Origin of the sequence: Desulforapulum autotrophicum HRM2 (genome assembly GCF_000020365.1) — a bacterium.
Classification (GTDB): Bacteria; Desulfobacterota; Desulfobacteria; order Desulfobacterales; family Desulfobacteraceae; genus Desulforapulum; species Desulforapulum autotrophicum.
In genome coordinates this window covers 4,149,020-4,379,705 of sequence record NC_012108.1, presented here as the reverse complement: position 1 = coordinate 4,379,705, position 230,686 = coordinate 4,149,020, and the positions used below count along the sequence as shown (strand labels likewise).

General features: G+C 50.5%; 198 protein-coding genes and 1 riboswitch (2 of these 199 cut by a window edge). Of the genes, 117 read left to right on the top strand and 81 right to left on the bottom strand.

The features are described from left to right. A protein-coding gene (locus HRM2_RS25525) for a hybrid sensor histidine kinase/response regulator (RefSeq protein WP_187149283.1) crosses the window boundary here: on the top strand, nucleotides 1-2,051 show its 3' portion. It extends 814 nt beyond the left edge of the window; 2,051 of the gene's 2,865 nt are visible here — the last part of the coding sequence; its start codon lies off the left edge, out of view; it ends in the stop codon at nucleotides 2,049-2,051. A 109-nt stretch (nucleotides 2,052-2,160) separates the two neighbouring features. Here HRM2_RS25525 and HRM2_RS19195 read toward each other — a convergent pair whose 3' ends face one another. Next, a complete protein-coding gene (locus HRM2_RS19195) occupies nucleotides 2,161-2,883 on the bottom strand; it encodes an enoyl-CoA hydratase (protein ID WP_015905693.1) in 723 nt (240 codons plus the stop codon). A gap of 207 nt (nucleotides 2,884-3,090) precedes the next feature. Here HRM2_RS19195 and HRM2_RS19190 point away from each other — a divergent pair, with 207 nt between their 5' ends. Then, nucleotides 3,091-4,176: a 4Fe-4S binding protein gene (locus HRM2_RS19190; RefSeq protein WP_015905692.1), complete on the top strand. Its 1,086-nt coding sequence runs from the start codon at nucleotides 3,091-3,093 to the stop codon at nucleotides 4,174-4,176. Nucleotides 4,177-4,184: 8 nt separating this feature from the next. Further along, a complete protein-coding gene (locus tag HRM2_RS19185) occupies nucleotides 4,185-4,682 on the top strand; it encodes a PadR family transcriptional regulator (RefSeq protein WP_015905691.1) in 498 nt (165 codons plus the stop codon). A gap of 138 nt (nucleotides 4,683-4,820) precedes the next feature. On the opposite strand, the gene HRM2_RS19180 is transcribed toward HRM2_RS19185, so the two are convergent. Continuing rightward, complete coding sequence (locus tag HRM2_RS19180; RefSeq protein WP_015905690.1) at nucleotides 4,821-5,939, bottom strand: aminotransferase class I/II-fold pyridoxal phosphate-dependent enzyme; 1,119 nt, start codon at nucleotides 5,937-5,939, stop codon at nucleotides 4,821-4,823. A 402-nt stretch (nucleotides 5,940-6,341) separates the two neighbouring features. Between HRM2_RS19180 and HRM2_RS25520 the strand changes: the two genes are divergently transcribed. Next, nucleotides 6,342-8,996, top strand: a complete 2,655-nt coding sequence (locus HRM2_RS25520) for a PAS domain S-box protein (RefSeq protein WP_015905689.1) — start codon at nucleotides 6,342-6,344, stop codon at nucleotides 8,994-8,996. Between the two features lie 32 nt (nucleotides 8,997-9,028). Here HRM2_RS25520 and HRM2_RS19170 read toward each other — a convergent pair whose 3' ends face one another. Continuing rightward, on the bottom strand, nucleotides 9,029-9,991 hold the full coding sequence (locus HRM2_RS19170) for an NAD-dependent epimerase/dehydratase family protein (protein WP_015905688.1): 963 nt from the start codon (nucleotides 9,989-9,991) through the stop codon (nucleotides 9,029-9,031). A gap of 396 nt (nucleotides 9,992-10,387) precedes the next feature. Between HRM2_RS19170 and HRM2_RS19165 the strand changes: the two genes are divergently transcribed. The 3 genes from HRM2_RS19165 to HRM2_RS19155 all read left to right on the top strand — a co-directional run bounded on the left by HRM2_RS19165 (nucleotide 10,388) and on the right by HRM2_RS19155 (nucleotide 13,275). Then, nucleotides 10,388-10,894, top strand: a complete 507-nt coding sequence (locus HRM2_RS19165) for a TRAP transporter small permease (RefSeq protein WP_015905686.1) — start codon at nucleotides 10,388-10,390, stop codon at nucleotides 10,892-10,894. Nucleotides 10,895-10,912: 18 nt separating this feature from the next. Continuing rightward, entirely contained in the window at nucleotides 10,913-12,190 is a 1,278-nt protein-coding gene (locus HRM2_RS19160; protein WP_015905685.1) for a TRAP transporter large permease, read from the top strand. Nucleotides 12,191-12,261: 71 nt separating this feature from the next. Continuing rightward, on the top strand, nucleotides 12,262-13,275 hold the full coding sequence (locus tag HRM2_RS19155) for a TRAP transporter substrate-binding protein (RefSeq protein ID WP_015905684.1): 1,014 nt from the start codon (nucleotides 12,262-12,264) through the stop codon (nucleotides 13,273-13,275). Between the two features lie 72 nt (nucleotides 13,276-13,347). On the opposite strand, the gene HRM2_RS19150 is transcribed toward HRM2_RS19155, so the two are convergent. Further along, nucleotides 13,348-13,908 carry a phosphoribosyltransferase family protein gene (locus HRM2_RS19150; protein ID WP_015905683.1) on the bottom strand — a complete coding sequence of 187 codons (561 nt, stop codon included), beginning with the start codon at nucleotides 13,906-13,908 and terminating at the stop codon, nucleotides 13,348-13,350. Between the two features lie 545 nt (nucleotides 13,909-14,453). Between HRM2_RS19150 and HRM2_RS19145 the strand changes: the two genes are divergently transcribed. Further along, the gene (locus HRM2_RS19145) at nucleotides 14,454-15,194 is read left to right on the top strand and encodes a ParB/RepB/Spo0J family partition protein (RefSeq protein ID WP_232364081.1); all 741 of its coding nucleotides are present in this window, start codon (nucleotides 14,454-14,456) and stop codon (nucleotides 15,192-15,194) included. 39 nt (nucleotides 15,195-15,233) lie between these two features. Here the strand turns inward: HRM2_RS19145 and HRM2_RS19140 are convergent, their stop codons facing one another. After that, entirely contained in the window at nucleotides 15,234-16,847 is a 1,614-nt protein-coding gene (locus tag HRM2_RS19140; protein ID WP_015905680.1) for a diguanylate cyclase domain-containing protein, read from the bottom strand. A gap of 222 nt (nucleotides 16,848-17,069) precedes the next feature. Here HRM2_RS19140 and HRM2_RS19135 point away from each other — a divergent pair, with 222 nt between their 5' ends. Beyond that, complete coding sequence (locus tag HRM2_RS19135; RefSeq protein ID WP_015905679.1) at nucleotides 17,070-18,869, top strand: sigma-54-dependent Fis family transcriptional regulator; 1,800 nt, start codon at nucleotides 17,070-17,072, stop codon at nucleotides 18,867-18,869. A 272-nt stretch (nucleotides 18,870-19,141) separates the two neighbouring features. On the opposite strand, the gene HRM2_RS19130 is transcribed toward HRM2_RS19135, so the two are convergent. Continuing rightward, entirely contained in the window at nucleotides 19,142-21,898 is a 2,757-nt protein-coding gene (locus HRM2_RS19130; protein WP_015905678.1) for a molybdopterin-dependent aldehyde oxidoreductase, read from the bottom strand. Nucleotides 21,899-22,027: 129 nt separating this feature from the next. After that, entirely contained in the window at nucleotides 22,028-23,335 is a 1,308-nt protein-coding gene (gabT, locus tag HRM2_RS19125) for a 4-aminobutyrate--2-oxoglutarate transaminase (RefSeq protein WP_015905677.1), read from the bottom strand. A 592-nt stretch (nucleotides 23,336-23,927) separates the two neighbouring features. Here gabT and HRM2_RS19115 point away from each other — a divergent pair. The 15 genes from HRM2_RS19115 (at nucleotide 23,928) to HRM2_RS19055 (ending at nucleotide 40,022) form a co-directional block, all read left to right on the top strand. Further along, nucleotides 23,928-25,007, top strand: coding sequence for a TRAP transporter substrate-binding protein (locus tag HRM2_RS19115; protein ID WP_232364080.1), 1,080 nt, complete (start codon nucleotides 23,928-23,930; stop codon nucleotides 25,005-25,007). Between the two features lie 113 nt (nucleotides 25,008-25,120). Next, a complete protein-coding gene (locus HRM2_RS19110) occupies nucleotides 25,121-25,591 on the top strand; it encodes a TRAP transporter small permease subunit (RefSeq protein WP_232364079.1) in 471 nt (156 codons plus the stop codon). Next, a complete protein-coding gene (locus tag HRM2_RS19105; protein ID WP_015905673.1) occupies nucleotides 25,588-26,910 on the top strand; it encodes a TRAP transporter large permease in 1,323 nt (440 codons plus the stop codon). The genes HRM2_RS19110 and HRM2_RS19105 overlap by 4 nt, the downstream gene beginning before the upstream one ends. Nucleotides 26,911-26,940: 30 nt before the next feature. Continuing rightward, nucleotides 26,941-30,087: an NAD-glutamate dehydrogenase domain-containing protein gene (locus HRM2_RS19100; RefSeq protein WP_015905672.1), complete on the top strand. Its 3,147-nt coding sequence runs from the start codon at nucleotides 26,941-26,943 to the stop codon at nucleotides 30,085-30,087. A 21-nt stretch (nucleotides 30,088-30,108) separates the two neighbouring features. Further along, nucleotides 30,109-31,884, top strand: coding sequence for an aldehyde ferredoxin oxidoreductase family protein (locus tag HRM2_RS19095; protein WP_015905671.1), 1,776 nt, complete (start codon nucleotides 30,109-30,111; stop codon nucleotides 31,882-31,884). Nucleotides 31,885-32,069: 185 nt separating this feature from the next. Further along, nucleotides 32,070-32,279 (top strand): hypothetical protein, encoded by a 210-nt coding sequence (locus HRM2_RS19090; protein WP_232364078.1) that lies wholly within the window; start codon nucleotides 32,070-32,072, stop codon nucleotides 32,277-32,279. A gap of 472 nt (nucleotides 32,280-32,751) precedes the next feature. Further along, on the top strand, nucleotides 32,752-33,729 hold the full coding sequence (locus HRM2_RS19085) for a CoA transferase subunit A (protein WP_015905670.1): 978 nt from the start codon (nucleotides 32,752-32,754) through the stop codon (nucleotides 33,727-33,729). 15 nt (nucleotides 33,730-33,744) lie between these two features. Continuing rightward, nucleotides 33,745-34,506: a CoA-transferase subunit beta gene (locus tag HRM2_RS19080; protein ID WP_015905669.1), complete on the top strand. Its 762-nt coding sequence runs from the start codon at nucleotides 33,745-33,747 to the stop codon at nucleotides 34,504-34,506. Between the two features lie 105 nt (nucleotides 34,507-34,611). Beyond that, nucleotides 34,612-35,775, top strand: a complete 1,164-nt coding sequence (gene acd / locus HRM2_RS19075; protein WP_015905668.1) for a glutaryl-CoA dehydrogenase Acd — start codon at nucleotides 34,612-34,614, stop codon at nucleotides 35,773-35,775. Nucleotides 35,776-35,856: 81 nt separating this feature from the next. After that, complete coding sequence (locus HRM2_RS28090) at nucleotides 35,857-35,991, top strand: hypothetical protein (RefSeq protein WP_269719589.1); 135 nt, start codon at nucleotides 35,857-35,859, stop codon at nucleotides 35,989-35,991. Beyond that, nucleotides 35,991-37,106, top strand: a complete 1,116-nt coding sequence (locus HRM2_RS19070) for a sodium ion-translocating decarboxylase subunit beta (protein ID WP_015905657.1) — start codon at nucleotides 35,991-35,993, stop codon at nucleotides 37,104-37,106. Before HRM2_RS28090 ends, HRM2_RS19070 begins: the two co-directional genes overlap by 1 nt. 204 nt (nucleotides 37,107-37,310) lie before the next feature. Further along, on the top strand, nucleotides 37,311-37,532 hold the full coding sequence (locus HRM2_RS19065; protein WP_015905656.1) for an acetyl-CoA carboxylase biotin carboxyl carrier protein subunit: 222 nt from the start codon (nucleotides 37,311-37,313) through the stop codon (nucleotides 37,530-37,532). Nucleotides 37,533-37,636: 104 nt separating this feature from the next. Then, the gene (locus tag HRM2_RS19060) at nucleotides 37,637-39,370 is read left to right on the top strand and encodes an acyl-CoA carboxylase subunit beta (protein ID WP_015905655.1); all 1,734 of its coding nucleotides are present in this window, start codon (nucleotides 37,637-37,639) and stop codon (nucleotides 39,368-39,370) included. 174 nt (nucleotides 39,371-39,544) lie between these two features. After that, the gene (locus HRM2_RS26705) at nucleotides 39,545-39,751 is read left to right on the top strand and encodes a hypothetical protein (RefSeq protein WP_148214675.1); all 207 of its coding nucleotides are present in this window, start codon (nucleotides 39,545-39,547) and stop codon (nucleotides 39,749-39,751) included. After that, entirely contained in the window at nucleotides 39,723-40,022 is a 300-nt protein-coding gene (locus HRM2_RS19055) for an AF1514 family protein (RefSeq protein ID WP_015905667.1), read from the top strand. The genes HRM2_RS26705 and HRM2_RS19055 overlap by 29 nt, the downstream gene beginning before the upstream one ends. Nucleotides 40,023-40,137: 115 nt before the next feature. On the opposite strand, the gene HRM2_RS19050 is transcribed toward HRM2_RS19055, so the two are convergent. The 5 genes from HRM2_RS19050 to HRM2_RS19030 form a co-directional block, all read right to left on the bottom strand. Then, nucleotides 40,138-41,967, bottom strand: a complete 1,830-nt coding sequence (locus HRM2_RS19050; RefSeq protein WP_015905666.1) for an aldehyde ferredoxin oxidoreductase family protein — start codon at nucleotides 41,965-41,967, stop codon at nucleotides 40,138-40,140. Between the two features lie 303 nt (nucleotides 41,968-42,270). After that, the gene (locus HRM2_RS19045) at nucleotides 42,271-42,867 is read right to left on the bottom strand and encodes a translation elongation factor (RefSeq protein ID WP_015905665.1); all 597 of its coding nucleotides are present in this window, start codon (nucleotides 42,865-42,867) and stop codon (nucleotides 42,271-42,273) included. A 321-nt stretch (nucleotides 42,868-43,188) separates the two neighbouring features. Beyond that, nucleotides 43,189-44,721: an L-piperidine-6-carboxylate dehydrogenase gene (gene amaB / locus HRM2_RS19040; RefSeq protein ID WP_015905664.1), complete on the bottom strand. Its 1,533-nt coding sequence runs from the start codon at nucleotides 44,719-44,721 to the stop codon at nucleotides 43,189-43,191. Continuing rightward, entirely contained in the window at nucleotides 44,722-45,153 is a 432-nt protein-coding gene (locus HRM2_RS25515) for an RrF2 family transcriptional regulator (RefSeq protein ID WP_015905663.1), read from the bottom strand. Between the two features lie 177 nt (nucleotides 45,154-45,330). Continuing rightward, nucleotides 45,331-46,020, bottom strand: coding sequence for a GntR family transcriptional regulator (locus tag HRM2_RS19030; protein WP_015905662.1), 690 nt, complete (start codon nucleotides 46,018-46,020; stop codon nucleotides 45,331-45,333). 310 nt (nucleotides 46,021-46,330) lie between these two features. Here HRM2_RS19030 and HRM2_RS19025 point away from each other — a divergent pair, with 310 nt between their 5' ends. The 10 genes from HRM2_RS19025 to HRM2_RS18985 all read left to right on the top strand — a co-directional run bounded on the left by HRM2_RS19025 (nucleotide 46,331) and on the right by HRM2_RS18985 (nucleotide 56,252). Beyond that, nucleotides 46,331-47,446: a transketolase C-terminal domain-containing protein gene (locus HRM2_RS19025; protein ID WP_015905661.1), complete on the top strand. Its 1,116-nt coding sequence runs from the start codon at nucleotides 46,331-46,333 to the stop codon at nucleotides 47,444-47,446. Then, entirely contained in the window at nucleotides 47,439-48,734 is a 1,296-nt protein-coding gene (locus HRM2_RS19020; RefSeq protein ID WP_015905660.1) for a thiamine pyrophosphate-dependent enzyme, read from the top strand. The genes HRM2_RS19025 and HRM2_RS19020 overlap by 8 nt, the downstream gene beginning before the upstream one ends. A gap of 138 nt (nucleotides 48,735-48,872) precedes the next feature. Beyond that, the gene (gene acd / locus HRM2_RS19015; RefSeq protein WP_041274136.1) at nucleotides 48,873-50,036 is read left to right on the top strand and encodes a glutaryl-CoA dehydrogenase Acd; all 1,164 of its coding nucleotides are present in this window, start codon (nucleotides 48,873-48,875) and stop codon (nucleotides 50,034-50,036) included. 11 nt (nucleotides 50,037-50,047) lie between these two features. Further along, nucleotides 50,048-50,470 (top strand): carboxymuconolactone decarboxylase family protein, encoded by a 423-nt coding sequence (locus HRM2_RS19010; RefSeq protein WP_015905658.1) that lies wholly within the window; start codon nucleotides 50,048-50,050, stop codon nucleotides 50,468-50,470. 29 nt (nucleotides 50,471-50,499) lie between these two features. Continuing rightward, the gene (locus tag HRM2_RS28085) at nucleotides 50,500-50,634 is read left to right on the top strand and encodes a hypothetical protein (protein WP_269719588.1); all 135 of its coding nucleotides are present in this window, start codon (nucleotides 50,500-50,502) and stop codon (nucleotides 50,632-50,634) included. Further along, nucleotides 50,634-51,749: a sodium ion-translocating decarboxylase subunit beta gene (locus HRM2_RS19005; protein ID WP_015905657.1), complete on the top strand. Its 1,116-nt coding sequence runs from the start codon at nucleotides 50,634-50,636 to the stop codon at nucleotides 51,747-51,749. Before HRM2_RS28085 ends, HRM2_RS19005 begins: the two co-directional genes overlap by 1 nt. A 96-nt stretch (nucleotides 51,750-51,845) precedes the next feature. Continuing rightward, nucleotides 51,846-52,067: an acetyl-CoA carboxylase biotin carboxyl carrier protein subunit gene (locus HRM2_RS19000; protein ID WP_015905656.1), complete on the top strand. Its 222-nt coding sequence runs from the start codon at nucleotides 51,846-51,848 to the stop codon at nucleotides 52,065-52,067. Nucleotides 52,068-52,171: 104 nt separating this feature from the next. Further along, entirely contained in the window at nucleotides 52,172-53,905 is a 1,734-nt protein-coding gene (locus HRM2_RS18995) for an acyl-CoA carboxylase subunit beta (RefSeq protein WP_015905655.1), read from the top strand. 167 nt (nucleotides 53,906-54,072) lie between these two features. Next, a complete protein-coding gene (locus tag HRM2_RS18990) occupies nucleotides 54,073-55,365 on the top strand; it encodes a citrate synthase (protein WP_015905654.1) in 1,293 nt (430 codons plus the stop codon). A gap of 146 nt (nucleotides 55,366-55,511) precedes the next feature. Beyond that, nucleotides 55,512-56,252, top strand: a complete 741-nt coding sequence (locus HRM2_RS18985; protein WP_015905653.1) for an aspartate/glutamate racemase family protein — start codon at nucleotides 55,512-55,514, stop codon at nucleotides 56,250-56,252. Nucleotides 56,253-56,327: 75 nt separating this feature from the next. On the opposite strand, the gene HRM2_RS18980 is transcribed toward HRM2_RS18985, so the two are convergent. The 10 genes from HRM2_RS18980 to HRM2_RS27790 all read right to left on the bottom strand — a co-directional run bounded on the left by HRM2_RS18980 (nucleotide 56,328) and on the right by HRM2_RS27790 (nucleotide 68,504). Then, the gene (locus HRM2_RS18980; RefSeq protein WP_015905652.1) at nucleotides 56,328-57,497 is read right to left on the bottom strand and encodes an NAD(P)/FAD-dependent oxidoreductase; all 1,170 of its coding nucleotides are present in this window, start codon (nucleotides 57,495-57,497) and stop codon (nucleotides 56,328-56,330) included. A gap of 58 nt (nucleotides 57,498-57,555) precedes the next feature. Next, on the bottom strand, nucleotides 57,556-59,226 hold the full coding sequence (locus HRM2_RS18975; protein WP_015905651.1) for an electron transfer flavoprotein-ubiquinone oxidoreductase: 1,671 nt from the start codon (nucleotides 59,224-59,226) through the stop codon (nucleotides 57,556-57,558). Nucleotides 59,227-59,233: 7 nt separating this feature from the next. Further along, nucleotides 59,234-60,214, bottom strand: a complete 981-nt coding sequence (locus HRM2_RS18970; RefSeq protein ID WP_015905650.1) for an electron transfer flavoprotein subunit alpha/FixB family protein — start codon at nucleotides 60,212-60,214, stop codon at nucleotides 59,234-59,236. A 75-nt stretch (nucleotides 60,215-60,289) separates the two neighbouring features. Further along, nucleotides 60,290-61,063 (bottom strand): electron transfer flavoprotein subunit beta/FixA family protein, encoded by a 774-nt coding sequence (locus HRM2_RS18965; RefSeq protein ID WP_015905649.1) that lies wholly within the window; start codon nucleotides 61,061-61,063, stop codon nucleotides 60,290-60,292. Between the two features lie 541 nt (nucleotides 61,064-61,604). Next, nucleotides 61,605-62,669, bottom strand: coding sequence for a magnesium/cobalt transporter CorA (gene corA, locus HRM2_RS18960; RefSeq protein WP_015905647.1), 1,065 nt, complete (start codon nucleotides 62,667-62,669; stop codon nucleotides 61,605-61,607). A 221-nt stretch (nucleotides 62,670-62,890) separates the two neighbouring features. After that, nucleotides 62,891-63,223 carry a histidine triad nucleotide-binding protein gene (locus HRM2_RS18955; protein ID WP_015905646.1) on the bottom strand — a complete coding sequence of 111 codons (333 nt, stop codon included), beginning with the start codon at nucleotides 63,221-63,223 and terminating at the stop codon, nucleotides 62,891-62,893. A 21-nt stretch (nucleotides 63,224-63,244) separates the two neighbouring features. Then, complete coding sequence (locus HRM2_RS18950) at nucleotides 63,245-66,391, bottom strand: NAD-glutamate dehydrogenase domain-containing protein (protein ID WP_015905645.1); 3,147 nt, start codon at nucleotides 66,389-66,391, stop codon at nucleotides 63,245-63,247. Nucleotides 66,392-66,737: 346 nt separating this feature from the next. Continuing rightward, a complete protein-coding gene (locus HRM2_RS18945; protein WP_015905644.1) occupies nucleotides 66,738-67,304 on the bottom strand; it encodes a flavodoxin family protein in 567 nt (188 codons plus the stop codon). A 193-nt stretch (nucleotides 67,305-67,497) separates the two neighbouring features. Beyond that, a complete protein-coding gene (locus HRM2_RS18940; protein WP_015905643.1) occupies nucleotides 67,498-68,346 on the bottom strand; it encodes a LysR substrate-binding domain-containing protein in 849 nt (282 codons plus the stop codon). 5 nt (nucleotides 68,347-68,351) lie between these two features. Further along, entirely contained in the window at nucleotides 68,352-68,504 is a 153-nt protein-coding gene (locus tag HRM2_RS27790; RefSeq protein ID WP_232364076.1) for a hypothetical protein, read from the bottom strand. Nucleotides 68,505-69,067: 563 nt separating this feature from the next. Here HRM2_RS27790 and HRM2_RS18935 point away from each other — a divergent pair. The 3 genes from HRM2_RS18935 to HRM2_RS18925 all read left to right on the top strand — a co-directional run bounded on the left by HRM2_RS18935 (nucleotide 69,068) and on the right by HRM2_RS18925 (nucleotide 72,020). Further along, entirely contained in the window at nucleotides 69,068-70,120 is a 1,053-nt protein-coding gene (locus tag HRM2_RS18935) for a TRAP transporter substrate-binding protein (protein ID WP_015905641.1), read from the top strand. 86 nt (nucleotides 70,121-70,206) lie between these two features. Next, nucleotides 70,207-70,713, top strand: coding sequence for a TRAP transporter small permease subunit (locus HRM2_RS18930; RefSeq protein WP_015905640.1), 507 nt, complete (start codon nucleotides 70,207-70,209; stop codon nucleotides 70,711-70,713). After that, nucleotides 70,710-72,020, top strand: coding sequence for a TRAP transporter large permease (locus tag HRM2_RS18925; RefSeq protein WP_015905639.1), 1,311 nt, complete (start codon nucleotides 70,710-70,712; stop codon nucleotides 72,018-72,020). Before HRM2_RS18930 ends, HRM2_RS18925 begins: the two co-directional genes overlap by 4 nt. 120 nt (nucleotides 72,021-72,140) lie before the next feature. Here HRM2_RS18925 and HRM2_RS18920 read toward each other — a convergent pair whose 3' ends face one another. Continuing rightward, nucleotides 72,141-72,656: a universal stress protein gene (locus HRM2_RS18920; protein ID WP_015905638.1), complete on the bottom strand. Its 516-nt coding sequence runs from the start codon at nucleotides 72,654-72,656 to the stop codon at nucleotides 72,141-72,143. A gap of 389 nt (nucleotides 72,657-73,045) precedes the next feature. After that, nucleotides 73,046-73,696, bottom strand: a complete 651-nt coding sequence (locus HRM2_RS18915; RefSeq protein WP_015905637.1) for a GntR family transcriptional regulator — start codon at nucleotides 73,694-73,696, stop codon at nucleotides 73,046-73,048. Nucleotides 73,697-74,044: 348 nt separating this feature from the next. Here HRM2_RS18915 and HRM2_RS18910 point away from each other — a divergent pair, with 348 nt between their 5' ends. Then, a complete protein-coding gene (locus tag HRM2_RS18910; protein WP_015905636.1) occupies nucleotides 74,045-75,622 on the top strand; it encodes an acyl--CoA ligase family protein in 1,578 nt (525 codons plus the stop codon). Nucleotides 75,623-75,708: 86 nt separating this feature from the next. Here HRM2_RS18910 and HRM2_RS18905 read toward each other — a convergent pair whose 3' ends face one another. From HRM2_RS18905 to HRM2_RS18865, 9 genes are all read right to left on the bottom strand, one after another. Continuing rightward, nucleotides 75,709-76,101, bottom strand: coding sequence for a universal stress protein (locus tag HRM2_RS18905; RefSeq protein WP_015905635.1), 393 nt, complete (start codon nucleotides 76,099-76,101; stop codon nucleotides 75,709-75,711). A 279-nt stretch (nucleotides 76,102-76,380) separates the two neighbouring features. After that, the gene (locus HRM2_RS18900) at nucleotides 76,381-77,874 is read right to left on the bottom strand and encodes an SLC13 family permease (protein ID WP_015905634.1); all 1,494 of its coding nucleotides are present in this window, start codon (nucleotides 77,872-77,874) and stop codon (nucleotides 76,381-76,383) included. A 22-nt stretch (nucleotides 77,875-77,896) separates the two neighbouring features. Continuing rightward, on the bottom strand, nucleotides 77,897-78,811 hold the full coding sequence (locus HRM2_RS18895; RefSeq protein WP_015905633.1) for a CBS domain-containing protein: 915 nt from the start codon (nucleotides 78,809-78,811) through the stop codon (nucleotides 77,897-77,899). A 1,100-nt stretch (nucleotides 78,812-79,911) separates the two neighbouring features. After that, on the bottom strand, nucleotides 79,912-80,511 hold the full coding sequence (locus HRM2_RS18890; protein WP_015905632.1) for a hypothetical protein: 600 nt from the start codon (nucleotides 80,509-80,511) through the stop codon (nucleotides 79,912-79,914). A gap of 23 nt (nucleotides 80,512-80,534) precedes the next feature. Then, nucleotides 80,535-80,690: a hypothetical protein gene (locus HRM2_RS27185; RefSeq protein WP_187149282.1), complete on the bottom strand. Its 156-nt coding sequence runs from the start codon at nucleotides 80,688-80,690 to the stop codon at nucleotides 80,535-80,537. 91 nt (nucleotides 80,691-80,781) lie between these two features. Further along, on the bottom strand, nucleotides 80,782-82,635 hold the full coding sequence (locus HRM2_RS18885) for an SLC13 family permease (RefSeq protein ID WP_015905631.1): 1,854 nt from the start codon (nucleotides 82,633-82,635) through the stop codon (nucleotides 80,782-80,784). 53 nt (nucleotides 82,636-82,688) lie between these two features. After that, nucleotides 82,689-83,594, bottom strand: a complete 906-nt coding sequence (locus HRM2_RS18880) for a response regulator (RefSeq protein ID WP_015905630.1) — start codon at nucleotides 83,592-83,594, stop codon at nucleotides 82,689-82,691. 58 nt (nucleotides 83,595-83,652) lie between these two features. Continuing rightward, on the bottom strand, nucleotides 83,653-85,350 hold the full coding sequence (locus tag HRM2_RS18875; protein WP_015905629.1) for a sensor histidine kinase: 1,698 nt from the start codon (nucleotides 85,348-85,350) through the stop codon (nucleotides 83,653-83,655). Between the two features lie 221 nt (nucleotides 85,351-85,571). Beyond that, on the bottom strand, nucleotides 85,572-85,982 hold the full coding sequence (locus tag HRM2_RS18865; RefSeq protein ID WP_015905628.1) for a response regulator: 411 nt from the start codon (nucleotides 85,980-85,982) through the stop codon (nucleotides 85,572-85,574). 151 nt (nucleotides 85,983-86,133) lie between these two features. Between HRM2_RS18865 and HRM2_RS18860 the strand changes: the two genes are divergently transcribed. The 4 genes from HRM2_RS18860 to HRM2_RS18845 are packed head-to-tail and all read left to right on the top strand — an operon-like array spanning nucleotide 86,134 to nucleotide 90,407. Beyond that, the gene (locus HRM2_RS18860; RefSeq protein WP_015905627.1) at nucleotides 86,134-87,744 is read left to right on the top strand and encodes an SLC13 family permease; all 1,611 of its coding nucleotides are present in this window, start codon (nucleotides 86,134-86,136) and stop codon (nucleotides 87,742-87,744) included. Further along, nucleotides 87,741-89,414, top strand: coding sequence for a sensor histidine kinase (locus tag HRM2_RS18855; RefSeq protein WP_015905626.1), 1,674 nt, complete (start codon nucleotides 87,741-87,743; stop codon nucleotides 89,412-89,414). Before HRM2_RS18860 ends, HRM2_RS18855 begins: the two co-directional genes overlap by 4 nt. An 11-nt stretch (nucleotides 89,415-89,425) precedes the next feature. Then, nucleotides 89,426-89,869: a response regulator gene (locus HRM2_RS18850; RefSeq protein WP_015905625.1), complete on the top strand. Its 444-nt coding sequence runs from the start codon at nucleotides 89,426-89,428 to the stop codon at nucleotides 89,867-89,869. Nucleotides 89,870-89,924: 55 nt separating this feature from the next. Further along, nucleotides 89,925-90,407, top strand: coding sequence for a hypothetical protein (locus tag HRM2_RS18845; RefSeq protein ID WP_015905624.1), 483 nt, complete (start codon nucleotides 89,925-89,927; stop codon nucleotides 90,405-90,407). 44 nt (nucleotides 90,408-90,451) lie between these two features. Here the strand turns inward: HRM2_RS18845 and HRM2_RS18840 are convergent, their stop codons facing one another. The 7 genes from HRM2_RS18840 to HRM2_RS18810 form a co-directional block, all read right to left on the bottom strand. Beyond that, on the bottom strand, nucleotides 90,452-90,874 hold the full coding sequence (locus HRM2_RS18840; protein ID WP_015905623.1) for a response regulator: 423 nt from the start codon (nucleotides 90,872-90,874) through the stop codon (nucleotides 90,452-90,454). A gap of 97 nt (nucleotides 90,875-90,971) precedes the next feature. Next, nucleotides 90,972-91,406 (bottom strand): response regulator, encoded by a 435-nt coding sequence (locus HRM2_RS18835; RefSeq protein WP_015905622.1) that lies wholly within the window; start codon nucleotides 91,404-91,406, stop codon nucleotides 90,972-90,974. A 1-nt stretch (nucleotide 91,407) separates the two neighbouring features. Beyond that, nucleotides 91,408-94,050, bottom strand: a complete 2,643-nt coding sequence (locus HRM2_RS18830) for a PEP/pyruvate-binding domain-containing protein (RefSeq protein WP_015905621.1) — start codon at nucleotides 94,048-94,050, stop codon at nucleotides 91,408-91,410. A 30-nt stretch (nucleotides 94,051-94,080) separates the two neighbouring features. Continuing rightward, nucleotides 94,081-94,767: a hypothetical protein gene (locus HRM2_RS18825; RefSeq protein ID WP_015905620.1), complete on the bottom strand. Its 687-nt coding sequence runs from the start codon at nucleotides 94,765-94,767 to the stop codon at nucleotides 94,081-94,083. Further along, nucleotides 94,764-96,038, bottom strand: a complete 1,275-nt coding sequence (locus HRM2_RS18820; RefSeq protein ID WP_015905619.1) for a sulfite exporter TauE/SafE family protein — start codon at nucleotides 96,036-96,038, stop codon at nucleotides 94,764-94,766. The genes HRM2_RS18825 and HRM2_RS18820 overlap by 4 nt, the downstream gene beginning before the upstream one ends. A 33-nt stretch (nucleotides 96,039-96,071) precedes the next feature. After that, nucleotides 96,072-96,482, bottom strand: coding sequence for a response regulator (locus HRM2_RS18815; RefSeq protein ID WP_015905618.1), 411 nt, complete (start codon nucleotides 96,480-96,482; stop codon nucleotides 96,072-96,074). Then, entirely contained in the window at nucleotides 96,479-98,272 is a 1,794-nt protein-coding gene (locus HRM2_RS18810) for a sensor histidine kinase (RefSeq protein WP_015905617.1), read from the bottom strand. Before HRM2_RS18810 ends, HRM2_RS18815 begins: the two co-directional genes overlap by 4 nt. A gap of 319 nt (nucleotides 98,273-98,591) precedes the next feature. After that, a riboswitch (TPP riboswitch) is annotated at nucleotides 98,592-98,697 on the top strand. 221 nt (nucleotides 98,698-98,918) lie between these two features. Between HRM2_RS18810 and HRM2_RS18805 the strand changes: the two genes are divergently transcribed. Further along, nucleotides 98,919-99,797 (top strand): hydroxyethylthiazole kinase, encoded by an 879-nt coding sequence (locus HRM2_RS18805; protein ID WP_041273374.1) that lies wholly within the window; start codon nucleotides 98,919-98,921, stop codon nucleotides 99,795-99,797. Nucleotides 99,798-99,905: 108 nt separating this feature from the next. Next, nucleotides 99,906-101,132, top strand: a complete 1,227-nt coding sequence (locus HRM2_RS18800; RefSeq protein WP_015905615.1) for an Nramp family divalent metal transporter — start codon at nucleotides 99,906-99,908, stop codon at nucleotides 101,130-101,132. Nucleotides 101,133-101,389: 257 nt separating this feature from the next. On the opposite strand, the gene HRM2_RS18795 is transcribed toward HRM2_RS18800, so the two are convergent. Genes HRM2_RS18795 through HRM2_RS18780 form a run of 4 tightly spaced genes read right to left on the bottom strand, consistent with a single transcriptional unit; the run spans nucleotide 101,390 to nucleotide 104,993 of the window. Then, on the bottom strand, nucleotides 101,390-102,589 hold the full coding sequence (locus HRM2_RS18795; protein WP_015905614.1) for a quaternary amine ABC transporter ATP-binding protein: 1,200 nt from the start codon (nucleotides 102,587-102,589) through the stop codon (nucleotides 101,390-101,392). Further along, nucleotides 102,586-103,455, bottom strand: coding sequence for an ABC transporter permease (locus HRM2_RS18790; RefSeq protein WP_015905613.1), 870 nt, complete (start codon nucleotides 103,453-103,455; stop codon nucleotides 102,586-102,588). Before HRM2_RS18790 ends, HRM2_RS18795 begins: the two co-directional genes overlap by 4 nt. A 9-nt stretch (nucleotides 103,456-103,464) precedes the next feature. After that, nucleotides 103,465-104,469, bottom strand: a complete 1,005-nt coding sequence (locus HRM2_RS18785; protein ID WP_015905612.1) for an ABC transporter substrate-binding protein — start codon at nucleotides 104,467-104,469, stop codon at nucleotides 103,465-103,467. 14 nt (nucleotides 104,470-104,483) lie between these two features. Next, nucleotides 104,484-104,993, bottom strand: a complete 510-nt coding sequence (locus tag HRM2_RS18780; protein WP_015905611.1) for a MarR family winged helix-turn-helix transcriptional regulator — start codon at nucleotides 104,991-104,993, stop codon at nucleotides 104,484-104,486. A gap of 328 nt (nucleotides 104,994-105,321) precedes the next feature. On the opposite strand from HRM2_RS18780, the gene HRM2_RS18775 reads away from it, so the two are divergent. Continuing rightward, nucleotides 105,322-106,566 (top strand): CaiB/BaiF CoA transferase family protein, encoded by a 1,245-nt coding sequence (locus HRM2_RS18775; protein WP_015905610.1) that lies wholly within the window; start codon nucleotides 105,322-105,324, stop codon nucleotides 106,564-106,566. Nucleotides 106,567-106,794: 228 nt separating this feature from the next. Continuing rightward, nucleotides 106,795-107,892 carry a 6-phosphofructokinase gene (locus tag HRM2_RS18770; protein WP_015905609.1) on the top strand — a complete coding sequence of 366 codons (1,098 nt, stop codon included), beginning with the start codon at nucleotides 106,795-106,797 and terminating at the stop codon, nucleotides 107,890-107,892. A gap of 16 nt (nucleotides 107,893-107,908) precedes the next feature. Here the strand turns inward: HRM2_RS18770 and HRM2_RS18765 are convergent, their stop codons facing one another. Both HRM2_RS18765 and HRM2_RS18760 read right to left on the bottom strand, forming a co-directional pair. Next, the gene (locus HRM2_RS18765) at nucleotides 107,909-108,505 is read right to left on the bottom strand and encodes a LysE family translocator (RefSeq protein ID WP_015905608.1); all 597 of its coding nucleotides are present in this window, start codon (nucleotides 108,503-108,505) and stop codon (nucleotides 107,909-107,911) included. Nucleotides 108,506-108,546: 41 nt separating this feature from the next. After that, nucleotides 108,547-108,804, bottom strand: coding sequence for a hypothetical protein (locus HRM2_RS18760; RefSeq protein ID WP_015905607.1), 258 nt, complete (start codon nucleotides 108,802-108,804; stop codon nucleotides 108,547-108,549). A 346-nt stretch (nucleotides 108,805-109,150) separates the two neighbouring features. Between HRM2_RS18760 and HRM2_RS18755 the strand changes: the two genes are divergently transcribed. The 3 genes from HRM2_RS18755 to HRM2_RS18745 are packed head-to-tail and all read left to right on the top strand — an operon-like array spanning nucleotide 109,151 to nucleotide 112,745. Beyond that, complete coding sequence (locus HRM2_RS18755) at nucleotides 109,151-111,460, top strand: xanthine dehydrogenase family protein molybdopterin-binding subunit (RefSeq protein WP_015905605.1); 2,310 nt, start codon at nucleotides 109,151-109,153, stop codon at nucleotides 111,458-111,460. Next, nucleotides 111,451-111,921 carry a (2Fe-2S)-binding protein gene (locus HRM2_RS18750; RefSeq protein WP_015905604.1) on the top strand — a complete coding sequence of 157 codons (471 nt, stop codon included), beginning with the start codon at nucleotides 111,451-111,453 and terminating at the stop codon, nucleotides 111,919-111,921. The genes HRM2_RS18755 and HRM2_RS18750 overlap by 10 nt, the downstream gene beginning before the upstream one ends. Then, nucleotides 111,918-112,745: an FAD binding domain-containing protein gene (locus tag HRM2_RS18745; protein ID WP_015905603.1), complete on the top strand. Its 828-nt coding sequence runs from the start codon at nucleotides 111,918-111,920 to the stop codon at nucleotides 112,743-112,745. Before HRM2_RS18750 ends, HRM2_RS18745 begins: the two co-directional genes overlap by 4 nt. Before the next feature lie 50 nt (nucleotides 112,746-112,795). On the opposite strand, the gene HRM2_RS18740 is transcribed toward HRM2_RS18745, so the two are convergent. The 15 genes from HRM2_RS18740 to HRM2_RS18670 form a co-directional block, all read right to left on the bottom strand. Continuing rightward, nucleotides 112,796-114,025, bottom strand: a complete 1,230-nt coding sequence (locus HRM2_RS18740; RefSeq protein WP_015905602.1) for an MFS transporter — start codon at nucleotides 114,023-114,025, stop codon at nucleotides 112,796-112,798. Nucleotides 114,026-114,027: 2 nt separating this feature from the next. Then, nucleotides 114,028-116,637: an acyl-CoA reductase gene (locus tag HRM2_RS18735; protein ID WP_015905601.1), complete on the bottom strand. Its 2,610-nt coding sequence runs from the start codon at nucleotides 116,635-116,637 to the stop codon at nucleotides 114,028-114,030. A gap of 3 nt (nucleotides 116,638-116,640) precedes the next feature. Continuing rightward, nucleotides 116,641-117,780, bottom strand: coding sequence for a LuxE/PaaK family acyltransferase (locus HRM2_RS18730; protein ID WP_015905600.1), 1,140 nt, complete (start codon nucleotides 117,778-117,780; stop codon nucleotides 116,641-116,643). 2 nt (nucleotides 117,781-117,782) lie between these two features. Further along, nucleotides 117,783-119,309: a GNAT family N-acetyltransferase gene (locus tag HRM2_RS18725; RefSeq protein ID WP_015905599.1), complete on the bottom strand. Its 1,527-nt coding sequence runs from the start codon at nucleotides 119,307-119,309 to the stop codon at nucleotides 117,783-117,785. 26 nt (nucleotides 119,310-119,335) lie between these two features. Next, nucleotides 119,336-120,418 carry a GNAT family N-acetyltransferase gene (locus HRM2_RS18720; protein ID WP_187149281.1) on the bottom strand — a complete coding sequence of 361 codons (1,083 nt, stop codon included), beginning with the start codon at nucleotides 120,416-120,418 and terminating at the stop codon, nucleotides 119,336-119,338. Then, a complete protein-coding gene (locus HRM2_RS18715; protein WP_015905597.1) occupies nucleotides 120,415-121,494 on the bottom strand; it encodes a hypothetical protein in 1,080 nt (359 codons plus the stop codon). Before HRM2_RS18715 ends, HRM2_RS18720 begins: the two co-directional genes overlap by 4 nt. Before the next feature lie 19 nt (nucleotides 121,495-121,513). Continuing rightward, entirely contained in the window at nucleotides 121,514-122,875 is a 1,362-nt protein-coding gene (locus HRM2_RS18710; protein ID WP_015905596.1) for an MATE family efflux transporter, read from the bottom strand. Further along, nucleotides 122,865-123,995, bottom strand: a complete 1,131-nt coding sequence (gene hisC, locus HRM2_RS18705) for a histidinol-phosphate transaminase (RefSeq protein WP_041273373.1) — start codon at nucleotides 123,993-123,995, stop codon at nucleotides 122,865-122,867. Before hisC ends, HRM2_RS18710 begins: the two co-directional genes overlap by 11 nt. Further along, nucleotides 123,988-125,277, bottom strand: coding sequence for a hypothetical protein (locus tag HRM2_RS26695; protein WP_015905594.1), 1,290 nt, complete (start codon nucleotides 125,275-125,277; stop codon nucleotides 123,988-123,990). Before HRM2_RS26695 ends, hisC begins: the two co-directional genes overlap by 8 nt. Nucleotides 125,278-125,585: 308 nt before the next feature. Continuing rightward, nucleotides 125,586-125,825, bottom strand: a complete 240-nt coding sequence (locus HRM2_RS18695) for a hypothetical protein (RefSeq protein WP_015905593.1) — start codon at nucleotides 125,823-125,825, stop codon at nucleotides 125,586-125,588. Nucleotides 125,826-125,843: 18 nt separating this feature from the next. Beyond that, nucleotides 125,844-126,053, bottom strand: a complete 210-nt coding sequence (locus tag HRM2_RS18690) for a hypothetical protein (RefSeq protein WP_015905592.1) — start codon at nucleotides 126,051-126,053, stop codon at nucleotides 125,844-125,846. Nucleotides 126,054-126,056: 3 nt separating this feature from the next. After that, entirely contained in the window at nucleotides 126,057-126,311 is a 255-nt protein-coding gene (locus HRM2_RS18685; protein ID WP_015905591.1) for a hypothetical protein, read from the bottom strand. Between the two features lie 249 nt (nucleotides 126,312-126,560). Further along, the gene (locus HRM2_RS18680) at nucleotides 126,561-127,463 is read right to left on the bottom strand and encodes an ADP-ribosylglycohydrolase family protein (protein ID WP_015905590.1); all 903 of its coding nucleotides are present in this window, start codon (nucleotides 127,461-127,463) and stop codon (nucleotides 126,561-126,563) included. 1 nt (nucleotide 127,464) lies between these two features. Beyond that, a complete protein-coding gene (locus HRM2_RS25510) occupies nucleotides 127,465-129,483 on the bottom strand; it encodes a GAF domain-containing sensor histidine kinase (RefSeq protein WP_015905589.1) in 2,019 nt (672 codons plus the stop codon). After that, complete coding sequence (locus HRM2_RS18670; RefSeq protein ID WP_015905588.1) at nucleotides 129,480-130,892, bottom strand: sigma-54-dependent transcriptional regulator; 1,413 nt, start codon at nucleotides 130,890-130,892, stop codon at nucleotides 129,480-129,482. Before HRM2_RS18670 ends, HRM2_RS25510 begins: the two co-directional genes overlap by 4 nt. Before the next feature lie 374 nt (nucleotides 130,893-131,266). Between HRM2_RS18670 and HRM2_RS18665 the strand changes: the two genes are divergently transcribed. Further along, nucleotides 131,267-133,945: a bifunctional acetate--CoA ligase family protein/GNAT family N-acetyltransferase gene (locus HRM2_RS18665; RefSeq protein WP_015905587.1), complete on the top strand. Its 2,679-nt coding sequence runs from the start codon at nucleotides 131,267-131,269 to the stop codon at nucleotides 133,943-133,945. A 13-nt stretch (nucleotides 133,946-133,958) separates the two neighbouring features. Continuing rightward, nucleotides 133,959-134,879, top strand: a complete 921-nt coding sequence (locus HRM2_RS18660) for a universal stress protein (RefSeq protein WP_041273372.1) — start codon at nucleotides 133,959-133,961, stop codon at nucleotides 134,877-134,879. A 307-nt stretch (nucleotides 134,880-135,186) separates the two neighbouring features. Here the strand turns inward: HRM2_RS18660 and HRM2_RS18655 are convergent, their stop codons facing one another. From HRM2_RS18655 to HRM2_RS18620, 8 genes are all read right to left on the bottom strand, one after another. Further along, nucleotides 135,187-136,251 (bottom strand): uroporphyrinogen decarboxylase/cobalamine-independent methonine synthase family protein, encoded by a 1,065-nt coding sequence (locus tag HRM2_RS18655; protein WP_015905584.1) that lies wholly within the window; start codon nucleotides 136,249-136,251, stop codon nucleotides 135,187-135,189. Between the two features lie 18 nt (nucleotides 136,252-136,269). Beyond that, nucleotides 136,270-138,075: a translational GTPase TypA gene (gene typA / locus HRM2_RS18650; protein WP_015905583.1), complete on the bottom strand. Its 1,806-nt coding sequence runs from the start codon at nucleotides 138,073-138,075 to the stop codon at nucleotides 136,270-136,272. Nucleotides 138,076-138,097: 22 nt separating this feature from the next. After that, nucleotides 138,098-138,892 (bottom strand): ABC transporter ATP-binding protein, encoded by a 795-nt coding sequence (locus HRM2_RS18645; RefSeq protein WP_015905582.1) that lies wholly within the window; start codon nucleotides 138,890-138,892, stop codon nucleotides 138,098-138,100. After that, nucleotides 138,889-139,779, bottom strand: coding sequence for an ABC transporter permease (locus HRM2_RS18640; protein ID WP_015905581.1), 891 nt, complete (start codon nucleotides 139,777-139,779; stop codon nucleotides 138,889-138,891). Before HRM2_RS18640 ends, HRM2_RS18645 begins: the two co-directional genes overlap by 4 nt. 7 nt (nucleotides 139,780-139,786) lie before the next feature. Next, entirely contained in the window at nucleotides 139,787-140,773 is a 987-nt protein-coding gene (locus HRM2_RS18635; RefSeq protein ID WP_015905580.1) for an ABC transporter substrate-binding protein, read from the bottom strand. 103 nt (nucleotides 140,774-140,876) lie between these two features. Next, nucleotides 140,877-141,752: an RNA methyltransferase gene (locus HRM2_RS25505; RefSeq protein ID WP_015905579.1), complete on the bottom strand. Its 876-nt coding sequence runs from the start codon at nucleotides 141,750-141,752 to the stop codon at nucleotides 140,877-140,879. Continuing rightward, a complete protein-coding gene (locus tag HRM2_RS18625) occupies nucleotides 141,745-142,491 on the bottom strand; it encodes a methyl-accepting chemotaxis protein (RefSeq protein WP_232364075.1) in 747 nt (248 codons plus the stop codon). Before HRM2_RS18625 ends, HRM2_RS25505 begins: the two co-directional genes overlap by 8 nt. Before the next feature lie 8 nt (nucleotides 142,492-142,499). Beyond that, entirely contained in the window at nucleotides 142,500-143,612 is a 1,113-nt protein-coding gene (locus HRM2_RS18620; RefSeq protein WP_015905577.1) for a hypothetical protein, read from the bottom strand. A gap of 496 nt (nucleotides 143,613-144,108) precedes the next feature. Between HRM2_RS18620 and HRM2_RS18615 the strand changes: the two genes are divergently transcribed. Together HRM2_RS18615 and HRM2_RS18610 are read left to right on the top strand one after the other, a co-directional pair. Then, nucleotides 144,109-145,344, top strand: coding sequence for an MFS transporter (locus HRM2_RS18615; protein ID WP_015905576.1), 1,236 nt, complete (start codon nucleotides 144,109-144,111; stop codon nucleotides 145,342-145,344). A 115-nt stretch (nucleotides 145,345-145,459) separates the two neighbouring features. Continuing rightward, complete coding sequence (locus tag HRM2_RS18610) at nucleotides 145,460-146,590, top strand: DUF2786 domain-containing protein (protein ID WP_187149280.1); 1,131 nt, start codon at nucleotides 145,460-145,462, stop codon at nucleotides 146,588-146,590. A gap of 5 nt (nucleotides 146,591-146,595) precedes the next feature. On the opposite strand, the gene HRM2_RS18605 is transcribed toward HRM2_RS18610, so the two are convergent. Then, on the bottom strand, nucleotides 146,596-147,402 hold the full coding sequence (locus HRM2_RS18605; protein ID WP_015905574.1) for a fumarylacetoacetate hydrolase family protein: 807 nt from the start codon (nucleotides 147,400-147,402) through the stop codon (nucleotides 146,596-146,598). Between the two features lie 131 nt (nucleotides 147,403-147,533). Here HRM2_RS18605 and HRM2_RS25500 point away from each other — a divergent pair, with 131 nt between their 5' ends. Beyond that, entirely contained in the window at nucleotides 147,534-148,310 is a 777-nt protein-coding gene (locus HRM2_RS25500) for a rhomboid family intramembrane serine protease (RefSeq protein ID WP_015905573.1), read from the top strand. Here the strand turns inward: HRM2_RS25500 and dapF are convergent. Together dapF and HRM2_RS18590 are read right to left on the bottom strand one after the other, a co-directional pair. Continuing rightward, complete coding sequence (gene dapF, locus HRM2_RS18595) at nucleotides 148,300-149,151, bottom strand: diaminopimelate epimerase (RefSeq protein ID WP_015905572.1); 852 nt, start codon at nucleotides 149,149-149,151, stop codon at nucleotides 148,300-148,302. The genes HRM2_RS25500 and dapF overlap by 11 nt on opposite strands. Before the next feature lie 29 nt (nucleotides 149,152-149,180). Beyond that, a complete protein-coding gene (locus tag HRM2_RS18590) occupies nucleotides 149,181-150,314 on the bottom strand; it encodes a ribonuclease D (protein WP_015905571.1) in 1,134 nt (377 codons plus the stop codon). An 87-nt stretch (nucleotides 150,315-150,401) separates the two neighbouring features. Between HRM2_RS18590 and thrS the strand changes: the two genes are divergently transcribed. Beyond that, complete coding sequence (gene thrS, locus HRM2_RS18585) at nucleotides 150,402-152,312, top strand: threonine--tRNA ligase (protein ID WP_015905570.1); 1,911 nt, start codon at nucleotides 150,402-150,404, stop codon at nucleotides 152,310-152,312. Further along, nucleotides 152,296-152,748, top strand: coding sequence for a VanZ family protein (locus tag HRM2_RS18580; RefSeq protein WP_148214670.1), 453 nt, complete (start codon nucleotides 152,296-152,298; stop codon nucleotides 152,746-152,748). The genes thrS and HRM2_RS18580 overlap by 17 nt, the downstream gene beginning before the upstream one ends. 304 nt (nucleotides 152,749-153,052) lie before the next feature. Here HRM2_RS18580 and HRM2_RS26195 read toward each other — a convergent pair whose 3' ends face one another. Continuing rightward, a complete protein-coding gene (locus HRM2_RS26195; protein ID WP_015905568.1) occupies nucleotides 153,053-154,372 on the bottom strand; it encodes a (Fe-S)-binding protein in 1,320 nt (439 codons plus the stop codon). Nucleotides 154,373-154,587: 215 nt separating this feature from the next. On the opposite strand from HRM2_RS26195, the gene hrpA reads away from it, so the two are divergent. The 3 genes from hrpA (at nucleotide 154,588) to HRM2_RS18555 (ending at nucleotide 161,920) form a co-directional block, all read left to right on the top strand. Beyond that, the gene (gene hrpA / locus HRM2_RS18565; RefSeq protein WP_015905566.1) at nucleotides 154,588-158,589 is read left to right on the top strand and encodes an ATP-dependent RNA helicase HrpA; all 4,002 of its coding nucleotides are present in this window, start codon (nucleotides 154,588-154,590) and stop codon (nucleotides 158,587-158,589) included. Between the two features lie 180 nt (nucleotides 158,590-158,769). Continuing rightward, nucleotides 158,770-159,498, top strand: a complete 729-nt coding sequence (locus HRM2_RS18560; RefSeq protein ID WP_015905565.1) for a response regulator — start codon at nucleotides 158,770-158,772, stop codon at nucleotides 159,496-159,498. Next, the gene (locus HRM2_RS18555; protein ID WP_015905564.1) at nucleotides 159,485-161,920 is read left to right on the top strand and encodes a FapA family protein; all 2,436 of its coding nucleotides are present in this window, start codon (nucleotides 159,485-159,487) and stop codon (nucleotides 161,918-161,920) included. Before HRM2_RS18560 ends, HRM2_RS18555 begins: the two co-directional genes overlap by 14 nt. Before the next feature lie 2 nt (nucleotides 161,921-161,922). On the opposite strand, the gene HRM2_RS18550 is transcribed toward HRM2_RS18555, so the two are convergent. Beyond that, nucleotides 161,923-162,771 carry a glycosyltransferase family 2 protein gene (locus tag HRM2_RS18550; protein ID WP_015905563.1) on the bottom strand — a complete coding sequence of 283 codons (849 nt, stop codon included), beginning with the start codon at nucleotides 162,769-162,771 and terminating at the stop codon, nucleotides 161,923-161,925. Between the two features lie 127 nt (nucleotides 162,772-162,898). Here HRM2_RS18550 and HRM2_RS18545 point away from each other — a divergent pair, with 127 nt between their 5' ends. The 4 genes from HRM2_RS18545 to HRM2_RS18530 are packed head-to-tail and all read left to right on the top strand — an operon-like array spanning nucleotide 162,899 to nucleotide 165,617. Then, entirely contained in the window at nucleotides 162,899-163,120 is a 222-nt protein-coding gene (locus tag HRM2_RS18545; protein WP_015905562.1) for a 4Fe-4S dicluster domain-containing protein, read from the top strand. Next, nucleotides 163,113-164,261: a 2-oxoacid:acceptor oxidoreductase subunit alpha gene (locus tag HRM2_RS18540; protein WP_015905561.1), complete on the top strand. Its 1,149-nt coding sequence runs from the start codon at nucleotides 163,113-163,115 to the stop codon at nucleotides 164,259-164,261. The genes HRM2_RS18545 and HRM2_RS18540 overlap by 8 nt, the downstream gene beginning before the upstream one ends. Nucleotide 164,262: 1 nt before the next feature. Beyond that, nucleotides 164,263-165,072 carry a 2-oxoacid:ferredoxin oxidoreductase subunit beta gene (locus tag HRM2_RS18535; protein WP_015905560.1) on the top strand — a complete coding sequence of 270 codons (810 nt, stop codon included), beginning with the start codon at nucleotides 164,263-164,265 and terminating at the stop codon, nucleotides 165,070-165,072. Next, the gene (locus tag HRM2_RS18530; protein ID WP_015905559.1) at nucleotides 165,069-165,617 is read left to right on the top strand and encodes a 2-oxoacid:acceptor oxidoreductase family protein; all 549 of its coding nucleotides are present in this window, start codon (nucleotides 165,069-165,071) and stop codon (nucleotides 165,615-165,617) included. Before HRM2_RS18535 ends, HRM2_RS18530 begins: the two co-directional genes overlap by 4 nt. Before the next feature lie 558 nt (nucleotides 165,618-166,175). Here HRM2_RS18530 and HRM2_RS27785 read toward each other — a convergent pair. Next, a complete protein-coding gene (locus HRM2_RS27785; protein ID WP_232364074.1) occupies nucleotides 166,176-166,373 on the bottom strand; it encodes a hypothetical protein in 198 nt (65 codons plus the stop codon). A gap of 111 nt (nucleotides 166,374-166,484) precedes the next feature. Further along, on the bottom strand, nucleotides 166,485-166,937 hold the full coding sequence (locus tag HRM2_RS18525; protein WP_015905558.1) for a PaaI family thioesterase: 453 nt from the start codon (nucleotides 166,935-166,937) through the stop codon (nucleotides 166,485-166,487). Between the two features lie 161 nt (nucleotides 166,938-167,098). Here HRM2_RS18525 and HRM2_RS18520 point away from each other — a divergent pair, with 161 nt between their 5' ends. Continuing rightward, nucleotides 167,099-168,727 (top strand): pyridoxal-dependent decarboxylase, encoded by a 1,629-nt coding sequence (locus HRM2_RS18520; RefSeq protein ID WP_041273368.1) that lies wholly within the window; start codon nucleotides 167,099-167,101, stop codon nucleotides 168,725-168,727. A gap of 16 nt (nucleotides 168,728-168,743) precedes the next feature. On the opposite strand, the gene HRM2_RS18515 is transcribed toward HRM2_RS18520, so the two are convergent. Continuing rightward, nucleotides 168,744-169,385, bottom strand: a complete 642-nt coding sequence (locus HRM2_RS18515) for an OmpA family protein (RefSeq protein WP_015905556.1) — start codon at nucleotides 169,383-169,385, stop codon at nucleotides 168,744-168,746. Nucleotides 169,386-169,677: 292 nt separating this feature from the next. On the opposite strand from HRM2_RS18515, the gene lpoB reads away from it, so the two are divergent. The 7 genes from lpoB (at nucleotide 169,678) to HRM2_RS18480 (ending at nucleotide 177,581) form a co-directional block, all read left to right on the top strand. Then, on the top strand, nucleotides 169,678-170,292 hold the full coding sequence (lpoB, locus tag HRM2_RS18510) for a penicillin-binding protein activator LpoB (protein WP_015905555.1): 615 nt from the start codon (nucleotides 169,678-169,680) through the stop codon (nucleotides 170,290-170,292). An 11-nt stretch (nucleotides 170,293-170,303) separates the two neighbouring features. Further along, complete coding sequence (locus HRM2_RS18505; protein ID WP_148214669.1) at nucleotides 170,304-171,464, top strand: hypothetical protein; 1,161 nt, start codon at nucleotides 170,304-170,306, stop codon at nucleotides 171,462-171,464. Nucleotides 171,465-171,649: 185 nt separating this feature from the next. Continuing rightward, the gene (locus HRM2_RS18500; protein WP_015905553.1) at nucleotides 171,650-172,303 is read left to right on the top strand and encodes an XTP/dITP diphosphatase; all 654 of its coding nucleotides are present in this window, start codon (nucleotides 171,650-171,652) and stop codon (nucleotides 172,301-172,303) included. Beyond that, a complete protein-coding gene (locus HRM2_RS18495; protein ID WP_015905552.1) occupies nucleotides 172,300-172,881 on the top strand; it encodes a nitroreductase family protein in 582 nt (193 codons plus the stop codon). The genes HRM2_RS18500 and HRM2_RS18495 overlap by 4 nt, the downstream gene beginning before the upstream one ends. Before the next feature lie 27 nt (nucleotides 172,882-172,908). After that, nucleotides 172,909-174,591 carry a B12-binding domain-containing radical SAM protein gene (locus tag HRM2_RS18490; RefSeq protein ID WP_015905551.1) on the top strand — a complete coding sequence of 561 codons (1,683 nt, stop codon included), beginning with the start codon at nucleotides 172,909-172,911 and terminating at the stop codon, nucleotides 174,589-174,591. Continuing rightward, nucleotides 174,563-175,858 carry an AmpG family muropeptide MFS transporter gene (locus tag HRM2_RS18485; protein WP_015905550.1) on the top strand — a complete coding sequence of 432 codons (1,296 nt, stop codon included), beginning with the start codon at nucleotides 174,563-174,565 and terminating at the stop codon, nucleotides 175,856-175,858. The genes HRM2_RS18490 and HRM2_RS18485 overlap by 29 nt, the downstream gene beginning before the upstream one ends. After that, the gene (locus HRM2_RS18480) at nucleotides 175,842-177,581 is read left to right on the top strand and encodes a DUF6178 family protein (RefSeq protein WP_015905549.1); all 1,740 of its coding nucleotides are present in this window, start codon (nucleotides 175,842-175,844) and stop codon (nucleotides 177,579-177,581) included. The genes HRM2_RS18485 and HRM2_RS18480 overlap by 17 nt, the downstream gene beginning before the upstream one ends. Here HRM2_RS18480 and HRM2_RS18475 read toward each other — a convergent pair. After that, nucleotides 177,571-178,404 carry an MBL fold metallo-hydrolase gene (locus HRM2_RS18475; RefSeq protein ID WP_015905548.1) on the bottom strand — a complete coding sequence of 278 codons (834 nt, stop codon included), beginning with the start codon at nucleotides 178,402-178,404 and terminating at the stop codon, nucleotides 177,571-177,573. The two genes, HRM2_RS18480 and HRM2_RS18475, sit on opposite strands and share 11 nt — an antisense overlap. A gap of 178 nt (nucleotides 178,405-178,582) precedes the next feature. Here HRM2_RS18475 and HRM2_RS18470 point away from each other — a divergent pair, with 178 nt between their 5' ends. Then, nucleotides 178,583-179,305: an enoyl-CoA hydratase/isomerase family protein gene (locus tag HRM2_RS18470; protein ID WP_015905547.1), complete on the top strand. Its 723-nt coding sequence runs from the start codon at nucleotides 178,583-178,585 to the stop codon at nucleotides 179,303-179,305. 445 nt (nucleotides 179,306-179,750) lie between these two features. Here HRM2_RS18470 and HRM2_RS18465 read toward each other — a convergent pair whose 3' ends face one another. The 3 genes from HRM2_RS18465 to HRM2_RS18455 form a co-directional block, all read right to left on the bottom strand. Then, a complete protein-coding gene (locus HRM2_RS18465) occupies nucleotides 179,751-181,385 on the bottom strand; it encodes an NAD+ synthase (RefSeq protein WP_015905546.1) in 1,635 nt (544 codons plus the stop codon). Nucleotides 181,386-181,471: 86 nt separating this feature from the next. Then, on the bottom strand, nucleotides 181,472-182,725 hold the full coding sequence (locus HRM2_RS18460; RefSeq protein ID WP_015905545.1) for a diaminopimelate decarboxylase: 1,254 nt from the start codon (nucleotides 182,723-182,725) through the stop codon (nucleotides 181,472-181,474). 2 nt (nucleotides 182,726-182,727) lie between these two features. Continuing rightward, a complete protein-coding gene (locus tag HRM2_RS18455) occupies nucleotides 182,728-183,204 on the bottom strand; it encodes an Lrp/AsnC family transcriptional regulator (protein WP_015905544.1) in 477 nt (158 codons plus the stop codon). 378 nt (nucleotides 183,205-183,582) lie between these two features. Here HRM2_RS18455 and HRM2_RS18450 point away from each other — a divergent pair, with 378 nt between their 5' ends. The 45 genes from HRM2_RS18450 to flgL all read left to right on the top strand — a co-directional run. Then, entirely contained in the window at nucleotides 183,583-185,079 is a 1,497-nt protein-coding gene (locus tag HRM2_RS18450; protein WP_015905543.1) for an HD domain-containing phosphohydrolase, read from the top strand. A gap of 141 nt (nucleotides 185,080-185,220) precedes the next feature. Beyond that, nucleotides 185,221-185,559, top strand: a complete 339-nt coding sequence (locus HRM2_RS18445) for a PilZ domain-containing protein (protein ID WP_041273367.1) — start codon at nucleotides 185,221-185,223, stop codon at nucleotides 185,557-185,559. Between the two features lie 67 nt (nucleotides 185,560-185,626). Continuing rightward, the gene (locus HRM2_RS18440) at nucleotides 185,627-186,088 is read left to right on the top strand and encodes a chemotaxis protein CheX (RefSeq protein WP_015905541.1); all 462 of its coding nucleotides are present in this window, start codon (nucleotides 185,627-185,629) and stop codon (nucleotides 186,086-186,088) included. Nucleotides 186,089-186,125: 37 nt separating this feature from the next. Continuing rightward, the gene (locus HRM2_RS18435; protein WP_015905540.1) at nucleotides 186,126-186,500 is read left to right on the top strand and encodes a chemotaxis response regulator CheY; all 375 of its coding nucleotides are present in this window, start codon (nucleotides 186,126-186,128) and stop codon (nucleotides 186,498-186,500) included. Then, the gene (locus HRM2_RS18430; RefSeq protein WP_015905539.1) at nucleotides 186,497-187,558 is read left to right on the top strand and encodes a sigma-54 interaction domain-containing protein; all 1,062 of its coding nucleotides are present in this window, start codon (nucleotides 186,497-186,499) and stop codon (nucleotides 187,556-187,558) included. Before HRM2_RS18435 ends, HRM2_RS18430 begins: the two co-directional genes overlap by 4 nt. Nucleotides 187,559-187,775: 217 nt before the next feature. Then, nucleotides 187,776-190,328 (top strand): tetratricopeptide repeat protein, encoded by a 2,553-nt coding sequence (locus HRM2_RS18425; protein ID WP_015905538.1) that lies wholly within the window; start codon nucleotides 187,776-187,778, stop codon nucleotides 190,326-190,328. A 19-nt stretch (nucleotides 190,329-190,347) separates the two neighbouring features. Further along, nucleotides 190,348-191,715 (top strand): sigma-54-dependent transcriptional regulator, encoded by a 1,368-nt coding sequence (locus HRM2_RS18420; protein ID WP_015905537.1) that lies wholly within the window; start codon nucleotides 190,348-190,350, stop codon nucleotides 191,713-191,715. Nucleotides 191,716-191,796: 81 nt separating this feature from the next. Continuing rightward, nucleotides 191,797-192,207, top strand: coding sequence for a flagellar basal body rod protein FlgB (gene flgB / locus HRM2_RS18415; RefSeq protein ID WP_015905536.1), 411 nt, complete (start codon nucleotides 191,797-191,799; stop codon nucleotides 192,205-192,207). After that, entirely contained in the window at nucleotides 192,207-192,704 is a 498-nt protein-coding gene (gene flgC / locus HRM2_RS18410; protein WP_015905535.1) for a flagellar basal body rod protein FlgC, read from the top strand. Before flgB ends, flgC begins: the two co-directional genes overlap by 1 nt. A gap of 176 nt (nucleotides 192,705-192,880) precedes the next feature. Further along, nucleotides 192,881-193,171 carry a flagellar hook-basal body complex protein FliE gene (gene fliE, locus HRM2_RS18405; RefSeq protein ID WP_015905534.1) on the top strand — a complete coding sequence of 97 codons (291 nt, stop codon included), beginning with the start codon at nucleotides 192,881-192,883 and terminating at the stop codon, nucleotides 193,169-193,171. Between the two features lie 13 nt (nucleotides 193,172-193,184). Further along, nucleotides 193,185-194,900: a flagellar basal-body MS-ring/collar protein FliF gene (gene fliF, locus HRM2_RS18400; RefSeq protein ID WP_015905533.1), complete on the top strand. Its 1,716-nt coding sequence runs from the start codon at nucleotides 193,185-193,187 to the stop codon at nucleotides 194,898-194,900. Then, complete coding sequence (gene fliG / locus HRM2_RS18395; protein WP_015905532.1) at nucleotides 194,900-195,916, top strand: flagellar motor switch protein FliG; 1,017 nt, start codon at nucleotides 194,900-194,902, stop codon at nucleotides 195,914-195,916. The genes fliF and fliG overlap by 1 nt, the downstream gene beginning before the upstream one ends. Next, nucleotides 195,909-196,907, top strand: a complete 999-nt coding sequence (locus HRM2_RS25495; protein ID WP_187149278.1) for a FliH/SctL family protein — start codon at nucleotides 195,909-195,911, stop codon at nucleotides 196,905-196,907. Before fliG ends, HRM2_RS25495 begins: the two co-directional genes overlap by 8 nt. Further along, nucleotides 196,904-198,262, top strand: a complete 1,359-nt coding sequence (locus HRM2_RS18385; RefSeq protein WP_232364072.1) for a FliI/YscN family ATPase — start codon at nucleotides 196,904-196,906, stop codon at nucleotides 198,260-198,262. The genes HRM2_RS25495 and HRM2_RS18385 overlap by 4 nt, the downstream gene beginning before the upstream one ends. Next, a complete protein-coding gene (gene fliJ, locus HRM2_RS18380; RefSeq protein WP_015905529.1) occupies nucleotides 198,259-198,717 on the top strand; it encodes a flagellar export protein FliJ in 459 nt (152 codons plus the stop codon). Before HRM2_RS18385 ends, fliJ begins: the two co-directional genes overlap by 4 nt. After that, nucleotides 198,704-199,324, top strand: coding sequence for a MotE family protein (locus HRM2_RS18375; RefSeq protein WP_015905528.1), 621 nt, complete (start codon nucleotides 198,704-198,706; stop codon nucleotides 199,322-199,324). Before fliJ ends, HRM2_RS18375 begins: the two co-directional genes overlap by 14 nt. A gap of 211 nt (nucleotides 199,325-199,535) precedes the next feature. Next, nucleotides 199,536-201,299: a flagellar hook-length control protein FliK gene (locus HRM2_RS18370; RefSeq protein WP_187149277.1), complete on the top strand. Its 1,764-nt coding sequence runs from the start codon at nucleotides 199,536-199,538 to the stop codon at nucleotides 201,297-201,299. Between the two features lie 18 nt (nucleotides 201,300-201,317). Then, a complete protein-coding gene (locus tag HRM2_RS25490; RefSeq protein WP_049770472.1) occupies nucleotides 201,318-202,427 on the top strand; it encodes a FlgD immunoglobulin-like domain containing protein in 1,110 nt (369 codons plus the stop codon). A gap of 89 nt (nucleotides 202,428-202,516) precedes the next feature. After that, nucleotides 202,517-205,222 (top strand): flagellar hook-basal body complex protein, encoded by a 2,706-nt coding sequence (locus HRM2_RS27780; protein ID WP_015905525.1) that lies wholly within the window; start codon nucleotides 202,517-202,519, stop codon nucleotides 205,220-205,222. A gap of 164 nt (nucleotides 205,223-205,386) precedes the next feature. Continuing rightward, complete coding sequence (locus HRM2_RS18355; RefSeq protein WP_015905524.1) at nucleotides 205,387-205,887, top strand: flagellar basal body-associated FliL family protein; 501 nt, start codon at nucleotides 205,387-205,389, stop codon at nucleotides 205,885-205,887. Between the two features lie 7 nt (nucleotides 205,888-205,894). Continuing rightward, nucleotides 205,895-206,875: a flagellar motor switch protein FliM gene (fliM, locus tag HRM2_RS18350; RefSeq protein ID WP_015905523.1), complete on the top strand. Its 981-nt coding sequence runs from the start codon at nucleotides 205,895-205,897 to the stop codon at nucleotides 206,873-206,875. A 25-nt stretch (nucleotides 206,876-206,900) separates the two neighbouring features. Continuing rightward, complete coding sequence (fliN, locus tag HRM2_RS18345; protein WP_015905522.1) at nucleotides 206,901-207,242, top strand: flagellar motor switch protein FliN; 342 nt, start codon at nucleotides 206,901-206,903, stop codon at nucleotides 207,240-207,242. Beyond that, nucleotides 207,242-207,607, top strand: coding sequence for a flagellar biosynthetic protein FliO (gene fliO / locus HRM2_RS18340; RefSeq protein ID WP_015905521.1), 366 nt, complete (start codon nucleotides 207,242-207,244; stop codon nucleotides 207,605-207,607). The genes fliN and fliO overlap by 1 nt, the downstream gene beginning before the upstream one ends. Then, on the top strand, nucleotides 207,597-208,373 hold the full coding sequence (fliP, locus tag HRM2_RS18335) for a flagellar type III secretion system pore protein FliP (protein WP_015905520.1): 777 nt from the start codon (nucleotides 207,597-207,599) through the stop codon (nucleotides 208,371-208,373). The genes fliO and fliP overlap by 11 nt, the downstream gene beginning before the upstream one ends. A 2-nt stretch (nucleotides 208,374-208,375) precedes the next feature. Beyond that, entirely contained in the window at nucleotides 208,376-208,645 is a 270-nt protein-coding gene (fliQ, locus tag HRM2_RS18330; protein WP_015905519.1) for a flagellar biosynthesis protein FliQ, read from the top strand. Between the two features lie 9 nt (nucleotides 208,646-208,654). Beyond that, on the top strand, nucleotides 208,655-209,443 hold the full coding sequence (gene fliR, locus HRM2_RS18325; RefSeq protein WP_015905518.1) for a flagellar biosynthetic protein FliR: 789 nt from the start codon (nucleotides 208,655-208,657) through the stop codon (nucleotides 209,441-209,443). 2 nt (nucleotides 209,444-209,445) lie between these two features. Continuing rightward, a complete protein-coding gene (flhB, locus tag HRM2_RS18320) occupies nucleotides 209,446-210,519 on the top strand; it encodes a flagellar biosynthesis protein FlhB (RefSeq protein WP_015905517.1) in 1,074 nt (357 codons plus the stop codon). A gap of 79 nt (nucleotides 210,520-210,598) precedes the next feature. Beyond that, a complete protein-coding gene (flhA, locus tag HRM2_RS18315; RefSeq protein WP_015905516.1) occupies nucleotides 210,599-212,689 on the top strand; it encodes a flagellar biosynthesis protein FlhA in 2,091 nt (696 codons plus the stop codon). Further along, nucleotides 212,686-213,792 carry a flagellar biosynthesis protein FlhF gene (locus HRM2_RS18310; protein WP_015905515.1) on the top strand — a complete coding sequence of 369 codons (1,107 nt, stop codon included), beginning with the start codon at nucleotides 212,686-212,688 and terminating at the stop codon, nucleotides 213,790-213,792. Before flhA ends, HRM2_RS18310 begins: the two co-directional genes overlap by 4 nt. 13 nt (nucleotides 213,793-213,805) lie before the next feature. Then, nucleotides 213,806-214,717, top strand: coding sequence for a MinD/ParA family protein (locus tag HRM2_RS18305; RefSeq protein WP_232364071.1), 912 nt, complete (start codon nucleotides 213,806-213,808; stop codon nucleotides 214,715-214,717). 53 nt (nucleotides 214,718-214,770) lie between these two features. Next, nucleotides 214,771-215,541: a sigma-70 family RNA polymerase sigma factor gene (locus HRM2_RS18300; RefSeq protein WP_148214668.1), complete on the top strand. Its 771-nt coding sequence runs from the start codon at nucleotides 214,771-214,773 to the stop codon at nucleotides 215,539-215,541. After that, on the top strand, nucleotides 215,542-216,996 hold the full coding sequence (locus HRM2_RS18295; RefSeq protein ID WP_015905512.1) for a flagellar basal body-associated FliL family protein: 1,455 nt from the start codon (nucleotides 215,542-215,544) through the stop codon (nucleotides 216,994-216,996). Between the two features lie 10 nt (nucleotides 216,997-217,006). Next, entirely contained in the window at nucleotides 217,007-217,303 is a 297-nt protein-coding gene (locus HRM2_RS18290) for a hypothetical protein (RefSeq protein ID WP_015905511.1), read from the top strand. Beyond that, the gene (locus HRM2_RS18285; protein ID WP_015905510.1) at nucleotides 217,300-217,848 is read left to right on the top strand and encodes a hypothetical protein; all 549 of its coding nucleotides are present in this window, start codon (nucleotides 217,300-217,302) and stop codon (nucleotides 217,846-217,848) included. Before HRM2_RS18290 ends, HRM2_RS18285 begins: the two co-directional genes overlap by 4 nt. Further along, nucleotides 217,845-218,858: a flagellar hook-length control protein FliK gene (gene fliK, locus HRM2_RS18280; RefSeq protein WP_015905509.1), complete on the top strand. Its 1,014-nt coding sequence runs from the start codon at nucleotides 217,845-217,847 to the stop codon at nucleotides 218,856-218,858. Before HRM2_RS18285 ends, fliK begins: the two co-directional genes overlap by 4 nt. Before the next feature lie 3 nt (nucleotides 218,859-218,861). Continuing rightward, nucleotides 218,862-219,128: an EscU/YscU/HrcU family type III secretion system export apparatus switch protein gene (locus tag HRM2_RS18275; protein WP_015905508.1), complete on the top strand. Its 267-nt coding sequence runs from the start codon at nucleotides 218,862-218,864 to the stop codon at nucleotides 219,126-219,128. Between the two features lie 234 nt (nucleotides 219,129-219,362). After that, complete coding sequence (locus HRM2_RS18270) at nucleotides 219,363-220,043, top strand: flagellar hook-basal body protein (RefSeq protein ID WP_015905507.1); 681 nt, start codon at nucleotides 219,363-219,365, stop codon at nucleotides 220,041-220,043. Between the two features lie 115 nt (nucleotides 220,044-220,158). Further along, complete coding sequence (flgG, locus tag HRM2_RS18265) at nucleotides 220,159-220,941, top strand: flagellar basal-body rod protein FlgG (protein ID WP_015905506.1); 783 nt, start codon at nucleotides 220,159-220,161, stop codon at nucleotides 220,939-220,941. Further along, nucleotides 220,941-221,906 (top strand): flagellar basal body P-ring formation chaperone FlgA, encoded by a 966-nt coding sequence (gene flgA / locus HRM2_RS18260; protein ID WP_041273366.1) that lies wholly within the window; start codon nucleotides 220,941-220,943, stop codon nucleotides 221,904-221,906. Before flgG ends, flgA begins: the two co-directional genes overlap by 1 nt. A gap of 8 nt (nucleotides 221,907-221,914) precedes the next feature. Further along, nucleotides 221,915-222,619 carry a flagellar basal body L-ring protein FlgH gene (locus tag HRM2_RS18255; RefSeq protein ID WP_015905504.1) on the top strand — a complete coding sequence of 235 codons (705 nt, stop codon included), beginning with the start codon at nucleotides 221,915-221,917 and terminating at the stop codon, nucleotides 222,617-222,619. 54 nt (nucleotides 222,620-222,673) lie between these two features. After that, nucleotides 222,674-223,810: a flagellar basal body P-ring protein FlgI gene (locus HRM2_RS18250; RefSeq protein ID WP_015905503.1), complete on the top strand. Its 1,137-nt coding sequence runs from the start codon at nucleotides 222,674-222,676 to the stop codon at nucleotides 223,808-223,810. 68 nt (nucleotides 223,811-223,878) lie between these two features. Then, entirely contained in the window at nucleotides 223,879-224,184 is a 306-nt protein-coding gene (locus HRM2_RS18245; RefSeq protein WP_015905502.1) for a rod-binding protein, read from the top strand. Between the two features lie 240 nt (nucleotides 224,185-224,424). Further along, a complete protein-coding gene (locus tag HRM2_RS18240) occupies nucleotides 224,425-224,925 on the top strand; it encodes a flagellar protein FlgN (protein ID WP_015905501.1) in 501 nt (166 codons plus the stop codon). 2 nt (nucleotides 224,926-224,927) lie between these two features. After that, the gene (gene flgK / locus HRM2_RS18235) at nucleotides 224,928-228,734 is read left to right on the top strand and encodes a flagellar hook-associated protein FlgK (protein ID WP_015905500.1); all 3,807 of its coding nucleotides are present in this window, start codon (nucleotides 224,928-224,930) and stop codon (nucleotides 228,732-228,734) included. Between the two features lie 13 nt (nucleotides 228,735-228,747). After that, nucleotides 228,748-230,686, top strand: partial view of a flagellar hook-associated protein FlgL gene (flgL, locus tag HRM2_RS18230; protein ID WP_015905499.1) — the 5' portion only. Its footprint extends 140 nt past the window's final position; 1,939 of the gene's 2,079 nt are visible here — the first part of the coding sequence; the start codon lies at nucleotides 228,748-228,750; its stop codon lies off the right edge, out of view.

The window sequence follows — 230,686 nt, the reverse complement described above, 5'->3', positions numbered from 1 at the left end:
ATGAAAAGAATAAATCCTTATTCTGGCCTCTTGGATCTGTCTTCATGGTTCTATTTCTTGCGCTGGTATCTGCCCTTGCCGATATCCGCAGTCATAGAAAGAATCAAAGGCAACTAAGGGATTCTGTCGACAGCCTTGAAACCATTTTCAACAGTACACCGAATATCCTTTTCCTGTTAAATGGCGAAGGGCGTGTTGAGGATGTAAATTATAAGGGCTTTGAATTTATCGGAAAAACCAAAGAGGATGTAGTGGGTCTTCTGGTTGGAGACGTTTTTTGCTGTCTGAATATTTCTGGCACAGGTAGTGACTGCGATTTTGAGTGTGTCGAATATCCAATAGACTCTCTTATTTCAGATACTTTTAAGACCGGAACGAACCATACGAGGGAAGAGGGGCAACTGACATTTCAACTGAACGGTGAGTCTGTATCCATGGTCTTTCTTATTTCCACATCGCGTCTCGTGATTAGTGGTGCCAGGAAAGTCCTTTTTTGTTTAGCGGATATCACAGAACGCAAGCAAAACGAAGATAGAATAAGAAAAAGTAGAGCGCGGTATCAAACGATAATGGACACCATGGAATATCCCATATGTATAGTTTCCCAGGCGTTTGTCATTGAATATTTGAATTCACATATGATCCGTAGAATAGGATATGATGCCAGGGGTGAAAAATGTTTTAAAGCGATTCATGGTTTTGATACACAATGCTCCTGGTGCGACTATGGAAAAAATAAATTAACGGAATCCCGGCAAATCAATATTATCAGCCCCCTGGACAATCGATCCTTTGATGTTTCCACCAACACGCTTGTTAATGATGACGGATCTGTTTCCATTCTGCATGTATTCAGGGATGTTACTGAAATAAAACAAATGGAAAAGAAACTCTATCAGGCCCAGAAAATGGAAGCCATCGGGCTTCTTGCCGGAGGTATCGCCCATGACTTTAATAATATTCTCAGTCCCATTATCGGTTATACACAAATTTTACTGGAGGAGAATTCTGAAGACGAATTACTTCAAAGCAGCCTTGATGAGATTCTTACTGCAAGTATGCGGGCCAAGGAACTGGTAAAGCAAATCCTGACCTTTTCCCGTCAGGGAAGCGATGAGATGCGACCGTTGAAGGTGCAGTCAATTGTCAAAGAGACATTAAAATTGATCAGATCTTCAATTCCTAAATCCATCGAGATTGTAGAGAATATTCAAACAGACTGTGGATTAATTAAAGCTGATCCTACTCATATCCATCAAATATTAATGAACCTTACAACCAATGCCTATCACGCCATGGAAGAAATCGGCGGAAAAATAGAGATCAAGGTTCAAGAGATCATCCTGGAGGGGAATGAAAGGACAGGTGTAAGTTTTTGGCCAGGGAAATATGTTCTGATGTCCATAACCGATAACGGTTGTGGCATTCCACTGTCATGCCGGGATAAAATTTTTGAACCTTATTTCACGACCAAGGAAAAGCATAAAGGAACCGGGCTTGGCCTCTCCATATTGTACGGGATTGTCAAGGAATGCAGGGGTTATATTGATTTTTCAAGTGAGGTTGGTAAAGGGACAACCTTTAATGTTTATCTACCGCTGATAAAAATGGGGTCCCAGTCAGAATCCGGCCAGGAAACAAAAAATTTTCAGGGTGGCACTGAAAAGATACTGCTGGTTGATGATGAGGCCCCCATTTTGAGGTTTCAAAAACAGATGCTTGAACGCCTTGGGTATAAAGTTTCTGAGAGAAGCAGCAGTGTCGATGCCTTACAAGCATTTAAAGCGGACATTGACTCTTTTGACCTGGTCATTACGGACATGTCCATGCCCAATATGAGTGGGGAACAGCTTGCCGTAAAAATTCTTGCCATTCGACCGGATATCCCGGTCATCATCTGCAGTGGTTTCAGTGAAAAGATGAATGACGACCTTTCCAAAACAATCGGAGTCAAGGGCTTTTTGATGAAGCCTGTCATTAAATCCGTCATGACAAAAGAAGTACGAAGGATTCTGGATGAATATCGTCTGTCTAAAAAAACGATCTCTTAAGGCACATGGGGCCAGGGTTGATTCAATGTTTTTAATGCCATGTCCAGAAAAACACCAATAGGACCGACTCCTCGCACTCGTTTGTAAACTGTTTGGGGTGCCCACCTGCCTAAGGTTTTAACTTCATCTGGTGAGCAACAAACGCTTTAAATCCTTTTCTCTCCATTGCAAGTGCTTTTTCAAAGGTGTTACTGTTTTGTGCCTCAATAAGGTTTTTCATCATTTGAAGATACCCGGCGTCAACATTGCAGATGCCCCTGGCAATCTGCATGGCCCTGGACATGAGCATTGAGGGATAAACAACCTCGTTAACAAGGCCCCATTGAAGTGCAGTTGCTGCGGTGATAAATTCACAGCCAAATGACATTTGCCGTGCCCGTCGTTGCCCGACAGCCTGCTGAAGCAACTGGGTCATTCCCCAACCCGGATGGATTCCAACCTTGGCATGGGTGTCGGCAAACGAAGCATTTTCCGAAGCGATAAGAAAATCGCAGTTCAAAGCGATCTCAAACCCGCCGGTGATGGCGTGGCCGTTTATGGCACCGATTAATGGTTTTGTGCAACTTGAAAATATTTCCGGCATATCTTTTCCATCGCCCCTGGGGTCGAACAGATTTTCCGTGTCAAGGGCTGAAAGGTCGATTCCAGAACAGAAGGATTTTCCGTTTCCTGTAATTACGGCTGCCCGGATGGATTTTGAATCTTCTATCTCTTCAATGGCATCGTATAGTCCTGTCAGCAGGGCCTGATTGATTGAATTGCGTTTTTCCGGGCGGTTCAGGGTAATCACTGCTACCTGGTCTTCAATCTGAAAAAGTACTGGTGCGTCCATTGAACTCTCCGATTTGTAAAGGATTAGCTGGCTTGGGTTTGATTGTTAGGTACTATCTGAACTATGGTTGATATGTCAAGCATGGAATGGTAGTGGATCGCTTCTATATGCGATAAACAGTTAAAAAGAAGTTGACACCGCCGGGAGATTTTTATAGTTGGTTATATATCGTTTTGATATATAACCATATGAAAATAAGGAGAGGGCATGGCAACAGAAGTTTATCATCGACTCCGCGAGCAGATGGATCAGTACTCCACGGGATTTCCGGCCAGTGAGTCCGGGGTGGAACTGAAAATTCTGGAGAAACTCTATACTGAAGAGGATGCTGAGATTTATCTGGATCTCTCCATGCTCCTGGAGGCGCCCGATGCTTTTGCGGCAAGGACTGGACGTTCTCCTGAAGCCATGGTGGAAAAATTAGAAGACATGGCAAAGCGGGGACTGCTTTTCCGCCACACCAAGAACGGTACCAGACGGTATTCCGCCATACCTTTTGTCATTGGCTCCTACGAGTTCCAACTGGGGCGGATGGACAAGGAACTTGCAGAGTTGACCAACGCCTATATGGAAGAAGCCTTTCTCTCGGGCATGGGTAACAATGTACCACCCCTGAGGACCATTCCCGTGGGAAAATCAGTGGATATAACCAACAAGGTGGCAGCCTATGAGGATGCCAAGGCCATCATCCACGCAAAGGATAAGATTGCAGTGGCCAACTGCATCTGCCGGACCCAGCGGGGATTGCTTGAAAAGGGGTGCGACAAGCCTAAGGAGGTCTGTCTGCTCTTTGGCTCCCATGCTGATTATTACGTGGAGAACAAGATCGCCCGCTACATTGATCAGGAGGAGGCCTGTGCCATTCTGGATAAATGTGAGGCGGCAGGACTGGTCAACCAGCCAGCCAACATGGTGAACCCCGGAGGGATGTGCAACTGTTGCGGCGACTGCTGTGGGGTGCTTCGGGCCCTGAACATGCTGCCCAATCCGGGAGAGCTTGTACACAACCGCTATTGGGCCGTGGTTGATCCGGAAGAATGTACGGCCTGTGAAACCTGCCTGGATCGGTGCCAGATGAATGCCATTGAGATCGGGGATGCAGCCGTGGTGGACCATGCCAGGTGCATTGGGTGTGGGCTTTGCGTCACCACCTGTCCTGTGGACGCGATCCGGCTGGAAGAAAAACCAAAAGTGCTCCAGGTGCCACCGCCTGCCAGCGGCCAGGAACTCATGGCCATTACCGCTGAACGGCGGGGAACCTCCCTGGTTCCACTCAAGATGCAGGAAAAATAGAGGTCGATATGGTTGAAATGATGCTGCTGGGCTTTCTTATGGACGGCGCCAAGACCGGTTATGAGGTGAAAAAATATATGGAGAAAAGCACCCACTATTTTTTCAATACCGGGTTCAGCAGCATCTATCCCAAATATAAAAAACTGGAAAAGGAGGGCCGGGTCAGGGTCAGCCAGGAAATCAAGAACGGGAAGCTGAACAAGGTGTATACCCTTACGGATGAGGGGAAAAAGGCATTCCAGGAGTGGTTGGCGGTTAAGCCGGAGATCGGACGTATCCGGGACGAGGCATTGCTCAAGGTTTTCTTTTTTGATCATCTGGAAGAAGAAAAGAGAATGGAGCAGTTAGAAGCCTACACCGAAGAACTCAGGGCCCATGTCATCGCGTTGAAGGGCATCCGGGAGCAATTGTCCTCCCATGAACTTGATCCGTGGAAGAGGACCACCCTGGAGTTCGGCATCCGGTATTACGAATTTCTGAATCAGTGTTTTAGTGAGATGGTGTAAATCAGCATGGGATGGGGAAAACCTTTCCCCGGTCGCCTCTGCTGTAAAGATTCGAATTTCATCGTTTGTTGGGGCCAGGGCAGATATCATGCTCCGGCCCTGCCGGTTATAAAATCTGCGGTCCTAGGAACCTTTTTATCAGGATAATAAATAATCACGGAAAACGTTTAATCCCTGTTCAATGTTTTTACGGCCAAACCCGATGCGAAACCTGTCCTGGGGTGTTTTGATCAGTTCGGAATGGTATATTCCAGGCGGCAAAAGCAGAATGCCCGTCTTCTCCACAAGATCCTCACAAAATTGATTGGTATCTTTGGGGCCTAAATACCGTGGGAACCCGACACATCCGCCATCGGGTCGCTGCCACTGGAATTGTTCTGGAAACTCGTTGAAAAAAGCACCCAGTTTTTCAGCATTATGGTTTACTAACGCGCGATTGTGTTCAAGGATTTTGTCCTTGGCTTTAAGTGCGATGATTGCAAGAATCTCGCTGGGGGCAGAGTTGCAGATGGATAGATAATGCTTGTAGCATTCCATCTTTTTCAAAAGAGCGGCATCCCTGGTCATGATCCAGCCGATTCTAAGGCCCGGCAAACCATATGCTTTAGACATTACATTCAGGGAGAGGCCTTTTTCGTATACGTCAGCCACCTGGGGCAGTCGAATTGACGCGTCCCGTTCAACCAGTCGGTACACTTCATCACTGAACAGGTAAATTCCCCGTTCACGGCAAAGGGAGACCAACGCCTGGAAGCGCTCCTTGTCAAGAACAGCCCCCGTGGGGTTGTTGGGAAAATTTATGGAGATAAGTTTTGTATTAGGTCTAATTGCCTGTTTGACCCTGTCAATATCCAATGTCCAGTTTTTGTCCTCATCAAGGGCAACCCCTGACACCTCGCAGATATCAAGGGGAATGGTTTCTGCTGCCTGATAATTGGGCACGGTCACAATGGCATGGTCCTCCCTGTTTAGAAGCACACGCATGGCGATGTAGACCCCTTCTTCAGCACCGGCAAAACACAGGATGTCCGAAGGCATTGCCGTTTCATAGGTCTTTGCAATTTCTGAGCGAAGGTCCGGGTGGCCATAGGTTTCTGTGTACCCCAGCCACAATTGTTCAAAGCGGATGCGGTCTTTGGAAGATGACATGGCTAAAAGCTCGGAGAGAGACATGCTCTCAATGTCCGAAGCCGTCATATGATATTTTGCGGTGAATTCCCATTTTGAGAAGTACTTTTCCAGTGCAAAGTCACGCATATTTATTCGTCTCCTATCCTAGGCCGCAAATTTTATAACTTGAACGAAATTGCTTGCCTTTTGGTTCATTTACAGTGCTGCAAAATATCGTTTTAAATGAAACCATTGTCAATAGTTAAAATCACTGGGCATTGCATTTAAAATCCGATTATTTTTTTTACGATTGCTTTGTCTTGTAGAATTATTTTTTATAGGGTATTTAGGGTTATTTAATTCCGATCGCCAGAAAAAAGGAACACTTAATAACCTTTTGGTGGGTCATTCGTTGAAAACATTGAGACCTTGTTAAAGGATGGCCATTCAAATCAGGCGTAAATCATGGCTGTGGGGTGATGCTGTGACAGTGCAATCCAGGGGCAGTAAATTGGAATTGTTGAACATGCAAAAGAGAGAAATGATTTTATGACTTCCAAACCCACATATGAAGCGTTAGAGCAAAAGTTGCTTGAAGCAATAAAATCCAACGAAGCGCTGAAACAGAGTGAGGAAAGGTTTAAACGCTTTTTCATGAATGCACCCATGCCATACCAGTCCCTGGATGAGAATGGAAATATCATTGATGTGAACGCATCTTTTTTAGAGGTGCTTGGATATTCACGCGGTGAAGTGATAGGTAAAAATTTCGGGGATTTTCTTGCCAGGGACATGACGAACCATTTTAAGGAAAATTTTCCCAGGTTCAAGGCCATTGGTGAAATCCTTGGGGTTGAATTTGAAATGGTTAAAAAAGACGGGGCAACCATACTTGTCTCTTTTAACGGGAAAATTCAACGGAATGACCAGGGCTATTTCCGGTGCACCCATTGTATTTTTCAAGATATAACCCGTCGAAGAAAAATTGAGAACGAGAATATGCTCCTGGCAGGTATCATCAAACGAAGCCAAGACTTCATAGGTGTGGCAGAGATTGATTTGAACATCATTTACATCAATCCGGCCGGACAGAAAATGATTGGTCTTGACGGTGACGAAGCTGCCAGAACGACAAAAATTGATGACTGGTTTTTTCCCGAGGATTTGCCGTTTTTCAAGCAGACCATCCGCCACTCTCTGGGATTAACTGGACGCTGGGCCGGGGAATCTCGATTTCGACATTTCAAGACCGGCAAGGCGATCCCTGTTCTTTGTGATTTGTTTCGGACCCAGGATCCAGAAACAGGAAAAGTTATGAATTACACCACGATAACCCGGGATATCACTGACCAAAAGCAGGCTGAGGAGTCCCTCCGTCGCATTGAATGGATGCTGACCCGAAGTGTCCCGAAAAGTGGAGCAGGATTTAATGGCAGAACAGAATTTGATTCTGCTTCTGGTGACCTGACCCAGTTCAATACCTGTCGTGTCATTCTTGACGCTGTGGGTCAGACTTTGCTGTCCGATATTGCCGGCGACTATCTTGACCTGCTTGATACCTTCACAGCGGTGTATGAGAAAAATGGGGATTACGCCCTTGGCCTTTTTGTGTCGGATTGGTGCCGATTCATTGACGAGGCGTCACGCCGGCTGTGCAACACCAATGACAATCAAGAGGCGTTCCGCTGCGGTCAATGGTGCTGCCATGAATCCCGCTGGGGTAAAGCCTCAAAAAAGGCCATGGAAACCGGAAAACCGGTCGATATTGAATGCGAAGGCGGTCTTCGCGTCTATGCATTGCCTATATTTGTCGGTGAGGAAGTTGTTGGCTCGATCAACGTCGGCTATGGCGATCCTCCGCGGGATCCTGCAAAACTCCAGGGTTTGGCCGAAAAGTACGGTGTCAGCGTTGAAGACCTTTTAGAACACGCCAACCGCTATGAATCAAGACCGCCATACATTATTGATCTGGCCAAACGTAGACTCCACGTGTCTGCACGCTTGATCGGCGAAATAACAGAACGTAAGCAAGCCGAACAAGAGCGTCAAATGCTCCAGGCACAGTTGATCCAGGCACAGAAAATGGAAGCCATCGGCAGGCTTGCAGGTGGCGTGGCCCACGACTTCAACAATATGCTCAGTATCATCCTTGGCCATTCGGAAATAATTCTGGAAGACATGGATCCATCAAATCCTTTTTTCCCAGGAATCAAAGAAATATTTAAAGCTTCTGAACGTTCCACTAATTTAACCCGACAATTGTTGGCCTTTGCACGCAAACAGACCGTTGATCCCAAGGTGCTCAATCTTAATGATGTCATAGCGGAGATGCTTAAAATGCTGCACCGTTTGATTGGTGAGGATATTTCGATCAAATGGGTGCCAGCGAAAAATTTGTCATGGGTCAAGATGGATCCCTCCCAGATTGACCAGATATTGGCTAATTTATGCATCAATGCACGGGATGCAATCAAAAGTGTCGGCAAAATAACCATAGAGACTGATAACATTACCTTAGATGAGGCTTATACCAGGGAACATGTGGGTTTTATTCCCGGCGATTATGTCTTGTTAACCGTCAGTGACAATGGTACTGGAATGGACAGGGCAACCCTTGATAAACTTTTTGAACCTTTTTTTACAACAAAAGGTCCTGGCCGGGGAATCGGGCTCGGGCTCGCGACGGTCTACGGCATTGTCAAGCAGAACGATGGTTTCATATATGTTTACAGTGAATTAGATATGGGGACGACATTTAAGATCTACCTTCCTCCCCATAAAACATCTGCAACCAGTAAAACAACAAAAAATGGTGATATAGCCGTTTTTTCCGGTACTGAAACCATCCTGCTGGTGGAGGATGAACGAGCAATCCTTGAGATGACATCGGCGATGCTCGAACGCCTGGGTTACAAAGTCCTAGGTGCTTCTTCACCCCATGAGGCAATTCGTATGAGCCAGAATGCAGACTTCAAGATTCATTTACTCATGACCGATGTTGTTATGCCCCAGATGAATGGGTGGGAATTGGCTGAAAAAGTTTTACAGGTGTATCCGAATTTGAAATGCCTTTTCATGTCAGGCTATACCGCCAATGTGATTGCACACCATGGTGTGCTGGAGGAAGGCGTACATTTTATTAACAAACCATTCTCAAAACAAGATCTGGCTGATAAATTGAGGGATGTGCTGGATAATGATTAGCCTTAAAATAAGGCGTAAATGAGGCCGGTAATCTATTTATAGGCTATCGCCAGCTTGGCGCTGACCTTTTCCATCATATCCGAGACCATCTCTTTAAAGTTGTATTCAGGCTTCCATCCCCACTCTGAACGGGCCGCTGAATCATCCATGTTGTTTGGCCATGAGGCCGCAATGGCCTGTTTTTTTGGATCAATATTGTAGGTCATCTCAAAGTCAGGCATGTGTCGTTTTATTTCAGCTGCCAGAATTTCAGGATCAAAACTCATGGCGGAAACGTTAAACGCATTTCTGTGAATCAGTTTTGAAGGGTCGGCTTCCATTAAATCAATGGCACAGTTTAACGCATCGGGCATGTACATCATGTCCAGGAAAGCACCCCTGGGTAAAGGACAGACAAACTTTTTGTGTTTGATGGCCGCGTAGAAGATTTCAACGGCATAGTCCGTTGTTCCACCACCGGGCAGGGTCACGGATGAGATAATTCCAGGGTAACGCACGCCCCGTGTGTCTAAACCAAATCGTCTGTGATAATAATCGCTCAATAATTCCCCTGTGACCTTGGTTACCCCGTACATGGTCGTGGGGCGTTGAATGGTCTCCTGGGGGGTGTTCACCCGTGGGGTTGACGGGCCAAAGGAACCGATGGAACTTGGAAAAAATACTGCACATCCATTTTCCCGGGCGGTTTCCAATACATTGTAGAGCCCGTTTATGCCTATATGCCATGCGGCTTGGGGTCTGTCTTCCGCAATGGCTGATAACAGTGCCGCCAGGTTGTAAATGGTATCAATCCCATGTCGTTTGACAATTTCGTTGAGCCGTTGAGCGTTTGTAATGTCCACTCTTTCAAGGGGGCCTGAGTCTGCCAGGGCATCCGAAGGCTTACTGTTCCTGTATCCGGCAACCACGTGGTCGTTGCCATAGCGCCTTCTTAATTCCATGGTCAGTTCGGAGCCTATCTGTCCTGTTGCACCGATAATCAGAATATTTTTCATTCGACTCTTTTTTAGCTTGAATTAACAATTCCCGGCAAAAGTAATCGTTTTGCGGGCCAAGGAAAAACCAGATTAACAAGCCATAGCGTATAATACAATTAAAATCCTAGGATAGGAACCTGCTTCTTGTTAAAAAAAATCGGTAGTATATGGGGTCAGGCTTTCCTTATTGCCTTTTTCTCTGGTTTAACAATAATTTCATTATAATAAGGTTCAATAAAAAAAGCCCGGCTTCGTCCACCAAGGTTTAACTCCGAAAGTTGAGTTCTGTTTGTTGCGGGTAGAAACCGGATAGAACATTATTGAAATTTTTTTGTTTTTGTATAAAAAACTTGCAATGTGTGGAGAAAAAAGGATACTTGTTTTTTTTGTTTAAACAAAAGTAATAAAGGAAATATGAAACTCTTTAGCTTAATTGATGCTGGGCTTTTTCAAATTGAAAAGACAATCGTTTCATCGTGTATGCTCATCATGGCTGTGATTCTTTTAGCCTCAGTGCTTTGCAGACACCTGAACATTGTCATGGTCGGGGGTGAAGAGATAGCCCAATTCACCGTTGTCTGGCTGACTTTCTGCGGTATGGCATTGTGCGCCAGACAAGGAAACCACATATTGATGTCTGCCGTGCTCGATACCATTTCAATGGAGAAAAGAAAAAAACTGATAACCGGGATCTGTCTGTTCACTGGATGTTTTTGTCTTTTATTGGCCATCTATTCTTTCCAACTTACCCAAAGTGTTTTCACCCGGGGGCAGGTTACCCCTGCCCTTAGAATTCCCATCTGGTATATGTATGCTGCAACACCCGTGGGGTTCTTTTTGACCGGCATCTACTATGTGGGTGGTTTTTTTAAAAACCTGACCCATAAAGGCATCTATTACGGGTTGGAAAAACCGGAATAGGTTGAAAAGGAGTTTCCCATGGCATCGTATTTAGTCGCATCACTGGTTGTTCTGCTGATCCTGGGGTTTCCCATGTTCATGGTCATGATGGTTCCGTCTGTCACGGCCCTGGCCTTTTTTCAAAGTCATATTCCCATCTTTACCCTTGTACAGCGAATGATTGGAGGCATCAGCCCTTTTCCCCTTACTGCAGTACCACTGTTCATACTGGCGGCGGATATCATGCTCAAAGGAGAAATGGCTAAACGGCTTACCCGGTTTGCCGAGGTGCTTGTGGGGCACCTTACGGGTGGACTTGCCCATACAACCATATTGGCATCCCTTATTTTTGGTGCGGTTTCCGGATCAACCCAGGCCACGGTGGCTGCCATTGGGTCAAATATGTACCCCACCCTTATCAAACGGGGGTATTCCCGTTCTTTTGCCACGGCCCTGATCGTAAATGCAAGTGACGTTTCCCAATTGATTCCGCCAAGTATCATGTTAATCGTCTATGGCGTGGTCACAGGGACGTCAATTTCAAGCCTGTTTATTGCAGGGATTATTCCCGGTTTACTCCTGGGGTTGGCATTCATGGTCTATTCCTGGTATTGGGCAAAAAAAAATAATATTCCAAAAAATCAAAAGCCCACTTTCGGTAACCTGAAGCAGGCAACCATTGAGGCCATTGGCCCGCTGGGCTTTACCTTGATTATTATCGGGGGGATTTATTCAGGGACATTCAGTCCAACGGAAGCGGCGGCCGTTGCTGTGGGATATAGTTTCATCATGGAAACATTTGTTTTCCGTTCCATAACAATAAAAGATATGGGGGCGATTGCTTTAAAATCCGGGACCACCACGGCACTGGTGTTCGTCCTCATCGGCGGGGCTGAAGCCATGGTATGGCTGTTGACCATATCAAGGATTCCCCTGACGGTATCTACCTTTATCATCGGTCTGAATTCGTCACCCCTGGCTTTGCTGCTCCTGATCAACGTCACCTTTTTTATTGCGTTGATGTTTTTTAACCCTATTTCCGCCGTTGTTGTGATTACGCCGTTGTTTTTGCCGGTTATAAAGGCGCTGGGCATCGACCCTGTTCACCTGGGGGTCTTGATCACCCTGAATGCGGCCATCGGTTCTGCGACCCCGCCCTTTGGGGTTGATCTGTTTACTGCCTGCGCTATTTTCAGGTTGCCGTTCAATACGGTGGTCAAGGGGGTGGGACCCTTTGTCATCTGCGGCATAATTGTTCTGCTGGTACTGACGGTATTTCCCGAGATGGTTACTTTTTTACCCAGATTACTGCTTTGAAATCCCTGGGGATAAGGCAGTGCGTGTTTTTTTTTAATCAATCAACTGTTAAAAGAAAGGAAGTGTTAACGATGAAAAAAATGAATTTGACCCGGATCCTTGCCGTCTGCCTCAGTCTCACCTTTGGCGTCTGCGGTACAACCTTTGCCAAAGCCAAACATACATTTACCCTGGGGCATACAGAACCCACCAATGTATCCACCCATCTGGCAGCATTGAAATTTGCCGAGCTTATTTCAGAAAGAACCAATGGTGATATCGAGATCGTGATTCATCCGAATTCGGAGCTGGGCGCGGCTGCGGACCAGGCCCAGATGGTTCAAAGTGGTGCCATCTCAATGGCCATGCTCCCGGCAGGGCACGTGGCAACCATCGTTCCCGAGGTGCAGATCTTTACGATTCCGTTTTTATTCCCCGGGGATATCCATGAAATGGCCAGAATCGTTAACGGTCCGGCTATCAACGTACTGAACAAGGACTTCTCAGAAAAAGATATTGAACTGTTGGCTGTTCTTCCCCATGCACCCAAACAGTTTACTTCAAATAAACCCATCAACGTGCCCGCTGATTTCAAAGGGCAGAAAATTCGCACCATGGCATCACCCTTGATCGTGGAAAGCTATAAGCTGCTGGGTGCAACTCCCGTCCCCATCAATTATCATGAGGTGTATACGGCATTGCAGCTTGGGACCGTGGACGGTGAAGAGAATCCGTTCTGGGCCATTGGTGAAATGAAATTCTATGAAGTCCAGAAGTATATTGTCGAGAGTAATCACGCCTACCTGGCCACGATCTTTTTCATGAACAAAGCCATGCTTTCCGGTCTGCCTGCCGACTATAGGGATATTGTCATCAAAACGGCCCACGAAATCCTGCCCTATCAGCTGGAAGCCGAGCTTAAAATTGACAAGGAAAACGAAGAAAAGATCAGGGCACACAAGGGCACCACGGTTACAGTGCTTTCTGCTGATGCCGTGGCCGAGTTTAAAGCCATCATGAAGCCTGTGAAAGATATTTATATAAAAATGGCGGGTGACAGTGGAAAAGAAGTGCTGGAAACCTATGAGCGGGAAATGAGCAAATAGAGCATCCCAGTGAATAACCAGAGGGAGTCATGGTGTCTTCCATGACTCCCTTTATTTTTTTCTGGGTGGCGGTTACATTTCCGGCGCAGCCAGGTAGAGCAGGCGGGGATCTTCAAATTTTCCTTTCAGCAGAACAGCGGCAATCACCGTGACTTGTGCACCAATGGCATTGAGCAGGTCACAGGCCGCCTCCACAGACCCTCCTGTGGCAATCACATCTTCCACAAGGCAGACCTTTTTCCCCCTGAGTCGGTCAATATCCAGGCCGTCCAGAACGATGGTCTGATCCTTACCGCTGGTAATGGACTCCGACGGCACCATCAACGGCCGCTGCATATATTTTTTGGGCGTTTTCCGGATCACAACGAAACGGGGAAAGTTGAGAATATCTGCAACCTCGTGGGTCAATGTAATTCCCTTGGCCTCCAGGGTCACCAGATAATCAAATTTTTCCAGAAGGTTTTTCTCCTTCATTTTTTCCACCAGAAGGGCGGCACACTTTTTGTTGAGTTCCACATCTCCCAGCATCACAAATGAAGCAATTTTATGTTCACTGCCGCGGAGTTTGAGGATCGGTAGATCCCGGCTGAAATCCGGGCTCAGTTCTAAACGAAATGTTTCTGCTTCTTTCACGTATTCCTCCTAAAAAAAATTATTCCATTGTCTTCCAGGGCATAATACATGATAAACACAGTTTTTAGGATAAGAACTTGCTTCTTGTCAAAAAAAAACCGGTAGGGACTGATATCTTTTCTCATTCGCCCTGAACGCCTCCTCCGTCCGGTTCTGTTTGGTGATGTCGAAAATGACAAAGGAAAAATACCGGGATTTGATTTTGGACGTCAAAGCCAGCAATGTATGAACACCATCTGGGAATGTTCGGGTGTATTCAAATCGTTAAGCAGCCCCTGTTCATTCTGCCTTGTGACACGCATTAATTCAAAAAAAACCATTTGCGCTGTTGTTCCTATTTGTTAAGGATTTTGCAGATGTCAAATAGGGATTGCGCTTTGGCCATGGGATAGGGTATAAACGATCCTTTTGTTTTACTTGACAGAATAAAAAATTATATAATCTTTTCACCGGTGCATCACCGGTGGAGAAGTTTCCAATTTCGTTGTGGCCAGGGCAGATACCATGCTCCGGCCATGTCGGTTATAAAGGATATAATGGTGAATATGAAAAATGATCTTATCAATATTTCTGAGCTGAATGTTCAGGACCCGTTTGCATCAATTTTTCCGATTGGAACGGAAACCCTTGCGTCCATTAAGCAGGATATGGAAACCAATGGGTTTGACCCGGTTTTTCCCATTGTGGCATGGGAAGGAAAAAATGTTGTGGTGGACGGCCATACCCGGTTTGCTGCGGCCAAAGCAATCGGACTTACACAAGTGCCGGTGCTGTTTAAAAAATTTGACGATGAAGACGATGCTGTGCTTTACAGCTTTTATATCCAGCGTAACCGCAGAAATATGTCAGATGATGATATCTTAAGATGTCTTGAAATGCTTGATACCATCCATGGGGCACCTGGAAAGAACAAGGAAGGGGATGCCCGCAAGATGACCCGAAAGGCAATTAATGAGATCCGGGCAAAGGAGCTGGGGGTCAGTGCCGACAAGGTGGACAAGGCCCGCAAGGTTCTGGAACTTGGAACGGACGACATCAGGGAAGGTGTTAACTCGGGTGAAAAGTCAATCAACAAAGCCTTTCAGGAAATGCAGGAAATCCGCAGGGAGAGTGGTGAACTCAAGGGAAAGCCCACCACCGGGCTTGGGGGTGCTACCCGATACATCCAGTCCCTAGGCCGGTACCTGAAGGAGTTGACCCGGGTCCGGGAAGGTGGATGGGAGGATGTATCCCAGGAAAAAGCCCTGGCAGACCTTGCGGCCATCAAAGAACTCATTGAAGGCTGAATCAGACAAAGGTGCTGAAAAAAGCGGTTACTACCCGGCTTAAACCGGGCTCAGTTTATAATTGTTTTTACCTGCCTCTTTTGCCAGGTACATGGCGTTATCCGCTTTTTTCAGTAACACCTCGATATCATTTCCATGATCCGGATAAATACTCATCCCGATGCTTGCGCTGATGCGGGTATCATGGCCTTTGATGCTGAAGGGTGCAGCTAGGTTCTGAAGGATTTTTTGTGCCCCCAGTTTTGGATCATCCAGGGAGGTTATCGTGCTGAATATGACCGTGAATTCATCTCCACCCAGCCGTGCCACGACATCGGAGTCCCTTACACATCCCTTGAGCCTTTTTGCGACCTCAATCAGCAGTTCGTCACCCGCATCATGCCCCAAGGTATCATTTACCGATTTAAAACCGTCAAGATCGATGAACAGCAGGGCAAGTTTTCTCTTGTATCGTCTGGATTGTTTGAATATCTCGTTGAATCTGTCCATGAACATTGCCCGGTTTGGCAGGTCGGTCAATTTGTCATAGTTTGCTGAACGGTAGAGTTCAATCAAGTATGATTTTCGTCGTATGATTGCTTTGGCAATCAGCCATGATGGAATTGTGGTAACGGGAAGCAGTGCAATTGCCATAAACAGGAGTTTTAAAAAAAGGCTTCTCATTCCGGAATTCAGATCATGCCTGGGGATGTATGATACAAGTTTCCAATAATATTTCAAAGATTTAACATCCACCCGGTTTTCGTCGACAACAGGGTCTGTGGCGGAAGTGGGACCCAGCCCATGAATCTCTTCTTGCCTTAACGGGTAGATGGTTGCAGAAGTAAACAGGCCGTTTCTGTCATTTGTCTGGTAACTTTTTGAAGATGCAATTTTATTCCATTCTTCGGGAAATTTTTTAGAAAAATTTTTATCCTGTCTGCCTTTTATCATAAAGCCCCATTCTTCATCTTTGTCCGGACTGAGGAGCCAGAAACCCTCGGGGTTGATCAACATGGTTTTGCCCGGTGATAATCTAGCCGTTTCCCCAATGGTTGCAAGCATTTTACCGGCAAGGTAGTTGATCAGGATGACGCCGCATTTCTGCTGATTTTCATTGAATACGGGGATGCCGAAACGAATAATTGGTTTCAGGGGCGTTTCAATGCTGCCGTGTTCGATGTTTAAATCCAGCGGGGATACAAATATCCCATTGGCATCAAGCATGAACGTTTCCTTGAAATAGTATCGGTCTCCTTTGAACTGCAGATCAGGGTCTTTAACAATTTCAGGGTTTCCATTGTTAAAGTTGACCCGCACGATTTCCATGCCCGTATTATCCAGGTATCGAATTTGATCGTAAGTTTTTTTCGTGCGGGCCATGGTTAAATATTCATTTGATACCAGGACCTTATATGTTTTATCGTTGAATTTTATGAGATCAAGCAGTTCGTTTTGCTCTGACAAAAATAAAAGGTCTGAAATTATGGTTTCGAAATTCTTTGAAGTTAAAGCCAGTTGCAATTTCAGGTTCATTTGCTCTTCGAGTTTTAAACGCTTTAAATGATCCTTTGCTTCTAAAAAGTATATCAGGCTGATGCTGCCGGCCAGAACGGATACGAAGATCAGAAGTATGGCAAAAAAGTGAGTAATTGTTTTTTTGTCGTTTATCAAGGTTTCCCCCTCTTTTATAAGCTCCTGCTTATGACATGACCCTGCTTTTTGTCAAGAAGAGAGTATAAAATGGCGCAGCAAAATGCAACTTTCAGGTGTTACAGCGACATCATGGGCCAAAAAACCATGGTACGGATTTTAAATTTGTCCCAAAGGGCTAAATCGTGTAAGCTATAATACAATATTGTGATTCCTCAAAGTTAAAGGAGCTGTAAACCAGAAATGTGTTCCATGATTTCAGAACTTTTCCAGATGGAAGCCTCTTCCCTTGAGGAAAAAGATGGGGCGCTTTCCCGGGGAAAAATTATCGACGTTTTTCTCAATGCAATTTCAGATGCAATTATCGTTTTTGACACCCGCTTCCGGGTGCTGATTTCCAATGAAAGGTGTCAGCAGACTTTAGCCATTTTCCCTGGAACCCTCCTTGATTCAACCCTTCCAGAACTTTCAGCCGGGGTCTCAACCGTGATCCAGACAATGGCGCCCCTTGTTGACCTGGTTGTTGAACGGGGAAAACGTCATTTCTCCGTAGACATTCATCCCATTGTTCATCGCCATGGGGTGGAAGGTGTCTTTTCGATTTTACATGAAACTACGGAGATGGATCGTCTTAAAAAAAAAGTGAAGTATTTTCAGCATTTGTCCTATGAACTGGATACCCTCATCGATTCAAGCAATGACGGATTGTGGATCTGTGACGGCAATGGGGTTGTGTTGCGCCTCAACGCGGCATCCGAACGGTTGAACGAACTCAAGGCTGAGGATATGATTGGAAAGTGCATGACGCAGATCGTGGCAGAGGGGTATATCAACAAATCCGTCACCCTGGATGTTCTTAAAACAGGCAAGAGAACCAGCATCTTTCAGAAAACCAGGACCGGAAAAAAGCTTTTTCTGACGGGGACCCCTGTGTTTGACAAGGAAACCGGGAAGATTTTCAGGGTGGTGGTAAATGAAAGGGATATCACTGAAATTACAGATCTTCAGGCAGAGTTGAAAGAGACCGAGGCGTTAAATGATCGATACAAACGAGATCTGCTGGAGCTGCAGATCGAAGAGACAGAATCCAGAGAGGTCATCGCCAGGAGTGCAAATTATGTGGCAACCATCCAGAAGGCGGTAAAACTTGCCCATGTGGATTCCACGGTTGTTTTTCTGGGTGAGTCCGGAACGGGCAAAAGTATCCTTGCTAACTTGATTCACAAACATTCTGCAAGGGCGGATGAGCCTCTGATAAAGCTTAACTGTGGTGCAATCCCTGAATCCCTGGTTGAAAGTGAACTGTTTGGGTATGAAAAAGGCGCTTTTACCGGGGCCCATAAATCAGGGAAACCGGGCAAGTTTGAAATGGCGGACAAGGGCACTCTTTTTCTGGATGAGATTGGAGAGCTGCCCCTCTCCTCCCAGGTCAAGCTTTTGGGTTTTCTTGAAGACGGAACGGTCTGCCGTGTGGGTGGAACTGTTGACAGAATCATTGATGTACGCATCATTGCAGCCACAAACCAGGATCTCAAGGCCATGATCGAGAAGAACCTGTTTAGAAGGGATCTCTATTACAGGCTCAATGTCATACCCCTTGCCATTCCTCCCCTGAGGGAAAGAAAAGAGTGCATCCTTCCCCTGCTCAACCACTATGTTGAACTGTTCAGCAAAAAATATGCGATGAAAAGGGCGGTCTCCCTCACCTCGGAAGTGTCAGATGCCCTTGTCTTATACGATTATCCTGGAAATGTCAGGGAGTTGATAAATATTTGTGAACGCCTTGTGGTCATGTCAAGCAAGGGTTGCATGGCCTATACGGATCTTCCTGCCAGTGTTTTATCCTCCGTGGGATCTGGAACCTGTGAGCAGGAACTGTGGGACTCTGCCCTCACCCTTCAGGAGATGATCGAACGTCTGGAAAAAAAGGTGCTTGAAAAAACCATGCAAACCCAGGGCACCCAGAAGAAAACTGCAGAACTTCTGGGGCTCAATCAATCCACCGTGGCCCGAAAACTTAAAAAATACGCCCTGGGCACATGACCTAAAAACCCGCCACCATAAAGTGTTTATCAGAAACTCTCGTCTGACCGGTAGACGGGAACGGGTATAACCCTCCGCTCATTCTCGCAGCCCGTCCTGGGCTGCTCCGAGGGAAACGGCAGCTCCTTCAGCGTCCATGCTGATCGCTGCCGTTTAATCCGCTGCGGGTAATACCCGTTCCCGCCTACCTCTGCTGTAGAGTTCCTATATTCGTTGAGGCCGGAGCCATACCTCGCTCCGGCCGTGCCGGTTATATAGTGACGGGTTGGTTTTTATGTCGTTGCGCCTCCCTGGGCTGTGGCCTGGTTGGCCTTTAATCCTTCCAGGATCTTTTCAGGAAGAGCCGGAAGCCTTCGGATGCGAACGCCGCAGGCATTGTAAATGGCGTTGAGGATTGCCGGATGGGGCGCAGTAAGGGGCAATTCGCCAATGCCAGAAGCACCATAGGGACCGCCGTGTTGCCGGGGATGGTTCATGTGAATGAGCTCCATTTCGTCGGGAACATCTTCGATATAGGGTAGACCTGCCCCCATCAGGGTCGAATGTCGCCCGATATTTTCGAAATCTTCAGACAGGGCAAGCCCGATGCCCTGGGCAAGTCCGCCGTACATCTGTCCTTCCACGGTTGCAATGTTATTGATTACGCCAATATCTGAAACAAAGGTAAATTTTTCAACCTTTACCTTGCCCGTTGTGATGTCCACGGCCGTTTCAGCCATGAACAGGCCATACATCAGTGCTCCAAAGGGCTTCCCCTGGCCGTTTTCATCGCACACGGTGCCGCCCATGTTGGTCCAGGTGCCGGTGTGGCGGGTTTGCAGGTTCTCCGCCTTCATCTCCCCATAGGTCCTGAAGGTGCCGTCATCTTTTGCCATGGCGTTGAGCAGGCGCTCGCATCCGTTTAAAATGGCATTTCCCTTGACCACCTGGGAGCTGCTTCCCGATGCTGCCCCTGCATTGGGAGCCAGGGCCGTGTCGTTCATCACAAGTTTGATCGCTTCGGGTGCAAGTCCAAGGGGTTTTAGGGCTTCATGGGCCGTTCCCAGGGCACCGATATCCGCTCCCTGGCCATGGTCTTCCCAGTTGTTGAATACGGTGACGCCCTCTTCGGTCAACTCGACTATGATGTCTGCGGTGTCTGGGCCGTCATGGGTTGCGCCGAACACTCCCAGGGCAACGCCCACCCCTTTTTTCTCGGTTTGAGTGGATTCCTTGTTTGCCCGGCCCAGGGCTGCCTGGTATTTGGGGCGGAGGGTGTCGATCAGGGCAGGATAGACGTAGACATCCGGTGCCTGTCCAAAGGGAAAGGTGTCGCCTTCACGGATTACGTTCAGGTAGCGGAGTTCCAGGGGATCCATTCCTATTTTTTCTGCAAGTTCGTCCATGAGGACCTCTGTGGCAAGGTAAGCCTGGGGAGATCCAAAGGCTCTGAAGGCAGACCCCCAGGTCTGGTTGGTACATACGGTATACCCGACCCCCCGGATGTTTGGAATGCCGTAGTTTGCTCCCATGAACTGGGTGCCCCTCTGGGTGAGGCGCTCGGAAAATTCAGAATAGGGGCCATGGTCCACATAGAATTTGGTTTCCATGGCTGTTATTTTTCCGGTTTTGTCTGCGCCAAATTTCATGTGTATATCAAACGGTGACCGGTTGGGGGTATAGCCGATGGTCTGGGCCATATCATAGCCAAGGAACACGGGTTTTCCTGTGGCAAGCACGGCAGCACCGATGATTGCCTCGCAGGTGATGCTCAGTTTATACCCGAATGAACCGCCTGAGTTGTTCTGGATGATTCGGATCTGATCGGGTTCAAGGCCGAGCCCGGGGGCCATCTGAGCCTTGTGAAAGTAGATCCAGATGCTTTTGGACTGGATTGTCAAACGACCCGCTTCGTCCATGTAGCCAAACCCGACATCGGGTTCCATGACTAGGTGGGGCTGGCGCTGGAGGTAAAAATCATTTTCCACGACATGGTCGGATGCTGCCATGATGGGAGCGGTATCTTCCCCCTTTGCAATTCGTTTTTCGTTGTAAATGTTGGGGGTGCCCGGGTGGATCTCCATGGCATCAGGCGCAATGGCCGCCATGGCAGAAAGGTATGCCGGCAGCGGCTCAAGGTCCAGTATGACCGTTTTGGCTGCGGCGTCTGCATTTTTCTGGGTATCGGCACACACAAGGGCGACCACGTCACCACGCATGAAAATCTTTTCATCGCAGAAGATGGGCCGGTCCAGTCCATTCTGGCAGGGGGTCGGCTGGCCAACGATTTTATTGGTCCCTTTGATATCCTTGGCCGTGACGATTTTGTAGACTCCGGGCATTTTTTCAGCCCTGGAGATGTTGATGCCTTTAATAACGGCGTGGGAGATCTCGGATTGAACCATGGCCCCGTAAAGGGTGTCCCTGGGCAGTTTGTTTCTGAAATCTTCGCCAAAATCCCAGGTGCCGGTGGCCTTGTAGACAGCGCTGGGTCTTGGATAGGAGGTTCCCCACACCTCGCCTTTTTTGCCCAGCAGGGATGAAAACGCTGCCATCTCTTTTTCGTTCCTGAGAACCTTTGCCGCATCCATGACTGCATCAACGATTTGCTTGTATCCCGTGCACCGGCAGGCGTTGCGGTATTTCTGAAACCAGGCGCGAACCTCATGGCGTGCAGGATCGGGATTCTGGTCGAGAAATACTTTTGCGCTTATGATGAAACCCGGGGTGCAGAATCCGCACTGAATGGCGCCATGGACGGTAAACGCCCACTGCAGGGGGTGAAGCTTTTCCACGTCGCCCAGTCCTTCAATGGTCATAATTGTTGAATCATTGGGTACCCTGGCCCATTTGGTGATGCACGAACGAATTAATTTGCCGTTCAAGATGACATTGCAGGCACCGCATTGTCCCTTGTTGCAACCAATTTTTGTGCCGGTCAACCCGAGATTTTGCCGAATCACCTCTGCAAGGCTTGTGTCTGCATCTGCGATAACGGTCTGGGGGATGCTGTTAATGTAAATCTTTTTGTTGAGAAATTCGTTTGGCAAAAGGGGTTCCTCCGTGAAATTTAGGTCTGGATATTATCATTGGTCGATTGTCACGACGGGGAAAACAGGGTCAGACCCAGGTTGCTGTGGGGGTGCCACAACAATACCCCAGCGCCTGACCCATACCACTTATTTTGTAAGTTCGTGGAGGCTCTCTTCCAGGATGGACAGCCCCTTGTCCAGTTGCGCGTCGGTGATGACGAAAGGCATGAGGGTTCTGATGACATTTCCAAAGTTGCCGCAGGACAGAAGAATAAGACCCTTGTCAAAACAGATCTGTGTCAGTTTCTTGGTCAGCTCGGTTGCGGGTTCTTTGGTCTCCCTGTCTTTGACAAGCTCCATTCCAAGCATGGGTCCCTTGCCTCTGACTTCGCCGATGATTTCAAACTTGCTCTGGAGGTCAGAAAACCGTTTCTGGAGAATTTCACCAAGCTCACGGGAACGTTCAAGGAGTTTGTCCTCGAACAAAATTTCGAGAACGGCAAGGGCTGCTGCGCATGAGATGGGGTTGCCTGAATAGGTGCCGCCCAGGCCGCCAATGTGGGGGGCTTCCATGAACTCTTTTCTGCCGGTGATGGCAGAAAGGGGCATTCCACCTCCCAGGCTCTTTGCCATGGTGACGATATCAGGCTCAACGTTCCAGTGCTCAATGGCCAGAAATTTGCCGGTTCTTCCGGCGCCGGACTGGACCTCGTCAATGATCAGGGCAATACCGTATTTCTTGCAGATTGCGGCAAGTTTGGGAAAGTACTCGGGCGGAGGTGTGACAAAACCGCCTTCGCCCTGGATGGGCTCTGCAATGATGGCTGCCGTTGATTCTGCTGCCACGTTGGAGATGAAAAAATCTTCCAGGTAATCTGCGCAGGCAACGCCGCAGTTGGGGTATTTGAGCCCAAACGGGCATCGGTAGCAGTAGGCATAGGGGATACGGTAAACTTCTGGAGCAAACGGACCAAAACCGAATTTATAGGGTTTGACCTTACTTGTCAAAGACATGGTCAGCAGGGTTCTGCCGTGGAAACCGTTTTCCATGGCAATCACAGCCGGTCTCTTTGTGGCGTAGCGTGCGATCTTGACGGCATTTTCAACGGCTTCGGCACCTGCGTTGGCAAACATGGTCATTTTTGGGAAATCCCCAGGTACAAGCTCGTTCAACTTTGCTGCAAGGTCAACGTAGGATTCGTACATTCCCACATGGAAGCAGGTATGGATAAATTTGTCTGCCTGATCCTTGATGGCTGCAACTACTTTTGGATGGGCGTGTCCAACATTGTTGACCCCGATGCCCCCGGCAAAATCGATGTATTCCTTGCCTTCAAGATCGGTCATAGTTGCGCCGGATGCCTTTGCAATATACGCCGGCGTTATATTGGCAGGCCCCTGGGGAACGTTCTTATTACGCAATTTCTGATAATAGTCTGATCTGTTTTCTGTCATGATCTTTTTCTCCATCAATAATAAAATGCGGTTTTATTGGTTTACTCATTCCAGGATGTTGTCCGTTGTCTGTACAAGCACAGCAATTTGTGTGCCTTGTCGTTGTTTTTTCCGGGTCAAAGGCCTGTCTGCCTTGAAAACCGGACTGAATGGGGAATTATGGGGTGGTTTACGTGGCCGGGAAAGAATTGTTTTGATGCATGGGTGCATTAAATATGCGCGGGTGCATATTAGGGTTAAATCTGCTTGATCTCCCTTAACCACAGGTTTGGCAGCTGTTTTTCTTTTCCAGGGATATGTACCAGTGCATACAATCAAGAACATTGTTCTTTCATTTTTGTCCTGGAACCAATACTGTTCCCTTAAGATTTACCAACAGCTACCTGTTTCCGGCAAGTTTGAGCTGCTGGCATACAGTTTGCTACCGAATTAACTGTTTGAAAAAAGGCGATTAAGGCCATCGCTGTTCATCTGGCTGGGTTTGGAGTTGGAAAAATGTGTTGAGCCAAAGAGGAGGTGCCAAAGACTGCATAGATCTTATCGTGAATTTCGTAACAGGAGTGTCCGTTGCAGAACTGAAAATGAGAAAATAATGAAAAAAGGAGTAGCAACCATGCCGATTATCCAACGTGTGTTTTCCTATATTTCCAAGTTTTTGATTCTTTCCATTGCCGTGATGTTGACGCTTTCCCTGTCAACCGCTGTTAATAAGGCCCATGCTAAAAAGGTCTACAAGTTCACCATGCAGAATATGTTCTCCCTGAATCATCCTGTGACCACTGCCGTAAAGGAGATGGCCAAGAATCTGAACAAGGAGAGCAACGGCAGGATCAAGATCCAGGTGCTTCCATCGGGCGCCCTTGTGAAAGGTCCAAATGTTTTTGAGACCGTTGGGAACGGTTCAATTGATATGGGAACCACGTGCAGCTGCTACCACGGCGGTATCCTCCCCGTTGCTGCAACTTCGTTTGCCCTTCCCGGAGATCCAAGGGGTGTGGATGAGATCACGGATTTCATTTATCAGCCCGCTACCATTGCGTTTCTTCGTGACGCCTATGCCAGCCAGAACGTGTTTTACGGGGCCCCCCTTGTGTGGGATGGATATACCATCGTGTCCAAGGAACCCATCAAGACCTGGGAAGATTTGAAAAAAATTAAGATCAGGGCTTCAGGAACCATTGCCAAAACCCTCATGGAAATGGGTGTCCCCACGGTTTTCATTCCTTTTTCAGAGATATATGTGGCCCTTTCCCGGGGAACCATTGATGCTGAGATCAGTGGCAGCCATGCAGAAAGCTATCTTGCCAAGACCTATGAAGTGGCAAAATACCAGACTGTTCCCAATATCAGCGGTGCCCAGAACTGTGAGGTGATTCTCAATATGGAGAGATGGCAGGAACTTCCCGACGATCTCAAGGCCATATTTGAAAAAGCCCTTAAAACATGCTCCCTTAAGGTCGCCCAGATCTTTAACGAAGACGCTGTCTCGGTCAAAGCTAAGATGGAGGCCGAGGGTGCCCAGTTTATTCAGCTTTCCGATGATGCTGTAACTCAGTGGATGCACACCGCAGTCAACCTCTGGGATAACCAGCTGGCAAAGGAAGATGAACTTTCTGCGAAATATATTGAACTTGTCAAGCAGGATTTGAGAAACCGCGGCTATAAGTTCTAGAAAACGTCAGCCCCGGACCCGGATGGGTCCGGGGCTGATCCTATCCACATCAGCACAGATATATGGGATCTTATATGCAAAAAATCGAAACGTTTATCAATGTTGTCGAGACGATGAACAAGAAGATCGGCAGGGCAGCGTCCTACCTGATTTTTGTGTTCATGTTACTCATGGTATATGAAGTCATCGCAAGGTATTTCTTTGACAGTCCCACCATCTGGGTCCATGAACTCTGCGGGTTTTTGTTCGCAGGCTATGTGGCCCTGACCGGGGCATGGGTGCTCCTTGAAAAAGGGCATGTGGCCGTTGATATCATCTATCAATACTTTCCAGACAAGGCCAAGGACCTGGCAGATATGGTTGTTTCCATTATTGCTCTGTTCATGTTCACCGTCCTGTTCTGGCAGGGGTATAAATTTGCCTGGCACGCATTTGTTACAGGGCAACATTCCCATACGCTTTTCGCACCCCTGCTCTGGCCGGTCAAGACCATGCTTCCCCTGGGTTCGCTGTTCTTCCTTCTTCAGATTCTGGCAGATCTTGCCCGGAGCATCATTCAATTCAAGCAGAGGAGCACACGATGAATCCTGCACTGGTCGTTGTTGTAATGTTTCTGGCTGTTGTTGTTCTTTTTATCCTCAGAACCCCCGTGGCCTTTACCCTTGGGGCCGTCGGCATTCTTTCGCTGCTCATGATCAACGGGCCAAGATTTCTGATGCTTCTGCCTCCCTCGATTCTTGAGAACATGTCCAGTATCATCCTTCTGGCCATTCCCCTGTTTATCTTCATCGGGTGTATGCTTGAAAAGTCAGGCATTGCAGATGAAATATTTGAAATGATCTATAAATGGCTTGGGCCCATACCGGGCGGGCTTGCCATTGGAACGGTCTTTATCTGTGTGATTTTTGCCGCCATGGTGGGGGTGGTTGGGGCAGCAACGGTCACCATGGGGCTGATTGCCCTTCCTGCAATGCTCAAAAGAGGATACAAAACCACCCTGGCCATTGGCTGCATTTCCGGCGGCGGTGCCCTGGGGTTTCTCATTCCTCCCAGTGTAACCATGATCGTCTATGCCTCTTTGTCCAATCTTTCCATTGGCAAGATGTTTCTGGCAGGCGTTTTACCTGGGTTTATGCTGGCAGGGCTTTTCATGGGTTACATCCTCATCCGCAGTTTGATCAATCCTTCGCTTGCGCCCCCCGTGCCCAAGGAAGAGCGGGCCACCTGGGCTGAAAAATTTCTCTGTATTAAAAACCTGGCAATGCCCTTTGTCCTGATTTTTTCCATCATGGGTACCATTTTTTCCGGCATGGCAACCCCGACGGAAGCGGCCGCCGTGGGTGCGTTTGTGTCGATTCTCATTGTAGTCGCACGGGTAAGGTCTGTTAAAGGGGTAGCAAAAATTATCTCCACTGCCGCAGAAAAAACAGCCTACCTCACCAGTATGGTATTGTGGATCATCATTGGCTGCCTTGCCTTTTCTGCCGTGGTCAACACCCTGGGACTGCCAAGTCTTTTAAATGATTTTATCGAATCTTTGGGCATCAACCGTTGGGTGGTTCTCATTGCCATGCAGCTCAGTTTTTTCTTTCTTGGAATGGTCATGGACGATCTGCCCATCATCATGATCACAGTACCCATCTATGTCCCACTGATAAGCCTTCTGGGATTTGATCCCCTCTGGTTTGGCATTCTTTTTATCGTAAACATGCAGATGGCATACCTGACACCGCCTTTTGGGTTTGTTCTCTTTTATATGCGGGGGGTTGTACCTGCAAATATTTCCATGGGGCAGATATATAAATCGGTGTGGCCGTTTATTGGGCTGCAGTTTCTCTGCCTGCTGCTGATCATGCTTTTTCCTGAAATCGTTCTCTGGCTTCCATCCATTGTTGGCATGTAGATTTATAATTTAAAGTAAGGAGTAGTCGTCGTGGAAAATAATTCCGGTTGTTTTGCTTCTGTCACAAAGGGCCATGAGATCATTGACAAGGCCCAGGGGGTAAATCTTGATTTCAAGATTTTATATGAGGCTGTTATTGATCTTGCCTCCGAAGGCCTGATCACGGCAAATTGTATTAACATGGCCGCTGGAATTCTCTTGAACGACCTGGGGCTGCCCAATTATTTCTTTGAAAATATCAGCAAAGCGTCACTCAAACAGATCCTGGCATCCATTGCCACCAGTATCACCTTTCAGGATGACAAGGTGGTTCTGGTGGGGCGGGTGGCCCATGTGGATTTTGATCTGGAGCAGAATAACAATTTCCAGAAGGTCAGAATTGCCACCCGGGAGACCCGGGACAGCATGGAAAAAATTCTGGAAAATCTCATCCCGGGGCACAGCCGTGAGTATTACTACAGCCCGGAAAACGATTATTTCACCTATATGATCCGGCCGGAAACGGTTCAGGATTATACGAAAAACGAATTCACCTCATCCCGGTTTCTCTACACCCTTGCCGGTGATTATATCTCCACCCCCGAACCCACAAGAAGGCGATATGAACGTTTCCTGGCAGCGGTTGAGAAATCAGTAACTCCGCTCATTGAGGTGTTTAATCTGCCCGAGACAGGCGAGACCCGCCTGATGTTCGACAGCGATTTTGCATCCCCCCAGCTGCCTGTGCTCAGGCGACTGTTTGAAGACCATGGCCTGGTTTTGATGCGGGCCTATTGGGAGCCCTATTGGGCGGATTCGTCCGTTCCCTCGTCCATCTGTTCGGTCTACCTCCAGGGAGAGTTGTCCAGGAAAAAAGAAAAAGAAATCCTGGCCGACCTGGGGTCGTTTCTTGCCTTTAATGTGAACGCGATAACGGATTTATACGTTGAGGGCAAGCTGACCTTCCAGGAGATGATCTTTGCCGGCAATGCCATTGATTTCACCCATATGTTTGTTTTCAAGGAGAGTGAAAATGCAATGGATCGCGAGATCCTGGCAACCCTTTCCACACGGGATCACAGGGACGCCTTTTCCGCAAGGGTGCACAGCTCCAACAAATCGACCTTCAGCTTCAAGATTATAATGAGCACGGCAAAGGAGAATCCTGATCTGTTCAAGCGGCTGTTTGCCCTTTTTGATAAAAAATTTCATCCCGGCATATCCCAGGGCATAACGGTCGGTGATCTTGATGGTGAATTCAAGGCGTTTAAAGATATCATTGCCTCCAGGTTTATTGATTTTACCCTTGGCTACGATATCTTTGAATTCATGTTTAAAATCGTGGCCTGCACCCTGAAGACCAATTTCTATAAACCTGAAAAACGTTCGTTTGCCTTTCGGTTTGACAACCGGATCCTTGATCCCCTTGTGTTTGACCAGTTTGTTTTTGGCGTCTTTCTTGTGAACGGTCATTACGCCTGCGGTACCCACCTGAGAGCCGACGACATTGCCCGGGGGGGGTTGCGGCTTATCAGGGTATCGCGTTCCAACCATTCAGCCGAGTTAGACAATGCCGTGCTTCTTAATTATGCCCTGGGGCCCAAGGCCCAGCGGTTAAAGCACAAGGATATCTGTGAGAGCGGGTCCAAGGGGGTGGTTGTGCCCCATGCCCTTTATTCGGGCTACGGCATGGATGCCCTTTACGACTACACCGAAGGTATAATGGATTTAATGCTCGGGGATGATTCGATCCTTGATTACCATGGTATGCCGGAGATGATTTTTTTTGGTCCGGATGAGGGCACTGCACCGTTCATGGATGCCGTTGCCCTGCGTGCAAAGGCCAGGGGGTACAAGCACTGGCGTACCATGACCACGGGGAAAAGTTTTGGGATTCCCCATGACATATATGGGCTGCTCGACAATGGAGATCTGTTTGGCCTCCTGGAAGGGGAGGGCAAAGATCAGGGAACCCGGCTGTACATCAATGGAACAGCGTCACCTGCCACAATGGACATGGATCTTATCCATGACAGGATCGGGGGAAAGATTCAGGTCAGCGGCATGACCACCACGGGGGTGATGGCCTGCTTCAGGACACTTGTCTCCCATTACGGGGCAGCTGAAGAGGATCTCAACCTCATGATCACGGGGGGGCCCGACGGCGATCTTGGTGGCAACGAAATCCAGTGCTACCGGGGAAAGATCTGCCTAGTCCTTGATGGTGGTTCGGTTCTGTTTGATCCCCATGGCCTTGACAGAAAAGAGTTGATGAAAATCGCCTTTATGCGCCACACCTCTCCCCGGGCAAATTCCCTTGAATTTCCCGTGGATAAACTCAGCCCCCAGGGGTTCAGGGTGGCGGTGACAGACAAAAATATCATCCTTCCCAACAACAGGCGGGTGGAGGATGGAAGGGTGTTCCACCGAAATTTTCTGTCCGATCCTGCCAACCGGGAGATCATCAGCCAGGCAAAGATAGAGGCCTTTATTCCCTGCGGTGGATTTAAAGACACCATCAACCAGGGTAACGTGGTGAAATTTACCTCCCTTTTCAAGGAGCTCAGGTTCATTGTAGAGGGTGCCAACGTTTTTTTCGACGACGCATCAAGGCGCTACATTGCCACATCTACCCCCATCAAGCAGATTAAAGACACCACGGCCAACAAGGGTGGTGTGTTTTCAAGCTCCATTGCTGAGGTACTCACGGGTTTTGTTTTTGGTGAAGACTACGAAGAGAAACTGCTGAACGATACCGAAACCCGGTGGGCCCTGATCCGGGATATCATGGCATTGGTGGATAATAATGCCGTGGCTGAAACCAGTATGCTCATCCAGATCCATGAAACAGATCCGAGCGTTCCCCTGTTTGTTCTTTCCGAACTGACCAGTGAGGAGATCTTTTCCGTGCAAAAGCTGTTTGAAGAAAAACTTCCAGAAATCCTGGAAGACCAGGACATGGTCTGGCATGTCATGGAGAATTATATCCCGGCCATCATCATCAAGAAACTTGGCCGGAAGGGGATCATGGATCTTTTGAACTCGGAGGCCCTCCAGGCCTATCGTAATGCCATTATCACCAAGAAGCTTTCTTCCATGGCCTTTTACCGTTATGGTCTCAGCTGGGAAACCTTTGTAGCCGAGATCAAGTCCAACTTCTCAGAGGGTGTCGCAAGCATCGCTTTGCCAATGAACTAGGCTGTTTCAAGGAGGTAGAACATGCATGGTTTTTACGACAGAATACTCAAGATAGACCTCGATCAGCGATCGTTTGAAATAGATAGCGTTCCCGAGGAGATCCAGAGAACATATCTCGGCGGCAAGGGGTTGGCCTCCTACCTGCTCTATACGCTCAACCCCCCCGGGGTTGACCCCCTTGCCCCTGAGAATCATCTTATATTTGCCACAGGTCCCGTGACCCAGAGTTCCATCTGGGGGTCGTGCAGGTACGGGGTCTTTACAAAATCCCCCCAGACCGGTTTTTATTCTGAATCCTACTCCGGGGGAAGGGTGCCTGAGGCGGTGGATGCCGCAGGGTTTGACGCCATTGTGATCCGGGGGGCCTGTGATGGGCCAACGGTCGTTGCCATAGGGCCAGAAGGTGCAAAGTTCCATGATGCAGGCGACACCTGGGGCATGGAAACCTATGCGGCCGAAGATGCCCTGAACGAGCGTTTTGCCGATCCGTCCAGGTACAAGAAAAAGGGGGCTGTGGTCATTGGCCCGGCCGCTGAAAACCTGGTGGTTTTCGGGGTAATTGAAAATGATTACTGGCGGTCTGCTGGCCGCACGGGCGTGGGAACCATCCTGGGATCGAAAAAAATCAAGGGCCTGGTCTTTTACGGGGACCGCAAGCGTACGCCCTTTTCCCCTGACGAGGTCAAGACCCTGACCCGAAAAATCATGGCCGAGGCAAAGGACAGCCCTGCCGTCAAGGCGTACAAGAGCTTTGGCACCCCCATGATGGTGGATATGCTCAACAAGGCCAAGGCCTTTCCCACCCGCTACTGGTCCCAGGGGGAGTGTGAACACAGGGAAAAGATAAATGCCTCAGCCCTTCATTCCCAATGCGATGTCAAGGCGAGTGCCTGTGGTAAGTGCCTCATGGCCTGCGGCCGCCTCACAACGGTGAAACAGGGAAGGCATGCAGGCCTTAAGATCGAAGGGCCGGAGTACGAAACCCTGTACGCCTTTGGCGGGCTGTGCATGATCGACAGCATCGAAGAAATCTGTTACCTCAACGACCTTTGCGACCGCCTGGGCATGGACACCATCACAGCCGGCAACCTGTGTGCCTTTACCATGGAGGCCGTGGAACGGGGTCGGGTGGATTATGACATCACCTATGGGGATGCCGATGGGGTGGCCCGCCTGCTCAAAGAGATATCGAGCCGGCAGGGTATCGGGGACCTCCTGGCCCAGGGCATCAAGCCAACGGCCAGGGCATGGGGACTTGAAGATATTGCCGTCCATGCCAAGGGCCTTGAGCCTGCAGGGTATGATCCCAGGGTACTCAAGGGAATGGGGCTTGCCTATGCCACATCTGACCGGGGTGCCTGCCATTTAAGGGCAACCTTTTACAAACCTGAACTTGCCGGCATGATTGAACCCGGTCAGATCGAGAACAAGGCAGCCATGCTCCTTGATTTTGAAAATCGCCTCACCCTGTTTGACACCCTTATCCTGTGCCGTTTCTACAGGGATTTTTATCTCTGGGAGGGACTGGGAGAGATGATCCATGCATTGACCGGTATTTCCGGAGACAAGGCAACCCTTCAAAGCGTTGCAGATGCCGTTAGTAACGTGGTTCGCCAATTTAACCTCAGGGAGGGGCTGACCCCGGCCGACGACCGCCTGCCCAAGGGCCTGCACCGGGAGTTGAAAAAAACCGGTCAAAACCTTGAGCCTGGAGAACTTGAATATATGCTCAAGGACTATTACCGCATTCGGGGGTGGGATGAGCAGGGCCGCCTGGCTCCGGAAGACTGTATTTAAAGTGCACGGCCACAACAAAGCATGAAACTCGATGATATAGGGGAGGCGATAGTACTATTCCGCCCCCTTTGATTTACAATGTTCCGGTCAGGGAAACCAAAGAGGGCTCGAAAGTCGAGACTTTTACAATGATGTTTCAACAGGAGTTTCTTATAACCCACATGTCCTGGCGGGTACAACGAAGCATGAAACTCGACAGTAGTAGGCGGGCGGGAACGGGTGTTGCCCTGAACGGGTTAAATGGCAACGGTGGACACGAGGTCCAAGGAGTTGCCATTTCCCTCGGAGCAGGCCATGGACGGCCTGCGAGAATGAGTGAAGGGCAATACCCGTTTCCGCCGGCCGGTCGAAGCGAGTTTCATATAAAACCGGCATGGCCTGAGCAGGGTATTTGACCTGGCCACAACGAATGATACACGCCTCTGTTTGCAATGCTTCGGTGGGTGTTTCATATAACGGCCATGTCGGCCTGCCGACACAACGAAGCATGAAACACGATAATACCGGGCAGGCGATAGTACCATTCCGCCCTCTTTGGTTACCCTGACCGGAACGGTAAACGTCGGGGGAATTTCTGCCCTTCCAGACTAAAGCGCAGGAACTGCGGGCTAAAGTCCTCAAACAGCCTGCGCTTCTTAACGCCTGGAAGGGCAAAAATCCTAACCCCTTTGGTTTACAATGTTCCAGTCAGGGAAACCAAAGAGGGCTCTAAAGTCGAGACTTTCACAATGATGTTTCGACAAGAGTTTCTTATAAAACCGGCACGGCCGGAGCGAGGTATTTGCTTTCGGCCACAACGAAATTTGAAATGCCCTCACTGGCTATGTTTTGGTGGGCGTTTCATATAAAAAAAAGGACAGACAGCGTATGAACGTCGGGCAAAATAAAGTAATGGAGCTTAAAGAGGCGATTGCCACCTTTGTTAAACCGGGCAGTCACCTTTCCATCGGCGGGTTCACCATCAACCGCAATCCCATGGCTGCGGTCTATGAGATCATTCGTCAGAAGATTAAGAATCTCCATCTCTATGTTCATTCCAATGGCCAGGGCATGGACGAACTCATTGGGGCAGGATGCATCTCAAAGCTTGAGATCGCCTATGGGGGCAATGGAAAATTTGCATCCACCTGCATACGGTTCAAGAAGGCCGTTCAGGCGGGCACCATTGAGGTGGAAGATTATACCAACTACCAGATGACTTTGAGATTTCTGGCTGGGTCCATGGGCATTCCCTTTTTGCCCACCCGGTCCTCCCTTGGTACGGATATCATTAACCGATGGGGATTTTCCAAAGAGATGAGAAAAGGTTCTCCCAAAATACCGGACGAAAAACTCATTGAGTTTGAAAATCCCTTTACAGGGTGGTGCGATACCCAAAAGGTGGTCCTGGTACCTGCCATCAACCCGGATGTCACCATCATCCATGTCCAGAAGGCAGACCGAAGCGGCAACTGCCGGATTGAAGGATTGACCTTTGCCGATGTGGAGCAGGCCAAGGCGGCCAAACACCTGGTGGTCACCTGTGAAACCCTGTGCGACAACGACGAACTCAAAAAAGAATCCAATCAAAACCAGATTCCTTTCATCCATGTGGATGCCGTGGTCCATGTGCCCAACGGGGCTTTTCCCACGGCCTGTTACATGCACTATGATTATGACCCCCAGTATCTGCACATGTATGCCGACCATGCAAAGGACGATGACATGTACCAGGCTTATCTGGATCGCTATGTTTATACGCCGCAAACCCATGGGGCACTGGTGGAACTCATGGGGGCCGATGCCATGGCACGCCTGGCAGCAGACCCGCGAACGGGCTATGCCGCCAATCTTGACCGAAGTTGAATCCAGGAGACAGGGATGGAATACACATTAAAAGAGATGATGACAATCGTAGCCGCAAGGCAGATCCAGGACTTGGACATCGTGTTTTGCGGAACGGGAATATCCATGCTGGCGGCAATGGCGGCCAAAAAAATAAATGCACCTGAGAGCGTTATTTTCTTTGAAACCGGTGCCATTGATTCACGGCTTGAAGAGATTCCCATGGCCGTGGCCGACTCCAGGGTCATGTTCCACACTTCGTCCAATGGTGGGCTTCTGGACGCGTTTGCAACCATGCAGAACAAGATCACGGGTGACCATGTGATCGGTATCCTGGGTGCGGCCCAGATCGACAAGTTCGGCAACCTGAACTCCACGGTGATCGGTGATTATGACCATCCGAAAACCCGGTTCTCCGGCAGTGGCGGCGGTTGCGACGTGGCCTCGTTTGTACCGAAAAGTCTCATCTTCATGCAGCAGGAACGACGAAAGTTTGTTAAAAAACTCGATTATCTGACCAGCCCGGGATACCTTGACGGACCGGACGGCCGAACCAATGCCGGCCTTTCCCGGGGCGGCCCCATGATGGTGATCACCAACATGGGCACCATGGGCTTTGACGATACCACTAAGGAGATGTACCTTTCTGGATATTATCCCGGCATTACACCCGAACAGATTCTGGAAAAAATGGAATTTTCAGTGGACGTTTCAAGGGCTGGTGAGGTGGCGCCGCCCACGGCTGAAGAATTGCGGATCCTGAGGGAAGAGTGTGATCCCCAGGGATTGATTCTCTAAGCATTTATAGCTGATGCTGACCCTCCGTTTCTCCGGCCGGTCCCTGGGCCTGCCTGTAATCGTTAATTGACAACTCACATAAAAATATAAAAAAGAGGAAACACAATGGATTTCAGACTCTCCAAAGAGATGACAATGTTGCAGAAGGCCGTCAGGGAATTTGTACGAAAGAAGATCACCCCCAATGCCGATGCCTGGGATGAGGCTAACTATTTTCCCTACAAGGAGGCCGTACTTCCCATGGGTGAGCTTGGGTTCTACGGCACGGTGATCCCCGAGGAGTACGGCGGAGAAGACATGGGCTGGATGGCTGCCATGATTGTCACCGAGGAGATTGCCAAGGGCTCAAGTTCTCTCAGGGTCCAGGTCAACATGCAGGTTTTGGGATGTGCATATGGGATCTTTAAATATGGTACTGAGGCCGCAAAGAAACGCTATGTTGAAAAGCTCTGCACCGCCGAATACCTGGGCGGTTTCGGTATTACCGAGGCCGATGCAGGATCTGATGTCATGGCCATGGCCACCACGGCCGAGGACAAGGGCGACCATTATCTGCTCAACGGGTCAAAGACCTGGATCTCCAATGCGGCCATTGCCGATGTTTTGATCTGCTATGCCTATACGGACAAGGAGATCGGTACCAAGGGATTGTCCGCCTTTGTGATCGAGCCGAAAAATTTTCCTGGGATCACCACATCAGCCCTTGAGAAGTTAGGTTCACACTCTTCTCCCACGGGAGAGGTGTTCCTGGATAATGTCAAGGTGCCCAAGGAGAATCTGCTTGGAAAACCAGGGGACGGGGCAAAGATTCTGTTCGGGTCCTTGAACCACACTCGTCTTTCGGCCGCAGCAGGCGGGGTGGGCCTTGCCCAGGCATGCCTTGACGAGGCCATTAAATACTGCAATACCAGGAAACAGTTTGGCAAACCCATTGGGCTTTTCCAGATGAATCAGGATATGATCGCCCAGATGGCAGCCGAGATTGATGCGGCCCGTTTCATGGTTTACCGGGCAGCCTTTGAAAAGGATCAGGGTAATATAAACAACGGTCTTGACGTTGCCAAGGCCAAGTACCTTGCAGGCGAAGTGGCCACCAAGGCGTCTAATTTTGCCATGAGAATCCTTGGGGCCTATGGCTATTCAACGGAATACCCTGTGGCCCGTTTTTACAGGGACGCCCCCACCTACAGCATGGTGGAAGGTTCTGCCAACATTTGCAAGATGATCATCGCCCTTGATCAGCTGGGCATTAAACGGGCGAACAGATAGACAACGACAAACCCGAAAACCCTGCAGCCCTTTATGGGGGCAATGGGAACAGGATTGAATTTTGCAGAGAAGGAAAGAAAGATGAACCAGACCATGGTTATTTTTGTATCTGGTATTGCCGGGGTGTTTGTGGGCATGGGGCTTCTCTATGGCGCCATTAAATTCAACACCTTCGTAACCCAATGGATACTCAACGGCAAAGGGGATAAGGCGTAATGGATCTTATTAAGTATCTCATTGAGACAACGGGTTTTGTCCATTTAACCCCGGGCATGGTGGTAATGTGGATCATTGCCCTGGGCCTGATGTATCTTGCCATTGCAAAAAACTATGAGCCGCTGCTGCTGCTGCCCATCGGGTTCGGTATCCTGGTTGCCAATCTGCCCCTTGCAGGGTTGATGACGCCTGAAGAGGGACTGCTCTGGAAATTTTATCATTTCGGCATCCAGTGGGAGGTGATTCCGCCGTTGATCTTTCTGGGCCTTGGGGCGCTTACCGATTTTGGCCCCATGCTGGCAAGACCCTCACTGCTGTTTCTGGGGGCAGGGGCCCAGGCCGGGGTGTACATCACTTTTTTTGCGGCCCAGGCCATGGGGTTCAACATCCAGGAGGCGGCCACCATCGGTATCATCGGCGGGGCTGATGGACCCACCACCATCTTTCTGGCATCCAAGCTTGCCCCCCACATGCTCGGCGTTTGTGCCGTTGCGGCCTATTCTTACATGGCCCTGGTGCCCATTATCCAGCCGCCCATCATGCGCCTGATGACCACGGATGCGGAGCGTAAGATCAGGATGAAGAAAATAAGAAAGGTCAACAAGCTGGAAAAGATTTTTTTCCCGGTTGTGGCAGCCCTTGTGATCATTCTTCTGATTCCCGCAGCAGCGCCGCTCATCGCCATGTTCATGCTGGGTAACCTTTTCAGGGAGTCCGGGGTGGTTGAACGGTTGACCCACGCCTCCCAGAACGAGCTGTTGAACATTGTCACCATTTTTCTTGGCCTGCCCGTGGGTGCTACCATGAATGCCGAGGTGTTTTTGAAACCTGAGGTGATTTTTGTGTTCTGCCTGGGTCTTGTTGCCTTTTCCGTGAGTACGGCAATGGGGATTGTACTTGCTAAGATCATGAATCTGTTTCTAAAGGATAAGATCAATCCGTTGCTGGGGGCTGCAGGGGTATCTGCCGTGCCCATGGCGGCCCGGGTGGTCCACAAGGTGGCCCAGGAGGCCGACAAAAAGAATTATCTGCTGATGTATGCCATGGGACCCAATGTGGCAGGCGTCATTGGTACTGTCATTGCCGCAGGGATTTTTCTGACCCTGTTGCAGTAGATGGAGCAGGGAGTTTGACATAAAAAATACCACGGTTGTCTAATGGCTGACCGAAAAACCATGTTTGGGCGAAAAGTTGCCCATATGCAAGGCGCAAGAAATTCTGCAACCGGAGTGTACTCTTGTACATGAGGATTGCAGAATTTTGCAGCAACGCCGCAGATGGGTGAGTTTTCGTTCAAACACTATTTAAGGAGAGATACAATGAGCGAAGAACTGCTGGCCCCAATGCTGGGCAAAATAGTTGAAATTTATGTCAATGTGGGCGATGGCGTCGAAGAGGATGACGATGCCGTACTCATCGAGGCCATGAAAATGGAAACCCCCATATACATTCCCTGCAACGGTAAGGTTGCAACGATCAACGTCAAGGTCGGTGATACCGTTGAAGAGGATGCCGTTCTCATGACCATTGATCCCCAATAGTCTGGACGTTACTGGAGAGCGGGAAATTTAGGACCGGAGAGACCTTAATTGAGACGCGGTCTGATTAAGGTGCTCCTGGAATTGACAGATACTGGAGAGGATCCATGAGACCATATTTTGAAAAAATGCCGGACTTTGGCAACCCATTGAAAAAGGGGCAGATCAAGCGGGGCGTGGACAATGCCCAAAGCCTCAAGGCCGTGGAGCAGGAGATCGACGAGGCCGTAGACACCATCAAGAACGCAGGCTTTTCCGAAGAAAAGATCAATGCCCGGGGCCAGATGACCGTGTGGCAGCGCCTTGATTACATCGTGGACAAGGGCACCTGGTCGCCCCTGCACATTCTTTACAATCCGGCCAACAACAGCGAGGGAACCACCAATGTGATTGATGGTCTGGGCAAGATTTCCGGACGCTGGGCCGTGATCATCGGGTTTGACAACAAGGTCATGGCCGGGGCCTGGCTTGCCGGTCAGTCTGAAAACATCCTCAGGGTAACCGACCTTGCCAAGCGGCTGAACATTCCCCTGGTGTGGCTGGTCAACTGCAGCGGGGCAAAACTGACCGAGCAGGAGAAATTCTACGCCAATCGCAGGGGGGCAGGAACGCCCTTTTACCGCCATGCTGAGCTCAATCAGATGGGCATTCCCGTGCTTGCCGGCATCTACGGCACCAACCCTGCAGGTGGCGGTTACCAGAGCATCAGCCCCACCATCCTCTTTGCCCACAAGGATTGCAACATCGCCGTTGGCGGTGCCGGCATTGTGAGCGGCATGGCTCCCAAGGGCAATTTTGACGGAGCCGCAGCTGAACAGATCATCGAAAATACCCGGCATTTCAAGAGCCATCCCCCGGGAAGCGTTGCCACCCATTACGATGGCACGGGGTTCTTCAGGTATGTGTACGAGGAAGAAACCGGTGTGCTGGACGGCCTTAAAGAGTACATGGCCGAAATTCCTGCCTACAACCCCAGGTTTTTCCGGGTGGCTGAACCTGCTGAACCCAAGTTTGATGCCCAGGATCTTTACAACCTGCTGCCCATTGACCAGAAAAAGGTCTATGACTTTGAGGAAATTTTGGCCAGGCTGGTGGATAACTCGGAATCCATGGAGTTCAGGCCCGGGTATGGACCCGAGGTCTACACCGGACTGTGCAAGGTCAATGGATTTCTTGTGGGCATCATCGGCAACCGCCAGGGATACCTTGGCAAAGGGTATCCGGAGTATGCCGATTACCCGGGCATGGGCGGCAAGCTCTACCGCCAGGGCATGATCAAGATGAACGAGTTTGTCACCCTGGCCGGCCGGGATCGGATACCGCTGATCTGGTTCCAGGACACCTCGGGAATCGACGTGGGGGATACGGCTGAAAAGGCCGAACTCCTCGGCATCGGCCAGAGCCTGATCTACTCGATCCAGCAGACCGATCTTCCCCAGATGATGGTACTTTTACGCAAAGGCTCTGCTGCGGCCCACTATCTCCTGGGCGGTCCCCAGGGCAACGATACCAACGCTTTTTCCATTGGCACGGCTGCAAGCGAGGTCTATGTGATGCACGGGGAAACAGCCGCCGTTGCCATGTATTCCCGCCGTCTGGTCAAGGAAAAGGATGCCGGCCGGCCCATCGAGCCCATCATTGAAAAGATGAACAAGATCGCCGATGATTACAAAACCTTTTCACGGCCCAAATACTGCGCCGAAGTCGGGTATGTGGACGAGATCGTAAAGCTGTCCGAGATCCGGAACTACATGGTTGCCTTTACCGGTTCTGCCTACCAGAATCCAAAATCCATCTGTCCCCAGCACCAGATGATTCTGCCAAGGATCATCAAGGGGTAAAACGATTGTTCTTCGCTGGCACGCTTTCCGTCCGGGAAAGTGTGTCGGTTAGGGAGTGGATTGCGATGTGGCCTTGTTTGTACTGAAAAGCCTGATTTTTATATGGCATTAACGACGAAAGTTTGTTAAAAAAACTTGATTATCTGACCCACCCGGGATACCGTAACAAACTAGATGGCCGAACCAAATGCCGGCCTTTCCCGGGGCTTTCCCATGGTGGTGATCACCAATATAGGCACCATGGGCTTTGACGATTCCACAAAGGAAATCTGCCTTTTAGGATTGTGGGACATGCCGGGGGATGTGTTGATGGCGCCATCAAACACTTCAACTTACAACGGAGAGAAAAATCATGGCACGAATTGCCCCCCAACCCTCTGATACCTCGGTTGAATACATCCGGCTTGAGGTGGAGGACTCTGATCTGGATTTTTCCAAAGCCCAGGCCTTTGCCAAAAAAGCAGCCCTGGGAAAAACTGAAATGCCGATGCTGCTTGCCTGGAACGACGAAATCAGAGGCATTTTTCATCCTACCTTTGAATGCGGAAAAACAAAAGACCCCGCCTGGATCGTCTTTGCCCGGGCCAGGGGAGCCAATCTTACCATTGATATTAACAACGGGGACTATGTCTTTATGTTCCTCAAGCTGTGAGGGGCCGGTGGCCGCTCGCCTCTGGGAGGTACGCATACGTTGATTTTATGCGATATCCTTCCAGAGGCACGTTTGTCTATTGATCATGAAAACTGGGGGTAATTCCCCCTCAAAATTAGGTCAGACCCAGTTTCTCAAGTGTCGCCTTTGTGGGAATACCATTGTTATCCCAGCCCTGGACCTTGTAATAGTCATCCAGCATGGTTTGAAGATCGCAGGTCTGCCCCTTGGCAGGGCCTGCCGGCAGCGGTTCGTCGGTGATTCGCCTGGGCAGGGAATCATCCTTTCGGTCAAAGCCTTCATTTACAAGGAACATACGTTCTGCATTGGTAATACGCTCTGCTGCCATGACCAACTCTTCAATGGTATAGTCTGCTCCTGTGGCGGTGTTCAGGTAGGTCAGCATGCCCGTGGGGGACATGGTGTCATTTTTCTCCGCCAGCATTCTGGCACCGAAAAAGATGCACAGGCCTGCGGCATCCACAATGGCGGACAGATCCTGAATTCGTTTTGTGGGACCGGCTTTTCCCTTGGTGGCCAATGGATCCATGGAAAAGGTGGTGCCAAAGATCTCAAAATAGGCTGGATCGCCGCGCATGTGGGAGCCGCCTATGGGAGAGGTGGCATAGGCAAGGCCCATGGCCTTTGCCCCCCGGGGTTCATAGCCCGGGAATTCCTGTTTTTTGGAGACCATGGCAAGCTCCGGGTGGCCAAACCCATTAGCCAGGCGATAACTGCCCTGGGCCAGTTTTTCGCCAAAGCCTTCACGATAGGCGGTCTGGCGGGTTAGTTCCACCAATGCTTCGCCGTCTCCCCATTTCAGGGAACGGCCCACTTCGGTTTCTGATATATAGCCAAGTTCCACAAGCTCCATGGCACAGGCTATGGTGGCGCCCATGGTGATGGTGTCAAGGCCCAGTTCGTTGCACAGATAATTGGCCTTGGTAATGGCGGCCAGATTATTGATCATGCAGTTGGAGCCCATGGCGTAGACGGTCTCATATTCAGGACCTTCGCCTTCCCCCTCAAAGCCGGGTTCCGTCACCTTGGTGAGTCTGCCGCATTTGATGGGACAGCCAAAGCAGCCTTGGTTTTTCACCAGATATTTTTCGGTGAGGGTGGTGCCCTGGATATCTTCCCAGCCTTCAAAGGTGCCCTGCTGCCAGTTTTTGGTGGGGAGAATCCCCTTTGCCTGGGTCACGGCCACCACGCCGGATGTGCCATTGATGGTGAGTCCCACCGGTGTTACCTTGGCTTCGCTGGTGTACTGATCCAGGATTTTTTTGTTGAAGGTCTTGAATCCGTCGGGGTCAGCCAGGTTAATTTTATTCTGGCCTTTGACCACAACGCCCTTGAGGTTTTTGGAACCCATGACAGCACCCACACCGGATCTGCCTGCGGCACGGTGACGTTCGTTCATGATACCGGCAAACAAGACCTTGTTTTCCCCGGCAGGACCAATGCAGGCCACACGGGCCTTGGGGTCTGTTTCTGCAAGGAGCAGGTCCGTTGTGTCCGGGACGTTTTTTCCCCAGATATGGTCGGCATCCTTCAGTTCTGCCTTGCCGTTGTTGATCCAGAGATAAACCGGTTTGACGGATTGCCCTTTAAATATGATGCCGTCATAACCGGCCCGTTTCATCTCCCGGGGCATCATACCGCCGGAGTTGGAGCAGGTCACAGCTCCGGTCAACGGCGATTTGGTCATGACCATATACCGTGCGCCGGTGGGGGCAGCGGTGCCGGTGAGGGGGCCTGTCATCATGATCATGAGGTTTTCAGGTCCCAGGGGATCACATTTGGGATCTACTTCCTTGTTCAGGTAGTAAATACCGATACCCCTGCCACCGATATAGTCTTTGGCAACCTTGGGGTCCAGAGTTTCATCGCTTATTTTTCCTGTTGTTAAATTAACACGGAGAATTTTGCCGATCCATCCATTCATAATTGAAATTCCTTTTCATGGGTGTCATATTTGGCAGACTTGCTATAACCAACTATCTTTGTTTTGTTTTTCATATGTTATAGTTAGTGTAGCATATAGCAGGTTGAAAGATATATCAATGCCAAATCGTTGTGCTTTTAACTTTTCTCCAATGATATCGTAAAACCCAATTTATGGTGTTACGATGCGAAAGGCAGCCCCTTTTTTTAATAGGGTATGGGAAAAGGGCATCCAGAACCGACCTTATCTGACTTGCCAAATTGATGGCCATGGAACGGGTCTCCCCCCATCTTACGGCCAATGTCATTGCACCGGGGGGTGACCATGAATTTTTTGGATTTCAGTGATCCTGGCAGGGAAATCTGCCCTGCGGATGAGGTTATCGCTTCCCCAGCCAATGGTGACGCCGCCGTGACCCTCCAGGCCTGAAAAGGTCAGGTTTTCCAGGGTCCACTGGGAGGAGGTGGAAAATTGGTATCCGCCGAGGGTCAGTTTTAATCGGACCTTGCCCGAACAACAGGCATTGAACCGTATACTATAATCCATGGCCGGGGCCACAGCAACTGTTCCCCCAAGGGCGAACAGATTGCCCTCAAACCGGGGTATCCCCAAATCTGCCCTCATATTGTTTAAATCATTTGTGATGGTTCCAAGCAACTTCTGGGGCGCTTTGATATCCAGGGCATAAAAGGGCTCCAGCAATCGGGTTCCGGCATTTTTCAGGGCAGCCATTATACCCATGGGGGTGGCCAGCAGAAAATCCCCGGAATTTAATGCTCCCGGCTCAACATTAAAGGTCATGACGGCCCAGCAGGGTTTTGGCATGGTATAGCGAACGGTGGCCTGGGCATTTTTGATAACCGTTTCCCTGTAAATCACCCCGGAGGGAGTGATGGTCACATCAATATCAAATCGTTCTCTTAATATTACCGCTTTCTGCCTTGTTGATGGTGTCCGTTTTTTGGGGGATTGAATCGGAGGGGTTCAAGAAGGTTTCCATGGTGCTTCTTAATTGACATCCGTGCAGGCCCTTGTTGACCTGCACGGATGCTAAGGACCGCAAATTTTATAAAGTGAACGAAATTCCTTGCTCTTTGGCCCATCTACTGCGTTGTACCAAAGGCCCAATAGGCCTGCTATTGCACCTTTGATGCGCCTTGTATATGAGCCAAAGTTCTGCGCAATTTCGATCCACTTTATTTCATCTGCGGTCCTAATCAACTAAATATCGAACTTGATTCCCTGGGCAAGTGGAATGGTTCTTCCGTAGTTGATGGTGTTTGTCTGTCGTCTCATATACCCTTTCCAGGCATCTGATCCGGATTCACGTCCGCCGCCGGTCTCTTTTTCGCCACCAAAGGCGCCGCCGATTTCAGCACCCGAGGTGCCGATGTTTACGTTGGCAATACCGCAGTCAGATCCCCAGTGGGAGAGGAACTCTTCGGCTTCCTGGAGGTTGTCTGTGAAGATCGAGGATGATAGCCCCTGGACAACATCGTTGTGGAGCTTAATGGCGTTTTCCAGCTCGCCTGAATAACGGATCAGGTAGAGGATCGGAGCAAAGGTTTCTTCCTGGACAATGGGGTAGCTGTTTTCGGCTTCGGCAATGACCGGGGTTACGTAGCAACCGGATTCATACCCGTCACCTTCAAGGACTTCTCCGCCGGTCAGGATTTTTCCGCCTTGTTCGACAAGGGCTTTAAGAGCATTCTGGTAATCCTTGACTGCACCCTTGTCAATGAGGGGTCCCATGTGGTTTGCCTCATCCAGGGGGGAGCCTATTTTCAACGACCCATAGGCCTTGACGATGAGATCCTTTACCTGGTCATAGATGGATTCATGGAGAATAATTCTCCGGGTGGTTGTGCAGCGCTGGCCGGCTGTTCCCACGGCAGAAAAGACAATGCCGGGAACGGCAAGTTTCAGATTTGCCTCGGGGGTCATGATGATGGCATTGTTGCCGCCAAGTTCCAGGATGGATTTGCCGAATCGACGGGCAATAACCTCTGCCGCGTGGCGTCCGACCCGGGTGGAACCTGTGATTGAGATCAAAGGAAGCCGCTGATCGTTGAGCATGGTTTCACCCACATCTGACCCCCTGCCCACGATCAGGGAAAAAAGGCCTTCGGGCAGATTGTTTGACTTGATGATAGGTGCCAGGATGTTTTGAATGGCAATGGCCGTAAGCGGGGTCTTTGATGAGGGCTTCCAGATGTTGACATCGCCGCAAATGGCTGCAATCATGGCATTCCATGACCATACTGCCACGGGGAAGTTGAATGCGGTGATGATGCCGACAATTCCCAGGGGATGATACTGGTCATAGAGGCGATGGCTCTCCCTTTCCGAGTGGATGGTGGAACCACAGAGCTGCCGGGACTGGCCTAGGGCAAAATCACAGATATCAATCATCTCCTGTACTTCGCCCCAGCCCTCCTGGAGGGATTTTCCCATTTCATAGGAGACAAGGGTGCCAAGGGCATTCTTGTTCTTTCTCAGTTCATTACCGATCTGGCGGACAATCTCACCCCGCTTGGGTGCCGGGACTTTTCTCCAGATTTTAAAGGCTTTTTGTGATGTCTCCACCAGATTTTCATAATCATCCTTTGAGGCCAGATATACCGATGCCAGCAGTTTTCCATCCGCAGGAGAAATAACATTAATTTCTCCCTGATCGCAGGTGCTGTTCCATTTAAGGCCCGTTGAAGATCCTTGATTCTTTGCCTTGATGCCCAGTTTTTCAAGAAATTTCATTTATACTCCTTTGTTGTCTGAAATGTGATTAATGATGTGGGACAGTTTTATTGTCCGCATTTTATCTTCAATTTCCACCTGGATTTCGGTAAATAGATCCAGGAAGTAGTTGTTAACGATGGTGGTCTCTTCCACAGTGTTGTCCGGGTTGGTTGTTATGTCCAGATGGAAGGCTTTTCTGTCTTCCAGGGCGCAATATATTTCCTGGAGATGGATATCTTCAGGGGCTTTTTTGAGTACAAATCCACCTGCGGCTCCCTGGATGGTTCGAAGTATTCCTGCTTTTGCAAGGGCCGAAAGATGGCGTCTGAGCTTTGAGGCGTTGATCCCGGTATCCATTGAGATGCAAGCGGAATTCTGGGGCACGGGATGGTGCTTTGCCAGAAAACACAAGGCTTTAACCGAATTTGAAAGTTTTGATGATGCTGACATGGTGTCTTCTCTCCAGTGTGTTACAGTAAGAGTAACATACGTAAGATTCTTTAAAATTACAACAGAAATTTTATTTTTTAGGGACGACCCTGTCTGAATATCTGTTTGTATGGGTTCTTATGGGGAAGGATATGCCGAAAATTTTTTTAATACGCAGTATTGGGCTGTAAAAAGAACCTATATGACCTGCAGGTTTTTTTCCCGGGCCATGCGCTCAATGCAGATGATGGCATATTTTTTAACATTGGCAATATGCTGTGCAAGCATTTTGCAGGCCGGGTCAATTTCTTTCTGGGCAATGAGGTCAAAGAGTTGCTGGTGCTCGTCATCCACCGTGTCCATGGGGGTTATAAAGAGCATGTTGCCCCTGTATTTGAGATAGAGCAGATCAAAGAGATGGCGCAGGGTGTTTATCTGGAGGGTGCATCCGGAAAGTTCTGCCATGGTAAGGTGCAGTTCCATGTCGTTCATGAGGCGCTCTTTCAGGTAGATATCCCTTTTGGCGTTGAGGTGCTTTTTCAAGGCTTTTTTTAACGTTGCAAGACCCTGGCGGTTGATGGATTTTATGGTTTTGGCCAGCAGGGAGACTTCGATGAGTTCACGGAAGTCATAGATTTCGGTGAGCTCTTTAAGGCTTATTTTTTCAGTATAGTAGCCCCGGTTTGGTTCGTGGCGTACCAGTCCCTGGAATTCAAGTCTTTTCAGGGCCTGAATGATGGGGGTTGCACTCATTTCCAGACGTTCCGCAAGGTCCCGGTAGGAAATTTTCTGACCCGGTATGATTTCATTGATGAAAAACATCCTTCGAATGCCCATATACGCTTCCTGGGTATAGTCTTCACGGCTTTTTTCTGCTTTTTTTTTCATCTTGTTCTTTACTCTCTTGAGTCCGTCTGTTTTTGCCTTTAGGGGGAAATCTTTACGTCCATGATACCAGATGCTGATTTATTTATACAAATCAATATACCAAAAAATACACAAATGCAAGGGTGATGATTCTTGTCTTTATAAGAGCGCTATATGTGAATAAATATATATTTTAATTAATTTATTACCTTGACAGATCATTTCGGTTTCGATAGGTAACTTCAAAGTTTAATCATAAATCTAATCAAATATGTGATTAACTTTATGGCGTATGTGAGGCTCTCTAAAAATCAAGATCAGGAGAAACGAGATGGCGTTGTCTTTTATGGAAGGAAATGAGGCGGTTGCAAGGGGTGCCATGGCTGCGGGATGCTCCTTTTTTGCAGGGTATCCCATAACCCCTGCCACCACTGTTTTTGCCAATATGTTAAAGATGTTACCCCCCAGGGGCGGGGTCTGTGTCCAGGGCGAAGATGAGATTGCATCCATGGGCTATTGTATCGGTGCTTCCATGGCAGGAAAAAAGGCCCTTACGGCCACTTCCGGCCCTGGACTCAGTCTTTACAGTGAACAGATTTCTTTTGCAGTGGGTAGTGAAATTCCCCTTGTCATCGTTGATGTTCAGCGCCTTGGACCTTCCACGGGTTCGGCCACACGGGGGGCAGACAGTGATATTCAGTTCATGCGGTGGGGCAACACCGGCGGTGTGCCCGTTATTGTTCTGGTACCCAAGGATGCCCTTGACTGTTATCTTTTGACAGTTCACGCCTTTAACTATGCCGAAGAGTTCAGGTGCCCTGTGTTCATTGCATCCAACAAGGAAATCGGCATGACCAAGGAGAGTGTTGACCTGGATGCTGTGACGCTTCCGCCCCTTGTGGCGCGTAAACCCTACCGGGGAGATGCCTATGTCCCCTTTGAAGCCGGGCCTGAATCTGCCCCTGATTTTCTTCCCATTGGTGGTAGGGATCTGGTCCGCCAGACGTCTTCCACCCATGGTCCAGACGGTTATATCACCATTGATCCCGGGGTGATCGAGGCCAATCAGGAACGACTGCAAAATAAGATTCTGGCTGCTGAAGAGAGGATCACCCTTTACGAGGAAAACCACAGACCGGGCGCAGACACCCTGGTTATCAGTTATGGTGTGACCTCAAGGGCTGTTGATGATGCCTGTGCACATCTTGAAAAAAAGGGACGTCCTGTTTCATCCCTGACACTTAAAACCCTGTGGCCGGTACCTGAAACCCTCCTGCTTAAAGCAGCAAAGTCCTATCGCCGCATTGTTGTCGTTGAGATGAACCTAGGTCAATATGTTGGCGAAATACAACGGGTTCTCTGTGGTAAAAAAATAGATTTTTATGGCCAGATGGACGGGATTTTAATCAAGCCTGGAAAGATCATGGAGGTAATTGAAAATGAGTAGTTTTCTGAATGAGCGACGTCCACCTGTTTTTTGTCCCGGGTGTACCCATGATAGAATTACAAAAGAGCTTGACAGGGCTCTGGAGATAATGGGCCTTCCGGCGGATAAAACCGTGATTGTAAGCGATATTGGCTGTTCCGGGTTATTTGATACTTTTTTCAATGTCCATGCCCTCCATGGTCTCCACGGTCGTGCCCTCACCTATGCCCAGGGGCTCAAGCTTGCAAATCCAGAGTTGAACGTTATTGTCACCATGGGTGACGGCGGACTTGGTATTGGGGGGGCCCATGTGTTGGCCGCCTGCCGGAAAAATATGGATGTCACATTGATTGTTCTGAATAATTTTAACTTTGGCATGACCGGTGGGCAGTACAGTTCCACCACCCCCACGGCTGCCGTGGTTGGATCGGAATTTCTCAACCATGCTGAAATTCCCATTGATATCTGTGCAGTGGCCGAGAGTGCCGGAGCAACCTACATCAGCAGGTGTTCAGGCCATGATGCTAAGCTTGCCGAGACCTTTGTCGAGGCCATGGGACACAAGGGATTTTCCCTGGTGGAAACTTTTGGGATGTGCACAGGCCGCTATACCAAGAGAAACCCGCTCACCCCCAAGGTCATTGATGAAATGATTGCGGCCATGCCCAGAAATAACGGTCCGGTTGAGAAGAATAAACGGGCTGAGTATGGTGAGGTTTACCGGCAGCTTGCCCTTGAAAAGAAACGTTTCCCAGAGCCTGTCACCATTGAGAAACTGATTGATCCGGCAGCGCCCAAACGTGAAGAAATCGTTATCCTCGGAAGTGCCGGCATGCGAATTGTCACGGCTGGGGACATTGTCTGCTATGCCGGAATGACCGCCGGGATGAATGTCTCCATGAAGAATGACTACAATATTACCGTGCTCCGGGGGCAGAGCGTGAGTGAGATTTTGATTTCACCTGAAAAAATAGGGTATGCAGGCATTCAAGCCCCCACTGTGGTGGTGGCCATCAGCGACGAAGGCGTCCAGCGGCGCCGCAGTATGTTTGCAACCCTTTCCCCGGAGACCTTTGTGATCAAGGAAAAAAGCGTGGCGATTCCGGAAACCCCTGCCAGGGTATTTGAGGTGGATTTCAAGGAGTCCAAGGTCAAGAGGCATGATTGGGCCCTGGCTTCCCTGGGGCTTCTGGCCAAGGAGGGCAAGGGTTTTACCTTTGAAATGCTCTCCCATGCCGTCCATGCAAGGTTCAATGAAAAGGTAGCAGGGATAGCCATGGAAACCGTCGAGAAAATGTACAGGAGTTGATTCTGTCACAACGAACCAAATCTTTGATCCAGGGAAAAATGGTTTTTGATTCTGTCCCGGGGAGCCCCTGGGAACAATGTTCGGATGCGTGTGTCCCTGGAATTTAAACAGTGCAAACAAAAAAAAGTGAGGAATACAATGGATTTCAGACTCTCTAAAGAGATGACAATGTTGCAGAAAGCCGTCAGGGAATTTGTAAAAAAGAAGATTACCCCCAATGCTGATGCCTGGGATGAGGCCAACTATTTTCCCTACAAGGAGGCCGTACTTCCCATGGGCGAGCTTGGATTCTACGGCACGGTGATCCCCGAGGAGTACGGCGGAGAAGACATGGGCTGGATGGCTGCCATGATTGTCACCGAGGAGATTGCCAAGGGCTCAAGTTCTCTCAGGGTCCAGGTCAACATGCAGGTGTTGGGATGTGCATATGGGATCTTTAAATATGGTACTGAGGCCGCAAAGAAACGCTATGTTGAAAAGCTCTGCACCGCCGAATACCTGGGCGGTTTCGGCATTACCGAGGCCGATGCAGGATCCGACGTCATGGCCATGGCCACCACGGCCGAGGACAAGGGCGACCATTATCTGCTCAACGGGTCAAAGACCTGGATCTCCAATGCGGCCATTGCCGATGTTTTGATCTGCTACGCCTATACGGACAAATCAATTGGAACCAAGGGATTGTCCGCCTTTGTGATCGAGCCCAAGAATTTTCCTGGAATCTCCACATCAGCCCTTGAGAAGTTAGGTTCACACTCTTCTCCCACGGGAGAGGTGTTCCTGGATAATGTCAAGGTGCCCAAGGAGAATCTGCTTGGAAAATCAGGGGATGGGGCAAAGATTCTGTTCGGGTCCTTGAACCACACTCGTCTTTCGGCCGCAGCAGGCGGGGTGGGCCTTGCCCAGGCATGCCTTGACGAGGCCATTAAATATTGCAATACCAGGAAACAGTTTGGCAAACCCATTGGGCTTTTTCAGATGAATCAGGATATGATCGCCCAGATGGCAGCCGAGATTGATGCGGCCCGTTTCATGGTTTACCGGGCAGCCTTTGAAAAGGATCAGGGTAATATCAACAACGGTCTTGACGTTGCCAAGGCCAAGTACCTTGCAGGCGAAGTGGCCACCAAGGCGTCTAATTTTGCCATGAGAATCCTTGGGGCCTATGGCTATTCAACGGAATACCCTGTGGCCCGTTTTTACAGGGACGCCCCCACCTACAGCATGGTGGAAGGTTCTGCCAACATCTGCAAGATGATCATTGCCCTTGACCAGCTGGGCATTAAACGGGCAAATCGGTAAAGGAGACTCCCATGGCGGACAAGGATTTGGTTGAGAAAAATCTGGCGGATAAAAATCTGGTGGAGAAAACAAAGGAGACGGCGGCCCGCTACTTTAAAGGGGTGAAGGGTGAGAAACCCTTTGAACTATGGCGTTCCTTTGACAAGGATCTTGCCCGGGACATGTCGTTGTATATCACGGGCACCATATATTCAAGAAAAAAGATCCCCCATACCACCCGGCAGCTTGTGACGGTTGCGGCGTTGACTGTCCTTGATCGGCCAGAAGAGTTAAAGCTTCACATTGAGGCAGCCCTGAATGTGGGATGCAAGCCCCGGGAGATTTCCGAGGTGATGTTTCAAACCTCGGTGTACGGGGGGGTCCCTGCCATGAATACCGCCCTTAAGGTGCTCAGGACTGTTCTTGAAGAAAAGGGCCTGTGGCCCCTTGACTGAGTGTTGCAGCGTTTAAAGGAGAGAGCGTGATGAACCAGACAATGGTTGTTTTTGTATCCGGTATTGCCGGGGTTTTTGTGGGCATGGGGCTTCTCTATGGCGCCATCAAACTCAACACCTTCGTAACCCAATGGATACTCAACGGCAAAGGGGATAAGGCGTAATGGATCTTATTAAGTATCTCATCGAGACAACGGGTTTTGTCCATCTAACCCCGGGCATGGTGGTAATGTGGATCATTGCCCTGGGCCTGATGTATCTTGCCATTGCAAAAAACTATGAGCCGCTGCTGCTGCTGCCCATCGGGTTCGGTATCCTGGTTGCCAATCTGCCCCTTGCAGGGTTGATGACGCCTGAAGAGGGACTGCTCTGGAAATTTTATCATTTCGGCATCCAGTGGGAGGTGATTCCGCCGTTGATCTTTCTGGGCCTTGGGGCGCTTACCGATTTTGGCCCCATGCTGGCAAGACCCTCACTGCTGTTTCTGGGGGCAGGGGCCCAGGCCGGGGTGTACATCACTTTTTTTGCGGCCCAGGCCATGGGGTTCAACATCCAGGAGGCGGCTACCATCGGTATCATCGGCGGGGCTGATGGACCCACCACCATCTTTCTGGCATCCAAGCTTGCCCCCCACATGCTCGGCGTTTGCGCCGTTGCTGCCTATTCTTACATGGCCCTGGTGCCCATTATCCAGCCGCCCATCATGCGCCTGATGACCACGGATGCGGAGCGTAAGATCAGGATGAAGAAAATAAGAAAGGTCAACAAGCTGGAAAAGATTTTTTTCCCGGTTGTGGCAGCCCTTGTGATCATTCTTCTGATTCCCGCAGCAGCGCCGCTCATCGCCATGTTCATGCTGGGTAACCTTTTCAGGGAGTCCGGGGTGGTTGAACGGTTGACCCACGCCTCCCAGAACGAGCTGTTGAACATTGTCACCATTTTTCTTGGCCTGCCCGTGGGTGCTACCATGAATGCCGAGGTGTTTTTGAAACCTGAGGTGATTTTTGTGTTCTGCCTGGGTCTTGTTGCCTTTTCCGTGAGTACGGCAATGGGGATTGTACTTGCTAAGATCATGAATCTGTTTCTAAAGGATAAGATCAATCCGTTGCTGGGGGCTGCAGGGGTATCTGCCGTGCCCATGGCGGCCCGGGTGGTCCACAAGGTGGCCCAGGAGGCCGACAAAAAGAATTATCTGCTGATGTATGCCATGGGACCCAATGTGGCAGGCGTCATTGGTACTGTCATTGCCGCAGGGATTTTTCTGACCCTGCTTCAATAAATGGGGCAGGGCGGTATGTGACCCTGGCTGAATAAATACCCCAGGGTGTTGTCTGACCCTGATTCAATAAAATTGATGCATTAAAGGAGAAATACAATGAGCGAAGAACTGCTGGCCCCAATGCTGGGCAAAATAGTTGAAATTTATGTCAATGTGGGCGATGGCGTCGAAGAGGATGACGATGCCGTACTCATCGAGGCCATGAAAATGGAAACCCCCATATACATTCCCTGCAACGGTAAGGTTGCAACGATCAACGTCAAGGTCGGTGATACCGTTGAAGAGGATGCCGTTCTCATGACCATTGATCCCCAATAGTCTGGACGTTACTGGAGAGCGGGAAATTTAGGACCGGGGAGACCTTAATTGAGACGCGGTCTGATTAAGGTGCTCCTGGAATTGACAGATACTGGAGAGGATCTATGAGACCATATTTTGAAAAAATGCCGGACTTTGGCAACCCATTGAAAAAGGGGCAGATCAAGCGGGGCGTGGACAATGCCCAAAGCCTTAAGGCCGTGGAGCAGGAGATCGACGAGGCCGTAGACACCATCAAGAACGCAGGCTTTTCCGAAGAAAAGATCAATGCCCGGGGCCAGATGACCGTGTGGCAGCGTCTGGATTATATCGTTGACAAGGGCACCTGGTCGCCCCTGCACATTCTTTACAATCCGGCCAACAACAGCGAGGGAACCACCAATGTGATTGATGGTCTGGGCAAGATTTCCGGACGCTGGGCCGTGATCATCGGGTTTGACAACAAGGTCATGGCCGGGGCCTGGCTTGCCGGTCAGTCTGAAAACATCCTCAGGGTAACCGACCTTGCCAAGCGGCTGAACATTCCCCTGGTGTGGCTGGTCAACTGCAGCGGGGCAAAACTGACCGAGCAGGAGAAATTCTACGCCAATCGCAGGGGGGCAGGAACGCCCTTTTACCGCCATGCTGAGCTCAATCAGATGGGCATTCCCGTGCTTGCCGGCATCTACGGCACCAACCCTGCAGGTGGCGGTTACCAGAGCATCAGCCCCACCATCCTCTTTGCCCACAAGGATTGCAACATCGCCGTTGGCGGTGCCGGCATTGTGAGCGGCATGGCTCCCAAGGGCAATTTTGACGGGGCCGCAGCTGAACAGATCATCGAAAATACCCGGCATTTCAAGAGCCATCCCCCGGGAAGCGTTGCCACCCATTACGACGGCACGGGGTTCTTCAGGTATGTGTACGAGGAAGAAACCGGTGTGCTGGACGGCCTTAAAGAGTACATGGCCGAAATTCCTGCCTACAACCCCAGGTTTTTCCGGGTGGCAGAACCGGCTGAACCCAAGTTTGATGCCCAGGATCTTTACAACCTGCTGCCCATTGACCAGAAAAAGGTCTATGACTTTGAGGAAATTTTGGCCCGGCTGGTGGATAACTCGGAATCCATGGAGTTCAGGCCCGGTTATGGACCCGAGGTCTACACGGGGCTGTGCAAGGTCAATGGATTCCTTGTGGGCATCATCGGCAACCGCCAGGGATATCTTGGCAAAGGGTATCCGGAGTATGCCGATTACCCGGGCATGGGCGGCAAGCTCTACCGCCAGGGCATGATCAAGATGAACGAGTTTGTCACCCTGGCCGGCCGGGACCGGATACCGCTGATCTGGTTCCAGGACACCTCGGGAATCGACGTGGGGGATACGGCTGAAAAGGCCGAACTCCTCGGCATCGGCCAGAGCCTGATCTACTCGATCCAGCAGACCGATCTTCCCCAGATGATGGTACTTTTACGCAAAGGCTCTGCTGCGGCCCACTATCTCCTGGGCGGTCCCCAGGGCAACGATACCAACGCTTTTTCCATTGGCACGGCTGCAAGCGAGGTCTATGTGATGCACGGGGAAACAGCCGCCGTTGCCATGTATTCCCGCCGTCTGGTCAAGGAAAAGGATGCCGGCCGGCCCATCGAGCCCATCATTGAAAAGATGAACAAGATCGCCGATGATTACAAAACCTTTTCACGGCCCAAATACTGCGCCGAAGTCGGGTATGTGGACGAGATCGTAAAGCTGTCCGAGATCCGGAACTACATGGTCGCCTTTACCGGTTCTGCCTACCAGAACCCTAAATCCATCTGTCCCCAGCACCAGATGATTCTGCCAAGGATCATCAAAGGATAGAATTGCCACATCCGGCAGTTTTCCCATAACAGGGAAAGCTGCCGGGATTCACACCGGGATATGCACGTTTCATTCTTGGGTGGATGTCTCCATTTCGCCGGATTCCTGGATGAATTTATCGTTTTGCATTCCCGGATAGATCAATTGCTGTAAATAGAGGATGAACAATGGAAAACCCACACGATACGATTCAACTTTCGTGCAAAGGCCGATGTTTTGATTTTCCTTTGGTGGAAGGTTCAGAAGGGGAACAGGCCATTGATATAAAAACCCTCAGGGCAAGAACCGGGCTGATTACCCTTGACCCGGGCTATGCCAATACCGGCAGTTGTACCAGCAGCATCACCTTTATGGATGGTGAACGGGGGATACTCAGGTACAGGGGAATTCCCATTCAGGAGTTAGCCCAACAGGCAAGTTTCAAGGAGACAGCCTTTCTTCTTATCCATGGCTCCCTTCCCACCAGGGATGAGTTGACCCAGTTTTCTGAACAGTTGACCGACTATTCTCCGGTCCATGAGAATATGAGACTTTTTTTCCAGAATTTTCCGCCCAATGCCCATCCCATGGGCATTTTATCGTCCATGGTTAACAGTCTTCGCAGTTTTTATCCGGAAATTGCCAACGAAGATGAAGAGATCAAGGTTACGGTGACCCGATTGATTTCCAAAATTCGTACTCTTGCCGCCATGTCCTACAAAATATCCATGGGATATCAGGTGATCTACCCACGACCGGATCTTTCGTATTGTGCCAATTTTTTGCACATGATGTTTGATTCAACCGTCAGGCCTTATGAATTAAAGGAGGAGGTGGTCCATGCATTACGGGTGATCTGGATCCTCCATGCTGACCATGAGCAGAACTGTTCCACCTCGGCCGTGCGGTTGGTTGGCAGTGCCAGGGTAAACCTTTATGCGGCCATATCCTCTGGAATTACAGCCCTTTGGGGGCCGCTCCATGGTGGGGCTAACCAGGCGGTGATCGAGATGCTCGAAGCAATCAGGAAGGGGGGAGGCGATTGCCGCAGTTTTGTAGAAAGGGCAAAGAACCCCAACGATTCCTTTCGGTTGATGGGGTTTGGTCACCGGGTCTATAAAACCTATGATCCCCGAGCTGTAATAATGAAAGAGGTATGCCACAAACTCCTTGGAGCCCTTGGTCGCAGTGATGCGCTGCTTGATATTGCCCGGGAGCTTGAAGCAACAGCCCTTGAGGATGAATATTTTATCTCACGGAATCTCTATCCCAACATCGATTTTTATACCGGTATTGCCTTTCGTGCCATGGGCATACCAACGAATATGTTTCCGGTGATGTTTGCCATTGGCAGACTGCCCGGTTGGATCGCCCAGTGGTTGGAGAGCATCAGGGATCCCCATTGGAAACTCAGCCGGCCCAGACAGATTTATACCGGCCCCAAAGAAACTGCGTATACCCCTATTGATCAGCGTGTTTAACCCATCCTATCAAGTAGTGCAAACATCTTGACACGATATTGCCTTACTGATATGTCATTTATATATTTTGAGCATTCTTGTAGTATACAACACTGAATCTGTTCCAGAACTGTTTGATGACATACGAAAAATACAGGAGGGGAAGAATGACTGTTTACCTTGCAAACGACTCAAAGAAATCCTGGTATGGGGAGGCCATCGGTATCCTTATCCTAGATGCCACCTATCCCTGCATTCCCGGTAATGTTGGCAACGCCACGACCTATGATTTTCCGGTACGATACAAAGTCGTAAAGGATGCCACCATCGAACGGCTGCTTACCCAGCGGGATCCTTCATTGATTCAACCGTTCATTGATGCCGCAAGGGAGCTTGAGGATGAAGGTGTAAAGGCTATTACAGGGGCCTGTGGTTTTATGGCTCTTTTTCAGCAGGAGATAAAACGATCTGTAAATATCCCGGTGCTCATGTCAAGCCTTCTGCAGATTCCGTTTATACAGCAGATCATTACGCCAGCCAAAAAAGTAGCGGTTATCACCGCAGATTCCACGGCCATTACCCCTGAACATTTCTTGAACGTGGGCGTAAATCCAGATATTGCCCTTGTTCTTGCCGGCATGGAAAACAGCACTGAGTTTCGTGAATCTGTCCTTGAAGAAAAGGGAACCCTTGATTCTGATAAGATAGAGGCGGAGATTGTCGGGGTGGCAAAACAGGTGCTTGAGCAAAATTCCGATATCGGTGCATTCCTGCTTGAATGTAGCGATCTTCCTCCCTATTCTTCGGCCGTGTTCAATGCAACCCATCTTCCTGTTTTTGACTATATTACCATGATCAAACATGTTTATAGCACTTTGAGACAGGTTCCTTACTCGGGGTTCATGTAGATTTCATCAAACTAAAGCCCGGCGTCAGGCTCTTTTGTAAAAAGGGCCTGGCGCTGGGTGTTTTTGTTTTACTAATTAGTAAATACCGCCTTCCATGATGGGTGTGTTGTTGATAATCCTTTGGGGGCCAAAAATTGAAAGATCCAGTACCGGTTTTGTTTTGGTGATTAATTCTGTGATATAGCGCCCCACTGCCGGTCCCTGCTGTAGACCATGGCCGGAAAAGCCGTTGACAAGGTAGAATCCCTTGAGTTCCGGCCATTCGCCCAGGATGGAATTGGCGTCCTGGGTGTTCACAGCGTAGAGCCCTGCCCATCCCCTGACAAGCTTGAGAGATTCAAAGGCCGGTACGAATTCGGCAAGTTCAATCCAGAGGTTTTCAAGGAACCGTTTCTGATCCCAGGAGAAATCAAAGCCAACGGGATCTTCTGGCAGGGATTTACCCAGCAGAATAAGTCCACCGGTTTCGGTTCTAAAGTATAATCCGGACGGAATAAAGGTCAACGGCAGGGCCGTGGCTGGTTTGATGGCTGGATCAACGGCAAAACACTGGCGTTTTGTCGGATCAACAGGGATGGTTATTCCTGCTTTTTTGCAGAGTTTAGCAGCCCATGCACCTGTGCAGTTGACTACAGTTGATGAGATAAGCGTTTCACCCGAGGCAAGTTTTACACCCTGGATGGCTTTGTCGGCAGTGATGAGATCCACGACCTCATTTTCCATGTATTGGGCACCCAGGGCTCGTGCCTTTGCCTTGTATCCCATGAGCACTGCATAGGCATCAAAATGACCGTCCTTAGGACCAAAGGTGCCACCTACGACGCCGTCCATATTGTAGAGGGGGTAGACCTCTTTGATTTTTTCAGGGGACCACCATTCAATGGCACAGCCAAGCTCCTTCTGCATCTCATAGGCTTTGCGTGCAGACGCTTCGGCCTTTGCATCCAAAATGACAAGATTGCCTTCCCTTTTGTAAACAATATTGGGCCTTACACCGTTGACCTCCATCTCATCTTCAAAGTTTTCCAGTACATTTTCGGCATGCTGGGAAATTTGGATATTCTCCTTCAGGCTGTACTGAATGCGCGTATTTACCATGGAGAGTGTGGTCGATGCCTTTGCATAGGTTGCGTCTTTTTCAACAACAACAACTTTCAGGGTCTTATCGGCCTTCATCAGGTGATAGGCCGTTGAAGAGCCCATGATTCCGCCGCCGATGATGATAACGTCGTAGGTATTACTCATGATGATGCATCCTTATATTGGTTTGCAGGTTAGCGCTTTTAAAAGGCGCAAAAAATATCTATAAAACCGTATAATTGGGTCCATCTCCCCCTTCGGGACATGTCCAGAGGATATTTTGAAAAGGATCCTTTATTTCGCAGGTCTTACAGTGTAGGCAGTTGGACGGGTTAAGCTTCAGGCGCCGCTTGCCTGTCTCTTCATCGGTATCCATCTCATACACATTCCCCGGACAGAACCGTATGCAGGGATTTCTGTAGCGTTCGTAGCATTCAGTCACGCAGATGGACTGGTCATGGACGATCAGATGGCAGGGCTGGTCCTCCCTGTGCATCGTCTTTGACAGGTATACACCGGTGAGTTTATCCACATAGAGCTCACCATCATAGGGACTTTCGTTGACTTTTTTTATCCCATTCTTTGTCTTGAAAGGTTTCAGGGTGCTGTAATCTTCACCGTGAAAGGGCATTGGGTCGACTATTCCCCGGCCATTGGTAACGGTCTGGGCTCCCAGGTGAACAAGTTTGGCGATTCCTTTCTGGGCGAGTGCCTGGGCAAAATTTCTTCCTTCAAAGAGTTCTTCTTTTATCCAGCTCCTATTGAACAATTCTGTGTAGAGTCCCAGGGATTCCAGGGTGAAGTTCTTGTTCTCAATGGCCTTTATTGCCGCCTGGGCCGCAAGCATCCCGGATTTCATGGACACATGGATCCCCTTCAGGGCCGGGAGGTTCTGAATTCCGGCACATCCACCCACAAACATGGCACCGTTCACGGCAAGTTTTGGAAGACCATAATAGCCGGAGCTTGAAATGGTCCTTGCACCCTGTTCCACGACTTTTCCCTGGGAGATGATTCTGGTGATCAGGGGATGGCTCTTGAATTTGATGAATTCATCGTAAATATCGAGCATGGGGTCATCGTAACAGAGACCGGTAATAAACCCGAGGGTCACCCTGTTGTCGTCCATTTCATATATGAACCCCCCCCCCGGGGTATTGAGGCCAAGGGGATATCCCATGGTATGGATATCGTTAAAGGGTGAGGTGGAAAAAAAGTTGTCTTCGGGGAGCTGGATGACCTCCTTGATCCCTGTTTCAAAGGTCTGGGGGACCTCTTTGGGGAAGATTCCCATTTTTCGGTTGATCTCTTCCACCAGGCTTCCCCTGGGACCTTCTCCAAAAATAGTGGCTTTGGCGATCAGATCAATTCCCGGCTCAAAGTTTTTCTTTGGCTTACCATCTCTGTCAAGGCCCTTGTCGCCGGTTCTCACTCCTATAACGGTTGTTCCGTCGTTGGCAAACAGCACCTCTTTTCCTGCAAAACCTGAGAAGATACAAACACCCAGGGATTCTGCAATCTCAGCCATCCATCGATTGAGTTTTGAAAGGCTGACTGTATGAAATCCCTTGTTCCGCATGGCAGGTGGTGTCCAGGGGAGGGCGTGGGATCCTTTTTCTGTGAGAAAGAACAGCCTGTCTTCCCGGACCTTTTTTTCCGATGGAAATCCTTTGTCAAGGTAGTCCGGTATCAGTTCCTCAAGGGCTTTGGGGTTAAAAACGGCTCCACTGAGGGCGTGGGAGCCGATCTGTTTGCCCTTTTCGATCAGGGCAACTTCAAGTTCCAGGTTTTTTTCTGCAGCAAGGTTCATCAGGTGGATGGCTCCTGCCAGGTTTGCAGGGCCGCCACCCACGAAAAGAACATCAAAGTTAATCTGGTCACGTTCAGGAGTCATCTGGCACCTACCCGTTTGCTTTGATGGTTTTGATCTTATCGGTCAGTATCGGAAGAATATCAAAAAGATTGTCCACGATGCCAAGATCTGCTTCGGAGAAAATTGGCGCATCTGGATCCTTGTTGATGGCAACCACCATCCGGGAAGAATTCATGCCGGCAAGATGCTGGATCGCACCGGAAATACCGCAGGCCACATACAGTGTTGGAGAAACGACCTTTCCCGTCTGCCCTACCTGCTCTGCAATGGGATGCCACCCCTCATCAACCGCCCCCCTGGATGCGCCGACAGCGCCACCAAAAGCGTTGGCAAGTTCCTCAAGCAGGGCATTGGCTTTTCCACCCGTTCCAAATCCTCCGGCAATAACCGTATCGGCTTCGGTGAGATCAATTTTGGATGTGTCGACACTTTTGCTGATAAAGGTGAGATCTGTTTTGCCCATCTCCACGTCCAGCTCTGTCAGGTTCAATTCTTTTGGATTTTCAATCAGCTTGATTGAACCGGTTCGGACCACGGCAATTCCGGGCGATTGCTTGAACTTCAAGGTTGAAAGGACCTTTCCGCCATACACAGGCCTTGTGAAAACAAGGTCATTTCCGTCCAGGGTGATGTCGAGGCAATCCATGGCAAGGGGTGCCTCCATGCGGGTACAGAGGCGGGATGCGATCTCCCTTCCCCTGGTAGTTCCACCCATGATAATAAGGGCAGGGGCCTGATCCGCTATACATGTGCAGAGGATATTGGTCAAAGCATCGGGCATTGATTCTGCCAGATCCGGGTTTTTTCCTGCAATTACCCGGTCAGCACCATAGCGGGCAAGGTCTTTAAATAAACTTGCATTGAGAGTCTCGCTGGTACCGATTACCACGGCCGTAACGGTTGCCTGAATTTTTTCTGCGACTCTTTGACCCTGACAGACAGCTTCTAAGCTGACTTTTTTTAGTTTTCCGTCTAAGTGTTCCACAAACACAAGTACGTTTTTTGCCATATCGCTTTTTTCACCTCTTATGTTGACTGGTTCATCCCAGTAGGGGACATCATTTTTTGTTGAAAAACAGGGGTATTAGATAAAATGAGCCTCTTGAAGGGCCTTCAAAAGGAGATCAACCTTTTCTTCTGGAGAATTACCTTCTATCAGGTGGCTTTTTCTTTTCTGGGACGGAAATTTCAGTCCAAGGGTCTCTGAGTTCGCTTCTCCAGGTGATGGGATCTCCATGTCGGCCAAGGTCCGGGTATCGATTTTTTTCTTTTTGGCCTTCATAATCCCAGGCAGGGAGGTATATCTGGGTTCATTAAGACCTCTCTGGGTGGTGAGCAGTGCTGGAAGGGATGCTTCAACCACCTCCATCCCGCCGTCAATGGTTCTTTCACACTCAATCTTTTTGTCTGAAATTTTCTGTTGTGAGACAAGTGTGATACAGGGAATATCAAGATATTGGGCAACGGCCGGCCCTACAACATAGCTGTCATCATCAACAGCCCTCTGGCCGGCGATGATGAGGTCGTAATCCATTTTCTTAATTGTTTCGGAAAGGATTTTAGCGGTACCAAGGCTGTCACATTCAAGGGCCTTGGGGTCATTGATCAATATGCCGTTGTCCACCCCCATTGCCATTGCCGTTCGTATGGCATCCTGGGCGCCGGCCTGTCCAATGGTTATGACAGTGACATTGCCGCCATGGGCTTCCTTGATGCGGATGGCCTCTTCAAGGGCGATCTCATCGTAGGGATTGATGACCCAGTTCAGATTGTCTGTTTTTATGGACTTGCCGTCCTGGGCAATTTCGATGAATGATTCCGTTGCAGGAACCTGTTTCATTAAAACAATGATCTCCATGATGCTGCTCCCCCCTATATTTAGAATTCCAGGATAAGTTTGAGAAAAAACCTATCCCACTTACTTAAGATATAATTTTATTAGAACTCTATCTGTATTTTATGAGAAAGATCAAACTATTCTAGTTGTATACTAATAGTGTGCTTTAGTGTCAACTATTAAATTTAAATAGAATACAAGTTGTTAATACACCCTGTTAACACAGCGTATGGCAGTTTAAACCGGGCCATGGCCGGGCATTGCTCCCAGTCATCCATATTCCGGGCAGGGTGTTCAAACTCTCCTGCGCGCTTTTTTTGGGGGGGATTATATCCAGTCGCTGCTGGGGGAGAAAACAGGTTGTAAGGGACTCAGAAATAAATAATTCCTCAATCTTGCTTGTCTTTCAGCTCGTCTTCTGCGTTGCATCAAAGGGCACATATTTCAATATGCGCCCTTTGATACGCCTTGAATACGAGCTGAAATCCTGCACCCTATTTGTGGAATTATTTACATCTGAGTCCCTAAATCCGGGGGAATGGGGCAAGAAGAGTAACTCTTTCTACAACCAGCGTTTCCGTTTGAAGAAAAGGATAAGCCCCCCTGCGATGATGATCATGATCGCCCAGAAAATGAAATAACTGTACTTGTAATGAAGCTCAGGCAGATATTCAAAGTTGGTACCGTAAATCCCGGCTACAAAGGTGAGGGGGATGAAAATAGCCGCAAAGATCGTGAGAACCTTCATGATGTCATTCATCTTGTTTGCCATCACCGAGTTGTAGATGTTCAATTGATCGGACAGTAGATCCCGATAGGTATCAATGGCTTCGGTTGCCTGGGCCATCAGGTCCTGAAGGTCTTTAATAAAAGGAAGGGTGTTCTCATGAATCAAATCGCCGTCAAGCCGGGACAGCTGAAGAATAGCTTCTCTTGCCGGCCTGATTGATTTTCTTAAATAGTTTATTTCCCGTTTAAATGCGTTGATTTTTTCCATTACCTCTGTGTCATGGCCCACCAGGAGAGTTTCCTCAAGATCTTCGATTCTTTCTCCTATCAATTCAATAATGTAAATATAGTTGTCCACAACCGTATCAATGAGCGCATAGGCAAGATAATCTGTTCCACTGCCACGAAGCCGTGATTTGTCTCTTTTGATTCTTTTCCTGACAGGTTCAAAGACATCTCCACGTTGTTCCTGAAACGTCAGCAGGTAATTTTTCCCGAGAACCATACCCAACTGCTCGTTGATGACCGTTTCAGTTTCCCTGTCAAACCGGATCATTTTCAGTGCAATGAATAAATAGGTGTCAAATTCTTCAATTTTAGGCCTTTGCCCCGTGTTCAGTATGTCTTCCAATACAAGGGGGTGCAATTCAAAAATGCGACCCACATCTTTGATAACGTCAAGGTCATGCAATCCGTTAATGTTAATCCAGGTTACGGTTTTTGTCTCTTTAAAATGTGACCCATCTTTTATATCTAATAATTCTTGATCTGTAAGACTACCTGTATCGTAGTCTATAAGTCGCAACTGAACGGATTCCATTTTCTGGTTTCCGATGAAAATCAAATCTCCAGGACTTTGGCCCAGGGCTTTTGTACGTTTCTTTAAAAATCTAGCCATAAAAATCTCCTTTAAAATGTTCTATTTCCTGGAACCCATCCAGGGTTCCAGGAAATAAACGTGGTACCCGGGCAGGACCAGTCAAAGACAAGGCTGAAATCGAAATGTGTGGCGGGAGCAGGGACTGCTTCCCGCTGTTTGGTTTTACCGGTTAAACGTTCTGTTTCCCTGGGGCAGGAATTCGGGCTGAACACCGGCAAACGGTTCTGCCGGAAAGGCGTTTATCGTTTCCACCCGCCGATGAGATGAAGGTGGAGGTGAAAGATGACCTGGCCACCCCCTTTTTCAACATTAAACAGCAGTTTATAACCGGATTTGTCTATTCCCTGTTGCCTGGCCATCTGTTTTGCAACCATGATAAGTCTGCTTACAATGGCCTGGTCATCCACGGTTAAATCGTTGATGCTCCGAATATGTTGTTTGGGAACAATCAGCAGATGAACCGGGGCCGCGGGATTTATATCCCTGAATGCCACAATCGTATCGTCCTCATACAGGAATTCACTGGGGATTTTTTTGTTTGCGATTTTACAGAACAGACAGTCGTCAGACATTTGATACTCCTTTTTTGTGTGTCAAACCATTCCGTTTGTTTGAACAGAACGATGAAGTGCCCCTGAAAAATCTGTTTCGATCTCCTTCAGGAATTCATTCCATTCAGGGCCATACCTGTAAAAAGCCATGGATGCAAGTTTTTTTGTGATGATGGCGTTGCGGTATGACTGCATTTCCCCGGAGTTCAGGATTTCCATGATCGTTGTTTTTCCTAACTGCTGGATCAGTACCCCGGGAATGTAGTGTTCCATTATTTTCCAGACCAGATTTCTGTTTTTTAAAATATCCGGCAATTGCCGGTCAAGGTGGCGCTGGAGAGCAAAGATCTGTTCGCTTGTCTGTTCGGAAAGATCAAACAGGGGAACGGAAGGATCCTGTTCATGGATTTTTATGAGCATTGTGGTTTCGGCCGCTGCATAATTTGTGACAAGGGCCATGATGTCACGGATAAGCGCCCACCGAGTCTTTGTGTCGTTTAAAAGTTTTTCCTCATAATCCTCTCCCAGGAGAAAACCGGTGAGTACCTCAGCAACGGAGCTTGAGAAGACGCCACCCTTGTTTGCCGTGGTGTCCTTGATATGTTTGATGGCTGTCGATGTCGCAATGTGACGGCGTGACGCATCATCAAAAAACACATTGGCCCCCTCAACAATGAACTTGATCTCCTTGAAAACAGCCAGGAAGTTGTTGACATTGTCATGATTGATGGTGTCCTTAAAGCCGCCGCAGGGGATAAAAGCCTCTATGCTTGCCTCTTGAATGTATTTACGGTTTTTTATTTCTGACAGAAAGGTTCTGTGGAACAGGGCACCGTCCTCCACCTGGGTTCCGTCGGGCAGGGTAAGGTTTTTTGCTGAAATGGGAACCTTAAATCCCCGGGGACTGAGCTTCTCCTGGGGAAAACAAAGGGAATTTTCCCTGGGGGAGGTGTGGCGCATGAATGCTATTTTCATCAATTCCCCTCGGTCGAGCCCAAGTGGGTCAAACAGTATGGACCCCCCGTCAATGATCAGGCAGATCTTTCCCTTGTAACATTGGATCTCATTGGCGCCAAGATCTCCATCCGGTCCTCCGGTTATCATCAGGTTCAGATCCGTTTCCTGCCTTCCGTAATGGGCGATGAGGGTCCTGAAGGTGCTCATGATGCCGGTGGTGGTCATTCCGCTGGCTATAATCCTGTCTCCAATCTGTTCATGGATCTTGTCCATGTCCGTGGTGACGCCCATGGAACATCCGTTGATCTGCAGATCTGTTCCCTGTTCTCCCCTTTCGATCAGGCCGAACAGGTCACCGTTGTCGAGCAGGCCATAGGTGTCGTGGGGGATTCCAAAGCTTTTACCCGTTGTGATGGTCCGCCAGTATTTATAGCCCCTGGCCCGTGCATTCAATGCCACGGCATCCATCAGTGGGGCAGTGCCCTCATCCGGACCAAAGAAAATCATTTCGGGTTTTCCATAGTAATCAACAATGGAATCATCGGGCATCATCAGGTCCATAATGCCCTCGGTGTAATCATACAGTGCATCCCAGCTGTACTTTGAATAGAGTGCATGGGGAACGACCACGCCCTTGGAACCGCTTTCACAGATATCCTTATGCTTGAGGCGCTGGGCCTTTGGACCCAGGGCATAGTTTAGCAGCACTGCATTGTCAAGTTCTGCCTCATGGTTGGATGTAGATACGCGGATGAGTCTCAATCCCCCCCTTGCAATGTCGTCTGCCCGCAAATGGGTGCCGCAGGCATAGTGGCCGTTGACAAAGAAGATGCCAAAGACAAATTGATTGAAGACCAGGGGGTCGAGGATCCTGCTGTCAAAGCGGAAGGCAAACGATCGTTTTTCATGTTTGTAAAAGTTGGTTTTCAGGGTGCAAGAAACCAGTTTGAACATGAATTTAAAGATGTCGTAATCCAGCTGATGGTCCATGAACCTTGAGGCGATGATTTTGTTGAAGTTATTGAACTGCTGGTCAAGGGCCTCCTGGGTCAGTCTGTCTGTGCGGGCCGGGTTGAACCGTCTGTCAAATAGGTCGTACAGTATTTTTATCAGATCGGAATTTGTTTTTGCTGTGGCCTCGATCAGATTTGATCCATAGGTGGATTTGTTGGAGCCTTGAAGCCTTTTGGTGAAGGCGTCCCTGTGGTCCTTGCTGACAAGGCTCTCCATGACCTCCATGTCTGTTGCATTTTCACTTTCCTTGAAAATGAACATATGGGTGAAATCAACGGCATTGCCAGCAAACAACATCTCGTTAAACGTTAATTTTTCCCCAAGGTAGAGGTCTGTTATCCCGCTTATGGAAAAGGATAGAAAGCCAGACAGATCCCTGATTATTTCAACTTCCTTTTTCCTTGAAATTTCCCCGAGAACATACAGGGAGCAGATCGATGAGTGAACGGATGATTTTGTTGAGTAGGGTTCCCAATAGGCCCTGGCCAGGACAAGTCCGTGCTCTTCAAACAATTTTCTCAGAATGGGAAGCTGGGGCGATTTGAAGTCACTGTTGAACATCAGACGGGTCTCACCTGTTTCAGGCAGGTTGAAAAGTTCGATCAACGGGGATATTGATTTTTCCGCAGCTTTAAGGAACTTTTCATAGCGTTGTCGCGTAAAGGCCGGTGTTACGGTAAAATCTCCAGCAAGGGCAAAGAGGAATCGTGAATCCTTGAACTCATTCTTTGTGTAATCGTTGACCGTTTCCGGCCGCACAATATATGTGTAGTAATTGCTCTTCGGGCTGAAGTAGTATTCCCGGCGGTGTCCTGCTATCATATCTTCAAGTACTTTTTCCATGCTGTCACGGGTGGTCCTGGTGGCAATTCTTACCCGCTGGACATTGCTGCCGTTTTCAAGATCAAAATCAACGTGGGCAACCCGATCATAGAGAATTACCTTGTCGTTCTGGACTTTAATGCTGGTTGCGATGGATTCGAGAAGATGCTTTAACGACTCTTTTTTGATATTTTTAAAGAAATAATTTGGCAGTCCCAGTCCTTCCAGAAGGATACCTGCGGCCATGTTGATGGCGTTAGCAGTCAAAAGACCTTCGCTAGACAGATCTATGACAGCTTCGTAAAGGATTCTGGGGTCGAGATCAAGGCTTTGTGCCTTGTTGATGATGTCGGTTCCTTTTGAAATGGAATCGGAGGGGTTCAATAAGGTTTCCATGGTTCTCCTTAATCGCACCCGTGCAGGTCTTTATCATCCTGTTCGGGTGCTGTTCAATGATTCTTTGCCTTGATGCCCAGTTGTTCAAGAAATTTCATTTACATTCCCTTGCTGTCTGAAATGTGATTAATGATGTGGGGACAGTTTCATTGTTACAGTAAGCGTAACATACGAAAGGGGTTTTTAAATTGCAATAGTTTTTTGTGTCTGGTCAGAAAAAACGGTCATGGGGCAGGTGGCATTGTAAACTGTTGTTTTGCAGGCAGGGGAGGTTGGTATAACCGGGGCGGAAAATTAGTGGGGACAGTTTTTTAACCTGTCCCCTTGATTGATATTCGGGGAAATGTCAGGCAACGATTTTCCGGGCAAAGGCCTTAGCCTTTTCTTTGATGGACGAGTCCATCTGGTCAGGGGAGGTGCATGGGCCAATGAACAGTTCTCCTGCATTTATTGCCATGTGGGGACCCTGGAGTCGTCCAAAGGCGGTAAATGTGGGTTCTGCATTGTTTTCGTATGGCCCGGCACCCGTGACCACCAGGGCCTGTCTTTGTCCCTTGACAAGGGAGATGTGATCGGGCTGGTGGTAGTTGTTATATAGGCTGAACGTCCTGTCAATCAGGCATTTCAAGGGGCCGGAAACGCCCCAGAAATAAAGGGGTGAGGCAAAAACCACCAGTTCTGCCTCAATCATTTTCTGAAGGATTTCAGGGGCGTCATCTTTTTGTATGCAGCCCACTCCTTCCATGTTTTCCTTGCACTTGCCGCAGGCAAGACATCCTTTGATGTTTTTTGAACTCAGGTAAACCGATTCAACTTCATGGCCCATGGCCGTCAGTTCTTCGTCCATCCAGCTGATCACCCTGGCAGTATTTCCTTTTTTTCTGGCACTTCCCTGTAAGGTAAGAACTTTCATTCTTTCTCCTTGTTTGTTATTTTTTAAGGTTGATGATAATTTTGCCCGGCAGGGCCGGGACATTATTTTTTTTCTTCTGTTGATAGATTATTTGACAGGGGTCATATTTGTCAAATGAATAGTTTTGATGTTAATATCCATGATCTGTTATGGTTTTTCCTGGGACGCAGACACCTCTCCGGTTGTTTGTGGGTTAAATCTTTTCCCCAAAGAATCGGATAATGTGTTCGGAAAAACATTCAATAATTTCCGAGGTCTTTTTTTTGGTTTTATGCAGGACAATGTTCGAAACCGGCAGTACGGGCAGACCATGCTCCAGGTCAACGGTTTTTAACTCAGCTGGAACATTACTGAGTATGATCGGTGCAACGGCAATGCCTGCTTTGACGGCATCAAGCAAACCGGAGATGCTGCGGCTCACGTAGGCGATTCTGTAACGTATTCCGGATTTTTCCAATGCTTCGATGGCCCAGCTTCTGAAGATGCAGTCTTCTTCAAAAACTGCGATGGGCAGTGTTTTGTGCTTTTGCATGATAAATTCTGGAGCTGCGACCCAAACAACCGGGTCATGGGAGATGATTTGTCCGCCATCGCTGATCTGGGTGCAGATTCCGATATCAATTTCTCCACGGTCAACAGCCTCCTTGATTTTGTCACTGTTTTCACATCGCATTTCCACCAGAACATCTGGATAGGCCGAGGCGAATCGTGCCAGTAATTTCGGCAGCACCCCGGTCGTATAATGTTCGGGTGAACCAAACCGGATAAACCCCTCCAGATCAGGTTTTGATAAGGCACGAACGGCATCATCGTGTTCTTTGATAATTCTCATGGCATATTTGATTAAGATATTGCCCTCAGGTGTCAGTTTTACACTTTTACCAATTCGTTCAAACAGTTTTTTTCCTATTTCCTCTTCAAGGCGTTTGATTTGCATACTTACGGCAGATTGGGATCGATTGAGTTGGATGCCTGTTCGTGTAAATCCTTTTGTCTCAGCCAGGGAGACAAAGGTTCTTAAATAATCGATGGGTAAATTCATGATAATCACATTGTTTGATTGTTTGGGTTAAAACTATTCATTGGACTAATAACAATAGCAGATTTAATTTGTACGTCAAGGCGGGAAAACCCATTTAAGAGCATTTCTTCAGGCATCCTTGCTGATGACTCTGTGAATTTAACCACCAGTGCAGCCATGGTGGGTGGTGCAATCAACAGTTTTATTAAAAGCGTTGAGGGCCGGGGCAATGGGGAGGTTATTCGAATTTATGATAACTGCTGATTAAATCGAAAAAGAACTCCCTTGGAGCTCTTTTGGACTTTTTGTCATCCTTGAGAAGCGGGCATTATAAAAATCATGATGACCTGGTTTTCTGTCTGGGCAGCAACACTGTAGGACGCTACTTAATCCATCCTTGTTTAACCCACCATCGTAATAAATTCAAGCCTTTTTTATTTGTTATATCTGCAGGATTTAAAATGAAAAACGGTGCTGTTTTTTATCAAGAATAACACTTGACAAACGGAAGGTCCGTTGCTACATACCACTGGTATATCACTGGTTCTATATTGGAATTTTACATGCGAGTTTGTGTCGTTGCAATACGAGTTAATGCTTGTTTCTATCATTTGCAATGTTTCGGTGGGGATTCCATATGAAACGAAAAATAAAATTTTAAAAAGGAGGTGAGGGCAGGTCGGGGTTCAATGTTAAGCAACGCAACTGTTTATACACAAGAACTTTTTAAAAGGAGAAATAAATGAAATTTAGATGCACGTTTACCCGGGGATTGGCAATCGCGCTTATTGGTGCGTTTATATTGGTTAGCTCTTCCTTGCCGGCATTCTCTAAGACCTACAGATGGCAACCTTCCTCCTGGCTGCCCTCCGGCATCAGCTGGGACACCATCGCGTACATGTCCGATTATGTTAAACGGATGTCCAACGGACGTATCATAATGAAACCCAGTGCTCCCGGATCCATCGTCCCTGTGGCCGAACAACTGGAAGCCGTTAGTATGGGTATCATGCAGGCAAACTTCATCTGGCCGGGATATTTCCCTGGACAACTCCCCATTGCCTTCACCCATGGCGATTGCATGGCAGCGCCCAAGAGCATCGCCGAAATGCGCTACCTGTATGAGGAGTACGAAGACGGACGCATCATGAAGATTTTGCGCGAAGAATATGCCAAACATGGTGTGCATCTTGTGGGCAACGTGTACTGGACCCTGGACAACCTGATCATTTCAAAAAAACCCATAAACGGTGTCAAGGATATCAAAGGTTTAAAGTTCAGATCTTCTGAGTTGATCGCACTGCAGTTGGCCAAACTGGGTGCCGGTACCATCTGGACCCCGGCCGACGAAATTTATACCATGCTCTCCACCGGTGGTGTTGATGCCATTACGTTTTCCCATGCAGCGGATATGGTGGACATGGGATTCCATGAAGTTACCAAATACTGGATCAAAGACCCCGTAGCCGTGGGGCCGGCCACAGATGCCTTTATCGTCAATCTGAAAACCTGGAATTCGCTCCCCGATGACCTTAAAGCCATTCTGGAAGCTGCCTGCGAAATTGGATCTGCAAGGAACAAGTTTCAAGCCGAATTAAAAATTGAAGAAGCCTGGAAATTTGTTAAAACGAAGGGCATTGAAGTTGTTGAATGGTCAGAGGAAGATGCCCGGATACTGGCAGATACCGCCAGTGAAGTTGTGCCAGAAAAATATTTAAAAGATCCAGCTTTTAAAGAAATTTTTGATATCACACAAAAATGGGCAATCGAGAAAGGGTATTGGGATAAAAAATAATTTTTCCCTGGAAAAGACGCCGTCCACATTCCGGGCGGTGTCTTTCCACTGGTTCAATTTCAATTTCAATTAAAAAGGGAAATTCAATGAGACGTGTCCTGGCCATAATAGATTCAGTCAGCGAAATGAGCGGAAGGCTGATAAGCTTTTTGATATACCCGCTGGCCTTTCTTCTGCTCTACGATGTTGTCATGCGGTTTGCTTTTAACTCTCCCACCATCTGGTGCCACGAACTTGCACTGCACCTTTTCGGCGCCTATGCCGTGCTTGCCGGGCCCTATGTGCTGCTGCATGATGAACATGTCAAAATAGATATTGTTTATAATTACTTTTCACCCAGGGGCCGAGCCATTATTGACTGCTTTACCTATCCGATTTTTTTCATGTTTATCGGCCTGCTCTTCTGGTATGGGGGTGTCCTTGGCATCCGAGCCTTTGAGTTAAATCAGACGGTATCTCCCTCTCCCTGGGCATCTCCCTTATGGCCTACAAAATTGACCGTTCCTCTGGCAGCCTTTCTGATGCTTGCCCAGGGCCTGGCCCATTACATTCGAACGTTAACCCTTGCTTTTACCGGGAAGGAATTATCATGACGGAGTTACTACCTGTTCTGACGCTCATCGGCGGGCTGCTGTTCGGCCTTCTCACCGGGTTTCCCATGGCTTTCACCCTGGCCAGCAGCGCCATTGTCACCGCGTTTTTTTTCTTTGGACCCCAGACCCTTCCATTTGTTGCCACCAATATCTTCGGCATGATGTCCGGCATGGTTCTCATTGCCATGCCGCTGTTTGTTTTTATGGCCTGCCTGCTTGAAAAATCCGGTGTGGCTGAAGATCTCTATGCCTTTATGTACCAGGCTCTTGGACCGGTCCGGGGTGGACTGGCAATGGGGACAGTGCTGATTTGTGCAATCATTGCCGCCATGTCCGGGGTTACTACCACTGCAGTGGTCACCATGGGCATCATCGCCTTGCCGATTATGCTTAAACAGGGTTACCATAAAAGTATCGCCATTGGTCCAATCCTGGCCGGAGGGGCCCTGGGCCTTCTTATCCCGCCCAGTGTTTCGCTGATCGTCTATGGCATGGTTGCCAGGGTGTCCATTGGCAAGCTTTTTGCCGGAGGAGTTGCTCCGGGTTTAATACTTGTGGGATCATTTCTTACCTACATTGCCATTCGCAGTTTTCTGCAACCCAATTATGCCCCGGCCCTGCCCAAGGAGGAAAGAGTCTCTTTAAAAGAACTTTTTTTCCTCTCCAAGGGTTTGATTCTTCCCATTTCAGTGGTCGCTCTGGTTCTGGGAACTATTTTTGCTGGGATTGCTTCTCCCACTGAAGCTGCTGCCGTGGGAGTTGCCGGGGCTATGATCAGCGCTTTGATCAACCGAAGGCTTACCTGGGCCCTTCTCAACGAAGCCGCCGTTCGTTCAATGGCCATCACCGGTATGGTCATGTGGATTCTGTTCGGTGCGGCCTGCTTTACCAGCATTTTTTTTCGAACAGGCGGGCAGGACATGATCGCCGATCTGTTGATGGGTTTTGAAAACCCCGCTTTGATCTTTGGCTTTATCCTTGCCGTTCTGATTGTTCTAGGTTTTTTCCTGGATGAAATTACCCAGGTGATGATCACCGTTCCTGTCTTTCTGCCCATCATTGTTCAACTGGGATATGATCCGGTCTGGTTTGGTGTCTTGTTCATGACCCAGGTGCAGATGGATTACCTGACCCCACCCTTTGGGTTTACCCTGTTCTACATGAAAGGGGTCGCTCCTCCCGAGGTAAGCATGGGTGATATCTACCGTTCGATTTTACCCTTTGTCCTCATACAGCTAGCGGTTGTTATTTTTATTCTGCTTTACCCCGGGGTCGTCATGTGGCTTCCCAATCTGCTCTTTGGATAACCCTGGAATGAATTTGAGTGCATGAAAATCAAGGTGCACAAAAGGTCGAATACGTGGAACCCCACGTATTCGACCTTCTGTTTTTAACCATCAGATTTTAGAGATAAGATAAAAGTTCTTTTACTCGCTGGCCGGGGGAATTTTCATGACCGGTATTTCGGATCGTTTGAGAAGGCTTTTGGTCCGGTGGCCAAGGGAATTGGACTCGGTGAACATGGTTCTGTTGGAGCCGATGACAATAAGATCGCACCCTTCCTCCTGGGCTGTTTCAAGGATGGTTTTAACCACTCGGCCTTCTTTGACAAGAATTTTTTCAACGGCATACTGACCATCGTCATTCTGGGCAGGGTCGGAAAAGGTGTCAAGGGCCTGATGAATGGTGGACAAAGTGCTTTTTTTACCGATCAGGGCGGCCCTTGCCTCGTGCAGGTGCTTGCTCTGAAGCATTTCCCATTGATCTTTACCAAGGAGAGCCTTGAGTCTTGAGTCCATTGATTCCGGGACGCTTTCCAGCACATGCAAAAGGGTGATGCTACCGTGATATCGGGATGCGAGATTGGCAGCATAGGTAAAGGCATGGCGGCAATTTGCGGAAAGGTCTGTTGCGAATAAAATTTTGTTAAAATTTCCGTTCACTATAGCTCCTTTTTGTTTTAAATTTAATCGGTTAAGGTTGAAATTCTATGGTTTTTTATATTGTATTACTCTATAACAGAACTGCGTTCTTTGTGAAAGTAAAATCGGGGGTTTTATTGGGATGGAGGGTCGGGTTGCTTAGATTCCGGACAGCTGCTTGATCTCTGGGTCCCTTCACAGCCAAGAAGAATCTTTTTCCCCCAGGGTTCACCCAAGGAGAGTCCCGCCGTTTCCCCTGGGTGCCGGAGATGGTGCTCAAGGCAATGGCAACGTTAATCAAAGGGCCCTTTGTCCCTTTAAGGAACCGGGACAGAGGATGCTTTTTTGACTCAGGAAGTAAATTGGGATATTCTGAGGGGCAGGGAGGGTGTGTGATGGGTGATGGCTGGTCAACTACCTAGGAACTTGGTTTTGATTCTGTCAAAATGGTTGATCAGGTATTTTTTCTTTATTCCAAAGGACATTTTGGAATCCTTTTTGGAAAAGGCCTCATGGCAGGAGGTGATTTCATCCACCAGCGCTTTGACCTCCAAGGGCCAGTCACAATTAGCAAGGGTGATGAACCACAGCCTGAAGGTCTGTTCGTAAAGGCTCTGGCAAAGCTCTGCAACAACGGGATTTCTTATGGCATCATAGACAATTTCCCGGAAATCTTTGTCAATCTCAACAAGATTCCTTTTGTCTTTGTCCCTGTCATTGTTTTTCAGCAGGGCTTCACACCTTTTTTTTACTGCAAAAAGGTCTTCAAGGTGGGCTTTTGAAATATGTTCAACAGCCAGGCTGCCTGCCAGGCCTTCTATTTCAAATCTGGCCCGGTATATGTTCATCATGTGCTCAAATTTTATTTCAGTGACCATGGTACCGGTGCGGGGAATCACCCTTGCCATCTTTTCCCATTCAAGCCTGTTGAGCACGTCCCTCATGGGGGTACGGCTGACTCCAAATTCCTTGGCCAGAACATTTTCATTCAAGATCTGGCCGGGGGCATATTCCAGAAAAAGAATTCTATTCTTAATTACAGTATAAATTTGTGCATTCATTAAAAAGCCTCAAAAAAACTGAGTATGGTTACGTTTAAGCTCTTATTATTTAAGAATAGTGAGCTTTTGAAAAAAGGCGGTTTGCCTCTATTATAGAATTCTTTTAACATAGCATTGACCCTGCTGATTATCAAGTCAGTTTTACTCAAATTAACAATTATAATTGGTGATGTTTACATCCTTTGCTTGACAAAGGGAGATGCCTTAATTTAAGGTGAAAAAACAATGAAAAGAACAGTGATCTCGATCTGAGATTGGTGGTCTTTGCAGGAAGGTGGTGGTCATGAAAACGGGATGCGTGAACTCGCCGTTCTCTTATGGTAAAATTACTTATGGATGGAGAAAAAAATGAGAAAAGTAAACTATGAACCCTTGAGTCCTCTTCATTTTCTTGAACGAAGCACCTATGTCTTTCCTGAAAAAACAGCTGTTATTTATAACGATACTGAATATACGTTCAGTCAGTTTAAAGATCGTGTCTGCCGTCTGGCCACGGCGCTCAAGCAAAAAGGGATAAAAAAAGGCGATAAAGTTGCTTTCTTTTGCCCCAATACCCCCTACCTCATAGAAGGGCATCATTCCGTTCCCCTTATCGGTGGCGTTATCGTGCCCATTAACATACGGCTTGCGCCTGAAGAGATCGCCTATATCCTAGAAAATTCACAAAGTAAATTTTTGTTTATTGACACTGAATTTGCAGATTCAATTCGACCTGTCCTTGATGAAATTAATCAAATGAATGTAGAAATTGTTAATATCTGCGATGTAACGGAAAAAGCCTTTGATGCGCCTGAGTATGAAGCATTTATTTCGGTTGAGCCCGAAGAATTTTTCTTTGGCGTTGAAGATGAAATGCAGCCCATCAGTTTAAATTATACCAGTGGTACCACAGGTCGCCCCAAGGGCGTGCTATACTGCCACAGGGGTGCATATCTTAACGCTCTTGGTGAAATTCTGGAATATCATATAAACTCGGATTCTAAATATCTCTGGACCCTGCCCATGTTTCACTGTAATGGATGGTGCCATACATGGGGGGTATTTGCACCTGGTGCAACTCAAATCTGCCTGAGAAAGGTCGTGCCTGAAGAAATCTTTTCTAACATAGCAAAACACAAGGCAACCCATCTGTGTGGCGCTCCCATTGTCCTTGCCGGAATGTCTGAATATGCACAGCACCATGATGTCAATGTGACAGAGGGGTTTGTCATCAATACTGCAGGAGCACCGCCTTCTCCGTCAATTATCAAACAGATGGAACATCTTGGCTGTTCTGTGACCCAGTGTTATGGCTTGACCGAATTGTACGGCCCCCACAGTTTGTGTGAATGGAAAAAAGAGTGGGATGAGCTACCCATTGATGAACGGGCCAAAATTAAAGCCAGGCAGGGCGTTGCATACATAACAACCAATTATATGGATGTTGTTGATGAGGAGACCATGGTGCCTGTTCCCCATGATGGAAAAACCCTGGGTGAAATTGTAGCCAGGGGCAATAATGTCATGCTTGGATACCACGATGATCCGGGAGAAACGGAAAAAGCATTCAGGGGAGGTTGGTTCCACAGTGGTGATCTTGCCGTTACCCACCCAGACGGGTATATTGAGATCAAAGATCGATTAAAAGATGTTATTATCAGTGGTGGTGAAAATATCTCTTCCGTGGAAATTGAGAATGTATTGTATGAGTATCCAGATGTCCTGGAGGTTGCCGTGGTCGGCATCCCGGATGAAAAATGGCAGGAGGTACCCAAAGCGTATATTACGCTTCGTAAAGGTGCCAAGACTACTAAAGAGGATATCATCGCCTTCTGCAAACAGCATCTGGCTAAATTTAAGGCCCCCAAGGTTATCGAATTTACGGAATTACCTAAAACAGCCACAGGTAAAATTCAAAAGCATGTTTTAAGGGCAAGAAACAGGTAACAGACTGAATCTTCAGCCATGGTCAAAAATATTATTTTTGACCATGGCTTTTGCGAAATGGCTCTGATTTTCTGACAGGCTTTTTATTATCTGACCGTTACCACAGGGCATGGTGCACGGAGTATAATGGCCTGGGCCGTGGATCCAAAAAGGAGTTTGCCGACTTTTGAGCGGCTTTTGACGCCGATAATAATTTCATCCACCTGTTTCTCCTTTGCGAAATCAATAATGTCTTCACCTGCTTCAACACCCCTGACAAGCAGATGGCTATGGGCGGTAATGCCATTTTCGTCAAAGTATTGTTTTGCGTCCTTGAGATTTTTTTCTGCATCTTCAATTCTCGGTTGTTCGGTTCTTTCACCGCCCATCATTGAGGTTACCACAAGGACTTCGCCATTAAAGGCCTTTGCATGCATCAAGGCAATTTCCAGTAGATCCTTACCCACATCCACACCCCGGTATCCCACGAGAATTTTCATTGTTCATCCTTTTTGTTGAATTAAACCTTAGGAAAACGTAAATAATTCATTATTATCTAAAAGATTTTATCTTTATTCACAAGGAAAAAGGATTGATCCAGTATCAGAAAAAAAATGAGTGGGTTTGCCTGGAAGGCCCACTCACTCACCCAGTATCTATTTCCCTTAAAAGGTTGTCTTTGCGTTTTTTTTAAATGAAACACCCACCGAAGCTTTGCAAACAGGGGCGTTTCATCATTCGTTGTGGCCGGAGCAGATCCCCTGCTCCGGCCATGTCGGTTATTTGTTTATAATCAGCTCATATCCTGACATCGTGAGTTTCGCGGGTGTTTTCATGTTGTCGGTATTTCCCGGCATGCCCATCAGCGGATACCAGAGGGCCATGCACAAACTCAAAACAATGATACCCAGGATAGACCTGAACACCAGGATCTTGCATGCCTCCCACTGGGTGAAATAGCCAAAGCCATAGGCGATCAGGGTCGGAGGGCATCCGATGACCAGCAGTACAAAGGTTGTGGCAAGGGGTACGGCCATGGCAATCGGCACCACCGGGGTGCCGGCCATATCTGCCATGGGAACCACAACAGGAACCAGCAGTGCCGTGGCTGCGGCATTGGCCATGAAACTGGTAATGACGGCACTGAGAGCAGATGCACCTGCCGCAACCACAGGCCATGGTGAATTGGTGAAGATCGGGAATATCTGGGTGGCGATCCATTGCCCTGCACCGGTGTCCAGCATGGCCACGCCCAGGGAGAATCCTGCACCAAATACCATGATGGGGTTCCATGGATATTCGTCCAGGCATCGTTTCCAGTCCACGACCTTGAAGACCATGCAGACCACGATAAAGAGCCCGCCAATGGCTGACACATGGATTTTGGTTATATCCGTCATGAACCAGAGCAGGAAGGTAACTGCAAGGATCCATGAGAGTTGTTTTTCATTTTTTTGCATGGGGGGCATTTTTTCGATGGTAAGTTCCGCCGGCAGTACCTTGACCTTTGGTGGATATATAATCCATACTGCAAGCCAGGTGGCAAGTCCCAGAAACATTGAAGGCACGAACTGATAGAGCATGTATTCCATGAACCCAATGTTGTAACCGGTGATTTTAAACAACAATTCTGCAGAAGCGGGTGAACGGCCGCTGCCCAGAAAGGTCGCGCCGCCACCGCATGCTGCTCCCAGGGGTATAATGAACATGAAGTGTTTGGTAAAATTGTTGCTTTTGTCAGGGGTTAAACCCATCTTGAGAAACATGGGCATCATGGCATAGAGCAAGACGATGGTTATGGTGGCGTCATGGGTCCATGCCGCCAGAAAGGTTGCACCCATGCACAGGGTGAAGCTTAGCCGTTTGACGTTTGTGCCGCCGATTTTAAGAATATAGGACATGAGGCGGTTGGGTATGGTGGTCTGGCTCAGCATGACCCCGAGCATGATGATGAAAAAAACAAAAACCACGGTTCTGTTTGCATAGGGTTCCCAGGCTGCCTTTGATGTCTGGATCTTTAATATAATCATGGCGCAGCCGACGCCGATGGAGGTAACCCCAATGGGGATGGCTTCAGATGTCCACAGGATCACCACTGCCGTCAGCATGGCAAGAAAGGCATGGCCCCGGGCACCCAGATCTGCCGGGGTGGGGATCAGCCAGATCAGCAAGCCTGCAATCAAAGAAATTGCTATCCATTTGAGGGCAAATGTCTGGCTTTGTTTTGCCCCGCCTTCTTCTTCAAGTTTTGCAATATTTAGTTCACTGCTCATTCGATTTAATCCTCCAATCAGGTCACCTGGTGACGATGTTCACGATTTCAAAGAAAAGGTTCTGTTCCCTTAAAATGCCGACTACTCGTTTGCCGGATGTTACAATGAGGCTTGTCTTCTTGGTTTTGAACAGAAGTTCCGCCACCTCCATCAGGTTCGCATTTTCATCGATCAGGGGTGGGGATTCCAGAACGAGCTCACTGATTTTCTTTTCAGCCAAAGCCTTCAGCTGGATGGTGAAAAGCCCATCCCACCCTCCTGTAAAGACATGGGAAAATCTCACGCTGTCTGCCATTTGAGATTTTGGAAGGGAAAGATAGGATGGCCTGGCGCCTTTGATAATGTCCTTGACACTGAGCATTCCGATAAAATTCTTCTTGTCATCAAACACAAACAGCGACCGCTGGGCACTTTCCCGTATCAGATTGCTCGATGCAAGGTTGGTCATGCATCCCATGAGTTTTTCAATAGCTTCTCTGATGGTTGTGTTCAGGTGTACCGTGGAATAATCGTCAATCTGGGTCATGATATCCTTGACCTTTTTTTCCGCTTGAGCCACACCCGGTTGTCCAACGGCAAATGCCTCGTTTATTTTCATGGCAAGGATGTCAATGTCACAGGGCTTGGTCAGATAATCAAAGGCCTCAAGCTTGCGCGAACTTGCGGCAGAATCTGAAGTCCCGTGGCCTGTGAGCATGATTACCTGGGTTTTAGGGGCGATTTTTTTAATTTGTGCAAGGGTCGTGTGTCCGTCCATGCCCTCCATCTTGACATCCAGGAGAACTACGTCCTGGGGTTTTGTGCCAAGTATGGCGATGGCCTCTTCTCCTGATCCGGCAATGGTTGTTTCAAACCCTTTCTTTTTTAATAGCTTTGATGCGGTTTCACGAAACCTGGGCTCGTCATCCACCATCATCACTTTTATTTTTTTCTCCATGTTGCATTCTCCTTTCATCAAAACAGTTGTTGTGTTGGTTCGGCTTTTTTGATCTCAATCGTTTCGGGTGGTGTCTCCTTCCTGGGTTAGCGATGTTGTGATCAATGGTTAAACAGACAAACGTGATTGTTCTGAGCTTGATAGGATAATAGCAATATATGTGCCAGTCCATATGCCTTGGGAATGATTGTGTAACCTTCTGTTTTTTAATGATTTTTTATTCTTCTATTATAACGGGCGAAACGGCTGGAACGGGGTGTCGGAAAACTTGTCAACTTGTTAATTTAAACATCTGCATTGAAGCTTTTGCTGACACCTGGGTTTGTATAACCCACATGTCCTGCCGGACACAACGAAGCATGAAACTTGAACCTTCGTCAGCAGAGGCGACCGGGGGGAGATTTTGCCCGTAGCGGATTAAACGGCAGCGGTCAGCATGGATGCTGAGGGAGCTGCCGTTTTCCTCGGAGCAGCCCAGGACGGGCTGCGAGAATGAGCGGAGGCAAAACCTCCCTCTGGCCGCCGGAATGATACACGTTTCATATAACGGCCATGTCGGCCTGCCGACACAACGAAGCATGAAACACGATAATACCGGGCAGGCGATAGTACCATTCCGCCCTCTTTGGTTACCCTGGCCGGAACGGTAAACGTCGGGGGAATTTCTGCCCTTCCAGACTAAAGCGCAGGAACTGCGGGCTAAAGTCCTCAAACAGCCTGCGCTTCTTAACGCCTGGAAGGGCAAAAATCCTAACCCCTTTGGTTTACAATGTTCCAGTCAGGGAAACCAAAGAGGGCTCTAAAGTCGAGACTTTCACAATGATGTTTCGACAAGAGTTTCTTATAAACCGGCACGGCCGGAACGAGGTATGGCTCCGGCCTCAACGAATTTTGAAACACCTTCATTGACAATGCTTCGGTGAGTGTTTCATATAACCGGCACGGCCGGAACGAGGGATGGCATCCGGCCACAACAAATATGGAAACTCCGCCAATGTTAATGCTTTGGTGGGTGTTTCATATAAAAAAAAATGAGTTTTGTACATCCATGAAAAAAACAGCTGATGCCCGGTAGCCGGGGTTTTGTAAAATCGAAGGTTTTAAAGGGCTGCCACGGCAGCCTTGAAATAGTTCACCGCTGGCAGCATGGTCGAAAAAAAGATTATCATAACCACAATGGATGACACCAGCAGGGCAACAGCATGGCGTGTTTTGAATCCCAGGCCTGCGGTCAGTCCCGTTCCAATGAGCCACCATTTCCAGGGTTCAGCCATCCACACGGCCCAGGGTATCCATGCAACCAGAACAGTGGTGCCCCATGCCAGGGCGTAGATGGACAGGAAGTGGGCAAAGGGAACCTTTTTTTTCATGAACATGGTCATGATCATGAAGCCGAATCCTGCGGCAACCAGGGCCATGCCCATGCTGTTGAGAAAATAGACGGCCCCTTCTTTTAACGGATTTATGGGATCATTGGTGGCAAGGGCCGCCATGGTTGAAATCACACACGAGACGGCCAGAAAACCAAGGGATTTTTTAACCGTCAGCCATTTAGCCTGATGATCCGTTTTTCCATCGGCCCAATTTCCTGGCCGATCATCGCCACCAAGGCTCTCCCGGTCCGACAAACCGGCCAAGGCTTTGAAATAGGTGCCAGGTCCTTTGAGCATGGCCAACAAGGTTGTTAGGTAAACGCCCATGATATTTTTTCCTTCAGGTGATTTTAGATGTTCGTAAAATAGGAGACCATGCCAAGGATCAGCATGAAAACGGTGAGGAAAAAGCACACCTTTCTCTCCATTTTTTTTGTAAAGTAGATTCGACCGTTTTGGTAGGTAAATTCGACGGATCTTCCATTGTCCTGGTTGTTTTGTGTCATTGTATCCTCCTTGATTCTGGAACCGGATCGGACAGGCCCTGTCTGGACCTGCCCGACGGTTTATTTTATCTCTGTCCTTTCAGGATGTTGTCTAGAAGCCGGGCAATCCGCCGAACCCCCTGTATCCCCAGTATACGGTGGTTAAAAGGATGAGCATCACATTGGCCACGACCCACATGACTGCCCCGACCTTGAAATAATCCTTGGGTTCGAGGTATCCACTTGCATAAACAATGGCGTTGGGAGGCGTTCCAATGATCAGGCAATAGGCAAATGAGGAGGCTGCTGCCGTACTCATGGCGATGAACGGCAGAAACGTGGTGCCTGGGTGGACAAGGCCTGCCATGTTGAGTGAAATGGGACCAACGGCTGCAGCTGCAGGTCCGTCGGCCATGAGGTTGGTCAAAACGGCTGTGAGACCGTTGTTGACCAGCATCAGGGGAATGCCTGAGTCCATTCCAAGGGGCGCCAGAAAGTCGATGACACTTCTAGCCATCCAGTAGGCAGCCCCGGTTTCATCCAGGGTGCGGCCGAAGATGATGGCGCCGGCATAGAGCCAGACAACGCCCCAGTCAACTTTTTCCTGGTAATCCCGCCAGTTGACAATGCCCGACAGAAGGTAGGCCATGGCACCTGCAACGGCAAGGACGCCAATGCCTAAGCGGACCGGGTAAATACCCATGTCGTAGAATACCTTTTCCGTGAACCAGCCAAAGACCATAACAAGGAAGATGATCAGTGCTATGATCTGATGACGGTTCCACGAGCCCATCTTGTTGATTTCCCGCTTCAGGTGATCCATGGCAGGTCTAAGGTCGGTGATCCTTGGTTTGAATCTCCAGTTCAGCACGATCCAGGTCAGGGGCATCATGCAGAGGACAAAGGGCATGGCATAGCTGACCCACTGGAAATAGCCGATGTCAAACCCGAACATGTCCTCAAGGTAGGTCATCATGATAACGTTCCTGGCACCGCCGGAGGGTGCACCAAAACCGCCGATATTACAGGCCATGGCAATGGTGATCATGAGCATCTTGGCAAGCTCGGGGTCCTCGGGAATCTCGTCGGTCAGGCTGTTCTGGTAGAGAAGAATACCAATGGGCAGAAACATGGCTGCCAGGGCATGGTCGGAAATAAAGGCGGCAAGGGGGGCAATGATCATGATCATGATCAGCGAAATCCATCGCACGTTGGGTACGGCCAGTCGTTTGAATATCAGGAGGCATACCCTTTTATCTACCCCTGTCTTGACAAAGGCCACGGCAAACATCAGGCTACCCATGATGAACCAGCAGGCATCACTCCAGTAGAACATGGCCACCTGTTGTCTTGATACTACGTTTGTAAAGACAAGGATCAGGCCGATGCAGAATGCAACTCCGGGAAGGGGGATGCATTCGGTGACAAAGCAGAATACCACAAATACCATGGTGGCAACGGCGACCTTAATGTTCCAGCTTCGTTTGTCTGCAATCTTTTTATCCTTTTCCCCAAGGGTGTCGTAGGAGAGGGTGTCTCTTCTAAGGGACATGCTGTCCATCATCGTCTTGCGAAAGGCCTCATCCGTGAAGTTCTCCTTGACATAGGTCATTGCCTTGGCAAGGTTGGCGGAATCCACGGGGATTTTGTATTTGTTGCACCATTTTTCGTTTCGTTTTAAAAGCCTTGCCTTTGACATGGCACCCATCTGCAGGTTCTGCTCCATCATGTTGACGGTCAAAAGCTGCCACTGGCTCACATTGGCTGGTGTGTCGTTAAAGAGTTGCTGGGTCAGATGGCTGATAACGGCCTTGGGACCCACCCCGTATTCCGTGCCCACATCCATGATGCTCTTTGGGGTGGGCATCAAGAGAATGACTATACAGATCACAACTGGAAAAATAAATAGCTTCCAGTCCACATATTTATCGTATCCCGTTACTTTTTTTTTGGCTTGCTGTGTCATATTTATCCTCTATTTTTGTCTGTTTCCCGAGTCGTCCCATTGGATGACCGGCCCTATAGAATGATGTTTGCCATTTCAAAGAACAGGTCCTGTTCCCTGATGATGCCCGTCACCCGGCCGTCCTTTTTAACGATAAGGCGCCGCAACCCAGTGGTGACCATGAGGTTGGCCACCTCCATGAGGTTGGTCTCCTCATCAATCATGGGGGGCATGTCCCCCATGAAATCCTTGACCTTCTTGTTGGCCATGGCCTTTGTCTGGGTGTAGAACAGGCCGTCCCAGAACATGGAGGAATACTGCATGCTGTCTGCTGTTGAGGGTTTGGGAGCGGATAAATAGGCTGGTCGAACCGCCTTTAGGAGATCCATGATGGACAGGATGCCCACGGGTTCCTTGTTGGTGTTGTCAAAGATTAACAGCGAACGGTGGCCTGTCTCCATGAGTCGTGAGCTTGCAATTGAGCTTCTGAACGAAAGGTTGAGTTTTTCCATGGCCTCTTTTACGGTTGCATCCATGGTAATGGTGGAATAAACGTCAATGCCCAGCATGACGTCACTGACCTTTTTGTCCCGTTGTTTTTTTCCAATTTTTTGGGCCGTGTAGGCGTCCTGGATCTTCATGGCCAGCAGGTCAATGTCGCAGGGTTTGTTGAGGTAGTCAAAGGCATCTTTGGTCAGTGCTTTGGCAGCCGAATCCGGGGTGCCATGGCCCGTGAGCATGATCACCTCAGTGGCAGGCGAAATACGTTTAATTTCGGCCAGGGCTTCGTGTCCGTCCATCCCGCCCATTCGAATGTCAAGGATCACCACATCCTGGGGGGTCTTTTTAATGACTTCGATGGCCGCTTCACCACTTGCGGCAATGGTGGTGATAAAGCCTCTTTTTTTCAGCAGGGTCGATGTCGTCTCCCTGAATCGCTCCTCGTCATCCACCATGAGCACTTTGATCTGTTTTAACATCGTTGAGAGTCTCCTTTTTTGTTTTTTCCTTGGTCAGTTGTTGGTTGTTTGCTCTTATTTAAGCCGTTTCATGGCTTTGGTCCTTGACATTAAGGGGCAGGCGGATGGTGAAGGTCGACCCCTGGTTGAGTTCGCTTGTGAGGGTGATTTCACCGCCAAGCCCCTTGATGATGCCGTAGACAGTGCTCAACCCAAGACCCGTCCCCTTGCCCACGGGCTTTGTGGTAAAAAACGGTAAAAACGCTTTTTCCATGGTCTCCCTGGAAAAACCGCACCCGTTGTCGCTGAAGCGGATTATTATGTCTGCACTGTTTTTTACGGCATTGATGCGGATTTCACCCTGGGACCGCTGTTCAAGGGCGTAGATCGAGTTGTTGAGAAGGTTTAAAAATACCTGCTGGAGCTGGTTTGCATCGCTCATGATTTCGGGAAGATCCGGGTCCATCTCCTGGACGATGCGAATATCTTCGACCCTTGCCCGGTGGTCCACCATCTGGACGATCTGGGGAAGAAGGGTCTGGATTTTGACCGGGGTCAGCTTATGGTCTGTTTTTCTGGCAAAGTTGAGCAGACCCCGGGTAATGGTGGCGCATCGCTGGATTTGAATGCCGATCTGATCGAAGGAATCCTTTACCTGGGCCATGATCTCTTCGGCGCCCTTATCCATAAGGGGGACAAGATCCATGAACAACTCTTCAATCATTGCAAGTTCCGCCTTCATGATCTGGAGGGGGTTGTTGATTTCATGGGCAATGCCGGTGCTCATTTCACCGACTTCGGCAAGCTTGCCGGCAATGATAAGCTGGGTGGTCATCTCCCGTTTTTCAACATCTGCAATTTTCAGGCGGTTGGCCATATTGGACGCCATGATATAACCGGTGACGGCAACGGCAGCCCCACCGCCCGCAATGATGAGAAACGAGATGAGGGCTGAGATGGCAATGGGGGCAAAGGCGTCGGTTGTGGCCTGGCGGACCACCAGGGTCCAGTTCTTCTGTTTCAGGGGAACGGCCGCGTAAAGATGCTCGAGATTGAAACGGCCGCCGGCACAGAAGGAGGCGGCCGCGTGTTTGGCCGTGGTGTAGAGATTGAATTCTGTGTCCTGCTCCATGAGGCGTCCGCCGGATCGTCGTCGAGTCTGGAAAATGCCGTTGCTGTTGACAATATAGGCTTCGCCTGTTTTGCCGATCCTTATATTCTCAACAAGGTCGTTGAAAAAATAGGTGTCTATGGTGGCACGTACATACCAGGTTCTGCTGTTGTCCATGCGTTTGACGGCAATAATAAAATGGGGAACGTTTCTGAATCCCATAAATTCGTCTGAGATATAAACCCCCTTGTCCCTCAACCCCTTGAACCAGGGCGTATCTCCATAGTTTTTTCCGGCAAGGTCATAGGGACCGGCATAGGCCAGGTGGTTTCCATTTTCATCAAAGACTCCCAGGTCCACAAATGCCTTTGACTCGGTCTGGAGGTTCTTTAACAGCTTCTTGAGAAAGGTGTTGTCTGACATTGAGGCCAGTGTGTTTGATTCAATGATGAATTTAAGGGTGGCTTTTTTTTCAGCAAAGAAACAGTCAATCAGATTCCTGTGATCTGCTGCCGTACGCATGAGCTCATTCTTTATCTGGTTCCCTGAGTAGTTGATGAGGTAAAAGGCGATGGTGGCACATACCAGCAGCAGGACCACCATGGGAAGCATGAGCAGACGGAAAACGAGCATTCGTTTGATGGTGTTAGGTTTGTCTTGTTTCAAGTTCCGGCTCCATTAATAGGGTCAAATTATGAAAAAGTTAAAGTGCAAGGGCAGTGCCAACTGTTCCGTCGAGTTTGAAAAAAATAACAAGGACTCATTTAATCCTTTTCTTTCCCTGTTGTGCAGATTTCCGGGCGACTGCATTGATTTAAGTTCCTGGTTCTCCGGGCTGTCAGCTGTTTTTACAAAAGGTAAAAGGATGTTTGACAATTGGGCTTTGATCAACGGTCCTTCCCCCCCTGGTTCATCTGTTGTTCCCTGGTCTGTTTCTTGTCTACTGCCTCCATGACCTTGCTAAAGAGGATATTGATGTCACAGGGTTTTAAAAGATAGTCAAAGGCCCCGAGCTTCATTCCCTCAACTGCTGATTCTGTGGTTGAGTGGCCCGTGAGCATGATCACCTCAACCAGGGGATGGGTCTGTTTTATCCTGCGCAGCACCTCAACCCCGTCCATTCCCGGCATTTTCACATCCAGGATCACCACATCCATCTCTTGTTTGGCAAGAATCTCAAGGGCCTCGATCCCACTCAAGGCTGTGGAAACAATGCATTTTCTTTTTTCCATAAGGCCCTTTGTTGTTTTCAGAAATCGTTCTTCATCATCTACTATCATCAGGCGTGTATTCAGCATTATATCTCCTTGTCCCTATTGGCTTTATTCGTTGATATCTGTTTGCTGCAATCTATACGTCAGCAAAATTAATGCCATTGACTGCAATGGCACACCCCTTGCACAAAAAAAATATTGAAAATGTCCCCCAGGCTACCAAAAGGAGAAATCAATGAAATCAGCCACAATGGTCAGTCCGTCCAAGACCCGTGCATGGTGGCAGAGCCGGCCGGGATTTAAACCCTGTATCCTGTTGCTGGGCGGGGTGATCCTCGCATTCACGGCGTTGTTTACCATCCCCCCGGGTCTTATGACCTTGGTCAGCGAACGAGCGCCTGTGGGGTATGGACTTGCTCCGGGCTGCTCCACCATCATGGAGACTGTGAATCAAAGGCTTTCGCCCACCGCCTCTGCCGAAGGGACCTCCCCTTCCATGGCAGGGGAGAAGGTGGCCCGGCGTGCCATGGTCATGGTGGGCATTCTGATCGTGGCTGTGCTTTTCTGGGGAACTGAGGCGATTTCCATGGGTGGTACAGACCTCCTGGTCGTGGTTCTCATGTATGTTTTTTGTATCCTTCCCCCCAATGATATTGCCAGGGCCTATTTAAAGGATGAGGTCTTTTTTATCCTGGGTGTCCTTGCCGTTGCCGTGGGGGTCTCGAAAACAGGGTTAGACCGGCGTTTGGGACTCATGCTTCTTGCCCGGGTCCGGAGTATGGGTGGGATCTGCTTGTTTTTCTTGCCCCTGGTTACCCTCTGTGCCGGATTTGTATCGGGCCACGCCCTTGTGGCAATCTTGATTCCCATGCTCATGGGGGTGTACAAGGTGAGCTGCAGGGCCCATGGTGTGGATCAAGACAGACCCCTTGCCATGCTTCTGCTCCTGGGGCTTGCCTATGCCGGAAACATCGGGGGCGTGGTTTCTCCTGCGGCAGGTGGCTGGAACGCCCTGATGATGGGCTATCTCTCGGACCAGGGTGCACCCATTTCCTTTGCCGGGTGGATGACCCGGGGGGTTCCCTTTGCCATGGCCCTGTCGTTCGTCCTTGGCCTTTATCTCTATCTTGTTTTAAAGCCCAGGTGCCGGGTGACCCTTGTGGACCTGGGCCGGTTAATTCAGCAGGAGAGGGAAAGGCTTCCAAAGTTTGGGGGCAGGGAGGCCGTGATGGGCCTGGTTCTTGTGTCCATGATTCTTGTCATGGTCTTCCCCGGGCAGCACTACGGACTTGGGGGCCCGGCCCTTGGAGCTGTTTTTGCCATGATCGTCTTTCGTATTGTCACCTGGGAGGATCTTCAGAAAGAGGTTGCCCTTGATGTGGTCGGTCTCTATGGTGCCGCCTGTGCCATGGGTGCTGGGTTGCAGTTTACGGGGGGAGCATTGTGGGTTGCAAGATCATTATTTTCCATGGTTCCCGGGTTCATGACCCAGGGGGACGGGCTTTTCATGGTCGTTGCCGTCATGGCCGGTATCCTGACTAATTTTATGGGAGATGGGGTGGTTATTTCGGCCCTGGGACCGGTGGTGCTTCCCATGGGCGCCCTGGGGCAAATGGACCCCTGGACCCTGGGGCTGGGTTGTGCCTTTGCCTCGTCCTTTGCCCATTGTCTCGTGTTTGGAAGCCCGAACAATGCCATCTGCTTTGGCATGGGCCGGGATCCTGAAACCGGTGACCGCCTGCTCAGAGTGGTTGATTTCTTAAAATATGGGGTGCCCTTCTGGGTCATATGCATGGGGTTTCTCTATGCCTGGGCTTTGATGGGGTGTGGAGCGTTTATACTATGAATAAACCAGGTTATCAGGTGTTTCGCCAGAAGATTGTTTTCACTACCCTGTTGATTTCCTTTGTTCCCCTGGCATTGCTCGGGTACACACTTTACTATGGTTTTGCCAGGGCCTTTTTCCAGCGGGTTGAGCAGGATCTGGTTTCAAGGGTTGCAACCTGTTCCCAGAGCCTGGATCTTTTTCTGGAAGAGCGTAAGGTGATTCTGTCGGCCATTGCCCAATCAGGAACCCTTGCCTTTTACAGGGAACCTGTTCATTTAAGGGCATTGTTTGAGACCATAAACGCCCAGACCGGCGGCGGTCTTGTGGATATAGGGGTGATAAACAATCAGGGGGATCATTTGGCCTATGTGGGACCCTACAACCTGGAGGGGCTCAACTACAGGGACCAAGTATGGTTCAATCTGGTCATGGTCAAGGGCATTTACGTGAGCGATGTGTACATGGGTTTCCGACAGATTCCCCATTTTGTCATTGCAGTAAAGGCAAGTGACCCTGCTGGAGACTGGGTGCTAAGGGCCACCATCGACCCTGAAATTTTTGCACGCCTTGTCACCACGGCCCAGACCGGCAGAACCGGAGACGCCTTTATCATTAACCGCCAGGGCGTTTACCAGAGCCGGCCGCGGTTTCACAAAAAAGAAATCCTTACCATTTGTGAAATAGATCCGGCCCGTTTCGGGGCCGGTACCACCATGGTGAAAAACATGGAAAAGCCGGACCATGGCGTGGTTTATGCCGGTCGATGGATCAATAAAAATAACTGGCTGTTCATCGTCCGGCAGGACCTGGACGAGAATATCCCCTCGTTGTCCGGCATAAGCCCCCAGGAAATTGCAATGTTTTTCATTGCAGCTTTGGCCATTGTGTTGACAACGGTCGTTACAACGGGTATGAGCGTGAATAAACTCCAGGAACGTGAAAGACAGTTAAAGGAACTCAATGCCCAGCTCATCCAGGCCGACAAGATGGCGGCCCTTGGCAAGATGGCGGCAGGTGTGGCCCATGAAATTAACAACCCCCTGGGAATTATCGCGGCAAAGGCGGGTTGGATGCGGGACCTTCTGGAGGACGAAGCATTTCGCAACAGTGAAAATTTCAAGGAGTATGATCAGGCTCTTGAAAAGATTGAAGAGCATGTGGAACGGGCCGCCAAGGTAACTCACAATATGCTGGGATTTGCAAGGAGTATGGAACCGGTTATGGAGCGGGTGGATGTCAACCAGGTGCTTAAAAAGACCCTGGAGTTCCTGGATTACCACGCCGGGATCAACGACATCAGGATTGAGACCCGATTTGACGAATCCATCCCCGAGATCATGAGTGATCAGTCCCAGCTTCAGCAGGTGTTTTTGAATATTTTGAACAATGCCGTTGACGCCATTGAACGACAGGGAACGATCACGGTGGAAACCCTTGCAAAAACAGATACCCTGGTGATTCATATCACGGACACTGGCAGGGGGATTCCAGAAACCCTTAAAAAGAAAATTTTTGATCCGTTTTTCACCACCAAGGCGGTCAACAAGGGGACGGGGCTGGGGCTGTCCATTACCTACACCATAGTTGAACGTTTGGGCGGAACCATCCAGGTGGAGAGCGGTCAGGGACGGGGAACCTGTTTCACCGTTGTTCTGCCCCTGACAGTTTCGAAAAAAACGATTGCATAGAGGAGGATGTTATGGAAATTAAAGTGCTGGTGGTTGATGATGAGATCGATTTTCTCGAAACCATTATAAAACGGCTCAATAAAAAAGGGATCAACACTGTCGGGGTGTCAAGCGGGGAAGCGGCCGTGGAAAAAATCAAGGAGAGCGCCTTTGACGTTATTCTTCTGGATATCAAGATGGCCGGCGGCATGGACGGCATTGACACCCTCCAGGAGATAAAGCGTCTCCGGCCCCTTGCCCAGGTGATTTTGCTCACTGGCCATGGAACCGTGGAGTCAAGTGTTGAGGGAATGAAGCTCGGGGCATTTGACTATGTGCTCAAACCGGCCCGGTTTGAAGACCTGTGTGAAAAGATCACCAAGGCATATCAGGAAAAGGAGAATCAGGACAGCAAGATCCGCAAGGCAAACATTGATCAGCTGGTGCGTTTTCCCGGACGGGTATTTGATCAATAGGTCGTGTGGGATTCCTTGTGTCTGCCAGGGGGGGGGGGTATGTAAAACTCCCCATGTGATTCATGAATACCTTGACAGTCATGACAATCTAACGTTTGAAGAGATCCGGGATCTGGCCTTAAATATAGCCGCTACCGATTCCATACGCAGTGGCGGAAATCCATGGTTTTTTGTGGAAGATCGTTTCACGGCAGCCGTTGCCGAGAATAGAACGGATGAACGTGTTGCGGCAATGAACCTTCTTGACGGCTGGGACGGCCATTTTGTTAATGGGGGATCAGACATGTGGGTGTCAGGAGTGGATCGGGCCGATGCCTGGATGTTGACCAATGCATGGATACACGAAGTGGCCCGGCTCACCTTTGAAGATGAACTTGGCCAGGCAATATATGAAGCTCAGGACATTACGGTGCTGTTTAATGTCTTTTTGCATGGACTAAAGGGCTTGAATTCAGGCATTGGGCCCTTACCCCATGATTGTCCGGGCAGCAATTTTCTGTTCGGTAATCCTTTATTCCTGGGAAAGAGCGGCCTTTAATACCTCAATGGTCGGCTTGTGCTTTTTTCCGGGTAGGTGGTTGATCAATAATCCGCCTCCATGTTTGAAATCTGATCCTTGATGACGTTTTCAATGGCTTCCGGGGTAAAGGGCTTGTGGATGATTTCATGGAACCCGGCCGCCTTTGCAAGGGTTACGATCTCATCTTCCCCATGGGCTGTGATGAGAATTTTGACCATGGGTTTTGGGGGGGCGGATTTTGAATCCATGGATAATTTGTCCAGGGCCAATACAAAATTTATTCCGTTCATTCCCGGCAGCATGTAGTCGACAATAACGATATCAAAGTGATCCCGGGTGCAGATCTGCAAGGCCTCTTCTGCGGTTTCAAGGGCTTGAAGGGCACACCCCTCGCTTGCAAAAAAGATGGACATGGCGTCTCTGATCCATTCGTCATCGTCAATAAGAAGAGTTTTTAATCGTTTGAGTCTTTTGAATACATTCATAGTCACTGCCCCTGCCCCTTGCGTCCATATCCCCCGGGATCTTCCCTGCCCAGGGAAACCGGGTCGGGAAGATCCACTGTCATGGGGATGACAAGCCTCATGCCTTTGACTTAAGGATTCCTTTGATTCGTTGTTCGTTGATTGCTTCAATGTTTTTCTGTTTCTTTTCATAGGCCCTGTGCAGGGTGTCGAGCAGTTCTTTGAGCTCACATGGTTTCTGGAGAAAGGCAAAGGCCCCGATCCTTGTGCATTCAATGGCTGAGTCGATGGTACCGTGGCCGGTGAGAATAATTACCTCAAGTCCTTCCTTCTCCTTTTTAAGGGCAGCTAGGGTTTCCTCGCCGTTTATGCCCGGCATTTTGAGGTCCACCAGTGCCACGTCAACATCATGGGCCTTGACCGCTTCAATGGCCTTTTCTCCCCTGTTTACGGCAACGACCTTAAAATTTCGAACTGAAAGACTTCGGGTGATGGAATCGAGGAATTCTTCCTCGTCGTCTACAACTAAAAGATTGATGGTGATGTTATCCATGTTACGCCTCCTCTTCATTTTCCTGTGGGTTAAAGTGTGGTGCTATGATTTTTTCGTCAATATCCCTTCCAATTTTCTCCCTGTAAAATTTTACCCGGCTGGTGTTGGACATGATCATGTCGATCTGCCGGGTGTGCAGACTTAGATATCCGAGTATCATAAGGCGGGTTTTGAGCACCTGTGTGCCCTTTCCCTCCATGCGGGCACTTAGGGTGTCCTCCCGGACAACAACCGAGAAATCGTAGTCCTCAAGGATCTCCTGGATAAATTCAACCCGCTTGATTCTCCGGTCGTAGTCTGCCGCCCCTCCCTTGAACTGGAAGCTGATGTAGTCTTCGGAGGCCCGTCCGCTCACCAGGGCCTCCATGGTGGCGAAGTGGTAACCAAGCCTTGAACTGAGACTGCAATAGTTTTTTGATACCATGAAGTAGTTTTTGTCTGCATATTTTGATTTTACGCCCGGTACCAGGGCCGGATTCATGGTTGACCGGAACATGACGGACATCAGTCCCTTTGAGTCCACAGGGGGCGGTCCGTCCCAGGGAACCAGGATAAATCCTTCCCAAAAGGCGAGCATTGGGTAGGATGCGATCTGGTTGAGGCGCACGTGGGGGCCAGCTACCTTGGTGGTAAAACCGTCGTCCAGGTTTAGGATCCACCAGTTGAGGGGAACATGGTAGTATAGCTGTTTGCTGGAATGCTCTGGAAAATTGTTGTTGCTGCCAAAGTTGAACATCTCATGGACCGATCGTTCGTGGACAAACCGGGTGATGTCGTGGAGGGTCCGGCACGATGAAGGACGGAAATCATTGGCGTCCGGGTCGATGAGGTTCAACGGCACAATGAGGGAACTTGTCTGCTCGAGGAGCCGAAATACGCTGCTCTGGCGCATGAGATTTTGCTGGGCCATGGGTTTTCTGCTGAGAATGGTGTCCTGCCTGCCTTTAAACACGGCGCAGGCGTCCGCATCCATGGTGATGGTTTCTCCTTGCTCCAGGGTTTCCATGGCCTTGGAAATGTTCATGATGGCCGGAACTGAAAATTCCCTAGCCACATTGGCCAGATGGCCCGCAAAGCCGCCCTGTTCTGCGATGATGCCTGCGGCTCTGTTGAGGAGCGGGGCCCACCGGGGTCTTGCCTGTTCCACCACCAGTATGGCGTTTTCCGGAAACCATAGAATGTCCGCATCCCTTGTGGCACGGTAAACCGTACCTGTTGCGGCTCCCGGGCTTGCCGTGATACCGCCCGTGAGCAGGGGCGCTTCAAGATCCGTCAATGGGGGAAGTGCCTTTGTTCTGACCATCTGTTTGAGGGGGCGGCACTGGAGAATGTAGAGCTGGCCACTTTTAGAAAGTGCCCATTCAATGTCCTGGGCAAATTTGTAGTATTGTTCAATGTCCAAGGCAATTTTTGCCAGGTCCATGGCTGTCGTGTCGTTGATGGAGGGGGTCAGCTGCTCTTGTGGGGGTACCTCAACCTTTTCTATGCCGCATTCCCTTGAACAGATGTACTGGATTTTTTTATTGTTAATCTGCCTTTTCACAATGGTTAACCCAGGTGTGCGTGAAAAAGTGAAGAGGTCAAACGAATCGCTTCCGTCGACCACAAGCTTTGGCAGTCCCCAAACGGCATTGATGAACAGCGAATTATCGTCGGCGTCCAGGGGATTGCAGGTATAAACCACCCCCCCCGCAACCGCATCGACCATCTCCATGCAGCCCGTGCACATGGCGATATCCTGGTCCCTGAACCCTTTGTTGAACCGGTAGGTCATGGCCTGGACACTGTACTTGCTTGCCACCACCTCTTTGTAAACCTGATTGAAGCTGTCCTTGTCCACGTTGAGCTCGCTTCGATACTGACCGGCAAAGGAACTGTCCAGGCTGTCTTCGCAAAGGGCGCTGCTTCGGATGGCAAGGGGAAGGGGGTGGCCGGTCTCTTGCTCAAGGGCCTCCCAGTTTTGTTCCACGGCTGCTTTAAGCTCGGGGAGCATGGTGGAATTGATGATCATCTGCTGGATCCGGGCGCTGATGATGTCCAGTTCCTTGAGGTCGTCTGCCCCTGCAGACTGGGTGATCGTATCGATCTCGTCCTGGAGGTCGTTGGATTGGATAAAGCGTTCATAGGCTGTGGCGGTGATGACAAACCCCCGGGGCACGTTGATGCCAAGTTTGTTTTTGATCTCCCCCAGTTTTGCCATTTTCCCGCCCACCACATTTGCCATCTCCTGGCCGATGTCGTCAAAGGGGATGACAAGTCTTGTTTCCCCGGTCTGGGCGATGGGGTTGAAAAGAAGCTCAAGGGCCGCCTGTATCTGGTCAAATCTGGGGCTAAGCTCCAGGTATCTCCCCGGGGCAAGCTGCTGCAGGTTTTTGACCATGGTGAGCACGTTGACCGAGATGGCCGTGCAAAGGGTCCGGACAAAGCTCATGCCAAAGGTCTTTCCTCCCTTAAGGGCCTGCTCCATTTCGGCCATGCCCTCAAGGCAGCGATTGTTGGCGTTCAGGAGCAGCTTGAAACAATGATACCTGGACTTGAAGTTAAGCCGCAGTTCCTCTGCATTGGCTGAAGCGGTGGGGCTCTCTCGCTTAAAGAGCCAGTCCATACGTTCCTTTATCCGGTTGACCATGAATTTGACCATCATTTCAAGCTGTCCTGATTATGGGTTTAATGGTTAATGCTCAATCTGCATGCCAAGCCCTTCAAATACAAACATGATGCCAAACCCATACCACAGGGTGTAGATCACATAAAATACCAGGGCAAGACCGAGCATGAAGGCACTGGCCTTGACGGATTTTGCCTCGACTTTGTAGTAGTTGTAGGCTGTTTCAACGGCCTTCTGGTTCACCAGGGAAACCGCCTTGGCCTCCTTGAACATCTTCTGTTTGGTCAGGTTCTTTTCCACCTTTTTCAACAGCTGGTACCAGTTAAAGAGAACAACCCGCTCGTTTATCTGGTACCGCTGTTGGACCGTTGCCCCATCGTTGTTGTACATGGCGTCGGCATCGGTTAAACAGGTGTTAAGGAGCTGGCCAAGATCTGCTGTGATGATAAAGGCCGTGCCTGCCGTTGACAGGTTGGCATTGGCCCGGTCAAGGAGTTTGGATATGATTTCTCCCTGGGCTGCCTTGTCCATGCTCAGGTTAAGGTTGATTGTTTTGCCGGTAAGGTTGTCTGCTTCGACCTTCATGGCCGGAATATAGTAGGCTGATCCCTTGGACATGGAGTTGAACATGTTGTCAAGAAAACAGAGCCCGTTTTTACCATTGTAAATGGGGGAGAAGAGAATTGCAAGGATCACTGCAAATCCCGTTAACATGATGACCCCAATATAAAATTCTCTTTTTTTTGCGATCATGACCGCACCTCCTTGCCCCTGAGGGTTTTTAGATTCCTGAAAAAGACTGAAAAGACCCATATGCCGAAGATTCCGATCACAATGAAAAATGCCCAGGTGCCGATTCTGTTGAGCATGGCCCCGGTCTCCTGGGACAGGGAGATGATCTCCATGTTGGCAAGTTTGATGGGCAGGGAAAATAGCCGGTTAACAAAGCCGGACAGGATGGCAATGGCATAAAATCCCCTGATGGTGATATCGCTCACCACCTTGGTCACCATGGCCCCGATCTGGATACCCACAAGGGAGCCAAGGAGCATGCCGATGGCAAGGGTGTAAAAGATGAATCCATAGATGGCGTATTGGGTGATCGAAGCATAGCCTGCCGTGAATATGATCTGGAAGATGTCCGTTCCAACGGTGGTCATGGAAGACACACCCATGACATAGACAAAGATGGGAAAGGTGAGAAATCCGCCGCCAACACCCATGATACCGGCGGCAAGGCCCACAAGGACACCCGACATCACAAGAAAGAGCCATGAGATGCTTCTGCCGCCCGGGGTGATCTCAAAATCAAACTTGATCATGGGGGGAAGGGAGATGGACTGAAGTTTTCTGGGCAGTCCGCCCATGGTGTCGCCACCTGTTTCCCCTGATGCCTTGCCTGGGCTCATGGTTCTCAGGAAATCGGTGAGGGCATAGATGCCAAGAAAACCCAGCATAAAGACGTAGACGGTGCTGATAAAGGCGTCGCTCAATACCGGGTTGAGCTCGTAGAGATAGCGGTTCAGGAGTCCGCCGCCTGTGGCCCCCATGAGGGCTCCGATGACAAAGACAAAGGCCAGTGGAACGCTTACATTACCCAGTTTCCTGTGGATCACGCTGCCCATGATGGCCTTGGCAAAGATGTGGAAAAGATCAGTTCCAACGGCAAGGATACCCTTGATGCCGGCGCTCATCAGGGCCGGGGCGATGATGAATCCGCCGCCTGCGCCGATGCAGCCGGTGATGAGCCCTGCAAGCAGTCCCACAAAGATTGAAACCACAAAGATCCCAAGGCTGTAGTAGGAGGGACTGTAGGCGTTGTGGCCTCCGATGAGGTCGGGCATGGCCGTACTGATATCCTCAGCAAACACAATGCCTCCGATGATGGCCGGTATCAGCAGAAGGACCAGAATGGCGGTTCTTCGTCTGCTGTTAAGGATGGTGGCGGCATTACTGATTTCCCATTGGGCATAGTATCTTGATCCCTGGATCATGAATTTGCCCCATTGTTTAAAAAAATTCATTGCTGTTGCTCCTTTTAGGGTTGATTGATCGGTTTATTGTTTTTTGTCCAATGGCCCTGTGGCCTTTATCTTCTGTGTGGCCAATTGTCTTTTTTTATAGGCATCTTCCATCTTGTAGATCAGTTCATCAATCCCCATGGGTTTTGTCATGTAGTCAAAGGCCCCCAGGGTGATAGCTTCCATGGCCGCCTTGACCGTTGCCTGGCCGGTGAGCATGATCACCTCGGTCAGGGGAGATATCCGTTTGATTTCCTTGAGTGTCGCTGTTCCATTGATTCCGGGTAGCCGCATGTCAAGGATAACCAGGTCCAGCCGGGTTTCCTGGGCAATGGCTATCCCCTGTTCACCGGTTCCGGCCTCATGGACGGTGTAGCCTCTCACTGTCAGCTGTCTTGCAACGGCTGTTCGGAACTGATCTTCGTCGTCAACCAGAAGGACGTTCATCTTTTTTCTCCCCTGTCATGGTTGTTTGTTTTTGGGTCTGACTTGGTGGTGTCAGCCGGCAGAGAGATGGTAAAGAGACTGCCCTTGCCGGGCAGACTCTGGACTTCAATGGTGCCTTTCATGGCGTTAATGATTCCAAGGGAAATACTAAGCCCCAGGCCTGTACCCTTCCCGGCCTCTTTGGTCGTGTAAAAGGGATTGAAGATTTCCTTGATTCGTTCCAAAGGCATGCCTTCTCCTGTGTCCTGGATCATGACTCGAACGAACTCATTGTCAAAGTCCGTGGAGATGGTGATGGTGCCTTTGTCTTTGATGGCGTCCTCGGCATTGTTGAGAAGGTTTAGAAAAACCTGGGAGATCTGGTCTGCATCAATTTTGATGTCGGGAAGGTTCTGGGCATAGTTTGTTTCAATTTTGATGTCGGCAAGGTCAAAGCGGTGTTTTGTGAGGCCATGGCGCACCGTTTCAAGGATGTTGTTGATGTTGTGCATTTCCTTCTTGGGCTCGTTCTTTCTGCCAAAGTCCAGGAGTTGCCGGGTGATTCTGCTGGCCCTGAAGGCTGCTGACTCAATGGTTTTAAGTTCTTTGACAATGGCCCCTGGGCTTGAATCCAGGTTGAATTCAGGATTGAGCATATCCCGGACCACGCCCACCGTGGAGGTGATGATGGCAAGGGGATTGTTGATTTCATGGGCCACGCCTGTGGCAAGTTCACCCACCGAGGCAAGCTTTGAGGCATGGATGAGCTGGGTCTGGAGCTGAATGCTCTCTTCGGCTATTCTCTGGGCCCGGTTCATGAGGCGGCTTGCCGTGATCCAGATCACAAGTGCCAGAAAAATCGTGATAATGGATAGGTTGATGATCATGGCGTTGCGGGTCTTGTACATCTGGGCGTGGATGATTTTGAGGGGCTGGCTGATGATCAGTGCCCAAGGGGCTTCGGTGAGCCAGGCATGGGCCGTGAGCATCACCCCGTTTTCATCTTTGATCTCATAGATTCCGGTGGGAACATCCCTGGGGGGAAGGTAGGTGGAACGTTCAAGAACATTGGCCTTTAAGGGGTCCACAAGCTGGTAGGTTCCTGCCTGGTTCACAAGGGTGGTCTCAACCTCACTGACCTTGCCGATGGATCTTAAAAACATGTAGAACTTGTCTGGGTCCAGGGTGGATCGCATGATGCAGACACGGTTGTTAATGGTTAGCTTTACGGCGATGGTAAAGTGGGGTTTGTTTCTGAATCCAAGATAGACGTTTGTGATCACATAATCTTTTTCCTGGGCCAAAAGGGTGGAAAACCATGCTTCCTTTCGGTAGTTTTTGTTGAGAAGGGCTGGAAAAGGTCCTGCATAGCCAGTCTGGACGCCCAGGTGGTTTAAAAACCCTACGTCCACAAAGGCATCGCTGAAGTGGTTCAGGGTCTGAAGAAAGTAGAGCATCTTCTGGTCGGTGGGGTCGGGGGTGAATTCCCGTGAGTAAAACAGGTTACGAAGGTTCATCTCCCGTTCCCTTAAGAACAGATCCACAATGTTGCGCTGGCTCTTTGCCAGGGCCTCGATGTTGATCTTGCCTGTTTTTTTCAATGCCGTTGTAAACTGACAGTGGAAATAGACGGAAAGAAGCACATGGGGAATGATGAAGCAGGCCAGAACGCCCAGACCCAGGCGGATTTTCAGCCGGTTGAAATAGGCCCTTGTCTTTAGAAGTTCTTCAGAAATGCCCGGGTTTACCCCTGCATCCCTGGGCGGTTTTATCGCAGTCGGTTGTTTGTTTCCTGGGCGGGTTGGGGCCATGGTCATTCCTCTTCTGCGTGGGTTAATGTTGTTCCTTATACCTGGGATAGCAATGGTCGTGCCATTGTCGTCGGAGGGGTTTCTATTTGCTTTCTTAATTGAGTAAGACATTGATATCGTATTTAAATATGGCCCTATCTTCCCTGGGGATTAACGGAGGGCCTGCCCGGATTTGCAGGTTTGAGAACAACGAATTTCGAGGATTTGAGAAATGGATTTAGAATAATTGCGAATCTGATCGGAATTTACTTTAGGGGGAGGGCTTATTAAATGGGTTGACAAGTGTTTTCCTAATGGCCATAATCTCAAGGTTAAAAATTGTGTTTGCTGGGGGCGCTGACAGTGGCTGAGAAGGATTGTAATGATCCTGTCCCTTGGAACCTGATGCGGATAATTCCGACGTAGGGAAGCTGATATTTATTTTTCAAATGATATCTTCCTTGTGAGTTTCTGTCCATTTCCTTTGTGAATTTTCAAATAAGCATGGGAGATGGCCCTAAAAAATGGCCTGCTCCAGTGCCGATTTTTCTGAAACTTACAACGGTCTCTTGTCTTTATTCCATCCTGTTCCCCATATTTAATGATTTAAATATTTATGGATAATGAAGGAAATAATCCGACGTTATCCTTTGTTAATGGAAATTCTATGATTGAACACCAAACCCTGGTCCATGGTATTTTCGAGCTGTGCGCCAGAATCCGTGACCAGAAACCCCTGGTCCATGTGGTCACAAATTTCGTGGTAATGAATCAGACGGCCAATGCCCTGCTGGCCCTGGGAGCATCTCCCACCATGTCCTGGGCCCAGGAGGACGCCGCCTACATGTCAAAAATTTCAGATGCCCTGTGCATTAACATGGGTACCCCGGTTAAAGGGCGGATTGAGGTGATGAAAACCCTCATGACCCTGGCCGCCAGGATGGATAAACCCGTTGTGTTAGATCCTGTTGGATCCGGTGCCGGTGCCTACAGGACCGGTATTGCCAAGGCCCTTTTCGCCCTTGCCCCCCGCAAGATAATCCGGGGCAATGCCTCGGAGGTCTGTTCCCTCACAGGTACAAATTACACAACAAGGGGCATTGACAACACCCTGGATCTGGAACATGCCAGGCAGATCCTGGCGGGGCATGGCCGAACCCATGGAGACGGTGAAGAAACCGGGACCGACGAACCCGGTTGGCCGTCCATTCTGGTTTCAGCGTCATCTCTCATCGTCAGCGGACAAAAAGATATGATCCTGGCTCCGGGCCGGCGGATGATCCTTGACAATGGCACCCCCCTGATGAATTCCGTCACCGGAACAGGGTGTATCCTTTCGGCCCTGACCGCGGCCTTTTATGCCGTGACGGACAATGGTTTTGACGCGGCCGTTGCTGCATCTGCCGTTGCCGCCATTGCCGGTGAGCTTGCCGCGGAAAAGGCCTCGGGGCCTGGCACTTTCATGCCCCATTTCATGGACGCTCTGTACAATATGAACGAAAAAAACCTGGCGGCACGGCTGAAGGTGGAATCCACGGCATCCTGAGATATCATCCGGAAACCTGGTCGTGCCACGGATTCGTTTGTGATGGACGGGCAGGGGGGCCCCAGCCCAATTAAACAAGAATATAATCAAGAATAATTTGGAAAAACCATGGAACATGTTGAAAAAATAAAAAAATCACGCATTCAAGGGATGTTGTCTGGCTTTGGCCCTGCATGGCTCATCAGCGCCGTGGCAGCAGGCCCCGGTACCACATTAAGTGTTGCCAAAGCCGGCGGCATTTACGGTTATGGATTTTTGTGGGTCATTGTCTTGAGTGTTGTGCTGGCCTTTGTCTGCCAGTATATGGCAGCGAAAACCGCATTGATTGGCGGCAAGGGCATTGTCTCCATTGTTGAAGAAAAATGGGGCAAGGGTCTGGCCTGGTTTGTGGCCTTGGATGCCCTTGTGGTTATCTGGCTTTGCAATGTGGTTCTGTTGAAGGTCCTGGTGGCGGTGACGGAATTTGTAACCGGCTTGACTTCCTCACTGTGGGGCGTTTTTTTCGTGGCTGTTTTTTATGGACTGGTTGCCCTGGGGGGCTATAAAATTATTGAAAAGATCTGTAAGGTGGTGGTTTCCCTCCTGGTCATCTGTTTTATTGCCACCCTTTTTATTGCACGACCTGATCTGGGTGCGATGATGGGGGGACTTGTTCCGGATTTTGCCAATTTTGGCCCGGCTGAAATCGTGATGATGACGGCCATCATGGGGGGATCCATCCATGTGACCATACTCTCCATGCAGACCTATACCGTCCATGAAAGGGGATGGACGACAAAGGATCTGAATCTGGCCCTGGCCGACACGGCCGTTTCGCTCCTGGGTGCCTTTGGCCTCTATTGTACGGCCATTTACCTCACCGGTGCATGCGTACTCAACCCTGCTGGTATCCAAGTATCCACCCTTTTTGAGATGGCCAATGCCATCAAGCCGATTCTGGGAGAATATGCCCATGGCTTTTTCTGCCTGGGTATCTGGTGCGCCGTTTTTTCAACCATTATGCCTACCTTTATTGCGGCATCCTATGTTGTCGGGGATAAAATGCGGTGGGATTTAAAATCCGGGGGAAAGAAATACAGGGGGATTATTCTTGCCGGGTGCCTCATTGCCTTGCCTGGGGCCTTTCTACCCGGAAAACCAGTGGCGCTTCTGATGCTCATGCTGGCCTTGTCTTTTGTGGGAACCCCGCTGTTTGTGGCAATCTTTATGAAATTACTCAATGACAAATCCTGGGCCAGAGAAAACAAGAACGGCTGGCTGCTCAACATCGGTGGCGGTACGGCGCTGATGGTCACCCTCTTTCTTGCCGTAAAATGGGTGGTCCATATTTTTTAAGGTTCTCAAAGGTGTTTGTGCAGATCATAATGTGCTGTTTTATCGATTCACCCATTCCCACACCCAGTCAAAACGGCCGTCCAGAAATGGAATTCTGGACGGCCGTTTGGGTTGTTCTCTTCAAGACAATATTAGATTTTTTCAGATCATTTTTATTCCCTTCAAAAAATTCTTCGTGGGGGGTAGATTGTAACGACGAGTGACAAAAAGAATACAATGTCAGGGGATCCTAATGACACGCAAACAGGTCTTCCCGATCACTCCCCGGGCCCTGTTCCCCGTTCGGCAACCGCAGCGATCAACTGCCCGCGAACGATCACCCCCTTGAGCCGGTTGGTGTCGTCCACCACTGCCAGGGGGAAACGGCTGTCCTTAAGGGGCTCGAACAGTTCCGTGGCCGGGGTATCCTCAGATACGGTACGCAGGTCGTGGATCAGGATTGAATTCAGATCCCGATCTCCTGTCCCGATCATGGCAGCCACATCTTCGATCAGGACCACACCGAGGAGGGTATGTTCCCGGCTCAAAACAAACAGAGAAGAAATGGTGTGTTTTTTCATTTTCCGTAAAGCAGCCCTGGGTCCGTCCGTACCGATATGGGCCACAGCTCTGGATTTTTCCATGATCGATCCGGCGGTGAGCACCTTGCTTACATCCACATCGGCCACAAACCGGGCCACGTAGTCGTCGGCAGGGTTGGTCAAGATATCCTCAGGCGTTCCTATCTGAACCACTTCGCCGTCCTTCATTAGCACGATGCGATCACCTAGTTTAAGGGCCTCGTCAAGATCGTGGGAGATGAACACGATGGTTTTGTGCATCTTTTCCTGCAGAGCGATGAGTTCGTCCTGCATGTCCGAACGGATAAGGGGATCAAGAGCACTGAAGGCCTCGTCCATGAGTAAGACATCCGGGTTTGAGGCCAGAGCACGGGCCAGGCCGACTCGCTGTTGCATGCCTCCGGAAAGCTGGCCCGGATAGGAATCTTCCCATCCGCTGAGTCCGACCTGCTCTAAAACCTGCAGGGCGGTTTCCCGTCGCTGTACGGCCGGAACCTTGGAAATTTCCAGGCCGTATTCCACATTCCGGACAATGGTCTTGTGGGGAAGCAAAGCAAAGTTTTGAAAGACCATACCCAGTTTGAGCGCCCGTACCTTGCGGAGCTGTTTTGGCGCAAGTTCCGTCAGGTCCTCGCCGTCCACAAAAATTTGGCCCTCGGTGGGCTGTATAAGCCGGTTTAGACATCTGACCAGGGTGGACTTGCCGCTGCCGGACAACCCCATGACCACCACGATTTCTCCCTCTTCCACCTCAAAAGAAACCCGGTTCACTCCTACGGTGTTACCTGTTTTGGCCAGGATTTCATCCTTTCCAAGTCCCTTGTCCAGAAGCCTGAGGGCTTTTTGGGGGTCTGGGCCAAAGATCTTACTCACATTTTTGATGCAGAGTTTGCTCATGAACCGCCTCCCTTGCGCATGCGTCGTTCAGCAGCCATGGCTGCGGTGATCCGGTCCACGATAATAGCCAGAAACACGATGGCCATACCGGCTTTAACTCCACGGCCGATTTCGATCCGATTAATAGCCAGAAGCACTTCCAGGCCAAGTCCTCTAGCTCCGATCATGGAGGCGATGACCACCATGGACAGAGCCATCATGGTGGTTTGGTTGATACCGACCATGATGGAAGGACGGGCCAGGGGCAGTTCCACAGAGGTGAGAACCTTCCACGGATCGGCCCCAAAAGCATGGGCAGCCTCAACAATACTCGGGTCCACCTCCCGGATGCCGACATTTGTCAGCCGGATCACCGGTGGAACTGCATAGATGATCGTGGCGAACAGGGCCGGAACCTTGCCCAGGCCGAAAAGCATCATGGCCGGAATGAGATACACAAAGCTTGGCATGGTCTGCATTCCGTCCAGAATCGGCTTAAGCACCTTGGAGAACCTGTCACTTGCAGCCATGAGTATTCCGGTGGGTATGCCGATAACCAGTGAAACGGACACCGAAGCCATGATCAGGGCCAAAGTCATCATGGCCAGATCCCAGTAACCGAAACATCCCACCAGAAACAGCAATGTTGCCAGCAGCAGACCGTCACGCAGCCTGCCCACCAGTCGCCATCCGAGCAGAAATACAATGATGATCAGAACGGGCCAGGGTAGCCAGACAAAAAATTTTTCCAGGGCCATCAGACCCACCAGAATCCAGTTCCCCAGAATCTCAAAGGCATCTCCGCAATATTCAAGAAGCCAGTCCATGGCCACATCCACCCAGCGATCCAGGGGAACCTGTAAGCGGGTTGGAAATTGTAATATCATGCAGCCCCCCTATTTGTTCAGCGCCGCTTCGATTTTTCCTGCGGCTTCAGGAGTGACCCAGTTTTCCCACAGCTCTTTGTGTTTCTTCAGGAAGAAAAGAGCTGCAGCCTGGGTACCGGCTTTATTGTCACGCATATAGGCCAAAAGTTCATTACACAGGGCCATGGATGTCTCATATTCCTTCAATACCGCGACCGCTTCTGGATTCTTTTTGGCAAATTTGGCATTCACCAGAATGTTCACTTGAACGGAGGGCATGGCGCACCCCTTGGTCTCGTCCCACACCTTCTGGTCAAAGGCTGGTTCTTCAAGGGGGGTCATGTCGTATTTGCCGAGCACCCAGGTCGGCCCCCAATAATATCCGACCCAGGGACGACCCTTGGCATGGGCGGATGCCATGGAGCCGGAAAGTGCGGCATCGGAACCGGGGATGAAATCTGAATAATAGGTGTCAAGGCCATAGGCTTTGAGTTTCTGGCTATTGATATCCGTCACTTTCCACCCTGCAATGGAATTATAAAATCGTCCTTTGGAAGGCTCTTCCGGGTCCTTGAACAGTTCCCAGTATCTGGGCAGATCCGTGACACTTTTCAGATCCGGAGCAACGGGCTCGATGCCCCGGGAGGGATCGCCTTTGATCATGTAGGTGGGCACCAGCCAACCCTGCCAGCTGTCTGGAAAGTTTGATCCAAGATCCATGATTTTTTTCTGTTTCATGGCTTTATCGTACACTTCCTGGATATTTTCGGTCCAGGATTCCATGTTCACGTCAACATTTCCCCGCATCAGTCCGGTAAACAGTGGAATAGTCTCCCCGGGCATGTATTCGACATCATAATCGTACCCGTGCTCCAAAATAAAACCTGCGATCTGGTTGTGCACTTGAACACTGTCCCAGCTTAAATCGGCAAAAACAATTCGCCTGGCCAGGCCGGAAGCTGGCAGGGCCAGTGTGAGGATAAGTCCCATTATTAGTACATACATACAGTTGCGGGTTTGTGACGTGATAGACATGCATAACTCCTTGGTTAAGGTTTTGATTTCTCTCCTGCACTTGGCGAGTCCTCAATGGAAACCGCCCGGGGAGAATCTTCAATCTCTTCGGCATCGACAAGTTCAAGGAGTGTTGCCATGGATTCAGCGATGCGGACCATTTCCCCATAGGGTCTGTTCCGCAGCCCCTGAAGAAGTTTTTTTTCCACAGGATCGGGCAGTGATCCGGCGAGCTTCTGTCCTGATTCGGTCAGGGAGATCAGAACTACCCGCCTGTCGCCTGGTTTGCGCTTTCTATTCACCACGCCCTTGTTCTCCAGACGGTCAATGATTCCGGTCATATTTGCTGCCGTGACAAACATTTTCCGGCTCAATTCCACAGAAGAAAGGGAACCGTAAATAAGCAGATTGCGTAACACCTGCATCTGCGATCCACTGACTCCGAATTTCCGGCCGGTCCTTGCCGAATCGAGATACACGGACCGGAACACTTGACGCACTGAGGCGACAATTTGCTGAATACATTTCTGTTTTTGCTGCTCCATACACACTCCTTTATCAAAGTGCTTATACAATAAATAAATTAATAAAGCAATAAATGGTCAATGTCTTAACTATTCGTTCTTTTTTTTCAGACCCGAACCCGATCATGTTTCTGATGACAAAAAGGACAAAATTGTCTGTATTTACAAGGACAGTCAAAGGTCCCCATGCCTGTAGATTTCACAACAGACCCGTGTAAATCACAATATAAATCACCACAGTCCAATCTCCAACATGGTTTTCCACACGCCCGTAATAAGCGCTTGATTTAGGATTGACCAGCTGATAGATAAATCAGGATTTGATTCATTTGAATAGAGGAGGCGGTGGATGGAAATAAAGTACCATGACAGGGACAGCCGGGATGGCGCCCCTCTGCCCCTGGAAGGGATAAAGGTCGTTGAGTATGGCGTATTCCACGCAGGGCCGGGGGGCGGGGCCATATTGGGCGATCTGGGTGCAGAGGTGATCAAGGTGGAAGACCCGGTGGGAGACGGAATCCGCTACTGGACCCAGGTGGGGGCAGTGGATATGGCCGGACCCGATGGACGGAGCATGACCTTTGAAGTGTCCAACCGGAACAAGAAAAATATCTGCCTGGACATCAAGGCTGAATCGGGCCGGAAGATTTTTAACCGGTTGATCCGGGATGCGGATGTTTTCATTACCAACCTTCGCAAGAGCACCGTCCAAAAGATGAAACTGGACTACACTTCCATTTGCACACTCAATCCCAGGATCATCCATGCCAGTGTTTCCGGTTATGGCCAGGAAGGTCCTCTCCAGGACATCGGCGCTTTTGATCCCCTTGGGCAGGCCTGCTCCGGTTTGATGTTTACCACTGGCGGAGAGTTGCCTGCACCATTGCAGATCGGCCTGCTTGACCAGGCCACAGCCATCAGCCTTTCCCACGCCATACTCGCGGCCCTGCTCGCCAGGGAGCGCCAGGGTATTTCCCAGGAAATCCATGTCTCATTGTATGGGACGTCATTATGGCTTCAGCACATCAACCTGATGCTGGCCAACACCTTAAAAATCGACCCCTGTGTGTCGGCGGACCGTTCCCATCATTCTCCGTTGCGGAATGTGTTCTGCTGCGGGGATGGTCAATGGGTGATGTGTACCCACCATCCAGAGGAGAAGTACTGGGAAACCTTCTGCCGGATCATGGGCGTTCCGGAATTTGTCCTTGATCCGGAATTCACCGATGAAAAGGGGGGGCCTGTTACCTCCGATAAACTGATCGCCCGGTTCGACGACATTTTTACCACCCGGTCCCGTGATGAGTGGATGGCGGATTTCATGGCGGCCAGGCTTATGTTTGCCCCCATCCAGAAAGTGACCGATGTGGAGAATGATATCCAGGCAAAAGCCAACGCCTATGTTCGCCCGGCCCAATACCCTGGCCTGGGCGAGGTGAACCTGCCGGGCTATACGGCCAGCTTTGGAAAATGCCGTCCCGGGACCCGCACCCCGGGGGCAGACAAGGGAGAGCATACCGATTCCATCCTTCGGGGGTTGGGATATGATGCCCGTGATATTAAGGGATTAAAGGAGACGGGGGTGGTTCAATAGCGCTTTCTCACGGCCGATTATCTTTTCGCCCAAACATGGGTTTTTGTTCGGCCACGATAAGTTTGCGGGTATGCCGGATGATATTGTGGCCCAGCAGATAATCGGCCTTGTCCAAATCATAATGTCAGCCGGGCAAAAGAATAGGTAAAATTCAAATTTCATGATATATTTTCCACAAATAACATACAATTAAACCACATTCATTTCACTAAATTTCAGGAAACTTGGATGATAAAAAAAACGACAAAAAAGATCGGCATTGTGACAGGGGGTGGAGACTGTCCTGGCCTGAATGCGGTTATTAGAGCCCTTGTAAAAGCGGGCGCACTTTACGGCTGGGAATGTCTGGGAATCCATGGCGGGTTTGACGGACTGCTCACCCCGGTTAAGGCTGTGCCCCTGGCCCTTAAAGATATGGACGGTCTGCTCATCCGGGGCGGCACGATATTGGGCACGGCCAACAGTGGTCGATTTTCCGCGAAAACCGGTCATGGTCAAACAAGACGGGTTCCCCAAAAGATATTGGACGAGGCTAAAACCAATTTTGATGCCATGGATATTTCTGCTCTTGTGGCCATTGGCGGTGACGGCACCCTTACCATTGCCCAGCAGATGTTTGAGATGGGGTTTCCGGTTGTGGGGGTTCCCAAGACCATTGATAATGATCTGGATGCCACCCAGACGACCTTTGGATTCGATACGGCCGTGGCCTGTGCTGTGGATGCCTTGGACCGGCTTCATAGCACGGCCCAGAGCCACAACCGGGTCATGGTTCTGGAAGTCATGGGCCGATATGCCGGATGGATTGCCGCCTATGCCGGATTAGCAGGGGGGGCAGATGTCATATTGATCCCCGAAATTGGCTTCACCTATGATTCAATCCAAAGAAAAATTTTGTCAAGGGAAGCAGAAGGAAAGCATTTCACCATTGTTATCGTTGCTGAGGGAGCAGCCCCTGGGGGGAAAGGATTTGTCACTTCAAACAAAACCGGAAATGACCGGGAGGTTCGTTTAGGTGGCATCGGACACATGGTTGCCATGGAAATTGAAAGCCAATCCCAAAAAGAGACCCGGTGTGTGGTTTTGGGACACTTACAGCGAGGAGGCCAGCCCACCCAGTGGGACAGACAATTGTGCACAAGGTTTGGTGTTCACGCCTTCCAAATGATTGTCCAGAAACAATTTGGGTTTATGGTGGCATTAAAGGAAAATGGAATGATGGGCCCGGTCACCTTGAAGGATGCCATCAATAAAATTCGCCGGGTGGATCCTGCTGGAGAACTGGTGATGACAGCCAGGGCGCTGGGGATCAGTTTCGGAGATTAACCGTGGTCCTATTTTTTTAAATGACACCAGACAGGGTTACGGCACAATAGACGAGCAGGGAGAATAAAACAAAGTTGACCCCTTTTCTGATATGCTCCAAATGAAGATATCCCTGGACCTGGAACCCTCCAAAAGCCCAGAGTGAAACAGAAAAAAAAGTGACGGTCGCCAGAACAAAGGTGGAGATTGCAAGAATGATGGGCCGGTCTGTGATACCCGACAGGAATGTTGTGTACAGGGTGAGGCCGAAAACTATCGCTTTTGGGTTAAGCGCCTGGAGCCAGAATCCGTGTTTAAAGCGCATCGGGGGCTTGTTTTCCGAGGAAAAATTATAGGTGGCACGGGCGGTACCCACTGCCAGCCAGAGGATATAGCCGGCACCGGCTAAACGCAGTACCGGCTCAACTGATGGAATAATTACCAGCAGTGTGCTGGAAAGAAACGCACACAGCAGCATGATCATCAGGTAGCCCGTTACAATCCCTGCCAAGAATCCCAGGGTGCGCCTGTAACCGTAGATCATGCCCATGGCAGCACTTGTAATATTACCCGGTCCCGGGGTAAATGTTGCCACCAGGATAAACGCTGCCAACGGCATAATCTCAATATTCATCACGGCCTTTTATCTGGAGGTTTAAGGGGTTGATGGGATCGCTACTTTAATTGTCCCATTGCCAAAGAAATGCCTATGGACACAACGATCCAGAACATCGTCTTGCCAACACTGCCGGTATGAGCTGTGTTCAGGTCGATTGAACGGTTCCGGCCGGGGCCTGCCTTGTCTGTTGTATCTTCAGGAAGCAACCAGCAAACAAGGTCTCCCAGGCCTTTTCTAACCAGATCATTGATCGGGTTGGAAATGTAGAAATCGGGGCTATACCCCAAATGGGCGTGTTGTTTTGATTCCAGCATAGCGACCTCCTGTTGATGTTTGTTAACTGTTTTATGCTGCAATCATAGCGGGGATTTATAAATAAGTATAATTATATAAAATCAATCATAGCTGAAGTTATACTTATATAATTGCACAAGGCAGTCTTTTTCAGATCATGGCCAACCTTGTCTCCTGCAGAAGGGACAGGACAATTATCACCAGAAAGGTTAGGAAGAAAGGGGCAGGGCAGGGTTGGGGAGGGATGGTATTACCAGATTCTTTTTTTCCCAGCCATGGCAAACTGTAATCAAGGGCGTATGGTAAGGGAAAACCAGGTAAAATATGCCTTGACAAGGCTCTGAGCCCGGTTCTATAACCTCGTTCATGACTAATTCATCCCCAATGCAGGATATAGGCCGTTGTTCCCCCCGTTTTGATGCCCTGGACAAAACCCTTGGACGAGAACAATTTGCTTCGGATTTTTACACAGAGGATATGCTGTGGGCCGGTGTCTGCCGGGCAGGCATTGCCCACGGCAGAATCAGGTCTGTAAACACCGCCAGGGCCGAAGTGGTTAAAGGGGTGCACTGCGTGCTCACCCGCAAGGATGTCCCCGGCTCTAACCGCCAGGGATTTGTCTATTGGGACATGCCCGTGCTCTGTGGTACCAAGGTGCGCCATGCCGGTGATGCCCTAGCCCTGGTGGTGGCTGAAAACCGGCAGGTCCTTGCCCGGGCCCTGTCTCTCATTGAGGTGGACATCACCCCGCTCCCCGTTATCGACTCCATGGATGTCGCCCTTGAAAACCATGCATCCCAGGTTCATGACCTTGAAACCGGCAATGTGCTGAAATCGGCGACCATCACCAAGGGCAACCCGGCTGAAGCCATGGCGCAATGTGATGTCATCCTTGAAGAGACCTTTTTCTCCCCTGTACAGGAGCACGCCTATATTGAGACTGAAAATGGGGTGGCCCGGTTTGACAAGGATGGGATTCTTCATCTCACGGTTTCCACCCAGGCACCGTTCCGGGACCGGTTTGAAATCGCCAGGGCCCTTGGCCTTGACCATAATAAAATTCACGTTATCAATCCCTATCTGGGCGGTGCTTTTGGGGGCAAGGACGGGGCTACTGTCCAATGTCTTCTGGCACTGGCTGCCATACATGTAAAGGGACGCACCATAAAAATGTGGTGGGACCGCAGGGAGAGCATGCTTGCGGGTTACAAACGCCATGCCGCGCGCATGCATTATAAACTGGGTGCCCAAAAAGACGGAACCCTGGTTGCACTTGAATGTGAGCTTGATTACGATACCGGTGCCTATGCCCACCTGGGTGTGGAGATCATGGCCCTGGGACTGGAGCATGCCGGGGGGCCCTACCGTATTGCAAATATGGAATCCAGAGGACGCTGCATCTACACGAACAACCCCATTGCCGGTGCCTTCCGGGGGTTTGGCGTCGCCCAGGTCTGTTTTGCCTTTGAGGGAATGATGGACCGGCTGGCTATAAAACTTGCCATGGACCCCCTGGTGCTGAGGATGAAGAACGCTTTGATTCGCGGTGACCGGAACTGTGCAGGCGTCACCATGACCCATTCAACGGGCATGGAAGAATGTCTGATGCGACTTTCCGAACATGGCCTGTGGAAAACCCGAAAAAAATGGATCGCGGATGCCTTGCCGTTCAAACGCCGCAGTGTCGGCATATCCGCTGTTTTCAATGGCATGGGCTATGGCCGGGGATTGGCCGACTATGCCATTGCCAAGGTAAAGCTTAGTCCCTCGGGCCTTATCCGGGTTTATAATGGGGTTAGCGACATGGGCCAGGGCAATGCGTCCACCTTTGTGCAGATAGCCGGTGAAATCCTGTGCCAGCGCCAGGACACAATGGAACTGGTCCAGCCGGACACCGACCGCACCCATCCCTCGGGATCGGCAACGGCCGGGCGCACTACCTACACCTATGGCAAGGCGTTGATCAAAGCGTGTGAAGCCCTGCGGGACAAGCTGTTCAACCGGGCTGCCCTCATGCTCCTTGTTGATGACGGCGCAGGCTTTGCCATGATTCCCGGGGGGGTTCGTCACCTGCCCTCTGGCCGGGATCTGTCCCTGGCTGACCTTGCCGCAATGATGATGCCCGACGATCGGATTTGCATGGCCGAATACCTTATGCCCACGACACCTGAAATGCCCAAGGGTGGTGAAACCTTTAAGCTTGGGTTTCCCCACCTGATTTATCCCTTTGCCGCCCACCTTGCCCGTGTGGAGGTGGATGAACTCACAGGAGAAATCATTGTCCATGATTACCTGGCCTTTACCGACGGCGGCCGGGTGCTCAACCCCCAGGTTTTTGAGCAGCAGGTCCAGGGGGCCGTTGCCCAGGGACTGGGCTACGCCCTTTTTGAAGAGGTGAAAACCCGGGAAGCCCTGCTCGAAACCAAGGATTTTTCCACCTATATTTTGCCAACATCAATGGATCTGCCCGATATTGAATCCCATGCCGTTGAAACCATTGAACATTCCGGTCCCTTTGGCATGAAGGGTATCGGTGAAGTAGGGATGAATGCCCCCCTGCCGGCCGTGGCATCAGCCATGGCCCATGCCGGACTGCCCATGAATCATGCGCCTTTCACCCCGGAACGGGTACTTGGGGTTTTGGACCAAGAAAAAAAGGATATCCCATGCAATTAAATTTTGAACTCAACGGTCAACCGGTCACGCTTTTTGTGGACGGCGCCATGCGTGCCCTGGACTTGCTCAGGGAGCGCTGTGGCATCACCGGTCCCAAGGAGGGGTGCGGATCTGGAGAATGCGGCGCCTGTGCCATTTGGATAGACGGTGTGACTAAGCTATCCTGCCTCATGCTTGCCGCCCAGCTTCAAGGCCGAACGGTCACCACCATTGAAGGACTTGCCAAGGATGAACCCCATCCCCTGCAGCAATTCTTTGTTAAAAAGGGGGCTGTCCAGTGCGGCTATTGCACACCGGGTATGATCATGACAGCGGCTGAACTGCTGACCCACGAAAAAATGCCGGATCGTGAAATGATCCGTAACGCCATATCCGGAAATATTTGCCGCTGTACCGGTTATCACAAGATTGTGGACGCGGTGGAAGATGCCGCGGAAGCCATGCAGGGGCTCAAGCCATGATTACCCTTTTACCGGAAACCCTTGAAGACCTTTGGGAAATTTTCCACCATCAGCCGGATTATAAACCCATGGCCGGTGGCACCGATTTGCTGGTCCGGATGGGCGTCGACAAAAAACAACCACCTGCTCTGGTATGCCTGGAAAAAATTCATGACCTGAAAACCATAAAAAAAACCCGGGATGGGATTCGCATCGGATCTGGCGTCACCCTTACGGAACTTTTGAAAAACGATCTCATTCAAGAGAATTTACCCATACTTCATACTGCCATATCCACCCTGGGCTCCCCCCTTATTCGCAACATGGGAACCCTGGGCGGTAATATCTGCACGGCTTCACCGGCAGGAGACACCCTGCCGGCGCTTTATCTCCTGGGTGCCCGGGTGACGCTTTATTCAGACAGGGGCAACCGCATTCTCCCCCTGGACGAGTTCATTCAGGGGCCGGGCAGAACCCTGCTGGCAGACAAGGAGATCCTTGGTTCTATTCTCATCCCCCCTGGGGACAGGTTCAATGTTCACCATTTCGAAAAAGTGGGTCAGCGAAAGGCCCTGGCCATTGCCGTGGTCAGCCTTGCAGCACTTTTAAAGGTTCATGGGGGCGTTGTGGAAGAGGCAAGACTTGCCTGGGGCAGTGTGGGACCGACCATTGTCAGAAGCAGGGAGGCGGAAAAGGCCCTGGAGGGCAGAAAACTCACCCTGACAACCCTGAACCATGCTGCAGATCTGGCCCGGTCCGCAGTCTCCCCCATCAGCGATGTCAGGGCAAGCGCCGACTACCGCCGCAGGGTGGCAGGCAATCTTTTGCTGCGTCTGGCCGTGTAAGGGGGAGTGGCTCCAATAAAAACCATCCCCGTTCCAATGAAGATTCGTGTTTATTTCAATCCTGGTGAATGTCTAAACACCCTTAGAAAAAAGAGCCCTGAGAACAGGCAGAGTATGATACCATCGGCGGCAAGGACAAGGCGTACCGGGTAGAATTGTGAAACCACGCCGTTCAGCGCCAGGGCCAGGGGCATGACAGAATAGGCCACAGCTGTCAGAATTGAAAAAAAACGGCCTTTTAAGGCATCCGGCACAGTGTTTTGAAAAAAGCCCATGGCAGAGGCACTTGCCAGGGCAAGGCCTGCCCCTGCAAAGAACACCAGGGGAAGAGCCGTCCAAAGCCCGGACGAAAACGCAAATAGGGTTATGGAGAGTCCCACCCCTAAAACGCCGATGAAAATTTTGATCAGTGTTTTCCCCTCGGATGCAAAGCTCATGACGATAGCCATAATAACGGTTCCAGAGGCAAGGCTTGCCTCCAGAAAAGCCACCCAGGATACGCTGCTGTCAAAGGCATAGCGAACCATCATGGGAATGGAGACCATCAGGGGAGCGGCAAAGAAATTTAATATTCCGAACATGATCAAGAGTCCCATAATTTCGCGGTTCTGCAGGAGCCAGGAGAAAATTTCACCAAGGGATTGTCGGGCACCCTCAGGTTTTTCCTTGTTTCCGGTGTCGGGAACAAGGGATGTTTTTACCGAAGCGATGAAGAGCAGGGAGAGGGCAAAGGTTACGCTGTTAAAGCCAAAGGCCCCGGTTGTCCCCACTGCGGCAAGGGCAATTCCCCCCAGAGCGGCACCCAGAACGTTGGAGAGTGCCACCACCGAAGAATCAACTGCCACTGCTGCAAAAAGTCCCTGCTCGTCGGTCAGGGAGGCTATAGAGCCCTCTGCAGAAGATTCGAAAAGGGGCATAAAGCAGGAGAGCAGAAAGACCAGTACGTACATACCCGCAAGGGTCATGGCCCCCTGCCATAAAACAACGGCCATGATAGCTGCCAGCAGAAGCCGGCATCCGTCGGCAAGCATCATGCAGCGTTTACGGTCGAACCGGTCTACCAGGGTGCCTATCAGGGGACCTAGAAGTACGGAAGGAAGCAGGGTCAGGGCCATGAGGAACCCAAGATTGAGTGCTCCCTTTTGTCCGGTTTCGTTGACGGCCCACCAGGCCAGGGCAATGGTGAAAAATTTATCTCCTATTGCCGAAACAAAACGGGCGCTGAAGAACCGTCTGAAGTCGGGAAAACGAACAAGGGGGTGGTTGGAAAATACGGCCATAATTACGCCTGTCCCCTGAGATCTATAATGGGTCTGATTTTTCCGGTCCGTCCCACCCTGGGAATGGAGCCCGAAGCAACAACCTCGATTTCAAAGGGACATCCGAAATCAGGCAGGGATGAGAACTCAGAAGCCTCCTTTTTAAGGGTCTTCCATACATCCTTACTGAGGTTTGCTCGATCTTGCCCTTCCACGACAAGCTTTGCCTCTATACCCTTGTCGCCGTTCCACACACTCACCTGATAGACCTGTGTCAGTTCAGAAAACCGGGCAAGCGTTCTTTCAATATCTGTCATGTAAAGGTCGTTGTAGAGAAGTCTCAGGTAATAATCACTCCGACCCAGTAGACGGAATTTCGGGGTGGTCCTTCCGCAGCCACAGGGTTCAGTCACCCAGGCGGCCCTGTCTCCTATCCTGTAACGAATGATGGGATGGAGCAGGCGTGCGGTTGCGGTTGCAAAAACTTCTCCATCTTTGTCGATTTCCAGATAGGCCCAGTCTTCGGATAAATGGAATTCGTCATGTTTACAGTGTTCACACTGGGAACCCAAAGTGCCGATTTCCACGGCACCGTAGGCAAGGGATCCCACCTTTGACGCCTTAAATACCTCAGCCAGCAGTTTCCTTGAAGAGTCAGACATGGCCTCCCCTGTGTAGAATATACGGTCAAAAAATATATTCCGTTTTTCCCGGCTAACTTTTTCAGCCAATTCTACAAGGGTGCTGGTCATGCCCATAGCTATGTTGGGCTTGAGTTCTTCCAGAAGATCCAGGGTATCGTCAATGCTCTGGTTGGCGGTAATGGAAAGAATCTGGCAACCGGTCTGCTCCAGCCCTCCGTTCATTGCCAGGAAGCCTGTGTACAGGGATCCTGCCCGCATGAGATTGGCGACCCTGTCTTTGGAGGAGATGCCAAGTGTGCAAAGCCCCTGACCCAATACGCAATGGGCCTGCTTGAACTCTTCTGCTGTCCAGCAGATGTGTCTGGGAACACCGGATGTGCCTCCTGAGCTGAAGATATAGCTTGCCCCGGGGGAAGCGGTGAGCATGGCGGTATCTTTGGGCGGACAATGCTTTTCAAGATGGTTCTTTTCCAAAACCGGGAGCAGGCCAAATGCCCCAAGGCTGGTAAGGGGCAGTTTTACATCTGCATACAGTTTTTTGTAGAACGCGCTTGTCATGGCGTGGTCAACGAGCCTGTTCAGTTCGGCCAGGAGGCGTTCCTCCCGTCGTTGTCGGGTGTCGTAAAAACGGCCCAGTCGTTCCAGGGGTAGGTCTTCCCTGCTCACAAGACGCACCAGGCCCAGAATCATATACGAACCGTCGTGGGGTGCACTGCCATCCACCCCCAGGCCCATTGTTCCGGGGAGGCAGAATCGAGGCACCGCCAACGGCTCAAGTCCCCTCAATGTTTCGTCAAAAAGGGGGGCGGGTACTGCCACTCCTGCTGTGGACATGTGGTCGGACATATATCCCATGTTTCCATGGACAAGATCCAGCCAGTTGTCAATGGCGTTTACATAGATGGTGCGGTTCAGGGGAGAGGGAATAATGTCCCCACCCCTGCCAAGGATTACAGAATGGCTTTTCCCTTCCAGAAGCTGATTCTCTCCCTGGAAAGATTGCCAGAAAACCCGCTCTCTCTCCTTGCGGATATCCACGCCTTCGTCCAGGTCTATATCTTCCTGGGGCAGGGTTTCGTCCAATTGTTTAAGTCTAATATGGAGTTGTTCTGCCACTTTCCGGGCCAGTTCCTCTCCTTCGACAAAGAGATTCTGGCAGCTGGTGCAGGCCTTTTGTTCCCAGAGAGCTATGTCCAGGGAAAATCCGCTGATTGCCCTGTCAAGTTCTTGTTCATTCAGACCGGCACGGATCAGCCCCCAGCTCAGCTTGGGGCCAAAGGCCAGCAGCCTGTTTTCCGGGGCAGTAACTTTTGAGTATTCCCTTACGGCATCTTCACCCCCAAAGAGGAGGATGCCATCAAATTCACGCCCTACCAGCTCCATTATTTGTTTGTTGCTGTGGTTCCAGGAGGTCAGGGCCAGGGTCGAAGCAATTTTGCCTGGTTTGTCCTCTTCCAGGAGTGCCTCAAGGAATATAAAAGGGAAAACAGGATCCTGTCGGGAGAGTTTCAGAACATTAATATTTTTGGTGATCATTCCTGTGATCACAGAATCTATGGCTCCCAGGAAAATATTGCCCGGCGCCACGTGACAGATGGCGCCCAGGGGCAGAGCCCGACAGGACTTTCCTTGATAGGTGGTCCAGCCGTCCAGGGCTCTTCTGTCTCCAAGGCAGGAGAGCCGTTCTTCCAGCGCCTCCCGGGAGAGCAGGCCGGCCAGGGCCTCTAGTGCCTTTTCCATCATGGGAAGAGAATATCCTGTTATCCGGGGCATGATCTCCAGGATGTGATCCCGGTATCTGCCCTTTTCTGTGAGTCTTTTTCCCACCCGGGCGAGCAGGGAGAGAACATCGTCCAGAGGAACCTCTGCAAAGGCGAGAACCCTATCTTTCATGCGCTTTCCATTGAAAAAGATTTTTCCCTCTTCCAGGGAAAGGTCCTGGGAACCCTTCCTGAATTCTCCGAATATGAAATGTTTCATGTCTGCCATGTTTTATCCTTTTTCCCTTGTTGAACGAATTCTATCCAGGATTTCCTGTGCCGATATGGCACATCCCTTGTGCTTTTTGTTTCCGCCACGTCTGATGGAGGCAATGTATTCTCCTGGAATTCCACAGGGACATCCGGCCTTTACCCTGACCAGATCGGTGGACAGGACCGAACAGTTTGGCTGAGCTACATTCCAGGGAGAGATGAGCTGGAGCAACCCTTCTTTTCCATGGTCAAGCCTCTTCAGTGTCACCGGGTGCCGGACGGCAATCCTGGCAAAGGTTGGCACGTGGTGGTGGCCCTCCGGGCAGGAGCAATAGGGGATGCCGTGTTCGACCATCCCGTAAAGGTCCCTTACGTTGGTCCGGGAAAATCCCAGGCGTCGTTCAAGTTCGGCGGAAAAACTCGTCTGGGTCATGGGGGTTCCTGCATGATTTTTCCAACCGCCACCGGCTATGACAAAGCTGTCCGGATGAACCTTGGCTGTCATTCCCCTGCGATCCATTTCCTCCAGGGTCTGGAAGATAAAAGCGGGAAACCCCAGCATTCGAATGGGGCCCTTTTCAGCCAGTTCGACCAGATAACGCGCCGCCTGCTCCGGGTGGAAGTCAAAATGGCCCTTGTTTCCCTTTCGCAGCAGCCACCTGGCCTCACGAACAGGTGCACATCCCATCAACTGTTCGTCACTCCAGCTGGTTCCTATCTCCTGGGCCTCTTCCCGGGCATAGCTGAACATGAGGTAGCCTGCGGGGAGGTCTGAACAAAAGCCTGCATCCTTGAAAATCCGGGTGGAAATGGTCTGGATACGCGCCAGTCCCTGGGCATCAAAAATGGCCTGGGTTTTCTGGCCTCCAGTGCCGGAACTGGTAAGGCTCATGGCGATTTCATCCTCGGGGATGGATAAAAACCGATGGTACTTCATGGTTTCCACAAAGATGGGGGGAACATTGTAAACGTCTTCAGCCGTTTTTAAATCCTTGGGCGAAAAATTATATCTTGCAGCCAGGGCCCTTACATAGGGCTGATGTTCATATTGAAAATTATAATTCGTCTGCATGGCCTTTAAAAAAATGCTGTCATTTTCTGAAGATTCTTGAAAAGCCGGTACCTGGTCAGCGTAGCTTTGAATGTTGTCAAAACACATGTTTATTTCTCCCCAATGACTGGCATGTCGCCCTGTATGAATTCCATGATCCCCGCGGCCTGTTGGTTTGCAAGGTCAAGTGCCGTAAAGTCGATTGTAATATTGTTCAGCTTCTGGAGAATCAGTGCATCCCTGCCGGCCATCTCCCCCGGCATGTAGCCACAGAAGAAAAAACCCATATCCAGACAGCGTGTGGCAAAAGTTCCTGCTTCGGGGCATTCCACATCGAGGTAGAGGTAGACGACATCGACTTTATTCGTGATAAAACCACGGACCCGGTGCCCCAATTCGGCAAGGACATCTTCACCAAAGGTCATGATTCGGATTTCAACAAAGTTGAACTCCTCCACCTGATAATAGCGGTTTCCCTCTCCTCCTGACACCTTTGCCAGGGGAACGGTGTCGGTTTTTACAAAAATCCTTCGCCCCATGTCCGCTGCAAGTGATTCCACCATCTTTGAATACCTATCCGGGACCCAGAGTTTGAAAGGCGGCCGGCTTTGAAGCTGTTTGACCATGAGCAAAGCATTTTCTTTCTGGGCCACCTTGCCGGTAAGTGCCTTGAATTCAAGATCGGGGAAAAGGGCTGCCAGCAAAAGACCAGTGGGAACAAACCCACACCGTGCCGCGCCTTTCTGGGAAGCACTATGGCTTGTGACCGCATGGACGAAAAGCCCCTGAAGTCCCATCTGTTCAGCCTCAGCCATCACCTCGGCCATTAGTTGTCCGAGAAGTCTCCTGCCCCTGCAGACCGGATCGACAAATGCGGCGGTCAACTCGGCGATTGTCGCTCCTGGGATGGAAAAGGAGAGGCCCAGGTGCCCCAGAAGTTTTTCTTGATCATCCACAAGGACAAAAGAGTGCAGTTGCCCCGTTTGGTTCAACTCCCATATTTTTTGGGGATAATAGATAAATTCGCGGTAGGTATAACCATAGGCACGGTAGGCACACCGGGAAACCTCGATGGTTTCATCAACCAGGAGGGGGCGAACGGTAAAGGGGGGCTGGATACAGTCCTTATCCAAAGGGGTATCCCGGTGAAGATTTTCTTTGGAAAGATATCTGTCGACCTTGCCGTGGCGGAAGTATTTTGACATCCGGACAAGTTTTCCCTTTTTACCCAGGTTGAGAAATTCAACCCGGTCCATGGCCTCCTTCATCAGCCGGATCCCAAAACCGTGATTGGAATCAGGAGGGGCTTGGGAATCGTTTTCCCCAAAATATTTCATCGTGTCTGGATCAAAAGGGAGTCCTTTATCATGGATTTCGATGGTCAGATCTGCTGCACCAACATCAAATGAGATGTCAAAGACCTCCCCTTGTTCGGATTCGTAACCATGATGGATCACATTACTTACTGCCTCTTCCACCGCAAGCACCACCATGAGACTCTCTCCTTTATCACATCCATGGATATGACAAAGGGCCTCTACATAACCCTGGATGGGCTTAATATAGTCGATGCGCGTGGGTAAAGAGAGGCAGGATTTTACCCTTGGCTGGGGATGGGAATTCTGGAATAACTTCATGTTTTTCCTTTTGCTGTGGCTTTTTTTTAAAATTTTAAGGCAGTGACCATTTCTTCAGCTTTGCCCGGCCGTCCTGGTCCGGTAACGGTCCCATAATCGCTACGGAGGAAGCCCAGCATGGCTTCGGCCTCTTTGTTGTGGAGGTGCAGCCCCTCCCAGTCAGGCTCCCCGGGAAGTTTTTGCATGATTAACCCATCACTTTGAAACCAGAGGGGAAGTAATCCACCCCAGAAATAGCCCTTTTCACGCAGCAGGTCCACGGCCCGGGGACAGGCATGGTCCCCGAGGTTGAGATAAACCTGGACAAGCGATTGTTTGCCGGCCCTGGCCTCGAGATCCTGAATCACCCGGTTAAAATCATTACCGGCTTTTTTTATTGTGATCCGGGCAATTCCGGCATTGGGCAGCAGAAAATCGTCGGAATCGGTGGTTCCGGCGAGGGCTTCACCGGCCAGGTTTTTACGTTCCAGCCCCAGTTGCCCGTAAAGCCGAGTCATGAATTCAGCATAGGGCTGGGGCAGGTACACTGAAGCCCCATTGTCCTTGAAAACCTTGAACATCAGTAGCAGGGAGACATTGCGGACAACCCCTCCCTCCTTTGAGTAAACCCTGGCAGGCATGCATTCGATCTCAAGCCCTGTGGCGTGCAATCCCTGCTTGTGGGCCATGGCCTGGGATACTGGATGGTTACATACCGCTTCCACGAAAATTGCCGATACTCCCAGGGTTTCGGGCAATTTCTCAAGGATAGACTGGTTAATTTTTGCCGCCACCCGGGTGTGGCGGTAGGATTTCATCAACATGAGCTGGCCTGCCTCATACACATTCTGGTTGGGGGCGTGGCAGAACAGACCGGCCATGCCGACGATATCACCCTTGGTCGTTCTGGCCACCAGGGTATGCTGGCCGTCGGTGTGATTGCGCTGCTTTACCTGATCTGGATCATAGACATGTTCAACCGGAAAGGAATCACCGTAAATCTCATAATAAAGAAGGGAAATCCCCAGGGCATCTTCATCCCGGAACAGTGCCACAACCGCATCCTGATCCGGTTCGACCATCCTTTTTTCAGCTTTCAGGTGTTTGATCACTCGGTCAAGTTCCATCATTCTCCTTTCTGGGTGAGTAATTTGCTTTTCACAAGCTCTGCATACAGGGCCTGGGCCAGAACCCCATGGCCCTCTTGATTGAAATGGACCAGATCAAGGAAAAGCAGGTAGCGTTTGGGATGGTTCCAGATGTAGGGGGAAATTTGTAAAAAAGGCAGGCCCATGGGGATGCCGATGCGTTTGACGCACTCGTCTACAATGCCGAATTGATACTGGCTCCAGCCCTTGACCAGCCCCTCCCAGTTGGACTGGATGGCTGAAAGTTTAGCCTCATCTTCAGGTTTAACCGCTGGCCCGTAGCTTGGCGCAATATCAAAAAAGGCCACGTCGGCACCCTTTTTCCGGGCAAATTCCACCATGGAAGAAACCTTGTTTTCTTCGTAATCCAGCAGTCGCTCCCATTGAAACCCGGGGGCGGGTTTAAAGGCTTTGGACCGGTCCTCGTCCTTTGAGAACTTCCGTCTCAAAAACATGCCCAGGCAGGTTTTGTCCATCAGCTTGAGATACCAGGTTTTCTGCCTTTGCAGCTTGTGCACAAAGTCAATTGGCCATGAATCTCCCCCTTTCCAGGCCTTGCCCTTGATATAGGCAATGGAGACATCATTGGTATTGGGTCGGACGAGTACAATATCGCCTTTTTTAATGGGAAGAGACGTCACAAGTTCAGTGCTCTGGGAAATATTGTAGCCGATGACCGATGCATTCATCACCTGAAAATCGTGGCCGGAATTGTTAAGCAGCTGCTGAAGGACGTTGAACCAGGCGGCTTCTTCCCGGACCAGCTTGGGTCCAAAAAAATCAGATTCTCCCACCACCCAGATGCATCTTTGTCCGGGTAGGGGTTCCGGTGATCTCAGCCCCAGGCTGTTAATGTGCACCTGGCCCTTGCCATAGCCGGGCTTGAGCTTCCAGTGCAGGGGAGGGCCGCATTCCTGGATGAATTCATTGTAGGGGTATTCTTCAATCTGTTTACAGACATAGGGCAGGCCGTGCACTTCGTGGTAGTGTTTGCGGGCCTTGACCTCGGTTAAAACCAGTACAAGAACAATGACAATAAAAAAAACAAGATAACCCATGTTTTAATCCTTTAACGATTTATGATTTTTGGGCACTTAATGGGGCGCACGATTTGTCCGCAAGGGTGAGCAAACGGCCCAGGATAAAAATGCTGACCGTACCTGTGACCATCATGGCCAGGGCGTGGCTGACATAGGCGCCTTTGCCGCCCCAGATATACCCGAGCAAAAACGCCAGGGGCAGTCGCAAAAGCAACAGGCGGGCCACATTGATAATCAGTGTGTACCGGGGCCGTTTCAGCCCCTGGGCAAGGCCGATTACAATCAGTTCAATTGGCACCAGCCAATATCCAAGCAGGGATGCCCTGAAGGCATAGGTGGAAAGTTCAAGAACCTCGCTGCCGGGCTGGAACATGCCGATTACAAAGGGGGCATTAAACCAGAGCAGCGCACCCACGGGCAGGAGTACCCCATAGCAGGCCATAATCGAAATCCTTACCGCCTCACGAATACGATCTGAATTTCCGGCCCCAAGGTTGAACCCGGCAAAGGGGATCAGCGAACAGGAAAGGCCGTAAAGGGGTAGAATGATCATCTGTTCCATGCGGGCGGAAAGGGCCCAGGCCCCCACATAGGCAGGACCAAAGGGGGTCAGTACATAGTTCAGCCCGATTACCGATATGGGCATGATCAGAATGGCAAGGGCCACAGGCCCTCCCAGGGCCCCGATCTCCTTCCAGACCCGGGCCTCACCGGGGGTACAGAAACATTGGGGGCTGACCTTTCCCTGGTGTTTAAGGGTGAACCACATGAAAAAACCGGAAATAGCCCAACCGACCAAGGATGAGAGCGAGGCTCCGGCAATGCCCATTTTACAATAAAATATGAGAAATGGATCCAGGGCAATGTTGATAATATTGCCAAGAATCATTGCTTTCATGGGGGTTCGGGCATCGCCATGGCTTAGAAAAACACTTTCACACACCATGGCAAACCCCATGGCCGGAAAGGTCCATCCCAGCCAGAACATGAATTTTTGAACCGATTCAAGCACCCCCTGGTCCACATTAAACCCCCTGAAAATAGTTGCGTTCACCCCCGGCAGGGCAAGCAGGCAGAAAGGTGCCAGGAGAATCAGGGCAAGTGGCAGGCAAGACCGGGTGACTCTGTCGGCCTTGTCGGCGTCATTACTCCCCCGTGCATGGCTCATGAGGGAGGTTGCGCCCACGGCCACCCCCTTTGCAACGGCCATGGCAAGATAGAGCATGGGCACTGACAGGGAGAGGGCTGCCAGTTCGATTGTGCCCAGCCAGGCTACAAAAATTGTGTCCACCAGGGCGTAAAGGTTCTGGAAGAACATGGAGACCATGGCGGGTGCCCCAAGACCCAACAGCACAGTCAATACTTTTCCTTTACCCATGTTTAATGGTTTAACGCCCATGGCGTAAATCTCCTTTTAAAATATCGGTAAAGGCATTGCAGAACACTTCCATCACTGGCAGTTGGACAAGGCTGACGCGTATCCAGTTGGGGAAACGAAATCCTGTCATGGTACGCACCATAATTCCTTTTTTCATCAATTTTCGATACATGAGGGTATCGGATATGGGGACTTTCACCATGATATAATTGCCTTCATGGCTGACATAGGTAAGTTCAAGTCCGTCAAACATCTCACAGAGAAGCGCCTTTGCCTGTCCTACCATCCTGCGGGTCGCCTCAATAAAGGAACCGTCATTGATCAGGGCTGCGGTTGCTGCTTTCTGGGCCAGGGCATTGACCGAATAGACAATGTGGGTCCGCCGTATCAGTTCCACTATTTCACCCTGGGCGCACAGGTATCCGATGCGCAGGGATGCCAGGGCGTACATCTTGGAGAAGGTTCTGAAAATTACCACATTGGGATATCTGTCCATCAGGGCCATGCCGTTGGGAAAATCGTTGTTTTCCACATATTCGCTGTAGGCTTCGTCAATGACCACCATGGCCCGGTTGTTCACAGCATCCAGAAAATCTGTCATGGTGTCCTTGTCCCAATAGGTCCCTGTGGGGTTGTTGGGGTTGCAGATAAACAATATTTTGGTATGTCCGTCCATGGCATCCAGCATGGCCTGGGGATCAAACCCATTGTTCTTCAGGGGCACCAGGCGAGCTTCAAGTCCGGAAAACTCGGCCACCCACTCATAAACGGCAAAGGTTTTATCGGCAGTAATGATATTGTCCCCTCGTTCACAAAAGGCCTTGATTACCGAGGCAATTATCTCGCAGGAGCCGTTGCCCACTAAAAACTGATCCGGGGCTTTGCCAAACCGTTGAGCCAGGGATTGGCGAAGGTCAAAACAATCTCCGTTGGGATAAACAGGTACGGCTGTTGGTGCAAAGGTTTTTACAACCTGTTCCACCCCAGGGGGTGGCCCCAGGGCATTTTCGTTGTTGTTGAGCCGGTGGAGATGATCCACGCCGTACATCCGCATGAGTTCCGAGTCAGGCTTGCTCGGATAATAGGTCTCAAAGGTCTGGATATAATCGGGAACCAGGTGGGCTAAATCGATGTCACGCATGTTGAAATACCAGAATGTCGGATTTGCCGCCATAGGGCAGTACCAGCTTGGGCGTGAATCCATTGTCCATAATTGCCTGGCCCATGGCTGCCTGCCACCCATGGGCCAGATCAATGCGGATAAAGATGTTGGAAAAGTTTTCCCGGAGAAGCATTTCAACCTGGTGGGCAATACATTGGGCTGCATCTTCGCCGGTTACCATGGGAAAAAGGGTTGCTTCCCCGGCATCGGCCCTGAGCTGCACCGAAAAAACAGATCGTTCAGGCAGGCGTTCCCCCTGGCCCTCAATGATTTTTAGATCCCGCATGAGGACCTGCTGATCGTATGCGGTTTCAAGGAAGTCTGCATAGGCCCTGTGGGCCCAGACAGATGCACCCATATCCTCCTTGAGATGACGATACCAGACTCCCTGCTCAATGGTCCGGCCGTCTTTCTGAATCCGGTTCAGGTGTCCCAGTGATTCAAAATTTTTAGTAGACAGGCTGGGTGTGGCAAGTTCACTGAACAGGCCCATGGCCCGTGTCCGTGCCACGGTGTTGATCAGATGATTTGTCAGAAGTTCTCCTGCCCGGTCATCTGTGGTGAACACATAGGGTCCGGAAAAACGAATGCCCTGTTCCGAAGCTGCCTGCCAGCAGATCATCCCGGCAAGAGCCCCTGTCTGATCCATGGCAACGGCGATTTCCAGGTCCTTTTGTCTGACCATGTCTACCACCTTGCCCGGGGTGATAAACGACTGGGGCACAGCATCGGGGGCATAGAACCCCAGGGTTTTTACACAGGCGGCTTTGATCAGTTCAGGTTCCGGGTCCCTGACAATGGTCAATTCTCCCCTGGTGTTAATTGGATCCATGGTCCCAGGTGTGACAACCGGATAATCGCGGTCCTTTCGCAGGGTCAGATGCAGGGTTTCCCCTTCAAGGCCCAGGGTGAATCCATCCACGGCCCTGGACGCCACAAGCAATCCCAGGTTATCAATTTCTTCCCGAACATCTGTCTGAGTCACAAGGTTCATGGCCCACAGATCTGATGGATTGGCCTTAAAGGAAAATTCACACCGCACGTGCCACCCCCCCGGCTCAAGGCGGAAACAGATTCGGGTTCCCTTGGAAATTCGGGCCAGGTGGACCACTATTTCTTCAGCCGCGACGGCCAGCATCATGGTCTTATTGTGCTCCAGTCCAAAAACGGGCGCACCATTTTCAATGACGGACTGCACCAGGGGAACCCAGGCGATATCAGCTGGCAATGATAATGAAACAGATTGATCAATATCCTTCATATTTATCCTTCCATTGTCCATGACAAGTAATAAACCAAGACAACTACCTTTTCAGGCCGTGTGTGTCAAGCGTCTATCCCGGGTAAATTGTCAATAATGATAAATTATAAACCGGCACGGCCGGAGCGAAGTATCGGCTCTGGCCACAACGAATATAGAAACTCGACAGCAGAGGTGGGCGGGAACGGGTATTGCCCGCAGCGGATTAAACGGCAGCGGTCAGCATGGACGCTGAAGGAGCTGCCGTTTCCCTCGGAGCAGCCCAGGACGGGCTGCGAGAATGAGCGGAGGGTTATACCCGTTCCCGTCTACCGGTCCGACAAGAGTTTCATATAAAAATAAAAGGATGCTTCTGCACCCACATAACCGGCCATGAGAAGGCCCAGGGCAAAGACGCCCAGAATCACCACGAGAAGGGCCCACCGCTTTTCTTGAACTTTATTGAGAAAGTCAGATTGCGGCACCACCACACCGATCCAGAAGTCGTGGTTATCCCCATTGATGGGCTGCACCCCTGCCCAGTCGGTTTGACCCTCACAGGGGAACATAAAGGCCTTTTTTTCAATTCAAAGCTCCCGTGGCTGGCCGTTCACCCACTCCTGCCAGCGGATTTCTCCGGGCCTGTCAGGAGATGTGGTGCGTGTCATCCAGGTGTTCTCATGGCGGGTAAGCAGGTAGGATCGACCGGAGGTATTTCCGAATTTGATGGCCTCCACCTGGGGAAGGGTTTCCATCATTGGGACAAGTTTGGCGGTTATGGCGGCCGAATCTTTCATTTTTCAGATACCGGCAAGTCCCCACTTTTGAACTAACAGGGCATTGCTTTCCACGGGCTCGTAGAACTGATAAATCCTGTCCGATGTCTTGGTCAGGTTTTCCTGAATATATTCCTGGGCAATGTTGTCCCGCATGTTTGCGCCCTGGATCAGGGTGACGGTTGCAATGGCCCCGGAGGTAATTAAAATTACGGCAATCAGATCCCGCAGGAAGCGTTTCCGGGTATGGGTCAGGTTGAGCAATGTTTGTATGATCACAGGGGGTTTTTTCTCCAGGAATGATATATAGTGGCTGATCAAACACTATCTAAAAAGAGGTGATTTTAGGACGGGGGTGCCCTTTGTCAAGTTGCATTTCTGTTTGCCTATACCCCCCTCCCGGCAGTTAGATTCGTATCTCTGATTTTTGTGTTGTTTTGGCAAGAGAATCAAAAAAACGTTTTGGTTCTGCCTCGTCCAGGTTAGGGGGGTAAAATAAATTTGATTTTCAGAAAACGGTGTGGCTTTTCAGTGTATCAAACCCAGAATCTTTTCATGGGCTGTCATATCTGCCAGCCATTGTTTTGGGAGTGTATCTATTCCTTTGTAGCAGCCGAGAACAAACCCGGTAAGGATTCCCCTTGCCGATGAATCGCCTCCGGCCATGATGTTTTCAATCAAGGCCTCTTTTAAATTGTTTTCATACTTTGCAATCAGATGGATTGTTGCAGGCAGGGCACCTTCAATGGCGCACATCTGTCCCATCCTGGCAATGGCCTTACGGGTGTCCTGGGACCGGCTTTCAAGACCTGTCTGAACCAGGGCCTGGATTTTTTGGGCCTCCGGCATTTTTTCAAGGGCCCGTTCAAAGGCTTTAATGGGCTTGGCTCCATTTAAAACCATGGCCGATACCCTGGCAAACAATTCTGCGCATTCAATCGCCTGTGCTGAGTTATGGGTCATTGCCGTCTGGGCCCTGGCTGCTTTAACAAAGGCGTCAATGTCGTCACCATAACAGAGAATCAGCGGGACGATTCTCGCAGCCCCGCCAAGATCCATGGATATGGCACCTGATGTTTCAGGCTGGCTGCCTGCCTTGAAATTTGCCAGGGTCTCTTTGGAGGCCTGGTCCATATATCCGTCATAGGCGGAAAACAGGTTGCGCCATGCCTGGCTGAACCGGTTTAAATCAAAATCAAAACCCGAGCCGTGCACCAGGGATTCGAGCAATACCATCATTTGATCCCCATAGTGGGTAAATTCGCCTTTGTCCTTTGAGGTATGGTAGGGCGCAAGTTCGGGTTTTACCATGTTTTCAAGCCTGCCATACTTTGCATCAATCTCTGAAGTGTTATAGACCCAGTGGACACCCAGGGAAAGAGCGTCTGCGACAAATGCTGCCAGGATGGCATCTTTAATGTTCGGATTCATTTTAAACTCCTTTGGCTGGTTTGAATTCCTGCTGTTTTACAGGAATCTGGATCATGAAACCTGCACCCCCAAGTCGGCTCTTGTGCAGGTTAAGGGTTCCTTTGTGGTCGTTGATGATACGTTGGCAGATGCTGAGCCCGATGCCCGAACTGTTCTTGGTGGTATAAAAGGGGTCAAATATCCGTTCCCTGTGGATCTGGGAAATCCCGGGGCCTGAATCTTCCACCTGGATGACCACCTGTTGCCGGTCCAGGCACTGGGTTGTGATGGCAATGGTTTTGGTGCCGGGAGCCAGGGTCTTCATGGCCTCTGCGGCATTGGTGATCAGGTTGAGCATCACCTGTTCGATCATGGGGCTGTCAAGGCGGCACAGGGGCAGGGCAGTGCCAAGGTCGGTTTCTATTTTAACACCGCTTTTTCTCAGGGTCACGGCTGCAAGGTCAATGGCGTTCTGAACGGGTTTATTGACGTCAACAGATATGGGTTTGAGTTCTCCTGGTTTTGAAAAATCCATGACCCGTTTGATCACCGATTCGATTCGGTTGGAGGCGCTCTGGATTTTGGAGATGATTTTGCCCTCAGTTTCGGCGTTACGTTCCAGGGCGTATTTCTCCAGGGATTTGAGATAGATGTTGATGCCGGACAGGGGATTTCGGATTTCGTGGGCAATGCCTGCAGCAACGCGGCCAAGGGAGGTCATCTTGTCCTGAATCCTGAGCAGATTTTCAAGCTCCCTTGGCTTGGTCATGTCCATTACGTTGAGAAGTACGGCAGGCTTTTCCCTGAATTCGGTCATGGCTGCCCTGCAGAAGACCGAGGTGATCTTTGGTGTGCCGTCCTGGGAAAGGAGGGAGGCGATTCTAAAGTCAACGCAAAGGGTGGTAAAGTCGTACCGGGTGATGGTTTCGTGGAACAAGCGTGTTTTTTTCTTATCATCCGGGTGAACCCCTGCGTCCAGGAACAGGGTTGGGCTGTGGGAAAGAGGGCCAAAGATTTTTGTGTATTCAGGATTTTGGAATACGATTTGTTGGTCCTGGAGAATAGCGATGCCAGTAACGGCATTGTTTGTAAGGTCACGGAACCGTTGTTCGCTCCGTTCAAGGGCGATCCGTCCCCTTTTTCTCTCAATGATCTTGCCCATTCTTAACGAGATGGAGCCCAGGAGTTTTTCCTCTTCTTTTAGAAAGGTCAATTCTGGGCCCTGGCCGGCAGGGGATGGGTAGCATACGGTCAGCACTCCCACCGCCTTGCCATCGACAAAAATCGGGTTTTCAACCATGGGGTTATCCCTGGTGAAATTGGGGGTGGTGAATCGCTGGTGGGTGTCGTTGAGAACCAGGGCTGCTGCCGCAAGGTCTGGGCGGTCCATGGAGGCCGGGATCAGGTCAACCCCCCGTTGCAGGATGGTTTCAAGGTCCGTATCGGGCTGCTCCGTGATTCTTGCAAAATTGTGGAAGTATTCAAGTTCAAGGCTGCGTTTTAAAAGGGCAGTGGCGGTTGTGCGGTGAAGAGCCTCCTGGTTCATTCGGTTAAGGCATGCCGCAATGTTTTCACCGACCTCCACGAGAAACGCCACCTCTGTGTTCACGGCAATCACTTCGCTGGGGAGGGTGACAAAGAGAATCCCGTAGAACTCACCTTTAAAAAGAAGGGGGATGACAAGGGATGCCCACCCCGGGCAGATCGGGCAGACTGGGCAGCTGGAGCATGTCGGTTCGTCCCGGATAAGTGTCAAAGGCGTGCCATGGGTTGCCACACCCCGGATGCAGGCCGGTTGCGGCAGGGTCATAAATAATCCCTGGGCGTAAAGGGGGCCGGTTGATGTTCCCCATGCGGTTTCTTGAATGTCCGCTTTTTCCGCTGTCCAGATAAACACCCCATCGTACAGGCGGGCATTTTTCAGTCGTTCTGCCACATTTTTGAGCAGCGGTTCAAGCCGGCTCTCCTTGATCAGCAGGCGGCTGATCGCCTTGAAGGTGTCTGGAATAGATGTCTGGGATTTACCACGACAGAGGTTCAACTACCATCTCCCTGATTATTATCCTCTCCCTGATCCGTGTCCATGCATTTTTTTCGATGGTAGCGAAAGGTGTGGTGGTTAATATTGAGAAGCTTTGCCGCCTGGCTTTCGTTGCCGTTGGTGAGGGTCAAGGATTCTTTGATATAAAATTTATCCATCTCCTGGCGTAAAAGGGGCAGGTCAATGCCGTCGGTGGTAAGGGGGGCAAACATGGTGTCGGCGTTGGAACCGTTGGATGGTTTTTCCGAGAACCCGAGGTCCCCGGGGGTGAGGGTGGTTCCCTTTGCCACAAGCACACCCCTTTCCATGATGTTTTTAAGTTCCCGGACGTTGCCGGTCCAGTGGTGGGTCATTATGGCTTGCAGGGCCTGTTCTGAAAAAGTGGTTACTTTTTTGGAAAATTTTCGGTTGAATTGTTCAAGGAAAAAGGTGGCAAGGGAAAGGATGTCCGAGCGCCGTTCGTTGAGTGAGGGAATCTCAAGCTTGATTACTCCGATGCGAAAGAAGAGATCCCGCCTGAAGGTTTCGGCCTGGATCATCTGTTCGAGGTCCTTGTTGGTGGCGGAAACGATTCTGGCCTGGACGTGGTGTTTCCGGGTGCCGCCTATTCTGTAAAATTCTCCGGTTTCAAGGAACCGCAAAAGCGCTGCCTGGGCTTTAAGGCTCAGATCTCCAATCTCATCCAGGAACAGGGTGCCCCTGTGGGCATCCTCAATGAGTCCCCGTTTGCCGTTGGGGTTTGCTCCTGAAAAGGCACCCCGTTCGTATCCGAAGATTTCGCTCTCGATCAGGTCCCTGGGAATGGCCGCACAGTTCACCGTGACAAAATTACTCCGGAAGTTTGGGCTCCGATGGTGAACGGCGCTTGCAATCAGCTCTTTGCCCGTGCCGGTCTCGCCGAGGATGAGGATGGGCGTATCCGGACTTTTGGCCACCGTATCCACAAAGGTCAGCATCTCCTGGATCACCTCGCTCTCCCCGATAAAGCAGGGTAGATTCTCCTGGATGAGCTGTTCCTGGAGGCCTTTGACCTCCTTTTTGAGGCTGACCGTTTCAAGGGCATTGGCGATGACGATTTCAAGGGCGTCCATATGCAGGGGTTTTACAAGATAGTCGTAGGCCCCGGATTTCATGGCCGTTATGACGGTGGTAATCTCTTCAAAGGCCGTGATCATGATCACGGGAATGCCTGGATGGGTCCCCTTAATTTGTTGCAGCACTTCAATGCCCGAGATGTCTGGAAGACCGATGTCAAGGAGGATCAGATCCGGCGGGTTTTTTGGGATAACGGCAAGGGCCTCCTGGCCTGTTTCAAAGGTTTGAAGGGTGTAGGTGGATTCCAGGGCAAAGGCAAGGCTGTCCCTGATGGTTTCTTCATCGTCTATGATAAACAGGGTATGGGCATCCATGGGGTATCAATACCCCTTTCAACTTTCAAAATCAATTATTTAATGGGGCAGGGCAGGAAAGGGTGGTCCTGTCAGTTTCCTTTACACTTTGTAAACAGCAAACAGGGTGGTCGGTTTGAAGTCTGTGCCCCCGGGCATGCAAACCTCTGATTCCATGCCCGTGGCCCAGGCGATTTAAAGTCTACGTCCCTTGGCATGGATCTTGTTATGATAATAGATATCTAACCGGGGAAGGGTGAAAATTTTCTCCCCGTGACTAACTATCCGGCATGGCCGGAGTATGGTATCTGCTTCGGCCTCAATGAATTTTGAAACACCTTCATTGACAATGCTTTGACGAGTGTTTCATATAAAAAAATACAGGGGTAAAATCAATGGGCACGCTTAATTTACATCGGATGTTTAATGCAGCGTCCATCGCCGTAATCGGTGCCAGTGAACGTAAGGGGAGTGTGGGCGAATCCATCATGAAAAACCTCGTGGAAAAGGGTTATAAAGGAAATATCTATCCTGTGAACCCAAACCATAAGACCATCATGGGGATTACTGCATTTCCCAACGTGGGTGCCATCAACCGGGAGACGGATCTTGCTGTGGTGGCAACCCCCATTGCAATGGCGCCCGAGATTGTTGCGGATTGCGCAAAGGCGTCCATTGCAGGGTGTGTCGTCATCTCGGCCGGGGGCAAGGAGACCGGAGCCCCAGGTGTGGCAATCGAGCGTTCAATCCTTGACGCTGCAAAGCCTTCGGGCATCCGGGTCATCGGCCCCAACTGTCTTGGCATTATCAACACCGCCGTCAACCTGAATGCCAGTTTTGCCCACCAGTTGCCCCTGCCGGGCAGGATCGCCTTTCTTTCCCAGAGCGGGGCCGTGTGCACCTCGGTGCTTGACCTTGCCATGCGGGAAAAGGTGGGCTTCAGCCATTTTGTAAGCCTTGGATCCATGGCGGATGTGGATTTTGCCGACATGATTGATTATCTTGGCACCATCAAGGAGGTGGACAGCATCGTGATGTACGTTGAGAACATCACGAATATCCGTAACTTCATGAGTGCAGCAAGGAGTGTTTCCAGAATTAAACCCATCATTGCCTTGAAATCGGGGCGGTCTGCAGCAGGCGCCAGGGCTGCAGCCTCCCACACCGGGGCCATGGCAGGCGATGATGCCATCTATGACGCTGCCTTCAGGCGGGCCGGCATCCTCAGGGTGAACGATTTTGAGGAATTATTTGACTGTGCAGAATTTCTGGCCAAACTGCAGCGGCCTAAAGGTGGTCGGCTTGCCGTTGTGAGCAATGCAGGCGGACCCGGGGTCATGGCCGTGGATGCCTTAGAGCGCCAAGGGGTTGAACCGGCCCTGTTGAGCCGGGAAACCTTGTCCAAGCTTGACGCCATCCTTCCCCAGGGCTGGAGTCGCCAGAATCCCGTGGATATCCTTGGCGATACCTCACCGGAACAATACATGGAAGCGGCAAGAATTTGCATTGAGGCTGAAGAGACCGATGGGTTGCTTTTGATCTTTGCACCCGTGGGTTTGTTTGATGCCACCACCCTGGCGACTCCCCTGGCACAGTTTTTAAAGGAGAGTACTTTTCCTGTTTTCACCGCATGGATGGGTGGGACCAACATTGACAAGGCCAGGAAAATCTTCAACGAGGCAGGTGTTGTCACCTATGACTCGCCGGAAAGGGGGGTAAGGGCCTTTATGAACCTTTACCGGTATGGGAATAATCTGGATATGCTCAACGAGATTCCCATCCGCAGGGACCGCCGGCTTCTCATCGACCGGGAACGGGCCGCAGGCATCATCAAGGCCGCCCTTGCAGAAAATAACATGGAATTTACCGAGGTAGAGGCCAAGGATCTTCTCAGGGCCTACGGCATTCCCGTCAACGCCTGCCTGCTTGCCGAAACAGCGGATAAAGCCGCTGAACTTGCCGGACAAATGGGCTCTTCCGTGGCCCTTAAGGTTTGTTCCAGGGATCTGCTCCACAAATCTGACGTTGGTGGCGTAAAGCTTAATCTGATGGGTGAAAAAGAGGTACGCCAGGGGTTCCAGGACATCATGGCATCGGTGGTTGAGTATGACCCCACGGCCCATATCCTTGGGGTAACGGTACAACCCATGGCACCTGCCGGTGACTATGAACTCATTTTCGGGGCAAAAAAAGACGCTTCATTTGGCCCGGTGCTTTTGTTTGGCATGGGCGGCGTACTTACCGAGGTGTTCAGGGATACGGCCATTGGGTTGCCCCCGCTGAATGTCGCCCTTGCAAAGACCCTTGTCTCTGATACGAAAATTTCCCGGGTGTTTGAGGGCTTCCGCAATATAAGTGCTGTAAATATAACCCTGGTGGAAGATATCCTGATTCGCCTGGGGCGGCTGGTCACCGATTTTCCCGAGATTGACGAACTGGACATCAACCCGGTTCTGGTGAGCCAGGGACATTTGCTGGCAGTGGATGCAAGGGTGGTGATAAAACCCGTCGACATTCTGTCACCCATGCACCTTGTAATTTCGTCCTATCCCTGGGAGCAGGAGACAGAGGACACGACTGTTGACGGAAATCGTATTCGCATTCGGCCCATCCGTCCTGAGGATGCCAATCTCATGATCGAACATTTCAATTCACTGTCCCCCAGGAGCATTTACCAGCGTTTCTTCTTTCCCATGAAGCAGCTGTCCAGGGCCCAGCTCATCAAGATGACCCAGATCGATTACGACCGGGAGGTGGCCCTGATTGCCCTCATGGATACCCCCCAGGGTGAGCGGATGACAGGGGTTGGCAGGGTTATTTCTGAATCCAACGGACGAACGGCTGAGTTTGCCGTGGTGGTTGCAGACCAGTGGCAGGGTAAGGGTCTCGGGGCGTCTCTTTTAAAGCGCTGCCTCAAAATTGCAAAGCAAAAAGGCCTTGAAACCGTTTGGGGTCTGGTCATTGCCGAGAACGTCCAGATGCTTAAGCTTGGCAAGAAACTTGGCTTTAAGGTGAAAAGGATTTCAGGATCTTCGGAATATGAGCTTAACATCAATCTGGCAAACATCGAGTAACAAGGAGACAAAAATGGAAAAAAACGTTGGTGAAAAAAAGAAAATACTGGTTTTGGTGGATGGCTCTGACAGGTCGTTGAACACCATTCGTTACATTGCAGGGTTTGCCCCTTTAAAGGGTATGCAGATGGTCCTTTTTAACGTATTTCACAAAATTCCTGATTATTACTGGGATTTGAGCAATGAGCCCATGATGGGGGGAAGATCAACCCACATGGCTTCCTGGGAGGCCCATAACCGGCAGTCCATAGACCAATTTATGGAAAAGAGCCTTGCCATGCTCAGGACCTCCGGGTTCCAGCCCGAAGATGTGGTTGTCAAGGTTGAGAACCGGGTAAAAGGAGTGGCCAGGGATATCATTGCCGAGGCCGCCAGGGGATACACTGCCGTAGTGGCCAGGCGTCGGGGGTTTACAAAGGTGCCAGGGCTGTTGATGGGCAGCGTGGCCGATAAGATAATGGTATCCATGGGGGATCTCCCCTTGTTTTTTGCCGGTGTGGAACCCATCACAGACAAGCTTCTCATCGCCATGGATAACTCGGAATCGGCCATGAAAGCCGTCCAGTTTGTGGGAGACATTGCGGCTCCCAGCGGCTACAAGGTTACCCTGCTCCATGTGATTCGAGAAAATGAGATCTTTTCAGACGAAAATTTTGGAGATAACGCTGAGGGTCGTGGGGTTATGCTTAATGTGTTTGAGAATGCAAGATCCATACTTCTGGAAAAAGGCTTCAAGGATGAAAACGTCCAGGACAAGGTGATCACCGGGGCAGGTTCCAGGGCGGGTTCCATTGCGCGTTTTGCAACAGAAGAAGGCTTTTCCACTATTTTCATGGGTCGCCAGGGCATCTCCAGGATAAAAGAGTTCTTCCTTGGCCGGGTCAGCAAAAAGGTGATTTATGCGGCCAATAGACACACGGTATGCCTTGTGTAAATACCGGGGACCTGGGGAGCCATCATCATCCCCCAGGTCCCAGCAATTCTAATTGTGCATTCATCTGTAAGTGGCAGCCGGTATCTGTTTGCTGAACCCAGAAAGTCGGGGGATTTTTGACCCGGACAAACCCAAATCGCAAAAACTCGGTCGTCCCTCCCTCAAACAGTTTGCGATTTTTCGGGTTTGCCCTGGCCAAAAATCTGATCCCCTTTGTTTCTCAAGGTTCAGCAAGCAGACACCGACCGCCCCCCCATGTTGATTCCCACAATTAGAATTGCTGTCCAGGTACCTGGCATTTAAAGGCTCATGACCGTATTCGTTTCGACAGATCCCGGGTCAGGCAAAGGACGCGGCGGGCAGCGTCAAGGTCAATGGAGCCCGTGCCGCAGCTCGGGGTAATGAATGACTGTGAGAGCAGGGTGGCCCGGTCAATGCCGAGCTCTTCAACTTGGGCCATCTGGGTCTCAAGTCGCTGGGCAAGGGTGTCGCAGGTTTCCTTGTTTATATCTTCAACATTTGCCGTTGGCACAATGCCCCAGGCAATGATGCCGCCCCGATCCATAAATGCCTTAATCTGGTCTGGATAGAGAATGAATTTGTCAAAGAACGAAAAGGCGTCAAAGTTGATGATGTCTATGTCTGAGTCAAGGAGCATGTCCCATTCGGTGTTGGCGCAGACATGGATGCCGGCGAGACCCCCCTCTTCATGGACAGCGGCCATCACCTCGTTGAGGGCGTCGGTCACCTCCTGTCTGGAAACGGTGATATAACCCGATGTGCCAAAGCCTGCCAGGGCTGGCTCATCCAGGAAAATGATGGGGGTAAGTTGACGGGACTTAAATGTCCGGGCTTGCCATTTTGCGTTCATGGCAAGGTGTTTTACCGCTGCATCCCTTAACTGCTCATTGTAAAAAATAGCCTTGCCGCTGTTGTCGGGTACACTGGTGGTAAAGGTGAACGGTCCGGTGACCTGGCCTTTGAGGGCCTTGAATCCGCCGGGGGCAAGATCCACCTGGCGCAGGAACTCTTTGAACCCTTTTCCCGTTTCAGGGGTGAGGCTGAAACGGGAGGTGTCAAGGTCTTTTCCTGCCTCGGTAACGGCCAGAAATTCTTCGTAAAAGGCCAGATACGCTGCATCAAAATCTTCGCCTGTCTCGTCAATAAAGAGTTTTCCTTCGGCAGACTCGGTAAAACCGGGCATTCCCGGAAGGAACTGGTAGGCCATGCCTTCTTCCTTGTACATGGGCAGCTGTGCCCAAAGGGGAATTTCAGGGGTAAACTCAAGGATCAGCCGTGTGGCTTCCCCGTGGTCCTTCATGGGCAGGCTGCCAATGAGAAGGGGCATTGCATCTGCTTTAAACTGGGTCATATTTCTGGCTCCATCATGTTATCGTTTCTGTTTGGAAAGGATTCTTTTTCTTACCCTGACGGTTTTGGGGGTTACCTCCACAAGTTCGTCCGAGTTGATAAAGTTCAGGGCCTGCTCCAGTGTCAAAGGCTTGATGGGTGAACAGGTGGTAGCGTCATCCTTGCCCGAGGCCCGCATGTTGGTGAGTTTCTTTTCCTTGCAGGGGTTGACGTCAAGATCCCGGTCCTTGCTGTGCTCGCCGATTATCATTCCCTCGTAGACCGGAGTTCCCGGCGTGATCATGAGCCTGCCCCTGGGCTCCAGGTTGTAGAGGGCATAGGGAACGGCCTTGCCCTGGCGGTCGCTCACAAGGGAACCGGTTCTGCGGGTGGGAAAATCCCCCCGAAAGGGCTCGTACCCGGAAAAGATCGAGTTCATGATGCCCGTACCCTTGGTATCTGTGAGGAATTCGTCCCGGTAACCAATGAGGGATCGTGACGGCGTGGAAAATTCGATGTTGGCCCGACCCCGCTTGTTCACAAGGTTGACCATCCTGGCCTTTCTGATGGAGAGCTTTTCCGTGACGATTCCCGTGAATGCCTCTTCGCAGTCCACGTACAGGCGTTCTACCGGTTCGAGCTTTTCGCCGTTTTCACCGGTTTTGAAAATCACCTCAGGCCGGCCCACGCACAACTCAAATCCTTCCCGGCGCATGGTCTCAACCAGGATAGCCATCTGGAATTCACCCCGGCCCTTGACAATGAACCGGTCTCTTTCAACGGTGTTCTCAACGCTGATGGCAACATTGGCCAGGGACTCTTTTTCCAGGCGCTCCCTGATTCTGCTCGACTGGACAAGCTTGCCCTCCAGGCCGGAAAACGGTGAGTTTGAGATGGTGAACATCATGGAGATGGTGGGCTCGTCAACGGCAATTCTTGGAAGGGCCTTGGGGAACTCCTTGGTGCAGATGGTATCCCCGATCTCAAAGCTGTCCGTTCCCGACACCACGGCAATGTCGCCGGGCTGAACATGCTCGGCCACGCTCAGGGAGGCCCCTTCGTATGCCTGGAGACTGGAGACTTTTATTTTTTCAGGGATACCCTTTTTTCCAATTACCACAAGTTCGTCCTTGGAGCTTACCTGACCATTGGCTATTTTTCCAATGGCCAGCCGGCCCGTATAGTCCGAGTGGCCTAAGTCGGAGACCAGCATCTGAAAGGGTTCGTCCGGGTCAAATTTCGGGGCTGGAATTTTGTTGAGGATGGTATCGAACAAGGGTTTAAGATCCTGGGATTCGTCTTTCATTTCCTTTTTGGCAACCCCGTTTTTCCCGATGGCGTAGAGAACGGGAAAATCAATCTGATCGTCAGTTGCATCAAGATCGATGAACAGGTCGTAGATTTCGTCCAGCACCTCTTCCACCCGGGCATCAGGCCGGTCGATTTTATTTATGACCACAATGATTCTCAACCCGGCTGCCAGGGCTTTTTTCAGCACGAACCGGGTCTGGGGAAGGGGGCCCTCAGAGGCGTCCACAAGCAGGATGGCGCCGTTGACCATGGACAATGCCCGTTCAACTTCAGCACTGAAATCGGCATGGCCAGGGGTATCAAGGATGTTGATCTTGATCTTTTTCCAGACCACCGAGCAGTTTTTGGCAGATATGGTGATCCCCCTTTCCCGCTCAAGGTCCATGGAGTCCATGATTCTGTCATCTACCTCTTTTCCCAGGCGGAAGGTGCCACTCTGTTTGAACATGGCGTCCACAAGGGTGGTCTTGCCATGGTCAACATGGGCGATGATGGCTATGTTTCGTATGTTTTTATTTTCTGACTTGTTTTTCATTTATACGGGTATCCTTAAAAAATTAAGACGTAAGGAGAACTTCATCGTTTTCAAATTCTCGTTTTTTGATTTCGCCAAACATTTCTATCAGGCGCTGTTTGGTTAAAAGCCGTTTGGCCTCGCTGTTTACATCAATTATTATTTCTCCCTGGTCCATCATGATCAGGCGGTTGCCGAATTCAATGGCATGGTTCATGTTATGGGTCACCATGAGGGTGGTGAGTTCCTTTTCTCTGACAAATTGTCGTGTCAGTTCCATTATCAGCGCGGCATTGCCCGGGTCCAGGGCTGCGGTGTGCTCATCAAGAAGCAGAATGTCCGGATTGGAACTGACGGTCATGAGCAGGGTCAATGCCTGGCGCTGGCCGCCCGACAGGGTGTTGACGTTCTCCTTGAGCCGATGTTCAAGTCCCATGCCCAGCACCTTGACCCGGTCCTCAAATTCCTTGCTCACCTTCCGGGTCAGGCTGATCTTTGGCCACTTAAATCCCTTGCGGGCCGTGATCATCATGTTGTCCTCCAGGGTCATGTTTGAGGCGGTTCCGGCAAGGGGGTCCTGGAAGATTCTGCCAATGTTTTTTGCTCTTTTGTATTCCGGCTCGTGTGTGACCTCCCTGTCCCGGATCAAAATTCTGCCCCGGGTGGGGAAGATGGCACCTGAAATAAGGTTGAAAAGGGTGGTTTTTCCGGCGCCGTTGCTGCCTACAATTGTTATAAAATCGCCTTTTTGGGCCTTAAAATTGAGGTTATTGATCACGGTTTTTTCATTGATCGTGCCGGGGTTAAAATCTTTTTTGATGTTTTCAAGGGTTATCATGATCTGCCCTGCTCCCTTGCGTTTCTGATGTTGGCGGCGGCAAGGGAGATGATGATGAGAATGCCTGCAATGAGCTTGAGATCGTTGGGTGTCATGTTGATGTAGTAACCGTAATAGCGGCCCAGGTACATGATGGCCTTAAAGAGAATGGAACCCAGAACCACCCGCAGGGTGAGTGTCGAGATGCGGTTTGACCGCAGCAGAAATTCGCCGAGCATCACCGACGCAAGGCCGGACACCACGATCCCCTGGCCCAGGTTGACGTCGGCAAACCCCTGGTACTGTGCAGCAAAGGCACCCGACAGCGCCACAAGCCCGTTTGACAGCCCCACACCGATCAGTTTTAATATTCCGGGATTGATCCCCTGGGTTCTGACCATCTGTTCGTTGTTGCCAAGGGCACCGAACACAAGGCCCATGTCCGTGAGGAAAAACAGGTCCAGCCCCTTTTTGATGATTAAAACCACAAGGATAAAAAAAATCAGTGAGGACCATTCCGGGGTGATAATGCCTTCTGTCCATCCATGGACACGGGTCAGCAGAGTATCCACCCGCAGCAGGGGGAGGTTGGCCCGGTTTGAGAGTATCCGGATATTGATCGAATAGAGCATGGTCATGGTGAGGATGCCGGCCAGAAGATGGGGAACCTTGAGCCGGTTGTGGATTTCGGCCGTGACCATTCCGGCCATGACCCCCCCTGCAAAGGCGGTGACCAGTCCTGCCAGGGGGGTTATACCCTGGTGGAGGCAGGCCGCCATGATGACTGCGCCCATGGGGAATGAACCGTCCACGGTAAGATCTGGAAAGTCAAGGATCCGAAAGGTAAAAAAGACCCCAAGGGCCATGATCGAGTAGATCAGTCCCTCTACAAATATGCCTTCTATCATGGGATCTCTACTTTTTTATGATTTTGCCGTGCTCGATGATGGTATTGGCTTTTACGACCACATCTGCCGGAAAGGTAAGTCCTAATTTCTCGGCCACATCCATGTTCAGGAGAAGGTCCACGTCGCTGGGATCGGTCATGAAAACGGTGGGGATGGTCACAGGGTCTTCACCCTTGAGCACCCTTGCCGCAATTCTTCCGGTCACCTTGCCCATCTTATAGTAATCAAATCCCCAGGCAGCAAGGACATCGTTGGTCTCAGCAGAACTCGGGTCGGCTGACATTACGGGGATTTTGTATTTCATTGCCACCCGGGTTACAGCGGAAAGGGCAGAGAATATAGTGTTGTCGTTGCTCAGATAGATCCCGTCCACCCGGGACGCAATGGTCTGGACTGCCTGCATCACTTCGGCAGAGTTGGTCACCGTGGTTTCCACAAACCCGATACCCATATCCGCTGCCACCTGCCGGGCAATGGCGGCAAGGGCCACGGCATTGGCCTCGCTGCTGCAGTAGATGTGGCCAAGGGTCTTCAGGGGCTTGATCCGGTTCAATAGGGCAATTTGTTCCCTTACCGGCGTCATGTCCGAGGTGCCGGTCACGTTTTTTTCACCTTTGGTGGTCGAGGCCACAAGTCCTGCACTAACGGGGTCTGTCACGGCGCAGAAAATCACGGGTTTTGTCCTGATAATTCCCACCAGGGCCTGGGCCGTTGGTGTTGCAATCCCAACGGCAATGTCCACATTCTGGGATTTAAATTTCTGGGCAATGGAGGCAGCCGTTGCAAGCTCTCCATTGGCGTTCTGAAGGTCAAAACGGGCCTGGGGAAACGTTTCCTGGATGCCTTCCCGGACCCCTTGCTCAAGGGCATCAAGTGCCGGGTGGGCCACGATCTTTGATATGCCCACAAGGATATTTTTGTCGGCATTTGCCGGTAAAGCAGCAAGACAGACTGTCATGGCGAAAGTTATGACCGCTGTGATGAGGGGTTTCATGGACTGCTCCTTATTGTGCTTTGATTTTGTTCCGGCATTCATGAACCGATAACAATTTAAAGGTGCCTATTATATACCAGGGCGTTGAAAAAGCAAGAATATTTTAAGGATGTTGTCCTGGATCAGGGTGGCCGGCGTGCAGGCAGGTGGTAATGTGAAACATCAAAATGGCGGCGGCATTGGCAACGTTGAGGGAGTTTTTTCTTCCAAACATGGGTATGTGGACCACCTGGTCACACACGGCCAGGACATGGGAAGAAATTCCGTACTCTTCATTTCCCACGACCAGGACCCCCCGGTGGTGCCAGTCGTTGTCGTGATAGGGCTTTGATTGTTCAGCTGTTTCAACGGCCGTGATGGTGTAGCCCTGGGCTTTCATGTCAACAAGGGTCTGGGCAAGATCCACGGTCTGGGTGTGGGGCATCCAGTCTGCGGTTCCCATGGCGGTTTTTCTCACCGCAGCATTTTCCCTGCCCGGGGTGTTGCCAAGGATGAGTGAAGAGAATCCTGCTGCATCGCAGCTCCTGAAGATGGAGCCTACGTTGAACAGGCTTCTGAGGCCGTCAAGGGCAATGTGAAAATCAAGCAGGGGTCTGTCGTGTCTGTCCCCTGTCCGGTCTTTGTGATCGCCTCTGGTTGTTGCTGGGGGCAGCAGATCCGGGTCCTTTGGAGAGATACCCCGTGCAGTTCGCCCAATGTGAATGGCGTTGGAGATAAATTCCAGCCAGGGTCTGGCATCGTATTCATGGGGGATCTTGTTGGGGATTTTGCCGGGCCAGGTTTCAGACCAGCCGGTTATTCGTGCATATTCTCCGGCAAAAAATTCAAGTCCCCGGGGTGTGACCCGGTTGGTCAGGATCTCCTGGTAAACCCCTGACAGCCATCGGACGATCCAGCCATGGCGACCCTGGGGGGTAAGGGCCATGAACTTTTTTTGGGTAAAGGGAAAGGTCAGTATCTGATCTTTTTTCCTAATCATCGGCACTGACCTTGAATACGCCGATCATATCCCTGAGTCTGGTTGAGATAAGGGCAAGGTTCTGGGCGCTTTCTTTCATTTGGTCGCCGCTTGCTGTCATTTTTTTTGACAGGCTGTTGACCGTGGAAAGATCCTCGCAAATCCGGGTGGAAACCTGGGAACTATGGGATAAATTCTCATTTGTGCCATGGATCCCCGTTGATGCCTTGTCAATATTTTCGGCCACCTCTGCCGCGCAAATAGACTGTTCTTCCACAGCAGCGGCAATGGTTGCAACAATTTCAGTCACCTGGGAAATAACGGTGGTGATCTGTTTTACATCCCCCACGGTTCTGTCTGTGGATGCCTGCATCTCTTTTATTTTTTCCTTGATTTTCAAGGTCGCATCCGAGGTCTGTGTGGCAAGGGCCTTTATTTCGCCTGCCACCACGGCAAACCCTTTGCCTGCTTCTCCGGCCCTTGCCGCCTCGATGGTGGCGTTCAGGGCCAGAAGGTTTGTCTGGGACGCAATATTTGTGATCAGTTCGGTTACCTGATTGATATCCCTTGCCGATGTGCCCATTTTTTCCACCCGGTCAGATGCGCTTTGCACCGTTGTTGCCGCATCGTCGGAAACACGCCTTGCCCGGTCACAACTCTGTGCCACCTTGCCAAGGGTGTGTTTTATCTGGTCGGCCGCGTTAACAACCGCGCTGAGGTTCATGGAAGCCTGTTCACTTGTGAATGCCACTCCGTTCATGGTATCGCTCATCTTTCGGGCAGCTGAGACAACCTCATTTGACCGGGAGGCAAGATTGCCTGAATCCTTGCCCTTATTTCTGCAATGGCGCTGTCAATGGATTTGATGTTCTGGAGGATCTGCCGAAAAAAGGTTTCATCTTCAGTCAGGATAAATTCCTTTTCCATAATTCGTATTTTTAAAAGAATTTTTGCAACCTGATCTGCGCCCGAGGAGAGTTCCATGGTCTGGTCTGAAAAAATTCGGACATCCTCCATGTAAAAATCAAGCAGTTCCTGCATCTCCTGCTGAAAGGTAACCACTGCCATGCCCATGGTGTCCACTGCCTTGATCAGGGCCAGGTTGTTTCCATGGCTTTTGTCATTAAAAAAGGCAAGCCCCTTTTCCATGACCCCTTTCTGGGCGGAAGCGATGTTCGCATGGCGCTGTTTTGCAATGGGTTCAAGCATTAAGGGGCCCACGGCTTTAAGGTCGTTTTTAATGTTTTCATGTCCCCCCTTCCACTGGGTCATCGTGGAGATGTTTTTTGTGGGGGAATCTGCCATGACCATGCGATAGGCACTGGCCTGGAAAAATTGCTCCTTGATTTTGTCTGCATACTCAACCCGTTGGCGCATCCAGGAGCGTTTTGTTTCACTTTCTGCCATGAGTGCGTCGTGCCTTGTTCGTTGTTCGTCCCGAATGCCCGTGGTGATGTCCAGAGCTGAATCTGCCTTTTGGTTCATGTCTGCCATCAGATGTTTTCTTTCATCGGCAAGGGTCACATATTCATCAAAAGCCTGGACATAGGTCTGGGCTGCTTTCACGATCCTGTCGGCCTGCATCTTGACTCCAGGGTCGTCTGCAGTGTCGGCAATTTTTTTTGCCTCGGAAGTTAATGTTGTGACGTCTTTGCGCACAATCTCAACGGCCCCTGGATCGTTGGTCAGGATGAATTGTTTTTCAGCCTGGCGGGCATCCAGGATCTGGTCGACCAGAAGTTGAAACCGGTTGGATACGTCCACCTTTTCAACGACCCGGGTCAGTCCTGAACGGCCTGCAAGGGCAAGCAAAATCAACAGGGTCAAAATAATCGCAAAACCGCTGGTTATCTTTTTTGCAAGGCTCAATTGTTTGAACATGGTTTCCCCATTTTTTTTCTAGCGCCAGGACGCCACTTGTTTTATTGACTCAATTTTCAAACTTCCCTTTGATGATCGGGGTCAGGCTAGTGCTTTTGACAACATCTTGCCCATTCTCTAAGCCGAACAACAGTGCAATCATGCAAGTCTGACCCCATGTGAACAGCCAATCCTGAAAGTTGAATTATTGACCTGAACTCAAACTTCGGCAGCTGTTGCTATTGAATGCGTTGACGTATGAACGCGCCAAACTTAACTGTAATTTTAGAAGGTTATCGATTTCGTATCTGTGTTGTCCACCTTTCCGGAAGGTATAATACCCCGTTATCTCCTCAAAATCAAATAATAAACCCTGACAGCTGCCCTTCAAATTGATTAAAGTACCCCCCATTCCCTTGCTTGACGAAATTGATAAAGGGTGGTAATAATCCAGTTTTTTTATATCTTGGAGGGGGGTGATGCCTCTAACTGATTTTTCAAAAGGTGCTCAACTGCCATGAAAGCTGCTTTGTCTCCCTTTGTTGCCCTTTATGGGGCAACCTTTGTACTCATGGTCGGCATGGGACTTCTTGGTTCTTTTCTTGGTGTGCGACTTAGCATCGAGGGGGTTTCGGTTGCAACCATTGGCAGGGTGATGACTGCCTACTATGTGGGATTGCTTGTGGGGGCTTTTTTCAGCACCCGTCTTATCCAGCGGGTGGGGCACATTCGTTCTTTTTCTGCCTTTGCTGCAGTGACAACCGGTGTGGTCTTGCTCCATGCCCTTTATGTCTCACCGTTCACTTGGGCGTTGCTGCGGTTTCTCACCGGTATATCAGCCATTGGGCTTTATACGGTTATCGAAAGCTGGCTGTGTGAATGTTCGCCCCAGAATGTGAGGGGGCGGGTGTTTGCCATTTATATGGTTGTCTCCTACCTGGGCCAGGGGGTCGGGCAGCAGCTTCTCAATGTGGGGGCTCCCGAAGCTCAGACCCTGTTCATTCTGTCAGCCCTGTTTATTTCCCTGTGCATCGTTCCCGTGGCCACCACCCGTTCCATTCACCCCAATCCCTCGGAACCTGCTCCCTTCAGGTTTAAGGCTATTTTTATGAAATCCCCAGTGGGCGTTCTTGGTTGCCTTGTTGCAGGCTTGATCAGCAGTGCCTTCTATTCCATGGGGCCGGTTTTCTGCCAGCAGTTTGACATGTCCCTGTTTGAACTTTCCTGGTTCATGACAGCGGCGATTCTTGGAGGACTGCTTCTCCAATGGCCCATTGGCGCCATTTCAGACCGGTTTGATCGATCTCTTGTGCTGTTGGTTCTGGGAGTTGTTGTCTGCCTTGTTACCCCTGGTGTCATGGTCGCTGCAAACACCCGTATCGAATATCTGATTGGTACCATGGTGGTCTACGGGGGGCTTATTTTTTCCATCTATCCCGTGTCAGTGGCAAGGGCCCAGGATCTGTTCGAACCCGGGGAGATTGTTTCCGTCAGCACAGCCCTGCTCTTTGCCTATGGGGTGGGGGCCACCCTGGGGCCCCTGGTTTCGTCCATGGTCATGGAAGCAAGCCCCTATGGATTGTTTTTCTTTTTTATGAGCGTTTCAGCCGTGTATGCCTTGATTGTCTTTGGGTTGAGAAGAGGCGAGCGTATTGAAATTGTCTCCGCAGAAGATCAGGGTGATTTTGTTTTTATGCACAAGACATCTGTAGTGGCTCTTCACCAGGATCTTCCGGAAGATGAACTGTTCTGACAGCAAACAGAGGCCTTTTTTTCCAGTCTGTATTCCCTTGTTTTTGTGGTGGGAAAGGGGTAGTCCCTAAAAACACAGAACAATAATGACGGAAACCAACGATCAGGAGGAGCTGTTGAACAAAAGAACCGGGCAGATAAATCAGGCCCTTGAACGTGCCATACTTGAAAAACTTTACCAGGAATGGAGAATATCTGTCCTCAATCTGGGCCGAAGAAATCCGAGCTTTGCCCCCCGGATGGAGCGGCCAAGGATCATTATCAGCGACATGGAACAAACCCTTGGTCTGTGGGACCCCCTTTTAAGGGAGATCCGCATGGCAAGGCACCTTGTACGAGACGGGCGATGGGATTCTGTGGTTGAGGTACTCCATCACGAAATGGCCCATCAACTGGCCTCCACCCTTCCCGGGTATCCCAATGAAACCGCCCACGGCCCCCTGTTTGTTGAATGTTGCAGAATGTTCGGTGCAAACCCACGGGCTTCGGGTGGTTACAGGACACTTGAGCAGCGGATATGGGGAGTAGAAGGGGGGGAAGATGACAGGATCATGATCAAGGTTAAAAAGCTCATGGCCCTTGCCGCATCAAAAAACCCCCATGAGGCGGCCCTTGCTGCGGCAAAGGCCGGAGAACTCATTGCCCGTTACAATATCGATGCGATTCGTTCCAATGAACAAAGGGATTTTGAGAGTATTATCATCACGGATGCAGTCCTTAAACGAACCCAACCTGAAATCATCGGGGCCACCATTCTTGATCATCATTACTTTGTTCAGCCGGTCTGGATCCCCGTTTATGTTCCGGGAAAAGAGAAAATGGGAACAGCCCTTGAAATCAGCGGTACTCCGTCAAACCTGAAAATTGCGGACTATGTGTTCGCCTTTGTGCTGGGATATGCCCAGAAGAGCTGGCTTGACTACAAGGCCAAAAACCCATCGTGTCGGTCACGATCGGGCTACATGACCGGGGTGGTCCATGGGTTCAGTCAAACCCTGGACCGGCGCAGGGAGGCTTTGACACGGCAGGAGTCCCCTTTGCCTGGGAATGCCCCTGCGGTGGTCAAGGATCTTCAGCTTGATGCCTATGTGGGCGGAAGATACCCTGGTTTAAGGACCGTGGGCGTCTCCCATGGCAGCAGGAGCCGGGACGCCTACAGCTCCGGTCTTTCAAAGGGGCGTGATCTTGTTCTCTCCAAGGCCGTCACCACAAAGGGTGTCAATTCAGGCCGGTGCATCGGGCCATGAGGCTGTTATTTTTCTGCCACGACCTTGTTGACCAGGGTTCCCAGGGAGCCAATGGTTGTTTTGACCACATCACCGGGTTTGAGAAAGATCGGTGGCTTACGGGCAAAACCCACGCCGCTGGGGGTGCCTGTCAGAATGACGGTGCCCGGCATCAGTGTGGTTGACTGGGAGAGAAAGGAGATAATCCGGGCAACGGAAAATATCATGTCCCCGGTGTTTCCCTGCTGCATGGTGTCACTGTTTAGTTCCAGTGTTACCCCAAGGTTCTGGGGCGAGGGAATTTCGTCTTTTGTAAAAAGAGCCGGGCCCAGGGGGCAGAAGGTGTCAAAGCTTTTTCCCCTGACCCACTGGCCCCCTCCGGCGTGCTTTTGCCATCTTCTTGCCGACACATCGTTTGCACAGGTGTAGCCCAATACATGGTCAAGGGCGTCTTCCGGGGTGACATTTTTAGCTGTGTGGCCAATGACTACGGCAAGCTCGGCCTCATAGTCCACCTCGGGTTCAAGGGCGCAGCAACCGGGAATAACGATATCTGAATTGGGGCCTGTGACCGAGGCAGGATTTTTCATGAATACAACCGGGTGCTGCGGTAGTTCCATGCCGGTTTCGGCGGCATGGCTTTTGTAGTTCAGGCCGATACAGAAGATGGCCCTGGGGTCTATGGGGGCAAGAAGTTGCGTCACTTCAGCCCTTGTGTCCGTGGCAATGGGCCGGTCAAAAAGGTCGCCGGTAAGCTTTGCTGCCGTGTGTCCGTCAAAATCGCATCCCGTTTGGACATATCCCTGGGGGTCCTTGAATCTGATGATCTGCATGGGGTCTCTCCTTTTGTTCATGGGTCTGTTTCTGGTTAATGATGGTTACATGGATACCGTATTTTATTTCAAATGTCATGTGAAATTGAGCTCCCATTGCTTCTGACCGTTATCTGGTATAGACTTTGGCCATGAAACCCTCCCTCACAGACATAGACCCTGAATCAGCCCGTGTCTTTGCCCTTGTTTTGATCTCCCAGGGGATCGAAGTTGTTATTCAGCGAGGGGCGAACGGTTTTGACCTGAAGGTTGGAGATGAATACCAGGTTCGGGCCCTTGAAATCCTGGAACTTTTTTATGTGGAGAATCTTGGGGCAGGGGGCGGGACAAAAGTACCTGCGGTTGATCATAAAATATGGGGTCCGGTGTGGGTGGTCCTGGTGCTTGTGGTTGTTCACTGGGCTGCTGATTTTTATGGGATTAAAGGCGATATGGTCCTTTGCTATGGGTCTTCAGCCCTCTACATTCTCCAGGGCCAACTTTACAGGACTATCACGGCTCTTTTTCTCCATGCAGACCTTGGGCATCTTGTGGGTAACGGGGTGGGCATCATTGTTTTCGGGGTTCCCGTGTGCACCCTTGCAGGAACCTTGCCCGGTCTTTTGATGATACTGACTGCCGGGGCATCGGGCAATCTTGCAACGGCCCTTCTCTATCGAACAGCCCATCTTTCCATTGGTGCCTCCACCTCGGTGATGGGGGCAGCCGGTATTCTTACTTCGTTCCAGACGATCCAGAGGATTCGGGGAAGAAGAGGGTTTCACCTGGGGCTTTTTTTTCCATTGGGGGCAGGTATTGCCCTGGTGGGCATGCTCAGTGGTGGGGAGAATACCGATGTCGTGGCCCATTTGACAGGATTTGGAGCAGGTCTTGTGCTGGGTGCCCTGGCTGGAATTATCAGATCTTGATTCTGCCGGTAAAGACATGGGTGGCAGGACCGGTCTTAAAAAGATGGTTGCTCTGCTGATCCCAGTGGATGGAAAGATCGCCTCCAGCAAGGTGAACCAGGGCTGTTTCCCGGGTGAGTCCGTTGAGCGAGGCCGCCACAAGGACTGCCGAGGCACCTGTCCCGCAGGCCAGGGTTTCGCCGGCTCCCCGCTCCCATACCCGCATCACAAGTTCTTGATCGTTGAGGACCGTTACAAATTCCACATTGGTTTTTGCAGGAAATAGTTCATGGGTCTCGATTGCCCTGCCCAGGTTCTCAAGGTCGATTTTTTTGACATCATCTACAAATATAACGGCATGGGGATTGCCCATGGATACGGCCGTAATGGAAACTGTTTCTCCCTTGACCTGGATCTGCTCATTAACGGCCCGTTGTCGGTTGCATTTAAAAGGAATTCGGTCGGGTTCAAGGATCGGCTCTCCCATGTCCACGCATATGGCTTCAACCTGACGGGTATCTGAGAGTAGAATTTCTGGAATGATGGTTCCGGCAAGGGTTTCAACTGTGAAACGCTGTTTGGTGACGATTCCTTGTTCAAACACAAGTTTTGCAAAGCAGCGCATGCCGTTGCCGCACATTTCCGGTTCTGATCCGTCGGGGTTGAAGATTTTGAAACCCACATCCGCTGTTTCGGAATCAATGATGATGATAATGCCGTCACCGCCGACACCGAATCGGCGTGAACAGAGTTTTTTCGCAAGCACGGGATAGGGCACTGTCTGAACAATGGCCCCGTTCCTGTCGTCGAGCATGACAAAGTCGTTTCCGAGACCCTCCATTTTGGTGAAGTTCAGTTCCATCTGGGTTTCCTTTGACCCCTGGGATCGGTTCAGGCACAGATCCTGAGGGTGGATAAAATATCATCGGTCAGGGCCTCTAACTGCCAGTTTCTCATGCCGTCGATCTGTGCGAGTTCGTCGGCAGTCCTGGGTGATGCAATAGCAATGGCCGTAATCATGGTGTTGTTGAGGAGGAAGCCGGGTTCGATCCGGGTCTTGTTGCTGGCCGTGATTCTCATCTCCTTGAGGGATCTTATTCGTTCGGGGACCTGGGGGGCCATTTCCGGAAGTCGTTTTCTCGGGTAAACAGGAAGCTCTTTTTCAGGTGTTTTGAGTGCCCCAACAATGGCTGCAACGCATTGGGTGCCATACATGTCCATCTGTCTGGGGCTCAAGGCCCGGAGTTCCTTGAGGCTGTGAAGGGTCTCAGGCTGGTTGGCCGCCATTTTGGCAATGGCCTCGGAACTGATGATTTTGAACAGGGGTTTGTCTTTTTCCACTGCCAGGGTCTTTCTGAACTGGAGAAGGCTTTCAAGCACGGCAAGGGAGCGTCTTCCCATCTTCCCTGAACCCTTGAATTTCAGGAACAGAGGTTCGTTGCCATTGTTGTCATGGCGCACCCGGGTCTGAAGTTCAAACTCTTCTTCTGCCCAGGCAAGTCTGCCCTCATCCTCCAGGCGTTTTTTGAGGATATCACTGAGTTCCAGAAGATAGGCCACATCATTGACGCTGTAGGCGATCATCTCCTTTGACAGGGGGCGTCTGGACCAGTCGGTTTTCTGGAACCGTTTGTCCAGGGTCAGGTCAAAGTGTTTCTCGAGCAGGGCTGCAAGGCTTCTTTTCTGAATGCCGAGGAATCGGCAGGCGATTTCCGTGTCAAACAGGTTGTTTACATGGATGTCAAAATCCCTGTCAAGGCTGCGGATGTCAAAGTCTGATCCATGGAACACCTTGGTGATGGCGGGATCTTCAAACACGGGTTTGAGCACGGACAAATCATCAATGCTCAGGGGGTCAACCACAAACGAGTCATTGGGGTCAGCCATCTGGACCAGGCACACCTTTTCCTTAAAGTGGTGCATGGAGTCTGCCTCAAGATCAAAGGCCAGCCGTTTTTCTGTTTTGAGAAGGTCGCAACGGGCCGCAAGGTCCTCGTCATTTTCGATCAGTGTATATTCAATCATTTTTTTCTTGACCGTTTCGGGCAGTTCCCTTAGAGTTTGATGTTTTACAGCATTAAATTTTAAACATTATAGTTATGGATAACCAAAATGATTAATATAACACTTCCAGACGACAGTATAAAGTCTTTTAAAGAGTACCCTAAAGGTATGGATGTGGCAAGGGGTATTTCAGAAGGGTTTGCCCGGAACTGCGTGGCCATGGAGATTGACGGGCAACTTCTTGATCTTGATGTTGAGATTCGAAATGATTGTGCAGTGAGGCTGATCACCACAAGGGACGCCGAGGCCGTTGAGATTCTTCGACACAGTGCGGCCCATGTCATGGCTGAGGCGGTTCAGAATCTCCATGCCGACGCAAAACTCACCATCGGTCCGGTGGTTGAGGATGGATTCTATTACGACATTGATATGGCACCCATATCCGACGCTGATTTTCCAAAGATTGAAGCTGAAATGGCAAAGATCGTCAAGGCCAAGAAACCCTTTCAACGGTCCGAGATCACCAAACAGGAGGCCCTGGAGTTGTTCAAGGACAACCCCTACAAGGTCGAGCTGATCAACGGTCTGGACGATCAGACCATCTCCATCTACCAGCAGGGAGACTTTGTGGACCTTTGCCGGGGGCCCCACATTCCCCATACGGGGATGATCAAGGGTCTCAAACTCATGAAAACTTCGGGAGCCTATTGGCGGGCCGACCAGGAGAAGGCACAACTCCAACGGCTTTATGGGACGGCTTTTTTTGATAAAAAAGAGCTCAAGGCCTACCTTCATCTCATCGAGGAGGCAAAGAAACGAGATCACCGCAAGATCGGCACCCGCATGGGGCTTTTCAGTTTTCATCAGGAGGCTGCCGGTATGCCGTTCTTCCATGCAAAGGGCATGGAGATGTGGAACGAGCTTCTGGCCTACTGGCGGGACGAGCACCGGGCCGCAGGTTACGTGGAGACCAAAACTCCGGTGATGATGAGCCGTCACCTCTGGGAAAAGAGCGGGCACTGGGAAAACTATCGGGAAAATATGTACACCTCGGTGGTGGATGGTGAGGAGTATGCCATTAAGCCCATGAACTGTCCCGGTGGCATGCTGCTTTACAAGACTGAGTCCCACTCCTACCGGGATCTTCCCCTGCGGGCAGGGGAGATTGGCCTTGTTCACCGCCACGAACTCTCAGGGGCCCTTTCCGGCCTTTTCCGGGTCCGTGCCTTTCACCAGGACGATGCCCATATTTTCATGACCCCGGAGCAGATTGAGAGCGAAATTCTGGGTGTGCTCGAGCTTGTGGAGCGGATCTATTCACGGTTTGGCCTTGGCTTTCACCTGGAGCTCTCCACCCGGCCCAAGAAATCCATCGGGTCCGACGAGCAGTGGGCCGAGGCTACCAACGGCTTGAAAAATGCCCTGGACAAGTATGGTCAGCCCTATGCCATTAATGAGGGTGATGGTGCCTTTTATGGCCCCAAGATAGATATCCACATCAAGGACGCCCTGGGAAGAACCTGGCAGTGCGGTACGGTTCAGCTGGACATGGCTCTGCCCGAGCGGTTTGATCTGACCTACAAGGGTGCTGACAACGAAAAACACCGGCCCATCATGATCCATCGGGTGATCTATGGCTCTATTGAACGGTTCTTCGGCATTCTGGTCGAGCACTTTGCCGGCAAATTTCCCCTGTGGCTCGCACCTGTTCAGGCCGTGGTGCTGCCCATTAACGATGACCTTGCCGACCATGCACAAACGGTGAAAAAAGAGCTTGAAAGTAACGGCATTCGGTGTGATGTGGACTTGAGGACCGAGAGCCTGAAAAAGAAAATCCGGGAGGCCCAGGTGAACTATGTGCCCCTGATCATCACCATTGGTGAAAAGGAAAAGGAGAGTGGCACCCTCAGCGTCAGGACCCTTGACGGCAAGGTGCGCATGGGGCTTTCCATGGCTGATTTCATTCCTCCTGTACTCGCCCACATCCGGGCAAGACAACTGGATGAAGATATTTTATAGTCTTGATGGGGCAGGTGTCACATCTGCCCCTCCCTCATTTTCCTCCTGGAGTATAATGCTGACAAATCTTTTCTACCGGCTGCCGGTGATGGCCTATTGCGGGTTTATCTTCTGGCAGTCTTCTTCGGCCTCGTTTGATTCGTTGCCCACCTTTGAATATGCCGACAAGGTCATGCACCTTGGCGGCTATGCCCTGCTTGGTGCCCTTGTGGTGAGAATGCTCTTTAACGAAGCATTGCCCTTTTCCCGCAGAAATCTGATGATAGCCGCCATTCTTGCTTCAACCCTGTACGGTGCCAGCGACGAATTTCACCAGACGTTTGTTGCCGAACGGTGCGGCGATGTTTTTGATGTGGTTGCAGACGGCCTTGGCAGCGCCCTCGGGGTGATTGTCTACGCACGGATCCGGGTATGGTTCCGGGAGTCGCGCATATAAAGTATTGCCCCGTCAGGTACAGTTGATGACCGTTTGCTGAACCAGGAAAGTCGGGGGATTTTCGAACAAGGCAAACCCAAGCCGCAAAAACTCGGTCGCCTTGCTCCCTCAAACAGTTTGCGGCTTGTTTGGGTTTGCCCTGCCCGAAAATCTGATCCCCTTTGTTTCTCAATGTTCAGCAAACGGTCATCAACTGTTGCCCATCCAACTTTCTTTTTTTACATGCATTGACCCTGGACAAAAAAAGCCCTGGACCGGAGAAGTCTCCAGTCCAGGGCTGAATAAGACGTGTTAAAAAAGAAATTTACATTTCTGTCTCAGGGTGGAACACGTTCACATGCTTAAGGTCTTCATGGAGGTATTCCCTCTCATTGGGTCCGAGGATGCCAAGGGAGAGACAGATCAATGTCCAAAGGTGAACAACCCCGTAATTTCCACCATAGTGTTCACTGAGCTCATGGATCTGGGCATGGCAGTTATGACAGGCTGCAATGCAGTAATCCGCCTTGGTGGTCTGGATCTGGTTGTCCTTTGTTTGACCGTAGCTCAGTCTCTCTTCCTTGAACCCTGACTGGAGGAACCCGCCGCCGCCGCCGCAGCAGAAGTTGTTGGACCTGTTCGGGGTCATGTCGATGAAGTTTTCTTCGCCCACAACCGATTTAACAATAAACCGCAAATCTTCTGCGATTGGGTCTCCATAGGATTTACGTACGATCTGGCATGGATCCTGGACCGTAAACTTGATCTTGAGATCCTTGTTCCAGTCTGAGTTAACCTTGAGTTTTCCTTCCCTGATCCAGCGTGCATAGTACTCGTAGATATTTTTTACTTCAAAGGTGTGCTTGATGTCGAATTTTTTCAGTCCTGCCAGGACTGCAAAGGTAACGTGCCCTCACTCCGTATTCAGGAACGTCTTGCAACCCACCTGCTCTGCAGCATCTGTAGACTGGGTTACCAGGTGCTTCCAGGCATCGTCGTCCGAGAGGAACATACAGTAGTTCTCTCCTCCCCACCCCTTGCTGGTATAGGTCCAGTTGGCACCAACCAGGTGAAGGATTTTCCACAGGGGAACCATCTCATCGGGCTCTGTCACAGGCTCCCTTGAGTTCTGATTCAAAACAAACTCGGCACCCGGCTTGTCGATGGGAGCTTCCATATCGGCAAATTCAGGTTGGGCCTCCTGGTACTCTTCAAGTACATCGCCCACAACAAATTCGAAATCATCCACAGGGGTTCCCATGGCACTGCCGGACTCATTGGACAAGGCTGCATCGCAGGATCCCAGGATCCCCTTGGGCCTTTTCTCTCTCGGGATTGACGCCCTGGCGTTGTATACCAGCTGGGGGATGTTAATCTGCATCGGGCAGACATAGATACATCTCTGGCACTGGGTGCACATCCAGATCCATTCGGAACTCAAGATCTCCTCGTCCATTCCAAGGGCCGCCATTCTCAGGAACTTTCGGGGGTCCATTCCTCTGAGTCCCGTTGCAGGACAACCCGAGGCACATGCGCCACAGGTCAGGCAGGCATTGAGATTTCCGCCGTCGGGCAGAAGCTTCATCACCTTATCCTTGAAAACGCTTTTCCTTTTTCCTCCAATTTTAATCACTGCATCACCCATGCTCTAATGTCCTCCCTTTATGTTAAAACTTAAGCGTATTAACACGTTATGCATCTGATATCGCCCGGTCAGCTAAATTCCTTAATAAATAAATCCTGACCCGGTCATTAATAATATCATTGTTTTTTCTCCTATTCTTTTGATACTGTCAACCTTTTTATCGTTCAAGCCCATGGAATTGACATTTTGCATCCGTGTACTAATATTCTTCCACTATGAAAAGAGTCAAAAAAATTGAACGGCTGTTGCCGGAGACCATGTGTGCCGATCGGTACTGTCTGGTCCAGGATGTTCAACGGCTGAAACGGCTGATCAAACAGAACACCCCGGACCGTGCCGGCCTTCAATCCCGGATAGCTGCCCTTGAAGGGCGGGTCGATAAATCCAGGCAGGAGAGGGAACAAAGACAGGCGTCCATGCCGGATATTGCCTACCTCCCAGAACTGCCCATCACGGGGAAAAAAGATGAAATCATCCACGCCCTGAAGTTCCATCGGGTGGTGATCATCTCAGGCGAAACAGGGTCAGGAAAAACCACCCAGATTCCCAAGTTCTGCATGGCCGCAGGCAGGGGGGCTGCCGGCAAGATCGGCTGCACCCAGCCAAGGCGCATTGCGGCCATCACGGTTGCGGCAAGAATCGCAGAAGAACTCGGACAGTTGCCGGGTGGTGTTGTGGGGCACAAGATCCGGTTTGACGACAGATCGTCAAAGGATTCCATCATCAAGATCATGACCGACGGCATTTTGCTAGCCGAGACCCAGCATGATCCATTTTTAAACGAATATGACACCATCATCGTGGACGAGGCCCATGAGCGGAGCCTGAACATTGATTTTACCCTGGGGATTCTGCGAAATCTGGTCAGAAAAAGGCCGGATCTTACCTTGGTTGTTACCTCTGCCACCATTGATACGGAAAAATTTTCCAAGGCCTTTGACAATGCGCCGGTGATCGAGGTGTCGGGCCGAATGTTTCCTGTTGAGTTGAGGTACGCACCCATTGACGACCCTGATAACGACGACCTGGATGACCAGGGGTATGTGGAGGCCGCTGCCGGGGCCGTGGACGAAATTCAACGCCAGTCCAGAACAGGTGATATCCTTGTGTTCATGCCCACGGAGCGGGACATTGAGGAAACCATCGAATTGATCCAGGGCCGGAAATATCCAGGCACCCTTGTGCTGCCCCTTTTTGCAAGGCTTTCCGCCAGGGACCAGGCCAGGGTGTTTTCCCGGGGGGTGGGAAGAAAGATCATTGTTTCAACCAACGTGGCTGAAACCTCGCTGACCATTCCCGGCATTAAATACGTGGTGGATTCAGGTCTTGCCAGAATACTTCACTATTCGCCACGGACCCGAACCACGGCCCTTCCGGTTTCTCCCATCTCCAGGAGCAGCGCCAACCAGAGAATGGGCCGGTGCGGCAGGGTGGCTAACGGCATCTGCATCCGTCTGTTTAGTGAGGATGCGTTTGAGTCCCGGCCCCTCTTTACCTCGCCCGAGATTCTGAGGAGCAACCTTGCCGAGGTTATTTTGCGGATGATTTCGCTTAAACTTGGGAATGTGGCGGCCTTTCCCTTTATTGATCCACCTGCACCCAAGAGCATCAAGGACGGGTTTGACACCCTTGTCGAGCTTGGCGCCATCCAGCAGCGAAGGGGTAAAAACAATCAGCGGGGGGGGTATGCCCTTACGACCAGGGGGCGGGTCATGGCGAAAATTCCCGTGGATCCAAAGCTGTCACGGATACTTCTCGAGGCAGACCACAATGGCTGCCTTGACGAGGCCGTTGTTATCGTTTCGGCCCTTTCCATTGCCGATCCCCGACAACGGCCCAAGGATAAGGTCCAGCATGCCGATCAGATGCACGCAGCCTTTAAGGACCCCTCATCTGACTTTGTGACGCTTTTAAACATCTGGAAGGCCTATGTGGCGGCTGAGCACTCCCTCAAGACCCGCAACCAGGTAAGACGTTTCTGCAAGGATAACTTCCTTTCGTTCAGGCGGTTCAGGGAGTGGGGCGATATTCAGCACCAGATTCGGTCGGTGCTCAAAGAACACGGCATCACCCGGAGCAATACCGATAGCACGGTTACCAAGGTTGGAACAAAGGGTCTCAAGGCAAAGGCATTTGAAATTGGTGGTCCTTTTTATACAGCCCTTCACAAGAGTATTCTTGCGGGTTATCTCGCAAACATTGCCCAGAAAAAAGAGAAAAACAATTACACGGCCACAAAGGGGCGTGCCGCGACGATTTTTCCAGGTTCCGGCCTGTACAACAGCGGGGGCAGCTGGATCGTTGCCGCCGAGTTTGTCGAGACCACAAAACTCTTTGCAAGGGGTGTTGCGATCATTGATCCCCAATGGCTTGAGGAGACCGGCCAGGAGCTTTTGACCCGGACCTGGTCAACGCCCCGGTGGGAAAAACAGAGGGGGGAAGTGGTGGCCACGGAGCAGATTTCCCTGTTTGGCCTTGTGATTGTGCCGGAACGTACCGTCGCCTATGGGAAAATTAATCCCAGGGAGGCCGGAGAAATTTTTATCCGTCAGGCCCTTGTGGAACAGGAGGTGGCAAGGCCCCTTGGGTTTATGGTTCACAACCAAGCTTTGATCGACGAGCTTCGCCAGGTGGAGGAGAAGACCCGGCGGAGGGACATTGTTGTCACCGAAGACGACATGTTTTTGTTCTACCAGCAGCGCCTGGACCAGGATTTTTCCAACCTTGCCACCTTTACCCGGTTTCTCAAGGAGCAAGGATCGGATCTGTTTCTGCGCATGACCCTTGAGGACCTCCAGCAGCGATCACCGGACAGGGACGAACTGTTGAAATTTCCAGACTCACTTGAGATGGGAGGGGGAAGCTTTCGCCTTGAGTACGGGTTTCAGCCGGGTGCTGAAACAGACGGGGTAACGGTAAAGGTGCCTGCAACATCGGCAGCCTCGGTCAGTGTCTCCACCATTGACCGGCTGGTTCCCGGGCTTTTAACGGAAAAAATAGCCGCCCTGATCAAGGCTCTTCCCAAAAGGTTTCGTGTCAGACTGGTACCTGTGGCAGACACGGCTGCCATGATTGCCGATTCCCTGCCCGAGTCTGACCGACCCCTTTTTGTGGAACTCAGTCATTTTATCAAACAGCGGTTTAAGGTGGATATCCCTCCGTCTGCCTGGTCGGATGCCACCCTTGAAGAGCATCTGAAGATTCGCATCTCCATCACCGACGCCAAGGGTAAAGAAGTGGCTGCCTCCAGGGAAAATGATCTGCTCGACAAGTATGCAAAGGGCCATGGCTCCAATGATCTGCTGTTTGAAGATGCCAAACGACGCCTGGAACGAACCGGGGTGACCTCCTGGGATTTTGGAGACATCAGTTCCCCTGTTCTCCTGGGTCAGGGGCAGGAGTTGTCCTACAACGTCTATTACGGATTGCAATCTGAAGAACAGGGGGTGGGACTGCGGTTGTTTAAATCCCATGCCGAAGCCCGCAGATCCCATGTTGCAGGTGTTGAAAAGTTGTCGACCATCTGTTTTGAGGCCGATTTCAAGGCCTTGAAAAAGGATGTGAAAAAATGGACCCTGCTCAGACCCCGGACTTCAAAGTTCGGCGGATGGGAACGGTTCCAGAACGCCCTTGTCTCCTGCGTCTTTCGTGAGCTTTTTTCCAGGGATGTCAGGACCCCAAAGGCCTTTCTTGAACTGGCAGACAAACACCTTCCCCTTGTTTACCGCCATGGCGAGGAATTGATGAAAACCATGGTCACCCTCTTTGATGAGCACGACAGGACCCTGACCCTGCTCAAAAATCTGTTCTTGAAGTCCGGGAACCGGCCCACGGTTCTTGCCATGGCCCAGACCCTTGAAAAGGATCTTGCAGCGCTTTTGCCGGAACTGTTTCCCAGTCTTTATGATTTTACGAGAATAAAGAAACTTGAGCGTTACGTGGCAGCCATCAGAATCCGGGCCGAACGGGGAGCGGTGGAACCGGTCAAGGATAGTGTCAAGGCCGGTCTGGTTGCCGAACACACCCTGAAACTCAATAACCTGGTTGCAACCCTTTCCAAAGAGTCATCCAGGGAAAAGGTCGAAGCTGTGGAGGCGTTTTACTGGATGATTGAGGAGTACAAGGTTTCCGTGTTTGCCCAGGAGCTCGGGACCCTGGTGAAGATTTCTCCGAAAAGGCTCAACACCATGTGGCGGGAAATCCAGGCCATGATCTGATCCCCTTATTTTCTTGGTTCAGCCAACGGATACCAACTGATGCATACCGCTTGAACCCACAACTATAATTACTGGGAAATACGGTTTTTACTTGATAATTGGGCAAAGATGTTCGATGTTATTCCTTTGATCATAACGAATCTTATCCAGGGCCTTTTCATTGGAAATAGGGGAGATTGAATGGAAGAGAGGTTCCACCATACCGTCCTTGTGGTTGGCACTGGGGCGGATGAGTTCGCAAGCATTGAACATCGCCTGACAAAGATCGGGGTGACGGTCATGTCTGTTGATGGCGGTGAACAGGGGCTTGAAAAAATTAAGGTTGTTTTAAAACCATTTTCCATCATTATCGCGGATCAGCATTTGCCTGACATGCAGGGACACGATTTTCTGGAGAGGGCAAAAAAACTTACGCCGGACTCGGTTCGTTTCCTTGTGACCGGGAATCCGTCCATGGATGTTATCATCGCCGCGGTCAACCGGGGGGCGATCCATCGTTATATTTTAAAACCACTGGATACGGAAGCGTTTTTCAACACCGTCCGTTCAGGTCTTTCCAAGTATGAAGTGGTTCTGGAGAATGTGAGACTGCTTGCCCTTGCAAAGGAACAGAACGCAAAATTGTACATGTACAACTGTGACCTCAAGGACCGGTCAGAGTCCCACCAAAAGACCATTGGACAGTTGGACCAGGAAATCAGAAAAATCATTCTGGCCCGGGAACAGGCAGATCGGGAGGAGCCAGCGCCCATGGTTCTCCAGGGGATTTTCATGGAAAACGGGCTCTTGACCCGGGAAAAAATGGACATTTTTTACAAGAATCTCATGGGCCAGTTATTTGTCCGGTTTCAGGAGATTGCTGAAAAAAAAGGATTTTCCATGCCGGAGACGATTGATGCCAGATCCTAGTACCCACGAAATTTTGATCATTGAGCACGATGGGGACCTCGGTCGTCGGATTGAGGCTGTATTGAACGGTGCAGGCCACAGAACCCATTGCAAAACCGCCTCCCTTGAGGGGCTCGCTATGCTTGAGGAAAAGGATGAGGAACCTTTTTCCCTGGTTATTTCAAGCTTCAGGATGCCCGTAATGGATGGGGACCAGATCCTTGAGCGGGCAAAACTTGCCTCTCCCCTGACCCAGAGAATGATCATTACTGATCCGGGTGAAGTTGAGACGGTCATGGGTGCCGTGAACAAGGCAGAAGTCCATGCCTGCCTTTCCATCCCCTTTACCGATGTGGATCTTCTCGCCCAGGTCAACCTGTGTCTGGATGCCCATGCAATGGAGATGAAGCGGGCAAATCTGATCCGGGTCACGGAACGTCAGAATCGGCAGATGTACCGGCTGGCAAAACTCTTTAAAGAACGGGACAATTCTTTTGCCTCCCAGATCAAGTCAAAAACAAAACAGCTGCGGGTTGAGCAATCCAGGGGCGCATCCGGTTCCGGGAGATCACACCCCCCCATGACCCTTGGGGAGTTTCTCGAGTTAACCGCAGGGCCTTTTTCTCCTGTAACCTTTGTTGAGGCGTTCCAGGGGCTGTCCAGTGAACTGTTAGCCCTTGTTAACACAGCCTGTGCAGAGGAAGGTATTGAACTTGAAGCCATGACCTATGAAAGCGCCAGGTCAGCGGCAGCCCTTTCCGAGTCAAAAGAACCCATGGACAGGGTCTTTTCGTTGCTCTATTCCGTGGTTGGTGCCCGTGGAGGATTAAACCCCGTTGAAGTTAAACCCGTTTTCACCACACCCCTTGATGACTACATGGATTTTACAATTTCAGAGGACCGGTTGACCGCCTTTGCGCGGCTGAAAAAGAAATATAACGACATTGTGACAATTCCAGGGGTTAAGGATGCTCTTGGGGCCCTTGGGGTCACCTTTGGTATCAAGCAGGATGCCCTTATTAAAACCTGGCTTTCCCTGGCCACACCCGAAGGAAAACCCTTTGTCATTGCCCAGGGCACGGCGCCTGTTCCCCCTGTTGATGCAGGGGTGAATTACCATTTTAAAACCGATTTTCTCCAAGCCGGCAAGGTGAGACCCGACGGCAGCATTGATTTCAGGGAGCGTGGAGACATTCCCTTTACCACAAAGTCGTCGCTCCTTGCAGAAAAGACAAGCCCCATTGGGGGAAGTCCTGGTGTTGATCTTTCAGGTACTCCGATTCAGGTGGCCGATCCCGTGGACATCATCTTTAATGCCGGCCAGGGCGCAAGGCTGTCCGAGGATGGACTGCGAATATATGCTGATTGTGATGGGCAGCCCCACCTTGACGCCATGGGCAATGTGACGGTCCTTTCAGAGTTGACCATTAAGGGAGATGTGGATTTTGAGACCGGTAACATCAACTTCAAGGGCAACGTCATCGTTGGTGGGGTTATCAAGGAGGGGTTCAGCGTCCGGGGAGCAAACCTGACAGCAGGACAGATTGAGGGGGCAGATATTGAGCTTACCGGAGATCTGAATGTCGGGGGAGGAATTATTGATGCAAAGCTCATAAAGGTGCAGGGCAGTGTCCAGGCAAAATACGTTAACAATTCGTTTGTCCGGGCCTTTGGTGATCTGATTGTGCAGAAGGAGATTATTGATTCAACCGTGTTCTTGAGCGGTGCATGTGAGAACTTGAGCGGCAACATCATTTCATCCACCATTGTTGCCAGAAAAGGGGTCAAAGCCTTTAATATCGGTACTGAGACATCCCAGTCTACTCATATCCGGGTAGGAGTGGACGATCATATACAGATGCTTCTGGCCGAAGTGAACAAGACAATGGATAAAAATCTTGACCAGGTGGAGCAGCTCAAACAGGAGATCGTTGGGTTTGAAGTCGAGGATCAGGGTCTTAACGTGAAAATTTCCGACGCAGCCCATATCCAGGATCGCGCCCAGGTAGAGCTTGGGAAAATTGAGGGTCAGATGGCCGCAATCAAGGATTCCAAGGATTTCCAGGCATTTGATCGGCTCTCAAACATGGTGAAAAAACTCCATGTGGCGGCCCGCAGGGCTGAAGAGGGGCTTGATCGGGCCTTCCATCTCCAGGATGTCCTTGTTGAAAAGATTCGGAAGAAAAAACACCAGATTGCCCTTATCGAGGATCAGAACAGGTCCCTGATCGATGAAAAAAAAGCGATGACTGCTTTTTTGGAAAAAGCAGAGGCCCTGCCCCGTGTGATCGTTGCCCAAAAGGCCCGGCCCGAGACCTTTATTGAGGGCCCGAACACCCAGATTCGCCTGAAAAATATTATCTCAAAAAGCAGGATTGTTGAGGTCAGACGGGATGGGGATGACGGGGTTCTATTCTTTGAAATGGTCGTTTCAAATCTCTAATTTCAAGCCCCTGGGGCGTATCCCTTTTTCCCTTTTGCCAGGTAGTGTTTGCCCAGATCTATCTTTCCCCGTTTGATGCATCCCTGGCCGTAAATGGCGGTTTTTTCCTGGAATACCTTTACCGCAGCCCTGCGCTGTTCCGGGGTGAGGGCATCTGTATCCAACAGTTTTTCAATGGCCGCGATTCTGTACCGGTCAAGGGAGTGGTGGCCTGAGAGCTGGTCGTCGTGTCCGCCCCGTTTTATGGTGCAGGCCTGGTCCATGAGGTGGATGGGATGTGTGGTTGATATCCTCAGCCAGAGATCATAATCTTCGCAGGCCGGAAGACGTTCGTCAAAAAAGCCCTTGAGGTCAAACAGGGTGCGATGCATCATGACGGCCGACGGGCTGACAAGGCAAAGTTCAAGGGAGGGTTCAAAAATCATTCCACCCCTTTTTTTGTGCTTGTTTTTCGGGTTGACCCTTTTGCCGTTCCGGATCCAGATTTCCTGGGTCTGGCAGATCATCGCGTCCGGATGATCGTTGAAAAAAGCCACCTGGCGATCGATCTTTTCAGGGGTCCAGAGATCGTCCGAGTCAAGCAAGGCGATAAGTTCTCCCCGGCTCGCGCGGATTCCCAGATTTCTTGCGGCACTCACCCCCCTGTTTTCCTGGGTGATTACCCTGATTTGCTGGCCAAAGGCGTGGAGGAGTGAAGGGGTCTCGTCCGTGGAGCCGTCATCCACAACAATGATCTCCATGGGCTGGTATGTCTGATCGATCACCGACTGGATTGCTTCTCGTAAAATCCATCCCCTGTTAAAGGTGGGGATGATTGCTGAAACAAGGGGGTGCTGTTGTTTGTTTTCCATGGACAGCTACATAGCATGTCCCGGGATATCTTGCAAATACATGGACTTGCCTTGACAGAAAATGGCAAATCGCTTATTTATTACCAAATTATATCGGTGATTCGTCACTTTTAATCAAGAGGATATTATGGCCAGACTGAAACTAAAGGAACATTTGATAAATCGGGAGTGGTGCAAGGGGTGTGGAATCTGCGTCCATTTCTGTCCGAAACAGGTGCTGGAACTCGATGCCATGGAAAAGGTGGTTGTGGCAAGGCCCGAGGATTGTATCTGCTGTAAACTGTGTGAGCTCAGGTGTCCTGATCTTGCCATTGAAGTGTTAACCGACCAGGATGAGAAAAATGAATAAACATATTAAGTTTGTCCAGGGAAACGAAGCCTGTGTCGAGGGAGCCCTTTATGCAGGTATTGATTTTTTTGCAGGGTATCCTATAACACCCTCCACGGAAGTGGCAGAATTGCTGGCCGAACGACTTCCCCGGAAAGGGGGAAAGTTTATCCAGATGGAGGATGAGATTGCCTCAATGTGCGCCATCATCGGTGCATCCCTCACCGGCCATAAAGTGATGACCGCCACAAGCGGTCCCGGGTTTTCCCTCAAGCAGGAGGCACTGGGATATGCCTGTATGGCTGAAATTCCCTGCGTGGTGGTCAATGTTCAGAGGGGAGGGCCTTCAACGGGAAACCCCACCCATGTGAGCCAGGGGGATGTGAACCAGGCCCGCTGGGGAACCCATGGGGATCATTCCATCATTACCCTTACCGCCTCCAATCACCAGGATGTGTTTGCCATGACCGTGGATGCATTTAACCTTGCCGAGACATACAGGACTCCTGTAATCCTGCTTTTTGACGAAGCCGTGGGTCATATGCGGGAAAAGCTTGTGGTGCCTGAAGAGGGGGAGATCCCCCTGGTGGATCGCCTCAGAACCTCGGTTGGCAAGGGTGTGGATTACCACCCCTATCTTCCCAGGGAGGACGGCAGGTTGCCCATGTCCGATTTTGGCGGGGATCACCGGTACAACGTCACCGGACTCTTCCACGACATGTGGGGTTTTCCTTCGAACAATCCCGGCGTGGTAAACGGGCTGCTGCACCATCTGGTGGATAAGATCGAGAACAACGTCCACGCCATTACCCGGTGCAGGGAGCACTATCTTGAGGGGGCTGAATATGTGCTCGTATCCTACGGCTCTTCTGCCCGGTCCGCCATTCACCTTGCTAAGAATCGCAGGGAAAGGGGGGAGAAGATCGGGGTGCTGGAACTCCAGTCCATCTGGCCTTTTCCTGAAGCCATGATCCGGGAGCGATGCCGGGGCGCCAGGGCTGTTATTGTTGTGGAGATGAACATGGGCCAGGTCATGCGCCATGTAAAGGCGGCCGTTGACGAACCTGAACGGGTATTTTTGGCCAATCGAATTGATGGACATCTGATAACGCCGACGGATATCAAAAAGCTTCTCCGGGTTATCCAGGGAAGGGGGGTGTAGAATGAGTGTTAAGGATTATTTAAGGGAGCGATTTTTTCCCCATATGTGGTGCCCGGGCTGCGGCCATGGAACGGTCTTGAACTCGCTGCTAAGGGCCGTGGAAGGATTGGGCCTTGATAAAAGTGACATTGTCATGACTTCCGGCATTGGGTGCTCAGCAAGGATTTCAGGATACGTGGATTTTCATTCCCTCCACACCATCCACGGCAGGGCCCTTGCCTTTGCCACCGGGGTTAAATTCAGCAAACCCGAACTCAAGCTTCTCGTTCCCATGGGCGATGGAGATGCCCTGGCCATTGGGGGCAATCATTTTATCCATGCGGCCAGAAGAAATATAGACATGACTGCCATTGTCATGAACAACCGGATTTACGGCATGACCGGCGGTCAGTTTTCGCCCCTTTCCGGGGTCGGCATCAAGGCGACTACAGCCCCCTACTTGACCATTGACAACGATTTTGATGTTGTGAAGATGGCAACGGCGGCAGGGGCCTCGTTTGTGGCAAGATCTACCACCTATCATGTTCTTGAGGCTGTGGATATCCTGAAAAAAGCCATTGATCACAAGGGCTTTTCAGTGGTTGAGATCCTTTCCCAGTGCCCCACACATTTCGGCAGGAAGAACAAGGGGGGAGACGCCTCCAACATGCTTGAAAGCTACAAGGCCAATACGGCGAAAACAGGCTCCAAGGCCCTGGCAGAGAATCCTTCCCTCATTGCAAGGGGGATTTTTGTAGATGAAGACAGGCCCGAGTACTGTGAGTCCTATGATGGGATCATTAAACGTCTATCCGGAGGGACTGAATCATGAAGCGAACCAGACTTGTATTTTCAGGTTCAGGCGGGCAGGGGGTGATCACCGCTGCCATCATTCTGGCTGAGGCTGCCGTTATCCATGAGGGCATGAATGCAACCCAGTCCCAGACCTATGGGGCAGCGGCAAGGGGTGGGTCCACAAGGAGCGATGTGATCCTGTCTGACTCAGAGATCCATTTTCCAGAGGTGACCCAGCCCAATATTCTGGTCTGTCTCACCCAGGAGGCCTACACCTCGTTTTCGCCCATTGTCCGACCAGGGGGGCTCTTGCTCACCGATTCCAGGTTTGTGACCACCTTTAAAAAGGTGGATGCAAAGCAGATCGAGCTTCCCGTCTATGAGACGGTCATGGCGCAGATCGGCAAACCCATTGTTTTTAACATCAGTGTGCTTGGCGCTTTGATCGGGATTACTGAACTGATTAATCCCGCATCCATCATGGAAGTGGTCAAAACCCGGGTACCCAAGGATTTTGTTGAGATGAACAGTCGTGCCCTGGAACTTGGGCTGGCCATGGGATCCCAGCATAAATTCAAATAAAATTTTCCAGCCTTGCCAAGGGGGCGGATGTAAATCCGTCCCCGCAAAATCTGAATTTTTTTTATAAGAAACACACTTCAAACCGGTAGGCGGAAACGGGTGTTACCCTTCTCTCATTCTCGCAGCCCGTCCGTGGGCTGCTCCGAGGAAAATGGCAACTCCTTGGGCGTCCATGCCCACCGTTGCCATTTAACCCGTTCAGGGTAACACCCGTTCCCGCCTACCTACTGCTATATAGTTTCATGCTTCGTTGTGTCCGCTAGGACATGTGGGTTTATAAGAAACTCATGTCGAAACATCATTGTGAAAGTCTCGACTTTCGAGCCCTCTTTGGTTTCCCTGATCGGAACATTGTAAACCAAAGGGGATAGGATTTTTGCCCTTCCAGGCGTTAAGAAGCGCAGGCTGTTTGAGGACTTTAGCCCGCAGTTCCTGCGCTTTAGTCTGGAAGGGCAGAAATCCCCCCGACGTTTACCGTTCCGGTCAGGGTAACCAAAGGGGGCGGAATGGTACTATCGTCTGCCCTGTATCATCGTGTTTCATATTTCGTTGTGTCCGCTAGGACATGTGGGTTATATGAAACTCGCTTCGACCGGCCGGCGGAAACGGGTGTTGCCCTTCACTCATTCTCGCAGGCCGTCCATGGCCTGCTCCGAGGGAAATGGCAACTCCTTGGACCTCGTGTCCACCGTTGCCATTTAACCCGTTCAAGGCAACACCCGTTCCCACCGGCCTACTACTGTCGAGTTTCATCATTCGTTGTGGCCGGATGCCATCTCTCGCTCCGGCTGTGCTGATTGTATCATTCCAGTGAACGTTAAAGTAACCCTGCCTTGCGGGGGTATCCGTCTGATTTCGTCAAGGGTGTTATTTGCTTTGCTGGACCAGGGTCTCCTTGGGAACTGCCATGAGGGTTACCGTGGCCTTGGCCGCAAGTACCCTTTCTTTGTCTCTCAGGTCGTACACCTCAGATTCGGCAACCAGAATCTGCCTGCCTTTTCTGATGACGGTTGATTCACACGCCAACCCCGCTCCAAAGGCGGGTTTTAAAAAGTTGATCTTAAATTCAATGGACAGGATCTGAAAGGTGTCATCCACAACGGTAAAGGCGGAATAGCCTGCCGTGTGATCGGCCATGGTGGCCATGACACCTGCATGGATGAATCCGTCCTGCTGGCGGTGGTGATCGTCGATCTTAACACGGGAGGTGAACCTGCCAGGGGTGATTTTGTCTGCCCTGAAACCGCAGTAGCGGATAAATCCCTGTTCATAATCGCTTCTCAGAAACGCAATTCTCTCATCTGACAATGTCTGGTCCATGGGAACTCCTTGTTTGATGGATAATCGTCTGATTTCTTTACCATACCCGGAAAAACTGTGCAAAAGAATAAAACTCGTCCATATTTATTGAGTTTTCAGGTGAAATATGGTTAGGTGTCCGGGCAGTGACGGTTACCCATAACTCTAAAAAAGTTGGACAGATGAACAGCAACGATAGGAAAAATCCCAGCCTCATCGCGGACTGGAAAACCCTTGAACGGATTTTTATCCGACCAGAGGATGAGGCGTGTCGGAAGACGCTTGTTAAATATATGGAGCAGATTCTGTTTGGGCTCCATGATTTTTTAAACTCCAATGTGGGGGTCACCCAGGAGATCAGTCTGCTGGAGTTGACCAATCTGTACCGGGATACGCTGATCAGTCCAGACCCTGAAAAAAAGCTTGAGAACGTTATTTCTGACATCATTCATAAAATTGCCCCCAGGGCCGTCAACGTGGCTTCACCCTATTTTGTCGGGCATATGACGGCGGCTATTCCTTTTTTCATGGTTCATCTTAAAACCATAGTGGCGGCCCTGAACCAGAACGTGATCAAGCTTGAGACATCAAAGGTGCTTTCGGTCATTGAAAAACAGGTGCTGGCCAAGATACACCGTTTGATTTATCGCAGGGATGAGGCCTTTTACCAGACCCATGTCCAGAGTGTTGACACTTCCCTTGGGGCCTTTACCACTGGTGGGACAACGGCAAACCTCATGGCCATGTGGGTTGCCAGGAACCATTTCCTGGGTGCCGGGGTTGAACAACAGGGCATGGCTGCTGCCATGCAGGCAAAGGGGGTGGAACGGGCCGTTATTCTTGTTTCCAAACGGGGACATTATTCCCTGAAAAAAGCGGGCGGAATCCTGGGGCTTGGCAACAGTAATGTCCTGGCCATGGATGTGGATCAGCACCAGCGCATGGACATGAAAAAGCTTGAAGTTACCATCCGAAACCTCAAGAAAGACGGTAAAACAGGAATCATAGCCGTTGTGGGCATTGCAGGAGCCACTGAAACAGGCACGGTGGACCCACTTGGGGAGATGGCTGACCTCTGCCTTGGCCAGGGCATCCATTTCCATGTGGATGCGGCCTGGGGCGGACCCGTGCTTTTGAGTGAGCGGTATGCACCGCTTTTAAAGGGGATTGAGCGGGCAGATTCAGTTTCCATGGACGGGCACAAGCAGTTTTATATGCCCATGACAAGCGGTATGGTCTACTTCAGGGATCCTGGGGCCATGGACCAGATCGCCTATTATTCCAATTATGTGAACCGTGAGGGGAGTGTGGATCTGGGCATCAAATCCCTGGAGGGATCAAGGGAGGCCAACGCCCTGATCCTGGACAGTTCCCTCAAGATCATGGGCAGCCGGGGCTATGCCCTGATGATAGACCATGGTATTGAGACGGCAAAGGCCTTTGCCGCTGAGATTGAACAACGGGTTATGTTTGAGGTGGTCACCCCGCCGGAACTCAACATCCTGACCTACCGGATGGTTCCCCCTGATGTCTGCAGGCGGCTTGAACATGCAGACCCCAAGGGACGAGAGATCCTTAACGGCTATCTTGATGAACTCAATATTTACATCCAGCGAACCCAGCGGGAGGCGGGAAAGAGTTTTGTCTCCCGGACCCGGATCTGCCCTGTGCCCGGGAGTGAAGGGGGACGTGTGGTTTTACGTTCGGTGATCATGAACCCCATGACCACAAATGCTGTTCTAAGGGAAATCCTTGACGAGCAGGAGAGGATCGGGCAGGGTTTTTGTGATCCGATACCACAGATTCTCTAAACCGCCTGCCCGTTGTTCAGCTCTGGACCGGAATGATGACAATGTTTACCCGACGGTTGTCTCCATCGTTTGAGGAAACCGGCTGGGATTCGCCAAAGCCGATACTCTCCATGCGCATGGGATCGACTCCCCGCTGGACCAGGGCATCGGTAACGGCCTGGGCCCGCCTTTGGGAAAGCAGCATATTATACTGGTCAGTCCCCTTTGAGTCTGTGTGCCCTTCAACGCGGATTCTGGTCTGGGGAAAATCCCTGAGCACCTTTGCCACCCTGTCAAGTTCCGAATAAGCACCGGGCTTTAAAGTCGACGAGTCAAAATCAAAAAAAGTGTTGGCCTTGAAAGTGGCTGTTAGAACGTTCTGGGACCGCTGGATGCTGGCCGCCTCGGATGTGGCAACGGCGCTTCTGAGGGCCTGTTCCTGGCGGTCCATGTAGGCGCCGATCTGGTTGCCAGCAACGCCGCCAATGGCGGCCCCAAGGCCTGCACCGATCAGGGTGCCCTCGGTGTCTCCACCAATGGCCTGGCCCAGAATGGCACCGAGTCCGGCTCCAACGATTACGCCCTCCTTTGTCCGACTTTCCTGGTTTGTCATGCCTGCACACGAGGCCATCACCAATGGAACTGCTGCTATAACGGCAATCGCCGTAAATTTTTTCATCTTTACCTCCCAACGGTTATTGTGTTGAATCTTTGACTACAAAGAATAAGACATGCAGATTCTTTTATCAAGGTCAATCACTTGCCTGCAGCTATTCTAATCCTGGGAATCCCCATGGGAGGGGCAATCGGTGTCCTTTTGGTGAGCATTGAGGAGTCAGCAATAGGCCCCCCTTGATTATTATTCGCCAGTGTATATGTTTTTTGATAGTTTATACTACCATTTGACCCGCCTGATCGGCAAGACCGAAAGGGTGTCAGGCGGTTAATCATTAAATAAAGGACATGGTCCCATGAAAAAAAATTGTTTGAGTGTTCTGATGCTGGTAACCTGTTTTGCTGTGTTCACCATGGTGGGCTGTGGTGCAACCACCAGAAATCTTAACCCAAAAGATGAAATTCACTATGGTGCAAGTTATGATTTTTCAGATAAAAAACAGATTGTGGAAAGACTTGTCACTCCCCTGCTGGGTGCTCCCCTTTTTCCAGTGCAGGCATCAAAACCAATCCTGATTGTTTATCCTGTTGTCAACGAAACTTCCGAACACATCAGTACGGGCGGCATCACCGATGAAATCAGGATGAAACTCATTCAATCTGGAAAGTTTCGTTTTATCAATGAGACTCAACGGAAAAACATTCAAAAAGAGACCCGCTACCAGTCCCGGGGATATGTGGACCCGTCCATGCGGGTTGACCAGGGGCGTCAGCTTGGGGCGGATTATATTCTGAGCGGAACCCTGAGGTCCATCAAAAAAGACCAGCCGAGACAGTGGCGGCTCAACAAAAGCGAACGGATTTACTACAGTCTTGACATGACCCTGACGGATCTTACAACAGGCGAAATCGTTTATGCGGATCAGGCTGAGCTTGCCCGGGAAGCCTCCAGGCCTGTTATCGGCTGGTAATGGCCCCGACCATGGCAAAGATTCATTCCAGTGCCGCTCAGGGCAGAGCCAACCAGGGCATGATCTGTTCCAGAATCCTATTGACGATCCTTATGATTCTATTGACTGGTTGCTCAAGTCTTCCCCTTAAAAAGGCAAGGCGTGCATTTTATGGGGGAGACCCTGCCCAGGCTGATCTTATTCTCAATGATTGTAAAAAAGTATCCCCGAGGGATCAGCTCCTGTGTCATATGGAAAAGGGGGTGATCCTCCACGACCTTGGGGCCTATGAAAAAAGCACCGGGGTATTATTGGAGTCTGCCAGGCTTATCAAAGCCCAGGAGCAGATCAGCATAAGGGAACAGTCCTCGGCAGTTCTGCTCAATGATAACGTCACCACCTACAAGGGTGAATACTGTGAGCAACTCTGGGTGCACACCTTTTTAATGATGAATTTTCTGCTCCAGCATAAGAATGAAAGTGCCCTGGTGGAGGCAAAACAGGCCCTTGAGGTCTTTGACAGGTATCCCGTATCCCTGGAGAACGATTATTTTACCCGGGCACTTATCGCCCTTTGTTATGAAAATATGAATCTTTGGGATGATGTCCGCATTGAGTATGACAAACTTTACCGGGCCATGGGGCAAAAGCCAGAGATGCCCGTTCTGGCGGAACCGGGAACCGGAGAGTTGGTTCTCTTTGTGGGCCAGGGCCTCATTCCCCCAAAGGTTTCCACAAACATTATTCTGCCGCCATCCATCCGGATTTCAGTCCCCAGATACAAAGCCCCTTCTGAGGCGCCTCCCCTGGTGATCCGATCAGATGGCCAAATCCTTGCCCCCCTGACACGATCAACCAGCATGGGAGCGGTTGCTGAAAAATCCCTTGAGCAAAGATCGGCTGCAATTCTTTCCAGGCAAGTGTTGAGGGTCGGTGCAAAAGAAGCCATTGCCCAGCAGTTTGGCAAGGAGAATGAATTCCTTGAAGATGCGGCAAGGATAATTCTCTTTCTACTCGAGGAGGCAGATACACGATCGTGGGAGCTTTTGCCGGGCAGACTGTTGCTTGTCCGGATTCAACTTGATGCAGGCGTTCATAACCTGGAAATCTCTTCAGGTTTTTCAAAAACAATTGGCCTGAATGATCTCAACATTATTGAGGGCACAAGGGTGTATCGTTCGCTTCGATTTTAATAGATCGGCAGGCAGGAATTAAATGAAGTTTCATATAAAAAATACAGTGCCTTGGGTTTACGCTGGCAAGGGGATTCCTTTACAAAAACCTGCTTCTGGCTTATACTCTATTTATTTTAACCTTTGCCATGGGCAAAAAAACATTTGGACGACCCCGGAAAAAACCGTTAAATCGGGTGTCGCCAATGCAGGAGATACAGGTGACCATTCTCGTGATTGCAACAAGAAACAAGGGAAAAACCCGTGAGATCAGGGCCCTTTTAAAGGGGTTTCCCGTTGAGATAAAGAATCTGGATGATTTTGGACCCATCCCTGAAATTGAAGAGGATGGGGAAACCTTTGACGACAATGCCTATAAAAAGGCGGCCTTTGCGGCAAGGGTGCTTGGCTATCCCGCCATGGCCGATGATTCTGGCCTTGTGGTTGATGCCCTTGACGGGGCACCCGGTGTCCGGTCGGCCCGCTATGCCGGCGAGAATGCAACGGACCGGGAGAACTGGGAAAAGCTTCTGGAACAGATGAAGGGCAAGACCAACAGAAAGGCCGCGTTTCAATGTGTTATCTCCATTGCCGTGCCAACGGGTGCCGCCCTGACCTATGAGGGACAGTGCCAAGGGACGATTCTTGAACAGCCAAGTGGTGAGAACGGCTTTGGCTATGATCCCCTGTTCTTTTATCCCGAGTTGAACAAAACATTTGCCCAGATTTCCATGGACGAGAAAGGTCGGGTGAGCCACAGGGGGATTGCCCTGCACCAGGTGGCAGCCGAGTTTGACAAGGTGCTTGACTGGATCGATATCAATATGCCCGAATTTGACAAGGTGATATGTACAGAATGAAAAACCGGACTGTTCTTGAACTGATCAAAGCCAATCGAAGCTGCCGCAGGTTTGACGCCTCCTACTCACTGGACGAAAAGATGTTGCGTAGTCTCGTGGACCACGCAAGGCATTCAGCCTCAGCTGGCAATCTCCAGCCGTTAAAGTATGTTCTCTCCTGTGACAAGGCCAGGAACGACGCGATTTTTCCCTGTATTGTATGGGCCGCCTACCTGACCGATTGGAAAGGGCCTGTGGAGACGGAACAACCCACGGGATACATTGTGATCCTTGGGGATACGACCATTACAAAGAACTTTCGTTGCGACCATGGTATTGCCGCCCAGTCCATTCTTCTTGGGGCAAGGGAAAATGGCCTTGCCGGATGCATGATTGCAGCCTTTGACCCCAAACGGCTTCGAAAGATCCTGGCCATTGACCCGCGGTACGAAATCCTTCTGGTGCTTGCCCTTGGTAAACCGGTTGAAGAGGCCGTTATTGAAGATCTTGCACCCGAAGGAGACATCCGTTATTTCAGGGATGAACACGATGTCCACCATGTACCCAAACGATCCCTTGATGAACTCATCCTTTCCTAGGGTGAGTTCGGGGGACCCCGTACTTCCATGACTGTTTTGCTTGTAAATCCAGCCTGCCTTGACCCGCGGGTAACCGATGGGGATGCACTGTTGGTTCCCATGGGGCTGTTTTACATTGCGGCCCTTTTAAACGAGAACCGGATTCCTACCCAGGTGGTCAACCTTGCCGTTGAGGAGAATCCCCTGGACCATCTCAGATCCCGGGTTATTGCCGAGCGGCCCAGGATCGTGGGATTCAGTGTCCTCAATGCCAACCGATTCAGCGCCATGGAAGGGGCAAAGGTTGTCAAGGATGTGGATCCTGAAATTTTAGTTGTTTTTGGTGGCCCCTGCGCCACATTTTTGTGTGACCATCTTTTTTCCCTGTGCCCGGAACTAGACTATGTGGTCAAGGGGGAGGGTGAGATCACCTTCCTTGAGCTGGCAGAGCATCTGCAACGGGATGAAAAACACCCTGCTGCCATGGTCCAGGGTCTTGCCCATCGTGGCGGTCTGGGCAAGATCGTTCACACCCCGGAGCGCAGGCCCATTGAGGACCTTGACTCCCTGCCCATTCCCGGCCGTTACTTTGACTTCCAGCACGTCTCTTTGTCCAGGGGGTGTCCGGGGCATTGCACCTTTTGCGGGTCTCCCCGATTCTGGCCCGGCGCCCGGGTAAGGTTTCATTCTCCGGAATGGTTTGTGGCCCAGCTGTCGCTGCTGGAGAAACGGGGAATCAACCATTTCTTTGTTTCAGACGACACCTTTACCATGGACAAAACCCGGGTGATCAAGGTGTGCCGCATCATCATTGAGCAGGAATTGCCCATCACCTGGGTGGCCATCTCAAGGGTGGATTTTATCGATTCTGAGATTCTCCTGTGGATGAGACGGGCCGGATGCACCCAGATAAGCTTTGGGGTTGAAAGTGGTTCTGCCGATATTCGCAAGCGCCTTGGTAAACCCATGGACAGGGAACGGATTGTTAAGGCCTTTGCCCTCACCGTCTCCTACGGCATCATGCCAAGGGCCTATTTTATCTATGGTTCACCCGGCGAAACCGACAAGACCATCAGGGAGAGCCTGGATCTGATCATGGAAATCCGTCCTTTGAGTGCTATTTTCTACCTGCTGGTGCTCTTTCCCGGAACCCACCTTTATCAACGCCTTGTGGACCAGGGCAGGCTGTCGGATCAGTTGTGGTCCCGGAAAATTGAAGATCTTCCCTGGTTTGAAATGGACCCTGATCTTGATTTTGACCGGGTAAAGACCTTTGGCCACGCCCTGCGCAAGGGTTTTTATTCAAACCTGTCCGATTTTGCAGCCGGCATTGAGCTTGTGGACGAAAAGTCCCTTTATCCCTTGCATGCAGATTTTCTGTCCCGCCTGGCCCTGACCTTCAGCCACGGGGAATACGCCCAAAACCCGTGGGTTAAAAAGCCCATGGATACGGCACAGCTTTTGTTTGAGCGGGCTCTGGGATATCATCCAGACCATCGTGCCTTTCTGGGCCTTGCCATGCTGTTCCAGAAGCTGCGGCAGTTTGATTCAGCCATTGCCACGGCCACGGCAGGTTTACGCCACTTTAAATCGAGCAGGGATCTGAACATCTGCATGGCCGTTAGTCTGATGAACCTTGGCCGGTTCCAGGATGCCCTCGGTTTTCTTGAACCCTTTAAAGATAATCCCGAGGTGAAAGTCTATGTCGATGCCTGTATCGGCCGCATCTAGGCCGGTGTCGAAACCGGCACCCCCGGGGGCACCGTCTGGGGGCCGGATCGTTTTTGGCAGAAAAATGGCCGTGGCCATGGTCATGGGATTCTCCTGTGGCCTTCCCCTGCTCTTGACCATTTCCGTACTCCAGGCGTGGATGAAAAAAGAGGGGGTGGATCTTTCAATCATCGGTCTTTTTTCCCTGGTGGGGCTGCCCTATACCCTGAAGTTTCTCTGGGCCCCTGTTTTTGACAGGTTTACCCTTTCCCCTGCCGGCCGGCGAAAGGGGTGGCTTGCCCTGGCCCAGGCGCTGCTCATTGTGGCCATTGCCGGACTGGGGTTCACAGCGCCTGCACGGGCCCCCTGGCTTGTGGCTGTGGCTGCTTTTTTTGTTACTTTTTTCAGTGCATCCCAGGATATTGTGGTGGATGCCTACAGGCGGGAGGATCTTACCGATGCCGAACTTGGCCTTGGTTCGTCCATGTACATCTATGGTTACAGGGCCGGTATGCTCCTGGCCTCGGGGGGTGGCCTTATCCTGGCTGATCACATTCCCTTTTCCATGGTTTATCTTATCATGGCCCTCTGTCTCGTGCCCGGCCTTGTGGTCACGCTTTTGACCCCTGAGCCCACCGAGGTCCCCGGCAGGCCTGCCACCCTTGCAAGGGCCGTTGTGGAACCCCTGCGAGAGTATTTCTCCCGGGACGGTGCCCTTGTCATCCTGCTGTTCATCGTTCTGTACAAGATCGGCGACACCATGGCCAGCGCCATGACAACCCCGTTTTATCTGGACACCGGGTTTTCCATGTCTGAGATCGGTACCGTGGTCAAGCTCTTTGGTTTCTGGGCCACCCTTATAGGGGCCTTTACAGGGGGCTTTGTGATGATTAGAATTGGCATTAACCGGAGCCTGTGGGCCTTTGGTGTTTTACAGGCCCTGTCAACGGCCGGGTTTGCAGGGCTTGCCCTTGTGGGCCACAGCCTTCCCATGCTGGCCTCGGTGATTGCCTTTGAAAATTTTTCAAGTGGCATGGGAACGGCTGCCTATGTGGCATTTATGGCGTCCATGACTGACCGGCGGTTCACCGCAACCCAGTATGCCCTTCTGTCCAGTCTCATGGGGGTTCCCCGGGTCCTTGCAGCAGCCCCAACGGGGTATTTTGCGATCCACCTGGGATGGGTGGGTTTTTTTGTTTTATGTACCGTGGCAGCCGTGCCCGGAATGGCTCTTTTGATGAAATGTGCACCATGGAGAGGGGATAGCAACGATGACAGACAATTATAAGCTGGTAAACCAGATCAAAAAAGAGCGGCACCTGGCCGCAATCCGCAGTGATATTCTGGCAGCTGAATCACAACAGGCACTGGACGCGATTCTTGGCTCACCAACGCCTGCCGCCCTTGTCCAAAGTTTTCCCGATCAGGATCTTCACTTTCTCATGCACACCATCGGGCCCCATGATTTCCTGCCGGCCCTGGCCCTTGCCTCGTTTGACCAGTGGGAGTACCTCCTTGATATTGAAACCTGGGAGGGGGACAGAGTCGACATGCCCATGGTGACCCAGATGCTGTCGCTTCTTTTTGCGGCTGATCCGGAACGGCTTGTGCGGTGGATGATTCTGGAAAAAACCGAATTTTTTGAGCTCTATCTTTTTAAGAACATGGAGGTCAGACTCCTTGAAGAGAATGAAGATCCGTCTGACTTTCCCGACGATTTCCAGACCATTGACAATCTGTTTTATGTCAGATTTCCGGAAATCCCCCAACAGATCCTTGACCAGGATGGGGGTGCTGAGGTTGAACAGGCAAGGGCACGGGCCGAGACTTTGATCATGGCAATGCTCAACAAGGTGGCTGACATGGATCTTTCTGTTTCCCATGCCCTGCTCCTTGAAACAGGTACCGTCATTCCGGCGGAGGTTGAGGAGGAAGAACTCCGGCTCAAGGTCTTTCGGCTGGCTGAAAAAGGCTTCCTTCCCCACCATGAAGCCGTGGGTATTTATCAGCCAAAAGATGTCGATTCCCTTGTGCCAAGGCCGGTAAAAGAGCTTAAAAAAACACTCTATGGCGGAGACTATCCCCTGCCGCCCCTCTACTTTTCGTCATTGGTGGGGGCGGATAATCTATTTGCCCGCTCCCTTACAGCGGTTAATGAGACTGCACTGCTCAACCTCCAGGCAGAACTTTCAGGGCTTGTGAATCGGCTCTCTTCGGCCGACGGCGGGGTGGTCCGGGAGCGGCAGGATCTTGAACGGCTGGTTCAAAAGGGGTGTGCGTTTTTAAGCCTTGGCATGGAAGTCATCCATGGGGATCTGTCTGACTGCACTCCCCGGGAAGGGGCCGCCATCATTGCCCGATACCATCTGGCCGATATTTTCCGGGTTGCTTCAAGGGCCTGCTTGACCCTGAAAACCCGTGCCAAAGGCTGGTATGATCAAAGCTGGCTTGCCAAAAATGATCTTCCCCTACATTTTTTCGGTGAACAATGGCTTGGCGTTCTGGGTGGGCTGCTCCTGGATCGGCCGCTGTTCTTTGACAACTACCAAACCGGGGTGCTTTATCGGCCCTTTGGCTCTGTCGGGGAAATTGCGGCCACGGACAAAGCGCTTGGCCAAATCATTGCAATTGACGGGGTGATGGCAGGTCTGGATCCTGATCTTACGGGTATTGCCCAGGCAAGCCTTACCTTTAAGCCCATTATTTTTACCCTCTGGGCCAGGGATCGTCTGGGGCTTGACGTCATGTTTAAACCCATTGAACGATCTGTGTTCCTTCCCTTTTTTGTGGAGCTGTTTTCTGGGGAAAAACCTGGAACCATCGATGAATTTAAACGGGATGATTTTACCGGCTGGATTGCCCAGGCAACGGGAATTGACCAGGATCGGTTGACCCGGGATCTGGGCGATTGGGTCACGGAAATGTTTGACCAGCTTGGAAAGGAGTATGGCGCGGTGGCGGCCGATGATTTAGAATCAAGGTTTGTAACCGATTTTTTCCTCAAAGGGTAAACGTCATGTTGCAGGCAACGGCAAAGCAGTCAAGGGTTGACCCCTCTGCTTTTATCCGTGACCGGCAGTCGGCCTGGATCTGATCCATCTGACGGTCGGTTCGGTTCTGGTTTAAGTGGAATAATCCCAGGCGCTTTACACCCGATCGGAGGGCAAGGTCAAGGGCCTCGATATAGGTGGAGTGGCCCCATCCCCTTCGTAGCCGGTACTCATCCGGTGTAAATTCAGCGTCGTGGAAGAGCAGGTCTGCATTCCTTGCAAAAGAGATGTAGTCGTCAAAACCGGCCCCTCCCCCATGGTCAAACCCGATTTCGTTGTCTGTCAGAAAGACAAAACGCCTGTCGGCCTCTGTGACCCGAAAGCCAAACCCGCCGTTGGGGTGGCTCAGGGCAATGGTTTCAACAGTCAGGCTTCCAATGGAAAAGGTTCCGGTCAGATCGGTTCGATACCTGACCGTGGCCTTGAGATCCTTGGGGGTGATGGGAAACAGCGGAGGGGACATGAGGGTATTGAGAATATTTTCAACGGTGACGCCTGAAAAGCAGCTGTTTTGGATTTCCACCACCGAGTCGCTGTGGAACAGGGGTTTGAAAAAATTAAATCCCGCCACATGGTCTAAATGGGCATGGGTCAGAATAAGATAGCAGTTGGCTTTGTTGCCAAGGCTTTCACCTAATTCACGAATCCCGGTTCCAGCATCAATGATCAGGGTTTCTCCGCTTTGGGCTGTCACCTGAATGCAGGTTGTATCTCCGCCGTATTTGAGGTATTGTTTCCCGGATATGGGAGTGGACCCCCGGGAGCCCCAGCATTTGATAAGCATTCATTGTCCTTGTCTGTATGTTCGGGTCGTCTGGTTCCTCTACTCGCTACCATATCAGGAAAAATGAGTCTACAAAAAAGAGCAGTAATTCTAATTGTGGAGGACACCGACTGACGCCTGCATCGTTTAAATCGGATCTGGAGTTGCTGAGAAACCTGGAAAAGAAAAGGAGAAGACCATGGCGGTTATTGAGTGGGAAAAAAAAGAGACGGTTGCCGTAATTTCCATGAACAACGGGGCCAACCGGCAGAACCTTGTTTTTGCACAGCAAATGAACGACGTTTTTGACACCATACTTGAGGATAAGGATATCAGTTCCATTATTCTCACCTCAATGGATGTTAAAAATTTCTCCCAGGGTATTGATGTGGATTGGCTGGGCAGCTGTTTTGCTAAAAAAGATTTTGAAAATATCAAGACGTTTATGTTTGAAATGAACCGAATCTTCAAGCGACTTCTGACCATGCCCGTCCCGGTCATTGCCGCCATCAACGGGCACGCCTTTGGCAACGGAGCCATCCTTTCCTGCGCCTGTGACTTCCGGTTCATGAAGTCAGACAGGGGCTTTTTCTGCTTTCCCGAGGTGGACCTGGGTATCCCTTTTCTTCCAGGCATGATCGCCTTTGTGCGAAAGGCTTTTCCCGAATACCTGTTCAATCGGATGAAGCTGACGGGTGAACGGGTGACGGCGGATGAGCTGCTGTTGCACCATGTCATCGAGGAAGCAGGCAGCAACCAGGAGGAGATGATGGAAAAGGCCATGGCCTTTGCAAGGGGGTTTAACAAGAAACGGGGCATCTTTGGTGAGCACAAGCGCCGCATGCACAAGGCCATCCTTGAAACCATGGAGCAGGAAGACCCACCGTTCATCGAGGCCCTTGATCTGTTTGTTCAGGATTAGGCAGGTTTATAGAACGGCCATGGCCTGGTGGGCATAACAAACGACGAAAGTGGTATCATGCCGCCCCCGACGGAGGCTCTGCTGTCGGTGTATTCACAAAACGGTCATACCCTGCCGGGTACAACAAAGCATGAAATGCCAGCAAATTTAATTTTAGTTCGTTTTATTGGGGGGCAATCGGTGACTGTCTGCTGAACATTGAGAAACAAAGGGGATCAGATTTTCGGGCAGGGCAAACCCAATAAAACCGCAAATTGTTTGAGGGAGGAACGACCGAGTTTTTGCGGTTTGGGTTTGGCCTGGCTGAAAATCCCCCGACTTTCTCGGTTCAGCAGACGGACACCGATTGTCTTCTACCATGCTGATTTTTAAAATTAAATTTGCGGATGGAACGCTACATTAGAGGCCGGAAAAAGGTTGCAATTCCGGGGTGTGTGCCGGTGAATCAGGGTCTGTAGCGCTGGGCCATGGGGTGCCTTCGTCCTGCGCCAAAGGCTTTGGCCGTGACCCTCAGGATGGGTGGGGCCTGGTATCGCTTGTATTCGTTCCGGGTGATCCGCTGAACAATCTCATTCACGGTTGATCGATCAAGGCCCTGGGTCACCATATCTTCGATGCTCTGGTGGTCTTCAACATGGGCCTTGACTACGGCGTCAATGATATCGTAGGAGGGCAGGTCGTCCTGGTCTGTCTGGTCGGGTGCAAGCTCGGCGCTCGGGGCCTTTTCAAGGATGGAAAGGGGGATGGTTTTCCTTTCCCGGTTGATGAGCCGAGAGATCTCATACACCTTTTTCTTGGGCAGGTCGCCGATGACTGCCAGACCGCCGCACATGTCTCCGTAGAGGGTCGAATACCCCACGGCCATCTCGGACTTGTTGCCAGTTGCAAGGAGCATGGACCCCTCTTTGTTGGAAAATGCCATGAGGATGGTTCCCCTTATCCTGGCCTGGATGTTTTGCTCTGTGATGCCGGGGTTTTCGGGATTAAAGGTGTCTGACAGTGTTAAAAAGGCGTCGTACATGGGCGCTATGGGGATGGACTGCCAGGAGATGCCGAGATTCAGGGCAAGGGCTTTTGTGTCTTCAATGTTCTGTTTTGAGGTATAGATCGACGGCATGAAGATCGTCTTGACGTTTTTTCTGCCAAGGGCTGCAACGGCAATGGCTGCGGTCAGGGCGGAATCAATGCCCCCGCTTGAGCCGATGATCGCTTGTTTAAATCCGCATTTGGTCACATAGTCCCGGGTGCCCATGACAAGGGCTTTGAGAATGGCCTGGTCGTCCGTAGTTGATACCCCATGGCAGTCGCCTTTTTGGGTGGTTGTGTCAAACACCACAAGATCTTCTGAAAAGTCCATGGCCCTGGCAGCCACTTCTCCCTGGGCTGTCAGGGCAAGGCTCAGGCCGTCAAACAAGGTTGAGTCGTTGCCGCCCACCTGGTTGACAAAGATCAGCGGCCGATTGTAATGGGCTGTAATCTTTTTTAAGAGGGTGTTCCTTAGATCCTGTTTCCCACCGTGGAACGGTGAGGCTGCTATATTAATGAACAGATCTGCCCCGAGACTGGCAAGGTCAGCCACTGGGTTGCGGTCATAATGTTTCTGCCCCAGTCCGGCTTCATCGTTCCAGATGTCCTCGCAGATGGTGATACCAAGGTTTAACCCCTTGTAGGAAATTAATGAACTTTTGGGACCCGGGGTGAAATACCTTAACTCGTCAAAAATGTCATAGGTGGGCAGGAGTTGCTTGTCGGTCCGTGCAAGGATATTTTGTTCCTCAAACAGCAGGGCCGAGTTAAAGAGCCGCCTTTCCCCCTGGCAGATCTCCCGGTTGACAACCCCGCACAGCACCCCGATTCCGCGGATTGAATGGATCAATTCCTGGAGGGCATTGAGTTGATTGTCGATGAAGTCATTCCGTTCAAGAAGATCTCCGGGCGGATATCCAGATATGGAAAGTTCGGGAAATACGATCAGTTCACAGCCCAGGGCTCGTGCCTCAAGGGCGCGTTTGATCATCGCCTGGATGTTGAAATCAAAATCGCCTATTACGGGATTTGTCTGGGCCATGGCTATTTTCATCGAGTCTCTTTTACCTCCCCCTGGTATTATTGGTCGCAACGCTCTTGTATCACACCCATATCAAAAGGTTAAGGCCAATTGCAATCTCAAATGACGTCGGGTTCAAAGTCAAGGGTTGCAAAATAATCCTCGACCCGTTCCGCCCTCCGGATCAGTTCGATGGTTCCGTCGGTTTTGAGCAGCAGTTCTTTTGGTCTGAGGTTGCCGTTGTAGTTGAATCCCATGGCATGGCCGTGGGCGCCGGTATCGTGGATAACCAGCAGATCTCCCTCCTCGGTTCGGGGAAGGGTGCGCTGGACGGCAAATTTATCGTTGTTCTCACAAAGGGAGCCAACCACGTCAACGGTTTGGAGGTCTTTTGAATGCTCTTTGCCGGGAATGTGAATGTGGTGATAGGCGTTGTACATTCCCGGGCGCATGAGGGCCGACATGGAGGCATCCACGCCAACGTATTGCCTGTATATATCCTTGTGGTTGATAACTGTGGTTACAAGGGCGCCATGGGGGCCTGTTATAAAACGGCCACTCTCCATGAACAGTTTCGGGCTCCAGTCGTGGGTCTGCTGAAATTTTGCAAGCAGGTCACCGGTTTCACGGCCGAGGGCCTCAATATCCAAAGGTTTATCTTCCGGCCGGTAGGGTATGCCAAGGCCGCCGCCAATGTTGATGAACTCGAAGGTGATGTTCAGGGCAGTACTGACCATTTTTACCATGTCAAGGATCATGCGGGTGGTCTCGACCATATAGGTGTAGTCAAGCTCGTTTGAGGCAAGCATGGTGTGGAGGCCAAAGCGCTTTGCTCCCCGGTCCATGGCGGCTTTATAAGCGTCGATGATCTGGTCGTAGCTCACCCCGTATTTTGATTCCACAGGATTTCCGATGATTTTGTTTCCCTCGCGCCGTGGGCCTGGATTGTACCTGAAGCAGATCAGTTCCGGCATGACAGGCACCTTGGGCACCAGGGAGATATCGTCCAGATTGAGAATTACCCCGCCGTCCATGCACGCCGTTTCAAAATCTTTCTGGCTGGTATTGTTTGAGGTGAACATGATGTCTTGGCTGGGGCTGTTTATTTGCCTTGCAAGGAGGATCTCCGGGGTGGAACTGCAGTCGAACCCGAATCCCAGACCCTGCATGATTTTCATGATTGAGGGGTTGGGCAGGGCCTTGACGGCATAGTATTCCCGGAATCCGGGAATCTTTGAAAAGGCAGTTTTGAGCCGTGCACCTGTTTCAAGGATGCCGGCTTCGTCGTAGATGTGAAACGGTGTGCCAAAATGTTTTCTGGCCTTTTCCAATACAGGGTCGAGTCTTTGTATGAAATCGGGTGACATGGGCATATTTAATTCTCCTTGTTTTTTTTTGATCGTGGGTTTAGGGGGATTTTGGCGCTCTCTTTAAATGTAGACAGGGCGATCTGGGTCTCTGTTGAAAGGACCTCCTGGATTGCGGCAATTTTTGTGATTAGCAGGGTCTCAAGTTCCTGGGGGGTTGAAACCCGTATTTTTACCATCAGGGCGTCACTGCCGGCAAGAAAGTGAACCTCCTGGACCGCCTCTATCTCGGAAATTTCCCGGCCGGTTTTCCGAATAGAAAGGATTTCTCTGACACGAACGGTCACAAAGGCGATGAGGGAGCGGTTGAATCGTTCGGGATTGAGGCGAACCTCGTAACCCTGGATGACACCCTGGAGTTCGAGCTTTTTGATCCTTTCGAGCACGGCAGACGGGGCCATGCCAACCTGCCTGGCAACTTCCACATTGGGAATTCTGGCCTTGTTCTGCAGGATTTTCAGGATTTTAAGATCAATGGCATCCATGGTGCTCCTCTGGGGCTTCGTATGGTTTTGAATAAATTTTTAATAACCTGTACGGCCGAAGCAGGGTGACTGCTCTAACCACAACGAACGACGAAAGGGTTCATTTCGTGTTTTGTGTAGTGTATATTTTCTTTTTTTTGTAAAGTCAAGAATATAGTTCTGTAAAATTGATTTTTAATCGAATTATATTCTTAGGTCGGTTTGTCTGAATTGCCCTGCCTGACCTGTCCATAAATGCGCGGGATTAAAGAATTTCGGGCAAAAAAGATCGGCAAGTGCCCGGGTTGATTTGTTTTGCATTGAAGGGGTAAATGGTTTAGTATGACGCCGATATAAACCAACTGTTTACGTTTTAAAAAGAGTCATGGATGGCAGGGAATGACGAATAACGCTAAAGATACAATTCTTGTGGTGGACGACGAAGAGGGTATACTGGATGTCTCTGAAGAGTATTTCGAGCGTAAGGGATATGATGTGTACACGGCAAGAAACGGGATCGAAGCCATTGAGATCATAAAACAGGTAAAAATTGGATGCTGTTTTACTGACATCAACATGCCTGAAATGGATGGTCTTGAACTTGCAGAAAGGATAAGGGGGATCGATAATACCCTGCCCATTGTCATCATGACCGGTTACCCTTCCCTTGACAACACCATCAGAACCTTGAAGAACGGTGTTGTGGATTTTCTTGTAAAACCCGTAAACCTTGAGCAGATGGAACTCTCGTATAAGCGGATCATCAGGGAACGGGGGCTTTTTGTTGAAAATCTCATCCTCAGGGAGGAGGTGGAGCGCCAGGAACGTTTAAATGCCCTGAACAATCAGCTTCTGGTGAGGATAGATGAGGTCAACACCCTCAACCGGATCATGGAGGATTTCTCAAGCACTGCCTCAAGTGATGAGATTTTTAATACGGTCGTAGCCCTGGGCCGGGAGGTGGTTACAGCAGACCAGGTGACCTTTTATACTTACACCGAGCAGGACAGTTCGTTTTTTCCCATGGCGGGTTCCGATGACGCCTTCCAAGGCAACACGGCCCTGTCCCCCGGGGAAAAAGCGTTCTTTACAGGGGTTGTCAAGGACAACAAAGCCTGCCTTGTTGCCCGGGCCAGGGACAACGAACTGCTTGCACGCAATGTACTTTCGTTCATGGCAGTACCACTTAAAATCAGGGAAAAGACCTTTGGTATGGTGACTGCATCCATCTTTGCCGGTGAGAGACGGTTTGGAGATAAGGATATTTACTACATGAATTTTATCACGCAAAAAGCTGCCTCTGCCATTGAAAGTATTGCCCTTTACGAGAATATTTACGACAACCTTTTTTCAACCCTGTATGCCTTTGTTGCAGCCCTTGAGGCAAGGGACCCCTATACCATGAAACACTCGGAACGGGTGGCTGAAATCGCCCATACGATCGGCCAGGAGATGGGGTGTGAGGAAGAAGAACTTTCGATTCTCAAATTTGCAGGTCGCCTCCATGACATCGGTAAGATCGGTATCCGGGACGACATATTGTTGAAACCGGGAAGGCTTACCCCGGACGAGTATGAAAAGATTAAAGAGCATCCGGCCATTGGTGCTGATATCGTGGGAAAGTTAGGGCTGTGGGACCGGGAACAGGAAATTATCCGCCACCACCATGAACGCTATGACGGCACAGGCTACCCCGACGGTCTTTCAGGTCTTACTATCCCCAAGCTTTCCAGAATTTTATCCGTGGCCGACGTGTTTGATGCAATGGCTTCAGACCGGTCCTATCGAAGGCGCATGGAAAAGTCAAAAGTGCTTTCGACAATTGAAAAGGCGGGAGGCACTCAGTTTGACCCTGGGGTGGTGACTGTTTTTCTGGGCATAGCGGATAAAATATAAGTTTTATTTTTTTGCCGTTTTTTGCTGCCGGTGCTACCCGCTCCCCAGGAGGGGATAATGGCTTGTTAAGGGTAATAAATTATGGTAGCTTTATTTGCGTGATGGTTTTGTGGTTAACAACAGGTATGGAAAGGGGCTGCAATGGATATCCCCAGAGGTGGAGATAGGCGAAGACATACCCGGGTGACGTTTTCGACCTTGATCATTTTGACGGCCATTGACGCAAAGATTGAGGCAAGGGGAAGCTCCCGTGACATAAGTCTCAGTGGGGTGTTTGTCAAAACCGACACCCTGCTTGAGCCTGGAACCCAGTGTGGTGTGAAAATTTTTTTAACAGGGGGAAGTGAGCGTATCGAACTTTCCATGAAGGCAAGGGTTGCAAGGGTGCTTTCCTCTGGACTGGGTATCTCCTTTGAGTCCATGGAACTTGAAACCTATGCCCATCTGAAAAATATAATGCTTTATAACAGTGATGATTGAAACGTGGGCTGCATGATTTATGGGCAGAAAGTTCCACCGCGGAGGGGTGTAATTTGGAAGGGATGATATGGATGTAAGTTTGATAAATCCTTTTATCAATGCGACAACCAATGTTCTCGAAACCATGGCGTTTGTAACGGTTAAAGCGGGAAAACCTTATCTTAAAAAGGACAATGTGGCAAGGGGGGATGTGACCGGTGTCATCGGGTTGACCGGCGTAACCAATGGTACCATTTCCGTGACTTTTCAGGGGGATTGTATTCTTAACATTGTTTCAAATATGTTTGGGGAGAAGATGGAATCGCTCAACAGCGAAATTGCCGATGCTGTTGGAGAGCTGACCAACATGATTTCAGGACAGGCAAGGAAAGAGCTTGAAGATACGGGAAAAATCTTCAAGGCAGCCATCCCCTCGGTGATAACCGGAAAGAATCACAGCATTTCCCATTATACAAATGGCCCAAGGATTGCCATCCCTTTCTTTGTCGGAGAGGGCAGTTTTACCATTGAAGTCTGCTTTGAGCGATAGCCCAACGCTGCAACCATAAAGGAGGAAATTTTAGGCAATGGACACATCCATAAAGATTCTTATTGTGGACGACTTTGCGACCATGCGCCGGATACTCAAGAACATCTTAAAGCAGATCGGCTTTAAAAATATTCTTGAGGCAGATGATGGAACCACGGCCCTGGAGGTGTTGGACAGGCAGTCTGTTGATCTTATCATATCAGACTGGAACATGCCTAAAATGACCGGGCTGGAACTGTTGAAATCGGTTCGGGCAAGTGACCGGTACAAGAAAACACCCTTTCTCATGGTCACAGCTGAGGCCCAGAAACAGAATGTCATCGAGGCTGTCCAGGCAGGTGTGTCAAACTATGTTGTCAAGCCGTTTACGGCTGAAGCAATATCTGAAAAATTAACAAAGATTTTGAAATGATGCCGAATGTTTCAACGAAGGATAGATCCGCTCCGATTAAACCGGACGATGAATCCCGGTCCAAGGTGTTTGTCTTTGATGAAATTGCGGGCGCCAGTAAACCGATAATAGATCTTCTGAATGTGGTGAAAAAAGTTTCCGTATCAGACTCGTCGGTTCTTATAACCGGAGAGAGTGGGACGGGCAAAGAGCTCATTGCAAGGGCCATCCATACCAATAGTTTCAGAAGTGAAGGTCCCATTGTCATCATCAACTGCGGGGCCATACCCGGCGAACTTCTGGAAAGCGAACTGTTCGGCCATGAAAAAGGGGCCTTTACCGGAGCACACCGATCCAGAGTCGGCAGATTCGAACTTGCAGACAAGGGCACGGTGTTCCTTGACGAAATTGGAGATATGAGCCCGGACCTCCAGGTGAAACTGCTGCGTGCCCTCCAGGAGCGTTGTATTGAGCGGGTTGGCGGAACCACATCCGTGGACGTGGATATCCGGATCATCTCAGCCACAAACAAGGATCTTTCCCAGTCCATGGAGGAAGGTACCTTTCGGGAAGATCTGTTCTACAGGCTCAATGTGATTCCCCTTCACATTCCACCCCTGAGGGAGCGGGTTGCAGACATTCCACTGCTGTTGGAACATTTTCAGCGGAGACTTGGACAGAGGGTCTACAACTACAGACCCAAAACTTTCTCCGATGAGGTGCTGGCCATCATGTCAGCCTACCACTGGCCCGGCAATATACGGGAACTTGAGAATCTCATGGAACGCATATCTGTGCTGGTTGAAGAAGACCTGATTGATCCCTCCCATCTTCCCGATCACATGACGAACACTTCTCCATCTGGAGAATTGCCCATGATGGCGGCTGTGTTTAAAAGCGGGGTGGGATTCAACGATGCCGTTGAATCGTTCCAGCGATCAATGATTCTCCACGCGTTGAACGAAACGAACTGGGTGAAGGCCCGGGCTGCTGAAATGCTCAAGATGAACCGGACCACCCTGGTTGAAAAAATCAAGAAGCTTTGTATTGAGCAGGAGTTGGAAGGGCCTTTTTTATAACCGGCACGGCCGGAGCGAGGTATGGCTCCGACCTCAACGAATTTTGAAACACCATCATTGACACTGCTTTGGCGAGTGTTTCATATAAAAAAATCGTCTACTGACTTATCTCAACTGGCTGATGTTTCATTTAAAACGAATCAGGCATATAAATTGCATCTTTGTCTGTCTGGTGTTTCAACGACAGGCGGTTTTCAGTCACCCAGGTGAACGATAGATGAAGATGGTAGAGGCCATGATCAAATTTGATTCCATAGTTCAAGCAATTGTCCGATATTCCCTTGTTGTTTTTTTCTTTTTTTCAATTCAAGGGTCAGATGCCGGGGCTGCAACGCTTAAAGGGTTAACCATTGGCGATGGGCCGGCCACTGTCAGGGTTACCCTGAGTGACCGGGTGCCGTTCAAGGTGATCAAGGTCGATGGCAAAGAGGTGCTCATTGCTTTTAAAGACGTTGATACGCCGGGAATCTCTTCCAAAAGAGGAAAGCCGGGTTACCTTGTCAGGGATGTTGCTGTTCAAGGGCTTGCCAATGGTGTTCTTGCCCTTGTGGTAACGGGTCGCAGTACGTTCAAGGGGGTGGACTCGGGCTGGGAAAAAAATGGGTCAACCCTTGTGGTGTCCTTTTCGGACAGGGGTACTGAACAGCCCCTGAAGAAGCCCCTGAAGAGGGCCCTGAAGAAGGCCCTGAAAAAACCTGTGCCACAGTCCATACGGACTGGAGAGGAATTGAAACCATCCCCGGATGCCGGTCATTCCGGGCCGGAGGTACAAAAGGTACCTGTGGAACCTGCCGCTGGGCTCCAGGGGGTGCAAGCCTCCAAGTCTGTGCCGCGAACCGTTTCAATCTACCGGGGTGACATGGGTGATATCCTGATCAAGGCGGGGCTTGACGGTTGCCGTTCCCAGGAGATGACTGGCGCTGTAACCTATCTTAAAAAGCGGTTATGGAGTCCGGCAGGGGAGATGCTGGCAAAGGTGATTGAAACAAAGGATCCAGATTGCCTTGAACCGGCCTACTATTTAAGGGCCTATGCCGCCCTGATGACTGCCGATCCCGAGGATTCCAGGGCGAACCTGACTGCCATGGCCGCCTTCCAGGATGCCCTTGTGGCTTATCCTGATTCCCCCCTTCTTCCCTTTGCCCTTGCAGGCCTGGGAATCGTTCATACCCGTCTTAAAAATCCTGCTGCTGCCGAAGGTTTTTTTGCCATTATCAGGGATCATTACAGGGATTACCCAGGTCTTGCCCAGGTACTTTATCACCTTGGGCTGATTTATGATGCAAAGGGCTATAATGACCAGGCCCTGGCCTATTTTAAAGAGGTGTTTGAGGATCTGCCGGAAAACAGTTCTGTTGTTGATGCAGGAATTGGTATTGGAAAGGCATTGTTCAAGAAGCGGTTTTACCTGGATTCCCTTAAAATCCTCACCGAGTTGATCAAGTCCAATCCAGAAAAAACCTATGATTCTCCAGAATTGCTGTTGAGTATTGGAAGGTCAAGTTTTGAGCTTGGCAAAACGGCCAATGCCAGGGAAAATTTCATGCGGGTTCTGAATCTTTTTCCTGACATTCCCGGTAAGGATATGATCCTTGCCGACATTGCCGAAACCTATGCCGTTGACAAGGACAATAAACGGGCTGAGAGCGTCTATCGCCTGGTCATCAAGACCTATCCCGGTGGAGAGGGGTTTCTCAACAGTTCCATGGGGCTTGCACTGCTGGTGACGGATATGGCAGAGAAAAAGGCGATTTATGAAATGGTCAAACGAGATTTTACCGACCATATCCTGGCTGGCGTTGCCATGATGAGACTTGCTGAAATTTATGAAAAAGAGGGCGCCTATGCAGATTGCATCAAGGAGATTGAAAATCTGCTTGCAACCCATCCCCAGGGGCTGAGGTACGAGGCGGTAAAGCTCATGCAGCGTGCCTACGAGGCCCTTTTTGATGGAAAAATGAGCAAGGGGTTTTATCCGGATGTACTCCAGGAGTTTGAACAGAAAAATGCTTTATTTGAAAGGATGGAGAGTGAAAAAATTTATCTGTCTGCAGGACTTTCCTACCTTGAGGGCCGTCTTTACGAGCAGGCGTTTAATCAGCTGATCAAGGCCTATAAACGCTATGCCCGGGATGAGCGGCCCGAGTCCCTTCTTTTTGGCCTTGGGGTTGCCATGGATGAAACAGATCGTAAAGAGGATGCACTCAAGATATTCGCGGGATTTATCAAACGCTTTCCAACAAGTGCCAGGGTGGGTCCTGCCTCCCTGCGCATGGGCAATATCCTGCTGGGAAAAAAGATGTTTGCAAAGGCTGAAAAAACCCTTGATGCGGGCTATGGGGCGACTGGGGACCGTATGGAAAAGGGAAACATCCTTCTCCTCAAGGGTGAGGTGTACAAGGCTCAAAAAAAGTTGCCCCGGGAGTCAATCCAGCTGATTGAGGCGGCCAAGGAGTTTGCCCTGGCTCCGGGAAATAATTATGACCTGCTCGCAACGACCCATATCAAATTGGGCGAATCCTATCTTGAGCAGAAACTTTATGTCAAGGCTGCTGAAGCCTTTGCCCTGGCTCTAAAGTTCACCGGTGGTGAAACCATCCGTGCCGATGTCGGGTTCATGCTCGGGGATGCCTATCAGAAGGCAAATGTGTTGACCAAGGCCAGGGAGGCCTTTGAGCGTATTGCTTCCCTGGATGATTCCATTTGGGCACGACTTGCAAAAGAAAGGCTTGCCACCCTTGACCTGGCTGAAAAGGTCAAGGAATCATGATGGTACGGGGGTGGTTTTGATGGCAGCTCAACGGGCGCTTATTATAGGGGAAAACCCCAGGGAACGGATGGCGTTCGCCACCAATCTTGAAGATCTGGGGTTTGAGATAACCGTTGCTCCTGATGGGGCTGAGGCAGCATTTTATACCGCCCGGGATGATTTTGATATGATCGTTGCCGATTTTTCTACGCCCCATTTTTCTCCCATTGATTTTCTTGAAAAAATAAAGTTGAAGGCTCCGGACACGGAGCTGCTCTTTGTGTCGGACACTGCCCGTGTGGCGGATGCCGTGGATGCCATGAAACAGGGAGCAATGGATTTTTTGATCAAACCCGTTGATCCGGAATTGATCGCACTTTGTGCCAGGCGTGCACTCTCCAGGAAAAAAGAATCAGACCCCATGGGCAAAGGGCCTGAACGGGGGGGGGAACCTGTTGCCATTGTTACCCAGGACCCTTCAATGGAGAGGCTCTTGAACCTTGCCGCACGGGTGGCGGATTCCACGGCCTCGGTTTTGATCCAGGGGGAGAGTGGAACGGGTAAGGAGCTTTTTGCCCGATTTATCCATGAACAAAGCAACCGTCGTAAAATGCCCTTTGTTGCCGTCAATTGTGCGGCCCTTCCTGAAACCCTTCTGGAAAGTGAGCTGTTCGGCCATGAGAAGGGTGCCTTTACCGGGGCCCTGTCAAAAAAGCCGGGGAAATTTGAACTTGCCAACCGCGGTACCCTGCTTCTGGATGAGATCACTGAGATGCCCTTCCACCTCCAGGCAAAACTGCTGCGGGTTCTCCAGGAAAAGGTCGTGGACCGTGTGGGCGGCACAGAGCCTGTGTCGGTGGATGTCAGGGTGGTTTCAACCACAAACCGGGATATCCGGGAGGCCATTGCCGACAAGGCGTTCCGGGAGGATCTCTACTACCGGCTCAACACCATTCCCCTTGTCATTCCCCCCCTGCGTGATCGTCTGGGGGATCTGGCGCTTCTGTGCGACTGCTTCATCCTCAAATACAGCATTCTTGACGCAAGGGGTGTCAAGTCCATGACGAAAACAGCCGTTGAAATGCTTAGGCAGCAGCCGTTTGTCGGGAATGTCAGGGAACTGGAAAATATTATCCACCGGGCGGTTCTGCTTTGTGATACCGATAGGATCGATGTCAGTGATCTGTTGATGGATGGGGTGCCCCAACCGGCTGACAGTGCAGAAAAAGATTCCGGATTTCCCCATGACATGGCCCTTTCACCCCTGAGGGAGATGGAGGAGAAGATGATTTTCCACACCCTTGACAAGACTGAAGGAAACCGCACCCATGCTGCCAAGATACTTGGTATCAGCGTCCGTACCCTGCGAAATAAACTCAACGAATACAAAAAAAATACCGCCTCCTGATCGCTGTCGGCATATAAATTGCTTTTTTAATCTCCGAGTGTTGAATTACCAAGAATAAATCAAGGAATTACGAGGAGTGCCATGAGCGATTCAAGAATATTTAACAGAACCTATGAGGTGCTTTCCACCTCCCTTGATGTGTCTGCACGCCGCCACAATCTGATAACCGGTAACATCGCAAACATGGACACCATCGGGTATGAACCAAAGGACCTTGATTTTCAGAAGACCTTGAAGCGGGCAATGGCTGAAGAACCACCCGACAAGATCTCCAGGACTGATGCCAGGCATTTTTCCGGCGCCGGCCAAACATCCATGTCCATGGATGGCAGCGTCAGTCAGGATGTGGATATTCACCATCTTGATTCTGTAAACATTGATACGGAGATGGCCAACCTTGTGGAAAACAATATCAAGTATCGTACCACAACCGAACTGCTCCTGAGAAAAATGGCCACTTTACGCCACGCCATCCAGGAAGGAGGAAACTGATGGACCTTTTAGATTCAATGAAGATAAGTGCAACCGGGCTTGCGGCCCACCGTACCAAGATGAATGTGATCGCTGAAAATCTTGCCAACGTTGACACAACAAGGACAGCGGACGGTGGTCCCTACAGAAGGAAAATGGTGGTGTTCAAGGATCAGGCCCTGGAAAACTTCAAGAGCGTTCTGGAAAAAAACCAGCAGACGAACCAGGTGGCCCAGGTGGAATTTTCGCCCATCGAGGTGGGCAAGAATGACCCCCAGAGCAGGGGGACCGGTGTGGCTGTGGATGAGATTGTCCAGTCCCAGGAAGATTTCAGGCTGGTTTACAACCCTGCCCACCCCGATGCTGATCCAGTGACAGGGTACGTGGCCATGCCCAATGTTGATCACCTTACCGAGGTTGCGGACATGATTGTTGCAAAGCGTTCCTACGAGGCCAGCATTACCGCCATTTCTAATACAAAGAGCATGATTTTAAAGGCCCTTGAACTTGGCAAATAGTGTTTGAACGAAAACTCACCCATCTGCCGCGTTGCTGCACAAGTCTGGCAAACTATAAATCGGGCCTCATGTACTCCAGTACAATCCGGTTTCAGCTTTGCTTGCGCCTTGCATCTGGGCAAGTTTTCATCCAAACACAGGTTTTTGTTCAAACACTAAATTAGGAGAAGATGAAGATGAACCCCTTGTCAGGCGTGGACAAAATTTCCCTGGTCAGAGAACCGCTCAACCTTAAGCTTACCAGGCAGGACCCCTCTTTTTTAGATCGGCTTAACGCCGCTGTCAAGGATGTCAATTCAAAGCAGAACCTGGGCGATGATGCAGCCGAAAAGGTGGTTACAGGTGAGCTTGGTATCCATGAAGGCATGCTGGCCCTGGGCGAGGCCGATACTTCCCTGCGCCTGATGGTCCAGGTTCGTTCAAAGGTCATGGAAGCGTATAAAACCATCATAAACATGCAGATATAGTGGTGTGTAGACAATGAATCCCCTGGTTGAACAGACGATTAATTTGTACAAAGAGATGCCCCTTGCAAGAAAAATTCTCATGGGCGTGGTTGTCCTTGCAATGTTTGGCGGTTTTGCGGCCATGTTTATCTGGGCGAACAAGACCGAATACAAGTCGGCCTATTCCGGATTGAACCAGGAGGATGCCGCAGCCATTGTTGACAGGCTTAAGACGGCCAAGACCCCTTATCGCATTGAAGCCGGGGGCGCAACGATCATGGTCCCGGCCGATCAGGTTTACGATGTCAGGCTTTCAATGGCAAAGGATGGGATACCCAAGGGCTCTGGCGTGGGGTTTGAAATTTTTGACAAGACCGACTTCGGCACCACCGAGTTTGTCCAGAAGATCAACAGGCGCCGGGCGATCCAGGGGGAGCTGGCAAGGACCATCCGGGCCTTTGATGAGGTCAAGGACGCAAGGGTGATGATTGTCTTTCCCAAGGATTCCGTGTTTGTGGAGGAGACAAAAAAACCATCGGCATCCATTCTTCTGGAATTGAAATCAGATCTGTCCGAGGACAAGGTCGCTGCCGTTGCCCATCTTGTGGCAAGTGCCATTGAGGACCTCACCCCAAAGCTTGTCACCATTGTGGACACTACCGGTAGAATTTTGTTTGAAGGAAAATCAGAAGAGGAAAAGGCAAAGATTGATGCCAGAAACCTTGCAGACTCCCAGTACAAGTATAAAATGCGTTATGAGACCACCCTTGCCGAGCGCATCCAGACCATGCTCGAACGGATTGTTGGAAAGGATAAGGCCATTGTACGGGTTACGGCCGAGATGGATTTTTCCACCAGCAACACCAACGAAGAGATCTATGATCCGTTTGAGCGGGAGACCACCTTTGTCCGGAGCAAGCAGATCCTTGCTGAGACCGGTCAGACCCGGCAAGACTCTGCAGGAATACCCTCAAGTGTCAACCCCGTTGTGCCCCCGGGGGGAACTGCTGATGCCAGTGCAATGGAGATGACTGACAAAAAGAACGATACCATCAACTATGAACTGAGTCGAAGAACCCGGCAGACGATCAAGCCCATGGCCGTGGTCCAGCGGGTGTCGGTTGCTGCAGTGGTCGATGGAAAGTACGAATTTAAAACAGACGATTCCGGCAATAGATCCAAAACCTATGTGCCAAGGTCCCAGGTTGAGATGCAGCAGTTCAGCGACATTGTTGTCAAGGCCATGGGGTTTAACGAGACCCGTCAGGACCAGGTTTCCATGGAGTGTTTTCCCTTTGCCTCCATTGACGAGCTTGGCGTTGTTGAGCCTGAACTCACGGGTTGGCGAGCGGTTCAAAAGGCCTATGGCAGAACCATTGCCAACATTCTTCTGGTGATTCTGCTGTTTCTTTTTGTCATAAGACCCATTATCAAGACTTTCCAGGGGATTCAATCCACCGTTGAAAAGGAGACCCTCCCCGGTGGCGGCATCGATATTATAGAGGATGGCACAGAACCACAACCCCTCGCCTTTGTGGATATGGATGCTGATGAACAGCGGACGTTCCTGGATGAGATGGACAAGGAGGCACGGGATGCGTACATTGACAAAATGAATTCGGAAGAACGGGCTGCATACATGAATAATATCAAGATCCCGGAAAAGGCGGCCTATTATGCTAGAAAAGATGTGATCAAAGCCACCAATATCATCAAGGTATGGCTCAGTGAAGTGGAGGAGGAAAGTTGATGGCCCCTGTAATTGATCCGGAAAAAATGACGGGTGCTCAAAAAGCCGCCGTATTCATGCTTGCCATGGGTGAAGCCTATGCCGCAAAAATTTTTGAACGAATGAATGACCAGGAGATCAGGGCTGTGGCCTTTGAAATGTCAAAAATTGACTTTATCACCCCTGGGATGCTGGAGGCCGTGTCCCTTGATTTTGTGACACGGTTTGAAGGGGAGAACAACATGGTGGTCGAGGGAAATTCCTTTGTCAAACATGTGATTTCAAGCAGCCTGGACAAGGAAAAAGCCGATGCCATATTCAAGGATGTGGAAAATCGAAAACGGGATATGCCCTTTGTATGGAGCCGTGGGGTCAACGTTGCTACCATGGCAAGTTATATTGAAGGTGAGCATCCCCAGACCATTGCCATGGTGCTTGCCCACATGCCTTCTGATATCGCCTCGGAGATTCTCATGCAGGTACCGGATGAAAAAAAGGGGGATATCGCCCTGAGGGTTGCAAAGCTCGGGCAGATTTCCGAGGATGTTGTACGGGATGTGGACAGAGCCTTAAAGGATGAGCTTTCCGGAGCTGTTGGTCCTGGAGGAAAGGCTGGCGGTCTCCAGGTGCTGGTGGATATTATCAATGGAGTTGACAAGGCCAGTGAAGATATCATCATGGAATTTGTGGAAGAAGACAGTTCAGAGATGGCCAATGATATCAGGAACATGATGTTTGTGTTTGAGGATATGGTCAGCATTGATGACCGGGCCATGCGGGAGATCCTGAAAAAGGTGGAGGGTCAGCAGTTGACCTATGCCCTTAAGACCTCCACCGATGAGATGAAAACTAAAATTTTTTCCAACCTTTCCCAGAGGGCAGGTGAGATGCTCAAGGATGACCTGGACACCATGGGGCCCGTTCGACTGGCCGAGGTTGAAGAGGCCCAGCAGGCCATCGTACGTGCGGCAAAAGAGCTTGAGGCCGATGGTACCATAACCCTTGGCGGCAAGGGTAAGGATGATGTCCTTGTCTGATACTGAAAAAGACCACCCGACCCGGCAGGACCGGTGGAAAGCCCTTGACATTAATTCCCTTGAAAATGTCGGGTCAAATGATTCCCGGACAAAGGGAAAGAATGATCCTGAATATCTTTTGTTTAAAACCCTTTATGATGATCCGGGAATGGCGGAGAAAGAGCGGTTTGTCTCCATCCATGGAGCGGGCAAAGGGGTCATTCTTTCCGGCGATCAATTCAAGGCCCTGGACACGGATGGTGGGAAAAAGGAGATTTCAGATATATCTCTGCCCAGGTCTGTGGATCCTGAAATTTCGGATAAATCCGGAACAAGTTCCAATTCCATGCCAGGCGTTCCGCCCGATTCTCCACCCGATTCTCCAGAAAAGGAGACCCAAACCCCCGATTTTTTTGAGTTGATTGAACAGGCAAAAAAAGAGGGCTATGACAGGGGGTTTGATCTGGGTCAGAAGGAGGGCTATGACAAGGGGGTTGAACAGGGCCTGGCAGAGGGGGAAAAACAGGGGTATCCCAAGGGCTTTGAACGAGGAGAAACCGAGGCAAGGGCGCTCCAGGATGAAAAGGCCCAGGCCTTGATTGCTTCCCTTGAAACCATACTGTTAAAGACCGAAGGAACCTGGGAAGACCTTGTCAAACGTTATGAGGGTAAGATGATCGCCCTGATTGCCCGGATCGCTGAAAAAGTGGTGCAGGCAAGGGTAAAGCTTGACAAGGGGGTTGTCAGAGCATCCATTATCCATGCCCTTGGGCAGTTGCCTGAACCCGAAGAGATTGTTCTCCAGGTGTCTGAAGAAGATTATGAGTACATTGATATGATCAAGGAAGATTTCTTTGAACAGATTAAGAGTCTGACCTCAATTTCGGTGGTTGCAAATTCAGGCGTTAAAAGGGGCGGGTGCAAAATCGAGAGTCGAACGGCCCGGGTTGAAACCGATGTGGAATCCCGGCTTCAGGCTGTGCTGGACGCCATTCTGGAACAGGGAGTATGATGACGGGAAAATTTGACAGGCGCATTGAGTGGGACAAGTACTTTAATGCCGTTGAGACCTGCAAAACCATGCGACCAGAGGGCCGGATAACAAAGGTGGTCGGCCTTATTGCAGAAGGTGACGGCATGGGCCTTGGCATTGGCAGTCTCTGCGCCATCAGAAACGATTACAACCGGGAGATCAAGGCCGAGGTGATCGGTTTCAGGGATGATAAGGTGCTTTTAATGCCCTATGGCGATCTTCGGGGAATCAGTCCTGGGTCGAGAATCATCCCCCTTGAGGATACGCCTGCCGTTGCCGTTGGCGATGCATTTCTTGGCCGGGTCATCGACGGCATGGGTGCCCCCCTTGACGGCAAAGGAAAGATTCCTTTTACCCACAAGTATCCCCTGTACGGAAATCCCATAAATCCCATGGAGCGTAAAACCATCAAAGAACCCCTGGACGTGGGTATCTGCGCCATCAATACCATGATCCCCCTGGGCCGGGGGCAGCGGGTGGCCATCATGGCCGGATCAGGGGTCGGTAAATCGGTCCTCATGGGCATGATGACCAAGCACACCACGGCCGATGTCATTATTCTTGGTCTGATCGGAGAGCGGGGAAGGGAGGTCAAGGATTTTGTCTCGGATACCCTTGGCAAAGAAGGAATGGAGCGGTCTGTAGTGGTCGCTGCAACCTCAGATTCCCCCCCCCTTGTCAGGATGAGGGGGGCTTACCTTGCAACCACCCTGGCCGAATACTTCAGGGATCAGGGGAAAAATGTTCTTCTCATCATGGATTCGATCACACGGTATGCCATGTCGTCAAGGGATGTGGGGCTTGCCGCTGGTGAACCCCCGACATCCAGGGGATATACCCCGTCATTCTTTGTCCAGATTCCCGTTCTGCTTGAGCGGGCCGGGTATATTGAGGGCGGCGGATCGATCACCGGAATCTACACGGTCCTTGTGGAGGGTGATGACATGAATGATCCGGTGGGTGACACGGTTCGGTCCATCGTTGACGGCCACATTGTCCTTTCCCGGGATCTTGCCAACAAGGGGCACTATCCGGCCATTGATGTGCTTGCAAGTGTTTCAAGGGTCATGAGGGATGTGTCGCAACCCGAGCACATGGAATTAAGGAAGCGGGCCGTGGATGTGATTGCCGCCCACAGGGGGGCTGAGGATATGATCTCCATTGGTGCCTATGTGGATGGCTCGGATGCCCGGATTGACGAGGCAAAACGCCTGATGCCGAAAATTGACGGTTTTCTGCGCCAGGACATGCACCGACGGGTCTCCATTGAGATGGGCCTGGGTGAACTCAGGCGAATTTTTGCCCCACAACCTGAACCTGGTGCCAGGCGATGAAAAAATTCAGTTTCAGGCTTGAATCCCTCATGAAGTACAGGCAGTACCAGGAACTTCAGGCCCAGCAGGATGTGGCCCGGGCTTACAGGGATGTACAGGTGTGTGAAATGCGCATTCATACCCTTGAACAAGAGCATTCCCGGACGGCACAAACCCTTGACAGGGTTGCAGTAAGGGGGGTAACTGCCAATGAGTTTAAAAAATACAGTGATTACCTGGACGGATTGAGTGATGATCTTGCGCAACTGTTGCAGCAGAAAACAGCACTTAAGACCCAGCTCAGGGAAAAGCAGACTCTTTTAACCCAGAGGAGCGTGGACCGGCAGGTGCTCGAGCGTCTTAAAATAAAAAAAAAGAATGAGTATATCCAAGGATTCCTGCGGTCTGAGCAGAATGCATCCGATGAGATTGCCTCGTTGAAAAAAGCAAGGGAGATAACCAATGGCACCCATTAATTTGAATCGAACAGCTGTCACCTGTGCCTTATTAGCCCTTGTTCTTCTAATTTTCCTGGGTATGGGATGGCAGGATCGCCATGGCATGGCCTTTGCCGCAGATGACAACGCTGAAAAAACGACAGCGGTTGAGAATGGGGCAGGGGAGGATATAAAAAAGGCACCCTGTCCGCCATGTCCGGATCCGGCAAAGGTGGTCCTTAAAGGTCTGGAGGAAAAACGGGCAGCCATTGCCGAAGACCAGGAACGCCTGGAACAGGAAAAGAAAAGGCTTGAAAAATTCAAGGAAGAGATCGATGAGAAGCTTGAAGCCCTTGGGACCCTCAAGCAGCAGATCCAGGATGATCTGGCAAAGCTTGACCAGCGAAAGACAGAACAGGAACTGGAAAGCCAGGCGGCCTTTGATGCCAAGATGAACACGCTTGTGAAGGTATATTCCGGGATGAAACCGAAAAAAGCGGCCGCCATCGTGGACAAGATGGATATTGAAGTGGCAAAACAGATTTTTTCCCGTATGCGGGAGACGTCTGCGGCCCAGATTCTGGCCTTTGTTGACAGTGAAAAAGCCGCAAAAATAAGCGAACGCATCGCCTTTAAGAAAAAATAACCCTTTGCCTTTTTCCAGGGGGCAAATCTTTCCCCCTGGCGGCTGATTCCGTTGGGAAAGAACTGCTTTATCTGCTGTTTTTTCATAGGACGTTCTTTTTGATAGCGATTTAATATCTTGATTTTATATGGTAATTTATTCTTTTATCTATGGCGGCACGGTCTTTGCTTTTAATTTTTCTGAAACAACAATTGATGAATGCGGGGAAAACATGATTTTAAATTTTGTCAACACCAGCACTTTTTCGGGAGACACCATTCCATTAGCCATGGGAATAGATGCTGGAACAGGCGTTGAAGGTCTTGGAACGGGTGCCTCGTTTGCCGACAGGTTGATGGCTGTTTTATCCCCGGAAACGGCTCGGGCCGGAAAGGTCTCTGGGAAAGATATCGAAGATACCATTGACGAAAAGAATGGCAAAAATATGGTGTTGCCCATCTCGGGGCTTCCCTTTCTCTCGTCTATTCTTGCAGCAATGCAGGTTCCTGAACAGGTGTCAACCCGTTTGATTAACGATGCCAAGCAAGATGGGGTGGGTATCGACCTTGATCAACTGATCAAAGGACTTCAGACCCTTCAAAAAGAGTCGTTCCTTTCTGGTGTTGGTTTTGGTGTGGATTCCCAGTCCGGGGTGGAACAGATGTTCAAATCCCTGGGCCTTGAAATAGATGAAAGTGATCCCACAGCCCTGACCCTTGGTGATTTCGTGGCGGCTCTTGAAAAATTGCGGACCTCTTCGGAAATGGTAGCCACGGCAGAAACCGATGCACAACAGGAAACCGGACCTGAAGGGGATGCCCTGACATCAATTCTGACATCACTCCAGATCCCGGGGCAAGATGCCAATTCCCTGACCCTGGATGATTTTGTGGCAGCCCTTGAAAAACTCGGGATATCCCCTGGGTCGACAAGCCAGGCAGATGCCGATGAAGAAGCCGGAATGAAAATCAACCTTGATCTGTCCGCCAGGGAAGTTCAGGGAAATAAAATAAACCCAGGGAACACCGACGTTCTCCTTGTTCGAAATCTGGTTGCGGCCCTTGAAAAAATGGGTGATTCATCTGAGTCTGACCCCTCAGGCCTTTCCAGCGCCGGATTCACAGGGAAAAGTGATGTTGAGTCGATTCTTGGCAGCCTGATTAACAGTCTAAGCCGGAATAACGGGCAGTCCATGGAGATGGAAGGCCGTTTTAATCAGGCGGAATCATCTTCCGGGGAAGTCAGTTCAAACAGCCCCATGGACCTCTTTGGGGTCAAGGTCGACCCTAAATCTCAAACACCAACCCTACCGGAAATACAGGCAGGGTTTGGTCCTGAATTCTCAAGATCCATGGAAAATCTGGCGGCCGTTGTAAAGGAGATGAAAAGCAGTATCGATGATACCAGAATGATGGAACAAGGGGTAATGGACAGAAACATGGTAAAAGAGCCCGGGAGAAACGTTACCGCCATTGACTCGTCCGGGGGGGCAGGTGGAGAGTTCAGGCAGATGGGCATGGATTCCAGGGGCCAGTCTGTGGCCGATGCCGGAACCCCTCGATCGTTTCTTCCCGCCCATGTGACCAGCCAGGTGGGAAAGAGCCTTGCAAGGGCTGTCAGCCAGGGTGAGACCGAGTTAAAACTTCAGCTGAAACCCCCGGAGCTTGGACGAATTATCATGACCATTGATAATATCGGCACCAGTCTCAAGGTGAGTGTGGTCACTGAAAGCCATGTGGCAAAGGAGATCCTTGCCGCCCATGTCAATGAGCTTAAGGCGACCCTTGCCAACAGCGGCATCTCCATTGGCAGTTTTGATGTTGAGATGGGAAGCGATTTCAGTCAGTCCATGGCCGATGCCAGGCACCAATCCAAAGGATCTGGTTCCAGGCGTGGCAGGAACAGAGGCGCTGGAATCGAAGAGATTGGCAGTGATCCAAAAATTGATGTCAGGGGCTTTGCAGGTGATGCCCATTCACTTCATTTTGTGGCGTGATCAACAAGGAGACGGAAGATGGCAATAAACGCAACGGGAAATAGTTCGCTTGATGCACTGAGCAGTTCCTACAAGTCAACTGTGACGGAAAATGATGAGGATGTTCTTGGCAGGGACGCCTTTTTGACCATGCTGGTGGCCCAGCTGAAAAATCAGGACCCCCTGAATCCCATGGAAGGGTCTGATTTCTCGGCACAGCTTGCCCAATTCTCCCAGCTCGAGCAGCTTATGAGCCTGAATGATACCATGGAAGCCCTTCAGACCAATATGGGGGGGGGCAGTGAATCCAACGTCATCGACTATGTGGGGAAGGTGGTGACGGGTAACGTGGATTCCATAGAGGTGGCCGATGGAACCGCCTTTGGCGGATTCTACAATATCGAGGAAACTTCGGATGTAATGGTCTCTATCTATGATGAAGCGGGGAATGAGGTTCGTACGCTGTATCCGGGGCAAAAAACTGCTGGTAGCTATGATTTTAACTGGGATGGACGGGATAATACGGGCGCTGTGGTGGATGACGGTTCCTATAAGTACACGGTTATGGGCAACAACGGATCTGGATTTGTAACTGTTCCCACCTCCGTTACAGGCACGGTGGACAGTATTGTTTACAATGAGGGTAAGGCCTACCTCAAGGTCCAGGGCGTACTCGTGGATCCTGAATCCTTGGTCCAGGTGGGCAGCAGTGTTGAAACTGAACGTTCCCAGGGATCTGCCGTGGATTACCTTGGCAGAAAAATTTCCACCTCAATGCCCTTGATTAGCTATGATGGATCCTCGGCTGAAGCGGCCAACGTGGTGTTTGAAGCGCCCGAAAAGACAGATGTGACGGTGAGATTGTTTGACGCATCCGGCCAGGAGATCAAGAGCATTAAACTCGCTGCCGAGGATGTAGATGAGGGACAAGAAAATGAGGTGGTCTGGGATGGTACGGACAACAGTGGAAACACTGTGGATAAAGGGCTTTACACCTATGCCGTCACTTCAGATTCCAGTGCCCTTGATGTCTCCTTGTCTGAGAATGTGTCTGAAATAAGGGTGATCAACGGAACCCAATACCTGGTGCTGGGCAATAGTGGATTCTTGTCAACAATCAGTGCTGTCACCAACGTACAAGAGATCTAAGTGCTTGAGTTGTGAGCTGTGGGGAGCGTTTTCTCTCTTTTCCTGTAACTCATCACTCAAAATCTTCATGAAAAATAAGGGGAAATATTATGTCTTTATCAAGTTCGCTTTTTACAGGTACCAGTGGTTTGACCAATATGGGCAATGCCATGCAGGTGGTGGGAAATAATATTTCCAACGTCAACACCGTGGGGTTTAAAAAGGGTCGGTCCACCTTTGCCGACACCCTGAGCCAGAGTGTGGCCACCCAGTCGGGTACGGACCAGGTGGGAAGGGGCATGTCCATCGGTGCCGTTGACCAGAGCTTTGACACAGGCTCATTTGAATCAACGGGTAACTCAACTGACCTTTCCATTGGCGGAGACGGTTTTTTTGTGGTCCGCCAGTCCAACAGTGAAAATAATTTTTATACCCGGGCCGGAAATTTCCATTTTGATAAGAGTGGACAGCTGGTCAATCCAGAGAGTTACCTGGTTCAGGGGTGGGCCCTTGACGAGGATACCGGTGAGGATATCGGTGCCATCAATGATATCGTACTCAACGCCTTTACCTCTTCTCCGAAACAAAGTTCAACTGTTTCCATGATCACCAACCTGGATTCCGATGCCGAGAGTCAGACTGTGGTGCTCTCCAACAGCTGGGATTCGGGTGAAACAACCTATATGGATTCCACCAACTATGAATACCAGTCCGTGGTCAAGGTGTATGATGCCCTGGGCAGTACCCATGACGTCACTGTTTACTATGATAAGAAAACAGGGACAGACTGGGAGTATGTGGTCACCTGTGATCCCAGCGAAGACAACAGGAACCTTGTGGAATCTACGGACAGCAAGGGACTCCTTGCCAGGGGGACCATTTCCTTCAGCGAGAGCAGCGGTGATATCCTGAAAGTTACCATGGAAGAGTTCACCGGTCGCATTGGAAATGTCCAGGCAAATGGGGTTAACAATGAAGACGCCATTAATTTTGAAATAGACAATGTCGAGAGGATGGCCCTGGATGGTTATGGGTTTGAGTTTGAGTTTGATGGGACTCAATGGGATTTTGCAACGGAGGGCTTGCCTGCAGCATATGCCAATGCCCAGATTCTTTACTCCGATGACCAGACCATAAATCTTACCCTGGATAATACCCTTGATCTTGAATCCGATCTCAGGATTAAACTGGATCAGCCGGCTGTTGCAACTGATTCCTTTGGGTTTGATATCAATGACCCCTCGGGACTCCATATCCAGGGCATTGAAGGAACCACCTATTTGGGTGATACGGCCAATGACAATACCACACTTGAGATCAATGCTCCAGAGACCATGACCCATGATGTTTCAGGTGTTAAAATCGTATGGAATCCAACCACGGAAACCTGGAGTTGGAGCGATCCGGGCGCAGCCGAAGACGCCGATTCCTTGGTAGCGGCTGCCAGCATTCTCACTTCTTCCACTACGGCAATAAGCGAAACAGGTAATTGGGATGATGATATCACTTTTCCAGATTATTCGTCCATGACCCTGGCCTCCTCAAAAATATCGGTTGTGTATGATGGCTTTGAGTGGGACTGGAATGCTTCCATGAAAGAGGCTGATTTGACAGATGAATCCTTCATGGGGATTGCCCCGGATCCTACTCCTAACATAGATATTACCGGTGTTACAGGTGGAGTAAAACAGGATGAGGGAGACTATAAGCTTACTTTTAATTCAGTGACTTCGACATGGTCTGCGACTTTGGACACCTTCGCATTTGCAGGACCAGTAGCAGGTGATGGAGATTCGGTAACCCTTACATTTGCAAGTGGGGCTACGGTCAAATACGAATTTTTATCTACTTTGACCTCCACAGCCACCATCAGCTTTGAGATCGATCCCTCTCCGCCCATGGAATATTCCGATGCTATAATTATAGCTGGGACTGGTGCTGATTTGGGCATCTCCTTCAGTGGCGATTCGTCTGCTGATATGTTGGTGGCTATGAATGCCTTAATGGTAGGAGGTGATACGTTTATCTTTGATGTAACGCCTGAGGAGAAACCGCCTAAGGCTTACTCTACTGCAACCCTCAAGGGAGACAAGGACAAGGTCGTCATCGACCTTGATGGTTCAGGCAATGATGATGACAAGGAAGATATTGTCTTCAGGTTTGCCGATTCTCTGAAGTTTGGTCCTTCCACAGATTCGATTGCCGATAGAAGTGAAATCACCTTTGATATTCTGGGGTCCACTGCCTGGCGTGAGCAATCCGTGGATGAGATCGATAAAACAGGCTATTTTGCGTTTAACACTGATTTTCTCGGGGGCGAGTTCGGCTCCACCGAGTTCAGCATCGAGCTGGATATCGGAACACGTTATGATGGAATCAATTTCATCAACGACAGTCTTTCCTCCACCCAGTATGCAAGGTCCTCCAACACCGTCTACCAGGATGCAGACGGGTATTCTGCCGGCGATCTCCAGGGGGTTGACGTGGCCTCGGACGGTATTATGACCGGGGTATACTCCAATGGTCAGCTCATACCGCTTTTCAGGGTCGGTCTTGCCAAGTTTCTCAACAACAACGGCCTTTCCAATTCCGGTGGAAACCTTTTTTCAGAGACCCGTGATAGCGGTTCGGCCATCACCAACAAACCGGGTGAGAACGGTCTTGGCACCATATCCCCTAACTCCCTTGAGATGTCCAACGTTGACATCTCCGAGGAATTTGTGAAGATGATTACCACCCAGCGGGGGTTCCAGGCTAACTCCAAGACCATTACAACGGTTGACGAAATGATGCAGACCGTTATTAACATGAAGTAATGATCCTTTTGGGGGAAGAGATTCTAAATCTCTTCCCCCTTTCATAAAAAAACTGGTCAATAAATGCCGTGGTGTGATAGTCTTTTTCCTGGTATCTCTTAAACCCAGGCGCCCGGGGGTGGCTGGCACAATGTTTGCTTTATTTCCATGGCAAGGAACAGGGGATGAAAGGGTTCACACCAAAGATTGTCGTGATTGTTGCGGTACTGCTGGTTCTGGTTGTGGCAGCAGGTGTGGCCGTCTGGTTGTTGTTTCTAAGGGCACCTGCCCCAGGAAAGATTCCAGTGGTCCCTGCCGGGGTGGAATCCGTTGATAAAACAGGGGCTGGATCTGCTGAACCCCGGTTCAAGGATGTTGTGGCGGTTGAGCCCTTTGAGCGCATCATGCTCAAGCCCGGTGGAAATATGACCTCTGTCACCCTGGCGGTTTCCCTTGAGCTGGTTTTGCCCGGCATGCGACAGGAGATAGAGGCCAACATGGCATCCATTCGAACGATTATTGAGACAACAACCGGCGAGACCAACTGGTCTGACCTGAGATCTGCTCAAGGTAAGCTTGCCTTGAAGTTAAAATTGATAAAAAAGATCAACCAGAGCCTGGCTGGGCAGAACCTGGCCAAGGCAGGGATCAGAGATCTTTTTTTTACTAACCTGATAATGCAGTGATGAGACCATGAGCGATATACTCTCCCAGGACGAAGTTGACAGCCTGCTTGCAGGGCTTGATTCAGGCGAAGTTGAGAGCGAAACCGAGGTTGAACTTTCCGATCCAGAAGGGATTGTAACCTATGATTTTACAAGCCAGGACAAGGTTGTCAGGGCCAGGATGCCCACCTTTGACGTTATCAACGAGCGGTTGTCCAGGGAGATCAGGACCAGCCTGTCGGGCCTTCTTCAGACAAACGTCGATGTGACGGCCAACCCCCTTGATACCTTGAAGTTCACAGAGTTTGTACGCAGTCTTCCCGTTCCCACAAGTCTTCACGTTTTTCGCATGGAGCCTTTGAGGGGGCACGGACTTGTGGTGCTTGAAAGCCAGCTGGTCTACAACCTCATCGACACCTTTTTCGGGGGAGAAGGTCTGGGCAAGGCAAGGGTGGAGGGAAGGGAGTTTACCGCCATTGAAGAGGTGATGATCAAGAAGGTGGTCGTGGCCTGCCTCAAGGATATTGAAAAGGCATGGCTTCCCATTGAGCCTGTTAAAACTTCTCTGATCCGGTCGGAGATGAATCCACAGTTTGCAGCAATTGTATTGCCCACGGACCTGGTTATTGTAACCCGGTTTGAAATTGAGCTTGAGCAGGCAGCAGGCAATCTTGTGCTCTGTTTGCCCTATGCCATGATTGAGCCGTTACGGGCAAAGCTTGCCTCCGGATTCCAGGCTGAAACCGAAGAGATCGACGTTGCATGGAGAAAGCGGCTCCAGGAGATTATTCTGGAATCAACGGTTAATCTGAGGGTTCAGCTGGGAACCACAGAAATTTCAGGAGAACGGCTGATCTATCTCCAGCCGGGAGATGTGATTCAGCTGGACAACGATGCAAAGGATATGCTCACCGGATATGTTGACGGTCTTCCCAAGGTTCGGGGGTTTGCCGGTGTACAGCGGGGGTTTCAGGCATTTCGGGTGGAAAAAAAACTGGTCATAAAGTAGGACCATAAACAAAGAGAGAATCGCCATGGCAGAAAACAACAGTGAAGCAAACAGCAGCCAGCATGGGTCAGATGATGAGTTTGACCATGAAGGGCAGCAAACGGGCCGGGAGCTTGATTTTATCCTTGATATCCCCCTGGATCTATCGGTGGAACTGGGCAGGGCACGGATGTTGGTAAACGATCTGCTCCAGTTGGGCCAGGGGTCCATTGTTGAGCTCAATAAGCTTGCCGGCGAGCCCCTGGAGGTTTACATCAACCGAAAGCTGATCGCCCGGGGCGAGGTGGTTGTGGTCAACGAAAAGTTTGGTGTCAGGCTTACCGATATCATCACGCCCATGGACCGGGTCAAGAGTCTTACCGAGTAATGGGGGCCTCGTCGGAACTCTGGGGTGCTTTTTTACGCAGTGGGGCCATGCTTGCCCTAGTCATTGCCGTGCTCTTGTTGCTTCTCTACGCAGTGAAACGGTTTTCACCCCTGAATCGGTCGAGAACGGGCAAAAAAGAGATCCAGGTCATTGCGGCCCATCACCTGGCACCCAAGGAAAAACTGGTGCTCGTTGATGTGCTTGGCCGGAAAATTTTGCTCGGGGTGACTCCCCAGACCATCACCACCCTTGCCGCCTTTGGCAACAGCACAGACGATACAACGGTGGAAGAACCGGGTTTCTCAGAACTGCTGAACCAACGTGTGGCCGGCACCACCGGCAAAGGAGAGGACCATGACGCCTAAAGGCCACGTTCGGACCCTGGCAGTTCCCCTTGTTGCCTGCCTCTTTTTGGGGTTGGTACTTCCTTCCATGGTTCAGGGTGCCACCTTTCCCATCCCATCGTTTAATTTCGGAATCGGGCAGGCCCAGGGACCTGAGGATGTGGCCGTTGTTCTTGAAATTATAGCGCTTCTGACCATCCTTGCCCTTGCTCCGGCCATCTTGATTCTCATGACACCGTTCACACGAATCATTGTGGTGTTTCATTTTCTGCGCCAGGCCATCGGTACCCAGTCAAGCCCACCAAACCAGGTGGTTGTGGGGCTTGCACTCTTTCTGACTTTTTTCATTATCAAACCCGTTGCCCTGGATGTTTACCAAAACGCCCTCAACCCCTACCTGGAACGGCAGATCGACTACAACGAGGCCTTTACGGCGGCCCAAGTACCCATCCGTAACTTTTTACTGGTCAACACCCGGGAGGCCGACATTGCTCTTTTTGTCAAGGGGGCCGGGGTGGCAAAGCCCGATACCCGGGAGGATGTTTCCCTGATGCTTTTGATTCCTGCCTATGTGATCAGTGAGCTCAAAACCGCCTTTATCATTGGATTTGTCATCTATGTTCCTTTTCTTGTCATTGACATGGTGGTCGCCTCGGTGCTTCTGGCCATGGGAATGATGATGCTGCCGCCGGTTATGATTTCCCTTCCCTTCAAGCTCATGCTCTTTGTGCTTGTGGATGGGTGGCATCTTTTGACCGGTTCACTCTTGAAAAGTTTTGGAGTGTGACCATGACACCTGAATTTGTCATTGAATTTGCCAAGCAGGCCATCCTTTTGACCATTTATCTTTCCATGCCCATGCTGGGGTTAGGGCTTGCCGCAGGGCTTATCATCAGTATATTCCAGGCGGTCACCTCCATCCAGGAGATGACGCTCACCTTTGTGCCCAAAATCATTGCCGTATTTCTGGGGCTTCTTTTCTTTGCACCGTGGATGCTCGATGAAATGACCTCTTTCACCCGGCGGGTCATTGAGAACATTCCCATGTATATCAGGTAACCGGTCTCCATGGAGATGATCAACCTCATAGATCCCCAGGGGTTTAAACTCTTTCTCCTTGTATTGGCAAGGGTCAGTATTGTTCTTTTCATGCTTCCCATTTTTGGAACCACCATGTTTCCCACAATGGTCAAGGCGGGTCTTGCCATGGTGATCTCCATGCTGCTTTACTCCGTGGTCCAGTTGGACCCGGATCTTCTGCCTGAAACCGCCATGGGTATGGGGATTTTCCTTGTCTCAGAGGCCATGATCGGCCTGACCCTGGGGCTTTGTGTCCGACTGTTTTTCGGTTCGTTCCAGCTGGCCGGTGAGGTGATCGGATTTCAGATGGGTTTTTCCATGATCAATGTGGTGGATCCCCAGTCCGGGGCCAATGTGTCGCTTATGGAGCAGCTTGCATACTGGGTGGCCCTTCTGGTCTTTTTGGCCATGAACGGCCACCACATCATGCTTCTCTCCCTTGTGGACAGCTTTGAGCTTGTTCAGCCCGGCTCCTTTGTCTTCCAGCAGATCATGGTGGACAAGGTTATTTTTCTGGGTTCCCAGATGTTCATCCTTGCCATCAAGATTGGTGCACCCGTGATTGCGGCCCTTTTGTTTACCAGTGTGGCCTTTGGGCTTACGGCAAAGTTTTCTCCCCAGATGAACGTCATGATTGTTGCCTTTCCCCTGAAGATTATTGTGGGACTGGTGCTGTTTGGTTTGAGCCTTGAGATTATCATTATCGTCGCCCGAACCTATATTATAGAGTTCAGGGCACTTTTCCTGAAACTTCTCTTCTGGATGGGTGGGGGTTAGCCATGGCTGAAGATCCAGGCGGCGGCGGAGAGAAAACTGAAGGTGCAAGTTCCAAAAAGCTCGAAAAGGCAAGGGAAGAGGGACAGGTTGCCAAGAGTACCGAAGTCCCTTCGGTGGTGGTTCTCCTGGCCGGGGTCCTTGCACTTAATGCCTTTGCCTTTTTTATTTACCAGCGGCTGATCCTGGTCCTGCAGGATGGCCTTTCCTTTACCGGGATTCCTCTTTCTAATGATGTGGCGGTGGTGCATCTTTTGTTTGTGGCCACCCAGCGACTGTTCATCATTCTGGGTCCACTGCTTCTGGCGGTCTTTGTTGCTGCCCTTGTCTCAAATATCTTCCAGGTGGGGTTTGTCCTTTCCTGGAAGGCCGTTGCACCCAAATTCTCCCGTATCGACCCCATCAAGGGATTTGCCCAGAAGTTCTCATCCCGGGCGCTCATGGAATTTTTAAAGAGCATTCTCAAGATTGCCATTATTTTCGGGGTCACCTATATGGTCGTTAAATCCGAGGTGGAAAATATCATCCGACTCTATGACCACGGTGTGGCGGCCATTCTTCTCTATGTCCTCAAGGTTTCCCTTGAAATTTTCATCAAGGTGATTCTTGTCATGGCGGTTCTGGCCGCGATCGATTTTGCGTTCCAGCGCTGGAAGTTCATGGAAGACCAGAAAATGACCAAACAGGAGGTCAAGGACGAGCACAAGCAGGCAGAAGGAGACCCACAGGTCAAGGCAAGAATCCGCCAACTCCAGGCAACTGCGGCAAGAAAAAGAATGATGAGCGACGTTCCCGAGGCGGATGTGGTGGTGACCAACCCAACCCGGCTTGCCATTGCCATCCGATATGACGGTATGACCATGAATGCGCCAACGATCGTGGCCAAGGGGGCTGGAGCCGTTGCCGCCAATATCAGAAGGATTGCCGAAGAATCCAATGTTCCCCTGGTTGAAAATAAAGCGTTGGCCCGGAATTTGTATAAGATTGTTGAGGTAGGCCAGGAGGTGCCCACGGAAGAATTCCAGGCCGTGGCAGAACTCCTTGCCCAGGTATACAAACTCAAGGGCAGAACCCTCTAGGCCGCGTCAACCTTTTGGCAATGGTGTCAAAGAACGGTCGCCCGTGTTGATTGAAATGGATTTCACAGGAGAAAATTGAATGGCAGCTGAAGCAACGGGAATCCTGGCCGGTTTAAAAAGGGAATCTTCCGACATTGCAATGATCTTTGCCCTGATCGGTATTCTCATGGCCATGATTCTGCCCATCCCTCCGATTTTTCTTGATTTTTTTCTGGCCCTGAGCATCACCTTTGCCGTTATCGTGCTGATCACCACCATGTACACCAAGGCACCGCTGGATTTTTTCATCTTTCCGTCCATGCTCCTGGTGTTGACTCTCTTCAGGTTGTCCCTGAACGTTGCCTCCACAAGGCTGATCCTGCTCCACGGCAGTGAAGGCCCCCTGGCCGCAGGATCCATCATCATGAGCTTTGGCAACTTTGTGGTGGGTGGCAACTATGTGGTGGGAATGATTATTTTCATTATCCTGGTGCTGATCAACTTCATGGTTATTACAAAGGGTGCTGGCAGAATTGCAGAGGTTGCAGCCCGTTTCACCCTGGACGCCATGCCGGGCAAGCAGATGGCCATTGATGCAGATTTAAACGCCGGTATGATTGACGAGGTCGAGGCTGGGCAACGGCGACGGGGTGTTGCAAAGGAGTCTGAATTCCACGGGGCCATGGACGGTGCCAGCAAGTTTGTCAGGGGGGATGCCATTGCCGGCATCATTATCACCATGATCAACATTGCCGGCGGGTTTATCATCGGTGTGGTTCAGCAGGGCATGCCCATGGCCGATGCCCTTGCTAACTATACCCTCTTAACCGTGGGGGACGGTCTTGTGTCCCAGATTCCAGCCCTGCTCATCTCCACGGCCGCCGGTCTTCTGGTGTCTCGATCCGGTTCTGAAAACCGCATGGGAAAAGAGTTTGCCACCCATCTTCTCTCTTCGACAACACCCGTTTATGTGGGGTCGGTGATTGTTTTCTGCTTCGGCCTTGTACCGGGGCTTCCCGCCTTTCCTTTCATGACCCTTTCCCTTCTTCTCGGTGGCGGGTGCTGGTATTTTGTGGGCAGACACGGGGCTGTCGAGGAAGACGCCGAGATCGGCACTGCACCCGAAGATGAGGCAGAGGACGGAGGCCCGGAAGAGGTGGACCACCTCCTGACCATGGACACCATTGAACTTGAGGTCGGGTACGGGCTTATTCCCCTGGTGGACAAGCAGCAGGACGGCACCCTTCTGGGTCGAATTCGGGCCATTCGGCGTCAGTTTGCAAGTGAGCTGGGCATTGTCATTCCACCGATTCACATAAGGGACAATCTCAAGCTCAGTCCGGCCCAGTACCGGGTGATGATCAAGGGTGTGGAGGCTGCCGGGACCGAGCTCATGGTCAATCATCTGCTTGCCATGGATCCGGGCGGGACGGCCCAGCCCATGGAGGGTATTGCCACCACGGAACCCGCCTTTCACCTGCCGGCATTGTGGATTCCCCAGGACAAAGAGGATGCTGCCAAGTTTGCAGGTTACACGGTGGTGGACAACTCAACGGTGATCGCCACCCATCTTACCGAGATCATCAGAAACAACGCCTATGATCTTCTGGGCCGCCAGGAGGTGCAGCACCTGCTGGACAACCTTGCCAAAACAACCCCCAAGGCCGTTGAGGAACTGGTACCCAATCTTCTTTCCATCGGCGTTGTTCAAAAGGTGCTCCAGAATCTGTTGCGCGAACGGATTTCCATCAGGAATCTGTTGACCATTGTGGAGACCCTTGCGGATTACGCACCCATGGGCAAGGACCCGGACCTGCTGACCGAATATGTCCGCCAGAAAATTGCAAAGGGCATGCTTGCCTCGTTTTACGGGGCAAACAAAACCCTCCAGGTGATCACCCTGGACCGGGAGGTTGAAGATCTTCTGGGCAAGAACATCAAACACACGGAACACGGCTCCTATCTTGCCCTTGATCCAAAGATTGCAGAGAAGATCATCGCCTCAGCATCAACAGCGGTAGAAAAACAACTTGCTTCGGATGTACAGCCTGTTATCATGTGTTCACCGGGCTTAAGGCGCCATTTTCGGAAGTTGATTGAACATGCCCTGCCGTCGGTGTTTGTGATTTCCCATGCGGAGATCGTGGATGACATCAACCTGCAGGCAGGAGGAAAGGTCAAGCTGCAATGAGAGTAAAAAATTTTAGAGCTCGAACGGTTCAGGAGGCCATGGCATCGGTCAAGGAAGAACTGGGGCCGGACGCAATGATTCTTTCCACCCGCAGGGTCCCAAAGAGTCCCCGTGATCCCTATGCCGGGCAGATGTTTGAAATTGAAGCTGCCCCCAAGACCGAGCCCCGGAAAACTGCCGAAACCCATAACCCGGAGGACGGCTTTGCACCCCTCAGGGAGGAACTTGCCGCAATCAAGGATCTTATCTCCCTTGTGGGGTTCGGCAATGGTCTTGAATCGCTCATGGCGGATCATTCAGAATCAGCAGGGTTGTTTGCCGCCTTGCTGAGGACCGGGGTTTCGGAAAAAAAGGCGAAGATGCTGGTTAAAAATGCCTGTGAATCCATGGATGGCATTTACGGCAAAGGGTCTGGAAACAGCGCCCTGCTCAAGCGGTATGTGCTCAAAGAGTGTTTGCGGCAGGTCAAAACCGTGGACCCCTTTGCCGAAGATCAAGGCGTTCCGGGTATGCCCCATGCCGCAGCTTTTGTGGGTCCCACCGGTGTGGGCAAGACCACCACCATTGCAAAACTTGCGGCACGGCTTAAGTTCCAGGGGAAAAAAAATGTGGGACTCATCTCCATTGACAGCTATCGCATGGGGGCATTTGAACAGTTGAAGTCCTATGGAACCATCATGGGCGTCATGTGTGTTCCCGCCTATAACCGGGACGATCTGGTCAAGGCCCTGGAGCGAATGGGGCAGATGGATGTTGTGCTCATTGATACGGCAGGCCACAGTCCTTCGGATACCCCGAGGATGGAAGAAGTGGCCCATGTGCTCGACGGTGGCTTTAAGGTTTCGGTTCACCTTGTTCTAAGCGTGACAACCGGATTTTTCAATATGCGGGAATCGGCAAAGGCCTTTTCTGCATTGAATCCTGAATCCTACGTTTTTACAAAGATTGACGAAACGCGGCAATGTGGAAAAATAATGGATCAGGTGGGAGATTTGAGACTGCCCATCTCTTTTGTGACTAATGGGCAACGTGTCCCTGAGGACTTAATCGTTCCGACCCCCCAGGATCTTCTGGGAATCATGCTGGGCCGGGAACAGGGATAAAAGGAGGTATCAGGTGGATCAGGTGGATCAGGCAAGCGGGCTTAGAACAATTGTAGAATCAAACACCCTGTCAAGGGGCCGGACGGCATCAAGGGCACCGGGTCGTCGGTCGATGCCAAGGGTGGTTGCCGTGACAAGCGGTAAGGGAGGTGTCGGCAAAAGCCATTGCGTGGGAAGCCTTGCCCTTGCCCTGACAAAACTGGGAAAACGGGTGGTGGTTGTGGATGCCGATGTGGGACTTGCCAACATTGACATTCTTTTCAACCTGAGGCCGCGCTACAACATTGGCCACATCCTGAGCGGGGAGAAAAAACTCAAACAGGTGATTGTGACAACCGACCATGGGGTGAAGATCATTCCCGGTGGTAGCGGGTTTGCCAATCTTACCCAGCTTTCAGACGGTGAAAAGCTCAACCTCTTGTCTGAATTTGAGGCCCTGGAGGAGATGGCTGACTTTGTTCTTGTGGACACGGGGGCTGGGATCTCGTCAAATGTGCTCTATTTTAATGTGGCTTCAGACGAGAACATCGTCATTGCAACCCGGGAGCCGACTTCGATCACCGATGCCTATGCGTTGATGAAGGTGCTTTCAAGGGATCACGGTATCAAGTATTTTAAACTTGTGGTAAACATGGTAAAGTCTGAACGAGAGGCCAAATCTGTTTACGCTTCCCTTAGCGGCGCCATTGATAAATTCCTGGGAAATGTTGTGCTTGAATATTTTGGATACATTCCCATGGATGAGAATCTTCAAAAGGCCGTTCTCAAGCGAAGTACGGTTGTTGAATATGCGCCCCAATCACCTTCGGCAATGAGCATTGGGGGGCTGGCTCAAAAAATGGCGGAATCAAAACTAAGACCGGGATCCGATGGGAATATTAAATTTTTCATGGGGCGAATTCTTGACCTTGACCCTGCCAGGTGAGTCATGGGCAAAGGCCAAAGGGTGGACATAATCTGACAGGGGCAATTGAACCAATGGTAAAACCCTATGGGAATATAACAGGGCAAAGAGGGGGTGACCGGGAGGCGATGATTGTGGAGTACGCCTTTCTGGTGAGACAGATAGCGTCGCGTTTCGCCCGGAGGCTTCCATCCAGCGTGTTGTTTGACGAGCTTGTGAGTGCTGGTTCCCTCGGCCTCATTGATGCGGTGGACAAGTTCGATTCAGGCAAGCATGTCAGCCTTAAAACCTATGCCCAGTACCGAATAAAAGGCGCCATCCTGGACGAACTCAGAAGCATGGATACCTACTCCAGATCCATGAGAAAAAAGATTCAGGATATTTCAAGGGCGGTCAAGGCCATAGAGGACAAAAAAAAGGGGCCTGCATCGGACAATGAGGTGGCCAAACTCCTTGAAGTGCCCCTTGAGTCCTATTACGATATGCTCACAGACATCCATGGAGCCGCCATTCTGAGCCTTGACGCCTTTATCCGAACAGGGGATAATGATACCTCGTCCATGACACGATTTCAAGCAGGCATCAAGGGGGAGCACACGCCTGCCGATCTGCTTGACAGGGAGGAGCTTAAAGGTGTTCTTGCCAGAGCCGTTACGACCCTGACCGAAAAAGAGCAGCTGGTCGTATCCCTTTACTACTATGAGGAGCTCACCCTCAAGGAAATCGGTGAGGTGTTGACGCTCACGGAATCAAGGATCTGCCAGATACATACGGCCATCCTGATCAAGCTCAAGGTAAAAATCAAGGACTATTATGGAAGCAGCACTTCCGTTGAGGGGTCTTAAATGTCTAAATCCGGCAGTGATGATGATATCCTGATCTCCCAGGATGATATTGACACCCTGCTGAACGATTCGTCTTTTGATGGTGCGGAATCCCTTTTTGACCTGGGGGAAGATGCGGCAGAAGATGAAATGGGAGCCCTTTCCCAGGATGACATCGATAATCTTCTGAATACGTCATCCGAGGTGTTTGATTCTCCTGAAGACGATGGGGTGTCGGATCTGGATGACGATGATCTGGAATTGGTTTCCCAGGAGGATATTGACCGGCTCATGAAATCTGCCATGCCCGATGGGGGTGAAGATATCGCCCCTCTGGGGGACGGAAAAATCATGGCCGGGGCGTCGTCGGTCCAGGCGGGGCCTGGGACGGCCCGTGAAATGTCTCTGGATGGGGAAAGCGTTATTGATGAATCCCAGGCAGTGTCCATTGAGGAGAACCTGGTCACCCAGGAGACAATTGACAGACTCTTGGCCGGGGAAGCGGAATCCGGGGCAGCATTTGAATCAGAACCTGAACCGGACCTGGGGGTTGAGCCTGAACTGGACCTGGAAAAGGATCGGGGAATTGAGCCACTTTCAGAACCAGAACCGGAACCGGACCTGGTGGCAGAATTGCCGGTTGAGCTTGGGGTTGAACCTGCACCGCTGTCCGGGGATGAGACCATTGCCCAGACCGACATTGATGACCTTCTCAGGGATGACCTGCCTGAAGAGGATTCCGACGTGAATGACCTCATCTCCCAGGACGACATTGATGAGCTCCTGCGAAGTTCTGAAGAGGAGGATGAGGATATCATTGGCGCCCTTGACAGCCCCCCAACGGGGGATGCAGATGGGGAACTGCCCCTTGAAGAAGATCTCCAGGTGGTTCTGGAAGAGGTAAGAGAGCCTGTAACTCAGGCCGTTGAATCGCCCCCTGACGACCCCGTACCTGCCGGGAAATGGTATCAATCCAAAAAAATCATGGTGGCCGGTCTGGCGGTTTGCCTGGTTCTGGTCGCCCTGCCTGTGGCTTATTTCATGTTTTTTGGAGAAAAGGAGCCCAGGGTGATTCCAGGGCCCCGACAGGTGGCTGATGTCCCAAAAACCGTGGCGCCTGAGGCCGTAAGTGTTCAAGGAGATCTGCCCCGGGGTGATGACGTTTTGTCAGGCCCGGGGAATATGGTCCTGGAAAATTTTGTTGTGCTGGTGCCGGGAGGAAAGGTTGAGTTTGTCTATGTCACGGCCAGTGTTTCCATTGATTACTCGGATGCAAGGGCTGCAACCGAGATTAACAGCCACCTGGCCCTTTACAGGGATATTATTTTTGAAGCCATGGATCGGGCCCTTGCTTCGGAAAAGATCGATAAGGTTACAGAGGCGGATCTTTTGGACAAGATAAAAGAGGCCTTAAACCGTTCCCTGCCGGGCAGGTATGTGGAACAGGTTCAGTTTAAGGTCTTCAGCACTGGATAGAAGGAGAGCCATGACTACCATACCAGGTCACAATGTTGTTGTTCAGCAGTCCGGGGTGTTGCACGAGGCCACCCATCACGTTCGGCCCAACAACCCGGACCCGGAACAGCTTGCGGCACAGCAGGCGGCAAAGGAAATTGTTGAACGGTCAACCGTGCCTGAATCCAACAGCTCCCCGGAGGTGGCGTCTGACAGGGAAAAGAAAAAAAAAGACAAGGGATCGGCAGACAAGGCCCGGGCAAAGCGACAAACAAAGGGGGAGCAGCCACCGGACATGACCGGAAACCTGCTTGATACCATTGCATGACCATACTCTTTTCACTCAAATTCTGGTCCGGGGTTCAGCTCTTTATTGACCTTGTGCTGCTTGGGCTGTTCATGGCGCTTCTGGGCCGCCTGAAAAAACAGGCCAGTGACAAAAAATCCCGGGAAAAAAATGTCCTTGAAAAAACGGACAAAGGTGCAAAAGATGCCGTCCGCACCGCATCCCAGATCATTGATATGCTGGAACCCCTTGTCAAAGAAGCCGATGCTGCTGCAAAGAGCTTTGATGGCCAGATACGGGATAAAAAAAACCTCATACAGGGGCTGAACGACTCCCTTGACTCACGGATCATCAGCATCAACCTGCTGCTCTCCAGGGCCGAATCCCTTCTTGCCAGGGCAACACCTGTTCCCGTAGCAAAAAACAATCCAAAAACGGATGTGTTTGACGAGCAGAAGCGTGTTGTAGAGCTCTATGAAAAGGGCCTTGATGCCGATGCCATTGCCTCACGACTGTCCATGCCCAAGGGCGAGGTGCAACTGGTCATAACGCTTAAAAAGAAGTTTGTGGCAATGGAGGACCAGTGAACTCCGGGGTGCAGATTTTCTCTCCCGAGCTCTTCAGGCAGCTCAAGGGCGGGGAAAAAGCTGTCCTGCCCGCCCTTGGTGACGGCCGTATTGTTGACGCCACTGTTCTCAAGGTTTTATCACCCACCCGGGCTGAGCTCATGGTGGCAGGCAAACGGTTGGTGGCTGAGACCTCGATTCTTCTGACGCCCGGGCAGACCCTGGAGTTGAAGGTGACGGGGGAGGGGGGCTTTGAGATCGTGAAACCCATGACTGAAACGGTTCGAGCGCCTTTGTTGATTCCGGGTCGTCTGTCTGCGGCTTTTGGCTCACTGACCGACAAGAGTCCGTTTTCACACCTTGCAGCACTTGTTTCGTCCGAAACCGGCGCTTCCGTGTTAGACTCTGAACTTGCTCCGTTGAAGGATCTGCTCATGTCCACCGCCCTTAAATCTGAAACCCCGGACCCTGGGTTTATTCTCCGTGTACTGGAAAAGATTGCAATCTTGCGGGAAAAGGGCCAGGCAATGCTCTCCCTTTCTGACCCGGGAAACGAGGAGATACTCAAACCGGTTGGGAAATTCATCGACGCCATGGAAAAATTTCAGATGCTCAACAGCCAATCTTCGGATATGGCTCGGTATCTGATTCCCTTTTCCATTTTCAGTTCAGAGGCCTTCACCTTTGGCCAGCTTTTTTTTGATCTTGGCGAAAAAAAAGACAAGGCCCGTTCCGAAAATCATCGCCTGGTGAAGGCCTCTTTGTTTCTTGACATGACAAACCTGGGTGCCCTGCGGGTGGACCTTTCGGTTTTAAACAAAGAAATTACAGCATCTTTCCAGGTGGCAGATGAAGATGTTGTCTCTTTTGTCCGAACCATGGTGCCCACACTGCGGCAGCGGTTAACGACCCAGGGGTTCAAGGTGCTCCAGGTGACCTGCACCAGGGGGACCCCTGAAATGATTTCCCAGGCCTCCATTGCCGAACAGTTTGTGAACCAGGAAACCTCCAACCTGGACCTTATGGTGTAAACCATGGGAAAAAAAAAGGCAGTCGCACTTAAATACGATCGTGCTGCAGGTTCCTCACCCAAGGTTACGGCCAAGGGATCGGGGATTGTTGCACAAAAGATCATTGACATCGCTGAACAGCACGATGTCCCCGTAAAAAAGGACCCTGATCTTGTGGAGGTGCTGGCAGGGCTTGATATTAACCAGGAGATTCCCCAGGAGATCTATGTTGCCGTGGCAGAGCTGCTGGCCTTTGTTTACAGCATCAACAAAAACCGCCCAAAACCCTAGGCAGTTTTTTCCGGCCAGCGTCAATAACCTGGCCGGACCCCGTCAGAAACCCCTCTTTTTTTCCATAAAAAGCGCCTGAAACCCTTTTTAAAATTTGCGTCATTGCTTTTATCTCTTTTGTTTTCAAATGGATAGGATCAGATCACGGGTTGATCAAAACTCTGGCATCTTTATTGCTGTCTTAGGTTGTCAAGCACAGAACGACTGATTTGCTTAACTGAAAAGGAAACCTTCATGATTCTTGAAATGACACGGCCGGTTCAAGGCGGGCTCCGCCAGGAGCGAAAGCTTGAGGTGACATCCAACCATCTTGCCAATGTGGATACGGCCGGATTTAAAAAGGATGTTGTCAGCTTTGACAGTATGTTCAAGGCGGCCCTTAACACCGATCTTACCCAGGCAGGCGTGAAACATACGGGCAACCCCCTTGATCTTGCCCTGTCCGACGAGGGGTTTTTCAAGGTCGAAACCCCTTCCGGGGTGAGATATACCCGAAACGGGGTCTTTTCCCTGAACGCGGACAATGTGCTGGTGGACCAGAACGGGGATGCCGTCCTTGGTCAAAACGGGCCCATTACCATTACTGCCGGAACCGTTGAGATCAATGGTACAGGCGAGATTCGGGGCGATGGTGCCGTTATCGACCAACTGGACATTGTTACATTTGATACCCTTGACCTGCTTCAGAAGGAGGGGGCCAATAATTTTGTCTTTACGGGCGACACCAACCTTGAAGTTGCGCCGGCCAATGTCGGCGTTGTCCAGGGCTCCCTTGAACTTTCCAGTGTCAAGGCCGTGGAGGAGATGGTCAACATGATCGACCACCACAGGATGTACGAGACCTTTCAGAAGATGATGATGACCTTTGACGAGGTGGATGATAAGGCCATCAACAGTCTGGGTAAACTCCAGTAACCGGAACGGGGGATTGATTTCGGTTACAACGAACGATGAAACGCCACTGGTGGTGACACCCTGGAAGGGGTATCACATCAACCGGAACGGTCCAAAATAATCAGGAGATAAAGATATGATAAGAGCGCTATGGACTTCGGCAACGGGCATGAACGCCCAGCAGATACAGACGGATGTGGTGGCCAATAACCTTGCCAACTCGAGCACGGCAGGGTTCAAGAAGAGTAGGGCCAATTTTCAGGATCTCATGTACCAGACCATGCTGGTGGCAGGCGCTACAACCCCTGGCGGTGGTCAGATTCCCACGGGAATTCAGGTGGGCATGGGGGTCAGACCTTCGGGGGTGCAGAAGATCTTCACCCAGGGTGATTACAGCCAGACCGGCAACGAGCTCGATTTTGTGATCCAGGGGGATGGATTCTTCAGGGTCCTCCACGGGGACGAAGAGTTGTATACCCGGGCCGGCAACTTTACCCTGGACAGCGAGGGATTCATCACCACCAACTCGGGTGACCGGCTCCAGCCTGAGATCTCCATTCCAGTGGAGGCCACCCTGATCAGCCTCCAGGACAACGGCACGCTGACCGTCACCGGCGCTGACGATACCATCCTTGCAACTGAGCAGGTGAATCTGTCGTCGTTTGTGAACCCAGCCGGGTTGTTTGCCGTGGGGGAGAATCTGTTCAGGCAGACCGAGGGCTCCGGCCCCGCCACCGAGGGCATTCCCGGTGATGCGCCCCTTGGAACGGTTGCCAATAATTTTCTTGAAATGTCCAATGTGAGCGTTGTCGAAGAGATGGTGAACATGATCGTGGGCCAGCGGGCCTATGAGGCAAATTCCAAATCCATCCAGACGGCAGATACCATGTTAGGTCTTGCCAACGGGCTCAAACGATAATGAAACAGTTCATTAGGGTCGTGGGTTTCCTGATGGTTGTTTTTGCGGCCTTTGGGGTCCATGGAGCGGAACAGAATCCGGTATTGATAGAGATCAACCCCGAGGCCGGGGTCAATGCCAGGGCGTATCTGCTAAAGGAGATTGCCCAGGTCAAGGCGCCTGGAATGATGAAAGAAGCCCTGGAAAATTTCTCCATGGGGTTTTCTCCGTCAATCGGGGCGGTAAAGCGGGAGTCAGGGCAACGCCTTGCTTCAAAATTAAAATCCATCTCCTGGCTTCCTGCAACGGCTGAAATCCGTTTTCCTGACACCGTTTTCATCAAACGGGTCGGCCAGGAAGTCTCCCAGGACAGCTTGGGCGTTCTTTACCATGACTATATCAAGGAGAGAGCGGGCAATCACTCGTTTGAGATCAGGGAGTTCAAGGTCAGGGGACTGGGTCTCTATCCCATGGGTGAGATTGATCTGTCTGTCCGGCCCCGGCGAAACCGTGAAATAAAGGGCAGGGTGAGCCTTTCTGCGGATGTCAGGGTTGACGGCGTCTCCCACGGCAAGGTTTCAATGACCGGGTATGTGGACCTTTACGACAGGGTGGTGTGCGCCACGCGAAATCTTTCCCGGGGGGAGATCCTTGCACCCAAAGATCTTTGCCTGAAACGGATCAATGTCTCAAAGATCCCTGACAACTATTTGACCCGGTTGGATTCCCTGGTTGGCATGCGGTTGAAACAGAGCCTTGCGTCAAACGGTTTTTTCAGGGAAAACATGGTGGAAGATTCCCCGCTGATCAACCGGGGAGACAATGTTGTTCTTGTGGCCAGAAAGGGGAATATGCGCATTGTTGCAACCGGGGTGGCGGACCAGGAGGGGCGCCTTGGCGACCAGATCCAGGTGAACAACCTGACCACCAACCGGGTGGTCTCCGGCAGAATTTCAGGCCCCAAAACCGTGGATGTTTTTTTCTAGGAGGAAAAATGATGAAACAGATAATGTCAGCCCTTGTTCTGACGGTCCTGGCGTTAACAGGGTGCATGGGCAGTACAACAAATAGGAGCAGTTCAGGGGCGTTACTGCCCCAGGGAACGTCCGATCAGCCGGTGCTCCAGCCCAAGTACGCAGTGGTCCCTCCAAGCGAAGGGTCGCTGTGGACCTCGGATTCACGGGCCAGGTTTTTTGAAGATACAAAGGCGTCCATGGTTGGAGACACGGTGATCGTGGACATTGTTGAAAACACCTCTTCACAGATGGATGTGAATACGGAAACTTCAAGGGAGACAGGTGTTAATGTGGGCATCTCAAATCTCTTTGGTGTGACCCGGGGGTTCGGTGCCACTGGTGCAGGTAAGCTTGTGGGTGCCGATTATAGCAACGATTTTAAGGGCGAGGCAAAAAATGACCGCAGTGGAAGCATCACGGCATCCATTGCCGCAAGGATAACCGAGATCCTGCCCAATGGAAACCTGAGTCTGTTTGGGCGGCGGGCCATGAAGGTCAATGGCGAGGTTCAGTATATCTCCGTATCCGGTGTGCTAAGACCTGGAGACATCATGGCAGATAACCGGGTTAAATCCACCTATCTTGCAGATTCAAGGATCGAGTATTCTGGAAAGGGTGTCCTTGCAGACAAACAGAACCCAGGCTGGGGAACCCGAATCATGGACAATATTTGGCCCTTTTAAATTCCCGGTATAAATAGCACTGGAAGTGACATCAGATTGAAAAAGGATTCTTAAATGATGAAAAAATATATGATTGGCTCAACGAGTTGTTTTGTGACCCTGGGAATCTTTTTTTTGACCTTTGTCCTGTTTTCCGGAATCAAGACAGCCCAGGGGGCAAGGATCAAGGACCTTGCCGCAATCAAGGGCATCCGCAGCAACCAGCTCACGGGCTATGGGCTGATTGTGGGGCTTGATGGCACCGGAGACAAATCCGGAGCTGATTTTACCACCCAGGCTCTTGCCAATATGATGGACCGCATGGGTATCCATGTGGATAAAGACGAGCTTTCGGTCAAGAACATTGCGGCCGTCATAGTCACGGCCGATATTCCGGCCTTTGCAAGGATCGGCAATAAAATCGATGTGGTTGCCTCGTCCATCGGGGATGCCAAAAGCCTTTCCGGCGGCACCCTTCTCCTGACCCCCCTCAAGGGGGTTGACGGGCAGGTTTACGCCCTTGCCCAAGGGCCTGTGACCCTTGGGGGTGTGGGGGCAGGCGGGGCCAGGGGCAGCACCCAGAAGAATCATCTCCAGGTGGCCAGGATCGCCAACGGGGCAAGTGTTGAGCGGGAAATCCCCGTTGTTCTGGACGGCAAAAAGGCGCTGATTCTGTCATTGTTTAACCCTGACTTTACAACGGCCAAGCGGGTGGCAGACACCATCAACGCTTCCATTGGCGATGGGGTGGCAGAGGCGGTTGATTCCAGCGCCCTTCGCCTCAACATTCCTGAAAACATGCAGGAGAGCAAGGTGGCCGAGTTTCTGGCCGATATTGAGACCCTATCCATTGTGCCGGACACCCGGGCCAAGGTGGTCGTCAACGAAAAGACCGGCACCGTTGTGATCGGTGAAAACGTCACCATCTCGACCGTGGCCGTGGCCCATGGCAACCTCACCGTGACCATCAAGAAATCAAGCGAGGTGTCCCAGCCTGAATCCTTTACCCAGGGTGAGACAATCACCACATCCCAAAGAGATGTGGCCGTGGACGAGGAGGCGGTCAAGGTGATGCCGCTTCCAGGGGGTGCCACCATTGGCGAGCTTGTCAAGGGCCTCAACTCCATTGGCGTTTCCCCAAGGGACCTGATCACCATTCTCCAGAGCATCAAGGCGGCCGGTGCCCTCCAGGCCGAACTTGAGATTATTTAATCTTCATCTGCTTGATGGGAACCTTTAACAGGAAGCGTTTCCCTTATTCCCTTATCGGAGGTATTTAAATGGACCCCATTAATTCAATGGACCTCAGCCTTTCCACGGCTAAAATTGACAGGGCAAAGGCAAATGATCCCACGAACAAGGATCAAAAAGAACTCACCAAGGCCTGCCAGGGATTTGAGGCTATTTTTTTTTCAACCATGGTGAAATCCATGCGCCAGACCCTGCCCGGGGATGCCCTGTTTGGCAAGAGCCAGGGGGTTGAGATCTTTGAATCCATGTACGACCAGGCACTTGTTGACCGGCTGGCAGGTTCAGGCAGGGGGGTTGGCATTGCTGAAATGCTGGAAGCCTCCCTGGACAGGTAGCTGGCCTGCAATTGTTCCTATATTCAGAGGTGGATGTCCCGAAAGAATAGGGAGAATATGGGGCCATGGGATTGCGTCTCCTAAAACGCCCAGCTCTTTGGCATGGATGTTGCAAATATCCATTTAAAGGGGATATCCTTTCAGATAACAGGGAAAATTTTTCCTTTTGTAGCAATAAATATCCCTTCAGACTTTAAAAATTCATGCAGATGCCGATAAACAATAGGTATGGGGGATGACATGGAACATTTTACCGACCGGCTTGAAACCCTGATTCATGAGAAGCTTGTCTGCTACAGGCAATTGACAGCGCTTTTGGAAGCGGATAGACAGGCTATCCTTGCCATGGATGTCGATTCCCTATGGCGTATTACAACGAAAAAAAATGAAATTGCCCGGCAGATTGAACGCCTGAGGTGCAAACTCCTGGAGGTTCTTGACCTTCAGGGCATTGTTCATTCCATGGAACCTGCCTCTTTCCGGCTCTCTACTCTGGTAAGTCTTCTTTCAAAAACCAGGGACAGGGCCAGAATTGAAGCCATGAAAATTGCCATTGATGCCCAAAAGGATGAAATACAGGGACTTGCCAGTGAAAATAAACGCTATATCAACGATTACCTCAAGGTGGTTGGTGACGTAATGTCGACCATTGTCAAGATGTCGGGCCAGGATCAATATGCATTTTCCGGCAAAATCTGCGAGGGCAGAGAGTCCAATCATTTTATAAGGGCAAAGGTATAGCCATGGCAGGAATATCGTCCACACTGAACATTGCCCAGGGGGCCATCGCTGCCCAGCAGTACGGACTTAACGTTACCGGAAATAATATCGCCAATGTTAACAATCCAGATTACAGCCTTCAGGTCGCCGATCAAAAGAGCAACACCCCGGCCTCTTATTCCGGTTTTTTGTTCGGCACGGGTGTCAGTGTCGATCAGATCCAGCAGCGGGTTAACCAACTCCTTGAAAACAGGCTTACCGATGCAAAATCTTCCCAGGCTGCATTTGAAGAGGCAGAATCCTATTTGAGCGTGGTTGAAAGCTTTTTTGACGAGTCTTCAGAAACCAGTATTAACAGCATTATGGGCCAATTCTGGACTTCCTGGCAGGATTTGTCGAATAACCCTCTTGGGTCTTCCGAGCGGGTTGCCGTTTATGATACGGCAAAAAATCTTACCGAGCGTTTTAATTCGGTAAATGGAGATCTTGCGGGACTTCGGACGGATCTCAACAGTGAAATCTCCACCACCCTTGGTCAGATTAACGACATTACCGATCAGATCGCAGACATAAACCTGGAAATCACAGGGCTTGAGCTGAACAAAACGGCCAATGGTCAGCGGGATGAGAGAAATGCCCTGGTGGATGAGCTTGGGACTCTCATCAACATTAACACCTTTGAACAGTCCAACGGTGCCATTATCATCAATGCAGGAAATGGGTTCTCCCTGGTAAACGGGGGGGATAATTATGCGCTTTCCTTTGATGAAGACCAGGTCATGTGGCAGGGTTCCTATGGTTCCAAGGTCGATATCTCTGATAAGATAAGCGGTGGAAAACTTGGTGGCTGGCTGGATCTCAGGGACGAGATTATCCCAAAATACCAGGCCGACATTGATGTACTTGCTGAAAACATGATCTGGACCATGAATTATCAACACTCCCAGGGGGCGGGTCTTACATACTTCACGGATCCTGTTGTCGGGGAGTATCAAGCCGATGACAGTGGCCTTCTTTCAAGCCTTGCCTTTGGGGACAGGATTGACTATGGGGAAGATTTTAAAATGTGGATCATGGACCAGTCAGGTAGTGAACCTGTTTACCGGTCCGTTGAGGTGGACATGGGTATTTCTGAGGCTGCTGTGTCCGACTGGGAGGGGACGGCCTTGGGCAGTGTCCAGGCCAGCTATCAGCTGACCGTTGTGGAAGGCGCCACAGTTGGAGACCGGGAGGTGGCTGAATTTGACGGGTCAGGCCTTGCCGAGGTGCAGACGGGTACAAGCGTTTCAGAGGCATTGAATTTATCCATTGCCGGTCAGACCCTGACGATTTCGGGCGGTCCAGATGGTACTCAAAAGATTGATGTGCAGGATATCGGCGGGCAAGCCTTAAGGTCTGCGGCTTCCATTGCTGATGCCCTGAACAAAATTGACGGGGTTGAGGCCCATGCTTCAGAAACTTCGGCAACCTTTGATCTTGGGGGTGTTCCTCTTGATGGTGAAGAGGTTAAGTATACCCTGGTCGTTGACGGAATCAAGTTGAATCAGACCTTTACCGTGGATTCCACCGTGGGAACCTTTCAGAAGCAGTTTGAAGATTCACTGGGCGATGCTGCCGAGACCATCAACGGGATCAACACCGACGAAGATTTTTCAGCAGCCGGTCTGACCGTTACCAGCAGTTCAGGCAAAACCATTGGGGTCCAAGGGCTTGAGATCGGTGCCGTTGATGGCAGTGAAACAATAACCTTTGAAGGTGCAATTGTGAATGAGGCTGGTTTCGGTGACGAAGTCGCTGTTATTACCGGCACGGTAACCCTTGTTCATAATCCGGGCATGTCCTTTTCCAGTTCGGTTTCAGGGTCTGGTAATGGGGAAATTTTTGAGAACGGAAAGGCCGTTTCCGGCAGTTCCATTATTACCCTGGGTGGAAAAGACGGATTTACCAATTTTACGGACGGAGATACCGTGGGGTTTAATGTTGATGGCCATAAGGTCTCCTACACGCCGGATGCAGGATTCATGACGGATGAGGATCATGCTGATAGACTGGTGGTTGAGATCAAGGACGTGTTCCTGACAGACGGTGTTGATGGTGATTATACGGTTTTTGCCACTGGAGGGTCTGTCTCCATTTTAAAGGACAGTGCCCTTGAAGAGCCCATTGAAATCACCAATTTTACCGAAGCAGTAAGTAATGATGCCACCCTCAGGGTCTCCACCGGCACGGGAAGTACCACCAACCAGCCGGTGAATGGGTTGCTGGAATCAAAAAATGCTTTTGGCAGGAACAGTGCCTCCTCCACCCTGTACAATGAAACCGGTTGGATTCAGTGGGAAAAACGTGATACAGAAGGGCTTTTGACCGGTGAGTCTGGACTCATTCAGGTGCAGGATGATGGCCGGGTGGAGATTCAGGAACAGGGGGTAACCACCCTGTCATTCAATATTGGTTCAGGAACACTGGTGGCCGGCAACACCCTTACCCTCAATACCGATACCTCGGGCACAGTGGACCCCCTTGATTTCAGAATAAGGGGCACGGCCAACAGCATCAGCGATACCTATATGTTTACCGTTGAATCCGGTGGAAAGGTGGGCACTCTTCCCGAATATGGTGAATCTCCCCTGGTAATCCGGTGGACCAGCAGCAATGGATATGGCAGCTTTGAGATTGAGGGAGAAGATCCGCCTTTGACCCCAGAAACGCCCTTTGAGGTTGAGGTGGATGGGATGACCCTGGTCATTTCTGACGGAACCCTTTTTACCGGTGATGTGTTTACCATCACAACCGACACATCGGGTAACCCTTTATCTACCAATGGGGATGGCTGGCCCACGGGAGAGCGGCTTTCCGACTGGCACTGGACCCTTGATTCCTTTGCAGACCAGGTAAACCGAACATCTTCCGGAATCTCAGCCTCGGCAACCCTGGACAACCGGTTGACCTTTGAAGCTTCCGATACCTATCATGACGTGGTGAACCTGTCGTTTGAAAATGCCAGTGGCAATGTCGGCTTTATGGCAGCCAATACCCTGGTTTCGGTTGAGAATTATGCAAACCTTGACTTTGAGGTTCAGGATCTGACCTTTGCAAGGGCCGATTCAGGCCAGTGGACCGTACAAAATGATCCAACTGGCGGTAACATTACCCTTCTTCCGGATGGCGGGGATGATGACGGGTTTGGCATTGATTTTAATGGGGACGAGATTGCAGACATTAAGGTGAGTTTCAAAAACAAGATCACAGGGGAGGGCTCCCTTAGTTTTGATCTGCTGAAAACCGACGCTTCAGAACTGAGCTTTGCCTTTGGGGATGATTCAGGGACCACAGCAGGGGTGATGGCTGCCGCGGGTATCAATACCTTTTTTTCAGGAAATGATTCCATGACAATGGCGGTGAACCATGCCTTGTTAAATTCCAACTACATTTCCGCCGCAATGATTAACAACGAGACCGGGGAGATCAGTCAGGGGGATAACCGCAATGCGCTTAACCTCTCTGACCTTCAGTTTAAAACCATTGATATGGAGACCTGGTCCTATGACAGGGGTGTGGATGCTGAGTCAAGCCTGACATTGTCCACCCTTGACTCCTACTATCAGAGGATGATTGGTTCCCTAGGGATTAAATCGAGGAGCATCCAGAGCAGCAGGCAGTTTTCAGACGTCATGGTAACGAATTTGACTGACCAGCGGGATGCCATCTCTGCAGTTTCCCTTGATGAGGAAATGATCAATTTGATAAAATACCAGCACGCCTTTGGTGCAGCATCAAAACTTGTTACCGTGTCAGATGAGATGCTCAACACGCTTTTGGGAATGAGATAAAAGGAGGGGGACCATGAGAGTACCCAATATTTCAATTTATTCATCGGCCACCTATCGACTCGGAACGATCACCAGTAATCTCCAGGATGCCAATGAGGTCGTTTCCACCCAGAAACGTATCAATTCCATGTCCGATGATCCCATTGGCCTGAGCCAGGTAATGGGGATGAATACAAACCTTAAGGGGCTTGAACAGTTTAATAGAAATATTGATATGGGAAAAACATGGCTTGATACGGGAGAGGCGGCCCTGACATCCACCAACGATTCTCTGCTTGAACTCAAGATTAGTATTCAGCAGCTTTCCAGTGCTGCAGCGGGCACGGATCAAAGGGCTGCCATGGCGGACAATGTTGACAATATCATCAAGCAATTGGTGGATATTGGCAATTCCCAGGTGCTGGACAACTATATTTTCAGCGGTTCAAAAATTTCTGAAAAACCCTTGACCTTTGACAATGAACTCAACCCTACAGCCGTGGTTTACAACGGCGACTCAAACCCGTTTTCCATTAAAACCGGTGAGACTTCAACCCTTGAGGTGGGAAGAAACGGGGCAAAAATATTCTGGGAAGACAAGATCACCATTGACGGATCAAACAATTCACTTGATTTCAGGGAATTTTCTCCCGATTATTTACAGGCGGGAAATGAACTGACGGCGGTTGTTGCCGATGGCACCTATACCAAAGAAGAACTTGCCGAGGCCATTGAAACTGCCATGGACAAAGTTTCAGCCACCAATGAAGGGTATGGTTTGAAATACGATGTTCGTTTTGATTCAACCTCTGGGACGTTTTCCATTCAGGATGACGGATCAAAAAAAGGTGCCCATGTGGAGCTTCTTTTGGGGAGCGGCACCCATTCGGGTAAGAGTATCGACGCCATTGAAAGTGATCAGGCCGTGCTTGGGTTTACCATTACTGAATTGAACAACACTTTTGAGTTCCGGGAAGATTTAGGGACAGGCCTTGGGGAACCCCTTACTGTTGTTATTCCCTCCCAGGATTATGACAGTGGTAAATCCCTGGCCTCAAAGGTTCAATATGAGATGAACCAGGTCTCTTCGGGTGGGTATCAGGTTTCCTTTAATGATGTGACCAATAAATTTGCCATTCGGGCTGAGAGCGGCACAAATCTTGAGGCTTTTCAGGTGAACTGGAACAGTGAACCCAGTCTTAATTCCGCGGCAGATGCCCTTGGCTTTACCCAGGATGACCTTTATCCTTCGGGTGGGGATTTAAGTCATGGGGTCGGCACCAGTATCGCTCCGGATATTGGATTTGATTCGGTTGACATAAGGGATGCCGTTGTCAGCGACAACAAGGTTTCTTTTGATCCTGCGACCCTGGTATCAGACCCCATAACCATAACTGCGGGTGATAACGATGAGATCGTTTTTTATGAGGACAGAGACGATGGCTACGGCCTCCAGGGACCCATGGCCATAACCCTCACCCCGGGTGTTGTTTATTCGGAAACCGGTTCACCGGATTTTACAGATCTTGCCAACGAGATCGAAGCATTGATGGAAACGGCATCCGAGGATTACTATCCAGAGGTTTCAGGCAAAATTGACTATGAAGTTTCCTTTGATCGTGGTAAAAAGGTGTTTGTGATTCAGGAGGAAGGAAAATCCAGGTTAAAGGAGCTTCAATTTGACTGGACGGCGAGCAGCTCGGCAAAAGCCCTTGGCAAGGACCTTGGATTTGATTCTAAAATAAGTGTCCATACGCCACCCGCGAGCGATGACGCACCTGAGTGGGGTGTTTTTAACACCCTGTTTGATCTAAAGGATTATCTTGTCGCAAACGATGTTGAGGGGCTGACCCGCACATTGTCCCGGCTGGATTCCCACATGGACCAGGTGCAGTCCTATATTGCCGATTCCGGTTTAAAGCAGAATAACCTTGAAATCAGGGTCAATGTAATGTCGGAAACTACCTTAAGCG

Coding starts and splice junctions, on each gene's coding strand:
- HRM2_RS19195 (WP_015905693.1), bottom strand. CDS start 2,883: ATGGACGCACCAGTACTTTTTCAGATTGAAGACCAGGTAGCAGTGATT.
- HRM2_RS19190 (WP_015905692.1), top strand. CDS start 3,091: ATGGCAACAGAAGTTTATCATCGACTCCGCGAGCAGATGGATCAGTAC.
- HRM2_RS19185 (WP_015905691.1), top strand. CDS start 4,185: ATGGTTGAAATGATGCTGCTGGGCTTTCTTATGGACGGCGCCAAGACC.
- HRM2_RS19180 (WP_015905690.1), bottom strand. CDS start 5,939: ATGCGTGACTTTGCACTGGAAAAGTACTTCTCAAAATGGGAATTCACC.
- HRM2_RS25520 (WP_015905689.1), top strand. CDS start 6,342: ATGACTTCCAAACCCACATATGAAGCGTTAGAGCAAAAGTTGCTTGAA.
- HRM2_RS19170 (WP_015905688.1), bottom strand. CDS start 9,991: ATGAAAAATATTCTGATTATCGGTGCAACAGGACAGATAGGCTCCGAA.
- HRM2_RS19165 (WP_015905686.1), top strand. CDS start 10,388: ATGAAACTCTTTAGCTTAATTGATGCTGGGCTTTTTCAAATTGAAAAG.
- HRM2_RS19160 (WP_015905685.1), top strand. CDS start 10,913: ATGGCATCGTATTTAGTCGCATCACTGGTTGTTCTGCTGATCCTGGGG.
- HRM2_RS19155 (WP_015905684.1), top strand. CDS start 12,262: ATGAAAAAAATGAATTTGACCCGGATCCTTGCCGTCTGCCTCAGTCTC.
- HRM2_RS19145 (WP_232364081.1), top strand. CDS start 14,454: ATGAAAAATGATCTTATCAATATTTCTGAGCTGAATGTTCAGGACCCG.
- HRM2_RS19135 (WP_015905679.1), top strand. CDS start 17,070: ATGTGTTCCATGATTTCAGAACTTTTCCAGATGGAAGCCTCTTCCCTT.
- gabT (WP_015905677.1), bottom strand. CDS start 23,335: ATGACAGAAAACAGATCAGACTATTATCAGAAATTGCGTAATAAGAAC.
- HRM2_RS19115 (WP_232364080.1), top strand. CDS start 23,928: ATGAAAAAAGGAGTAGCAACCATGCCGATTATCCAACGTGTGTTTTCC.
- HRM2_RS19110 (WP_232364079.1), top strand. CDS start 25,121: ATGAACAAGAAGATCGGCAGGGCAGCGTCCTACCTGATTTTTGTGTTC.
- HRM2_RS19105 (WP_015905673.1), top strand. CDS start 25,588: ATGAATCCTGCACTGGTCGTTGTTGTAATGTTTCTGGCTGTTGTTGTT.
- HRM2_RS19095 (WP_015905671.1), top strand. CDS start 30,109: ATGCATGGTTTTTACGACAGAATACTCAAGATAGACCTCGATCAGCGA.
- HRM2_RS19090 (WP_232364078.1), top strand. CDS start 32,070: ATGAAACTCGACAGTAGTAGGCGGGCGGGAACGGGTGTTGCCCTGAAC.
- HRM2_RS19085 (WP_015905670.1), top strand. CDS start 32,752: ATGAACGTCGGGCAAAATAAAGTAATGGAGCTTAAAGAGGCGATTGCC.
- HRM2_RS19080 (WP_015905669.1), top strand. CDS start 33,745: ATGGAATACACATTAAAAGAGATGATGACAATCGTAGCCGCAAGGCAG.
- acd (WP_015905668.1), top strand. CDS start 34,612: ATGGATTTCAGACTCTCCAAAGAGATGACAATGTTGCAGAAGGCCGTC.
- HRM2_RS28090 (WP_269719589.1), top strand. CDS start 35,857: ATGAACCAGACCATGGTTATTTTTGTATCTGGTATTGCCGGGGTGTTT.
- HRM2_RS19070 (WP_015905657.1), top strand. CDS start 35,991: ATGGATCTTATTAAGTATCTCATTGAGACAACGGGTTTTGTCCATTTA.
- HRM2_RS19065 (WP_015905656.1), top strand. CDS start 37,311: ATGAGCGAAGAACTGCTGGCCCCAATGCTGGGCAAAATAGTTGAAATT.
- HRM2_RS19060 (WP_015905655.1), top strand. CDS start 37,637: ATGAGACCATATTTTGAAAAAATGCCGGACTTTGGCAACCCATTGAAA.
- HRM2_RS26705 (WP_148214675.1), top strand. CDS start 39,545: ATGGCCGAACCAAATGCCGGCCTTTCCCGGGGCTTTCCCATGGTGGTG.
- HRM2_RS19055 (WP_015905667.1), top strand. CDS start 39,723: ATGGCACGAATTGCCCCCCAACCCTCTGATACCTCGGTTGAATACATC.
- HRM2_RS19050 (WP_015905666.1), bottom strand. CDS start 41,967: ATGAATGGATGGATCGGCAAAATTCTCCGTGTTAATTTAACAACAGGA.
- amaB (WP_015905664.1), bottom strand. CDS start 44,721: ATGAAATTTCTTGAAAAACTGGGCATCAAGGCAAAGAATCAAGGATCT.
- HRM2_RS25515 (WP_015905663.1), bottom strand. CDS start 45,153: ATGTCAGCATCATCAAAACTTTCAAATTCGGTTAAAGCCTTGTGTTTT.
- HRM2_RS19030 (WP_015905662.1), bottom strand. CDS start 46,020: ATGAAAAAAAAAGCAGAAAAAAGCCGTGAAGACTATACCCAGGAAGCG.
- HRM2_RS19025 (WP_015905661.1), top strand. CDS start 46,331: ATGGCGTTGTCTTTTATGGAAGGAAATGAGGCGGTTGCAAGGGGTGCC.
- HRM2_RS19020 (WP_015905660.1), top strand. CDS start 47,439: ATGAGTAGTTTTCTGAATGAGCGACGTCCACCTGTTTTTTGTCCCGGG.
- acd (WP_041274136.1), top strand. CDS start 48,873: ATGGATTTCAGACTCTCTAAAGAGATGACAATGTTGCAGAAAGCCGTC.
- HRM2_RS19010 (WP_015905658.1), top strand. CDS start 50,048: ATGGCGGACAAGGATTTGGTTGAGAAAAATCTGGCGGATAAAAATCTG.
- HRM2_RS28085 (WP_269719588.1), top strand. CDS start 50,500: ATGAACCAGACAATGGTTGTTTTTGTATCCGGTATTGCCGGGGTTTTT.
- HRM2_RS19005 (WP_015905657.1), top strand. CDS start 50,634: ATGGATCTTATTAAGTATCTCATCGAGACAACGGGTTTTGTCCATCTA.
- HRM2_RS19000 (WP_015905656.1), top strand. CDS start 51,846: ATGAGCGAAGAACTGCTGGCCCCAATGCTGGGCAAAATAGTTGAAATT.
- HRM2_RS18995 (WP_015905655.1), top strand. CDS start 52,172: ATGAGACCATATTTTGAAAAAATGCCGGACTTTGGCAACCCATTGAAA.
- HRM2_RS18990 (WP_015905654.1), top strand. CDS start 54,073: ATGGAAAACCCACACGATACGATTCAACTTTCGTGCAAAGGCCGATGT.
- HRM2_RS18985 (WP_015905653.1), top strand. CDS start 55,512: ATGACTGTTTACCTTGCAAACGACTCAAAGAAATCCTGGTATGGGGAG.
- HRM2_RS18980 (WP_015905652.1), bottom strand. CDS start 57,497: ATGAGTAATACCTACGACGTTATCATCATCGGCGGCGGAATCATGGGC.
- HRM2_RS18975 (WP_015905651.1), bottom strand. CDS start 59,226: ATGACTCCTGAACGTGACCAGATTAACTTTGATGTTCTTTTCGTGGGT.
- HRM2_RS18970 (WP_015905650.1), bottom strand. CDS start 60,214: ATGGCAAAAAACGTACTTGTGTTTGTGGAACACTTAGACGGAAAACTA.
- HRM2_RS18965 (WP_015905649.1), bottom strand. CDS start 61,063: ATGGAGATCATTGTTTTAATGAAACAGGTTCCTGCAACGGAATCATTC.
- corA (WP_015905647.1), bottom strand. CDS start 62,669: ATGGCTAGATTTTTAAAGAAACGTACAAAAGCCCTGGGCCAAAGTCCT.
- HRM2_RS18955 (WP_015905646.1), bottom strand. CDS start 63,223: ATGTCTGACGACTGTCTGTTCTGTAAAATCGCAAACAAAAAAATCCCC.
- HRM2_RS18950 (WP_015905645.1), bottom strand. CDS start 66,391: ATGGAAACCTTATTGAACCCCTCCGATTCCATTTCAAAAGGAACCGAC.
- HRM2_RS18945 (WP_015905644.1), bottom strand. CDS start 67,304: ATGAAAGTTCTTACCTTACAGGGAAGTGCCAGAAAAAAAGGAAATACT.
- HRM2_RS18940 (WP_015905643.1), bottom strand. CDS start 68,346: ATGAATTTACCCATCGATTATTTAAGAACCTTTGTCTCCCTGGCTGAG.
- HRM2_RS27790 (WP_232364076.1), bottom strand. CDS start 68,504: ATGGCTGCACTGGTGGTTAAATTCACAGAGTCATCAGCAAGGATGCCT.
- HRM2_RS18935 (WP_015905641.1), top strand. CDS start 69,068: ATGAAATTTAGATGCACGTTTACCCGGGGATTGGCAATCGCGCTTATT.
- HRM2_RS18930 (WP_015905640.1), top strand. CDS start 70,207: ATGAGACGTGTCCTGGCCATAATAGATTCAGTCAGCGAAATGAGCGGA.
- HRM2_RS18925 (WP_015905639.1), top strand. CDS start 70,710: ATGACGGAGTTACTACCTGTTCTGACGCTCATCGGCGGGCTGCTGTTC.
- HRM2_RS18915 (WP_015905637.1), bottom strand. CDS start 73,696: ATGAATGCACAAATTTATACTGTAATTAAGAATAGAATTCTTTTTCTG.
- HRM2_RS18910 (WP_015905636.1), top strand. CDS start 74,045: ATGAGAAAAGTAAACTATGAACCCTTGAGTCCTCTTCATTTTCTTGAA.
- HRM2_RS18905 (WP_015905635.1), bottom strand. CDS start 76,101: ATGAAAATTCTCGTGGGATACCGGGGTGTGGATGTGGGTAAGGATCTA.
- HRM2_RS18900 (WP_015905634.1), bottom strand. CDS start 77,874: ATGAGCAGTGAACTAAATATTGCAAAACTTGAAGAAGAAGGCGGGGCA.
- HRM2_RS18895 (WP_015905633.1), bottom strand. CDS start 78,811: ATGGAGAAAAAAATAAAAGTGATGATGGTGGATGACGAGCCCAGGTTT.
- HRM2_RS18890 (WP_015905632.1), bottom strand. CDS start 80,511: ATGGGCGTTTACCTAACAACCTTGTTGGCCATGCTCAAAGGACCTGGC.
- HRM2_RS27185 (WP_187149282.1), bottom strand. CDS start 80,690: ATGACACAAAACAACCAGGACAATGGAAGATCCGTCGAATTTACCTAC.
- HRM2_RS18885 (WP_015905631.1), bottom strand. CDS start 82,635: ATGACACAGCAAGCCAAAAAAAAAGTAACGGGATACGATAAATATGTG.
- HRM2_RS18880 (WP_015905630.1), bottom strand. CDS start 83,594: ATGTTAAAACAGATCAAAGTGCTCATGGTGGATGACGAGGAGCGATTC.
- HRM2_RS18865 (WP_015905628.1), bottom strand. CDS start 85,982: ATGCTGAATACACGCCTGATGATAGTAGATGATGAAGAACGATTTCTG.
- HRM2_RS18860 (WP_015905627.1), top strand. CDS start 86,134: ATGAAATCAGCCACAATGGTCAGTCCGTCCAAGACCCGTGCATGGTGG.
- HRM2_RS18855 (WP_015905626.1), top strand. CDS start 87,741: ATGAATAAACCAGGTTATCAGGTGTTTCGCCAGAAGATTGTTTTCACT.
- HRM2_RS18850 (WP_015905625.1), top strand. CDS start 89,426: ATGGAAATTAAAGTGCTGGTGGTTGATGATGAGATCGATTTTCTCGAA.
- HRM2_RS18840 (WP_015905623.1), bottom strand. CDS start 90,874: ATGAATGTATTCAAAAGACTCAAACGATTAAAAACTCTTCTTATTGAC.
- HRM2_RS18835 (WP_015905622.1), bottom strand. CDS start 91,406: ATGGATAACATCACCATCAATCTTTTAGTTGTAGACGACGAGGAAGAA.
- HRM2_RS18830 (WP_015905621.1), bottom strand. CDS start 94,050: ATGATGGTCAAATTCATGGTCAACCGGATAAAGGAACGTATGGACTGG.
- HRM2_RS18825 (WP_015905620.1), bottom strand. CDS start 94,767: ATGATCGCAAAAAAAAGAGAATTTTATATTGGGGTCATCATGTTAACG.
- HRM2_RS18820 (WP_015905619.1), bottom strand. CDS start 96,038: ATGAATTTTTTTAAACAATGGGGCAAATTCATGATCCAGGGATCAAGA.
- HRM2_RS18815 (WP_015905618.1), bottom strand. CDS start 96,482: ATGAACGTCCTTCTGGTTGACGACGAAGATCAGTTCCGAACAGCCGTT.
- HRM2_RS18810 (WP_015905617.1), bottom strand. CDS start 98,272: ATGGCCCCAACCCGCCCAGGAAACAAACAACCGACTGCGATAAAACCG.
- HRM2_RS18805 (WP_041273374.1), top strand. CDS start 98,919: ATGATTGAACACCAAACCCTGGTCCATGGTATTTTCGAGCTGTGCGCC.
- HRM2_RS18800 (WP_015905615.1), top strand. CDS start 99,906: ATGGAACATGTTGAAAAAATAAAAAAATCACGCATTCAAGGGATGTTG.
- HRM2_RS18795 (WP_015905614.1), bottom strand. CDS start 102,589: ATGAGCAAACTCTGCATCAAAAATGTGAGTAAGATCTTTGGCCCAGAC.
- HRM2_RS18790 (WP_015905613.1), bottom strand. CDS start 103,455: ATGATATTACAATTTCCAACCCGCTTACAGGTTCCCCTGGATCGCTGG.
- HRM2_RS18785 (WP_015905612.1), bottom strand. CDS start 104,469: ATGTCTATCACGTCACAAACCCGCAACTGTATGTATGTACTAATAATG.
- HRM2_RS18780 (WP_015905611.1), bottom strand. CDS start 104,993: ATGGAGCAGCAAAAACAGAAATGTATTCAGCAAATTGTCGCCTCAGTG.
- HRM2_RS18775 (WP_015905610.1), top strand. CDS start 105,322: ATGGAAATAAAGTACCATGACAGGGACAGCCGGGATGGCGCCCCTCTG.
- HRM2_RS18770 (WP_015905609.1), top strand. CDS start 106,795: ATGATAAAAAAAACGACAAAAAAGATCGGCATTGTGACAGGGGGTGGA.
- HRM2_RS18765 (WP_015905608.1), bottom strand. CDS start 108,505: ATGAATATTGAGATTATGCCGTTGGCAGCGTTTATCCTGGTGGCAACA.
- HRM2_RS18760 (WP_015905607.1), bottom strand. CDS start 108,804: ATGCTGGAATCAAAACAACACGCCCATTTGGGGTATAGCCCCGATTTC.
- HRM2_RS18755 (WP_015905605.1), top strand. CDS start 109,151: ATGACTAATTCATCCCCAATGCAGGATATAGGCCGTTGTTCCCCCCGT.
- HRM2_RS18750 (WP_015905604.1), top strand. CDS start 111,451: ATGCAATTAAATTTTGAACTCAACGGTCAACCGGTCACGCTTTTTGTG.
- HRM2_RS18745 (WP_015905603.1), top strand. CDS start 111,918: ATGATTACCCTTTTACCGGAAACCCTTGAAGACCTTTGGGAAATTTTC.
- HRM2_RS18740 (WP_015905602.1), bottom strand. CDS start 114,025: ATGGCCGTATTTTCCAACCACCCCCTTGTTCGTTTTCCCGACTTCAGA.
- HRM2_RS18735 (WP_015905601.1), bottom strand. CDS start 116,637: ATGGCAGACATGAAACATTTCATATTCGGAGAATTCAGGAAGGGTTCC.
- HRM2_RS18730 (WP_015905600.1), bottom strand. CDS start 117,780: ATGTGTTTTGACAACATTCAAAGCTACGCTGACCAGGTACCGGCTTTT.
- HRM2_RS18725 (WP_015905599.1), bottom strand. CDS start 119,309: ATGAAGTTATTCCAGAATTCCCATCCCCAGCCAAGGGTAAAATCCTGC.
- HRM2_RS18720 (WP_187149281.1), bottom strand. CDS start 120,418: ATGATGGAACTTGACCGAGTGATCAAACACCTGAAAGCTGAAAAAAGG.
- HRM2_RS18715 (WP_015905597.1), bottom strand. CDS start 121,494: ATGGGTTATCTTGTTTTTTTTATTGTCATTGTTCTTGTACTGGTTTTA.
- HRM2_RS18710 (WP_015905596.1), bottom strand. CDS start 122,875: ATGGGCGTTAAACCATTAAACATGGGTAAAGGAAAAGTATTGACTGTG.
- hisC (WP_041273373.1), bottom strand. CDS start 123,995: ATGCGTGACATCGATTTAGCCCACCTGGTTCCCGATTATATCCAGACC.
- HRM2_RS26695 (WP_015905594.1), bottom strand. CDS start 125,277: ATGAAGGATATTGATCAATCTGTTTCATTATCATTGCCAGCTGATATC.
- HRM2_RS18695 (WP_015905593.1), bottom strand. CDS start 125,825: ATGTTCCCCTGTGAGGGTCAAACCGACTGGGCAGGGGTGCAGCCCATC.
- HRM2_RS18690 (WP_015905592.1), bottom strand. CDS start 126,053: ATGAAAGATTCGGCCGCCATAACCGCCAAACTTGTCCCAATGATGGAA.
- HRM2_RS18680 (WP_015905590.1), bottom strand. CDS start 127,463: ATGAATCCGAACATTAAAGATGCCATCCTGGCAGCATTTGTCGCAGAC.
- HRM2_RS18670 (WP_015905588.1), bottom strand. CDS start 130,892: ATGGATGCCCATACCCTGTTTATCATAGACGATGAAGAAACCATCAGG.
- HRM2_RS18665 (WP_015905587.1), top strand. CDS start 131,267: ATGGGCACGCTTAATTTACATCGGATGTTTAATGCAGCGTCCATCGCC.
- HRM2_RS18660 (WP_041273372.1), top strand. CDS start 133,959: ATGGAAAAAAACGTTGGTGAAAAAAAGAAAATACTGGTTTTGGTGGAT.
- HRM2_RS18655 (WP_015905584.1), bottom strand. CDS start 136,251: ATGACCCAGTTTAAAGCAGATGCAATGCCCCTTCTCATTGGCAGCCTG.
- typA (WP_015905583.1), bottom strand. CDS start 138,075: ATGAAAAACAAGTCAGAAAATAAAAACATACGAAACATAGCCATCATC.
- HRM2_RS18645 (WP_015905582.1), bottom strand. CDS start 138,892: ATGATAACCCTTGAAAACATCAAAAAAGATTTTAACCCCGGCACGATC.
- HRM2_RS18640 (WP_015905581.1), bottom strand. CDS start 139,779: ATGATAGAAGGCATATTTGTAGAGGGACTGATCTACTCGATCATGGCC.
- HRM2_RS18635 (WP_015905580.1), bottom strand. CDS start 140,773: ATGAAACCCCTCATCACAGCGGTCATAACTTTCGCCATGACAGTCTGT.
- HRM2_RS25505 (WP_015905579.1), bottom strand. CDS start 141,752: ATGATTAGGAAAAAAGATCAGATACTGACCTTTCCCTTTACCCAAAAA.
- HRM2_RS18625 (WP_232364075.1), bottom strand. CDS start 142,491: ATGAACGGAGTGGCATTCACAAGTGAACAGGCTTCCATGAACCTCAGC.
- HRM2_RS18620 (WP_015905577.1), bottom strand. CDS start 143,612: ATGTTCAAACAATTGAGCCTTGCAAAAAAGATAACCAGCGGTTTTGCG.
- HRM2_RS18615 (WP_015905576.1), top strand. CDS start 144,109: ATGAAAGCTGCTTTGTCTCCCTTTGTTGCCCTTTATGGGGCAACCTTT.
- HRM2_RS18605 (WP_015905574.1), bottom strand. CDS start 147,402: ATGCAGATCATCAGATTCAAGGACCCCCAGGGATATGTCCAAACGGGA.
- HRM2_RS25500 (WP_015905573.1), top strand. CDS start 147,534: ATGAAACCCTCCCTCACAGACATAGACCCTGAATCAGCCCGTGTCTTT.
- dapF (WP_015905572.1), bottom strand. CDS start 149,151: ATGGAACTGAACTTCACCAAAATGGAGGGTCTCGGAAACGACTTTGTC.
- HRM2_RS18590 (WP_015905571.1), bottom strand. CDS start 150,314: ATGATTGAATATACACTGATCGAAAATGACGAGGACCTTGCGGCCCGT.
- thrS (WP_015905570.1), top strand. CDS start 150,402: ATGATTAATATAACACTTCCAGACGACAGTATAAAGTCTTTTAAAGAG.
- HRM2_RS18580 (WP_148214670.1), top strand. CDS start 152,296: ATGAAGATATTTTATAGTCTTGATGGGGCAGGTGTCACATCTGCCCCT.
- hrpA (WP_015905566.1), top strand. CDS start 154,588: ATGAAAAGAGTCAAAAAAATTGAACGGCTGTTGCCGGAGACCATGTGT.
- HRM2_RS18560 (WP_015905565.1), top strand. CDS start 158,770: ATGGAAGAGAGGTTCCACCATACCGTCCTTGTGGTTGGCACTGGGGCG.
- HRM2_RS18555 (WP_015905564.1), top strand. CDS start 159,485: ATGCCAGATCCTAGTACCCACGAAATTTTGATCATTGAGCACGATGGG.
- HRM2_RS18550 (WP_015905563.1), bottom strand. CDS start 162,771: ATGGAAAACAAACAACAGCACCCCCTTGTTTCAGCAATCATCCCCACC.
- HRM2_RS18545 (WP_015905562.1), top strand. CDS start 162,899: ATGGCCAGACTGAAACTAAAGGAACATTTGATAAATCGGGAGTGGTGC.
- HRM2_RS18540 (WP_015905561.1), top strand. CDS start 163,113: ATGAATAAACATATTAAGTTTGTCCAGGGAAACGAAGCCTGTGTCGAG.
- HRM2_RS18535 (WP_015905560.1), top strand. CDS start 164,263: ATGAGTGTTAAGGATTATTTAAGGGAGCGATTTTTTCCCCATATGTGG.
- HRM2_RS18530 (WP_015905559.1), top strand. CDS start 165,069: ATGAAGCGAACCAGACTTGTATTTTCAGGTTCAGGCGGGCAGGGGGTG.
- HRM2_RS27785 (WP_232364074.1), bottom strand. CDS start 166,373: ATGATGAAACTCGACAGTAGTAGGCCGGTGGGAACGGGTGTTGCCTTG.
- HRM2_RS18525 (WP_015905558.1), bottom strand. CDS start 166,937: ATGGACCAGACATTGTCAGATGAGAGAATTGCGTTTCTGAGAAGCGAT.
- HRM2_RS18520 (WP_041273368.1), top strand. CDS start 167,099: ATGAACAGCAACGATAGGAAAAATCCCAGCCTCATCGCGGACTGGAAA.
- HRM2_RS18515 (WP_015905556.1), bottom strand. CDS start 169,385: ATGAAAAAATTTACGGCGATTGCCGTTATAGCAGCAGTTCCATTGGTG.
- lpoB (WP_015905555.1), top strand. CDS start 169,678: ATGAAAAAAAATTGTTTGAGTGTTCTGATGCTGGTAACCTGTTTTGCT.
- HRM2_RS18505 (WP_148214669.1), top strand. CDS start 170,304: ATGGCAAAGATTCATTCCAGTGCCGCTCAGGGCAGAGCCAACCAGGGC.
- HRM2_RS18500 (WP_015905553.1), top strand. CDS start 171,650: ATGCAGGAGATACAGGTGACCATTCTCGTGATTGCAACAAGAAACAAG.
- HRM2_RS18495 (WP_015905552.1), top strand. CDS start 172,300: ATGAAAAACCGGACTGTTCTTGAACTGATCAAAGCCAATCGAAGCTGC.
- HRM2_RS18490 (WP_015905551.1), top strand. CDS start 172,909: ATGACTGTTTTGCTTGTAAATCCAGCCTGCCTTGACCCGCGGGTAACC.
- HRM2_RS18485 (WP_015905550.1), top strand. CDS start 174,563: ATGTCGATGCCTGTATCGGCCGCATCTAGGCCGGTGTCGAAACCGGCA.
- HRM2_RS18480 (WP_015905549.1), top strand. CDS start 175,842: ATGACAGACAATTATAAGCTGGTAAACCAGATCAAAAAAGAGCGGCAC.
- HRM2_RS18475 (WP_015905548.1), bottom strand. CDS start 178,404: ATGCTTATCAAATGCTGGGGCTCCCGGGGGTCCACTCCCATATCCGGG.
- HRM2_RS18470 (WP_015905547.1), top strand. CDS start 178,583: ATGGCGGTTATTGAGTGGGAAAAAAAAGAGACGGTTGCCGTAATTTCC.
- HRM2_RS18465 (WP_015905546.1), bottom strand. CDS start 181,385: ATGAAAATAGCCATGGCCCAGACAAATCCCGTAATAGGCGATTTTGAT.
- HRM2_RS18460 (WP_015905545.1), bottom strand. CDS start 182,725: ATGCCCATGTCACCCGATTTCATACAAAGACTCGACCCTGTATTGGAA.
- HRM2_RS18455 (WP_015905544.1), bottom strand. CDS start 183,204: ATGGATGCCATTGATCTTAAAATCCTGAAAATCCTGCAGAACAAGGCC.
- HRM2_RS18450 (WP_015905543.1), top strand. CDS start 183,583: ATGACGAATAACGCTAAAGATACAATTCTTGTGGTGGACGACGAAGAG.
- HRM2_RS18445 (WP_041273367.1), top strand. CDS start 185,221: ATGGATATCCCCAGAGGTGGAGATAGGCGAAGACATACCCGGGTGACG.
- HRM2_RS18440 (WP_015905541.1), top strand. CDS start 185,627: ATGGATGTAAGTTTGATAAATCCTTTTATCAATGCGACAACCAATGTT.
- HRM2_RS18435 (WP_015905540.1), top strand. CDS start 186,126: ATGGACACATCCATAAAGATTCTTATTGTGGACGACTTTGCGACCATG.
- HRM2_RS18430 (WP_015905539.1), top strand. CDS start 186,497: ATGATGCCGAATGTTTCAACGAAGGATAGATCCGCTCCGATTAAACCG.
- HRM2_RS18425 (WP_015905538.1), top strand. CDS start 187,776: ATGAAGATGGTAGAGGCCATGATCAAATTTGATTCCATAGTTCAAGCA.
- HRM2_RS18420 (WP_015905537.1), top strand. CDS start 190,348: ATGGCAGCTCAACGGGCGCTTATTATAGGGGAAAACCCCAGGGAACGG.
- flgB (WP_015905536.1), top strand. CDS start 191,797: ATGAGCGATTCAAGAATATTTAACAGAACCTATGAGGTGCTTTCCACC.
- flgC (WP_015905535.1), top strand. CDS start 192,207: ATGGACCTTTTAGATTCAATGAAGATAAGTGCAACCGGGCTTGCGGCC.
- fliE (WP_015905534.1), top strand. CDS start 192,881: ATGAACCCCTTGTCAGGCGTGGACAAAATTTCCCTGGTCAGAGAACCG.
- fliF (WP_015905533.1), top strand. CDS start 193,185: ATGAATCCCCTGGTTGAACAGACGATTAATTTGTACAAAGAGATGCCC.
- fliG (WP_015905532.1), top strand. CDS start 194,900: ATGGCCCCTGTAATTGATCCGGAAAAAATGACGGGTGCTCAAAAAGCC.
- HRM2_RS18385 (WP_232364072.1), top strand. CDS start 196,904: ATGATGACGGGAAAATTTGACAGGCGCATTGAGTGGGACAAGTACTTT.
- fliJ (WP_015905529.1), top strand. CDS start 198,259: ATGAAAAAATTCAGTTTCAGGCTTGAATCCCTCATGAAGTACAGGCAG.
- HRM2_RS18375 (WP_015905528.1), top strand. CDS start 198,704: ATGGCACCCATTAATTTGAATCGAACAGCTGTCACCTGTGCCTTATTA.
- HRM2_RS18370 (WP_187149277.1), top strand. CDS start 199,536: ATGATTTTAAATTTTGTCAACACCAGCACTTTTTCGGGAGACACCATT.
- HRM2_RS25490 (WP_049770472.1), top strand. CDS start 201,318: ATGGCAATAAACGCAACGGGAAATAGTTCGCTTGATGCACTGAGCAGT.
- HRM2_RS27780 (WP_015905525.1), top strand. CDS start 202,517: ATGTCTTTATCAAGTTCGCTTTTTACAGGTACCAGTGGTTTGACCAAT.
- HRM2_RS18355 (WP_015905524.1), top strand. CDS start 205,387: ATGAAAGGGTTCACACCAAAGATTGTCGTGATTGTTGCGGTACTGCTG.
- fliM (WP_015905523.1), top strand. CDS start 205,895: ATGAGCGATATACTCTCCCAGGACGAAGTTGACAGCCTGCTTGCAGGG.
- fliN (WP_015905522.1), top strand. CDS start 206,901: ATGGCAGAAAACAACAGTGAAGCAAACAGCAGCCAGCATGGGTCAGAT.
- fliO (WP_015905521.1), top strand. CDS start 207,242: ATGGGGGCCTCGTCGGAACTCTGGGGTGCTTTTTTACGCAGTGGGGCC.
- fliP (WP_015905520.1), top strand. CDS start 207,597: ATGACGCCTAAAGGCCACGTTCGGACCCTGGCAGTTCCCCTTGTTGCC.
- fliQ (WP_015905519.1), top strand. CDS start 208,376: ATGACACCTGAATTTGTCATTGAATTTGCCAAGCAGGCCATCCTTTTG.
- fliR (WP_015905518.1), top strand. CDS start 208,655: ATGGAGATGATCAACCTCATAGATCCCCAGGGGTTTAAACTCTTTCTC.
- flhB (WP_015905517.1), top strand. CDS start 209,446: ATGGCTGAAGATCCAGGCGGCGGCGGAGAGAAAACTGAAGGTGCAAGT.
- flhA (WP_015905516.1), top strand. CDS start 210,599: ATGGCAGCTGAAGCAACGGGAATCCTGGCCGGTTTAAAAAGGGAATCT.
- HRM2_RS18310 (WP_015905515.1), top strand. CDS start 212,686: ATGAGAGTAAAAAATTTTAGAGCTCGAACGGTTCAGGAGGCCATGGCA.
- HRM2_RS18300 (WP_148214668.1), top strand. CDS start 214,771: ATGGTAAAACCCTATGGGAATATAACAGGGCAAAGAGGGGGTGACCGG.
- HRM2_RS18295 (WP_015905512.1), top strand. CDS start 215,542: ATGTCTAAATCCGGCAGTGATGATGATATCCTGATCTCCCAGGATGAT.
- HRM2_RS18290 (WP_015905511.1), top strand. CDS start 217,007: ATGACTACCATACCAGGTCACAATGTTGTTGTTCAGCAGTCCGGGGTG.
- HRM2_RS18285 (WP_015905510.1), top strand. CDS start 217,300: ATGACCATACTCTTTTCACTCAAATTCTGGTCCGGGGTTCAGCTCTTT.
- HRM2_RS18275 (WP_015905508.1), top strand. CDS start 218,862: ATGGGAAAAAAAAAGGCAGTCGCACTTAAATACGATCGTGCTGCAGGT.
- HRM2_RS18270 (WP_015905507.1), top strand. CDS start 219,363: ATGATTCTTGAAATGACACGGCCGGTTCAAGGCGGGCTCCGCCAGGAG.
- flgG (WP_015905506.1), top strand. CDS start 220,159: ATGATAAGAGCGCTATGGACTTCGGCAACGGGCATGAACGCCCAGCAG.
- flgA (WP_041273366.1), top strand. CDS start 220,941: ATGAAACAGTTCATTAGGGTCGTGGGTTTCCTGATGGTTGTTTTTGCG.
- HRM2_RS18255 (WP_015905504.1), top strand. CDS start 221,915: ATGATGAAACAGATAATGTCAGCCCTTGTTCTGACGGTCCTGGCGTTA.
- HRM2_RS18250 (WP_015905503.1), top strand. CDS start 222,674: ATGATGAAAAAATATATGATTGGCTCAACGAGTTGTTTTGTGACCCTG.
- HRM2_RS18245 (WP_015905502.1), top strand. CDS start 223,879: ATGGACCCCATTAATTCAATGGACCTCAGCCTTTCCACGGCTAAAATT.
- HRM2_RS18240 (WP_015905501.1), top strand. CDS start 224,425: ATGGAACATTTTACCGACCGGCTTGAAACCCTGATTCATGAGAAGCTT.
- flgK (WP_015905500.1), top strand. CDS start 224,928: ATGGCAGGAATATCGTCCACACTGAACATTGCCCAGGGGGCCATCGCT.